Annotated in this window: 224 protein-coding genes, 3 tRNA genes, 1 pseudogene and 1 riboswitch (2 of these 229 cut by a window edge); of the genes and pseudogenes, 104 read left to right on the forward strand and 124 right to left on the reverse strand. The window is 65.2% G+C overall.

Annotated elements, in window-relative coordinates; genetic code table 11:
* Positions 1–141, forward strand: partial view of a glutathione S-transferase family protein gene (locus XH79_RS27230; protein ID WP_271583594.1) — the final stretch only. It extends 507 nt beyond the left edge of the window; 141 of the gene's 648 nt are visible here — the last part of the coding sequence; its start codon lies beyond the left edge, outside the window; the stop codon is at positions 139–141.
* A gap of 9 nt (positions 142–150) precedes the next feature.
* Here XH79_RS27230 and XH79_RS27235 read toward each other — a convergent pair whose 3' ends face one another.
* From XH79_RS27235 to XH79_RS27260, 6 genes are all read right to left on the reverse strand, one after another.
* On the reverse strand, positions 151–315 hold the full coding sequence (locus XH79_RS27235) for a hypothetical protein (protein ID WP_212341591.1): 165 nt from the start codon (positions 313–315) through the stop codon (positions 151–153).
* Positions 316–339: 24 nt separating this feature from the next.
* Positions 340–1,887: a hypothetical protein gene (locus tag XH79_RS27240; RefSeq protein ID WP_271583595.1), complete on the reverse strand. Its 1,548-nt coding sequence runs from the start codon at positions 1,885–1,887 to the stop codon at positions 340–342.
* A gap of 93 nt (positions 1,888–1,980) precedes the next feature.
* A complete protein-coding gene (locus XH79_RS27245) occupies positions 1,981–2,988 on the reverse strand; it encodes a hypothetical protein (RefSeq protein ID WP_271583596.1) in 1,008 nt (335 codons plus the stop codon).
* A gap of 381 nt (positions 2,989–3,369) precedes the next feature.
* Positions 3,370–3,867: a TPM domain-containing protein gene (locus tag XH79_RS27250; RefSeq protein ID WP_212341595.1), complete on the reverse strand. Its 498-nt coding sequence runs from the start codon at positions 3,865–3,867 to the stop codon at positions 3,370–3,372.
* Between the two features lie 5 nt (positions 3,868–3,872).
* On the reverse strand, positions 3,873–4,769 hold the full coding sequence (locus XH79_RS27255; RefSeq protein WP_271583597.1) for a TPM domain-containing protein: 897 nt from the start codon (positions 4,767–4,769) through the stop codon (positions 3,873–3,875).
* A 134-nt stretch (positions 4,770–4,903) separates the two neighbouring features.
* Positions 4,904–5,506 (reverse strand): LemA family protein, encoded by a 603-nt coding sequence (locus XH79_RS27260; RefSeq protein WP_271583598.1) that lies wholly within the window; start codon positions 5,504–5,506, stop codon positions 4,904–4,906.
* Between the two features lie 177 nt (positions 5,507–5,683).
* On the opposite strand from XH79_RS27260, the gene XH79_RS27265 reads away from it, so the two are divergent.
* From XH79_RS27265 to XH79_RS27275, 3 genes are read left to right on the forward strand one after another with little or no spacing between them, the layout of a single operon-like run.
* Positions 5,684–6,538 carry an enoyl-CoA hydratase gene (locus XH79_RS27265; protein WP_271583599.1) on the forward strand — a complete coding sequence of 285 codons (855 nt, stop codon included), beginning with the start codon at positions 5,684–5,686 and terminating at the stop codon, positions 6,536–6,538.
* Between the two features lie 5 nt (positions 6,539–6,543).
* A complete protein-coding gene (locus XH79_RS27270; RefSeq protein WP_271583600.1) occupies positions 6,544–7,683 on the forward strand; it encodes an acyl-CoA dehydrogenase family protein in 1,140 nt (379 codons plus the stop codon).
* A 15-nt stretch (positions 7,684–7,698) separates the two neighbouring features.
* Positions 7,699–8,895, forward strand: coding sequence for an acyl-CoA dehydrogenase family protein (locus XH79_RS27275; RefSeq protein ID WP_271583601.1), 1,197 nt, complete (start codon positions 7,699–7,701; stop codon positions 8,893–8,895).
* Positions 8,896–9,088: 193 nt separating this feature from the next.
* Here the strand turns inward: XH79_RS27275 and XH79_RS27280 are convergent, their stop codons facing one another.
* The 3 genes from XH79_RS27280 to XH79_RS27290 form a co-directional block, all read right to left on the reverse strand.
* A complete protein-coding gene (locus tag XH79_RS27280; protein WP_271583602.1) occupies positions 9,089–11,410 on the reverse strand; it encodes a xanthine dehydrogenase family protein molybdopterin-binding subunit in 2,322 nt (773 codons plus the stop codon).
* A 248-nt stretch (positions 11,411–11,658) separates the two neighbouring features.
* A complete protein-coding gene (locus tag XH79_RS27285) occupies positions 11,659–12,534 on the reverse strand; it encodes a dihydrodipicolinate synthase family protein (protein WP_271583603.1) in 876 nt (291 codons plus the stop codon).
* Between the two features lie 56 nt (positions 12,535–12,590).
* Complete coding sequence (locus XH79_RS27290; RefSeq protein WP_271583604.1) at positions 12,591–13,556, reverse strand: VOC family protein; 966 nt, start codon at positions 13,554–13,556, stop codon at positions 12,591–12,593.
* 217 nt (positions 13,557–13,773) lie between these two features.
* Here XH79_RS27290 and XH79_RS27295 point away from each other — a divergent pair, with 217 nt between their 5' ends.
* On the forward strand, positions 13,774–14,640 hold the full coding sequence (locus tag XH79_RS27295; protein ID WP_271583605.1) for a S1C family serine protease: 867 nt from the start codon (positions 13,774–13,776) through the stop codon (positions 14,638–14,640).
* Positions 14,637–15,008 carry a response regulator transcription factor gene (locus XH79_RS27300; protein WP_271583606.1) on the forward strand — a complete coding sequence of 124 codons (372 nt, stop codon included), beginning with the start codon at positions 14,637–14,639 and terminating at the stop codon, positions 15,006–15,008. The genes XH79_RS27295 and XH79_RS27300 overlap by 4 nt, the downstream gene beginning before the upstream one ends.
* A 10-nt stretch (positions 15,009–15,018) precedes the next feature.
* Here the strand turns inward: XH79_RS27300 and XH79_RS27305 are convergent, their stop codons facing one another.
* The 5 genes from XH79_RS27305 to XH79_RS27325 all read right to left on the reverse strand — a co-directional run bounded on the left by XH79_RS27305 (position 15,019) and on the right by XH79_RS27325 (position 21,372).
* Positions 15,019–16,260 (reverse strand): amidohydrolase family protein, encoded by a 1,242-nt coding sequence (locus tag XH79_RS27305; protein ID WP_271583607.1) that lies wholly within the window; start codon positions 16,258–16,260, stop codon positions 15,019–15,021.
* 29 nt (positions 16,261–16,289) lie between these two features.
* Complete coding sequence (locus tag XH79_RS27310) at positions 16,290–17,372, reverse strand: sensor histidine kinase (RefSeq protein ID WP_212341615.1); 1,083 nt, start codon at positions 17,370–17,372, stop codon at positions 16,290–16,292.
* On the reverse strand, positions 17,359–18,051 hold the full coding sequence (locus XH79_RS27315) for a response regulator transcription factor (protein ID WP_212341617.1): 693 nt from the start codon (positions 18,049–18,051) through the stop codon (positions 17,359–17,361). Before XH79_RS27315 ends, XH79_RS27310 begins: the two co-directional genes overlap by 14 nt.
* Before the next feature lie 101 nt (positions 18,052–18,152).
* Complete coding sequence (locus XH79_RS27320) at positions 18,153–18,692, reverse strand: hypothetical protein (RefSeq protein ID WP_212341619.1); 540 nt, start codon at positions 18,690–18,692, stop codon at positions 18,153–18,155.
* 346 nt (positions 18,693–19,038) lie between these two features.
* Positions 19,039–21,372, reverse strand: coding sequence for a Tex family protein (locus XH79_RS27325; RefSeq protein ID WP_212341620.1), 2,334 nt, complete (start codon positions 21,370–21,372; stop codon positions 19,039–19,041).
* A 421-nt stretch (positions 21,373–21,793) separates the two neighbouring features.
* Between XH79_RS27325 and XH79_RS27330 the strand changes: the two genes are divergently transcribed.
* Both XH79_RS27330 and XH79_RS27335 read left to right on the forward strand, forming a co-directional pair.
* On the forward strand, positions 21,794–22,906 hold the full coding sequence (locus XH79_RS27330) for a ring-opening amidohydrolase (RefSeq protein WP_271583608.1): 1,113 nt from the start codon (positions 21,794–21,796) through the stop codon (positions 22,904–22,906).
* Positions 22,907–23,026: 120 nt separating this feature from the next.
* Positions 23,027–24,502: an amidase gene (locus tag XH79_RS27335; RefSeq protein ID WP_271583609.1), complete on the forward strand. Its 1,476-nt coding sequence runs from the start codon at positions 23,027–23,029 to the stop codon at positions 24,500–24,502.
* A gap of 8 nt (positions 24,503–24,510) precedes the next feature.
* Here the strand turns inward: XH79_RS27335 and XH79_RS27340 are convergent, their stop codons facing one another.
* Both XH79_RS27340 and XH79_RS27345 read right to left on the reverse strand, forming a co-directional pair.
* Positions 24,511–25,737, reverse strand: coding sequence for an LON peptidase substrate-binding domain-containing protein (locus XH79_RS27340; protein ID WP_271583610.1), 1,227 nt, complete (start codon positions 25,735–25,737; stop codon positions 24,511–24,513).
* Positions 25,738–25,920: 183 nt separating this feature from the next.
* Entirely contained in the window at positions 25,921–26,238 is a 318-nt protein-coding gene (locus XH79_RS27345; protein WP_212341623.1) for a hypothetical protein, read from the reverse strand.
* A gap of 143 nt (positions 26,239–26,381) precedes the next feature.
* Between XH79_RS27345 and XH79_RS27350 the strand changes: the two genes are divergently transcribed.
* Together XH79_RS27350 and XH79_RS27355 are read left to right on the forward strand one after the other, a co-directional pair.
* Positions 26,382–27,290, forward strand: coding sequence for a PaaI family thioesterase (locus XH79_RS27350; protein WP_271583611.1), 909 nt, complete (start codon positions 26,382–26,384; stop codon positions 27,288–27,290).
* A gap of 68 nt (positions 27,291–27,358) precedes the next feature.
* The gene (locus XH79_RS27355) at positions 27,359–27,724 is read left to right on the forward strand and encodes a hypothetical protein (RefSeq protein ID WP_271583612.1); all 366 of its coding nucleotides are present in this window, start codon (positions 27,359–27,361) and stop codon (positions 27,722–27,724) included.
* Here the strand turns inward: XH79_RS27355 and poxB are convergent.
* The 3 genes from poxB to XH79_RS27370 all read right to left on the reverse strand — a co-directional run bounded on the left by poxB (position 27,721) and on the right by XH79_RS27370 (position 31,127).
* Entirely contained in the window at positions 27,721–29,457 is a 1,737-nt protein-coding gene (poxB, locus tag XH79_RS27360; protein ID WP_271583613.1) for a ubiquinone-dependent pyruvate dehydrogenase, read from the reverse strand. The two genes, XH79_RS27355 and poxB, sit on opposite strands and share 4 nt — an antisense overlap.
* A gap of 109 nt (positions 29,458–29,566) precedes the next feature.
* Positions 29,567–30,199 carry a 2-dehydro-3-deoxy-6-phosphogalactonate aldolase gene (locus tag XH79_RS27365; RefSeq protein ID WP_271583614.1) on the reverse strand — a complete coding sequence of 211 codons (633 nt, stop codon included), beginning with the start codon at positions 30,197–30,199 and terminating at the stop codon, positions 29,567–29,569.
* Between the two features lie 13 nt (positions 30,200–30,212).
* Positions 30,213–31,127 carry a 2-dehydro-3-deoxygalactonokinase gene (locus XH79_RS27370; RefSeq protein WP_271583615.1) on the reverse strand — a complete coding sequence of 305 codons (915 nt, stop codon included), beginning with the start codon at positions 31,125–31,127 and terminating at the stop codon, positions 30,213–30,215.
* 209 nt (positions 31,128–31,336) lie between these two features.
* On the opposite strand from XH79_RS27370, the gene XH79_RS27375 reads away from it, so the two are divergent.
* Positions 31,337–32,434, forward strand: a complete 1,098-nt coding sequence (locus XH79_RS27375) for an LLM class flavin-dependent oxidoreductase (RefSeq protein WP_271583616.1) — start codon at positions 31,337–31,339, stop codon at positions 32,432–32,434.
* 114 nt (positions 32,435–32,548) lie between these two features.
* Positions 32,549–33,103: a flavin reductase family protein gene (locus XH79_RS27380; protein WP_271583617.1), complete on the forward strand. Its 555-nt coding sequence runs from the start codon at positions 32,549–32,551 to the stop codon at positions 33,101–33,103.
* Position 33,104: 1 nt separating this feature from the next.
* Here the strand turns inward: XH79_RS27380 and XH79_RS27385 are convergent, their stop codons facing one another.
* The 7 genes from XH79_RS27385 to XH79_RS27415 all read right to left on the reverse strand — a co-directional run bounded on the left by XH79_RS27385 (position 33,105) and on the right by XH79_RS27415 (position 45,163).
* Complete coding sequence (locus tag XH79_RS27385; RefSeq protein WP_271583618.1) at positions 33,105–34,529, reverse strand: FAD-binding protein; 1,425 nt, start codon at positions 34,527–34,529, stop codon at positions 33,105–33,107.
* 135 nt (positions 34,530–34,664) lie between these two features.
* Complete coding sequence (locus XH79_RS27390) at positions 34,665–35,552, reverse strand: LysR family transcriptional regulator (protein WP_271583619.1); 888 nt, start codon at positions 35,550–35,552, stop codon at positions 34,665–34,667.
* Positions 35,553–35,665: 113 nt separating this feature from the next.
* Positions 35,666–37,513, reverse strand: a complete 1,848-nt coding sequence (locus tag XH79_RS27395; RefSeq protein WP_271583620.1) for a sigma-54-dependent Fis family transcriptional regulator — start codon at positions 37,511–37,513, stop codon at positions 35,666–35,668.
* Between the two features lie 96 nt (positions 37,514–37,609).
* The gene (locus XH79_RS27400) at positions 37,610–40,915 is read right to left on the reverse strand and encodes an acetyl-CoA carboxylase family protein (protein ID WP_271583621.1); all 3,306 of its coding nucleotides are present in this window, start codon (positions 40,913–40,915) and stop codon (positions 37,610–37,612) included.
* A gap of 12 nt (positions 40,916–40,927) precedes the next feature.
* Entirely contained in the window at positions 40,928–42,649 is a 1,722-nt protein-coding gene (locus XH79_RS27405) for an AMP-binding protein (RefSeq protein WP_271583622.1), read from the reverse strand.
* A gap of 147 nt (positions 42,650–42,796) precedes the next feature.
* Positions 42,797–43,468: an aspartate/glutamate racemase family protein gene (locus XH79_RS27410; RefSeq protein ID WP_271583623.1), complete on the reverse strand. Its 672-nt coding sequence runs from the start codon at positions 43,466–43,468 to the stop codon at positions 42,797–42,799.
* Positions 43,469–43,480: 12 nt separating this feature from the next.
* Complete coding sequence (locus tag XH79_RS27415; protein WP_271583624.1) at positions 43,481–45,163, reverse strand: methyl-accepting chemotaxis protein; 1,683 nt, start codon at positions 45,161–45,163, stop codon at positions 43,481–43,483.
* A 292-nt stretch (positions 45,164–45,455) separates the two neighbouring features.
* On the opposite strand from XH79_RS27415, the gene XH79_RS27420 reads away from it, so the two are divergent.
* Positions 45,456–45,956, forward strand: a complete 501-nt coding sequence (locus tag XH79_RS27420; protein ID WP_212341647.1) for a hypothetical protein — start codon at positions 45,456–45,458, stop codon at positions 45,954–45,956.
* Between the two features lie 11 nt (positions 45,957–45,967).
* A complete protein-coding gene (locus tag XH79_RS27425; protein WP_271583625.1) occupies positions 45,968–46,441 on the forward strand; it encodes a hypothetical protein in 474 nt (157 codons plus the stop codon).
* Positions 46,442–46,444: 3 nt separating this feature from the next.
* On the opposite strand, the gene XH79_RS27430 is transcribed toward XH79_RS27425, so the two are convergent.
* Entirely contained in the window at positions 46,445–47,044 is a 600-nt protein-coding gene (locus XH79_RS27430; RefSeq protein ID WP_271583626.1) for a TetR/AcrR family transcriptional regulator, read from the reverse strand.
* Between the two features lie 159 nt (positions 47,045–47,203).
* On the opposite strand from XH79_RS27430, the gene XH79_RS27435 reads away from it, so the two are divergent.
* Positions 47,204–47,581 carry a tautomerase family protein gene (locus tag XH79_RS27435; protein WP_271583627.1) on the forward strand — a complete coding sequence of 126 codons (378 nt, stop codon included), beginning with the start codon at positions 47,204–47,206 and terminating at the stop codon, positions 47,579–47,581.
* 166 nt (positions 47,582–47,747) lie between these two features.
* Here XH79_RS27435 and XH79_RS27440 read toward each other — a convergent pair whose 3' ends face one another.
* From XH79_RS27440 to XH79_RS27450, 3 genes are all read right to left on the reverse strand, one after another.
* Complete coding sequence (locus XH79_RS27440; RefSeq protein ID WP_271583628.1) at positions 47,748–48,617, reverse strand: urea carboxylase-associated family protein; 870 nt, start codon at positions 48,615–48,617, stop codon at positions 47,748–47,750.
* A 76-nt stretch (positions 48,618–48,693) separates the two neighbouring features.
* Positions 48,694–49,623, reverse strand: coding sequence for a CobW family GTP-binding protein (locus XH79_RS27445; protein WP_271583629.1), 930 nt, complete (start codon positions 49,621–49,623; stop codon positions 48,694–48,696).
* A gap of 3 nt (positions 49,624–49,626) precedes the next feature.
* Positions 49,627–51,117 (reverse strand): amidohydrolase family protein, encoded by a 1,491-nt coding sequence (locus XH79_RS27450; protein ID WP_271583630.1) that lies wholly within the window; start codon positions 51,115–51,117, stop codon positions 49,627–49,629.
* A gap of 654 nt (positions 51,118–51,771) precedes the next feature.
* Between XH79_RS27450 and XH79_RS43150 the strand changes: the two genes are divergently transcribed.
* Both XH79_RS43150 and XH79_RS27460 read left to right on the forward strand, forming a co-directional pair.
* Positions 51,772–52,488 (forward strand): hypothetical protein, encoded by a 717-nt coding sequence (locus XH79_RS43150; RefSeq protein ID WP_333938897.1) that lies wholly within the window; start codon positions 51,772–51,774, stop codon positions 52,486–52,488.
* Between the two features lie 161 nt (positions 52,489–52,649).
* Positions 52,650–53,675 carry an alpha/beta hydrolase gene (locus XH79_RS27460; protein ID WP_212342433.1) on the forward strand — a complete coding sequence of 342 codons (1,026 nt, stop codon included), beginning with the start codon at positions 52,650–52,652 and terminating at the stop codon, positions 53,673–53,675.
* 99 nt (positions 53,676–53,774) lie between these two features.
* Here the strand turns inward: XH79_RS27460 and XH79_RS27465 are convergent, their stop codons facing one another.
* Complete coding sequence (locus tag XH79_RS27465; protein WP_271583632.1) at positions 53,775–56,558, reverse strand: UPF0182 family membrane protein; 2,784 nt, start codon at positions 56,556–56,558, stop codon at positions 53,775–53,777.
* Between the two features lie 196 nt (positions 56,559–56,754).
* On the opposite strand from XH79_RS27465, the gene XH79_RS27470 reads away from it, so the two are divergent.
* Both XH79_RS27470 and XH79_RS27475 read left to right on the forward strand, forming a co-directional pair.
* The gene (locus XH79_RS27470; RefSeq protein ID WP_212341661.1) at positions 56,755–57,225 is read left to right on the forward strand and encodes an aminoacyl-tRNA deacylase; all 471 of its coding nucleotides are present in this window, start codon (positions 56,755–56,757) and stop codon (positions 57,223–57,225) included.
* Positions 57,226–57,389: 164 nt separating this feature from the next.
* The gene (locus XH79_RS27475) at positions 57,390–57,809 is read left to right on the forward strand and encodes a CBS domain-containing protein (protein WP_212341662.1); all 420 of its coding nucleotides are present in this window, start codon (positions 57,390–57,392) and stop codon (positions 57,807–57,809) included.
* Between the two features lie 137 nt (positions 57,810–57,946).
* On the opposite strand, the gene XH79_RS27480 is transcribed toward XH79_RS27475, so the two are convergent.
* The 3 genes from XH79_RS27480 to XH79_RS27490 all read right to left on the reverse strand — a co-directional run bounded on the left by XH79_RS27480 (position 57,947) and on the right by XH79_RS27490 (position 60,514).
* Positions 57,947–59,764 (reverse strand): UvrD-helicase domain-containing protein, encoded by a 1,818-nt coding sequence (locus tag XH79_RS27480; protein WP_271583633.1) that lies wholly within the window; start codon positions 59,762–59,764, stop codon positions 57,947–57,949.
* A gap of 118 nt (positions 59,765–59,882) precedes the next feature.
* Positions 59,883–59,957: transfer RNA gene (locus tag XH79_RS27485), tRNA-Glu, on the reverse strand.
* Between the two features lie 215 nt (positions 59,958–60,172).
* Positions 60,173–60,514: a hypothetical protein gene (locus XH79_RS27490; protein WP_212341664.1), complete on the reverse strand. Its 342-nt coding sequence runs from the start codon at positions 60,512–60,514 to the stop codon at positions 60,173–60,175.
* Here XH79_RS27490 and XH79_RS27495 point away from each other — a divergent pair.
* The 3 genes from XH79_RS27495 to XH79_RS27505 all read left to right on the forward strand — a co-directional run bounded on the left by XH79_RS27495 (position 60,513) and on the right by XH79_RS27505 (position 63,167).
* Positions 60,513–61,520, forward strand: a complete 1,008-nt coding sequence (locus XH79_RS27495) for an RluA family pseudouridine synthase (protein WP_271583634.1) — start codon at positions 60,513–60,515, stop codon at positions 61,518–61,520. The genes XH79_RS27490 and XH79_RS27495 overlap by 2 nt on opposite strands.
* 217 nt (positions 61,521–61,737) lie before the next feature.
* Complete coding sequence (rpoH, locus tag XH79_RS27500; protein WP_018643767.1) at positions 61,738–62,637, forward strand: RNA polymerase sigma factor RpoH; 900 nt, start codon at positions 61,738–61,740, stop codon at positions 62,635–62,637.
* Positions 62,638–62,825: 188 nt separating this feature from the next.
* Complete coding sequence (locus XH79_RS27505) at positions 62,826–63,167, forward strand: hypothetical protein (RefSeq protein ID WP_212341668.1); 342 nt, start codon at positions 62,826–62,828, stop codon at positions 63,165–63,167.
* An 18-nt stretch (positions 63,168–63,185) separates the two neighbouring features.
* Here XH79_RS27505 and XH79_RS27510 read toward each other — a convergent pair whose 3' ends face one another.
* The 4 genes from XH79_RS27510 to XH79_RS27525 all read right to left on the reverse strand — a co-directional run bounded on the left by XH79_RS27510 (position 63,186) and on the right by XH79_RS27525 (position 66,738).
* Complete coding sequence (locus tag XH79_RS27510; RefSeq protein ID WP_271583635.1) at positions 63,186–63,812, reverse strand: peptidoglycan recognition protein family protein; 627 nt, start codon at positions 63,810–63,812, stop codon at positions 63,186–63,188.
* A 34-nt stretch (positions 63,813–63,846) separates the two neighbouring features.
* Positions 63,847–65,058 (reverse strand): GGDEF domain-containing protein, encoded by a 1,212-nt coding sequence (locus XH79_RS27515; protein ID WP_271583636.1) that lies wholly within the window; start codon positions 65,056–65,058, stop codon positions 63,847–63,849.
* 637 nt (positions 65,059–65,695) lie between these two features.
* A complete protein-coding gene (locus XH79_RS27520; protein WP_271583637.1) occupies positions 65,696–66,307 on the reverse strand; it encodes a LysE family translocator in 612 nt (203 codons plus the stop codon).
* A gap of 56 nt (positions 66,308–66,363) precedes the next feature.
* Positions 66,364–66,738 carry a response regulator gene (locus tag XH79_RS27525; RefSeq protein WP_212341674.1) on the reverse strand — a complete coding sequence of 125 codons (375 nt, stop codon included), beginning with the start codon at positions 66,736–66,738 and terminating at the stop codon, positions 66,364–66,366.
* Positions 66,739–66,862: 124 nt separating this feature from the next.
* On the opposite strand from XH79_RS27525, the gene XH79_RS27530 reads away from it, so the two are divergent.
* The gene (locus XH79_RS27530) at positions 66,863–67,693 is read left to right on the forward strand and encodes an SDR family NAD(P)-dependent oxidoreductase (RefSeq protein ID WP_271583638.1); all 831 of its coding nucleotides are present in this window, start codon (positions 66,863–66,865) and stop codon (positions 67,691–67,693) included.
* Between the two features lie 142 nt (positions 67,694–67,835).
* On the opposite strand, the gene XH79_RS27535 is transcribed toward XH79_RS27530, so the two are convergent.
* Entirely contained in the window at positions 67,836–68,642 is an 807-nt protein-coding gene (locus tag XH79_RS27535) for a lytic murein transglycosylase (protein WP_271583639.1), read from the reverse strand.
* Positions 68,643–68,794: 152 nt separating this feature from the next.
* Between XH79_RS27535 and XH79_RS27540 the strand changes: the two genes are divergently transcribed.
* The 3 genes from XH79_RS27540 (at position 68,795) to XH79_RS27550 (ending at position 71,085) form a co-directional block, all read left to right on the forward strand.
* A complete protein-coding gene (locus tag XH79_RS27540) occupies positions 68,795–69,730 on the forward strand; it encodes an OmpA family protein (RefSeq protein WP_442869977.1) in 936 nt (311 codons plus the stop codon).
* 251 nt (positions 69,731–69,981) lie between these two features.
* Positions 69,982–70,314, forward strand: coding sequence for a hypothetical protein (locus XH79_RS27545; protein WP_212341678.1), 333 nt, complete (start codon positions 69,982–69,984; stop codon positions 70,312–70,314).
* Positions 70,315–70,848: 534 nt separating this feature from the next.
* Complete coding sequence (locus tag XH79_RS27550) at positions 70,849–71,085, forward strand: hypothetical protein (RefSeq protein WP_212341679.1); 237 nt, start codon at positions 70,849–70,851, stop codon at positions 71,083–71,085.
* An 18-nt stretch (positions 71,086–71,103) separates the two neighbouring features.
* Here XH79_RS27550 and XH79_RS27555 read toward each other — a convergent pair whose 3' ends face one another.
* From XH79_RS27555 to dnaG, 3 genes are all read right to left on the reverse strand, one after another.
* Positions 71,104–71,484: a thiol-disulfide oxidoreductase DCC family protein gene (locus tag XH79_RS27555; RefSeq protein ID WP_271583929.1), complete on the reverse strand. Its 381-nt coding sequence runs from the start codon at positions 71,482–71,484 to the stop codon at positions 71,104–71,106.
* A 189-nt stretch (positions 71,485–71,673) separates the two neighbouring features.
* Positions 71,674–73,830 (reverse strand): RNA polymerase sigma factor RpoD, encoded by a 2,157-nt coding sequence (gene rpoD, locus XH79_RS27560; protein WP_271583641.1) that lies wholly within the window; start codon positions 73,828–73,830, stop codon positions 71,674–71,676.
* 375 nt (positions 73,831–74,205) lie between these two features.
* Positions 74,206–76,203 (reverse strand): DNA primase, encoded by a 1,998-nt coding sequence (dnaG, locus tag XH79_RS27565; protein WP_271583930.1) that lies wholly within the window; start codon positions 76,201–76,203, stop codon positions 74,206–74,208.
* Positions 76,204–76,518: 315 nt separating this feature from the next.
* Between dnaG and XH79_RS27570 the strand changes: the two genes are divergently transcribed.
* A complete protein-coding gene (locus tag XH79_RS27570) occupies positions 76,519–77,082 on the forward strand; it encodes a chlorite dismutase family protein (RefSeq protein ID WP_271583642.1) in 564 nt (187 codons plus the stop codon).
* Between the two features lie 57 nt (positions 77,083–77,139).
* On the opposite strand, the gene XH79_RS27575 is transcribed toward XH79_RS27570, so the two are convergent.
* The 3 genes from XH79_RS27575 to XH79_RS27585 all read right to left on the reverse strand — a co-directional run bounded on the left by XH79_RS27575 (position 77,140) and on the right by XH79_RS27585 (position 79,498).
* A complete protein-coding gene (locus XH79_RS27575; protein ID WP_212341687.1) occupies positions 77,140–77,538 on the reverse strand; it encodes a gamma-glutamylcyclotransferase family protein in 399 nt (132 codons plus the stop codon).
* 217 nt (positions 77,539–77,755) lie between these two features.
* Positions 77,756–78,586, reverse strand: coding sequence for a transglutaminase-like domain-containing protein (locus XH79_RS27580; protein ID WP_271583643.1), 831 nt, complete (start codon positions 78,584–78,586; stop codon positions 77,756–77,758).
* Positions 78,587–79,498: a transglutaminase family protein gene (locus XH79_RS27585; RefSeq protein ID WP_271583644.1), complete on the reverse strand. Its 912-nt coding sequence runs from the start codon at positions 79,496–79,498 to the stop codon at positions 78,587–78,589.
* A gap of 91 nt (positions 79,499–79,589) precedes the next feature.
* Here XH79_RS27585 and XH79_RS27590 point away from each other — a divergent pair, with 91 nt between their 5' ends.
* Positions 79,590–80,396: an N-formylglutamate amidohydrolase gene (locus tag XH79_RS27590; protein WP_271583645.1), complete on the forward strand. Its 807-nt coding sequence runs from the start codon at positions 79,590–79,592 to the stop codon at positions 80,394–80,396.
* Here the strand turns inward: XH79_RS27590 and XH79_RS27595 are convergent.
* The 4 genes from XH79_RS27595 to XH79_RS27610 form a co-directional block, all read right to left on the reverse strand.
* Positions 80,393–81,376 (reverse strand): DUF3592 domain-containing protein, encoded by a 984-nt coding sequence (locus XH79_RS27595; protein WP_271583646.1) that lies wholly within the window; start codon positions 81,374–81,376, stop codon positions 80,393–80,395. The two genes, XH79_RS27590 and XH79_RS27595, sit on opposite strands and share 4 nt — an antisense overlap.
* A gap of 173 nt (positions 81,377–81,549) precedes the next feature.
* Positions 81,550–82,170, reverse strand: a complete 621-nt coding sequence (locus XH79_RS27600) for a LysE family translocator (protein ID WP_212341692.1) — start codon at positions 82,168–82,170, stop codon at positions 81,550–81,552.
* Between the two features lie 226 nt (positions 82,171–82,396).
* Positions 82,397–82,927 (reverse strand): hypothetical protein, encoded by a 531-nt coding sequence (locus XH79_RS27605; protein ID WP_271583647.1) that lies wholly within the window; start codon positions 82,925–82,927, stop codon positions 82,397–82,399.
* A gap of 2 nt (positions 82,928–82,929) precedes the next feature.
* Positions 82,930–84,375 (reverse strand): LVIVD repeat-containing protein, encoded by a 1,446-nt coding sequence (locus XH79_RS27610; protein WP_271583648.1) that lies wholly within the window; start codon positions 84,373–84,375, stop codon positions 82,930–82,932.
* A gap of 117 nt (positions 84,376–84,492) precedes the next feature.
* Between XH79_RS27610 and XH79_RS27615 the strand changes: the two genes are divergently transcribed.
* The 4 genes from XH79_RS27615 to XH79_RS27630 are packed head-to-tail and all read left to right on the forward strand — an operon-like array spanning position 84,493 to position 86,243.
* The gene (locus tag XH79_RS27615) at positions 84,493–84,807 is read left to right on the forward strand and encodes an ArsR/SmtB family transcription factor (RefSeq protein WP_212341696.1); all 315 of its coding nucleotides are present in this window, start codon (positions 84,493–84,495) and stop codon (positions 84,805–84,807) included.
* Positions 84,800–85,264: an SRPBCC family protein gene (locus XH79_RS27620; protein WP_212341697.1), complete on the forward strand. Its 465-nt coding sequence runs from the start codon at positions 84,800–84,802 to the stop codon at positions 85,262–85,264. The genes XH79_RS27615 and XH79_RS27620 overlap by 8 nt, the downstream gene beginning before the upstream one ends.
* Entirely contained in the window at positions 85,264–85,731 is a 468-nt protein-coding gene (locus XH79_RS27625; RefSeq protein ID WP_212341698.1) for an SRPBCC family protein, read from the forward strand. The genes XH79_RS27620 and XH79_RS27625 overlap by 1 nt, the downstream gene beginning before the upstream one ends.
* On the forward strand, positions 85,731–86,243 hold the full coding sequence (locus XH79_RS27630; protein WP_271583649.1) for an SRPBCC family protein: 513 nt from the start codon (positions 85,731–85,733) through the stop codon (positions 86,241–86,243). Before XH79_RS27625 ends, XH79_RS27630 begins: the two co-directional genes overlap by 1 nt.
* 159 nt (positions 86,244–86,402) lie before the next feature.
* Here XH79_RS27630 and XH79_RS27635 read toward each other — a convergent pair whose 3' ends face one another.
* A complete protein-coding gene (locus tag XH79_RS27635) occupies positions 86,403–87,176 on the reverse strand; it encodes a DUF2189 domain-containing protein (protein WP_271583650.1) in 774 nt (257 codons plus the stop codon).
* 11 nt (positions 87,177–87,187) lie between these two features.
* A complete protein-coding gene (locus XH79_RS27640; protein ID WP_271583651.1) occupies positions 87,188–87,319 on the reverse strand; it encodes a hypothetical protein in 132 nt (43 codons plus the stop codon).
* Positions 87,320–87,447: 128 nt separating this feature from the next.
* Here XH79_RS27640 and XH79_RS27645 point away from each other — a divergent pair, with 128 nt between their 5' ends.
* The gene (locus XH79_RS27645) at positions 87,448–89,679 is read left to right on the forward strand and encodes an ATP-binding protein (protein WP_271583652.1); all 2,232 of its coding nucleotides are present in this window, start codon (positions 87,448–87,450) and stop codon (positions 89,677–89,679) included.
* Here XH79_RS27645 and XH79_RS27650 read toward each other — a convergent pair whose 3' ends face one another.
* The 7 genes from XH79_RS27650 to XH79_RS27680 all read right to left on the reverse strand — a co-directional run bounded on the left by XH79_RS27650 (position 89,680) and on the right by XH79_RS27680 (position 95,338).
* The gene (locus XH79_RS27650) at positions 89,680–90,123 is read right to left on the reverse strand and encodes a hypothetical protein (RefSeq protein WP_212341702.1); all 444 of its coding nucleotides are present in this window, start codon (positions 90,121–90,123) and stop codon (positions 89,680–89,682) included.
* 2 nt (positions 90,124–90,125) lie between these two features.
* The gene (locus XH79_RS27655; protein WP_271583653.1) at positions 90,126–90,494 is read right to left on the reverse strand and encodes a YybH family protein; all 369 of its coding nucleotides are present in this window, start codon (positions 90,492–90,494) and stop codon (positions 90,126–90,128) included.
* Positions 90,495–90,575: 81 nt separating this feature from the next.
* Positions 90,576–91,043 carry a MarR family winged helix-turn-helix transcriptional regulator gene (locus tag XH79_RS27660; RefSeq protein ID WP_271583654.1) on the reverse strand — a complete coding sequence of 156 codons (468 nt, stop codon included), beginning with the start codon at positions 91,041–91,043 and terminating at the stop codon, positions 90,576–90,578.
* Between the two features lie 8 nt (positions 91,044–91,051).
* Positions 91,052–92,662 (reverse strand): acyl-CoA synthetase, encoded by a 1,611-nt coding sequence (locus XH79_RS27665; RefSeq protein WP_271583655.1) that lies wholly within the window; start codon positions 92,660–92,662, stop codon positions 91,052–91,054.
* A 39-nt stretch (positions 92,663–92,701) separates the two neighbouring features.
* Positions 92,702–93,868: an epoxide hydrolase family protein gene (locus tag XH79_RS27670; RefSeq protein WP_271583656.1), complete on the reverse strand. Its 1,167-nt coding sequence runs from the start codon at positions 93,866–93,868 to the stop codon at positions 92,702–92,704.
* Positions 93,869–94,120: 252 nt separating this feature from the next.
* A complete protein-coding gene (locus XH79_RS27675) occupies positions 94,121–94,576 on the reverse strand; it encodes a GatB/YqeY domain-containing protein (protein WP_018643800.1) in 456 nt (151 codons plus the stop codon).
* A gap of 60 nt (positions 94,577–94,636) precedes the next feature.
* A complete protein-coding gene (locus XH79_RS27680) occupies positions 94,637–95,338 on the reverse strand; it encodes an alpha/beta fold hydrolase (RefSeq protein ID WP_271583657.1) in 702 nt (233 codons plus the stop codon).
* A 146-nt stretch (positions 95,339–95,484) separates the two neighbouring features.
* Here XH79_RS27680 and carA point away from each other — a divergent pair, with 146 nt between their 5' ends.
* Complete coding sequence (gene carA / locus XH79_RS27685) at positions 95,485–96,675, forward strand: glutamine-hydrolyzing carbamoyl-phosphate synthase small subunit (protein ID WP_212341711.1); 1,191 nt, start codon at positions 95,485–95,487, stop codon at positions 96,673–96,675.
* Positions 96,676–96,711: 36 nt separating this feature from the next.
* Here the strand turns inward: carA and XH79_RS27690 are convergent, their stop codons facing one another.
* The gene (locus tag XH79_RS27690) at positions 96,712–96,927 is read right to left on the reverse strand and encodes a hypothetical protein (RefSeq protein WP_212341712.1); all 216 of its coding nucleotides are present in this window, start codon (positions 96,925–96,927) and stop codon (positions 96,712–96,714) included.
* A gap of 147 nt (positions 96,928–97,074) precedes the next feature.
* Between XH79_RS27690 and XH79_RS27695 the strand changes: the two genes are divergently transcribed.
* Entirely contained in the window at positions 97,075–97,596 is a 522-nt protein-coding gene (locus XH79_RS27695; RefSeq protein WP_271583658.1) for a cupin domain-containing protein, read from the forward strand.
* Between the two features lie 126 nt (positions 97,597–97,722).
* Here the strand turns inward: XH79_RS27695 and XH79_RS27700 are convergent, their stop codons facing one another.
* Positions 97,723–98,247 (reverse strand): Dps family protein, encoded by a 525-nt coding sequence (locus tag XH79_RS27700; protein WP_212341714.1) that lies wholly within the window; start codon positions 98,245–98,247, stop codon positions 97,723–97,725.
* Between the two features lie 110 nt (positions 98,248–98,357).
* Between XH79_RS27700 and XH79_RS27705 the strand changes: the two genes are divergently transcribed.
* Both XH79_RS27705 and XH79_RS27710 read left to right on the forward strand, forming a co-directional pair.
* Positions 98,358–99,059 carry a class I SAM-dependent methyltransferase gene (locus tag XH79_RS27705; protein WP_271583659.1) on the forward strand — a complete coding sequence of 234 codons (702 nt, stop codon included), beginning with the start codon at positions 98,358–98,360 and terminating at the stop codon, positions 99,057–99,059.
* Between the two features lie 54 nt (positions 99,060–99,113).
* A tRNA-OTHER gene (locus XH79_RS27710) sits at positions 99,114–99,189 on the forward strand.
* Between the two features lie 208 nt (positions 99,190–99,397).
* Here the strand turns inward: XH79_RS27710 and XH79_RS27715 are convergent.
* Complete coding sequence (locus tag XH79_RS27715) at positions 99,398–99,775, reverse strand: ArsR/SmtB family transcription factor (RefSeq protein WP_211413233.1); 378 nt, start codon at positions 99,773–99,775, stop codon at positions 99,398–99,400.
* A gap of 112 nt (positions 99,776–99,887) precedes the next feature.
* Here XH79_RS27715 and XH79_RS27725 point away from each other — a divergent pair.
* From XH79_RS27725 to greA, 3 genes and pseudogenes are all read left to right on the forward strand, one after another.
* A pseudogene (locus tag XH79_RS27725) lies at positions 99,888–101,098 on the forward strand (MFS transporter).
* A gap of 99 nt (positions 101,099–101,197) precedes the next feature.
* Positions 101,198–104,662 (forward strand): carbamoyl-phosphate synthase large subunit, encoded by a 3,465-nt coding sequence (gene carB, locus XH79_RS27730; protein ID WP_271583662.1) that lies wholly within the window; start codon positions 101,198–101,200, stop codon positions 104,660–104,662.
* A gap of 209 nt (positions 104,663–104,871) precedes the next feature.
* The gene (gene greA / locus XH79_RS27735) at positions 104,872–105,345 is read left to right on the forward strand and encodes a transcription elongation factor GreA (RefSeq protein ID WP_018643807.1); all 474 of its coding nucleotides are present in this window, start codon (positions 104,872–104,874) and stop codon (positions 105,343–105,345) included.
* A gap of 295 nt (positions 105,346–105,640) precedes the next feature.
* Here the strand turns inward: greA and XH79_RS27740 are convergent, their stop codons facing one another.
* Positions 105,641–106,120: an Lrp/AsnC family transcriptional regulator gene (locus tag XH79_RS27740; RefSeq protein ID WP_026312113.1), complete on the reverse strand. Its 480-nt coding sequence runs from the start codon at positions 106,118–106,120 to the stop codon at positions 105,641–105,643.
* A gap of 267 nt (positions 106,121–106,387) precedes the next feature.
* Here XH79_RS27740 and trxB point away from each other — a divergent pair, with 267 nt between their 5' ends.
* The 5 genes from trxB (at position 106,388) to XH79_RS27765 (ending at position 110,372) form a co-directional block, all read left to right on the forward strand.
* The gene (gene trxB, locus XH79_RS27745) at positions 106,388–107,353 is read left to right on the forward strand and encodes a thioredoxin-disulfide reductase (protein WP_271583663.1); all 966 of its coding nucleotides are present in this window, start codon (positions 106,388–106,390) and stop codon (positions 107,351–107,353) included.
* A gap of 5 nt (positions 107,354–107,358) precedes the next feature.
* On the forward strand, positions 107,359–108,282 hold the full coding sequence (locus XH79_RS27750) for a LysR family transcriptional regulator (RefSeq protein ID WP_025032176.1): 924 nt from the start codon (positions 107,359–107,361) through the stop codon (positions 108,280–108,282).
* A gap of 448 nt (positions 108,283–108,730) precedes the next feature.
* Positions 108,731–109,639, forward strand: coding sequence for a 4-hydroxy-tetrahydrodipicolinate synthase family protein (locus XH79_RS27755; RefSeq protein WP_271583664.1), 909 nt, complete (start codon positions 108,731–108,733; stop codon positions 109,637–109,639).
* A 289-nt stretch (positions 109,640–109,928) separates the two neighbouring features.
* Complete coding sequence (locus tag XH79_RS27760) at positions 109,929–110,075, forward strand: hypothetical protein (RefSeq protein ID WP_271583665.1); 147 nt, start codon at positions 109,929–109,931, stop codon at positions 110,073–110,075.
* Between the two features lie 99 nt (positions 110,076–110,174).
* Positions 110,175–110,372, forward strand: coding sequence for a hypothetical protein (locus tag XH79_RS27765; RefSeq protein ID WP_212341723.1), 198 nt, complete (start codon positions 110,175–110,177; stop codon positions 110,370–110,372).
* 122 nt (positions 110,373–110,494) lie between these two features.
* Here XH79_RS27765 and XH79_RS27770 read toward each other — a convergent pair whose 3' ends face one another.
* Together XH79_RS27770 and XH79_RS27775 are read right to left on the reverse strand one after the other, a co-directional pair.
* Complete coding sequence (locus tag XH79_RS27770) at positions 110,495–111,172, reverse strand: ParA family protein (protein ID WP_025032179.1); 678 nt, start codon at positions 111,170–111,172, stop codon at positions 110,495–110,497.
* A 490-nt stretch (positions 111,173–111,662) separates the two neighbouring features.
* A complete protein-coding gene (locus tag XH79_RS27775) occupies positions 111,663–112,037 on the reverse strand; it encodes a hypothetical protein (RefSeq protein WP_271583666.1) in 375 nt (124 codons plus the stop codon).
* A gap of 500 nt (positions 112,038–112,537) precedes the next feature.
* Here XH79_RS27775 and XH79_RS27780 point away from each other — a divergent pair, with 500 nt between their 5' ends.
* A complete protein-coding gene (locus XH79_RS27780; protein ID WP_271583667.1) occupies positions 112,538–113,482 on the forward strand; it encodes an AEC family transporter in 945 nt (314 codons plus the stop codon).
* A 25-nt stretch (positions 113,483–113,507) separates the two neighbouring features.
* Here the strand turns inward: XH79_RS27780 and tenA are convergent, their stop codons facing one another.
* A complete protein-coding gene (tenA, locus tag XH79_RS27785; RefSeq protein ID WP_271583668.1) occupies positions 113,508–114,182 on the reverse strand; it encodes a thiaminase II in 675 nt (224 codons plus the stop codon).
* A 142-nt stretch (positions 114,183–114,324) separates the two neighbouring features.
* On the opposite strand from tenA, the gene XH79_RS27790 reads away from it, so the two are divergent.
* Together XH79_RS27790 and XH79_RS27795 are read left to right on the forward strand one after the other, a co-directional pair.
* A complete protein-coding gene (locus tag XH79_RS27790) occupies positions 114,325–114,462 on the forward strand; it encodes a hypothetical protein (RefSeq protein ID WP_271583669.1) in 138 nt (45 codons plus the stop codon).
* Between the two features lie 91 nt (positions 114,463–114,553).
* Positions 114,554–114,952: a nuclear transport factor 2 family protein gene (locus XH79_RS27795; protein WP_271583670.1), complete on the forward strand. Its 399-nt coding sequence runs from the start codon at positions 114,554–114,556 to the stop codon at positions 114,950–114,952.
* A 160-nt stretch (positions 114,953–115,112) separates the two neighbouring features.
* Here XH79_RS27795 and XH79_RS27800 read toward each other — a convergent pair whose 3' ends face one another.
* The 5 genes from XH79_RS27800 to XH79_RS27820 form a co-directional block, all read right to left on the reverse strand.
* Positions 115,113–115,661 (reverse strand): DUF5655 domain-containing protein, encoded by a 549-nt coding sequence (locus XH79_RS27800; protein ID WP_271583671.1) that lies wholly within the window; start codon positions 115,659–115,661, stop codon positions 115,113–115,115.
* Positions 115,625–116,608 (reverse strand): DUF2806 domain-containing protein, encoded by a 984-nt coding sequence (locus XH79_RS27805; RefSeq protein WP_271583672.1) that lies wholly within the window; start codon positions 116,606–116,608, stop codon positions 115,625–115,627. Before XH79_RS27805 ends, XH79_RS27800 begins: the two co-directional genes overlap by 37 nt.
* Complete coding sequence (locus XH79_RS27810; protein ID WP_271583673.1) at positions 116,574–117,956, reverse strand: hypothetical protein; 1,383 nt, start codon at positions 117,954–117,956, stop codon at positions 116,574–116,576. Before XH79_RS27810 ends, XH79_RS27805 begins: the two co-directional genes overlap by 35 nt.
* Before the next feature lie 84 nt (positions 117,957–118,040).
* A tRNA-His gene (locus XH79_RS27815) sits at positions 118,041–118,117 on the reverse strand.
* Positions 118,118–118,312: 195 nt separating this feature from the next.
* Positions 118,313–118,747 carry a phasin gene (locus XH79_RS27820; protein WP_212341734.1) on the reverse strand — a complete coding sequence of 145 codons (435 nt, stop codon included), beginning with the start codon at positions 118,745–118,747 and terminating at the stop codon, positions 118,313–118,315.
* A 725-nt stretch (positions 118,748–119,472) separates the two neighbouring features.
* Between XH79_RS27820 and XH79_RS27825 the strand changes: the two genes are divergently transcribed.
* Positions 119,473–122,847 (forward strand): PAS domain-containing sensor histidine kinase, encoded by a 3,375-nt coding sequence (locus XH79_RS27825; protein ID WP_271583674.1) that lies wholly within the window; start codon positions 119,473–119,475, stop codon positions 122,845–122,847.
* A gap of 156 nt (positions 122,848–123,003) precedes the next feature.
* Here XH79_RS27825 and XH79_RS27830 read toward each other — a convergent pair whose 3' ends face one another.
* The 11 genes from XH79_RS27830 to XH79_RS27880 all read right to left on the reverse strand — a co-directional run bounded on the left by XH79_RS27830 (position 123,004) and on the right by XH79_RS27880 (position 134,412).
* A complete protein-coding gene (locus tag XH79_RS27830; RefSeq protein WP_271583675.1) occupies positions 123,004–124,176 on the reverse strand; it encodes a thiolase family protein in 1,173 nt (390 codons plus the stop codon).
* Between the two features lie 211 nt (positions 124,177–124,387).
* Entirely contained in the window at positions 124,388–125,977 is a 1,590-nt protein-coding gene (gene serA, locus XH79_RS27835) for a phosphoglycerate dehydrogenase (RefSeq protein ID WP_271583676.1), read from the reverse strand.
* A 154-nt stretch (positions 125,978–126,131) separates the two neighbouring features.
* A complete protein-coding gene (locus XH79_RS27840; RefSeq protein ID WP_130365361.1) occupies positions 126,132–127,304 on the reverse strand; it encodes a phosphoserine transaminase in 1,173 nt (390 codons plus the stop codon).
* Between the two features lie 79 nt (positions 127,305–127,383).
* A complete protein-coding gene (locus XH79_RS27845; RefSeq protein ID WP_212341740.1) occupies positions 127,384–127,590 on the reverse strand; it encodes a hypothetical protein in 207 nt (68 codons plus the stop codon).
* Between the two features lie 255 nt (positions 127,591–127,845).
* On the reverse strand, positions 127,846–128,310 hold the full coding sequence (locus tag XH79_RS27850) for a GNAT family N-acetyltransferase (protein WP_271583677.1): 465 nt from the start codon (positions 128,308–128,310) through the stop codon (positions 127,846–127,848).
* A gap of 57 nt (positions 128,311–128,367) precedes the next feature.
* A complete protein-coding gene (locus tag XH79_RS27855; protein WP_271583678.1) occupies positions 128,368–128,958 on the reverse strand; it encodes a glutathione S-transferase family protein in 591 nt (196 codons plus the stop codon).
* Between the two features lie 70 nt (positions 128,959–129,028).
* Positions 129,029–129,916 (reverse strand): outer membrane protein, encoded by an 888-nt coding sequence (locus XH79_RS27860; RefSeq protein ID WP_271583679.1) that lies wholly within the window; start codon positions 129,914–129,916, stop codon positions 129,029–129,031.
* A gap of 172 nt (positions 129,917–130,088) precedes the next feature.
* On the reverse strand, positions 130,089–130,922 hold the full coding sequence (locus XH79_RS27865) for an outer membrane protein (protein ID WP_212341744.1): 834 nt from the start codon (positions 130,920–130,922) through the stop codon (positions 130,089–130,091).
* Positions 130,923–131,151: 229 nt separating this feature from the next.
* A complete protein-coding gene (locus tag XH79_RS27870; RefSeq protein WP_245003726.1) occupies positions 131,152–132,414 on the reverse strand; it encodes an MFS transporter in 1,263 nt (420 codons plus the stop codon).
* Positions 132,415–132,678: 264 nt separating this feature from the next.
* Positions 132,679–134,022 (reverse strand): phosphoglucosamine mutase, encoded by a 1,344-nt coding sequence (gene glmM / locus XH79_RS27875; protein WP_212341745.1) that lies wholly within the window; start codon positions 134,020–134,022, stop codon positions 132,679–132,681.
* A 222-nt stretch (positions 134,023–134,244) separates the two neighbouring features.
* Positions 134,245–134,412: a hypothetical protein gene (locus XH79_RS27880; RefSeq protein ID WP_212341746.1), complete on the reverse strand. Its 168-nt coding sequence runs from the start codon at positions 134,410–134,412 to the stop codon at positions 134,245–134,247.
* A 106-nt stretch (positions 134,413–134,518) separates the two neighbouring features.
* On the opposite strand from XH79_RS27880, the gene XH79_RS27885 reads away from it, so the two are divergent.
* A complete protein-coding gene (locus XH79_RS27885; RefSeq protein ID WP_212341747.1) occupies positions 134,519–135,655 on the forward strand; it encodes an alpha-hydroxy acid oxidase in 1,137 nt (378 codons plus the stop codon).
* 151 nt (positions 135,656–135,806) lie between these two features.
* Here the strand turns inward: XH79_RS27885 and XH79_RS27890 are convergent, their stop codons facing one another.
* From XH79_RS27890 to XH79_RS27925, 8 genes are all read right to left on the reverse strand, one after another.
* On the reverse strand, positions 135,807–136,424 hold the full coding sequence (locus tag XH79_RS27890; RefSeq protein ID WP_271583680.1) for a hypothetical protein: 618 nt from the start codon (positions 136,422–136,424) through the stop codon (positions 135,807–135,809).
* A 14-nt stretch (positions 136,425–136,438) separates the two neighbouring features.
* Positions 136,439–137,065: a hypothetical protein gene (locus tag XH79_RS27895; protein ID WP_271583681.1), complete on the reverse strand. Its 627-nt coding sequence runs from the start codon at positions 137,063–137,065 to the stop codon at positions 136,439–136,441.
* Between the two features lie 56 nt (positions 137,066–137,121).
* Positions 137,122–137,955: a shikimate dehydrogenase gene (locus XH79_RS27900; RefSeq protein WP_212341750.1), complete on the reverse strand. Its 834-nt coding sequence runs from the start codon at positions 137,953–137,955 to the stop codon at positions 137,122–137,124.
* A 133-nt stretch (positions 137,956–138,088) separates the two neighbouring features.
* Positions 138,089–139,831 (reverse strand): SulP family inorganic anion transporter, encoded by a 1,743-nt coding sequence (locus tag XH79_RS27905; protein ID WP_271583682.1) that lies wholly within the window; start codon positions 139,829–139,831, stop codon positions 138,089–138,091.
* A 113-nt stretch (positions 139,832–139,944) separates the two neighbouring features.
* The gene (locus XH79_RS27910) at positions 139,945–140,217 is read right to left on the reverse strand and encodes a helix-turn-helix domain-containing protein (RefSeq protein WP_212030178.1); all 273 of its coding nucleotides are present in this window, start codon (positions 140,215–140,217) and stop codon (positions 139,945–139,947) included.
* A gap of 387 nt (positions 140,218–140,604) precedes the next feature.
* On the reverse strand, positions 140,605–142,653 hold the full coding sequence (locus XH79_RS27915; RefSeq protein ID WP_271583683.1) for an elongation factor G: 2,049 nt from the start codon (positions 142,651–142,653) through the stop codon (positions 140,605–140,607).
* Positions 142,654–142,808: 155 nt separating this feature from the next.
* Positions 142,809–143,291, reverse strand: coding sequence for a DUF992 domain-containing protein (locus tag XH79_RS27920; RefSeq protein ID WP_212341753.1), 483 nt, complete (start codon positions 143,289–143,291; stop codon positions 142,809–142,811).
* A 412-nt stretch (positions 143,292–143,703) separates the two neighbouring features.
* Positions 143,704–144,906 carry a pyridoxal phosphate-dependent aminotransferase gene (locus XH79_RS27925; RefSeq protein ID WP_271583684.1) on the reverse strand — a complete coding sequence of 401 codons (1,203 nt, stop codon included), beginning with the start codon at positions 144,904–144,906 and terminating at the stop codon, positions 143,704–143,706.
* A 550-nt stretch (positions 144,907–145,456) separates the two neighbouring features.
* On the opposite strand from XH79_RS27925, the gene XH79_RS27930 reads away from it, so the two are divergent.
* The 6 genes from XH79_RS27930 (at position 145,457) to XH79_RS27955 (ending at position 149,320) form a co-directional block, all read left to right on the forward strand.
* Positions 145,457–146,107 (forward strand): glutathione S-transferase family protein, encoded by a 651-nt coding sequence (locus XH79_RS27930; protein WP_271583685.1) that lies wholly within the window; start codon positions 145,457–145,459, stop codon positions 146,105–146,107.
* 155 nt (positions 146,108–146,262) lie between these two features.
* The gene (locus tag XH79_RS27935; protein ID WP_007596747.1) at positions 146,263–146,439 is read left to right on the forward strand and encodes a hypothetical protein; all 177 of its coding nucleotides are present in this window, start codon (positions 146,263–146,265) and stop codon (positions 146,437–146,439) included.
* 72 nt (positions 146,440–146,511) lie between these two features.
* Positions 146,512–146,670: a hypothetical protein gene (locus tag XH79_RS27940; protein WP_212341758.1), complete on the forward strand. Its 159-nt coding sequence runs from the start codon at positions 146,512–146,514 to the stop codon at positions 146,668–146,670.
* A 121-nt stretch (positions 146,671–146,791) separates the two neighbouring features.
* Complete coding sequence (locus XH79_RS27945; protein ID WP_271583686.1) at positions 146,792–147,598, forward strand: PAS-domain containing protein; 807 nt, start codon at positions 146,792–146,794, stop codon at positions 147,596–147,598.
* 71 nt (positions 147,599–147,669) lie between these two features.
* Positions 147,670–148,125 carry a GNAT family N-acetyltransferase gene (locus XH79_RS27950; protein WP_271583687.1) on the forward strand — a complete coding sequence of 152 codons (456 nt, stop codon included), beginning with the start codon at positions 147,670–147,672 and terminating at the stop codon, positions 148,123–148,125.
* Between the two features lie 253 nt (positions 148,126–148,378).
* A complete protein-coding gene (locus XH79_RS27955; protein WP_271583688.1) occupies positions 148,379–149,320 on the forward strand; it encodes an aldo/keto reductase in 942 nt (313 codons plus the stop codon).
* A gap of 32 nt (positions 149,321–149,352) precedes the next feature.
* On the opposite strand, the gene XH79_RS27960 is transcribed toward XH79_RS27955, so the two are convergent.
* The 3 genes from XH79_RS27960 to XH79_RS27970 all read right to left on the reverse strand — a co-directional run bounded on the left by XH79_RS27960 (position 149,353) and on the right by XH79_RS27970 (position 152,550).
* Complete coding sequence (locus XH79_RS27960) at positions 149,353–149,676, reverse strand: antibiotic biosynthesis monooxygenase family protein (protein WP_271583689.1); 324 nt, start codon at positions 149,674–149,676, stop codon at positions 149,353–149,355.
* Positions 149,677–149,761: 85 nt separating this feature from the next.
* A complete protein-coding gene (locus tag XH79_RS27965) occupies positions 149,762–150,979 on the reverse strand; it encodes a DUF1501 domain-containing protein (protein WP_271583931.1) in 1,218 nt (405 codons plus the stop codon).
* 2 nt (positions 150,980–150,981) lie between these two features.
* Positions 150,982–152,550 carry a DUF1800 domain-containing protein gene (locus XH79_RS27970; protein WP_271583690.1) on the reverse strand — a complete coding sequence of 523 codons (1,569 nt, stop codon included), beginning with the start codon at positions 152,548–152,550 and terminating at the stop codon, positions 150,982–150,984.
* Positions 152,551–152,664: 114 nt separating this feature from the next.
* On the opposite strand from XH79_RS27970, the gene XH79_RS27975 reads away from it, so the two are divergent.
* Positions 152,665–152,874, forward strand: a complete 210-nt coding sequence (locus XH79_RS27975) for a cysteine-rich CWC family protein (protein WP_271583691.1) — start codon at positions 152,665–152,667, stop codon at positions 152,872–152,874.
* Positions 152,875–152,999: 125 nt separating this feature from the next.
* On the opposite strand, the gene XH79_RS27980 is transcribed toward XH79_RS27975, so the two are convergent.
* On the reverse strand, positions 153,000–153,698 hold the full coding sequence (locus tag XH79_RS27980) for a glutathione S-transferase family protein (protein ID WP_271583692.1): 699 nt from the start codon (positions 153,696–153,698) through the stop codon (positions 153,000–153,002).
* 205 nt (positions 153,699–153,903) lie between these two features.
* Here XH79_RS27980 and XH79_RS27985 point away from each other — a divergent pair, with 205 nt between their 5' ends.
* Positions 153,904–155,019, forward strand: coding sequence for an MBL fold metallo-hydrolase (locus XH79_RS27985; RefSeq protein ID WP_271583693.1), 1,116 nt, complete (start codon positions 153,904–153,906; stop codon positions 155,017–155,019).
* A complete protein-coding gene (locus XH79_RS27990) occupies positions 155,019–155,627 on the forward strand; it encodes an SCO family protein (protein ID WP_442869974.1) in 609 nt (202 codons plus the stop codon). The genes XH79_RS27985 and XH79_RS27990 overlap by 1 nt, the downstream gene beginning before the upstream one ends.
* Before the next feature lie 21 nt (positions 155,628–155,648).
* Here the strand turns inward: XH79_RS27990 and XH79_RS27995 are convergent, their stop codons facing one another.
* Both XH79_RS27995 and XH79_RS28000 read right to left on the reverse strand, forming a co-directional pair.
* Positions 155,649–155,879 carry a hypothetical protein gene (locus tag XH79_RS27995; protein WP_018648319.1) on the reverse strand — a complete coding sequence of 77 codons (231 nt, stop codon included), beginning with the start codon at positions 155,877–155,879 and terminating at the stop codon, positions 155,649–155,651.
* Entirely contained in the window at positions 155,876–156,655 is a 780-nt protein-coding gene (locus XH79_RS28000) for a sulfite exporter TauE/SafE family protein (RefSeq protein ID WP_271583694.1), read from the reverse strand. Before XH79_RS28000 ends, XH79_RS27995 begins: the two co-directional genes overlap by 4 nt.
* Positions 156,656–156,843: 188 nt before the next feature.
* Here XH79_RS28000 and XH79_RS28005 point away from each other — a divergent pair, with 188 nt between their 5' ends.
* The 7 genes from XH79_RS28005 (at position 156,844) to uvrB (ending at position 163,331) form a co-directional block, all read left to right on the forward strand.
* Positions 156,844–157,761: a LysR substrate-binding domain-containing protein gene (locus tag XH79_RS28005; RefSeq protein WP_212341775.1), complete on the forward strand. Its 918-nt coding sequence runs from the start codon at positions 156,844–156,846 to the stop codon at positions 157,759–157,761.
* A 116-nt stretch (positions 157,762–157,877) separates the two neighbouring features.
* The gene (locus tag XH79_RS28010) at positions 157,878–158,102 is read left to right on the forward strand and encodes a hypothetical protein (RefSeq protein WP_080134746.1); all 225 of its coding nucleotides are present in this window, start codon (positions 157,878–157,880) and stop codon (positions 158,100–158,102) included.
* A 39-nt stretch (positions 158,103–158,141) separates the two neighbouring features.
* The gene (locus XH79_RS28015; protein WP_271583695.1) at positions 158,142–158,375 is read left to right on the forward strand and encodes a hypothetical protein; all 234 of its coding nucleotides are present in this window, start codon (positions 158,142–158,144) and stop codon (positions 158,373–158,375) included.
* Positions 158,376–158,542: 167 nt separating this feature from the next.
* Positions 158,543–158,905 carry a hypothetical protein gene (locus XH79_RS28020; RefSeq protein WP_212341779.1) on the forward strand — a complete coding sequence of 121 codons (363 nt, stop codon included), beginning with the start codon at positions 158,543–158,545 and terminating at the stop codon, positions 158,903–158,905.
* Between the two features lie 32 nt (positions 158,906–158,937).
* Entirely contained in the window at positions 158,938–159,354 is a 417-nt protein-coding gene (locus tag XH79_RS28025) for a hypothetical protein (RefSeq protein ID WP_212341781.1), read from the forward strand.
* Between the two features lie 15 nt (positions 159,355–159,369).
* Positions 159,370–160,296: a DNA/RNA non-specific endonuclease gene (locus XH79_RS28030; RefSeq protein ID WP_271583696.1), complete on the forward strand. Its 927-nt coding sequence runs from the start codon at positions 159,370–159,372 to the stop codon at positions 160,294–160,296.
* 86 nt (positions 160,297–160,382) lie between these two features.
* The gene (gene uvrB / locus XH79_RS28035) at positions 160,383–163,331 is read left to right on the forward strand and encodes an excinuclease ABC subunit UvrB (RefSeq protein WP_271583697.1); all 2,949 of its coding nucleotides are present in this window, start codon (positions 160,383–160,385) and stop codon (positions 163,329–163,331) included.
* Positions 163,332–163,417: 86 nt separating this feature from the next.
* Here uvrB and XH79_RS28040 read toward each other — a convergent pair whose 3' ends face one another.
* The 3 genes from XH79_RS28040 to XH79_RS28050 all read right to left on the reverse strand — a co-directional run bounded on the left by XH79_RS28040 (position 163,418) and on the right by XH79_RS28050 (position 164,428).
* Positions 163,418–163,804, reverse strand: coding sequence for a hypothetical protein (locus tag XH79_RS28040; RefSeq protein WP_271583698.1), 387 nt, complete (start codon positions 163,802–163,804; stop codon positions 163,418–163,420).
* A gap of 112 nt (positions 163,805–163,916) precedes the next feature.
* Positions 163,917–164,096: a hypothetical protein gene (locus tag XH79_RS28045; protein WP_211404503.1), complete on the reverse strand. Its 180-nt coding sequence runs from the start codon at positions 164,094–164,096 to the stop codon at positions 163,917–163,919.
* A gap of 95 nt (positions 164,097–164,191) precedes the next feature.
* Positions 164,192–164,428 carry a hypothetical protein gene (locus XH79_RS28050; RefSeq protein WP_271583699.1) on the reverse strand — a complete coding sequence of 79 codons (237 nt, stop codon included), beginning with the start codon at positions 164,426–164,428 and terminating at the stop codon, positions 164,192–164,194.
* 307 nt (positions 164,429–164,735) lie between these two features.
* On the opposite strand from XH79_RS28050, the gene XH79_RS28055 reads away from it, so the two are divergent.
* The 6 genes from XH79_RS28055 (at position 164,736) to XH79_RS28080 (ending at position 168,597) form a co-directional block, all read left to right on the forward strand.
* On the forward strand, positions 164,736–165,182 hold the full coding sequence (locus XH79_RS28055) for a nuclear transport factor 2 family protein (protein WP_212341789.1): 447 nt from the start codon (positions 164,736–164,738) through the stop codon (positions 165,180–165,182).
* 116 nt (positions 165,183–165,298) lie between these two features.
* Positions 165,299–165,565 carry a hypothetical protein gene (locus tag XH79_RS28060; RefSeq protein ID WP_271583700.1) on the forward strand — a complete coding sequence of 89 codons (267 nt, stop codon included), beginning with the start codon at positions 165,299–165,301 and terminating at the stop codon, positions 165,563–165,565.
* Between the two features lie 205 nt (positions 165,566–165,770).
* The gene (locus XH79_RS28065) at positions 165,771–166,211 is read left to right on the forward strand and encodes a nuclear transport factor 2 family protein (protein ID WP_212341793.1); all 441 of its coding nucleotides are present in this window, start codon (positions 165,771–165,773) and stop codon (positions 166,209–166,211) included.
* Between the two features lie 266 nt (positions 166,212–166,477).
* The gene (locus XH79_RS28070) at positions 166,478–167,398 is read left to right on the forward strand and encodes a hypothetical protein (RefSeq protein ID WP_271583933.1); all 921 of its coding nucleotides are present in this window, start codon (positions 166,478–166,480) and stop codon (positions 167,396–167,398) included.
* A 332-nt stretch (positions 167,399–167,730) separates the two neighbouring features.
* Positions 167,731–168,150 carry a hypothetical protein gene (locus XH79_RS28075; protein WP_212341795.1) on the forward strand — a complete coding sequence of 140 codons (420 nt, stop codon included), beginning with the start codon at positions 167,731–167,733 and terminating at the stop codon, positions 168,148–168,150.
* A gap of 309 nt (positions 168,151–168,459) precedes the next feature.
* Positions 168,460–168,597 carry a hypothetical protein gene (locus tag XH79_RS28080; protein ID WP_018648329.1) on the forward strand — a complete coding sequence of 46 codons (138 nt, stop codon included), beginning with the start codon at positions 168,460–168,462 and terminating at the stop codon, positions 168,595–168,597.
* Between the two features lie 35 nt (positions 168,598–168,632).
* Here XH79_RS28080 and XH79_RS28085 read toward each other — a convergent pair whose 3' ends face one another.
* The 3 genes from XH79_RS28085 to XH79_RS28095 all read right to left on the reverse strand — a co-directional run bounded on the left by XH79_RS28085 (position 168,633) and on the right by XH79_RS28095 (position 169,907).
* On the reverse strand, positions 168,633–168,779 hold the full coding sequence (locus XH79_RS28085; protein WP_212341797.1) for a hypothetical protein: 147 nt from the start codon (positions 168,777–168,779) through the stop codon (positions 168,633–168,635).
* A 196-nt stretch (positions 168,780–168,975) separates the two neighbouring features.
* Positions 168,976–169,455 (reverse strand): MaoC family dehydratase, encoded by a 480-nt coding sequence (locus XH79_RS28090; RefSeq protein ID WP_212341799.1) that lies wholly within the window; start codon positions 169,453–169,455, stop codon positions 168,976–168,978.
* On the reverse strand, positions 169,455–169,907 hold the full coding sequence (locus XH79_RS28095) for a MaoC family dehydratase (RefSeq protein ID WP_271583701.1): 453 nt from the start codon (positions 169,905–169,907) through the stop codon (positions 169,455–169,457). Before XH79_RS28095 ends, XH79_RS28090 begins: the two co-directional genes overlap by 1 nt.
* A gap of 167 nt (positions 169,908–170,074) precedes the next feature.
* Here XH79_RS28095 and XH79_RS28100 point away from each other — a divergent pair, with 167 nt between their 5' ends.
* Positions 170,075–170,371, forward strand: coding sequence for a DUF4282 domain-containing protein (locus tag XH79_RS28100; RefSeq protein WP_028134403.1), 297 nt, complete (start codon positions 170,075–170,077; stop codon positions 170,369–170,371).
* 125 nt (positions 170,372–170,496) lie between these two features.
* On the opposite strand, the gene ychF is transcribed toward XH79_RS28100, so the two are convergent.
* The 4 genes from ychF to XH79_RS28120 form a co-directional block, all read right to left on the reverse strand.
* Positions 170,497–171,594: a redox-regulated ATPase YchF gene (gene ychF / locus XH79_RS28105; protein WP_212341803.1), complete on the reverse strand. Its 1,098-nt coding sequence runs from the start codon at positions 171,592–171,594 to the stop codon at positions 170,497–170,499.
* 5 nt (positions 171,595–171,599) lie between these two features.
* Positions 171,600–172,205 carry an aminoacyl-tRNA hydrolase gene (gene pth / locus XH79_RS28110; protein WP_212341806.1) on the reverse strand — a complete coding sequence of 202 codons (606 nt, stop codon included), beginning with the start codon at positions 172,203–172,205 and terminating at the stop codon, positions 171,600–171,602.
* Between the two features lie 58 nt (positions 172,206–172,263).
* Entirely contained in the window at positions 172,264–172,986 is a 723-nt protein-coding gene (locus XH79_RS28115; protein ID WP_211414290.1) for a 50S ribosomal protein L25/general stress protein Ctc, read from the reverse strand.
* 329 nt (positions 172,987–173,315) lie between these two features.
* Positions 173,316–173,567: an accessory factor UbiK family protein gene (locus XH79_RS28120; RefSeq protein ID WP_212341808.1), complete on the reverse strand. Its 252-nt coding sequence runs from the start codon at positions 173,565–173,567 to the stop codon at positions 173,316–173,318.
* A 168-nt stretch (positions 173,568–173,735) separates the two neighbouring features.
* On the opposite strand from XH79_RS28120, the gene XH79_RS28125 reads away from it, so the two are divergent.
* The 6 genes from XH79_RS28125 to XH79_RS28150 all read left to right on the forward strand — a co-directional run bounded on the left by XH79_RS28125 (position 173,736) and on the right by XH79_RS28150 (position 179,112).
* Positions 173,736–174,479 carry a dienelactone hydrolase family protein gene (locus tag XH79_RS28125; RefSeq protein WP_271583702.1) on the forward strand — a complete coding sequence of 248 codons (744 nt, stop codon included), beginning with the start codon at positions 173,736–173,738 and terminating at the stop codon, positions 174,477–174,479.
* Positions 174,480–174,493: 14 nt separating this feature from the next.
* A complete protein-coding gene (gene lgt / locus XH79_RS28130) occupies positions 174,494–175,336 on the forward strand; it encodes a prolipoprotein diacylglyceryl transferase (protein WP_271583703.1) in 843 nt (280 codons plus the stop codon).
* Between the two features lie 21 nt (positions 175,337–175,357).
* Positions 175,358–176,473, forward strand: a complete 1,116-nt coding sequence (locus tag XH79_RS28135; RefSeq protein ID WP_212341813.1) for a class I SAM-dependent methyltransferase — start codon at positions 175,358–175,360, stop codon at positions 176,471–176,473.
* A complete protein-coding gene (pgeF, locus tag XH79_RS28140) occupies positions 176,473–177,240 on the forward strand; it encodes a peptidoglycan editing factor PgeF (RefSeq protein WP_271583704.1) in 768 nt (255 codons plus the stop codon). Before XH79_RS28135 ends, pgeF begins: the two co-directional genes overlap by 1 nt.
* 113 nt (positions 177,241–177,353) lie before the next feature.
* Entirely contained in the window at positions 177,354–177,962 is a 609-nt protein-coding gene (locus tag XH79_RS28145) for a hypothetical protein (RefSeq protein WP_271583705.1), read from the forward strand.
* A gap of 196 nt (positions 177,963–178,158) precedes the next feature.
* Entirely contained in the window at positions 178,159–179,112 is a 954-nt protein-coding gene (locus tag XH79_RS28150) for a ribose-phosphate pyrophosphokinase (RefSeq protein ID WP_212341819.1), read from the forward strand.
* A 117-nt stretch (positions 179,113–179,229) separates the two neighbouring features.
* Here XH79_RS28150 and XH79_RS28155 read toward each other — a convergent pair whose 3' ends face one another.
* The 9 genes from XH79_RS28155 to XH79_RS28195 all read right to left on the reverse strand — a co-directional run bounded on the left by XH79_RS28155 (position 179,230) and on the right by XH79_RS28195 (position 188,794).
* Positions 179,230–179,688: an SRPBCC family protein gene (locus XH79_RS28155; RefSeq protein WP_271583706.1), complete on the reverse strand. Its 459-nt coding sequence runs from the start codon at positions 179,686–179,688 to the stop codon at positions 179,230–179,232.
* A gap of 10 nt (positions 179,689–179,698) precedes the next feature.
* Positions 179,699–180,538: an XdhC family protein gene (locus XH79_RS28160; RefSeq protein ID WP_271583707.1), complete on the reverse strand. Its 840-nt coding sequence runs from the start codon at positions 180,536–180,538 to the stop codon at positions 179,699–179,701.
* Positions 180,539–180,548: 10 nt separating this feature from the next.
* A complete protein-coding gene (locus XH79_RS28165; protein WP_271583708.1) occupies positions 180,549–181,757 on the reverse strand; it encodes a vWA domain-containing protein in 1,209 nt (402 codons plus the stop codon).
* A complete protein-coding gene (locus XH79_RS28170; protein WP_271583709.1) occupies positions 181,754–182,620 on the reverse strand; it encodes an AAA family ATPase in 867 nt (288 codons plus the stop codon). Before XH79_RS28170 ends, XH79_RS28165 begins: the two co-directional genes overlap by 4 nt.
* Positions 182,621–182,772: 152 nt before the next feature.
* Positions 182,773–185,193, reverse strand: a complete 2,421-nt coding sequence (locus tag XH79_RS28175; protein ID WP_271583710.1) for an aerobic carbon-monoxide dehydrogenase large subunit — start codon at positions 185,191–185,193, stop codon at positions 182,773–182,775.
* Complete coding sequence (locus XH79_RS28180; protein WP_271583711.1) at positions 185,190–185,690, reverse strand: (2Fe-2S)-binding protein; 501 nt, start codon at positions 185,688–185,690, stop codon at positions 185,190–185,192. Before XH79_RS28180 ends, XH79_RS28175 begins: the two co-directional genes overlap by 4 nt.
* A gap of 11 nt (positions 185,691–185,701) precedes the next feature.
* Entirely contained in the window at positions 185,702–186,565 is an 864-nt protein-coding gene (locus XH79_RS28185; RefSeq protein WP_271583712.1) for an FAD binding domain-containing protein, read from the reverse strand.
* Between the two features lie 218 nt (positions 186,566–186,783).
* Positions 186,784–187,986 (reverse strand): MHYT domain-containing protein, encoded by a 1,203-nt coding sequence (locus XH79_RS28190; RefSeq protein ID WP_271583713.1) that lies wholly within the window; start codon positions 187,984–187,986, stop codon positions 186,784–186,786.
* A 250-nt stretch (positions 187,987–188,236) separates the two neighbouring features.
* Positions 188,237–188,794, reverse strand: a complete 558-nt coding sequence (locus XH79_RS28195) for a 6,7-dimethyl-8-ribityllumazine synthase (protein WP_212341832.1) — start codon at positions 188,792–188,794, stop codon at positions 188,237–188,239.
* A gap of 78 nt (positions 188,795–188,872) precedes the next feature.
* Positions 188,873–189,047: riboswitch (FMN riboswitch) on the reverse strand.
* Positions 189,048–189,455: 408 nt separating this feature from the next.
* Between XH79_RS28195 and XH79_RS28200 the strand changes: the two genes are divergently transcribed.
* Positions 189,456–189,956: a YbjN domain-containing protein gene (locus tag XH79_RS28200; RefSeq protein WP_212341833.1), complete on the forward strand. Its 501-nt coding sequence runs from the start codon at positions 189,456–189,458 to the stop codon at positions 189,954–189,956.
* A 137-nt stretch (positions 189,957–190,093) separates the two neighbouring features.
* Complete coding sequence (proC, locus tag XH79_RS28205) at positions 190,094–190,966, forward strand: pyrroline-5-carboxylate reductase (protein ID WP_271583934.1); 873 nt, start codon at positions 190,094–190,096, stop codon at positions 190,964–190,966.
* Positions 190,967–191,128: 162 nt separating this feature from the next.
* On the opposite strand, the gene XH79_RS28210 is transcribed toward proC, so the two are convergent.
* From XH79_RS28210 to XH79_RS28230, 5 genes are all read right to left on the reverse strand, one after another.
* The gene (locus XH79_RS28210; RefSeq protein ID WP_212341834.1) at positions 191,129–191,521 is read right to left on the reverse strand and encodes a thioesterase family protein; all 393 of its coding nucleotides are present in this window, start codon (positions 191,519–191,521) and stop codon (positions 191,129–191,131) included.
* Positions 191,522–191,699: 178 nt separating this feature from the next.
* Positions 191,700–191,954, reverse strand: a complete 255-nt coding sequence (locus XH79_RS28215) for a tautomerase family protein (protein ID WP_212341835.1) — start codon at positions 191,952–191,954, stop codon at positions 191,700–191,702.
* Between the two features lie 66 nt (positions 191,955–192,020).
* Complete coding sequence (gene hisS, locus XH79_RS28220; protein WP_271583714.1) at positions 192,021–193,535, reverse strand: histidine--tRNA ligase; 1,515 nt, start codon at positions 193,533–193,535, stop codon at positions 192,021–192,023.
* 144 nt (positions 193,536–193,679) lie between these two features.
* Positions 193,680–194,204, reverse strand: a complete 525-nt coding sequence (locus tag XH79_RS28225) for a YegJ family protein (protein WP_271583715.1) — start codon at positions 194,202–194,204, stop codon at positions 193,680–193,682.
* Between the two features lie 264 nt (positions 194,205–194,468).
* Positions 194,469–195,551, reverse strand: coding sequence for a branched-chain amino acid aminotransferase (locus tag XH79_RS28230; RefSeq protein ID WP_271583716.1), 1,083 nt, complete (start codon positions 195,549–195,551; stop codon positions 194,469–194,471).
* Between the two features lie 339 nt (positions 195,552–195,890).
* Here XH79_RS28230 and XH79_RS28235 point away from each other — a divergent pair, with 339 nt between their 5' ends.
* From XH79_RS28235 to XH79_RS28245, 3 genes are read left to right on the forward strand one after another with little or no spacing between them, the layout of a single operon-like run.
* Positions 195,891–196,433, forward strand: coding sequence for a MarR family winged helix-turn-helix transcriptional regulator (locus XH79_RS28235; RefSeq protein WP_245003728.1), 543 nt, complete (start codon positions 195,891–195,893; stop codon positions 196,431–196,433).
* On the forward strand, positions 196,430–197,161 hold the full coding sequence (locus XH79_RS28240; protein ID WP_211404479.1) for a response regulator: 732 nt from the start codon (positions 196,430–196,432) through the stop codon (positions 197,159–197,161). The genes XH79_RS28235 and XH79_RS28240 overlap by 4 nt, the downstream gene beginning before the upstream one ends.
* An 18-nt stretch (positions 197,162–197,179) precedes the next feature.
* Complete coding sequence (locus XH79_RS28245) at positions 197,180–198,568, forward strand: ATP-binding protein (RefSeq protein ID WP_212341840.1); 1,389 nt, start codon at positions 197,180–197,182, stop codon at positions 198,566–198,568.
* A gap of 67 nt (positions 198,569–198,635) precedes the next feature.
* On the opposite strand, the gene XH79_RS28250 is transcribed toward XH79_RS28245, so the two are convergent.
* Both XH79_RS28250 and XH79_RS28255 read right to left on the reverse strand, forming a co-directional pair.
* Positions 198,636–199,166: a DUF3617 domain-containing protein gene (locus XH79_RS28250; protein ID WP_271583717.1), complete on the reverse strand. Its 531-nt coding sequence runs from the start codon at positions 199,164–199,166 to the stop codon at positions 198,636–198,638.
* Positions 199,167–199,207: 41 nt separating this feature from the next.
* Positions 199,208–199,501 carry a hypothetical protein gene (locus XH79_RS28255; protein ID WP_212341843.1) on the reverse strand — a complete coding sequence of 98 codons (294 nt, stop codon included), beginning with the start codon at positions 199,499–199,501 and terminating at the stop codon, positions 199,208–199,210.
* 181 nt (positions 199,502–199,682) lie between these two features.
* Between XH79_RS28255 and XH79_RS28260 the strand changes: the two genes are divergently transcribed.
* From XH79_RS28260 to XH79_RS28275, 4 genes are all read left to right on the forward strand, one after another.
* Positions 199,683–200,144 carry a hypothetical protein gene (locus XH79_RS28260; protein ID WP_271583718.1) on the forward strand — a complete coding sequence of 154 codons (462 nt, stop codon included), beginning with the start codon at positions 199,683–199,685 and terminating at the stop codon, positions 200,142–200,144.
* Positions 200,145–200,263: 119 nt separating this feature from the next.
* Positions 200,264–200,956, forward strand: coding sequence for a ribonuclease T2 (locus XH79_RS28265; RefSeq protein ID WP_271583719.1), 693 nt, complete (start codon positions 200,264–200,266; stop codon positions 200,954–200,956).
* A 149-nt stretch (positions 200,957–201,105) separates the two neighbouring features.
* The gene (locus XH79_RS28270; protein WP_212341849.1) at positions 201,106–201,966 is read left to right on the forward strand and encodes a 23S rRNA (adenine(2030)-N(6))-methyltransferase RlmJ; all 861 of its coding nucleotides are present in this window, start codon (positions 201,106–201,108) and stop codon (positions 201,964–201,966) included.
* 279 nt (positions 201,967–202,245) lie between these two features.
* The gene (locus tag XH79_RS28275) at positions 202,246–202,461 is read left to right on the forward strand and encodes a cold-shock protein (RefSeq protein WP_008544396.1); all 216 of its coding nucleotides are present in this window, start codon (positions 202,246–202,248) and stop codon (positions 202,459–202,461) included.
* A 69-nt stretch (positions 202,462–202,530) separates the two neighbouring features.
* Here XH79_RS28275 and XH79_RS28280 read toward each other — a convergent pair whose 3' ends face one another.
* Positions 202,531–203,151, reverse strand: coding sequence for an outer membrane protein (locus tag XH79_RS28280; protein WP_271583720.1), 621 nt, complete (start codon positions 203,149–203,151; stop codon positions 202,531–202,533).
* 247 nt (positions 203,152–203,398) lie between these two features.
* Here XH79_RS28280 and uvrC point away from each other — a divergent pair, with 247 nt between their 5' ends.
* From uvrC to XH79_RS28315, 7 genes are all read left to right on the forward strand, one after another.
* Entirely contained in the window at positions 203,399–205,456 is a 2,058-nt protein-coding gene (uvrC, locus tag XH79_RS28285) for an excinuclease ABC subunit UvrC (RefSeq protein ID WP_271583721.1), read from the forward strand.
* 97 nt (positions 205,457–205,553) lie between these two features.
* On the forward strand, positions 205,554–206,171 hold the full coding sequence (pgsA, locus tag XH79_RS28290; RefSeq protein WP_063687274.1) for a CDP-diacylglycerol--glycerol-3-phosphate 3-phosphatidyltransferase: 618 nt from the start codon (positions 205,554–205,556) through the stop codon (positions 206,169–206,171).
* Positions 206,168–206,419: a molybdopterin converting factor subunit 1 gene (moaD, locus tag XH79_RS28295; RefSeq protein WP_015688556.1), complete on the forward strand. Its 252-nt coding sequence runs from the start codon at positions 206,168–206,170 to the stop codon at positions 206,417–206,419. Before pgsA ends, moaD begins: the two co-directional genes overlap by 4 nt.
* Before the next feature lie 4 nt (positions 206,420–206,423).
* Positions 206,424–206,891, forward strand: coding sequence for a molybdenum cofactor biosynthesis protein MoaE (locus tag XH79_RS28300; RefSeq protein WP_271583722.1), 468 nt, complete (start codon positions 206,424–206,426; stop codon positions 206,889–206,891).
* On the forward strand, positions 206,891–207,850 hold the full coding sequence (gene prmB / locus XH79_RS28305; protein ID WP_271583723.1) for a 50S ribosomal protein L3 N(5)-glutamine methyltransferase: 960 nt from the start codon (positions 206,891–206,893) through the stop codon (positions 207,848–207,850). The genes XH79_RS28300 and prmB overlap by 1 nt, the downstream gene beginning before the upstream one ends.
* A gap of 90 nt (positions 207,851–207,940) precedes the next feature.
* Positions 207,941–208,528 (forward strand): phage holin family protein, encoded by a 588-nt coding sequence (locus tag XH79_RS28310; RefSeq protein ID WP_271583724.1) that lies wholly within the window; start codon positions 207,941–207,943, stop codon positions 208,526–208,528.
* 1 nt (position 208,529) lies between these two features.
* Positions 208,530–209,660, forward strand: a complete 1,131-nt coding sequence (locus XH79_RS28315) for a YihY/virulence factor BrkB family protein (RefSeq protein WP_271583725.1) — start codon at positions 208,530–208,532, stop codon at positions 209,658–209,660.
* Positions 209,661–209,716: 56 nt separating this feature from the next.
* Here the strand turns inward: XH79_RS28315 and XH79_RS28320 are convergent, their stop codons facing one another.
* Positions 209,717–210,556 (reverse strand): class I SAM-dependent methyltransferase, encoded by an 840-nt coding sequence (locus tag XH79_RS28320; RefSeq protein ID WP_271583726.1) that lies wholly within the window; start codon positions 210,554–210,556, stop codon positions 209,717–209,719.
* A gap of 121 nt (positions 210,557–210,677) precedes the next feature.
* Between XH79_RS28320 and XH79_RS28325 the strand changes: the two genes are divergently transcribed.
* From XH79_RS28325 to XH79_RS28335, 3 genes are all read left to right on the forward strand, one after another.
* Entirely contained in the window at positions 210,678–212,240 is a 1,563-nt protein-coding gene (locus XH79_RS28325) for a winged helix-turn-helix domain-containing tetratricopeptide repeat protein (RefSeq protein ID WP_271583727.1), read from the forward strand.
* Positions 212,241–212,381: 141 nt separating this feature from the next.
* Positions 212,382–213,863: an EAL domain-containing protein gene (locus tag XH79_RS28330; RefSeq protein ID WP_271583728.1), complete on the forward strand. Its 1,482-nt coding sequence runs from the start codon at positions 212,382–212,384 to the stop codon at positions 213,861–213,863.
* A gap of 15 nt (positions 213,864–213,878) precedes the next feature.
* Complete coding sequence (locus XH79_RS28335; RefSeq protein WP_271583729.1) at positions 213,879–214,733, forward strand: TIGR01459 family HAD-type hydrolase; 855 nt, start codon at positions 213,879–213,881, stop codon at positions 214,731–214,733.
* Positions 214,734–214,907: 174 nt separating this feature from the next.
* Here XH79_RS28335 and XH79_RS28340 read toward each other — a convergent pair whose 3' ends face one another.
* Entirely contained in the window at positions 214,908–215,303 is a 396-nt protein-coding gene (locus XH79_RS28340) for a response regulator (RefSeq protein WP_007596883.1), read from the reverse strand.
* A 232-nt stretch (positions 215,304–215,535) separates the two neighbouring features.
* On the opposite strand from XH79_RS28340, the gene XH79_RS28345 reads away from it, so the two are divergent.
* The 6 genes from XH79_RS28345 to XH79_RS28370 form a co-directional block, all read left to right on the forward strand.
* Entirely contained in the window at positions 215,536–216,507 is a 972-nt protein-coding gene (locus tag XH79_RS28345) for a bifunctional riboflavin kinase/FAD synthetase (protein WP_271583730.1), read from the forward strand.
* A gap of 217 nt (positions 216,508–216,724) precedes the next feature.
* Positions 216,725–219,733: an isoleucine--tRNA ligase gene (gene ileS / locus XH79_RS28350; protein ID WP_271583731.1), complete on the forward strand. Its 3,009-nt coding sequence runs from the start codon at positions 216,725–216,727 to the stop codon at positions 219,731–219,733.
* Between the two features lie 155 nt (positions 219,734–219,888).
* Complete coding sequence (lspA, locus tag XH79_RS28355) at positions 219,889–220,383, forward strand: signal peptidase II (protein ID WP_212341873.1); 495 nt, start codon at positions 219,889–219,891, stop codon at positions 220,381–220,383.
* Positions 220,384–220,479: 96 nt separating this feature from the next.
* Entirely contained in the window at positions 220,480–221,208 is a 729-nt protein-coding gene (locus XH79_RS28360; RefSeq protein WP_212342444.1) for a hypothetical protein, read from the forward strand.
* A 202-nt stretch (positions 221,209–221,410) separates the two neighbouring features.
* Positions 221,411–222,805 (forward strand): M16 family metallopeptidase, encoded by a 1,395-nt coding sequence (locus XH79_RS28365; protein WP_442869975.1) that lies wholly within the window; start codon positions 221,411–221,413, stop codon positions 222,803–222,805.
* A protein-coding gene (locus tag XH79_RS28370) for a M16 family metallopeptidase (protein ID WP_271583732.1) crosses the window boundary here: on the forward strand, positions 222,802–224,140 show its 5' portion. The gene runs 32 nt beyond the window's last position; only the first 1,339 of its 1,371 coding nucleotides appear in the window; it begins with the start codon at positions 222,802–222,804; its stop codon lies beyond the right edge, outside the window. The genes XH79_RS28365 and XH79_RS28370 overlap by 4 nt, the downstream gene beginning before the upstream one ends.

Raw genomic sequence — 224,140 nt, forward strand, 5'->3', positions numbered from 1 at the left:
CCCAGCGACGAGCACGGCTTTGATTTCGCGCAGAGCCATCCCGCGATCCACGCCTGGCTCGGCCGCATGGCCGCGCTGCCCGGCTGGAAGCCGGCCTATGAGCTGCTGCCCGGCAAGCGGATGACGAATTACGCGAAGTGAGAGCTTCGATCACCTCAGCGCCAGCCAGCCGAGCGTGAACAGGATCCCGCCGATGATGACGGCCATCGCGACGGCCCAGATGCTGACGCGGACGCTGCCGGTGACCTGCTTGGCTTCCTCATTGCGCGCGATCTCGCGATTGCGCTCCTTGTTGGCTTCGCTCGTATCCGTCATGGGTCATCCAAATCGCTGTTATGGCTAACGCGTCTTGATGAAGCACATGCCGATGCGGCGCGAGGCCGCGGCAGCCTGACAGGTCAAGCCTGTAGCACAGCTCCATGACGTAAAACTCTCATCCCGCGTTCCCGATCCCGCATTTTGCAGGGAACAATGCGCGCCCCAGCCGTCCTGATATTCGGTGCCGGCGAGCTCCGCGCTGCCGCGGGTCTGCGGCCGGCTGGCAAATCCGCGCGAGAAATCAGGGCGTTTGCCCGCGGCGAACGCGGTCAGGATGTCGCGGCGGCGCAGCTGGTCGCCGACAAAATGCGGCGAGGCCGGAACGATGGTGGAATTGGACGGCTTGTCGGCGAGCCAGTCGACGCCCGGGAAATGGAAGCCGCCGATGCCGCGGGTCTGATGGCAGCCGGCGCAGGTGACGTCGTTGAGCCGGCGCTGGAAACCCGCGACGGAACGGACATTCTGCAGGTCCCCGCGCGCGGCAGCCTGCTTCAATGCACCGACCACGTCGCTGTCGGTGAAGACGGGTTTGTCCTTGCCCTCCCCTTTTCCTTCCCCTTGCATCATGCCGAACTCCGGCTGCAACGCCGAAGCATCGAGACCCGCCGGCGTCGGCACCACCGCGGCCCTGGCCAAAAATCTCTCGGGGATCAGCACCGTGCCGCGGTCGAACTCGCGAAGATTTTCCGGCGCGAGCAGCCAGTCCTTCAAGTCGCGCCGAAGGTCATTGTCGGCAAGGATCCTGTTACGGTCGATCTGGTTCTCCAGCGTCGATTCCTCGAACGTCCTGGCGGCGGCGTTGTACTTGAAGACCTTCAGCAGGTAGTCGGAGCGGAAATCGTGCAGCGCCGATTTCGGTGCGATCGAGATCTGGATGTTGGTCTCGATGCGGTCGAGCATGGCATCGTGAGGATAGAAGCCGCCGCCGATCAGCCCCTGCCAGTCGCCATTGTCGAGCCAGCGCCGCGCGACCTCGGCGCAGCTAACCGGCTTGCCGCTCGCATCCGTCTGGCGCGCATCGCGCGCCTTCATCACCAGGTTGAACGTCATCAGCAGACGCGTCGCCGTCTTGGTCCCGTCCGGCCCGGCGTCGAAACGCGTCAGCCGATAGATCAAGCGGATCTCGCCGCAGGACTCCTCCGACACATAGGCGCGATCCATGCGGTTGACGATGCCGGCCAGGACGAAGCGCGTGTTGGAGGATTTCAGCACGGCCCGATCGAACAGCTGCACGTCAAAACCTTCGCCGACGCCGATGGTCTCGGTCGGATAGGCCGCCTTCTGCTGCGCGACATAGCGCTCGAACTCCGCATCGATCGCGGGCGGGATGTCCTTGAGCTGCGGCAGCCAGGAGAACAGCAGATCGGTCGTCAGCGGAAAGTTCGCGTTGCGCTCCGGCCATAGCAGGCGCGAAATCGTCAACACATCGTGTTCGTCGAGCTTGCGCAGGAGACCGGGATCGGTGATCGCGGTGCCGCGCGCCAGCTGTGCGTTCTCAGCCGCCGAGAGCGACATGACGCCGCCGAACAACACGACGACAGCAATTAGAATTCGCAACGCGCGGCTCATGCCTGAGGTAACACCGCGCGGGCAGGCCTATTCAAGCAAAAAGGCGCTTCACAGGGAGGTGAAGCGCCTCTTCGAAAGTCGAATATCGAACGCTCAGCGCGCGACGATCAGGCCCTTGCTGGTGACGACAACCCAGCGGCCGTCCTGGCGGCGGATCGCATCGACGCGGCCGACGCCGGGGATCGGGTCGCCGGCATAGACCTCATAGAGGCCGTCGCGGCCCTCGATCAGCGCGCCGCCATTGGCGACGTCGCGCAGCCTCCAGCCTTCGAGCGTCGGCAGGCGGCCGACCTCGGTCTTGGGTGCGGCGGGTACGGGTGCCGGTGCGGCAGAAGCGGTCGCAACCTGGGCCGGCGCGATCGAGCCGGTGGTCTCCTTGGGCGCCGCGGCGGCGGCCTGAGCGGGAGCGGCAGGCGGCGTGGCGCGGAGCTTGTCGACGGTCTCGGACAGCTTTGCCAGCTTCGCCATCGGCTCGGCCTGCGCCTTCTCGAGCTTGTCGAGACGATCATTGGCCCGATTGAACTGGCTGAGCCCGGTCTTGGAGCTGTGCTCGACATTCGCCTTGAGCGCGACGAGGTCGGCGTCGATCCGCGCGACGGAGGCATCCAGCGCGCTGGTGTCGGCGACCTGCACCGGCGCGGCCGCCGGGGCGGCGAAATGCATCATCCCTGCGGTCGCGAGCGCGCCGCTGATTGCGCCGACGCCGGCCGCGATTGCCACCACCGCGGCCATGGCGGACAGGCGACGCTTGCTGCCGGTCTCGCGCGGCTCGTCCGCCTTCACATGCGGGGCGAACTCCTCGCGCTCCCAGGCGCGGTCGGCGGGCGGCATGACGATGAGCTTGCCGGGCTTCGGCGCGGGCTTGATTTCGGGCTTGGCTTCAGCCTTGACCTCGGACTTGACGTCGCTCTTGGCTTCGAATTTCGGCACCTCGATCCGCGGCGGCTCGACCTTCGGAGCATCCGCCTTCACCGGATCGGGCTTGGGCGGCGCTTCATGGTCGGGGGCGATCGAGGGGGCGTCGATACCGGCGGCAACCTCGACGACCTGCGGCGCTGCGGCGTCGACAGCACCGGAATCCTGGGCGGCCTGCTCAGCCATTGGTTCGCTCACGGCTCAAATACTCCAGTCTGGATTGACTTTTTGGTAACTTTCATTGCTTGCGAAATCCTTACCTTCGGACCCGCTTACCGAAATTTTAGGAACTCATCCGGGGCCGAATTTGGCCGGGAACATGGAACCGGTGTGGCGGGCGTCAAACAATTTGTAACCGGGGCAAGATGAACGGCCGCGCAACGGTCAACGCATGGTGCAAATCCCACCCCGTCATCCTGAGGCGCGAGCCATGGGGCGCAACGCGCCGCATGGAGAGCCTCGAAGGATGAACGGCCGGGCTGCAGCCGGGCCGTCGCCCTTCGAGGCTCACTGCGTTCGCGCCTCAGGGTGACGGTGAGAGAGTTGGCCGCGCGGCGTCTACTTCGGTCACATCACCAGCGGCGCATCTGGCAGCTCGTTCGCATGCGGTCCGCCCGGCGGAAAATGCTTTGCCAGCTCCTGCGATACCGCCGCAATTCCGCTGATCACGCCGCGCTCGAACTGGCCCGACCTGAACTCGGACTCCATCGCGCGGCAGATGGTCTCCCAGCCCGCCGCGCCGACCTTCGCGTCGATGCCGCGGTCGGCGATGATCTCGACGTCGCGGTCGGCGAGCAGGAGATAGATCAGGACACCGTTGTTGTGCGCGGTGTCCCAGATGCGCAAATGCGAGAACAGGTCGAGCGCGCGCTCGCGGGCTGGCTGGTTGCGGAACAGGGGACGGCCGTCGAGCGCGCCCTCGACCACGAAGCGGACCTGGCCGGAATGGGTGGTCTCACCCTGCCGGATCGCCTGCTCGATGCGGTCGAGCGCGGCTTGCGGGAAGATCTGCTTTGCCCGCCAATGGTGGTGCACGAGATGTCTGGCAATGCGCTTGATGCTCATGACCGCTACCAGCTCCCCGAGGCGCCGCCGCCGCCGAAACTGCCACCGCCACCGCTGAAGCCGCCGCTGTCGCTTGACGATGATCCGCTGCTCCAGCCGCCGGACGAGGAGCCGCTCGACCAGGAACCGCCGCGGGAGCGGCCTGTGCCCGGCGTCATCGCCGAAAACAGATCGGCGACAAATCCGATGATGAAGCCGAGAGCACCCAGCGCGAGGGCGAGTGCGAAAGACCCGAGAATGATCCAGGTCAGTGCCGCGATGATGCCTCCGGTCACGACCGATCCGAGCAATCGTCCCAGCATGGCACGGAAGGCCCCGCCCACGCCGATGGAGGCGAACAGCGTCACGATGAAGAGCGGCGCGAGATCGTCCAGGCTGCCGAAATTCACGGTGGGAGAAGGAACCGGCAATGGCTCGCCATCGATCACCCGCATCATGCGCTCGACGCCATCGCCGATGCCGCCGGCAAAATCGCCGCTCCTGAACTTGGGCGTGATGATCTCGTCGATGATGCGCCGCGAGGTGACGTCGGTCAGCGCGCCCTCGAGGCCGTAGCCGACCTCGATGCGCAGATGCCGGTCGTTCTTGGCGACGATGAGGATCGCGCCGTCGTCGATCTTCTTGCGACCGATCTTCCAGGCGTCCGCAACGCGGATCGAGTACTGCTCGATGGTCTCGGGCTGCGTGGTCGGCACGATCAGCACGGCGACCTGGCTGCCCTTGCGCGTCTCGAAGTCGCGCAGCTTTTGCGTGAGCGTGGCGATGTCGCCGCTGGAGAGCGTGCCGGTCTGGTCGACGACGCGGCCGGTGAGCTGGGGGACGGCGACGTCGGCGAAGGCGGGGAACAACCAGCCAAGCAGCAGCGCGAGTACGACAAGCGCTCGCCGCAACATCTCTGTCATCGCCCGGCTCGACCGGGCGATCCAGTATTCCAGAGACGCCGGCGGACTACGGAGAAGCCGCGGCGTACTGGATTCCCCGCTTTCGCGGGGAATGACAGCGGTGGGCGTGGCGCGCATGGGAAGCTAACGCGCGCTTACTTCGACGGCGCCGGGTTGAAATCCACCTTCGGCGCGGTCGATATCTCCTTCTCGTTCTCGACCGAGAAGTTCGGCTTCTCCTTGTAGCCGAACGTCATCGCGGTGAGGTTGGTCGGGAACGAGCGGATGGTGACGTTATAGTCCTGCACCGCCTTGATGTAGCGGTTGCGTGCCACCGTGATGCGGTTCTCGGTACCTTCGAGCTGCGACATCAGGTCCTTGAACAGCGCATCCGACTTCAGCTGCGGGTAGTTCTCGGTGACGACCAGGAGGCGCGAGAGCGCGCTGGAGAGCTCGCCCTGCGCCGCCTGGAATTTCTGGAACGCGGCGGGATCGTTCAGCACCTCCGGCGTCGCCTGGATGCTGCCGACCTTGGCGCGGGCATTGGTGACGCCGAGCAGCACGTCCTTCTCCTGCTGGGCAAAGCCCTTCACCGAATTGACGAGGTTGGGCACGAGATCGGCGCGGCGCTGATACTGGTTCACGACCTCGGACCAGTTGGCCTTGATCTGCTCGTCCCCGCTCTGGATCGCGTTGTAGCCGCAATTGGTCAGACTCAGCGAAGCCAGCGCCGCCAGCACGGTCAGGATCTTGCGCATCAAATTTCTCCCGGTGGAATCCGGCGCAAACTACCAGATTGAGCGCGCGAAACGCCAGACCTCTTGGAGACTCGAAAGGTAGCCGACTGACGCAAGCCCCTTGCCTATCACCCGCCGACATTGTCAACTCGGACAAAATAACAACGTCAACGCCAAGGGAACGCCAAGGGGAACGCGATGAGCTCGTTCGAGACCATCCTCGTGGAGCGGCCGGAGCCGGCGATAATTCGGGTCGTGATGAACCGGCCCGAGGCGCGCAACGCGCAAAACCTGCAGATGACCTACGAGCTCAACGCCGCCTTCGATGCGGCGGTGCAGGACGATGCGGTCAAGGTCATCATCCTCGCCGGCAACGGGCCGCACTTCTCGTCCGGCCACGATCTGCGTCCCGGCGGGAAAAACACTGCGGGCACGGATTTCCCGCCGATCGGAAATTGGGGCGGCTTCGCCGAGCCCAATGCCCATGGCCGCTTCGCGCGCGAGCAGGAAATCTACCTCCAGATCACGCGGCGCTGGCGCAACCTCGCCAAGCCCACGATTGCCGAGGTGCACGGCAAGTGCATCGCCGGCGGATTGATGCTGGCCTGGGCCTGCGACCTCATCGTCGCCAGCGACGATGCGCAGTTCTGCGACCCTGTCGTCACCATGGGCGTCTGCGGCGTCGAATGGTTCGTGCATCCCTGGGAGCTCGGCCCGCGCAAGGCCAAGGAGTTCTTGTTCACGGCCGACAGCTGGAGCGCGCAGGAGGCGCAGCAGCTCGGCATGGTCAACCAGGTCGTGCCGCGCACGGAGCTGTCGGCGCGCGTGCTGGAGCTGGCGCGGCGGATCGCGTCAAAACCGTCCTTCGCATTGAAGCTGACCAAGGAGGCGGTGAACCGCTCGGTCGACGTGATGGGCCAGCCTGCCGCGATCGACCAGGCCTTTGCACTGCATCAGCTCTGTCACGCCCACAATCTCCAGGAGTTCGGCATGATCGTCGATCCATCCGGCCTGCATCCCTCCGTGCGCAAGCCGCCGGCGGCCGCGGAGTAGATGCGATGGACCTGAACCTCAGTGACGAGCAGCGGCTGCTGCGCGAGAGCGCGGAACGTTTCGCGGCCGAAAGTTACGATGCCGATCACCGCCGCAAGATGGCGAACGATCCGCTCGGCTACAGCCCTGATGTCTGGAAGCAGTTCGCCGAGCTCGGCTGGCTGGCGCTGCCGATTGCGGAAGAGTACGGCGGGCTCGGCGCCGGCGCGGTCGAGATCGGCATCTTGATGGAAGCCTTTGGCCGCGGCCTGGTGTCCGAGCCTTACGTTGCAACCGTCGTTCTCGGAGCCGCACTGATCGACAGATGCGGCAGCACGGCGCAGAAGCAGGCGAGCCTGCCCAAGGTCGCCGACGGATCATTGAAGCTCGCGCTTGCGCACTCCGAGCGCGCGGCACGGTTCGATCTCGCCAAGGTCGCGACCACCGCCAACAAGACGGCGCAAGGCTGGCGCCTTGCCGGGAACAAGATTGCCGTGCTCGACGGGCATGCCGCCGACGAGATCATCGTCTCCGCGCTCATCCATGATCATCACGGCCCATCGGGGCGGATCGGTCTGTTCCTGGTGCCGGCGACGGCGCCGAGCCTTGTCATCAGCGACTATCCCCGCCTTGGCGGCGGGCGCGCCTGCAACATCGAACTATCGGACGTGCATCTGCCCGAAGACGCCCTGCTCGGCGACGGACACGACGCGCTGCCCGCGGTCGAATGGGCCGTCGACCGCGCCATGGCGGCGCTTGGTGCGGAAGCCGTCGGCATCATGCAGACGCTGCTGGACACCACGCTGGAATACACCAAGATCCGGAAGCAGTTCGGCCGGCCACTCTCCGCCAACCAGGTGATCCGCCATCGCCTCGCCGACATGGCGATGCAGGTCGACGAGTCGCGTTCGATGGCACTGCGGGCTGCGTTGAAGGTGGATGCCGCGCTGGTCGAACGGGCGCGGGCCGCATCGGGTGCGAAGGCGAAGATCGGCAAATGCGCGCGCTTCGTCGGCGAGCAGTCGATCCAGCTCCACGGCGGCATGGGCGTCACCGAGGAGCTCGAGGTCGGCGCCTATTTCAAGCGGCTGGTCGCCTTCGACACGCTGTTCGGCGGTAGCGCGCATCACTATGCCCGCCACGCGCAGCTCGGCCGCACGGCCTGACACAGGGAGCGCATCATGGACCTCACGTTCAATGCCGAGGAGCGCGCCTTCCAGAGCGAGGTGCGCGGCTTCATCGCCAAGAACCTCACCGACGAGATGAAGCGCGCGACCGCGCTGACGCCGTCGGTGTTCTCCGACCCCGACATCGGCATGGCCTGGCAACGCGCGCTGCACCGGCAGGGCTGGGGTGCGCCGGGTTGGCCGGTCGAATATGGCGGTCCGGACTGGACGCCGGCACAGCGCTGGATTTTCGAGACGGAGTCAGCACGTGCCGGCGTGCCCAATGTCAACGTGATGGGCGTGAAGATGGTCGGGCCCGTCATCATCGGCTTCGGTTCGCCCGAGCAGAAGAACTTTTATTTGCCGCGCATCCTCTCCGGCGAGGATTACTGGTGCCAGGGCTATTCCGAGCCGGGCTCCGGCTCTGACCTCGCCTCGCTGAAGACCCGCGCGGTGCGCGACGGCGACGACTACATCATCAACGGCACCAAGATCTGGACCACGCATGCCCATCACGCCAACCGCATGTTCGCGCTGGTGCGCACCAGCGACGGCGAGCGGCAGCAGGACGGCATCAGCTTCATCCTGATCGACATGAAGACGCCGGGCATCACCACGCGCCCCATCCTCACCATCGGCGGCGATCACGAGGTCAACCAGGTGTTCTTCGACGACGTGCGGGTGCCGGTCGCCAACCGCGTCGGCGAGGAAGGCAAGGGCTGGACCTACGGCAAATATCTGCTCGAGTTCGAGCGCGGCTCCGGCATCGCGTCATCCAAGCTACGCGAGGGGCTGAAGGCGATCGCTAATCTTGCCGAGTCGGATTTAACCGGGCGCGCCATCGACAGCCCTGACATCGCGACGCGCATCTCCGAGGTCGAGGTCGACATCGACGCGCTGGAGATGACCGAGCTGCGCGTGCTCTCGGCACTGCAGACCGGGCAAAATCCCGGCGCGGTGTCCTCCATCCTGAAGCTGCGCAACAGCGAGATCCGCCAGGCCGTGACCCGGCTCGGCGTCGACGTGATCGGCCACGACGCCCTCGCGGTCGAGCCGATGCGCCCGCTCTACAGGCTCAACCACGAGCCGGCGACGCCTGAGGACATGCTGACGGTGGTGCCGGAATATCTCAACGGCCGCGCCTACACGATCTTCGGCGGCACATCGGAGATCCAGCGCGACATCATCGCGAAGATGATGCTGGGGATTTGAGACCACGGCACACACCACACACGCGGTGTCGTCCCGGCGAAGGCCGGGACCCATACGCCGGAGAGGGAGTGTGGCGCGAGCTGGTCATGACCAATCTTCGCCAAACTGGATTCGGTGGTTATGGGTCCCGGCCCCCGTGCGCAATTGCGCACTAGGCCGGGACGACAGCGAATCTGAGGCTTCAGCTAAGCCCCTAACCCGCCTTCGCGTCCCTGATCGCCTGCCAGATCTTCTGCGGTGTCAGCGGCGTGTTGAGCTGGGTGATGCCGAGCTCGGCGAGCGCGTCCATCACGCCGTTGGTGACGCAAGGCGGGCCGCCAATGGCACCGGATTCGCCGCAGCCCTTGGCGCCGAGCGGGTTGGTGCGGCAGGGCGCGGTGTCGTCGAGCGTCACCACGATCGGCGGCACGTCGTCGGCGCGCGGGATGCAGTAATCCTGGTAGCTGGCGGTGAGGAGCTGCCCGTCCGGATCGTAGGAGACGCCTTCATACAGCGCCTGGCCGATGCCTTGCGCGACGCCGCCGTGGATCTGGCCGGTGACCAGCATCGGGTTGACGGCAACGCCGACGTCGTCGACGGTGGTGTAGCGCACGACCTTGGACACGCCGGTCTCGGGGTCGATCTCGACCTCGCAGATATGCGTGCCGTTCGGCCAGCTCGGTCCATCCACCTCGCCTTCGGAATCGACGCTGAGCTTGGCGCCGTTCTCCTTCTCGGCGAGATCGAACAGGCTGATGCGGCGGTCGGTGCCCACCACGGTGAGCATGCCGCCCTGATACTCGATGTCCTCGACCGAGGTCTCCAGCACGTTGGCCGCCTTCTCGCGCGCCTTCTGGATCAGGTCGTTGGAGGAGACCGCCACGGCCGTGCCGCCGACGAACAGCGAGCGCGAGCCGACGCTGCCGAAACCCATGGCCAGATCAGTATCGCCCTGGACGACGTCAATCTTGTCGAGGGGAATGCCGAGCGAGTCGGAGATCATCTGGGTGTAGGTGGTCTGCAGTCCCTGCCCCATCGCCATGGTGCCGGAATGCAGCACGACGCGCCCCTGCGAGGTCGCGTGCAGGCTGACCTTCTCGGTGTGGGCGCGGCCGCCGGTCCATTCGATGTAGGAGGTGAGGCCGCGGCCATAGAGCAGGCCCTTCTTCTTCGCCGCCTTCTTGCGCGCGGCAAAGCCGTCCCAGTCTGCGAGCTTGACGGCACGGTCGAGCATGTGGGCGAAGGCACCGGAATCGTAAACCTGCCCGGCTGCGTTGGTGTAGGGCAGCTGCGCCGGCTTGATGTAGTTCGCTTTGCGAATCGCGCGCGGGTCCATGCCGATCTTTCGCGCGGCGGCGTCGAAGAGACGCTCGACGATGAAGACCGCCTCGGGACGGCCGGCGCCGCGATAGGCACCGACGGGCGCGGTGTGGGTCATCACCGACTGCACCTCGAAATGCACCAGCGGCAGGTCGTAGACGCCGGTCTGCACGAACGGGCCGAGCACCAGCGGAATGATGTTGGCCGCACCCGACGAGTACGCGCCGGTGCAGCCGATCGACTTGACGCGATAGGCCAGCACCTTGCCCTTTTCGTCCAGCGCGAAAGATGCGGTCGAGGTGAGATCGCGGCCGTGGGTGCCGCCGACGAACTCGTCGGTGCGGTCGCCGCGCCAGCGGATCTTCCTGTTCAGCTTGGTCGCGGCGTAGGCGACGATCCCGTCCTCGGGATAGAGGTTCGTCTTCTGCCCGAAGCCGCCGCCGATGTCGCCGACCAGCACGCGCACGCTGTCCTTGGGGCGCTTGAGCACGGCTTCCGCGAGCACGTCGCGGGTCGAGGCCGGCGTCTGCGACTGCACGTGCAGGAGGAGTCGGCCGGACTTCTTGTCGATCTCGGCAATGGTCGAGCGCGGCTCCATCGCGGAGGGCACCAGGCGCTGGCTGACGAGGCCGAGCTCGACGGTGTGCGCGGCCCTGGCGAAGGCCTCGTCGACCTTGGCGGCATCGCCGTAAGCCATCGCGCCGACGATGTTGTCGGGCGCCTCCGGCCACACCACGGGCGCGCCGGGCTTCACCGCCTCGACCGGGTCGACCACCGCGGGCTGGACATCGTATTCCACCACAATCGCCTCGGCCGCGCTCTGCGCCTCGACGCGGGAGGCCGCCACCACGGCCGCGACCGCTTCACCGGCGTAGCGCACGACCTCGTGGGCGAGCAGGCGGCGCGGCGGCACCGTCATCGGCTTGCCGTCGGGGCGCTTGAAGATGCTCAAGGTCGGGATGGCGCCGACGTCGTCCTTGACGAGATCGGCACCGGTGTACACCGCGGTGACGCCCGGCATCGCGGCCGCGGCGCTGGTGTCGATCGAGACGATCTTCGCGTGCGCATGCGGCGAGCGCAGCACGTGCAACCACAGCGCGCCGTCTTCCGGCTTGTCGTCGATGAATTGCCCCTTCCCGGTCAGCAGCCGCTGGTCTTCCAAACGCTTGACGGGCTGGCCCGCTCCGAAACGCAAATTGCCGGGAAGAATGTTCATTCCGTGGGGTCCTCAGGATCTTTTCGAAATTGCGGGCTGCCTTTTAGCGGATCGGTCAGGGGCATGCCAGCCGCGGTTTTGGGCGGGATATGCACGGATTCGGCATGCCCGGGCGTATCGCAGATTCTGTAGGGTGGGCAAAGGCGCGCTTGCGCCGTGCCACCATCGCTCAACGGACGCGATCAAGTTGGTGGGCACGCTGCGCTTTGCCCACCCTACGGCACTGATCGTGTCGGGGATGACGACTTTTACGCCAGCTCCCGCAGCGCCGCCTCCACGACCTTGCGCGCGTCGGCCGTCAGCGCGGCCTGTGGCGGGACGGGATCGCCGACGTCGTAGCCCTGGATCGCAAGGCCGGCCTTGATGCAGGCGGCGAGGTTGAAGCGGGCGAAGGCCTCGTTGATGCGCCACAGCCGGCGCTGGAGCGCCATGGCCTCGTCCCAGCGGCCGGCCTTGCAGAGGTCGTAGAGCTTAACGCTCTGGCGCGGGATGATGCAGGCCGGGCCGGCCATCCAGCCGAGCCCGCCGATCAGCATCACCGCGGCCGGGATATGGGCGGAGGCCGAGAACACGCGCAAGCCATCGCCGCAGCGGTTCATGATCGAGAGCAGCCGGCCGGTATTGGTCGAGGCGTCCTTGATGTAGCCGATGCGCGGATGCTCGGCGAGGCGCGCGATGACGTCGAGCGTGAGATCGGAGCGCTGGAATTGCGGATTGGTGTAGATGACGACGGGAATGTCCACGGCATCCGCGATGGCGCGGAAATAGGATTCGACCTGGGCATCGGCGAGCGGGAAATAGGCTTCCAGGATCGCGAGGATGCCGTCGGCGCCGAGTTTTTGATAGGCCCTCGCCTGCGCCACCGCATCCGCGGTCGACGTGGAGGCGACGCCGGCCACGACCGGCACGCGGCCCTTCGCGGCCTCGATCGTGGTCTGCACGACCGCGCTCCGCTGCGCGGCATTGAGATAGGCGAACTCGCCGGTCGAACCGAGCGGCGTCAGTCCATGTACGCCGGCGCCGATCAGGTCGTCGCAGAGCTTTGCGAGCACGTTCGTCCGCACCGTGCCGTCGGCATCGACGGGCGAGACGAGGTAGGGGAAGACGCCGTGAAATTCGGACATGTCGGGGGCTCCGGCAGGTGGCACCCCAGAGCTATTAGCAATGCCCGCCCCGGCGATCAAACCTTGAGCAAGCGTACCCGCGTGCCCCAGGGATCGATCGCCTCCACGCCGTTGCTGAGCGCCGTGACGTTCACACCGCCCTTGCGCAGACGCTCCTCCTGGGCTGCGAGAATGCCCTGCTTCTCCGTCACCAGCGAGAACCAGGCGAGGCCGGTCGTGGAATCGTCGCGCTGGCCGGCGCCCTGACTCTGCCAGACATTCATGCCGAGGTGATGGTGATAGCGGCCCGACGACAGGAACGCCGCGCCGTTGCGCTTGCGGGTCGGGTCGAGGCCGACCGTGCCGTGATAGAAGCTCTCGGCCTGCGCGAGATCGCCGACGCGCAGATGCATGTGGCCGACACGCATTCCGTCCGGCGCCTTGGCATAATCAGGGACGCGCGTATTGGTCAGCGACAGCAAGTCGGGAATGTTGAGCTCGTCGGTCGCCATCTTCACGCTGCCCTCGCTCCACTGCCATTGCGAGGGATCGCGGTCGGCATAGACCTCGATGCCGTTGCCTTCGGGGTCGTCGAGATAGACGGATTCGCTGACGAGATGATCGGCAAAGCCCGACAGCGGCACGCGATGCGAGGCCGCGTGGACCAGCCATCGCGCGAGGTCCTTCCGGGTCGGCATCAGGAAGGCGGTGTGATAGAGGCCGGCGGCGCTGCGCGATTCAATCGCGGCATCGGGACGGGCCTCCAGCACCAGCAGCGTGATGCCTGCCGTGCCGAGCCTCGCGCCGGTCGCCGAGCGCTCCATCACGGTGAGCCCGATCACGTCGCGGTAGTAGTCCGCGACCTTGTCGAGATTCTTGACCCGGAGCGTGACCATGCCGACCCGCATCGGCGTGCGGCTGGCATAGGTCGGGCCGCCGCTCTGCGGGTTGCCCTCGGCACGCGCCGCGGCTGCGGCCGCCATCGCGAGCGACGTCGCTCCGGCGAGTTGAAGCAGGGTGCGGCGGGTGAGGTCGATGGTCATCAGTCAGGGCTCGCTGAAATCCTTGAGGCCACAGGGCGCAATTTCGGGATTGCTACACGTTCCCGTGAGGCGCTCCCAATCACATGTTCGTCGGCCGTGGTCCTACGGAGGTCCACCCCTGCCGCCTGTTCTGGTCCTGGTTCTGGTCCTGGCCACCCGGCCAGTTTCGCAATCGCCCGCGGCATCCCAGATTGAGGACAACTTACAGGAGCCCGCCATGACCGACTTCAGTCCCCTGTCCTCACTGTCGTCCGCGCTCGCGGAATTGGTGGCGCGCACCGCGCCCTCCGTCGTCTCCGTGCATTCGCATCGCTCCCGCTCAACCGGTTTCGTCTGGAAGAGCGGCCTGATCGTCACCGCCGACGAGGCACTGGCCGACGAGGGCGAGGTCGAGATCGGCCTCGCCGACGGCAGCCGGGTCGCCGCCACGATCGCCGGCCGCGACCACACCACCGACATCGCGCTGCTTCGGGCTGACATCGCCGTTGCACCGGTCAAACTGGCCACCGCGGTCCCGGCGCTCGGCGCATTGTCGATCGTGGTTGCCACCCATCGCGAGACGCCGAGCGCCGCGCTCGGAATGGTGTCGGCGTCCGGCAAGAGCTGGCGCTCCCTGCGCGGCGGCGACATCGATGCCCGGATCGAGCTCGACGTTCGCCTCGGCGGCAGCCAGCAGGGCGGCCTGGCCCTCGACGCATCGGGCGACGCCTTCGGCATGGCCGTGCTCGGGCCGCGGCGGGTGCTGGTGATACCGACGGCGACGATCGAGCGCGTCGCGCCGCAGTTGGAGGCGCGGGGCCGCATTGCACGCGGATATCTCGGCCTCGGGCTCCAGCCGGTACGCCTCGACGACGGCATCGGCGCGATGGTGATGAATGTCGACAAGGCCGGACCTTCGGCCGCGGCCGGCATCCGCCAGGGCGATGTGATCGTCGCGATCAACGACCAGAAACTGTCGGGCGTGCGCGCGCTGTCGCGGACGCTGGGTCCAGCCAGCGTCGGCGCCGTGGTCGATGTCGCGGTGCGCCGCAGCGGCGAGCCGGTCAGATTCAAGGTCACGGTTGGCGAGAGGCCGGAGGCGTGAGCGCGGACAAGTCGGCCGAGATCGTCCTCTCGCTGGAGATCGACGATCCTGCCCTCGCCGATCGCCTGACGGCGCTGCTCGGCAATGTCAGCGGGATTCGCCTCGCCGCCCCCGGCGAGCGGGCCGCCGCGACGGTCGTCGCCCGCGATCCGCGCAGCATGCCCGAAGACATCGCGCTGACGCAGCGGGAGCTCGACGTGTTGGCGCTGATGGCCGAGGGTGCCTCGAACAAGATGATCGCGCGTCAGCTCGGCATCTCCGTGCACACCGTGAAGTTCCATGTCGGCTCGCTGCTGGACAAGCTGGATGCCACCGGCCGCACCGATGCGGTGGCGCATGCGGCGCGTCGCGGCGTGATCGAGCTCTGAGCGGCGTGGATCAAGCGAGGGCGGCAATCTGCGCCAGTTCGCGCATGCGGCCCGTGTCGACGATGCGGCCATGGCTGATGACGACGCGCGGAGGGCTGTGGAAGCGCAGCGCCTCGGTGACATCGTCCTGTTCAAGGATGACGAGATTGGCCGCGCAGCCGAGCCCGAGGCCGTAGCGTTCCAGATTGATCGCCGTGGCGGCACGCGTGGTGATCATGTCGTAGAGCGTCTCGAACTCGCTCTTCCCGGTCATCCAGAGCAGATGCGAGGCGAGGAACGCCACTTCCAGCATGTTGTTGCGGCCAAGCGGATAATAGGCGTCGGAAATGTCGTCCTGGCCGAGGCAGACATTGATGTCGGCTGCCAGCAGCTCCTTCACGCGCGCATGCAGCGGGCCGTTGTGGGGATTGCTCACGACGCTGACACGGGCCTCTCCGAGCAAGGCCATCAGCTCCCGGAGATAGTTTTCGGGATAGAGCGCCATCGCCCGGCAGTGATGCGCGAGCGCCCGGCCCTCGACGCCGCGGGCGATTACCGCGCGCGCCATCATGTCGAGCGTGCGCATATTGGCGTCGCCGACGTCGTCCAGCAGCATCGAGACCTCGGCGCCATGCTCGGCCGCGAGGTCGAAGCAGAACGCGACATGGCGGCGCATGTCGTCCTCATCGGCTTCGATCCAGGGAATGCCGCCGACGACATCGGCCCCGAGCGCCATCGCCTTGCGCATCAGATCGTCCGCACCGGGCTCGCGAAACAGGCCGTCCTGCGGGAACGCCACGACCTGGATATCGACGATACCGCGAAACTCCTCGCGGATGGCAAGCAGCGCCTTGACGCCTTCGAGCCGGGCCTTGGTGTCGACATCTGCGAAGGCGCGAATGTGGAGATTGCCGTGGAGCGCGGCGAGCGCCACCGCGCGCCGCGCGTTCGGAACGATCCATGATGCGTCGTAATTGTTCTTGACCACCGCGGCGAGCTCGACCGCCTTCGCCGCCTCGCTCATGCCGCCGCGCTGGTAGGCCTCGAGTGCCGCCTCGGACATCATCGGCAGGGTCCAGACCTTGCAGAGATGCAAATGCGGATTAACGAAAGCGGGCGTGACGAGAGCGCCTTTGGCATCGACGAAGGATCGGGCACCGGTCTCCAGCCGGCGGCCGATCGCGGTGATCACACCATCGGTGACGGCGATGTCGACGATCTCGCGGCTGCGCGTGCGGGCGTTGGTGATGACGAGGTCTGGCAGGCGGGACATTGCAGGACTTCCACTCGATACAAGTGCGATCATGCAAGTTGGGTGCCGGTATGCGGAAACCGGAGCTGGACCGTCAGGCCCGGCGCATTGTCATGCAGCGCAATCTCGGCGCCATGAAGGCGCGCGACGGCGGCGACGAGGCTGAGGCCGAGGCCGTTGCCCGGCGTGTAGCGGCTCTGCTCCAGCCGGTAGAAGCGCTTGAAGACGTGGTCGCGCGCCTCGGTGGGAATGCCCGGCCCGTCGTCCGCGATCGCGATCACCGGGCCGCCATCGGCGCTGCGGCAGGTCACCGTCACCTGCCCGCCCTTGCGGCCGTGCTTGATCGCATTGTCGACGAGATTGGCGACGGCATCGAACAAGAGGTCGCGATCGCCCGTGATCGCCACCTCGCGGTCGCCGTCGAGACTGAGGCGGGTTGTGACCTCTTCGGCGGCGGCGTCGTAGAGCTCGACGACCTCGCCGGCGATCTCGGTCAGGTTCAGCGTGCGAAAGGCGCTCCTGCGCGCGCGGGTCTCGATCTCCGAGATCCGCGTGATGGAGGCGAACATGCCGAGCACGGCATCGAGATCGGCGATGGTGTCGCCGATCAGCGCCGCATCGGCCTCGCTGTTGCGCGGGGCGTGATAGGCCTTCTCCAGCCGGCCGCGCATGCGCGTCAGCGGCGTGCGCAGATCGTGGGCGACATTGTCGCTGACCTGCTTGACCTCGCCCATCAGCGTCTCGATGCGGTCGAGCATCTGGTTGAGATTTTCGGCGACGCGGTCCCACTCGTCGTGGCTGCCGCGCAGCGGGATGCGCCGGTCGAGGCCGGACAGCATGATGGCGCGGCTGGTGGCGTTGATCTCCTCGATCCGGCCGACCGTTCGCCGCGTCACCAGCACCGCAGCAAGTCCGGCAAGGGCGAGCAGCAGCACGGCGACCGCGACCATCGCCAGCTCGATCATGCCGGTGAAGCCTTCATGATCGACGGCAGTGCCGAGCCGGCGATCCACATAGGCGAGCGTTCCGACATAGACGTAGGCCATGATCGCCGCGACGATCAGCCCGAATGCCGCGATCGCCATCAGCGCCAGGCGGAAGGTCGAGGAGCGGAGCGTCTTAGCCAGGAGCACGGAGGCAATATCCGATGCCGCGGATGGTGTGGATCAGCGGATAGGCCTGGGCATCATCGACCTTGCGGCGGACGCGGCCGACATAGACGTCGATGATGTTGGTGGAGGGATCGAAATGCAGGTCCCAGACGTGCTGGAGCAGCATCGCGCGGGAGACGACGCGGCCCTCGTTGCGGACGAGATATTCGAGCAGCTGGAATTCGCGCGGCAACAGCGGAATCTTGCGGCCGCGGCGGGAGGCGCTGCGTGCGATCAGGTCGATGGCGAGGTCGCCGACGCGCAGGACCGTCTCCTTGGCGACGGTTTCGCTACGGCGTCCGAGCGCTTCCAGGCGCGCCAATAGCTCGACGAAGGAGAACGGCTTGACCAGATAGTCGTCGCCGCCGGCGCGCAGGCCGCGGACGCGATCGTCGACCTCGCCGAGCGCGGAGATGATCAGGAAGGGGGCGGCGATGCCGTCGTCGCGCAATTGGCGCATCACGGCGATGCCGTCGATGTCGGGCAGCATGCGGTCGATGGTGATCACGGCATAGTCGCGCGCAGCGCCGTGGCTCAGGGCCTCGCGCCCGGTGGCGGCGAGATCGACGTCATAACCCGAGGTTGTCAGCTCCTCGACGAGCTGGCCTGCGGTTTCCGGATCGTCCTCGACGACCAGGATGCGGCGGTGACCTCCGGTCATGCAAAACTCCGCGCGACGATCGCCACCAGACTATCCCGTTCCGGGGCTGAGCGGAACTGCCCGATGGCGATCGCGACAATGGTGCGGGTACGGCGATGCGACTACCAATAGTCTCCGCACACATTGACCCATTGCCAGCCATAGGGCGTCCAGCCCCTGCGCCAGCAGCCGTCGTCGTAATAATTGGCATAGTTGGCATAGAGGAACGGCGCACCGACGAAAGCGAACCGGTTGAAGCGGTGACGGTGGAAGAAGGCATGGCGGCCAATGAACGGCCTGCCGTGCCAGCCGGCGCCGGCGAAGCGCGGTCCAAAGGCGGCGCGGGTCGCCAGCGGAGCTGCGGCAAAGCGGGGTCCGATGGCGGCGCGGGCGGCCATTGGCGAACCGACGAAGCGGGCACCACCGAAATGAGCGCCGCCCATCCCGCCAAATCGCATGCCCCCGCCACCCATGCCGCCGCCACCGACATGCATGCCGCCACCACCGAAGTGACCACCGCCGCCAAAGCCGCCATGGCCACCACCGCCGAAGCCGCCGTGACCTCCGCCACCCATGCCGCCACGGGCAAGCACTGGTGAAGCGAGCGCCATCGCTGCGGCGAGCGTCACCGCAGTGAGGCCTTTGAGAAGCCTGTTGTTCATCGAAGCGTCCTCCTTGCAGTGCGGCGGTGAGCGCGCCGCACGAGGACGAACAGATGAGGAGAACAGGCAGGCGTCTTCAACTTACAAATGCGCCAGATTCTGACGCCGGTGTTAGGTACGCGCCGGTCTGTCACTCCCTCTCCCCATTCTTACGGGGCCGCGACGAGCTTCGCTGAGGGCGGGGTGAGGGGGGCTTCCGCGAATTCGATTTGAGTGGGGATTGCCGATGCGCGGGAGTCGGATGGAGCGTTGATCTGGCCGACAGTTTGCCCTGCCCCTCACCCGGAATCCGCGCTGCGCGCGAATTCCGACCTCTCCCCGCACAGAGCGGGGAGAGGTTAAAGACTCACGCCCGCCTGCCGCTCTTCTCCGCGGCGCGACGCATCGCTTCCGCAAGCGCGCCGCCGCCGGAGGATTCCTGCTTGCGCGGCGCGGACGAGGTCATGCGGCTGGCGTTGCGCGAGCCGTTGTCGCGCTGCATGCCGGGGGCGTCCTTCTTGGCGCCGACCTCGTCGTCGAGGCGCAGGGTCAGCGAGATGCGCTTGCGGGCGACCTCGAAGTCCAGCACCTTCACCTTGACGATGTCGCCGGGCTTCACCACTTCGCGCGGATCCTTGATGAAATTCTTCGACATCGCCGAGATGTGCACGAGCCCGTCCTGGTGCACGCCGATATCGACGAAGGCGCCGAAGGCGGCGACGTTGGTCACGGTGCCCTCGAGGATCATGCCTTTCTTCAGGTCCTTGATCTCCTCGACGCCCTCCTTGAACACGGCAGCCTTGAACGCCGGTCGCGGGTCGCGGCCGGGCTTTTCCAACTCGCGCAGGATGTCGGTGACGGTCGGCAGGCCGAAGGTCTCGTCGACAAAATCCTTCGGCCTCAAGGTGCGCACGATCTCGCTGCTGCCGATCAGCGCCTTGATGTCGCTCTTGGTCGCCTCGAGAATCCGCCGCACCACCGGATAGGCTTCGGGATGCACGCCGGAGGCATCGAGCGGGTCCTCGCCGCCGAGAATGCGCAAAAAGCCCGCGCACTGCTCGAACGCCTTCGGCCCGAGCCGCGGCACGTCCTTGAGCGCCTTGCGCGACTTGAACGGGCCGTTGGCGTCGCGATGCGCCACGATGCTCTGGGCAAGGCCGGAGCCGACACCCGACACGCGCGCGAGCAGCGGCGCGGAGGCGGTGTTGACGTCGACGCCGACGGCGTTCACGCAATCTTCCACCACGGCATCGAGCGATTTGGCGAGCTTGGCCTGGCCGAGGTCGTGCTGATACTGGCCGACGCCGATCGCCTTCGGCTCGATCTTGACGAGTTCGGCGAGCGGATCCTGCAGGCGCCGCGCGATCGAGACCGCGCCGCGCAGGGTGACGTCGAGGCCGGGCAATTCCTCCGAGGCGAAGGCCGAGGCCGAATAGACCGACGCGCCGGCTTCCGACACCACGATCTTGTTCATCTTCAGCTCGGCAAGGCCCTTGACGAGATCGCCTGCGAGCTTGTCGGTTTCGCGGGAGGCGGTGCCGTTGCCGATCGCGATCAGCTCGACGCGATGCTTCAGCGCAAGCTTGCCGAGGATCGCGAGCGACTCGTTCCACTGCCGCTGCGGCTCGTGCGGATAGATCACGGCAGTATCGACCACCTTGCCGGTCGCATCGGTAACAGCGACCTTGACGCCGGTGCGGTAGCCGGGATCGAGACCCATGGTGGCGCGGGTGCCGGCCGGTGCCGCCAGCAGCAGGTCGCGCAAATTGGAGGCGAACACGCGGACGGCTTCGGTTTCGGCCGCATTCCACAGCCGCATGCGCAGGTCGATGTTGAGATGCACCTGGATCTTGGTGCGCCAGGCCCAGCGCACGGTGTCGATCAGCCAGCGGTCGCCGGCTCGCTTGAGGTCGGCGATGCCGAAGCGCTTCATGATCTTGAATTCGTAGGCGCTGGGCACGCCGGGCGGCGGCGCCTCGGCCTCGGGCTGAATCTGGAGATCGAGGATCTCCTCCTTCTCGCCGCGGAACATCGCGAGGATGCGGTGCGACGGCAGCCTGGTCAGCGGCTCGGAGAAATCGAAATAGTCGGCGAATTTTTCGCCCTCGGTCTTCTTGCCGTCGCGCACCTTGGAAGCCATGCGCGCGTTGGTCCACATCTCCTCACGAAGCGCGCCGATCAGGTCGGCGTCCTCGTCGAAGCGTTCGACCAGGATGGCGCGGGCGCCGTCGAGCGCGGCGGCGGCATCGGCGACGCCCTTCTCGGCGTTGATGAAGCCTTCCGCCACGACCTTGGGATCATTGCCGGGCTCGGCGATGAGCTGATTGGCGAGCGGCTCGAGGCCGGCTTCCTTGGCGATCTCGGCCTTGGTGCGGCGCTTCGGCTTGAACGGCAGATAGATATCTTCGAGGCGCGCCTTGCTGTCGGCGGCCATGATGGTGGCTTCCAGCGCGGCATCGAGCTTGCCCTGCTCGCGGACCGATTCGAGGATGGCCTTGCGGCGGTCCTCGAGTTCGCGCAGGTAGACCAGGCGCTCCTCCAGGGTGCGCAATTGCGCGTCGTCGAGCGCACCGGTCGCTTCCTTGCGGTAGCGGGCGATGAAGGGAACCGTGGCGCCGCCGTCGAGCAGCGTCACCGCCGCCTCGACCTGCTCCGCCCGAACCCCAAGCTCCTGCGCAATTTTCTGGTTGATATTTGCCACGCGAGAATCCCTCTATCCAAGCACGCGACGCGGGGGCGAACCACCGACCGCGGGACGCCGCTTATGGACCAACCAAGGTTGATTCATCAAGGTGCGGCGCGCAACCGTCGACAGAGGATTTTTTTGCTGGATCGATGCGATCTCGCCACATTCGTGGGGATGGCAAGGCTTCTCTCGCGTCGCGGCAGACCAAATGGCCGTCCCGTCATCCTGAGGTGCGAACGCCGCAGCGCGCATGGCACTGCGGAGGAAACCTCGAAGGATGAACGGCCGAGATGCAGCCGGGCCGTCGCCCCTCGAGGCTCGCCGAAGAGGCGAGCACCTCAGGGTGACGGTCTGGGATGAACGCTTGCGGCTTGACATCAGCCCCGCGTTCCGCGCCTGCTTGATCTGCCGGACCACCGAACTCTGAGAACCATTCATGCGCACCACATCGGTCGGCGTCTTCAAGGTCGCCACCACGGGCCCCGGCGACGTTTCCGGCCTCATGGCCATGATCGGCTCCGGCGCGGTCGATCCAAAATCGATCCTCGCCATTCTCGGCAAGACCGAGGGCAATGGCGGCGTCAACGACTTTACCCGGGAGTACGCCGTCGCTGCGCTGTGCACGGCGCTGGCGCCAAAGCTCGGCCTGTCGCCGGAAGCAGTCGAGCAGCGCATCGCCTTCGTGATGTCGGGCGGCACCGAAGGCGTGCTGAGCCCGCATCTCACGGTATTCACGCGCCGCGAGGCCGATGGGCGGCCGGCGGGCCTGTCCGGCAAGCGCCTGAGCATCGGCATGGCGCACACACGGGACTTCCTGCCCGAGGAGCTTGGGCGGTCCGCGCAGATCGCGGAGACGGCCAGGGCCGTGAAAGCCGCGATGACGGACGCCGGCATCCTTGAGCCCGCCGACGTGCATTTCGTGCAGATCAAGTGCCCGCTGCTCACCAGCGAGCGCGTCGCGGCGGCAAACGCGCGCGGCAACAAGGTGGTGACGACCAGCTCCTACAGCTCGATGGCCTATTCGCGCGGCGCCTCCGCGCTGGGGGTTGCGGTCGCGCTCGGCGAGATCGGCCCCGATCTCCGCGACGAGGACGTGCTGCGGCGCTACGATCTGTTCTCGAACGTCGCATCCACCTCGTCCGGGATCGAGCTGATGCATAATGTCGTCATCGTGCTCGGCAACTCCGAATTGTCAGCGAGCGAGTTCGAAATCGGGCATGCCGTGATGAAGGACGCGATCGATTCTGCCGCGGTGATGTCGGCGCTGACGAGCGTCGGACTTGCCATCGCGCCGCAAACCAGCGCGGGCCGTGCGCTCGTCAACATCTTCGCCAAGGCGGAGGCTTCGCCTGACGGCAGCGTGCGCGGCTTTCGCCACACCATGCTCGAAGATACCGACATCAGCTCGACACGCCACGCCCGCGCCGCGGTCGGCGGCCTGATCGCGGGCCTTGCCGGCACCGGCGCGGTCTACGTGTCCGGCGGCGCCGAGCATCAGGGGCCGGCCGGCGGCGGTCCGGTTGCAGCGATCGCGCGGCTGTCGGATTGATAGAGCCGGCATCATCCGACCTCTCCGCCCGGCGCAACCCTGCCCCTCGCGCCGGCTCAGTTGATTCACGGGGGCCGTTGCGAAAAAGGTGGCGCCGCACCTTAAGGGGATTTTGACTTCATGACGTTGCCGATGAGCTGGAATGAATGGGCGCAGCACGATGGCGTGGCGCTGGCGGCCCGCGTCCGCAAGGGCGAGCTGACGGCGAAGGAATTGGCCCGCCAGGCTGCCGCCGGCGTCGCCAAGGTCAATCCGGCACTGTCGGGCGTGGTCGAGCTGTTCGAGGACGTCATCGCCGATCCCGCCAAGGACGGCGCCAATCTCGCAGGTCCCTTCGCCGGCCTGCCCTTCCTGATGAAGGATCTCGGACCGACCATGAAGGGCCGGCTCCAGGAGATGGGCTCGCTGTTGATGCGCGGCAATCGCGCCGCAGCCGACACGTTCCTCACCGGTAAATTCCGCCAGGCGGGGCTCAACCTGATCGGCCGCACCACGACGCCGGAATTCGGCGTGTGCAGCTCGGCCGACAATCCGGCCGTCTACGTCACGCGCAATCCCTGGAATACCGACTACACCACCTGCGGCTCGTCGGCGGGCAGCGCTGCGATGGTCGCCGCGGGCGTGGTGCCGATCGCACATGCGACCGATGGTGGCGGCTCCATCCGCATTCCCGCCGGCGTCAACGGCAATATCGGATTGAAGGTCTCGCGCGGCGTGTTCTCGCTGGCCCCGCACATGTCCGATCTCACCGGCCTCGTCTCGATCCAGGGCTGCCAGTCGCGCTCGGTGCGCGACACCGCGGCCTTCGTCGATCACGCGCGCGGGCCCGCTCCCGGCGAGTTCATGCCGTTCTGGACCACGGCACAGCCCTATTCGGAAATGATCAAGCGTGATCCGACAAAACTTCGCATCGCACTGTCGCATACATGGGGCGATTACACCGCGACGCCCGAGCTCGCCGCCGAGCTGGAGAAGACCGGCCGTTTCCTCGAAGGCCTCGGCCATCACGTCGACTACGCGCTGCCCGAGCTCGATTTCCGCGCCGCCTTTGCGGCGCAGACGACCTGCTACATCTCGAATTTCGCCGTGGTGATCTCCAACATGCTCGCCGCGCGCGGGCTGGAAAAGCCGCCGGAAGATCTGATCGAGCCCATGAACATCCGGATCTGGGAAGCCGGCCGCCACACCAGCTTCGCCGAGCGGGCGAAGATGCAGGCCGTGTTCAACACGACCTCGCGCGGCTTCGGCAGCTTCTTCGAGCAGTGGGACGTGATCCTGACGCCGATCACCGCGCTGCCGACGCCGAAGGTCGGCACCAGGGAATATCTCACCATCTCCGACAATCCTGACGTGCTCGACTGGTTCGGCAATCTCTGGCGCTTCTTCGCCTTCACGCCGCTCGCCAATCTCTGCGGCATGCCCGCGATCTCGATGCCGATGGCAAGCCAGGAGCACGGCCTGCCGCTCGGCATCCAGGCCATCGCCAAGCAGGCCAATGACGGCCTCCTGCTGCAGCTCGCCGCCCAGATCGAGCGCGCGCTCGACGGCAAGTGGAACGGCGGCAAGACGGCGAAGGTCCACGTGACGAAGGCGTAAGCGCCGCTCTACCCCTCGCCCTTGCCAACCCCTCGCGCGATCGCTTTGTTAGCGCGACCGCGCGAGATACCATATTCTTCGAGCAGGCGCGCCGCGGGGCTTCGCGTTTCGGCGAACAAGGCGACGAGCGCATTGGCGCCCGTGACTTCAGGATATCCAACCTCCTGGGCAAGGAACACGGCGCGCTGATCGACACGCTTAAACGCCGCTGTGGGCTCTGCACTTCCGGTTTCGATCACCGTGTGCTTGAGTTCGTTGTCGAGATATCGCACGAGGCTTTGCGTCAGCTTGCCGAGATCGGCGTCGCAGGCGCGCATGACGGCGGACGTGCTCGCATCCTCGGTCAGAGCAAGTAGCAGATGCTCAAGTGTCGCGTATTGATGGCGGCGCCGGTCAGCATGATCAAGCGCCCGCCGTTTCGTGGCCGCGTAATCTACCGAGACCGGCCGTTGCGACAGGTCGAGGAGCGCCTCGATCCGCTCGAGCCGTTTCATGGGATCGAGCATTGCCAATAACTCGTATTTGTCCTTGATGGGCAACTTCATTCGCGTGGCGACGGTATCGGCGATCTGCCCGGGGTCACGGGTCTGATCGAAGAACAGCCAGATGTCCGGCACGAGGATTCCGTGAGCCGCCGTGTAATCCTGGAAGCGCTGATAGATCCTTCGAATCAGATTCCTCGCGTCGCGGGCCACTCCCTCACTGACGTCAGCGACCTCAGCTTGATACGCGGCCGATTCAACGGCGAAGCTGCGTAGCGCGACGCGCTTCAGTCCCCGCGTCAGTACCCTGAACGTGCCATCGGCGAGCGGTTCGAATTCGAGCAGTTGGGCCAATATGCCGATCTCGTAGACATCTGCAAGTCGCGGCTCATCGACGGCCGCTTTTCGCTGGATCGCCACCACCACCTCTCGTCCGCCGTCGAACGCCTGGTTCAGGGCCCTGACTGTACTATCGCGCCCGACAAACAACGGGTAGGTCGCATTCGGAAATGGAACGAGATCGCGCAACGGAATGGCCGGATAGAGCGCCGTCGACGTCTTAAGCCGTGCAGCCGGAGCGATGATGTTGCCGCGATCGGCCCCGAGCATCGCCGACAAGGTGTTCCAGTCGGCCACGCCCAACATTTTCGACACCAGCTCCAAGCTCTCGCTGTGGCTGATGGTGACATCCTTAGTGGTCAGAGATTGGCGCAGGGTCTGCGCCATAGCCTTGGCATCGCGAAAATCGCGCATCGGTTCGTCCTCTGCATGAGCGATCCAGGTGTGTCAGGTGGTTGCGTTGCTGACCCGGTCGCTCGGGCAAAGGGAGGCCAACGAGGGCTCGATACGTTCACCATTCCACGGAGGGTGCAACCGGCAGGTCGTATCAACCTGCGCGAAAGGTGGCGCAAAGACAGTAGGCTGTCAATTGCGATCTCAGTTCTTCACCGCCGGAATCTCCTCCGCCGGTTGCTGCTGGCCCTGCTTGTACATCGCGAGCGCCTTGTCGAGCGCTTCGCGCAATGCCAGCGCCGCGGCGACGCTGCAGCGCAGATGCGCGGTCTGGACCACGTCGACCCTGACAGCGGCGCCGATTGGCATCAACAGGTTCGCGGCGAGCTCGATCTGGATCGCGCCATTGTGATGGCCGAAGCAGGACGCGCCGTCGAAATAGATGATCGGCGCCCGCTCCGAGCTCGAGGTCGAAATGGTGACGGGCCCCTGGTTGGTGCCGGGTGTCTCGGGGTCGGTCATGGGCGCTCCTTGCGGGCATTGGACGAACGAAGCGCCCACCATCGTTGCTTTGGCCGGCCCTGTCGAGGCCAAACCGGCTGGCGCTCCGGCAAGGCGCATTCGCAGGTTTTGCGCGGCGCCCTGCACTGGTCTAGAACAGCGCCATGTCCACTGCACCTGTCACACTCCCGTTCGAGGAACTCGCCGAGGCCATCAAGGGGCGCCGCTCCGACTATGGCCATATCAGCGGGCTACAGCTCGACCGCTTCGCGCCAGCCGAGGCCTGGTCCAGCCTGCCCTACCGCCCCGTCTTCGTCGGCGACACCGAGACCGGCGTTCTGCATGGCGGCGTCGTCACCGCGATGCTGGACGAGAGCTGCGGCATGGCGGTGCAACTTGCGCTCGACGGCACGCGCGCGATCGCAACCCTCGATCTGCGCATCGACTACCAGAAGCCGGCGACGCCCGGCCTCGACATCAAGGCACATTCGGTCTGCTACCGCACCACGCGATCGATCGCCTTCGTGCGCTCCACTGCCTATCAGGAGTCCGAAGACGATCCGGTCGCGACCGCGACCGCCTGCTTCATGATCGGCGCCAACCGCACCAACATGCTCGCCGACCGGCGGATGGATTCGCGCAGCATCCCGACGCTGGAGGCGCCGGAGGATCCGGACGGCCCGTTCGCGCGCAGCCCGTTCGCGCGGGCTCTCGGCATCCGCGTCAACGACGACGGCACGCTGACGATGCCGTTCTCGCCAAAGATCATCGGCAATCCGATCCTGCCCGCGATCCATGGCGGGATGACCGGCGCCTTCCTCGAGACCACCGCGATCATCGGAGTGGGACGCGAGCTCGGCGCTGCCGCACCGCCCAAGCCGATCGGACTCACTGTCAACTACCTACGCTCCGGCCGCGCGCTCGATACCTTTGCCAACGTCTCGATCGTGAAGCAGGGCCGCCGCATCGTCGCCTTCGAGGCGCGCGCCTGGCAGGACGATGCCGACAAGCCGATCGCCACCGCCTTCGGCCATTTCATGCTGCGGCCGACGCCCGGAAGTGACGAGGAATAGACGTATTTTCCCTTGACGGAGGGGGGCCGGGCCACAACGATAGTGCGGTTCCTGCGAGAGGTATTGGATTGCGGCATCCGCTCGACATCGTCGCCATGTTCGCCGCGCTCTGGCTGCTGGCATCGATGGTGCTCGACGCGCTGACGCCGACGGAGCTGACGGCCGTCATGATCGGAATTGCGATCGGCCCCGCAGTGATCATCACCGCCGTCTTTTACTACCTTCGCTGCCCCCGCACCGACTTTGCGGTCATGTTCGCCGCCTTATGGCTGATCTCGGACATTGCGATTGCATTCATCTCCCCGACACAGCTGCCGCATTTCCTCATCGTGCTCGGCTTCGTCCCGGCCCTGCTGATCGGCATCGTGCTGCACTGGCAGCGCTTCCAGCACCGCCACGAGCAGCTCCCCGCGCCGTCGGTGAAGCGCAGTTAGCGCGGCAAGAGGTTCGTCTTCGCGAGATCGAGCACCTCGTCGCCGCGGCCGTTCATCACCGCACGCAACACCCACAGGCTGAAGCCCTTGATCTGCTCGGGCGTGATGGTCGGCGGCATCGACAGCTCCTGCTTTGCGGTGACGACGTCGAGCAATGCCGGCCCGTTATGGGCCAGCATCTCCTTCATCGCGCCCGGCAGCTCGCCGGGGTCCTCCACGCGCTTCGCAAAGATGCCCATCGCGCGCGCCATAGCGGCAAAGTCCGGGTTCTCCAGGTCGACATTGGTGTCGACGAAACCGGCCGCCTTCATCTCCAGCGCGACGAAGCCGAGCACGCCGTTGTTGAAGACGACCACCTTCACCGGCAGCTTCATCTGCGTCAGCGTGATCAGATCGCCCATCAGCATGGTGAAGCCGCCATCTCCGGAGAGCGAGATCACCTGGCGGCCGGGTTGGGCGGCCTGCGCGCCGATCGCCTGCGGCATGGCATTGGCCATCGAGCCGTGCACGAACGAGCCGATCAGCCGGCGCCGGCCGTTCATGTCGAGGTAGCGCGCGGCCCACACCGTCGGCGTGCCGACATCGGCAGTGAACACGGCGTCCTCGGAGGCATGGTCGCTGATGACTTTTGCGAGATATTGGGGATGGATCGGCTTAGCTCCGGGCGTGCCCTTGGCGAGCGAGTCGAGGCCTTCGCGCGCCTTCTTGTAGTGGGCGATGGCATCGTCGAGATGCCGGCGCTGCGTCTTGGACTTGAGCAGCGGCAGCAGCGCCTCGATGGTCAGCTTGACGTCGCCGACAAGGCCGAGATCGATCCTGCACCGCCGTCCCAGATTCTCCGGGCGGATGTCGATCTGTGCGACCTTCGCATCGGTCGGGAAGAACTGCTTGTAGGGAAAATCGGTGCCGAGCATCACCAGCGCGTCGCAGGCGTGCATGGCGGCGTAGCCCGAGGAGAAGCCGATGAAGCCGGTCATGCCGACGTCGTAAGGGTTGTCGTATTCGACATGCTCCTTGCCGCCGAGCGCATGCACGATCGGGCTCTTCAACGCTTCGGCCAGCTGCATCAGCGGCGCATGTGCGCCGGCACAGCCGCGGCCGCAGAACAGGGTGATGCGCTCGGCGCCGTTGAGGAGATCGGCCAGCGCCTTCAGCTCATCCGCCTGCGGCACGACTTTCGGTGTCGCCAGCGCAAGCCCGCGCGAAGTCGACAGCGCGCGCTTGGGCGGGCTGCGGAACGCGACGTCGCCGGGCATCGCGACGACGGCGACGCCGCGCAGGCCCACCGCCGCACGGATGGCGTTCTCCAGCACGTAAGGCAGCTGACTCGAATCAGAGACCAGCTCGCAATAATGGCTGCATTCGCGGAACAGGTTCTGCGGGTGGGTTTCCTGGAAATAGCCGCCGCCGATCTCGGCCGTCGGAATTTGCGCCGCGATCGCCAGCACGGGGACACGGCTGCGATGCGCGTCGAACAGGCCGTTGATCAGATGCAGATTGCCGGGGCCGCAGGAGCCCGCGCACACTGCGAGGCTCCCGGTCATCTCGGCTTCACCGGCGGCAGCGAAGGCTGCGACCTCCTCGTGGCGGACATGGATCCATTCGATCGTGCCGCGGCGGCGCAGCGCCTCCGTGAGGGCGTTCAGGCTGTCGCCGACGATACCGTAGATGCGCTTGATGCCGGCCTGTTCGAGCGTTGCCACGAACAGGTCGGCCACGTTGTTGATCGCCATGTCGGTCTCCTGCTGCGCCGGTCGCATGTCTGCGACGCCAAAGCATCAGCATCGCGCCACAATGCGGCACAATAAGCTATGACAGGATCACGGCTAGTTTATTGCCGGCTCAGTCTTTCGCAATCGCCCGATCATAGGCTGTGATCGTCGCCTTCGCGCGCGCTGCGACATCCGCCGCACTCATGCCGGGCTTGTAGAGGCTGGAGCCGAGACCGAAGGCGGTCACACCACCCTTGATGTACTCGGCAAAGTTCTGGTCGGAGACGCCGCCGACGGCGGCGATCATCACGCCAACGGGCAGCACAGCGCGGATCGCGGCGATGCCGGAGGCACCCAGCACGCTCGCCGGAAAGAATTTCAGGCCCGACGCACCGGAGTGCGCCGCGAGCAGCGCCTCGGTCGGCGAGAATACGCCCGGCAACGTCACCATGCCGTGCTGATGCGCACGCGCCAGCACCTCGGTGTCGACATTGGGCGAGACCATCAGCCTGCCGCCGACATCGTTGAGACGATCGACGTCTGCGGCGGTCAGCACAGTGCCGGCGCCGATCAGCACGCCGGCCGGCGCGAGCTTCACGGCAAGCCCGATCGAGCGGAACGGATCGGGCGAGTTCAGGGGAATCTCGATCGCGGTCATGCCGGCCCCGATCAGCACGCCGACGATGGCTTCGGTCTCCTCGGGCTTGACGCCGCGGAGGATTGCGACCAGCGGGCGCTGCATCGGCGGAAAGGGAACGCTCATCTCAAAAGTCCTTCTATTTCGTCCAGATCGCCGCTGCCGCCATCGACAGGCCACGGCGGACCGCTTCATCCGCATCGATCGGCTGCACGGTGACCGACAGCGCGTCGAAGGCGTGCCGGTACAGCGTCGCGAGCCGACCCGACGCAATCAGAGTGACACCCGCTGCCGGCAACGCGCCGGAGAGACCAGCCGCGAGCTCGGCGCCGATCAAGGTGCCCGACAGCGTCTCGCGCGCCGCAGCCGGCGTGCCGCCGAACAAAAGCTGCCGCGACCGCGCCGTGAACAGAAGATTGGCCGCGAAGGCCGGCGCCTCGTACGCGGATTTCACAGCCGCCTTGAAGCTCGCGATATCCTCGGCATCCTCGGCATTGGCAACCGCGAGCGACAGAATCGTCTCGCGCGAGACGACGCTGAAGAGCTCGCCGGTCATGAAGGTGGAAAACCGCACGACCGTGCCATCAGTCACGCGGACCCATTTCGAATGCGTGCCGGGCATGCAGACCAGAGCATCGCTGGCGCCATCCAGGCCGGGCGCGCCGAGCAACTGCGTTTCCTCGCCGCGCATCACGTCCGGCGCGCTCGCGTCGCGCTGCGCGATGCCGGGCAGGATGCGGATGTCGCGCGTCTCGCCCGGCACGCGCGCGGCCTGCTTGAGGATGGCGGCGAGCGGCGCCGGCGTGTCGACATAGCCGGCCTCGACCCAGCCGTTCCTGGCGCCGGCCATACCGCAGACGAGAACCGGCAGATGCGAGGGCGCCTCGACCGCGGCAAGATGCGATTGCAGCACGGCAGCGAAGCTGGTCTTGGCCGCGGCCAGCATGCCCTCGCCGCTGCGGCGCTCGGCCAGCACCTGTCCGGCACGATCGATCAGCCAGAGCCGGAAGCTGCTGGTGCCCCAGTCCACCGCGACATAGGCGGGTTCAGTCATCGTATCCTCGTCTCACCGGCAAGACGCCGTCTCGCGACAATGAGACGGTGTCCAGCAAATCTGCCCCGGGATATCGGCTCTTGCCGCCGCAAACCAGCCTTTTCTCGCGGGTCTGAAGCGCAATCGCGCTGGCACACCGCTTGCTGAAGCGTCTCCACTCACATCCGTGAACCGCGCAGCAAGACGCGTCAACTGTGAAGAGGAAACCCATGGAGATCGGCTATTTCACGATGCCTTCGCATCCGCCGGAGTGCGGCCTGAAGGAAGGAAACGACTGGGACCTGCAGGTCATGCGCTGGCTCGACGAGCTCGGCTATCAGGAGGCCTGGGTCGGCGAGCACCACACCGCGCCCTGGGAACCCAATCCCACGCCGGACCTGTTGATCGCGCAGGCCTTGATGCAGACCAAGCGCCTGCGCATCGGGCCCGGCGGCTTCCTCTTGCCCTATCACCACCCGGCCGAGCTCGCCAACCGCGTCGCGATGCTCGACCACATGTCCGAGGGCCGTCTCAATTTCGGAGTGGCGGCGAGCGGCCTGCCGAGCGACTGGGCGATGTTCAACGTCGACGGCATGAGCGGACAGAACCGCGACATGACCCGCGAGGCGCTGGAGATCATCCTGAAGCTCTGGACCGAGCCCGCGCCCTTCACCCACAAGGGCAAGTACTGGACGGTGACCAAGCCGGACACGATGTTCGACTTCCTCAAGCCGCATATCAAGCCGCTGCAGGCGCCGCATCCGCCGATCGGCGTTGCGGGTCTCTCGAAGAACTCGGACACGCTGAAGCTGGCGGGCGAGCGCGGCTTCATCCCGATGAGCCTCAACCTCAATCCGGCCTATGTCGGCAGCCATTGGGACTCCGTGGAAATCGGCGCTGCCAAGACCGGACGCAAGCCGAACCGGCAGGACTGGCGCCTCGTGCGCGAGGTGTTCGTCGCCGACACCGACGAGGAGGCCTGGAAGCTCTCGACCGGCGACATGATGGGCCGGATGATGCACGAGTACTTCCTGCCGCTGCTCGGCCATTTCGGCTTCAAGGATTATCTGAAGCACGCCCCTGATGTGCCCGACAGCGACGTCACGGTCGAATATTGCGCCAAGCGGAACTGGATCGTCGGCTCGCCCGCGACCGTCGCCGAGAAGATCGAGAAGATCTACGACGAGGTCGGCGGCTTCGGCGTGCTGCTGGTGTTCGGCTTCGACTACAAGCACAAGGCCGAGGCCTGGCATCACTCGCTCTCGCTGCTGAAGAACGAGGTGATGCCGCGCCTGACGCATCTCGGCTCCGCGAAGAAGGCGGCTTGACCCGAGCATGATCCGGAAAAGTGCGCAGCGGTTTTCCGAAGAGATCATGCTATACTCTTAGCGCCGGGTGCGGCGCGATCGTGCCGCACCCGCATTCATTCGGGAGATTTCCGCGTGTCGGTGGACGCAAAGGATTTCAAGCAGGCGATGCGCCAATGCGCCGGCGCCGTGGCGCTGGTCACGGTTGGCGCCGAGCACGGCAAGCGCACGGGACTGACGGTGACCTCGGCTTGCTCGCTGTCGGACTCACCGCCCTCGCTGATCGTCTGCGTCAACCGCAACGCCAGCGCCCATGCGCGCATCCGCGAGGAAGGCGCGTTCGCAATCAACTTCCTGCACGAGGATCACGCGCTGCTGGCGCTCACCTTCAGCGGCCAGAAGGGCGTCAACGGCGATGATCGCTTCGCGTTCGGCCAGTGGACGCGCGGCGTGACCGGCGCGCCGGTGCTGACGGATGCGGTGGCGGCATTCGACTGCGTGCTGGCGCAGGAGTTCGAGACCAGAACGCATTCGATTTTCGTCGGCGAGGTGCGCGGTGCGACGCATTCAGCTACTGCGGCGCCGCTGGTGTACTTGCGCAGCAGCTTCCACACGCCGCAGGAAATCCGCGAAACCGTTTCAGTCGGCGATCTCGATTCGCGGCACCTGAGCTGGACGGATTTTTCTTGAGCTAGAACAGATCATATCCAGGCGTGAGGATGCCGGCCGGATCGTGATGGCGCTTGGCGTCGCACAGCAGCGGCCATCTCGGACCGAAATGATCGGCCCAATCCTGTGGCGACATCGCAAGCGCGCTCACCGGATACAGCATGCCGCCTGCAGCGCGAATGCGGTCGCAGACCGTGCGATTGCGCGCAAGCTGTCGGTCCGCATTCGCCTTGTCCGCCGATGCCGGGATGCGGATCAGATTGAACGGGAACACGACGCGCTCGTCGGGCAGTCGAAGCAGGGGCGTGCGGCATTCGCCGGTGAATATCGGATAGTAGGTGATCCGCCCGAACGGGCCGAGATCATCGCTGTTCAGCCCGGCAATCACCTCGCTTGCCACCTCCAGCGCGTTGCTGCCGCGCAAGTATGTCAGCAGCCAGGGATGCGGGTTGAACCACTGGCCATTCGATCGCAACAGCTGCTCGAGCTTCGCAAATGCATTAGCGTCGTCGCCGAAGGCGAGATCCGAAACGGTCTCGCGCTTCTCGGCAAGGCCTGCAAGCAGCCGTTTGTCGTCGGGAGGCGTGCCGCTGTTGTAGAAGACGGCTGCTTCCATCTGATAGCGCCAGCCGCCGGTGCCGTCAGGCACGACCGCGCCCTGCAACTGATCGAAGCGTCCCTCGTCCAGAGCACGCCGCTGGTCGGCGGTCAGTGACGCGAGATCGGAATAGGACAGCAGATAACGCCTGACACGTTCGGGTGCGCGCATCAATCGAAGCATCGCGCGGGTGATGATCGCGCATTGCGCCAGCCCGGCGCGAACGGCGTCGAACAGCTCGGCATGCGCGGTCGGCGAGCAGGTCAGTTCCACGCCTTCGCCGGTGACGACATCCAGCTCCAGAACCTGGTCGGTCTGGAGCCCGTGCTGCGACGACGAGCCGCCGATTCCTCCGACGGCAAGCGTGCCGCCGACCGACAGGCCGAGATAGTTGGTCAGCACCGGTGGTGCGAGCCCCTTGGCCAGGGTTGCCTGCAGCACGGCGTGCCAGGTCGCACCGGCATCGACCACGACACGATCGGACTCGATCCGGTGGATCGCGGCCATCGCGCCGAGATCCATCACGATGCCGTCTTCGGCCATGGCCCGGCCGTAGGTCGCGTGGCCCTGCCCGCGCGTCGCAACCTTCAGCCCCTGCTCCCTGGCCCAGCGCAGGATGTCGGCGACTTCGGCGCCCGACTTCGGCTTGCAGACGGCCCGAGGCTGCCTCTGGATGATGTGGCCAAAATCCTGCGCGGCCGCCGCGCGGGATTCCGGATCGTCCGCGAGCAGGGCTTTTGGCGGCCGCGCGTCGCGCGCGCCGGGCGTTTGTCCGGCAAAGGTGGCGGAAGCCAGCGTCGCGGTGACGCTGACGCCCGCGTGCAAAAGTGTCCGTCGATTGGGAGTCATGGTGCAGTCCTCTGCGCCCTCGCCGGGCAATGGGCCCCTGCACCCCAAGCTGCGATCGACGGCCCGCCGCGACAACCGGCGCATCGCGGGATAGACATTCCCGCAAATCGGGAGAATGCGTTCCCGCACGCCGGCTCAAAGCCGCTCGTGCTTCAGCCGCTCCGCGAGCAGATCGACAAAGAGATGCGTCTTCGCCGGCGGTATCGCGCTTGGTGGAAACACGGCGCGCACCGGCGTTCGCGGCGCCTCGAACGCTTCCAGCGCGATTTCGAGCGCACCCTGATCGATGAGATCGCGGATCTGCCAGAACGGGCCATATCCGACACCAAGGCCATGACGGGCGGCCGCATGCGCGGCCGTCATATTGTCCGTGTGAAAGCGGCCGTTCACCTGCACAACGATCAATTCGCCATCGACCTGAAACCGCCAGATGTCGGCTTCGCCGCGACCGGTCCTGCGCAGGATGCATTGATGCCCGGCGAGATCACGAGGGTGATGCGGACGGCCGTGGCGTGCGAAATAATCGGGTGCAGCGTAGACGACCGTGCGCAACTCCCCGAGCCGTCTGGTCTTCAGCGAGGAGTCCGGCAACTCCCTGATCCGGACGGCAAGGTCAAAGCCGTCGCCGACGACATCGACGGGCCGATCGGACATGTTGACGTCGGCTTCGATCTGCGGAAAGCGCGCCATGAATTCGGCGATCACAGGCACCACATGGGTCGATCCGAACAGAACCGGTGCTGCGACCCTCAGCAGTCCCGACGGCTCGACGCGCCGGTTTGCAGCTTCAAGACGCGCTTCGGTGATCTCCGCAAAGGCCGGCTTGACGCGGCGATAGAACGCCAGGCCCGCTTCGGTCGCCACCGATTGCCGCGTGGTTCGGCGCACCAGTTCGACGCCGACGCTCTGCTCCAGCGCGGCCAGCGCGCGGTTCACCGCTTGCAGCGACCGTCCGAGTTGTCGCGCCGCGGCCGTCTGGCTGCCGGCTTCGATGACAGCCAGAAAGACTTCGATCTCCTCCATCGATGGCTCTCCTCTCTCGCTCTCTCGGGAATATAGGGTCGCGGCGAGGTGTTTGCCGACTGATCCACGCGAGTCGAGCAAGAGCCGAGTTCCAGCAGGAACCCGCGAACGCGCTAGACGGAGATCTTCAATTGCTTGATCTTGCGATAGAGCGTGGCGCGGCTCAGCTTCAGCGCACGCGCTGCTTCCGTCACGCGGCCACCATGCTTGCGCAATGCCTCGACGATCGTCGCGCGCTCGGCCGCCGCGAGATCCGGCTCCGCCCTCCCGCCAAATGGCGGCAGGTCGAGATCGGCATCGGTGATGACGCCGTTCTCGGCCGTGCAGCCGGCAAGCCGCAGCACATGGCGGAGCTGGCGCATGTTGCCGGGATACGAATAGGCTATCAGCAGCGCCCAGGCCTCGTCCGACAGACGGCAGTTCGGCGCCTCCTCGCGCGCGATCTGGCGGAAGATGTCGGCGCGGTCGGCACGCTCGCGCAACGCCGGCAGGTGCACCTCCATGCCGCGCAGGCGGAAATAGAGGTCGGCGCGGAAGGCGCCCTCCTCGGCCATGCGGCCGAGATCGCGATGGGTGGCGCTGATGAGCCGGATGTCGACGGCTACAGGCTTGAGCGCACCGAGCGGCCAGACCTCGCGGTTTTCCAGCACGCGCAAGAGGCGCGTCTGCAGCGCGATGGGCATATCGCCGATCTCGTCGAGGAACAGCGTGCCGCCGTCGGCCTGCACGATCAGGCCCTTGGAGCCCTCGCGCCGCGCGCCGGTGAAGGCGCCGGCCTCATAGCCGAACAGCTCGGCATCGATCAGGCTCTCGGGCATTGCCGCGCAGTTGAGCGCGACATAATTGTTGCGCGCGCGGTTGCTGGCGGCGTGAATGGCGCGCGCGAACACGTCCTTGCCGACGCCGGTCTCGCCATGCAGCAGCACCGGCAGATTGTGATCGCCGATGCTTCGGAGCCGCTTCACGCTTTTGACCAAATCAGGATCGCGGCCGGCGAGCCGGTGCAGAGCGTCGAAACGGTCGGCGGGCGCATCGCGGCGCGGCACATGCGATTTTGCACGCAGCGGCGGCGCGACATGCCCCCGCCCCAGTGGACTGTCGTCGGCACGGCGCAGCTCGACCATCTCATCCGCACCGCGCGCGGCATGATGATCGAACTTGATGTAGCGCGACAGGTCGATGCCGGAAGCGATCAGGCCATCGGTGAGGCCGAGCAGCGCACGCGCCGAGCGGCAGGCGCCGACGATGCGGCGGTCGTCATCATAGGCGATGAGGCCGCTGCCGCCGTCGCCGGGCACGGTCGCGATCCAGGCATTGCGGAAATGGCCGCGAAAGATCGCGCCCTCCATCCGCCGCGTCGCCTCCATCGTCACCGCGAGCGCAAGCTGATGCGCGGTGCGCTCGAGGTCCTCGCGACAGGAGGTGATGTTGATCGCACCGGCGAGCCGCCCCGCCTGGTCGAACAGCGGCGCCACGGCGCAGGAGAACATGTGCCACTGCGCGCGAAAATGCTCGTCGCGATGCACCAGGATCGGCTTCTGCTCGGCGAGCGCGGTGCCGAGCCCGTTGGTACCCTCAAAGGTCTCGGCGAAATTGGAGCCGGTGTAGATCTTCCAGTCGAGAAACATCTTTGCGTCGGCTTCGCCCGGCAGGCGGCTGAACAGCATGGTCGCGTTCGCATCTGCGAGATTGACGCAGTAACCGGCGTCACGCAGCACACGGGCAAGATCGTCGAGCTCGGGCGTGGCGAGCCTGATCGTCTCCTCCATGGGTTCGGCAACGTGGCGGATCTCGGCTTCGGTCAGCGTCTGCGGCGGGCCCTGGCGGGCCGGATCGAGCTTGTGGCTGATCAGGCAGCGCCGCCAGGAATTCGCAATCCGCGAGGAGGCATCGACGTCCGCCACGTGATTGGCGACGGACAAGACACGGGCGACATGGTTCGAGGCCGAAAGGCTGGCCATCGCGGACGTCTCCACCCTGTATTATTGTGCAAAGTCTGGCAGCACGGGCGGGGATGTCAATCGGGAACCGGGAACGCAGCTATTGCTGCACCGCCCTCACCACGTGTCGATGCACGGCCGCTTCTTCTCCGTCCGCGCCGGCGGCTTCGGCACCGACCTGAGCCCCGCCATGATCCACCGCCGCGTCTCGGCGGGGTCGATGACGTTGTCGATCTCGAACACCGAGGCGATCGAGACCGCCTTGCCGTTGGCATAGAGCTCGGCGACCTTGTTGCGGTAATAGGTCTCGCGCTCCTCGGGATCGGCGATCGCCTCCATCTCCTTGCGGAAGCCGAGGCGGACATAGCCCTCCAGGCCCATGCCGCCGAACTCGCCCGTGGGCCAGGCCGCGGTGAAGAACGAGGCGTGGAAGCCGCCGCCGATCATCGACTGCGCCCCTAAGCCATAGCCCTTGCGCAGCACGATGCCGAACAGCGGCACGGTGAGGCTCGCGCCTGTGACGAACATGCGCGAGACGTGGCGCACGATCGCGGTCTTCTCGGCTTCCGGGCCGACCATGAAGCCGGGCGTGTCGCAGAGCGAGACGATCGGCAGGTCAAAGGCGTCGCAAAGCTGCAGGAAGCGCGCCGCCTTGTCGCCGGCATCGGCATCGATGGCGCCGCCGAGATGGCGCGGGTTGTTGGCGATGAGGCCGAACGGCTTGCCTTCGATGCGGATCAGCGCGGTGATCATGCCGACGCCGTAGTCGCGGCGCAGCTCCAGCACGCTGTCCTTGTCGGCGACGAGATCGATCACGCTGCGGATATCGTAGACGCGCAGGCGGTTCTCGGGGATGGCGCGGCGGAGCAGACGCTGGTCGGCGGCCTGCCACTCCGTCACCGCGCCCTGGAAATAGGACAGGTATTTTTGCGCGACGGATGTCGCTTCCTCTTCGTCTTCGACCAGGATGTCGATGACGCCGTTGGGCGACTGGAATGAGACCGGCCCCACTTCGGCCGGATGATAGACGCCGAGGCCGCCACCCTCGATCATGGCGGGGCCGCCCATGCCGATCGAGGCGTTCCTGGTGGCGATGATGACGTCGCAGCAGCCGAGCATCGCGGCGTTGCCGGCGAAGCAATAGCCGGAGACGACGCCGATGACAGGCACGAGGCCGGAGAGCCTCGCGAACTGCACGAAGGACGGGCCGTCGAGGCCGGTCATGCCGAGCCGGTCGGTGTCGCCAGGCCGGCCGCCGCCGCCCTCGGCGTAAAACACCAGCGGCACGCGCCAGTCTTCCGCCAGGGTCAGCATACGGTCGATCTTCTTGTGGTTCATGTGGCCCTGCGTGCCCGCGAGCACGGTGTAGTCGTAGGCCACGACGATGCAGCGCGCACCTTCCGGTCCGAACTTCTCGCCATTCACAGTGGCGACGCCCATGACGAGGCCGTCGGCCGGCGTGTTCTTGATGAGGTCGTCGAGCTTGCGCCGGCGCCGCTGCGCCGCGATCGCGAGGCTGCCGTACTCCATGAAGGAGCCGTCGTCGACGAGCTGGGCAACGTTCTCGCGCGCGGTGCGCTGGTTGGTGTTGCGGCGGCGCTCGACCGAGGCCGGCCGGTTCGCATCGAGCGTGTTGGCCTGGCGCGCGATCAGCTCGGCAAGATCAGGGCGGACGTGGTCGAGATCGACATCCGCTTCTGCCGCCGTGCTATCAGCCGCGACGTCGAGCGGCTCCAGATACATGATCGGCTCGCCATGCATCAGCGTGGCGCCATCGCCGGCAACGAGCTTCATGACGCGGCCGCCCTGCTCGGCCATCACCAGATGCTCCATCTTCATGGACTCGATCACCGCGAGTTGCTGGCCGGGGCGGACGACCTCGCCTTCCCTGACCTGGACGGTGACGATGGTGCCCTGCAGGGGCGCTGCGACCATCACCGCGCCTTCAGGCACGATCTGCGCGGCATGAGCCTCCGCGCCGTGACCGCCGCCGTGCTCCGTCGCCGCAAAATAGAGCGGCCTCGCCGCACCATCGGCGGCCTCGACGAGCTTTGCGATGTTGCGATCGATGAAATCGGTCGCGATACGGTTGGTCCTGAAATCCGGATGCGCCAGCACGGCCTGCAGGAAGGCGATGTTGGTGACGACGCCGTCGATCCGGAATTCGCGCAAGGCACGCGAGGCTTTCGCCACGACGTCATGCCAAGCCTCGCCCGGCGTATGTACGACGACCTTTGCCAGCAGCGAATCGAAAGCGGCGCTGGTCTTGTAGCCGGCATAGCCAAAGCTATCGACGCGCACGCCCGGCCCCGACGGCGGCTCGAACACGGCGAGCACGCCGCCGGTCGGATGGGTCGCTCCCGTCTCGTCCAGCGTCTCCATGTTGACGCGGAGCTGCATGGCATAGCCGCGCGGCTTCGGGATTGAGCCTTGCGCAAGACCGAGCGAGGCCAGCGAAGCTCCCGCGGCGACCGCGAGCTGGGCGCGGACGAGGTCGAGGCCGAGCACCTCTTCCGTGACGGTATGCTCGACCTGAAGCCGCGGATTGGCCTCGATGAAGGCAAAGTTGTCCTCTGCGGTGCCGTCGACCAGGAACTCGAAGGTGCCGAGATTGTCGTAAGCCGCCGCCGTCGCAAGCTGTTTCGCCGCCTCGATGATGCGGCCGCGCAGGGGATCGCTCAGCGACGGGCTCGGCGCGACCTCGACCAGCTTCTGGTGCCGGCGCTGGATCGTGCATTCGCGCTCCCAGAGATGGGAGATCGCGCCATGGCGATCGCCGATGATCTGCACCTCGATGTGACGCGCCTGCCGGATCAGCCGCTCGGCATAGACGCCGTCGAAGCCGAACGCCGCCTTGGCCTCGGACTGGCAGCGCGCATAGGCCTCTGCAAGATCGGACGCATTCTCCACCACCCGCATGCCGCGGCCGCCGCCGCCGGCCATGGCCTTGATCACGATCGCCGCATTGCTGCCGAGCGAGGCGAAGAACGCCGTGATCTCCTCGAGGCTCGACGGCCCGCTGGTGCCGGCAATGATCGGCACACCGCAGCGTTTTGCCAGTTGCCGTGCCGCGACCTTGTCGCCGAACAGTTCGAGCGCCGCCGCCTTCGGCCCGACGAAGACAACGCCGGCGTCAGCGCAGGCTTTTGCAAACGCCGCGTTCTCGCTGAGGAAACCGTAGCCGGGATGCACGGCATCGCAGCCGGCAGTCTTCGCCGCCTTCACCACGGCGTCGATGTCGAGATAGGCCCGCGCGCCGCGGCCGGCGATTTCGACCGCCTCGTCGGCGACACGCACATGCAGCGACAGCGCATCATCCGCGGGATGGATCGCGACCGTCGCGATGCCGGCATCAGCCGCTGCGCGCGCGATGCGGATGGCGATCTCGCCGCGGTTGGCGATCAGGAGCTTTTTGAACGACATCGTCTCTCTCACTCAGACAGCAGCAGGAAGATTTGCGTTGAGGTCCTGCTTCTTCACCTTGCCCGTCGCCGTCAGCGGCAGGGCATCGATAATACGCACTTCCGGGACCTTGTAGACGGCCATGCGCTCGGCACACCAGGCGCGCAAATCCTCGGCGGAGATGGTGCCGACCGCCTCCGGCTTGAGCTGGATATAGGCCACCGGCACCTGGCCCTTGTCGGGATCGTCGCGCCCGACCACGCCCGAGCCCAGCACCTTCGGATGTTGCCCGAGCAGCGCCTCGATTTCCGGCGGGAATACGCTCATGCCCTTGACCTTGAGCATCTCCTTGCGGCGGCCGAGGAAGTGCAAAAAGCCGTCCTTGTCGATGGTGCCGATGTCGCCGGTGCGCAGCCACCCGTCGATCAGCGACTCCGCGGTCGCCTCCGGCTTGTTCCAGTAGCTCTTGAGCAGCGACGGCGTGCGCACGCGAATCTCGCCTTCGGCGCCGAGCGGCAGCAGCGCGCCGGTTTCGAAATCGGTGATCTTGAACTCGGCGCCGGGGACCGGCAGGCCGACGAAGATCGGCTGGTTGTTGAGATCGAAATCGTCATCCTGGAATCCGGCGGTAAACGTGTTGGAGGTGTGGGTCTCCGTCATGCCCCAGGCCGCCTCCATCAGGATCGTGCCGGTAAGGTCCTTCCAGCGGTTGCGGTAATCGGCGTTGAGCTTCTTGACGAAGGAGACGACACGCACCTGCTTCAACGACGACAGGTCGAACTCGCTCCAGCGCGGATGGTCCATCAGTTCGACCGCGCCGTCCACCGGCATCGCCGTGATGGTGACCTTGTATTTGTCGATGGCGGCCATCGCGCCGACGGCGTCCCAGCGCGCGAGCAGGACCAGCGTCGCGCCGGAGAATAGCGGGAAGATCAGGCCGAAGTTTTCGCCCGCGATCCAGAACTCAGGGAAGAACGACAGGAACACGCTGCTCTCGTCCGACAGCACCGAGATGCCGTAATTGGCGGCGGCCGTATAGACCATGTCGCGATGAGTATGGACGCAGCCCTTGGGCATGCCGGTGGTGCCGCCCGTGTAGTTGAGCGCGGCGACATCATCGAGGCTGGGCGGCGGCAGCGGCGTCGGCGCCGACATCGCCGCAAGCGCCGGCAGCAGATCGGTCGTGCCCGGGACCGCGACGCGCGGCCCGCGAATCGAGTCCGGCGCGGGGAACGCCGGCGCAGCCGGCACCACATCGGCAAAGCTGGTGACGATGATCTCGCGCAGCCACACCTCGCCTTTCACCTGCTCGACGACGGGAATGAGCTGGTCCAGCGCCACGATCACTTCGGCCTGGGTGTCGTTGAGCTCGTAGGACAGCTCGAACGCGCGCGACAGCGGGCTGACGGGGACGTGGACCGCGCCGAGCTTCAAGATGCCGAAGAACACGATGTGGAATTGCGGGCAGTTCGGCAGGAAGACGGCGACGCGATCGCCCTTGCGTACGCCCTTGGCCTGCAGCAGCGCGGCAAAGCGATCGCTCTGCTGATCGAGATCGGCGTAGGTGGTGACATGCCCGTAGAAGATCACCGCAGGTCGCGCGGGACTGTGCTTGGCCCAGGCGCGCAGATATTCCGTCAGGGGAACTTCGCCATGCAGATAGTTCGGGGAGCGCGGCATGCCCTTCGGCCAGGCCTTGTCCCACAGGCCGCGCAAGGTGGCGAGGTAGTCCTTCTCGTTGAGGCCTGCACTCATGGCGTCCGTCCCGTGCTGCTTGTTCTTTTCGCGACGGCACGCAACGTGCCGTCGCTCGACCTCGTTACAGGTCGAGCACGGCAGAGTTGATGTCAAGGAAAACAGTTTTCCGCAGCACGGCCGATGCCGCGGCGCGGAAAAATCACGCTACGCCGTGACGAGACGAATGATCCGCCGCGCGGCGGACGGGATCGGCGCGACGACCGGCACGGTGAACATCGGCTGAAGCTCGCGTGCCGCTTCACCCAGCGGCCCACCGCCGATGATCACCGCTTCCGCCCCGTCCTGCGCAATGCAGGCCTCGACCGCAGCGGCGAGAGCCGCGCGCAGCTGCGCCGGATCGCGCATGAGCTCTTGCGGATCGCCGTCGGCAAAGCGTGTGCCGGTGTAGAGCGCACGCAACCCCAGCGTATCGGGCAACGCATCGATCTTCCCTTTCAGCAGCGGCGTCGTGGTCGCCACGCCGAACCGGCGACCGTTCTCGGCTGCCTCCAGCATCGCGGATTCGCCGATGCCGACGGCAGGCAGCTTCATCGCGGCCTTGATCCCGGCGAGACCGGGATCACCGAATGCCGACACGATGATACCGTCGCACTCAGAGCCGCGAGCACGCGCGATCTCCTCGACCTCCGACGCGGCCGCCTCCAGGGCATCCGCCGAGACGATCATCAAGGGCGCCCGAGTTGCCGTGGCACCGACAATGTCGAAGCCATCGGCGGCGGCCGACCTGGCGATCGCCACCATCATCGCGGTGGTCGCCTCATTGCTGTTCGGATTGATCAGGAGGATGCGCGCACGCCGTTCGAAGTTTTGGCCCATCCTCCGTCTATACTAGGCCGCCCGCACCCCCGCAACGAAGGCGCTGACCTCGTCCTGAAGCGATTGCAGCTTCCGCGTCAGGCGGCCGCTCGATTGCAGCACGAGGCCGGCGGCCTGGCCGGTCTCGGCGGTCGCATCGGTGACGCCGGAGATGTTTTGCGAGACCTGGTCGGTGCCGGAGGCCGCCTCCTGCACGCTGTGCGCGATCGCCTGCGTCGCGGCGCCCTGCTCCTCGACAGCGGCCGCGATCGACGAGGAGATCTCGTTGACCTCCATGATGGTCTTGCGGATGCTGTCGATGTTGCCGACCACCTCGTTGGTCTCGGCCTGGATCGCCGTGATCTGCGCGCCGATCTCGTCGGTCGCCTTGGCGGTCTGGCTCGCCAGCGACTTCACTTCGCTTGCGACCACCGCAAAGCCCTTGCCGGCCTCGCCCGCACGCGCCGCCTCGATGGTGGCGTTGAGTGCGAGCAGATTGGTCTGCGAGGCGATCTGGTTGATGAGGTCGATGACCTCGCCGATCTTGTGCGCGGCGGCGGCAAGGCCCTGCACGGTATCGTTGGTGCGCTGACCGTCGGCGGCGGCCTTGTCGGCCACTGATGCGGCCTGCGCGACGCGCTGGCTGATCTCGGTGATCGAGGACGACAGCTGGCCGGCGGCGGACGCCACCGTCTGCACGTTGGCCGAGGCCTGCTGGCAGGCGGTCGCGACGAAGCTCGCACGGTCGGTCGCCTTGTTCGCGGTCTCCGACATGCCTTGGGCGGCCTGCTGCATCTCGCGCGCCTCGTTGAAGACGTCGCGGACGACGGCCTGGACGCTCGCCTCGAACTTGCCGGCGAGATCGGCCATCGCCTTGCGCTTCTCGCCATCGGCCTTGCGCTTCAGCTCGTCCTGCTCGGCATGCATCTGCTGCACCGCCGATGCATTGTCCTTGAACACGGCGAGCGCCTTGGCGAGCCCGCCGACCTCGTCGCGACGATCGGTGTAGGGCACGTCGAACGCGCTGTCGCCGGCGGCAAGGCGCTCGGTCAGCGCGGTGATTTTTGCCAGCGGCCTCGTGACGCTGCGGCCGATCAGGAACGAGGCGCCGAGCACCACGACCAGCACGGCCAGACAGATGTAGGCGAACGTCATCGCGTTCTGGCGGAACACGGCATCGACGTCGTCGAGATAGATGCCGGTGCCGATGATCCAGCCCCAGGGCGCAAAGCCCTTCACATAGGAGATTTTTCCGACCGGCTGGTCGAAGCCGGGCTTCGGCCAGAGATAGCCGTAGAAGCCCGCGCCCTGCTTGTTGACGACGTCAACGAAGCCCATGAACAGCGCATTGCCGGCGGGATCCTTCATCCCGGAGAGATCCTTGCCGTCGAGCTCGGGCTTGATCGGGTGCATGACCATTTTGGGGGTCATGTCGTTGATCCAGAAATACTCGACCTTGTCGTAACGCAGGCTCTTGATCTCGGCCATCGCGGCGGCCTGGGCCTGCTCGCGCGGCAGTTTGCCTTCGCTCTCGAGCTTCTGGAAATGGGCCAGGATGCCGTAGCCGATATCGACCATATGCTGCGTCTTGGCCTGGCGATCGGCGATCATCTGCGCGCGCAAGGTCGAAAGCGCGATCGGCGCCAGTGCGATCATGCCGAGCAGGCTGATGCCGACAATGAGGACCAGCTTGAAACTGATACGGGAGAAAATCATCGGGACTCGCAAGAATTGGAAGGCTGATATGCAAGTTTATCCCGTGCCCCTTAGCAAAGCTTTAAGCATTCGGGTTCCCGAAAGCCCGCGCGATTGCGGAGGGCCGGCCGCCGGCATGCTGCGTACGGCTTTGCGGGCCGGGCTGGCCGTGCGGAAATTCAAGCTGTTCAAATCTAGAAGACCTCGACATCGCCCCTCGAAGCGTTGACTTGGCGGAGCCTCTGGCCGAACGATCGGCGCAGATCATCAGCGCCAGCCAAAGCGTTGCGCGCCGCCGGAGGCCAGAGGCTCCATGCATCAATCGACATACGCAAAACCCCTCGAGCTGCCCGCGCTGACCGCAGCGGAGCGGCTCTTCGTCTGGGGATTTCGTGCCAAGGCGCGAAGCGGCCGCGCCGTTCCGACCGCGGCCGACATCCAGCAGGTGTATGACCACTTTCGCGTCGGCGACGCCGTGCCGTCGCTGGAATCCATCATCGAGATCTTCGCCTGCACGGCGCATACGGCGATCGAGGTGCACTGCCCCACCTGCCCGCGCATGTCGGAGAGCGAATGCGGAATCTTGCGGGCGATCGCCGCCGCGCAGAAAGAGCGCGACGATGTCGCGCGCGAGCAGTTCGAGTGCTGGCTGCCGCCGGTGGGCGCGGATTGGGCGCTGGCGCCGGTGCGGGGCCTAGCGACGATCTTCCGCATGGCCGGCCTCATCCTGCCCGACCGGCACGTCTCCTCGCGCGACCATGACCGGATGATGGCGATGAAGAGCTGGCTCGTAGGCAGCCCCACATTGCATTGACGGAAGCGTTCATGATGCAGGCCATTTGCGATTCTGCGGCGAGCCCGGAAGCCGGTCCGTCGCGGCTCTGTCCGCTGCAAGCCGCGCTCGCGACCCGACCCTGCGTCGAAAGCTACGACCAGTTTTCCCGGGTCGCGCTGTCGCTGTTCCGCTTCATTGGAGCGGCCTATGCGACCGGCGCATCGGATTGCTGGGAGGCCGCCTATCGCTTCGCCGACGAAGCACCGGGAATTTCCGACAGCCCGCTGCTGGTCGCGCGCGCAGCTGCGCTGGTCAGGGTTCTGCGCAGCGGCCGGCCCTGCGAGCTGTGCTTCATGCCGCCGTCCTGCAAGCGCCTGTCGAAGGACGAGGCGGAGCTGATGAGACTGCTGGCGGTCGCACGTAACAAGCAGCCGGGCGAGCTCGAGTCCGTGGTCTGCCAGTTCGTCGGCAACGAGAACGAGATTGCGACAACGCGGGCTGTCAACGCGCTGGCCTGCTGCTGAGACCTAACTTCCCTTCTTGTCGAGCACGAGATCGATGGTGTGGCTGGCGATCTTGCGCAGCTGGGCTTCGTCGCCATAGGCGCGTTCGAGCACGGCGAGGCCTCGCGTCACCGTGATGATGTGCAGCGCTGCGGCCGCGGAATTGCCGTTGAACTCGCCACGCTTGGCGCCCGCCGACAAGGTGTCCTGAACCAGCGCGGTGATCCGAGAGACGAGACTCGCAAAGGCCTGGCGCGCCGCTTCATCCAAACCTTCGCCTTCCGCCGCGCCGAGCTCCATCAGGCCGCGCGTGGTCGGACATCCCCGCGGCGGCGAGCCGGAACGGAAATTGGTGATCGTGAGGTCGAAGAACGCGGTGAGGCGTTTGCGCAAACTGCCTGTACCGAGCGCCTTTTGCAGGGCAAGCAGATAATCACCCGCGTAGCGCTCATAGGCCTGCAGGAACAGCGCTTCCTTGCTGCCGAAGGCGTTGTAGAGGCTGCCGCGCTGGACACCGGCGTCACGCGCGATGTCCGAGAGCGAGGTGCCGCGGACGCCCTTGCGCCAGAACTGGTCGAACGCGATGCGCAGGACATCGTCATGGTCGAACTCGCGCGGCCTCAAACTCTGCTCCTCCAAAGTATTTGACACAGCGTCAAGAACGTGGTTTCTCGACACAGTGTCAAAAACAAATTGGGATTGATATCCCGTTTCGTCAATAAGCCGACGGCCGGCGCGGATGATGCGCCTGGCCGATCGGGCCCGCATGCAAAGGGACGTACGATGCCTCTTCTCCACATCTCGATGCGCGCCGGAAAGCCGGAAGCCTACCGCACGGCAATCCTCGACAGTCTCTACCGCGCCATGCGCGAGGCGCTGAACGTCCCCGATGGCGACGAGTTCATGACGATCAGCGAGCTTGCGCCCGCGAACTTCCGCTGCGGCAATGCCTACGGCGTCAACCGCAGCGAGGACGCCGTGCTGATCCAGATCACGGTATTCGCCTCGCGCACGCCCGAGCAGAAGAAGGCGCTGTACCGGCGGATCGCCGAGCTGCTCGGCGAAAACCCGGGCATCCGGCCCGAGGACGTGTTCGTGAACGTGCTCGACGCGCCCAAGGAGAACTGGTCGGTCGGGCACGGCATCGCGCAATTCGCGTGACCGTGCAAGCCCGATGCCGCACCTCACGCGCAGCGGGCGCGAGGCGATCATCCACGCCGGCGCGTTCGACGAGCCACTGGGTGCGACGCCGGATCGGCATGTGCAGTGGACGTCCCGCGCGGCGTGGTATGTGCACGGCGACGGATTGCCGGTCGAGGACTGCGATTCAGCTTCCCGCATGCGCACCGTGGTGACGGTGATAAGCACTCGGCGAGGGCCAGGTCCAGCCCTTCAGTGCCGTTCGATCCGGCTCGAAGATTTCGATCTTGAGCGGATGGCACGCCGCGGCATCGCTGGAATGGGTTGCGCTGCAGTCTCCACCGGGACAGGCTGATAATGCGCCGAGCAGGTCGATCTCCGCGAAAAACTCGATGAAGTCGCCGGGGCGGACCGGACTTGCCTTCATGAAATATTGGTGCGTGTCCCTGGTGAAGCCGGTGCACATGAAGACGTTGAGCACGTCGTGGACATGATGCTCCACCGCATTCGGCTCCATCTTCAGTTCGGTCGCCAGCGCACGCGACAGGTTGGAGTGGCAGCAAAAATCGTAAGCCGTGCCGTTCAACAGGAGATTTGTATAGGGATCACAGCGCGTGCCGATCACATCGTGAATGCCGGCGCCGTCCGCGTCGAAGCCGTACCAGCCGAGCGTATCGTGACTGATGGTCGCCATCGGCCGAAGATAGGGCATATTGCTCCAGAGCCGGTTACCGATGCCGACATGCGTGCCATGGAGCGCCCGGGTCTCGCCGCTGAAGAAGCGCTCGGAGAGGTCGTCCGCGTTCCAGAGATTGAGGTCGCCGACCTGAGGGCCTTCGATGCTGACGATGCGGAAGAACTGGCCGCGCGCCACGCGAAAGGCACGGGCATCGCGTGGCGGCACGATGAGCTCGTGCGTCTTGATCGCCGCACGGCGGGCTGCTTCGAGCGTGGCCATATCCGGCCCGGGCATCGTCCCGGCCGGATAGACGATGGCCGGCTTGGCAGCGCGGCGCGAGGCGGCATCAGCGGGGGCGGTTGGGATATTTGGGGACATTGTTCAGTCTCGGATCGACGCAGCAAAAGGAGGGGCGGTGACTGACGGCGGAAGCGGCTGACCCTACCGCCTCGCCTCAGCCGCCGGCAACGCACGCTTCCATGATTCGATCGAGCTCGGCCTGCGAGAGCACTCCAAGCTCGGCGATGAAGACGATGCGCGTTCGCGGTACGCCTGCCGGCGGCGCCTCGCCCGGCGCGAGCGTCGCGCGGCCGCCGGCGAACTGGAACACCATCTGGCGTCCGGGCTGCTCGACGGTCTCGAACAGGCCTTTGGCGCGGGCAAGCTTTGGTGCGAGCCGGCCGATGGCCTGCTGCAGGCGCGGCAGCGAGATCGGGTGATCGGAGATCCAGCTCAGCGTCTCGAAGCGCTCCTCTGCCGGCCGTTTCGGTCCCGGCTCGCGCGGTGCGGGTGCGCGGTCGGCGGTCGCGGGAAACAGCAGCGCGGACGGAATCTCGCCGTGGTTCGCCTCGACCACCACCGCGGGGACGCGCAGCGCGCGGATGGCTTCGCGCATCCGTCCGGCTGCGCCTTCCTCCGCCAGATCCAGCTTGCTCAGCGCCACGATATCGGCAACGCGCAGCTGCGACCGCAGCAGCGCGTCATCCAGGCGCGATGGCGGCGTCCCCGCGTCGATCACGCAGAGCACCGTTTCCAGCGGCGCCTCGCGCAGGATCACCGGGTCCATCAGATTGCGCACGATGTCGGCGGGATCGGCGACACCGCTGGTCTCGATGACGATGTACTCAGGCCTGGGATCGCGCCGCAGCAGCGTCGCAAGCGTGCGCAGCAGATCGCCTTCGAGCGAGCAGCAAATGCAGCCATCGGCAAGGCTGACCACGCCGTCGCTCGCGCCCGCGATCAGCTCCGCATCGATGTTGATGGCGCCGAAATCGTTGACCACGGCGGCGATCCGCCGGCCACCCGCATGCGCCAGCAGATGGTTCACGACCGTGGTCTTGCCGGCCCCGAGGAAACCCGTCACCAGGAGCACCGGGACCGGCATGGCTCAGCTCTCCACGACGGGCCGCCGCACCGGCTTTCCCGGCCGCGCAGCCACATCCATAATGCCGTCGCTGATCAGCGGCTGGCCGCTGACGATCAAATGCCGCACGCCTTCGGAGGGACGGTTCATCGCCGTGAAGGTCGCACGGTCCGAGAGCTTCTCGTAATCGAACACGACAATATCGGCATCCGCGTCTTTCGTGAGCCGGCCCTTGGCGCGCATCGCGGGCGTGCTCTGCGACAGGATCTCCGCGGGGATCAGCGCGCATTTGCGCACGCCTTCGAGCAGCGACACGGCTTTGCGCTCGCGCACCCATTCACGGATGAATTTCGTGAAGCAGCCGGCCGAGCGCGGATGCGAGGTGGCGTCATCCGGCAGCGGCCAGGCGTCGCCGGTGTAGGTCTTGCCGTCCGAGGTCGTCCACGGCATCGCGTCGGACGCGATGGCGCCGCCGGGATAGAGCACCGACAGGTCGAGCAGGTCGCGGTGATGCGCATTGTGCTCGGTGTCGAGGATGTGCCAGAGCACCAGCGAGGACGGCTCTTCGGCCTGCGCCTTGAGCAGCTCCTCGCGGTCGTGGAAACGGTGGCCGTCGGTCACGCGCTGCACGGAATCATAGCCGGTGCCGTTGCGCTCGACGAATTTTGGATCGCTGAAGAAGGCGGCGGCCAGCACAGTCGAGCCGGTGCCGTAGGGATAGGCCTCGACCGTGATCGGCAGTCCCTGCGCCTGCGCCTTCTCGACCAGCACGCGGCAGCGCGCGATGTCGGTCTTGCTCGACGAGTTGAAATGGCAGATGTGCATATGCGCGCCGGTGGCGCCGGCATAGCCGATCAGGCGGATATAGGCTTCGACCGCGCTTTCAGGATCGATGCGCGACATGAAGGCGACGTGGGTGAAGGTCGGCACGTCCTGCTTCGCGGCGAGCTGGCAAACCGCGGTCAGCTCCTGCACGCCGGCGCCCGGCGCATAGGCGTTCAAAATGCCGATGCCGATGCCGCCTTCGTTCAGGCCGCGGGTAAGGCGCTCGAGGATGCCTGATACCTCCGCATCGGTTGCGACATTGTCCATCCAGCGGCGATCGCGCATGGCATTGCCGAACGCCTCCAGCGAGCTCTCCGCATTCGAGCCCGTCATCGCGCCGATGCGGGCAAAGGCCCAGTTGGTGGCGGCGCCATAGTTCAGCACGCGGCCCTTTCGCGCCTGGCGCTCATACCAGGACCCGACCGGCAGCACGCCGGCCTCGAGATCGAGCGTCGTCGTGACGCCGTCAAAAGCCTGCATGCGGTCGGCCGGGATCGACTGGCCGTGGGCGTGCAGATCGATGAAGCCGGGCGCGACCACGAGACCGGAGGCGTCGATCACCCGGTCGGCGCCGCCAAGACCCGTGCCGACGGCAGCGATCTTGCCGTCCACCACCGCCACGTCGCCGACGGCATCCATCCCGCTCGCGGGATCCACCACCCGGCCGCCGCTGATCATCAAACCGCTCATCTCGTCACTCCGAAAAAGCCATTGCAAAAAACCTCCAAAGGACCGGCAGCAGCTCCGGAGGCACGTCGGCGCGCATAGTGCAGATTCTGGGGAGAACGACCACCTCCACTGAAGCCGATGCAGCATGCTTGCACGTGAGGCCGATGAACGCAGGGCGTGTATCGGGACCGGAGCGCAACAACGCCGCTGCGGCAATGCGCCGGTCCAATCGGCATACGCGCGCATCCTCGCGGCAGGATTTGCCCGAGCTATGCTCCGCTTCACACCCTCTGAGAAGAAAGGGCGCAGGGAAGGCCGGGCGCCGGCTGGCACCCATAAGACCCCTGCGCTGAACGAATGCACACGCAATGCACAGGGGAGACACAGGGCAGCCGAAACCAGGCCTTCCCTGCGCGATGGTTTGACGGCCTATGCCGCACTCTCCCGGGAGCCGAGTTCCTTCTGGCCTCCCTCGCCTCCGCGAAAGTCACGGCACCGCGCCGGTTGACGCAATGACGCGTTCGCCAAGGCTTGACCGTAGCAACGACGGCCAGGACCACACGGTTTCGCCGTACGCGGACTGACCTTGCTTCGCCAAGAGGCTTCGCAGGGCACGGCCCTGCTCCGTCAAAGGCTCCACAAGCTTGAGCGCCGTCCGTCTTTGCGGTCCGCACCATGCTCACGAGGTTCATCTCGCCCTGCACGCTACGGTCCGCCTTTAACGCCGCCCGCGTCCACCGCAACCCGCCCGCGCTCGAAACGACGTACGACCGCCCCTTTGGTGGGCTGGGATGGGCGACACATACGGCAAATCAGAATTTCGGTAAAGTGGAATATTTTTGTGGCGAGGGGTTGACAGTGACACGGGTGTTTTGCCCGACGGGCAGTTCGCGATCGAGGGGCTCTCCCCCTGTTACAGTATCAGCGTATTGCCGTATTTTGGCGTTGAGGGACAACACCATGCCAGTGAGCTTCGCGGACATTACCGAAGCCTTCGAATTCGCCAACACCGAGGTCGACGTGGCGGAGCTTCGTGCCTTCGTGTGCAGACAGACCGGAAAGATCTACCATCAGACCGAGGGCCTGGATTCAGAAGATTTCGACGAGGAGCTGCCTGATGACATCGAGGATGAGGCCAAATACATCCCGCTCCCGGACAAGCGCGGACTCGGCCTGGGCAAGCCGCTGGTGCTCGATTTTGCCCACGAATTCCTGCCGGACGATTTCGACGACGTCCGTTATTTCTTCGGCAAGCGAGGCGCCTATCCGAAATTCGAAGCGCTGCTCGCCAGACGTGGCGCGATCGATCGCTGGCATGCGTTCCAGGCGAAAGCCACGGAGCGGGCGTTGCGCGAGTGGTGCGCGCTGCATGAGATCGAAATCGTCGGCTGATCTGATGTCCGCGCCCGGACACGGTTCCGGAACTTCGCCGGACGCTCGCGTACGCCATGTCCACGCAACCGCAACACTGCTCCGCCGTCTTCTCGCCCCCATTGTCATTCAGAGAATTGGGCGGGGCGGCTTACGGTGGGCATAGTTCCCTGGGGTTCCGTGTGATCGTCCGACGTCTTCTGCAACCCGACTCCCGTCATTCTGTTTCGCGCCGTGTGCTCCTCGGCGGACTTGTGTCGGCAGGGAGTGCGCTCGCGCTCGGCGGATGTGCCGGCTTAGGCGCGACCGGCGCGCGCTTCGACGCGTCGTCCCTCTCCGTTGATCCCACGTTGCTCGTCACCACCACGCGCAAGCCCGTCAACGGCGGCCGCACCAAACCCTGGTTTGGGCCGGAGCGCGCGACGAGCATGACGGTCGCGCGGGCCAGGCTGGTCGCCCCGGACGAGAGCCGTCTTTCTCTCGCCTCGGTCGGGCTCGGCGATTGGCGTCTCGATCGGATCGAACCGGTGTCGGCCGACGCCGGCGATCTCGCTGCGCAGGCCGGCGGAGGGGACGTGCTGATCTATGTGCACGGCTTCAAGCAGACATTCGAGACGGCGGTGCTGGATGCTGCCCATCTCTCCGACGGGATCAAGTTCCGCGGCCGGACCATGGCATTCTCTTGGCCCTCCAAGGCCGGACTGTTCGACTATGCCTACGACCGCGACAGCGCGATGTGGTCTCGCGACGATTTCGAGCGCGTGCTCTCTGCGCTCGTGTCGGCGCCAGGCGGAGGCCGCGTGCACATCGTTGCGCACAGCATGGGAACCATGCTGACCCTCGAAAGCCTGCGTCAGCTCTATGCGCGATACGGCGACACGGTCACGAGCAAGATCGGCGCGGTCGTGTTTGCCGCGCCCGATATCGACATGGACGTGTTCTCATCGGCCATCCAGCGCATCGGTCCGCTCGCCGGCAAGATTACCGTGATCGCCGCGACCAACGATCGCGCACTCGCGCTGTCGGGCCAGATCGCAGGTGGAATGACCAGGGTCGGCGCCGCCGAGAAGGCCGCCATCGCGCGGCTCGGCGTGCGCGTGCTCGATGCCTCCCAGGAAGGCTGGGGCATCATCAACCACGATCTGTTTCTGTCGAATGCGGACGTGCAGCGGGTGATCCGCCGCTCGATCGACGGCACGACGGCGTGAGAGGGCGCCCGCGCCCGAGCCATGCAGAAGCGCCTGCGCAATCGTGACGTCGTGTTTCGTGCGGATCGGAGGCCGCACCAGACTTGAGGAGCCGGCGCACTAATGGCCGGTGGAGCGCCGGTTCATCTCCTCCAAAAGCTCTCGCATTGCGTCGAACTGCGTGCCAAAACCCTTCCAGTCGCCGGATTTCAATCGCTCCACCGCCTGATTGTAACGATCGAGCGCCTCCCGTGCCTGACTCTCCGACGGGCGCGTGACAGGCATTTTCTCCTTCGTGCTCGAGACCGGCTGCACCGCGCCAGGCTCGGTGAACAGGGCTGACAAGGCCTCGTCGAGCGTCTCCTTCATCACCACGTGTTCACCGTAGGCTGCGATCACGCGTTTCAGCTCCGGCAGGTGTCCGTGCTCCGCTCGCAAATAGAGTGGCGTAACATAGAGGATCGAGTTCTCAATCGGGATCACAAGCAGGTTCGCACCGCGAATCACCCGCGAGCCCATCTGATTCCAGAGCGTGATCTGTTGCGATATCTCGGTGCTCTGATTGATTCGCGCCTCGATCTGGAACGGCCCGTAGACGAGCTTCTCCTTGGGAAACTCGTAGACAATCAGCTTGCCGTAGTCGGGCTCGTCGCAGCGTGCGGCCAGCCACGCGATCATGTTGTCGCGGCGGCTGGGCACCATGGGAAGCATGAGGAAGAACTCGGCCTGCGGCTCACCGGGCAGCCGCATGATGATGTAATATGGGGCCATCGTTGCAACGCCGCCGCCGCCCGGCTGCCGCGGAAACTGCCAGAGATCCTCGCGGTTATAGAAAACGTCGGCGGCCTCCATGTGATAGCTCTGATAGAGCTGCGCCTGAATCAGGAACAGGTCCTCCGGATAGCGAATGTGCCTCTGCAGATCGGCCGGCATGACCGAGAATGGCTTGAACAAGTCCGGAAAAATCCGCCGCCAGGTCGCGGCGATGGGATCGCCGGTGTCCATCAGATAGAAGTCGACGGTTCCGTTATAGGCATCGACGGTGACCTTCACCGAATTGCGGATGTAGTTGAGATCCTGGTCTTGCGCCGGCTGCGCGGAGGGGAAGTAGGAACTCACCGTGTAGGCGTCCTGCATCCAGAACATCCGCCCGTTGCTGATGACCAGATATGGATCGTGATCGAGCCTGAGGAACGGAGCGATCGTTTGCACCCTTTCCCCGATATTGCGGCGGATCATGATCCGGCTGTCGGCCGTGACGTAGCTTGAGAGCAGCAGGTTCGGGTCGTTGAAGTAGTAAGCGAACAGGCCTCTCCACACCATCGCTCCTATCGGAACGCCGCCGGTACCGTCATAGGCCGCGTAAACATTGTCCTTTCCCTTCGGATAGTCGAACTCCGGCGTGCTCCCCTTGACGATGACGTAGTCGTCGCTTCGTTCGCCGTAGTAGATGCGCGGCTCGTGGATCTTGGGGCCTCCATCCGCAACCGGAGGGATATCCCGCAAATAGAGTAGCGGCAGTCCCTCGGTGCTCTTGCGCGTGACCGGGCTCATCACCGCGCCATTGCCGTGAGTGAACAGCACGTGGCGGTTGACCCATGTCTGGGCATTCGGCGGCAGCAGCGAGGCCCCCAGTTCGCGGGCCGAGATCATGACGCTTTGGTAGGCGCCATCGAGCCAATAGCGATCAACGTCAAGGTGATGGAATTTGTAGTAGGTGCGGATCTCCTGGAGTTGCGCGTAGGTGTCCGACAAGGGTTGCCAGTCCCACAGCCTGATATTGTCGATTGTCGCCTTGTTGGCGTCGAGCGTCTTGGAGCTAAGCTTCTGTTCGGCAGCAAACGGCTTGGCTGCGATCCGATCGAGATTGTATGCCTGCCGGGTGAGCGCGATGTTGCGTTCGATATAGGGCCTTTCCAGCTCCAATTCGCTTGGCCTGACGAAGAACTGCCGGAACAGCACGGGAACCACGCCGGACAGCACGAAAGACCCGATCACGACAAGCAGGAACGCGGCGGCAGGAAGCCGGTAGGTGCGCACCCGCAGGTTTGCCCATGCGGCGAGAGCCGCGATGACGGAAAGTCCGATCATCAGCCACAAGGCCGGCAGCCCCATGTGGACATCGGTGTAACTTGCACCGACGACCACGCCGTTATCGCCGTAGAGCAGCAGATAGCGATCGAGAAAATAGGACCAGGCCTTCACCGCAAAGAGCAGACCGAGCAGCGCCGAGCAGTGGGCAATCACCGTCGGCGACATTGATCGGCGATGAATGTCGTATTCGATATCGCCGTGCACCCAGTAGATCGCTGCGGCGAAAAGCGCGCTCAGAACGAGCGCGAGCATCATCCAGTTCTTGATGAGGATATAGGCGGGCAGTGAGAAGAGATAGAACCCGATGTCCTTGTTGTAGAGCGGATCGTCTGCGCCGTATGGCAGCTGATAGACAAACCGCAGGAAGACGCCCCAGTTGCCGACTTCGGCCGATGCGACAAGCAGAGCGAGCAAAGCTGCGCCCCCTGCGATCCACCGGGGCCACGGCAACCGGTCGCGCACAAGGGCAAGCAGATCCGGCGGCGCGTTGCCCGCGGCGCTCCACACCGAAGCGGCGACTAGCTGTGTCGACGGCCGCCGGGCAAAGCGCAGTGCGAGCCATCCGTTCAACCAAAGGATGACGGCGGTTCCCGTCCAGACCGCAAGAAAGACGACGGCTTTGGCGCCGATTGTCGTCCAGAAAACCTGCAGATAGCCGATCGAGGAAAACCACAGCCAGTCGACCAGGAAGTCGCTCGCGAGCCAGAGCGGGATCAGGCAAATCCCAATGACAGCGGCCGCAACAATGAGCCCGACCACGGCACTCTGCCTTGGTACCTTCCGTTCGGGTCCGGTGATCCCGATCGTCATGGCTTGATCATAGCGGAAATGAGGGACGCCCGCCCCTCGATTTCGCGGTCGGGCGGCGCTCGCCAACTCTACCGCCGACAGCACTCGTATCCCGACGATCCCGGGTCTATAATCAGGTAGCCGTCCATCCTATGCCGATGGTCTGCAGGGAAGACCTCACGGTGGATGGTTTCCGTTCAGCATCGGAGGTGATGTCATGGCCATTGCTCCCACGCTCCAGAAATACCTAGCCGCCGAGAACATCCAGTACGAGGTGATCCCGCATGAACTCAGCATGACGTCCGCTCGAACGGCCGAGGCATGCCATATCTCGGGCGACCGCCTCGCCAAGGGCATCGTGTTGCGGCGCGACGGCGGATACATGCTGGCCATCCTGCCCGCATCGCATCACCTCCGCCTGTCGGACCTGAGGACAAGCCTCGGCGACAATGTCCACATGGCTGATGAAACCGAGATCAATCGGCTGTTCAGCGACTGTGCACACGGTGCAGTTCCTGCCGTCGGCAAATGCTACGGATTGGACATCATCGTCGACGACAGCATCGACGCACAGCCGGACATCTATATGGAAGCCGGCGATCATGAGACGCTGCTTCATATGGGTCACACGCAGTTTGCGCGCCTGACGGCCAACGCACCGCACGGGCGCTTCAGCGCGCATGACTGAGGATTTTGTACACCGCCCATTGCCGTTGCGATCCTGGGCGGGAACTCTGGCCACGAGGTCGCCGTCATACTGTTCAGCAGGGTGGCGGCGAGAGCGTCTGAATTTGTCTGAGGGTGCCGCTGCATTGCATCAACGCACTTGAAACCCACGAACGGAGGCTCGCCATGAAAGTCAAAGACGTGATGCACAAGGGTGTCGACTGGGTCAGCCCCGACACCCCAATAACCGAGCTTGCCAAGCTGATGCGGGCGCATGACATCGGCTGCATTCCGATTGGCGAGGATGACAAGCTGGTCGGAATGGTGACCGACCGCGACATCGTCTGCAAAGGACTCGCGAGCCACAGCTTCGATGCCGGCCGCGCGAAGGCGCGCGACGTGATGACCGAGGGCATCCATTGCTGCCGCGAGGACGATGACCTCGCCAAGGCGATGCACCATATGGAGAAGCTGCAGGTCCGCAGGCTGCCGGTGATCAACAAGAGCAAGCGGATGGTCGGCATCATCAGTCTGGGTGACGTCAGCCATTCCTCGTCAGGTGATATGCTGACAGAGACCGTCAGGAGCGTTTCGGCGCATCACTGAACTTGTGGCCGGAACCTACGGCTAGGGCTCCTCGCGATCGCCGCTCGAACAGGCGCTGAGGGGAGCCCGAGCCATGCGCTCGTCATGCAACCATCGCGCGGCCCAGAAGCTGCGGCGCGATGTGGTTGATTTTGCGCCTACGCAATCAAACGCTGCACCAATTCCGACTCACTCGAGTACGTCAGGAACGCCTCGTGAGTCGCCCGGGTAATCCCAACATAGGTCAGCCGGACACATTCCTCGACGGTCTCGCCGTGGCGGCCAAGCAAGCCCAAGCCGGCAATAGCGACGCAGGGAAACTCCAGCCCTTTCGCGGTGTGCATGCTCAAAAACCGCACGGCCACCCGCTTGACCGAAACTCTGTTGCGATTGTCCTTGGCCATATCGATTGGCACATCATGCCTGGCGAGTATCTGCGCGACCCGCCCGCCGATCCAGTGCTCGGGGTAGAGACACGCCATCTGCGACCACTCGTACCCGGCCTTTTTCCTATCGAGAAACCACTCGGCGACGCAGTGAGCTTCTGCGTCGATGCTCACGCATCGCCGCACGGCCGGCTCCACGCCCTGCCGGCCCGCATCTTCGGGCAGCAGGATGGCGTGCTCATCGTCGGCCGTGATGCCCGGAGCGCCAATGACGTCCGCTGCGAAGCGTTTCGCGAAGGCAACGATTTGCGCGGTGTTGCGGTAGTTGACTTTCAATACGCTCGTTCTGCCCTTGGCCTCGATTCCGAGCTGACTCCATACCGGGCGTTCACGCCCCCTGTAGATGGCCTGGATGTCGTCGTAGACGACCATCAGCGCCTTCGTGCGCGGGTTCACCATCTTGGCCGCGAGCGCGAGCCATTGCGGCTCGAAGTCGTGTGCCTCGTCGATCAGGACAGCGTCGTACTGCTCCGTCGGGATATGGCCTTGATCTACCGCCTTCATGACCTCCGAAACGCTAGCAGCCAGTCGCTTTGCGTAGTCCGGATATTCTCGCTCCGATGGGATGGGGACCCCATAAGTCCGCAGCATCCGGTAACACCAGGAATGAAAAGTGAGGACCTGAACGCGGTTCTCCACGCCTCTGCTCTGCATGGCATCCTCAAGCCGCCCGGCGATGCCATTGGCGTAACACAGGATGAGCACCGGCTTTGCTGCCGCACGTGCCAGATACTCGGCTCGAAAGGCAAGGATCAGGGTCTTGCCCGATCCGGCGACGCCGCGAATAATTCGATGCCCCTCTCCCAGACTGCGCGCGAACTGCTCCTGATGCAGGTCCATGACTGCAAGCGTCCGGTCCGAAGGATCGGCCGCGGGTGCGTCGTCCAGGGGCAACGCAATCTGTCGTATGCGGATTTCCGGAAAGAGCAGCGCCCTCAGGCGGTCGAACTGCGGCATGGACAGCGGCTCTTCGGGCCGCGGATGAACCATGTTCCACAATCCGGTGCGGAATTCTTCGGGATCTGAGGTCTCCGTCATTTCATCCTTGAAAAGACACAGATGCCCGGCCAGCACCTCCTTGAGATTGGTCTGATCGAACTGCTTGCGCGTGATGTTCGTGAATACGGCCCCGAAGCCGAACGGAACAATGGGCCGGCCCACAAAGCGATGACCATGCGGAAACAACAATTGTCCATCGCGCTCCAGCGTGCGTACGACCTCGAACGTATACCCGCGAGCCTGCTCGAGGGGATTGCTCTCCCGTACGACACCACGGCTGGTCAGCAACTCGACCTTCGTCTTGTCCGCCGAAACAATCGTCTCCAGGCGCCAGTCTTTCACCTCGAGCACGAGCAGGCCGTTCGCGGGATGAACGATGATAAAATCCGGATGCCGGTTGTGAGGGCCGACAGGGAGATTGTGCCAAACGACAGCGTTCTCTTCGAGGAAGTCCTTGAGCCGTTCCGCAAGTCGCAGTTCCCCACGACTGTCGAAGCGTGCGAAGCCGAGACTGGGGATCAGGGTGGCCATGTTACGACCGCGAGCACCATTGCAGACCACCTCGTGGGCTACGTGCGTAGCAGAGCGGTCTCTCCAGGCCCACATGGTTGCCTAGAGTGTGCAGCTTTTCAATGGCTTAGGATTTGTCTGGCGCTCCCTAGGGGAATCGAACCCCTGTTTCAGCCTTGAGAGGGCCGCGTCCTAACCGCTAGACGAAGGGAGCGTGAGGCGTACGACATAGCCGCGAATTTTGCCGGCGGCAAGGTGGGATTCACGGGTTTCTCCCCGCCGTCGTCCTGGCGAAGGCCAGAACCCATTACCCCAAGACGCAATTGTTGCGCGCAGAGTTAACTCCGAGTCCCCGTAACCATACCCGCCTGTGGTTATGGATCCTGGCTTTCGCCAGGACGACGACGGGGTGAGTTTCCGGGGCCTCCGTTACGGCTCATTGGCAAATTTGAGCTTCCCAGCCGGCTTCAGAGTGTGGGCATCAAAAGTGCGGATCTCGGTGACCCCGCCGATATCGAGCGTGACCACGAGGCGGTCGCCGGCGACCCCGGTCGAGACGATCCTGGCGCCCTTGGGCAGGGTGGCGATGACGTCGCCAGCCGCCTCGACCGCCCTTCCCTCCGACTTGAAAAGGCGGTAGCCCACCGCGATCAGAACGGCGCAGATCGCCAGCGCCGTGGTCAACCCCGCGATCAGCATCATCCGCCGCACCCGCGCGAACAGCGCGGCCTGCTCGGGGGTCGGTTCGGGAATAGCGGTTTCGGTCGTCATGGAAAACTCTGGGTCAGCGCAAAGGTTGGAGGTTGTCGTCGCCGGCGACGAGGGCTCGCCCCGGCTCGACCGCGTGCTGGCGGCGCACCTCACCGAGCTGTCGCGATCGAGGCTGAAAGCCCTGATTTTGGCGGGCGCGGTGAGCCTGAAGGCTTCCGCCATCCGCGACCCCGCTTATCACGTCGCCTCCGGCGATACGATCATAATCGACGTGCCGGAGGCCGCGCCCGCCGAGCCGAAAGGCGAGGATATCGCCCTCGATATCGTGTTCGAGGACGACGACATCATCGTCATCAACAAGCCCAAGGGCCTGGTCGTCCACCCCGCGGCCGGGCACGAGACCGGCACGCTGGTCAACGCGCTGATCGCCCATTGCGGCGCTTCGCTGTCGGGCATCGGCGGAGTACGTCGGCCCGGCATCGTGCACCGGCTGGACAAGGACACGACAGGGCTGATGGTGGTCGCCAAGAACGACCTCGCCCACGCCTCGCTGTCCGCGCAATTCGCCGACCACGGCCGCACCGGCGAGATGCGGCGCGGCTACATGGCCTTCGCCTGGGGGGTGCCGAACCGGCATCGCGGCACGGTCGATGCGCCGATCGACCGCCATCCGCATGCCCGCGAGAAGATGGCGGTGCGCCAGGGCGGCCGCGAGGCGGTGACGCATTGGGAGATCCTGGAGAGTTTTGCAGGTCGCGACGGCAAGGGCGTGGCCGCCCTGCTCGCCTGCGAGCTCGAGACCGGGCGCACCCACCAGATCCGCGTCCACCTCGCCCATATCGGCCACCCCCTGATGGGCGACGCCGTCTATGGCCCGCATTTCAAGACCAAGGCGAACCAGCTGGGGCCGGACTCGCGGGAGGCCTTGACCGCGCTTGGGCGACAGGCGCTGCATGCTTATCTGCTGGTATTGGAGCACCCGAGGACGGGAGAATTACTCCACTGGGAGGCGCCTCTGCCGGAGGATTTGCTTCTCCTGGAGGGTGCCCTCAAAGCGGCGCTATGACGCAGGCCACTTAAGAAAGCCGTTACATTACAAAAAGTTATAGCTGCCACACGGGGACGTGACGTCAGCAATCCTTCCCTTTTCGACCCCCCATGGGGTATATTGCGCCTGCGTTGGAAATGACCAGCGCGGAACATCGCAGCCCGGCCGGCTTTGACACAGCGGTCGTCTGCCTGGCCCGCCGCTATCGGGGGCCTGAACCTTTGGAGGGCGCACTATGGCCCGTACCGCTGCTTTGCCGGTCCTCAATGGAGAATCCGGCCTTTCTCGCTACCTCGCCGAGATCCGCAAATTCCCGATGCTGGAACCCCAGCAGGAATACATGCTCGCCAAGCGTTGGCGCGAGCATGACGATCGCGACGCGGCGCACCAACTCGTCACCAGCCATCTCCGCCTCGTGGCCAAGATCGCCATGGGCTATCGCGGCTACGGCCTGCCGATCTCCGAGGTCGTCTCGGAAGGCAATGTCGGCCTGATGCAGGCGGTGAAGCGTTTCGAACCCGAGAAGGGGTTCCGTCTCGCCACCTACGCCATGTGGTGGATCAAGGCGTCGATTCAAGAGTACATCCTGCGTTCCTGGTCGCTCGTGAAGATGGGCACCACCGCGAACCAGAAGAAGCTGTTCTTCAACCTGCGCAAGGCGAAGAGCAAGATCAACGCGCTGGACGAGGGCGATCTCCGCCCCGACCAGGTCGCGACCATTGCCAAGCGGCTCGGCGTGACGGACCAGGACGTGATCGACATGAACCGCCGCCTCGGTGGCGACGCGTCGCTCAACGCCCCGATCCGCGATGACGGCGAAGCCGGCGAATGGCAGGATTGGCTGGTCGACAACACGCCCAACCAGGAAGCCTTGATGGCGGAGCACGAGGAGTATGATCACCGCCGTGACGCGCTGAACGGCGCCATGGGCGTGCTCAACCCGCGCGAACGCCGCATCTTCGAGGCCCGCCGCCTCGCCGATGAGCCGATGACGCTGGAAGACCTTGCCGCCGAGTTCGGCGTGTCGCGCGAGCGCGTCCGCCAGATCGAGGTCCGCGCCTTCGAGAAGGTGCAGTCCGCGGTCAAGGGCACGATCGCAAGGCAGGAACAAGCCGCGCTGGAAGCCGCGCATTAAGCGAGGCTTGCCGCGGTAAGAGATTGGCGGATCGAAAGAGACGAAAAGCCGGCGGCAACGCCGGCTTTTTTGTTTTGGGGTGCGAGCTGCGGCACGTTTCGCGGAGACGCCGGCGGGCCCTTGAACGCCTGCGACGGGTCGCCCGACAAACTCTTGTCGGACCCACATCCAGAGAACGGACACGCACCGTGTCGATCATCCTGCAATCCACCGTCGGCGGCTTCTCAGCCCAGTTCATGCGCAAGCTGCCGCTGGTCGAGCAGGCGATGCGCGAGCATGGGCTCGAGCCGTCCGAGTTCGTGATCTCCAAGGACTATGCGGGCACAGCGACGATCCCGCTCATGGGCCCGTTCTTCTTCAGTTACAGCGTGTTCTTCGGCGAAGAGACCTTCACCGTCACTGAGCCGAACGACATGGTGTTCCTGGACTACTTCTTCAAACGCGTGCTCGCCGCCGACGGGCCACCGGAAGTGCCGCGGCGGCCGGGCTTGATCCGGCGACTGTTCAGCTGGATGGCGCAGCCGGTGTAGTCGCTAAGGGCGCACCTTCTACTCCCCCCAGATCCTCGCCAGCGTCGCGAGCCAGCAGCCTTCGCAATAGCGCGCGTCCTTGTAGTCGATCCAGTTGTGCGCATAGACGCGGTCGAGCGGGATGTCGTAGCGCGCGCGCAGCACCTTGACGAGAATCCTCCACGCCGCGACCTGCGCCTCTGTCGGTCCCGTCGTGACATCCGGATAGTTGCCGGCGAACTCGACGCCGATCGAATTGTCGCGCACGACCTGGCGATAGGTCGGCCTGTTGTCGATGTACTTGTTGTCGTTGCGGTTGGCGCCGTCGCCGTGGGTCGGCACCAGGTTCTCGGCGACGGCCCAATAGACCGTGCCGTCGGTCTCGACCCACACCGTGACGCCGCGGCGCGTCGGATTCTTCGATTGCTCCGCGGCCCCGCCGCGTGCCGAGCCTGCCGGCCCCTCGGTCTGGTGCACGATGATGTTGCGCCAAGGATGGGCGCTGCGGACATCGCCCCACGGCGCGAGCCAGACGATCTTCAGCCCCGGAATGTCGGGCGTGCCGGAGGCGCGTGCGATCGTCGCAAGCTCGGCATCGGTTGCGGCGGCTGGTGCGGTCAGGAAGAGTGCGGCGAGAATGGCCGCGAGCAGGCGAGACATCATCATGCGGATCCAATAACGGACCCAATCGTAGCAGGCTTTATGCGAATGTGCGCTTGCTCTCGGCGAGCCCGATCGGCTCCGGCGCGAGCGGCGGGGCCGGATCGTAGACCGCGAAATCGTTCTTGCCGTTCTTCTTGGCGGCATAGAGGGCGTGATCGGCATGCGCGATCAGGCGATCCGGGAATTGGCCGATGCCGCGGTCCCACTCGGCGACGCCGATCGAGATCGCAATCGGAATCTCCTTGGCCGTGCAGGCGGCGGCATCCTGGCGGCAGACCTCGAGCACGCGGCGGGCGATCGCGGCCCCCTCGCGCAGGGACGACGACGGCAGCACGATGCAGAACTCGTCGCCGCCGGTGCGGGCGAGCATGTCGCCGGGCCGCAACCGCGTCTGCGCCATCAGGGTGAAGTGGCGCAGGCACTCGTCGCCCGCGGCGTGGCCGTGGGTGTCGTTGATGGTCTTGAAGCCGTCGAAGTCGATCACCAGCAGCGAGAACGGCTCGCCGCTGCGCTCCGAGCGGGCGCATTCCTCGGACAGGCGCTGCAGCAGATGGCGCCGGTTGGCGACGCCAGTGAGATCGTCGAGCAGCGCGAGGTCGGCGACCTCACCCCGCAGCCGGTCCATCGCCATCAGCAGGAAGCCGAAATTGAGCGTCATCGACAGGAACAGGAGCCCCAGCACCATGACGGCATGGTTCTGACCGCCCGCGATCGCCGAGAAATCGTAGCCGAGCAGGTTGCCGACCGTACGCACCATGAGAAGCCCGATGATGCTGAGGATGACGATGCCGGACAGCCGCGCGCCCGGGCTGACGCGGCCCTCCGGCGGCGACAGCAGCAGATGCAGCGCCAGCACCAGCGGCAGCCCCTGACCGATCGTGTAGCTGAGCATGCGCAGCTGCATGTGCTCGAAGCCGATCATGAAGAACACGACGCCGGCAAGGCTCAGGCATTCCGTCGCGATCATGATGCGCCACGAGACCGGCCGACCATAGAAGCGCTGAATGCCCATGGCGGCGAAGCAGCTCGCCGCCATGACGCCGGCAGCGCCGAGCAGAAGCGGCACGGGGGATGTGACGAACAGGCGGATCAGGGCCGTCATCGCGCCGGCCGCGCCGACGAAGGACGATGCCATCCAGAACCGCGCAGCCGCGAATTTCGGATAGGAGCGCGTCACATAGGCCCAGATCAGGCCGAGCGCGAGGAAGTTGACGACGAAGACCGTCCAGAGTGTCGGTACGTTCAGCATGGTGAGCACAGCGCGCGCAGCGTCGCCTCCCCCATTCCTGGCAGCCGTCCGTCCATGACCCATCCCCGTCTTCTTGCGGGGAATATTGCGCGCCCTGCGCTTAACGGAGTCTCACTGCGATCCTTCAAAGCGCGCCTTTGGTTTTGGATTCATGAACGGCGCGGCCGCGTTGTCGGATCGTTAGGCATGCCGCCGCCGTCCCGCGCGACGCGCTTGATGCGGATTCGCGGGCAAAAATCACCCGAAAATGCATCTGAGCTGTGGATAACGCGATGACACGGATGTGACAGCACAGGGCAGAGCCCTGCGAATCTGCTGAGTTTATGGTCGAGGATATTGCGAGGCTGGCCCTCCGCCGAGCATCCCTCGTGTCGCGTTCCACCATTAACCCCTAAGAGGATACTATGGCTAAGAAAGCGAAGAAGGCGGCGAAGAAGAAGGCGAAAAAGGCCAAGAAGGCGAAGAAGAAGTAACGAGGCTTCTTTTTCTTTGCCCGGGTGGAGCCTGGCTCCGCCCGGGCGTCGGATGGAAGAGTTTGAAGGTAGCGGGCGCGAGGCCCGCTTTTTTATTGGCTGCTTGGCGACGAGCTCCGCTCTCTCACTCCCTCTCCCCGCCCTTCGCGGGGAGAGGTTGAAACCTACCTTTCCGCAAATGCCAGCTTGGCGCCGAGTGCGGCAAAGCCCGCCGCAAAGCTGCGACGCAGCCAGGCCATCACGGCGGGGCGGGAGATGACGCGCTCGCGGACCAAGGCGGCACACAGGCCATAGACGGCGAACACCACAAAGGTCATCGCCATGAAGGCACCGCTCAATTCGAGCATCCGCGCCAGCACATGGGTCTCGTCCGCCGCGATGAACTGCGGCAGGAAGGCGAGGAAGAAGATCGACAGTTTGGGATTGAGGATGTTGATCAGGAAGCCGGTGACGACGACCCGGCCGCTCGACCGCTCGCGGATCTCGCCCTCTACCGCCAGCGCCCCGGTTTCGCGTAGCGCCTGCCAGGACATGTAGAGCAGATAGAGCACGCCGCCCCATTTCAGCGCGGCGAAGGCGAGCGCGCTGGTGTGGAGCACGGCGGCAAGCCCGAGCATCGCAGCACACATGTGCGGCACAATCCCGAGCGTGCAGCCGAAGGCGGCAGCGAGACTGGCGCGCGAGCCGCGCGTCAGTGCCGCCGCCAAGGTGTAGAGCACGCCGGTGCCGGGCGAGGCGACCACGATCAGCGAGGTAAGCAGGAAGGACCAGGACATGGGCCAACGCTATCACCCCGCCTCGCGGCAGGAAAGTCGGGCGGCGCGATCGGTCCTCAGGACAGCTGTGCGATCTCGGCCTCGCGCAGCACATCGAGCGGCGCCCACGGCTTGGCCCAGAATTTCGCCCCGTCCGGCAAGGGCTGTTTCAAGGGACGCCCGGAGGTGACGACGACGTCGAGCTTCGGATTGCGATCCTTGGCGACATACGCAAGCTCGACGCCGTTCATGCGCCCCGCAAGCTGCACGTCGGTCAGCATCAGGCATAGCGCACCGGCATTCTTATCCAGCACGCGTTCGGCCGCCTCGGCGCTTTCGCACTGAATGACCTGATAGCCGCTCTCTTCCAGCAGGACACACAGCATCTCGCGCTGCATGGCGTCGTCTTCAACGATGAGCGCTGTCGCGCGAAATGGCTTTGCTTGTCCCATCGACGGCTCCCAAAATACCTGCGTCGGTAACCTATGTTAAAAACCCCGAGCGGCTACGGTTCGGTTTCATTTCAAAAAAATGTAAACCGTGGTTCCATGACCCGGGGACTTGACGGGGGATTTCATGACTGCGATTCGCGGCGCCGCCGCCGTAACGGGAGCTGCCAGCGGCATCGGTCGCGCGCTGGCCATCGAGCTGGCCCAGCGCGGCTGCGATCTCGCGCTCGCCGATCGCGACGAGGCCGGACTGAAGACGCTCGCCACCGAGATCGGACAAGCGCGCAAGATCAGCCTGCATCGCGTCGACGTCGGCGAGCGTGACGACATCGCGCAATTCGCGGCCGAGGCGATCGCGGCGCATCCCACGCTCGGCCTCGTCGTCAACAATGCCGGCGTGGCGCTGCTGGGCACGTTCGAGGAGATCGACCAGGCGCAGATGGAGTGGCTGTTCGGCATCAATTTCTGGGGCGTGGTGCACGGCACGCGCGCCTTCCTGCCGCACCTGAAGACGCTGCCTGAGGCGCACATCGTCAACATCTCGTCGATCTTCGGCATCATCGCCCCGCCGGGGCAATCGGCCTATGCCGCGGCAAAATTCGCGGTGCGCGGCTTTTCCGAGAGCGTGCGGCACGAGCTTGCAGTTGCGGGCAGTCCGGTCAAACTGGCGGTGGTGCATCCCGGCGGTATCGCAACCTCGATCGCGCACAATTCACGCGCCGGGGCCGGCGTCACCGACAATGCGCGCCGCGCGCAGATGATCGAGCGCTTCGAAAACGCGGCGAAGACCACGCCCAAGGATGCGGCGCTGCGCATCATCAAGGGCATCGAGAGAAACGAGCCCCGCATCCTGATAGGCAACGACGCCCGCTTCATGGACATCTTGCAGCGCTTCCGCCCGGGAACGTATTGGGCGCCGCTGCAGCGCAGGCTGGAAAAGATGGCGAAGGGGAAGTGAGCCGGGGACGCGATGGCGTTGCCTCGCCCTTCGCTGCCGTAGGGTGGGCAAAGCGTAGCGTGCCCACGACTTCCGACAACCGATGGAAATCGTGGGCACGGCGCTTCGCGCCTTTGCCCACCCTACAAGACCGTGTGGGTACTCACTGCCCCGCGAGCCGGTCCGCGAAATAGCCGATGGTCTTGCGGTAGACCACCGCCCTGTTCCACTCGCGCATCGCCTCGAAATTGGCGGTGCCTTCGCCGTAGGGCTGGCCCATCTTGAAGCCGCTGGTGTGCAAGAGGTTCGCGGTCGAGGCGAGCACGTCGGGGACGCTGTGGCGGAGGTCGACATGGCCGTCGCCATCGAAATCAACGCCGTACTTGATATAGGACGACGGCAGGAACTGGGTCTGGCCGATCTCGCCGGCATAGGCGCCGATGAGGTCGCGCAGCGGCAGGTCGCCGCGCTGCACGATCTTGAGCGCGGCGAGCAGCTCGCCCTGGAACAGGTCGGTGCGGCGGCAGTCATGTGCCAGCGTCGCCAGCGTGCGGATCACTGGCAGCTTGCCGATGTCGCCCTTGCCGAAATCGCTCTCCAGCCCCCAGATCGCGACCAGGATATAGCGCGGCACGCCGAACTGCTGCTCGATGCGCGAGAGCAGCGCGGCGTGACGCTGCAGCAGCGCCCTGCCGCCATTGATGCGGCCCGGACCGACGCGGGTCGAGACATACTGCTCAAAGCTCTTGTTGAAGGTGTAGCGCTGGCGCCGGTCGAAGGCGAGCACGGCGCCATCCTGGGTGATGCCGCTGAACGCCGCACTGGTCACGCCCGCCGAAACGCCGGCCGCTTGCGCCTCCGAGGCCATGGTGGCGATGAAGCCGTTGAAGTCGCCGCCGCAGCGCGCGGCCTGCGCCGAGCCGCCGGCCAGCGAAAGGACGACGGCGGTGGCGAGAAGCGATCTCAACATGCGGGGAAATCCTCTGAAAATATGCGTAGGGAACGCGGATCATGCCCGGGAACAGGATTCGCGTCAAAGCGGCAAAACCTCGCCAGAACCAACCATGCGCCGGGTGCGACTAAAGGGAGCGCTCACCCCGTCCCCAACGAATCGAGATGACCATGCCCATTCCGTACCGGATGCTTGCTGTCCTCGCCTTGGTCTCGTTCCACGCCGTCACCACCGCCACCGCGCAAACCCGCGATGTCGCCGGCGCGCGCGATTATCCCGGCATCGGCCGGTTCACCGGCAGTGTCATCACCGGCTATGTGGTGAAGGATTTTGATGCGGCGCGGATGCAGGCGGCTCCCTTCAAGGACGGCCAGCCCACCGATGCCCGCCGGCTCGAAGGCCGCATCGTCCGCATCGCCTATCGCACCAATCCCGGCCCCTCGATCCTGGAAGTGTCGCGCAATTTCGAGACGCAGCTCGCAAAGGCCGGGTTCGAGACGTTGCTCGCCTGCGACACCGAAGCCTGCGGCGCCATCCCCTTTACCGAGAGCGTCGACACGCTGCCGATCCCGCAGATGTGGATCGACGGCTTCAACTACCGCTATTTCGCCGGCCGCAAGAGCGAAGGCGGGCGCGAGACCTATGCCAGCGTCCTCGTCAGCCAGAACAACCAGGAGATCTACGCGCAGGTCACCGTCGCCGAGCTGGGCGCGATCGCCAACAAGATGGTCGATGCCGCCGCGATGGCGAAGGGTCTTGGTGAGACGGGCCACATCGCGCTCTACGGCATCTATTTCGACACCGACAAGGCGGTGCTGAAGCCGGAGAGCCGCCCGACGCTGGAGCAGATTGCAAAGCTCTTGACCAGCCAGCCACAGCTCAGCGTCTTCATCGTCGGCCACACCGACAGCCAGGGCGCCTACGAATACAATCTCGACCTCTCCAAGCGCCGCGCCGAGGCGGTTGCCGCCGAGTTGGTGAAGAGCTTTCGCATCGCGCAAGGGCGGCTGCGCACCGCCGGCGTCGGATTGCTGGCACCGGTCGGCTCGAATGCAACGGATGCCGGCCGCGCGCTGAACCGGCGGGTGGAGCTGGTGGCGCCGTGATGGGGATGCACTCGCGAGTTTGATGCGCATCAACATCGCTAGGCGGGCAACATGCGAGGGAGAGCCTGCGCCCTCTCCTCTCGTCATTCCGGGGCGCGCATAGCGCGAACCCGGAATCCATTGAGCGGCAGAGCTGGTGGATGAATGGATTCCGGGTTCGCGACTTCGTCGCGCCCCGGAAAGACGGATGAGAGAGTTGCCGCTATAATGTTGATGCTCTCGCCGCGCTGCCGAGCATGAGGCAATCAGCGATGCCCAATATCAAGCCCACATCACCCCGCCTCTTTCGCATCCCGCTGTTCCGCCTGCTCGCCATCAATCTTGCGATCGGCGCCTGCGCGGCAGTGCTGCTGGTCGGCGGGCTGCTCTGGCTTAACCCCGGGCATCTGCGCGAGCTGATCTTCGCCGACCGCACGCCGGGCATCGCGCTTGTTCTGCTGCTCGCCTCCTTCCTCATCACCTTCGGTTCCGCCGCAATGGGCAGCGCGATCATGGCGCAGGGACGTAAAGAGGATGATGGCAAGCGCGGCGGCGGATCGCGGCTCGCCGTTCAGGAGATGGCGCAGCGCCCGCGCACGCGGTGAGATATCCACCGCGGCGATGGAACTCGTCTCCACCCGAGGGAACCGTTGGTCTGCAGCAGACGGAAGAGGTGCAGCGGAACGCAATTCCCTACGGGGCGCGCAACGCCCGCTGCATTGCGACAACAGCAAGATGAACAAAGTGCTTTGATAATCCAAACAATTGCTTCGATCTGCATGGGAACTCGATTTTCACGATCGCTGCATATCTGCTGCGCTCGCTGCGACACCAGCGCTCTCGCGATTTGGCTTGCCACGGCATGACGCAATCTATAACATTCTATTTTAGGTTGTTGCCCTGCCAGCCCCGGGCGACACTGAAGACCAAAAATAGACGGCGGGCTTTGCGGCCCGCCGTTTATTGAGGGTTCGCACCGGACCTTCGAAAAGCGCACGGCGCTTGCATCCTGCAAACAGCTTCCCTCCTGCAAAAAGTGTCGCCGATCGACGGCGCGGAGAGATCCGCAAGACCACGGCTGCATGCGGACAATCGCGAAAGCCATTTGACTGCGGCGTCCTGATCGACGACAAGCCGCCATGGCCAAAAAACCCGGAACCAACCCCAAAGGCGAATTCGCCTTCTTCAACGTCGTCTATGAAGACGGCTCCCAGCGCTCCAATCGCCGCGTGCCCACCGAGCTGCTCGGCGGCCTCGACGGCGACGAGCCCGCCCGCAGCTTCATCATGGAGCAGGACCGCGAGATCGCGGAGAAGAGCGGCCGCCCGCCGCTGGCGATCAAGAGCCTCGATCGGGTGGGGGCGAAGAAGAAGTAGGCCGACATCGGCAGGCGCTCACCAGCGCCCGCTCCGCTTATTCCAGGCAAACAGCAGATCGGCAAACCGGTCATAGAAGAACCGCGTGAACGGCAGCGCCGCGCGATTGCCGAACAGCGACGCAAGCCACCCCTCCCCCGGCGTTATCAGCCACAACGCAATCGCGACATCCGCACCGACGATGAGCCGACCGGTCTCGTCAGTCGCATGCAGGCGCCGCCTGATGTCATCGAGCGAAGCGCCAAACTGCGCCAGCGCGTCGGGCTGCTCGTTAATGTCCTTGAACTCGACCGTGCCCGCCCGCACCAGCGCCAGCAGCTTGTTGCGCTGCCAGTCGATGCCGGCGTCGCAGACGGGGCAGCGGGTGTTGTACCAGACGGTGAGATGAGGGTCGGGCATCGCCTGACGGGGTTGGAAACCAAGCGGAAACAGCCACAAAAGCAGAACGAGCAAACAACGGCAGCGAATAGTTTGCCACTATCGCCCCGAAGAAATCCCGGCGCCAGTATAAAGAAAAACGGCGGGCTCTCGGCCCGCCGTTTTCGTTTGGATGGATGCCCGGGTCAGGCCCGGGCATGACGATCCGAATTAATTGTCCAGGAACGACCGCAGCTTCCGCGACCGCGACGGATGCTTCAGCTTGCGCAGCGCCTTCGCTTCGATCTGGCGGATACGCTCGCGCGTCACCGAGAACTGCTGGCCGACTTCTTCCAGCGTGTGGTCGGTGTTCATGCCGATGCCGAAGCGCATGCGCAGGACGCGCTCTTCGCGCGGCGTGAGCGAGGCGAGCACGCGCGTGGTGGTCTCGCGCAGGTTCGACTGGATCGCGGCGTCGATGGGGAGGATCGCGTTCTTGTCCTCGATGAAATCGCCGAGATGTGAATCCTCTTCGTCACCGACGGGCGTCTCGAGCGACAAGGGCTCCTTGGCGATCTTGAGAACCTTGCGGACCTTCTCCAAGGGCATGCCGAGCTTCTCGGCCAGCTCTTCAGGAGTGGGCTCGCGGCCGATCTCGTTCAGCATCTGGCGGCTTGTGCGCACGATCTTGTTGATCGTCTCGATCATGTGCACGGGGATGCGGATGGTGCGGGCCTGGTCGGCGATCGAGCGGGTGATCGCCTGCCGGATCCACCACGTGGCGTAGGTCGAGAACTTGTAGCCGCGGCGGTATTCGAACTTATCAACGGCCTTCATCAGGCCGATGTTGCCTTCCTGGATCAGGTCGAGGAACTGCAGGCCGCGGTTGGTGTACTTTTTCGCAATCGAGATCACGAGACGGAGGTTGGCTTCCACCATCTCCTTCTTGGCCTGGCGTGCCTCGCGCTCGCCCTTCTGCACGGAGTGCACGATCTTGCGGAACTCGACGATCTCGAGACCGGTCAGCGCGGCGAGCTGATGCACCTCGTGGCGAAGGTCCTTGATGCGGTCCTTCTCGTGATGGACGAAGTTCTTCCAACCCTTGGCCGAAAGCTTCGAGACACGGTTGAGCCAGCGCGGATCGAGCTCCGAGCCGGTGTAGTTGCGCAGGAAGTCTTCGCGGGCGACGCCGTGGCTGTCGGCGAGACGCATCAGGCGGCCCTCATGCGAGACGAGGCGCTTGTTGATGTCGTAGAGCTGCTCGACGAGCGAATCGATGCGCGCCTGGTTGAGGCGCAGCGACTTCACCTCGACGATGATCTCGTCCTTGAGCTTGCGGTACTTGCGCTCCTGGTGCGGCGACAGCGAGGGCCCGTGCGAGGTGCTCTCGAGCTGGTTCTGGATGTCCTGCTCCTGAAGCTTGCGCAGCTTCTTGTAGCTCTCGGCGATCTTGTCGAAGATCTCGACGACCTTCGGCTTGAGCTCGGCCTCGATCGCCGCGAGCGACATCTGGTTCTCGAACTCGTCGTCCTCGTCCATGTCGGCTTCGGCGGCGGCCTCGCCCGGATCCTTCTCGGCTTCACCGTTGCCGGCGGCGGGCGCGGCGCGGAACGGAGTCGGCGACGGGGGAGCTGCGGGCGGCGCGACATGCGCGGGCGCAGCACCGGTCGCGGCTGCGGCCTCTCCGCCCTCGGTCGAGGCTTCGCCGCCTTCGCCGGCGGGGCCGCCGATCATCGCGGTGTTCATGCCGCCCTTGGCGTCGGGACCGGCATAGGTCGCTTCGAGATCGATGATGTCGCGGAGGAAGATCTTGCCTTCGTTGAGCTCGTCGCGCCAGATGATGATGGCCTGGAAGGTCAGCGGGCTTTCGCAAAGCCCTGCGATCATCGCCTCGCGGCCGGCCTCGATGCGCTTGGCGATCGCGATTTCGCCTTCGCGGGAGAGCAGCTCGACCGTGCCCATCTCGCGCAGATACATGCGCACGGGATCGTCGGTGCGCTCGCCGGGCTCGCTCTTCTTGACCTCGGTGACGGCCTTCTGGGTGACCTCGACGAGCTCGTTGTCGGTCTCGTCCTCGCCGCCCTCGTCCTTGTCCTCCTCGCCTTCGCTGTCGTCGGCTTCGGTGACGTTGATGCCCATGTCCGAGAGCATCGACATGATGTCCTCGATCTGTTCGGGCGAGGTCTGGTCGGACGGCAAGACTTCATTGAGCTGATCGAAGGTCACGAAGCCGCGCTTCTTGGCCTGCTTGATCATCTTCTTCACTGCCGCATCGGACAGATCGAGCAAGGGAGACGGCGCGTCCTGGGAATCCTTCTCGGGAGCATCCGCTGCCTTGTCGTCTTTTTCCTTGTCCTTCGCCTGCAGCGTCTTTGCCTTGGTGGCCATCCATTGCTCCTAAACGCGCTTCATGCGAGACGTTCGCCGCGCCCGCGTGAATTCACTTGAACCTGTTGCTCGACGCTCTCGCTTCGGCAGCTCTCGACACGGAAAGGGCGGCGCACATGTCTCTCGCCACCCCCAACTCTCTCTCGCCGGAATTGCCTAACGCTTCGTGAGCCTCTTTGTCGCAGCGGATGCAGGTGTAGTGCCAACAGCTATTGCGCGGATTCATTCCTGACGCGTCTGTTCTGCCTGCGGCCGCCTCTGGGCCAAAGTGCTACAAGACCGTTAAGCCTCGATTAACCCTGTTTTTGCCGCCAAACCTTGGATTTGGCGAGTCTTTTAGCGGTTCCGGCCCCGGCCGTCCGCATGATTCTTTCATCACACGCTCTTCTGGAGCCGACCCGACAGCTCGCCAAAACCCTCGATCAGGGCCTCGGTACCGTCGACTTCGGCCATCCGGGCCTTGACGTCACGCAGCCATGCCAAATTGGCCTCGCTGGGGTCCTCCCCCAAGGCCAGCTCGGCGTCCTTCAGCTCTCTAAGTAGTGAATGCCATTGCCGATGCAAGGCAACCAATTGATGCCAGGTGGCAAGAACATCGTCCCGCGCCGCCCCCTCACGAGCGCCCCACACCGCCGCGGTGGTGATTGCACCTTCAACCCTTTGAAGGACCTGAGAAAATCCGCTCCTATCGAGGTCGCCGCGCATCTTCTCGGCCTGCTCCTCGGGATCCGGCGAGTGGTAATGGTCGTTGACGAAGGCGCCGATAATGGCGGCCCGGAGCTTGTGGGCCTCGGGATGGGCGATCTCCAGGGCAGCCACCTCCTCGAGATGGTCGTGCAGCAGCCAGGGGTGGTTGATCAGGCATTGCAGAATCAGGGCCTCCCGGCGGGAGATGGCGCTCCGCTGTCCGCGCATGATCGGGCTCGCCGCCAGCTGGGGGCTCGCCGCCTGATAGGGCCCCGAGGGCAGCAGGGTCGGCCCGGGCGGGCCGCCGCGGCGGTTTTGGCCACCGAATCGATTCGCCTGCCCACCGCGGGGCTGGAATGGGCGGCCGCCGCCCTGGCGGAAATTGCCCCGGCCCGCAAAGCCGCCGCGCCCGCCGTCAGGCGCGAAGGCGCGCTGCAGCCGCTCGACGAAATCGTCGCGATAATAGCGCCGCACCACCTCGTCACGGATGCCGTTGGACAGCTCCTTGATCCGCGCCTCCAGCGCGGCACGGCGTTCGGGGGTAGCAAAATTGCCGCCTTCGAGTTCGCGCGACCAGAGCATTTCGGCGAGCGGACGCGCGGCCGCAATCACCTCTTCCATCGCGCCACGGCCGCCGGAGCGCACGAGATCGTCGGGGTCCTGCCCTTCCGGCAGCAGCGCGAAACGAAGACTCTTTCCGGGCGCAAGGAAGGGCAGCGCGAGATCGGCGGCACGGTAGGCTGCCTTCTGTCCGGCGCGGTCGCCGTCGAAGCAGAGGATCGGCTCGTCCGCCATCTTCCAGAGCAGCGCGAGCTGGCTTTCGGTGAGCGCAGTACCGAGCGGCGCGACGGCGCCTGAAAAACCCGCGGTGACCATGGCGATGACGTCGACATAGCCTTCGACCACAACCAGCGCGCCACCGTCATGGGTGGCTTTGCGCGCGGTCTGGTGGTTGTAGAGATTGTCGCCCTTGTGGAAGAGCGGCGTCTCCGGCGAGTTCAGGTATTTGGCCGGAACGTCCTTCTCCAGCGCACGCCCGCCGAAGGCGATGACGCGGCCGCGCAGATCGGTGATCGGAAACATCACGCGATCGCGGAAGCGGTCGTAAGGCACGGGAATGTCGTTGCCGGCCACGAGCAGCCCGGTCTCGATCATGTCGTCGACGGAGATTCCGAGTTTGCCGAGATGCTCCTTCAGCGCAAAACGATCGGGCGAGGCATAGCCAAGGCGGAACTGCAATTGGGTCGCCGGCGAGATCGCGCGGTCGGCCAGATAGCCGCGCGCCTTGGCGCCGACGCGTGAGGCCAGCGTCTCCGCGAAATATTTTGCGGCGAGATCCATGACGTCATGCAGCGAGCGCCGCCGCTGCTCCTCGCGCGCCGCATTGGGCGTCACCGCCGGCAGCGGCAGGCCTGCCATGTTCGCCAATCGCTCGACGGCCTCGGCGAACGGCAGGCCGTCGGTCTCCATCACGAAATTGATGATGTCGCCGTGCTTGCCGGAGGAGAAGTCGTGATAAAAACCCTTCTGGTCGTTGACGTAGAAGGACGGCGTCTTCTCCTGCTGGAACGGCGACAGCCCCTTCCACTCCCGCCCCGCCTTCTTCAGCTTGACGCGCTTGCCCACGACTTCGGAGACCGAAAGCCGGGCACGAAGCTCGTCGAGGAATTGGGGCGTGAAGCGCATGGCCATGGTGTGTGTGTAGCGCAATCCAAAGTGAGTCGGGCGAAGGATCAGGGATATAGGTGCGGCTTGGCCAGAAGTCAGGTTTAGGCGGGTTATCCGGGTTATTCGACCTATGCACAGGGCCTGGTCCCGTCACCCTGAGGTGCTCGCCTCTTCGGCGAGCCTCGAAGGGCGACGGCCCGGCTGCATCAGGGCCGATTCATCCTTCGAGGCTCACACTGCTTTGCAGTGTGAGCACCTCAGGATGACGGAACGGGCGCACCGCAATGACGGGAAAAGCTTGAACCGCGCCCGGTTCCACGCTTCCATACCGCCATGTTCAGGACCTTTCGAGGCGGCCACAGCGGGGGCTGGCGCGTCACCTCGATTTCATCGGTGACGGGCGAGCCCCTGCCCTTCATGCCGGCGCTGTCGGTGACCGACAGCGACGCGGTCTCGTTGCCGCTTGTGCCCTCGCGCAATGCCTGGCGGCTGGTCGGCGTACCCAGCAGCCTGCGCTACACCGAGCGGCCCGAGAAGCAGCAGCTCGTGGCCGTGCAGGCCGGGCTCGGCCGGATGGAGGCCACCAGCGCGGCCCTGATCCCGATCCGCAAGTCGCAGGCCTGGTGGGATCTGACCCAGGAAGAGCGCCGCAAGATCTTCGAGGACAAATCGCACCACATCGCCAGCAGCCTGCGCTTCCTGCCCGCGATCGCGCGCCAGCTCTATCACTGCCGCGATCTCGGCGAGCCCTTCGACTTCCTGACCTGGTTCGAATTCGCCCCCGCGGATGCCTCGCTGTTCGAGGAGCTGGTGGCGATGCTGAGGCAGACCGAGGAATGGAGCTATGTCGAGCGCGAGGTCGACGTGCGCGTGGTGAAGGAAGTGCTGTCGGCCTAGAGCGTGATCCGGAAAAGTGCGCAGCGGTTTTCCGACGAAATCACGCTCAAAAAGCAACTAATGGTCGAGGAAGCGTCCCGAGGCGATGCGAGGCAGGTCGGTGACGGGCCAGTTGTAGATGTAGGTCCAGGCCTTCTCGGATGTGCCGTCCGGCAGCGTCACGTCGATCAGCTCGCGCAGATATTCGGTCGGCTCGGGAAAGCCTTCGCCGCAGGCCTCATACATGTCGAGCTCACCCAGCAGCTCGTCTGGCACGCGCAGCTGGAAGAGCTCGCCATGGACGAGGTCGGAGGAGGCGTCCGAGAGCAGCAATCCCGGATAATGCTTGATGAGGAACAGCCGGCCGCGGCAGGTCGCTTCGCCGACGAAGTCCGCGTGCTGCGCAAGCAGCCGCGCCATCGGATGGTCGAAGCCGCGCATCAGGGTGCCGTAGACGAAGAGACGGTTGGAGGTCATAGGGGGTCTATAGCTGTCCATGAGGTGGAAGGACAGCGCCGCTCCTTCGGTGTCGTCCCGGCGCAGGCCGGGACCCATAACCCCAGGGAGGAATTTTGCGAAGACTGGCAGTGAAGGGCTGACCTGCGGTACTAACACCGGGCGCCAATGTTAGATCACGCGGTATGGGTCCCGGCCTTCGCCGGGACGACGTTGGGAGGAATCGTGCCAAATCTCCTCACCCCACCTTCACCACATCCGCGCCGACCACCTCGTCGCTCACCACCACGAACTTCTTCAGCTCCATCCGGCCGAAGCTCGTCGACAGCGCGACGTCGGCGGCGTCGCGCCCCGTCGCCATCAGGATGCGGCCGATGCGCGGGATGTTGTGGCGGGCGTCGAAGGTGAACCATTGGCCCGAGAGCCAGACCTGAAACCAGCCGGAGAAATCCATCGGGAACGGTTCGGGCGGAATGCCGATGTCGCCCATGTAGCCGGTGCAGTAGCGCGCAGGCATGCCCATGCAGCGGCAGAGCGCGACGGCCAGATGCGCGAAGTCGCGGCAGACGCCGGTCCTCTGCTCGTAGACGTCGTGCGCCGACTTCATGTGATGGGCGTGCTCATAGCCGAAGGTGACGTGCTGATGCACGAACGCGGTGATCGCCGCGACTCGATTCCAACCGGGCTCCGTCTTAGCGAACAGCGACCAGGCGATGTCCGTGAGCTTGTCGGTCTCGCAATAGCGGCTCGGCATCAGATAGAGCAGCAGCTCGTTCGGCAATTGCTCGATCGGGATCTGCTGCGCATCAGGCATCACCTCGTCGGGCAGGCCGCTGTCGCGCACCAGCGCGCTGCCTCTCAGCGTCACGCCGCCAGCCGGCGCCATGAGGCGACCGCACACATTGCCGAAACTATCGTGATAGAAGCGGATGGGAACGTCGGGCTCGGCAACCACCGCCTCCTTGCCGATGATGTCGGCCTGTCGCGAGGGGTGGATGTTCAGCATGATCACCATCGGTGTGGGCTGCACCGCCGTGTAGGTGATCTCGAAGCCGACCCTGATCTCCATCTACGAAACCTCTGTCTCCATCTCTGCGTCGCTGTCTTGGTCGTCCGAGACCACCTTGATGTTCACGTCCATGACATCGAAGGCCTCCTCGGAGCCGATATAGACGCCGTGCAGCGGGATCGCCTGACGCGGGTCGCGGGCAACCGCGACGCGGATGAGGTCGCGGGTTCCGACGATGCCGTTGGTCGGATCGAACTCGATCCACCCTGCGCTCGGCAGATAGACCTGCACCCAGGCGTGGGTCGAGCCGCCGCCGACATGGCGCTGCGCGATGTCCTCGGGGACGAAGATGTAGCCCGAGACGAAGCGCGCGGCGATGCCGAGCTGGCGCAGCGCCTCGATCATGAACAGCGCATAGTCCCGGCAGGTTCCTGTGCCCGACTGCAAGGTGTCGAGCGGATGCTGCGTGCCGGGCTCGTGACGCTTGCGGTACTTGAACTGCTTGCGGATCGCATGCGTCATGCCGCTCAGGATCTTGAAGGTCGGCGTCGGGGCCTCCTCGTCGAGGAAGCCGCGCGCCCATTCTCCGATCTCGCCGTCGGGATCGGCATATTGCGGCGTGATGTACTGGACGAGATCGGCAAACTCCTCGTCGTCATAGACGAACGGATAGAAATAGGCGGCATCGTCCGCCGTCAGCGCGAACTCGTCGACCGGATTGTGCTCGACGGTGACGTGCCAGTCGAAGGTCAGATGATCCGCGCGCTCGTCGAAACTGGCGATCGCGACCGAGTTGCCGAACACGTCGTGGATCCAGCGCAGCGACATCGGCTCGGGCGAGATCTCGAGCCTGGAATCGAGCACGCGCAAATCATGCCCGTCGCGCGGACGCAGCATGATGCGGTGTTCGCCAAACGCCACGGGGCGGTTGTAGCGATATTCGGTCTTGTGGTGAATCGTCAGCAGCGGCATCGTCCGGCAATCATGGTGATTTTGGGCGGACCAATCTATACCGATTCCTGCCCAATTTTCGGGGTGACTGCATTTTCCATAGGCAATCAGGATGGCTTTAGACACAGCCGGCGCGGCCGATCAACTGCTCGGCGAGGGTGACATTCCGCCAGTGCATGAGGTGAATGCGGAAGGCACATCGCCCTTCCTGCTCACCTCGGACCATTACGGACGCGCGCTGCCGCGCGCGCTCGGCGATCTCGGCATCCCCGAGAGCGAGCTCGTCAGGCACATCGGCTGGGACATCGGCATCGCCGGCGTCGCCGATCGCCTCGCCAGGATGCTCGATGCGCATCTGATCGCCCAGCGCTATTCGCGGCTGGTGATCGACTGCAACCGTCCGCCCGGTGTTGCAAGCTCGATCCCCGTGATATCGGAGGCAACCACAATCGCCCGCAACGAGGCCATCTCCGACGCCGAGCGCGCGGCGCGGCGGCGCGAGATCTTCGAGCCCTACCATCACCGCATCGACGCCACGATCGGCCGCCGCCTGCACGACAAGCGGCCGACCGTGCTGGTGTCGTTGCACAGCTTCACGCCCGTCTATGCCGGCGTCGCGCGGCCCTGGCACATCGGCGCGCTGTACAATCGCGACCCCGTGCTGCCGCGGCTGCTGCTGAAACATCTGCGCGCCGAGAGCGATCTCGTCGTCGGCGACAACGAGCCCTATGCGGTGAGCGACCTCACCGACTACACCATCCCCGTGCATGGCGAAGCGAGAGGCCTCGTCAACACCGGCATCGAGATCCGCCAGGACCTGATCGCGGACCAGTCCGGCCAGCAGCAATGGGCGGAACGACTGGCAAGGGTTTTTGCGGAGATCGAGGTGGAGTTGCGGGCGGAACGGTTGGTCGACTAACCGCCGCGCGTTGCGACGAACAGCGCCAGCGCGGAGAAGATCGCGGCGATGCCCCACAGCACGTAGGCCATGCGGCCGCCGCCGCGCGCATCGAGCGTGGCTTCGGCCGGATTGTCGGGATTGACGCGGACCTCGACGGTTGCGCCGTCCTGGTAGCGCGACATCAGCTTCTTCAGCATCTCGTCCGAGGCAGACGGCGATTCTGCCGCGACGCGCGCGCATTCATTGGTGTAGCTGATGTTCTGATAGCGATAGGTGTAGGTCACGCGCTTGCCGAACATCTCGAGGCCGCGCGCCTCGCCGGGCTCGCTGGCCTCGTGATACTCCTCGATGCCCGACAGCTTGATCGTGCCCGGCACGACCGGCCAGCGCGTCGCCATAGACGCCTGCCGCTGCACGCCCCACGCCATCAGCCCGATGACGAGGCCGAACGCACCGAAGGCGACGACGAGGCCCGCAAGATCCGGCCGGCCGATGTGATGGGCGAGATATTGGTAGCTCTGGTTGAGGCCGAAGGCCGAGCCGAAGATGATGGCGAGCACGATCGCCGAACCGATGCCGAGGCAACCCCACAGCCCCTTGGGCAGATCGCGCTCCAGCACGGCCTGATCGGGATGGCGCGGATTGTAATAGACGGTGACGATGCTGCCGGCCGGATATTTCGCCAGCTTTTCGGCGACCTGGAAATTGCCGAGGTCCTCGCCGATCGAGATGCGATCACAGCGCAGCTTGCGGCCGCCGACCACATATTCGTAAGTGATGTTGGCGAAGTTGCGGCTCTCGGTGCGATAACCGTCCTCGCGCTCGTCGTCGGACACCTTGACCTCGCGCACCTCGGCGACCGAGGTGACGACCTTGCCCGCGGCCTGCGGCCAGCTTCGCGCCTTGCGCGCCTGCCAGGTCTTGACGATGGCGGCAATCAGGATGAGCGCGAGCGGCGCAAGCAGCATCGCGTAAACGAGCGGCGGCAAATTCGGCACGGTCAAAATCCCAGGTCAGCGGCAATGCTTCCTTGGACGCATCGCCACTGCCAGAGGTTCAACCGGGCTAAAGCGCGATGAGATCGAAATGAATCGTCATCGCGCTTTAGGTTGTTGTTTAGGCATGATCTTTTCGGAAAACCGCTACGCACTTCTCCGGATCATGCCTTCGCTCATTTGGCCCTTGTAAGCGCCAGCCAGATACCGCCGCCGATCATGAAGCCGCCGGAGATGCGCGACATCAACCGCGTGCGACGGGCCGAGAAGAATTTTCGCGCGCGCCCGGCGGCGATGGCGTAGAGCGCGTCCGTCATCACGGCCGTGACCATGAAGGTGGCGCCCAGCAGCGCGACCTGCGGAAAGTGCGGCTGGCTCATGTCCATGAACTGCGGGATGAAGGCGCCGAAGAACACCAGCACCTTCGGGTTCGACAGCAGCACCAGGAAGCCTTGCAGGAAGAACCCGCCGCGCGGCGGCGGAGGCGGTGCGTCGACATCGACGCCCTCGACCGGCGCCCAGATCAGCCTGATGCCGAGCCAGACCAGATAGGCCGCGCCGGCAAAGCGCACCCAGTCGAACCAGTAGCCCATGGTCGCCATCAGCGAGGTCAGACCGATCGCAACGATGCCGATAACGATGGCGAGGCCGGCTTGCGCGCCGGCAACGTTGGTCAGCGCCGCACGCGTGCCATGGCGCAGGCCATTGGCGATGACGAGCGTCACGATCGGACCCGGCAGCAACGCCAGCGCAATGCAGGCGGCGACGAAGGCGAGATAGGCTTGCATGGACATCATGGGAGGACTCGGCTGAGGGCGGATTGCGGGTATTAATGCATGGGATGGGCGGGAACGGAAGTGAGATGAGTGCGGTGTGCCCGCCCAAGCCGCGGTGTCATACCCCGCGAAGGCGGGGTATCCAGTACGCCGCGGCCTTCCCGTATTCCACGAACGCCTCGGAGTACTGGATCACCCGCCTTCGCGGGTGATGACAGCGGAGGACTTGGCGCGAGCCGCGCCTCCCTCACCTGCCATCGAGCGCAGCCGCCATCCATTGCTTCATTTCCTCCGTTTCCAGGAACACCAGCGCCGCACGCTGCACGGCGTTCGCCTCGCCCGCGCCTTGCGCCACCGCAACCAGCAAATCGCAGCGGCGCGACAGCGCGAGGCCGGCGGCGGCGTGGCGGGCGCCGTCGGCCATGGCGAGGTCGTAGTGCCTGATGCGGCCCTGCATGGCGGCGACGTCCACGGCGTGGCCCGGCGCGGCGGGAACAAAGCGCGGACTGATCAGATCGATGTCGGTAACACGGTCGACCTCGTCGTCGTCGGCAACGCCGGTGTCGCAATTGCAGAAGCCGCGCTTGGCGCGGATGTAGAGCTCGGCACCATCGCATCCGCCCGCGATACAGCGAAACGCGCGGCCCGCGGGCCAGCCATCGCGGGGAAACGGCCAGGCGATCTCCTGCCAACGTCCTGCGCGCTCCGTGTCATCCGCTCGCGCACCGGACAGCGCGCCGAGCGCGATCACGGCCGCGATCATCATCGCGCGCCGCATCGTCAGTTCCGGGGCAAACCGGCCACGGCGCGCGCCGGACCTGTCAGTTCGAGAATGTGCAGGCCGGTATTGGCGCGGTCGACGATGTAGACGTAGCCCCGATCATCCGTCTCGACATTGTTGGTCTGGATCGCGACCTTGCAGCGCTCGCCGCCCTCGACCGGAATGCAGCGCTTGTCGGTCGCCGCGGTGATCGCCGGGATGAAGTAGCCGACTTCCTTCGGATGATAGGGATCGCGGATATCGAGCGCGCGTACGCCGGCATTGAAGAAGGCGATGAAGGCCATCTTCTTGTAATAGACCGGCGCCATGCTCTCGTTCGACGAATGCGAGCCGAACCGGCCGCCGCGCTGGCAGAACTGCCCGCTCGCTTCCGGCACGGTATAGCTCGAGATCATCATCGGCCGCGTCTCGGTGGTGACATCGGCGAACCACACCATCTGCCGCGCCTCGCCGCATTCGTTGAGGATCGCCTCGTCCACGATCATGACGATGTCACGCGTCTTGCCGTCCTTGTCCTCGGCAAATTCCGCGACCGGCATGTCGAGCATCGGGAACGTCGTATGCGCGCCATTGAAGGCGGACATCGGCATCCGCGCAATCTCGGGAAAGCGGAGATTGTCCGGCGTCGGCTCCTTCGGCCCGGTCAGGAGCTTCTCGCGATCGACGATCTGCAGGATGCCGCCCTTGTTGGTGCCGTAGCCGAAATAGACGCGGTTGCCGTGGGGCCCGGTCGAGATCGGTCCATGCAGCTCGGTCGGCACCGCGCCGGTCGAACCCGGCTCCTGGCCCGGCAGGCCGAAGTCGCGGATCTTCTGCGGATGCGCGGGATCTGAGAGGTCATAGACCTGCGTCATGCGCCGCGTGCGCCAGTCCGGCGCACCCGAGACCAGAAAGGCGATGCCGGTGTCGCATTCCCACCAGCTCTTGTGGGTGTCCTTCAGGCCGGCGATGCGCGTGATGAGCACGGGGCTGGCGGGGTCGGTGACGTTCCAGATCTCATGCGCCTCGCCGCCGAAGGTGCGCAGCATGTAGACCGCGTTCGGATCGCCCTTCGGCAACGACTTGCCGTCGCAGACCCGCACCATCTGCGCGCCGCCGGATTCATACTTGCCCTCCTGCCCCGGCAGGTGCCGCAGATATTTCGGACGCGCGGGATCGGTGACGTCGACGATCGAGGTTCCGTTCGGCTCCGCCTGCCCTGTCATCGGATTGACGGGAGCGGGCACGTCGTCGGTGCCGCCGTGATGGCCGATATAGGCGATCCAGCGGTCGCCTTGATGATGGATGGTCGGCTGATAGGCGCTGCGCCCCTGGAGGTCATTAGTGCCAACCAGCTTCATGTTGGAAGCTTCTGGCGGCGCACCGATGGTCTGCTTCTGCGCGTAGGCGGCGGTGCCGCAGGCGAAAAGGACGAGGCCTGCGGCAGTCAAGACGCAACGGAACATCAATGTCCTCCCAGGAACCAATCTGCGTTGGCTGAGATGAAAGGCTAACACGGCCGATCCTGCGGCCCAAAGACACCATCTTGACATGCAACCATTTGGTTGCCTATTATCGTTGCCATGGATGAGGTCTTCAAAGCGCTGGCGGACGCATCGAGACGGTCGCTGCTGGACAGGCTTCACGCCAGGAACGGCCAGACGCTGAACGAGCTTTGCGAAGGCCTCGCGATGACGCGGCAGGCCGTCACCAAGCACCTTGCCATTCTCGAAGAGGCCAATCTGGTCACGACCTTCAAGCATGGCCGCGAGAAGCTGCACTACCTCAACCCGGTGCCGATCCATCAGATCGGCGAGCGCTGGATCAAGAAATTCGAGCGCGGCAAGCTCGCCGCGCTCGGGGAGTTGAAACGTCAGTTGGAGAAACGCGATGAGTAAACCGAGCTATGTCTACGTGACCTATATCGAGACCTCTCCCGAAGCGCTTTGGCAGGCCCTCACCGATGGCGATTTCACAGAGCGCTACTGGTTCGGCCACCGCATTGCTTCCGACTGGAAGGAAGGCGCATCCTACCGCTTCACCAACAATGGCAGTCCGACGATCGAAGGCGAGGTCATCACCTGCGATCCGACGCGGCGGCTCGCCTATAGCTGGCACAATCGCAAGCCCGAGGCCGCGGGCGAGGGCATCTCGCGCGTCACCTTCGATCTCGAACCGCGCGGCAAGGTCGTCAAGCTGACCGTCACCCATGACGAACTCGGCGAGGACGGCAAGACCCTGCGCGACATCTCCGGCGGCTGGCCGATGGTGCTGTCGAACCTGAAGAGCCTGCTCGAGACCGGCCACACCATCGGAATCGTGCCTCCGACCTATTCGACGAAGGACGCTGCGTGATGACCCGGCCCGAATTCATCTACGTCACCTATATCGAGACCACGCCGGAAAAGCTCTGGGAGGCGCTGACGTCGAGCGAGTTCACCAGGCAGTACTGGTTCGATACCGAAGTCAGGTCCGACTGGAAGGTCGGCTCGCCCTTCGCCCTCGTGATGGGCGGCAAGGTCACGGACACCGGCGAGATCCTCGAGGCCGAGCGGCCGCGGCGGCTTTCCTATACGTTCAAGCACGAGCTGATGGAGGAGATGCGGAACGAAGCGGCGACGAAGGTCGTTTTCACCATCGTGCCCTACGGCAATCTCGTGAAGCTGACCGTGACGCACGAAGGCTTTGCCGCAGGCAGCAAGCTGCTCGACGGCATCTCCAAGGGCTGGCCCGCAATCCTGTCCGGGCTCAAGAGCCTGCTGGAGACCGGCAAGGCGCCGGCAATCCCGCCTGCAGCACTCGACATCGAAGGATTCGCGTGATGGACCTCGACCAGTTCAAGCCGCTCACGGTCTACACCATCTATATCGCCTCGACGCCGGAGAAGGTGTGGGAGGCGCTGACCTCGGCCGCGTTCAGCAAGCAGTATTTCTTCGGCAACGCCGTGGAGGTCGAGCCGCGGCTCGGCGGCGCGTTCATCGTGCGCACGCCCGATGGCGCGCTGCATATCAGCGGCGAGGTTCTCGCCTACGATCCGCCGCGAAAGCTCTCCGTCACCTTCAACGTCAATTGGCCGGACCTGATCGAAAAGCTCGGCCCGACGCTGGTGACCTACGAGATCGAACAGGTCGGCGATGCGGTGCGTCTCACCATGAGCGAAGGCCATGACCGGCCGCTCAGCGACGACATCCTCGCAGGCGGACGGCAGGGTTGGCCGGCGATCCTCTCTGGCCTCAAGAGCGTGCTCGAGACCGGCAAGCCGCTGGTGGTGAAAATGGGCCCGCCGCAGCGGATGCTCGATGCGCTGAAGGCGATGGGGATCAAGACGCCGTAGGCGAGACGAGGGTCTGTCTCCGCGAACTCGATATCGTAGGGTGGGCAAAGGCGCACTTGCGCCGTGCCCACCACTGACCCAATACAGCACAGACGCGGTGGGCACGCTTCGCTTTGCCCACCCTACGGCACTGAGTCGCCCCGGCCTGCGCCGGGACGACTATGGGGCCGGCACGACCAGCCGCCGATACAGATGCCACGTCGCGTGCCCGAGCACCGGCAGCGTCACGATCAGCCCGAGAAAATACGGCAGCGCCGAGACGACCAGCAGCATCACGATCACGGCGGCCCAGCCGATCATCGGCAGCGGGCTCGTCACCACCGCACGCACGCTCGTCACCATCGCCGTGACGAAATCGACCTCGCGATCGAGCAGCAGCGGAAACGACACCACGGTCAGCGAGAACAGGATCAGCGACAGCACGGCGCCGACCGCATTGCCGATGGCGAGGAACAGCAGGCCCTCGTTGGTCGTCAGCACCACCGTCATGAATTCCTGCAGGCTCGAGAACGAGGCGTGCAGGCCGAGCAGCAGCGCGATCAGGAGCCGCACCTGGTACATCCAGATCACGAACACGAACAGCGTGACGAACGCCATCCAGCCGATCTCGCTGCGCGAGCGGACCGCCGACCAGATCGCACCGAACGACACCGGCTCGCCGCGCTCGCGGCGACGGCTGACTTCGTAGAGGCCGATCGCCACGAAGGGGCCGATCAGCGCGAAGCCGGCAGCCAGGGGATAGACCAGATAGACCATACCGAAGGCGGTGAGGCAGAGCATGATGGCGATGCCGCCGGCGGCGTAGAGCGCGCCGAAGCAAAGCCCGTAGAGCGGCAGCGCCTGGAAGTCGCGCAGGCCCTCGACCAGGGCCTCGGCGATGTCAGTTGCCACGACGGGACGAACGACCGGATCGACCTTGCCCGAGATGGACATCAGCTTCCTCCTCATTTACCGGCACGATCTTCGTCGCACGCGACCTCGATGTTACTGCCCTTCGCCGCCGCGCGCACGCGCGAGTTGATCACGGGTTGACGGTATTGGAGGAAGCCCGGCAGCGGCTCGTCGCCCTGGCCCACCCGCCACGCGTGTATGTCAAAATCTTTCCTCGCTTTTCGGCACCATGCCTATGGACGGAGCGGAGGGCGGTGCCGCAAATTGTACCTCCGCCCCCAACGCGCGATGACCAGAGCGGACCATTCGAACGATGAGCTTGCATACCCGGCTACTGATTCTCGTCATCGCGGCCATGCTGGTGCCCGCGGGCCTCGTCGGCTTGCGCTTCATGCAGAACCGCAGCAGCGACATCAACGCCGCCCTGACCAATCTGGCGGCGGCCGCCGACGAGATTGCAGGCGACCTGGACGAAAAGATCCGGGGCACCGCGCAGCTTCACTACGGTCTCGCCCGTGCCCGCGACCTCGACACGCGCGACAAGGCGGCGTGCTCGGCGTTCCTGTCGGAAGTGCGCGAGGAATACCCGCAGTTCACCGGAATATTGACCATCGACCCCGATGGCAGCCTGTTCTGCGACTCGCTGCGGACCAACCGCAGCCTCGATCTCCGGGACCGCGCCTATTTCAAGCAGGCTTTGGCCTCGAACCGCGTCGTGCTCGAACCGGTCTTCGGCCGGCTGACTGGAATCTCGGTGCTCCAGATCGCCTATCCGGTGCGGACGGACGCGGGCGCGCTGAAGCTGATCCTGCTGGCTTCGTTCAACCTGCGCAAATTCGCGGAGTTTCACCACAAGCGGCTGCTCGGCGAGAAGGATATCCTGCTCGTCGACGGCAAGGGCACGGTTCTGGTCGCACCCTCGGGCGCAGGCTGGACCGAGCCCGTCGGCGGGTCGATCGCCGGATCCGAACTGTTTCGCTTCGCGGCAACGCCCGACCGGGAGTCCGTTCACGAGGTCACCGATCGCGAGGGCCGCACCCATGTCTGGAGTGTCGCCGCCCGCTCGCCGTCGACCCGGGATGCCGGTCTCTACATCCTGGTCGGACGGTCCAAGGACGGGCTGGTCGCGGCGGCGAATCGCCGGCTCTACGAGGACCTCGCGATCCTGACGGTGGCCTCGCTGCTGCTGTTGGCGGCGGTCTGGATTCTCGCGACCGTGAGCGTCGGGCGCCAGGTCGGACGGCTCGCCGCGATGGCGAAGAATCTCGGGCGCGGCGATCTCAGCGCGCGCATTCCGCCGCCCCATCCGGGCGGCGAGCTCGGCGGGCTGATGACCCTGCTCAACGACACCGCCGAGTCGCTGCAGCAGCAACGCGCCGCCATCGCCGAACTCAACCAGAAGCTCAGCCAGTCGCAGAAGATGGAAGCCATGGGCCAGCTCACCGGCGGCGTGGCGCATGATTTCAACAATCTCCTCACCGTCATTCTCGGCAATTCGGAGCATCTTGCCGACCAGCTGGCAGGCAACAAGGAATTGCACCGGATCGCCGGCGACATCGCGACCGCCGCCGAGCGCGGCTCTGATCTGACGCGGAGCCTGCTCGCCTTCGCGCGCAAGCAGCCCTTAAGGCCGCGCGACATCGACATCGCCGGCAAGCTGCTCGACATGGAGCCGTTGCTGCGTCGAACCCTGGGCGAGCACATCGAGTGCACCTTCGCGCTCGATGCGGATTTATGGATGACCAGCGTCGATCCCGGCCAGCTGGCGACTGCGCTGCTCAACCTCGTGCTCAACGCGCGCGACGCTTTGCCCGACGGCGGCAAGCTGACGGTCGAGGCGCGCAACATCTCGCTCGGCGAATCCGACCTCGACGTCAACGGCGAACCGCGGCCGGGCGACTACGTCATGGTGGCCGTGACCGACACCGGCACCGGCATGACCGCCGAGGTGGCGAGCCGCGCCTTCGAGCCGTTCTTCACCACCAAGGAGGTGGGCAAGGGGACCGGGCTCGGCCTCAGCATGGTCTACGGCTTCGTGCGACAGTCCGGCGGCCTGGTGCAGATGCAGTCCGAACCGGGACACGGCAGCGTCGTCAAGCTGTTCTTTCCTCGTCTTGCGACGCCGCCGGCCGAGGATCCATTACCGGCAGAGCGGATCGCGGCACACGATGGAAGCGAGACCATTCTCGTCGTCGAGGACGACGACATGGTGCGAGCCTATGTCGAGAACGAGCTGAAGGCGTTGGGCTACCGCGTCATCGCGCGGTCGAATGGTCCCGCGGCACTGGACCTGTTGCGCCAGCGCGGGGACATCGATTTGCTGTTCACCGACGTCGTGATGCCCGGCGGCATGTTCGGGCCGGAGCTTGCAAGACAGGCAACGGCGCTGCGGCCCGGGCTCAAGGTGCTCTTCACCTCCGGCTACACGCAGGATCCGGTCAAGACGCCCGACGGAATCGGCGACGCCCGCATCCTGACAAAGCCGTTCCGGCGCAAGGATCTCGCCGCGATGCTGCGCGCCGCCCTCTCGGCGCCGTCGCGATGATCAGGACGAAAACGCGAGCTGGAGCGCCACGCCGAGATTGGCCGCGAACAGCGCCGCGTCGATGACGAAGATCCGGAGCATCGGCCCCTTCAACACCGGCCAGTAGGCCACCCCGACGCGTCCGCCGCGCATCAAGACCGGAAGGTTATAGGCGAACTGGCTGAAATGGCAGGCGGAGAAGAACAGGAACAGCACGAGCTGCGCCTGCACGGGCTGGAAGAAAACCGGACGCGCGGCCAGAAGATAGAACGACAACAGCCCGATCGGCAGGTTCATCCCGCCGAGAAACGCGACGCTCGCCGCCAGCGTCGGCGCGATCGGATTGCCGCGCTCTTCCCGCGGCAGCAATATCTTCAGCGTGTTGCGTTGGGCGATGCTGAACTGGATGAAGGCTCCGACGAACCAGAGCGAGTTGAGGAGCAGAACAATATCCGAAAGACGCATGGCTATTTTCCGTAAAAGGCTTCGCTGCGGATCACACGGCCCGCGGCGTCGAAGTCCATGAACTCGCTGGCGCGCGTGCCACCCAATTGCCACCACACGGTCAGCCGCGCGATCACCTCGTCCCAGCTCCAGCCCAGGATCTTCAGGTCCGCGCTTTCGATGTGGCCATAGGCCTGCCGCCAATAGGCGCGGATGTTCTCCGCGCCCGCGACAACGGGGGAGCCTGTCAGTTCGAGCGCCAGCGTACTGCGCATCTGCGCATCATCGGCGAAATGCGCGACGACCGCGTCGATGTCGACCTTGCACCAGCTCGCGTGCCATGCGGCGACGAAACGTTCGGCCGCCGCGCGATCCATCTTCCCTGCGCTCATGGCAAAGCCCTCCCCTGGCCCGTTGGCCGGGAAAGTGGCAAAGCCGCGCTCTTATGTCAACTATGTTGACTTGAGAAGCCGTCAGTTGTTGTCGGCGATCGCCTCCATGACGGCCATCCAGGCCGCCGTGCCAGACGCCCCGGCGCGCTCGAACGCCTGGCGCATGACCTTGCGCTCGTGGTCCGACGCCCTTTGCTCGATGCGCTGCCCCGCGGCCGTCAGGCGCAGCAGCTTCGAGCGATGCTGCTCGGGCGCGCGCTGCGACGTCAGGAGCTTGCGCTCGAGCAGTAACTTGAGCGGCCGGTTCAGGGCCTGCTTGGAAATGCCGAGGACCTCGATCAGCGCGCCGATCGCGATATCGGGCCGGCGCGCCACGACGTAGAGGATACGATGGTGCGGGCGCGACAGGCCCTGCTTGGCGAGATAGTCGTCGGCCTCCAGCGTCATCCCGCGCCAGCCGTAATACATCAGCTCCAGCGCCGCATCGAGCTCGTGCAGCTTCGCAAGCGAAGCGCGATGCAGCCCCGCGGCTTGAGACGTCTTCGACATGGAAAAGCCTAACCCCTCGCCCGCAACTCGCGCCGCAGCACCTTGCCCGTGGCCGTCATCGGCAGCGTCTCGGCGAACTCCACATAGCGCGGATATTCGTGCGCGGCGAGCTGCACCTTCACGAACTCCTGGATCTCGCGCGCGAGCGCGTCGTTGCCGGTAAAGCCCGGACGCAGCACGATCCAGGCCTTGATCGACTCGGTGCGGATCGGATCGGGAATGCCGACCACGGCGGCCATCGCCACCGAGGGGTGTTTCATCAGCGTATGCTCGATCTCGGACGGGCCGACGCGGTAGCCGGCCGTGGTGATGACATCGTCCTCGCGGCTGACGTACCAGAAATAGCCGTCCTCGTCCTGCACGCCGAGATCGCCGGTGAGCAGGAATTCGCCGGCATATTTCTTCGCCGTCGCCTCCGGATTGCGCCAGTATTCGAGCATGGTGACCGGGCACGGCTGGCGCACGCCGATGATGCCGCGCTGACCGCGCGGCAATTCCTCGCCCTTGTCGTTGACGATGCGGACATCGAAGCCTGGCGTCGCCCTGCCCATCGAACCCGGCCGGATCGGAAAGAGATTCGAGTTGCTGCCGATCACGAGATTGCACTCGGTCTGACCGAAGACTTCGTGCGCGTCGATGCCAAAGGTCTCGCGCACCCAGCCCAAGAGTTCGCCGCCAAGGGATTCACCGCCGGTGAAGATGCTGCGCAGCCTGACGCCGGGATGCTTCACGCCGGCCTGCCGCATCAGCTTGAGCGCCGTCGGCGGCAGGAAGACGTTGCGCACGGAAAGATCGGCCATCATCTGCATCGCTGCCTGCGGCTCGAATTTTCGCGCGCGATGGCCGACCAGCGGGATGCCGTGATACCAGAATGCCAGCAGGCCGTTGACGAGGCCGCCGATCCAGGCCCAGTCCGCCGGCGTCCACATGAGATCGCCGGGCCGCGGCAGGAAATTGTGACACATCTCCACGTTCGGCAGGTGGCCAAGCACGACGCGATGCGCATGCAGCGCGCCCTTCGGATTGCCCGTGGTGCCCGAGGTGTAGATGATCAGCGCGGGATCGTCGGCCGAGGTGTCGACGTTTGCAAAATCCTCGGACGCGGTTTCGATCGCGGACCAGAACGGCTTTGCGCCGGCGTGGACGGCGCCGCTCGTGACATAGATGTCCTGCAAATAGGGCAGTCGGTCGCGGATCTTCGTGAGCTTCTCCCAGCCCGCCTCATCGGTGATGATGGCTCTTGCTTGCGAATTCGACAGGCGGAATTCCAGTGCGTCCTCGCCAAACAGGGCAAACAGCGGGATCGAGATCAGCCCGGAGCGGAACGCCGCCATATGCGCGATCGGGAGTTCCAGCGACTGTGACAGGAACACCGCGACACGATCACCGCGGACCAGCCCGTCCGCCTTCAGCACATTGGCGAACCGGCGCGACATGTCCGCGATCTCGTCGAAGGAGGTGCGGCTGGTGGCGCCGTTCTCGTCGACATAGATCAGCGCGAGGCGGCCGGTGCCGTCGGCATGGCGGTCGCAGCACGCCTCCGCCATGTTGAAACGCGCCGGGACGTCCCAGCGGAAGTTGCGGATGAGTTCGTCGTAGGTCTTGGCTTCGGTCAGCATCGGCTTGGTCGTCTTCCCGGCGTTTTATTATTGCCCAGTCTAGAGCCGTGAGTGCTCGGGACAAGAGCCCCGCACCGTCGCAAAGAACTTCCTGACATCGCGCACGAAGAGCTCCGGCTGCTCGAAGGCGGCGAAATGACCGCCCTTCTCCATCTCGCTCCAATGGGTGATGTTGTGGAAGTTCGGTTCCATCCAGCGCCGCACCGGCGTGATGATCTCCTTGGGGAACACCGCGACACCCGTCGGCACCTTCACCACCGGCGTCGTGCGTCGCTTGCCGAAGCTCTCCCAATAGAGCCGCGCCGACGAGGTCGCCGTCTCCGTCGCCCAGTACAGCATGACGTTGTCGAGCAGCTCGTCCCTGCTGAAGATGTTTTCGGGATGGCCGTTGCAATCGGTCCAGGCCCAGAATTTTTCCAGGATCCAGGCGGCCTGCCCACTTGGCGAGTCCGTCAGGCCATAGCCGAGCGTCTGCGGCCGCGTCGACTGCTGTTTCGAATAGCCGGAGTCGAGATCGACATAATGCTTGAGACCGGCGAGCGCGCGCTTCTCCTCCGCCGTCGGTTCGCCCTCGACCTTCGGCGCCGCGTTGAAGGCCAGCGTGATGTGGATGCCGGCGCAATGCTCCACATCCTGCGCGCCGAGTGAGGTCGTCACCGCCGAGCCCCAGTCGCCGCCTTGCGCGCCATAGCGCGCATAGCCCAGCCGGTCCATCAGCTTCGCCCAGGTTGCCGCGATGCGGTCGACGCCCCAGCCGGTGGACTTCGGTTTGGCGGAGAAGCCGAAGCCGGGCAGCGAGGGACAGATCACGTGAAAGGCGTCGGCCGGATTGCCGCCATGCGCGGCAGGATCGACCAGCTGCGCGATCACCTTCTGGAATTCGACGATCGAGCCGGGCCAGCCATGGGTGATGATCAGCGGCAGCGCATTCGCTTCTCTCGAACGCACATGGATGAAGTGGATGTCGAGCCCGTCGATCTCGGTGGTGAACTGCGCGAAGCGATTGAGCTTTGCTTCGCGGGCGCGCCAGTCGTAACCATCAGCCCAGTAGGTGCAAATCTCCTGGATCCACTTCAGCGGCGCGCCCTGGCTGCAGTCGTCGACCAGCTCCGCCTCCGGCCAGCGCGTGCGCGCAAGGCGCCATTTGAGGTCAGCGAGGATGTCGTCGCTGATGGCGATGCGGAACGGTTTGATGGCGCCGGTCATCGTGCCTCCCCTGTCTTCTTATGGGGAGAGTAGACCGAACTGATGCCGCATCAAAGGTGCCCATCCTCCCCTGGAGGGGGAGGATGGGTTCGCATGGAGCGAAGCGGCATGCGAACCGAGGTGGGGTGACAGTCTCTCCACCGATGCGCTGCCCGAGTGGAGAGATCACCCCACCCCGCTCGCGCTGCGCGCGATCGACCACGGGCGAGCTACGCTCGTCCCGGACCCCTCCAGGGGAGGGTAAGGACAGCACTAGCCCGACAGTGCGGCCTTCACCAAACCGCTGGCCTTGCCGAAGTCCATCTGTCCCGCGTATTTCGCGCGCAACACGGCGATCACCTTGCCCATGTCCTTCATGCCGGCAGCGCCGGTTTCAGCGATCGCGTCCGCGATCGCCTTCTTCACCTCGTCCTCGGACATCTGCTTCGGCAAGTAAGCCGAGATCACCTCGATCTCCTCGCGCTCCTGCTTGGCGAGCTCGGCGCGGCCGCCCTTGTCGTAGAGCTCGACCGCTTCCTGGCGCTGCTTGATCATCTTCTGCAGCACCGCGAGCAGATCGGCATCCGACAGCGGCGGCTTGCCCTGCCCGCGCGCGTCGATGTCGGCGTTCTTGATGGTCGAGTTGACCATGCGCAGCGTGGACAGCTTGCGCTCGTCCTTGGCCTTCATGGCCTCCTTGACCGCATTGTTGATGTCGTCGCGCAGCATGATCGTGATCCCTTCGAATATATGACGCCTGATCTAGGCCGTTTGCGGCCTCCACACAACCTAGCTCGCGAGCCATTCGGTGAGCGCACGCACCGTCGCTTCCGGCTGTTCCGGTTGCGGCAGGTGCCCGCAGCGATCGAGGATCACGAGCCGTGCGCCGGCAATGCTCTCCGCCATCTCCTTCGAGAACGCGTTGGGGATGGTGTTGTCTGCGTCGCCCGTCAGCACCAATGTCGGACACTTGATGGCTGCAAAGGTCGGGCGCGAATCCACCCGCGCGATGATCGCGCTCTGCTGCCGCAGGTAGCCTTCAACGCCGACATCCTCATCCTGCGCATGTATGAGCTTGAGAATATCGGCATCGTCGCGCCGCGACGGATGCACGAGCTCCGGAAAGCTCTCCTCGCGGATGGCGCGAAGCTCGCCGCGCCTGGCGCGCTCCATCAGGCCGCGGCGGCGCGCGATCGCCTCCGGCGTGTCGGGGCGTGCCTGAGTGTTGATCAGCGCCAGCCTTGCCACCCGCCCGGGCGCCTGGCGCATGATCTCGAGGGCGATGTAGCCGCCCATGGAATGGCCGGCGAGTGCGAAGCGCGGCGGCGCCTCGCTCAGCACCCTGGCGGCGATCGCCGCCATGCTGTCGTCGCGGATATGGTTGGCAATCATCACCGGGCCGAGCCGCCACAGAGCGGGGAGAACCGGGGCGTAGATCCGGGCCGAGGAGGCCAGCCCCGGAACCAGCAAAAGCGGGGTGGTCTGGTCCATTATTGCCTCGCAAGCCCCTCAAATTGCCGGAAATTGTGCGGCCGAGCTTAAGTGGCCGAGACGAGCTGTCAAATATGCAAAAACGCATGTGAATCGGCCCTCTCCCGCTTTGACGGGCGCGTGCAGGGGGCTTATGAAGCGGGCTCATGACACAACATGACAACGATCCCGCTTGGCCGGACCATAAACCGACCGCGCTCCTCGTGCTTGCCGATGGCACGGTGCTCGAAGGCTTTGGTCTCGGCGCCGAAGGCCATGCCGTCGGTGAGGTCTGCTTCAACACCGCGATGACCGGCTATGAGGAGATCCTCACCGATCCCTCCTATGCCGGCCAGCTCATCACCTTCACCTTCCCGCATATCGGCAATGTCGGTACCAACGAGGAAGACATCGAGACGGTGAACATGGCCGCGACGCCGGGCGCGCGCGGCGTGATCCTGCGTACCGCGATCACCGATCCCTCGAACTACCGCGCCACCAAGCATCTCGACGCCTGGCTGAAGGCGCGCGGCATCATCGGCCTCTCCGGCATCGACACCCGTGCCCTGACCGCGCTGATCCGCAGCAAGGGCATGCCCAATGCCGTGATCGCGCACTCCAAGACCGGCGAGTTCGACCTGCACGGTCTCAAGGAAGAAGCGCGCGAATGGCCCGGCCTCGAGGGCATGGACCTCGTGCCGATGGTCACGAGCGGCCAGCGCTTCACCTGGGACGAGACGCCGTGGCTGTGGGACAAGGGCTTTGGCCGGCAGGAGAAGCCCGAGTTCAACGTCGTCGCCATCGACTACGGCATCAAGCGCAACATCTTGCGCCTGCTCGCCGGCGTCGGCTGCAAGGTGACGGTGGTGCCGGCCACGACGTCATCCGAGGACATCCTGGCGATGAAGCCGGACGGCGTGTTCCTGTCAAACGGTCCGGGCGATCCGGCCGCGACCGGCAAGTACGCGGTGCCTGTCATCCAGGACGTGATCAAGTCGGGCACGCCGACCTTCGGCATCTGCCTCGGCCACCAGATGCTCGGCCTCGCTGTCGGTGCGAAAACCAAGAAGATGCATCAGGGCCATCACGGCGCCAATCATCCGGTGAAGGACGAGACCACCGGCAAGGTCGAGATCACCTCGATGAACCACGGCTTTGCCGTGGACGAGAAGACCCTGCCGAAGGGCGCGACGCAAACCCACATCTCGCTGTTCGACGGCTCCAATTGCGGCATCCAGCTCGACGGCAAGCCGGTGTTCTCGGTGCAGTACCACCCCGAGGCCTCACCGGGTCCGCGCGACTCGCACTATCTGTTCCAGCGCTTTGCCGATCTGATGCGGCAGAAGAAGAGCGCGTAAGGCCAAAATCGCCGGCGGATGACTCCGCCGGCTCCGTCACGGACGCATGAACATGAAGTCCGTGTCGGGATCGCAGTTCTCGGCGACGAAGCGCAGCTCCGCCTGGATGTCGGCGACCGACCTCGTCTCCAGATATTTCGAAATCACCAGACTCAGCAAGGCGCGGCAAACGGCTTCGTACCCGAGGCCGGCCGTCTCAGCTTCATCGATGGCCGCCGAGAAATGACGCTGCGCAACGTCGGATGCGTACATGGCGTTCCCTCTCTTTCGCTTTGACTTGCGTGCCCGCCAATAGCCGCCTGCGCCTTGATCTTCGTCAAGCCGGGGTATGGACTGTGTCAGGAACCAAGCGACCCGCGCCGTCTTGATTCCTGGTCTATCGCTACTCGGAGTCCTGCCATGTCCGTCGTCCGCGACAAGGCCGAGCCGCTCGCCATCGTGTTCGAGGATGACGGGCTCGTGCCGAACAACATCCTTCCGTTCCTGGTCTACCAGGGTGCGGTGAAGCTCGATCCGGAGCGGCCCGAAGAGACCATCGAAAACCTGTTCGAGGAGAACGGATGGGGCGGGACGTGGCGCAACGGCGTCTACGACTATCTGCACTATCACGCCACGGTGCATGAGGTGCTGGGCGTCGCGCGCGGCAGTGCCCGCGTCCGCTTCGGCGGCGACCATGGCCAGGAGCTGGAGATCAAGGCCGGTGATGTCGCGATCCTGCCGGCCGGCACCGGGCATCAGTGCATCAAGGCGAGCGATGATTTCTGCATCATCGGCGCCTACCCACCCGGCGCGAAGATGCAGATCACGCGGGCAACGCCGGAGAACCATGCGAAAGCACTGAAGACGATTCCAGACGTCGCACTGCCGCCGGCCGATCCCGTGACGGGGAAGGATGGGGCGTTGATGCGGTTGTGGGGGTAGCCAAGAGCGCAGGTGCCCGTAGGGTGGGTTAGCCGAAGGCGTAACCCACCACCGCCTGTCTCCGAGGAAACAGAAGAGGTGGGTTACGCTACGCTAACCCACCCTACGGCAGCTACAGCAGCGCGCCTACGCCGCGTTGCTGCCTTCCTGCCGGGTCGCCTCGAACAGGAACCAGGTGCGCCGCTCGGTCTCGTCGATGAAGATTTCCAGGATGCTGGCGCTGGCGACGTCGCCGGCCTCGTCGCAGACGTCGTGCGCCTTACGCATCGCAGCTGCGACGTGCTTGTTGTCCTGCATCAGCTCGCGCAGCATCTCGCGCGGCGGGACGTAGTCCTCGTTGTTGTCCTTGATGGTCTGGAGCTTCGCGACCTGGCCGATCGACTTCAGCGTGGTGCCGCCGATCTTGCGGACGCGCTCGGCAAGCTGGTCGGTGGTGGCGAAGATCTGGTCCGACTGCTCGTCGAGCAGCAGATGGTAGTCCCGGAAGTGCCGGCCGCTGACGTGCCAGTGGAAATTCTTGGTCTTCAGATACAGTGCGAACGCATCGGCCAGAAGCACGTTCAGTTGCTCCGAGACCTTCTTGACCCCGTCGGGCGACAGATCGGTGGGGGTGTCGAGATCGGGCGAGACCTTGTTGTTGGTTTTGCTCACGGGAAACCTTCCTGTTAGGACGCGGACATTGACGGCGCGCCGTCGCACCCCTAACGCAAGGCGGGCAGCGCCGGTTCCTCGACAGGAACCGTTTGGGACCCGCGGATACCATGGACGATTGGATCGATTATTACGACTCGACGCATACGATCTATGTCAGCAAGCTGCATCGCGACTTGCACTTCCAGATCATTGCGCGGGACATCATCGGCTACATCACCTCGCCCGAGGCGACTGTGCTCGATTACGCCTGCGGCGAGGCGCTGTCGGCGAACCAGGTGGCGGCCGCCTGCGGCAAGCTGATCCTGGCCGAACCGGCGCCGGGCGTGCGCGGCCGGCTGATCGCGCGGTTTGCCCCCAACACCAAGATCCGCGTCCGCTCGCTCGACGACGTCCGCAAGATGCAGGACCAGTCCGTCGACCTCGTGGTGATGAACTCGGTCGCGCAATACATGACGGGCGAGGAGCTCGATGCCGCGCTGCTCAATATCCGGCGATTGCTGACTCCCTCGGGAAAGCTGGTGCTCGGCGACATCCTTCAGCCCCAGGTCGGCATGTTCAGGGACGTGATGGCCCTGCTCGGCTTCGGTCTGCGTCACGGCTTCCTGAAGGACGCGCTGATCGGCCTGATCAGCACCGCGCTGTCGGATTACCGTCAGCTGCGCTCGAAGATCGGGCTGCAGCGCTACAGCGAGGACGAGATCACCGCGAGGCTGAAGGCCGCCGGCTTCGCAATCCAGCGCGCTCACACCAATATCGGCCACAATCGCTGGCGCATGACCTTCATCGCGCGGCCACCGCTGGTTCGTTAAGCATAACAATTAGTCGTTGTGGCTTGTCGCACTGCAATCAGTAAGGTTCGCGCCGGCCCGGTGGCGGAAGCGTCTACGCAAGGGCGGTGCAACGCTCTTCATCCTGGTTCAAATCCAGGCCGGGTCTCCAGCCTTCGCGGCTGACGCCGCTTCGGCTGGGCAAGCCCCATCGTGCGAAGGTTGCCTCGGCGAAGCCCGAAGGGCGAAGACGGGCGTGGCGCAGCCACGCTAGACCAGCAGAGGCGAAGCGTGTCCGGCGTAGCTGGAGCGAAGCGAAAGCGAAGACGGACTGACGGCAACGCGCGCCGGGGCAAATAGGCAGCCCACGCGCAACCGTCTCATTTTCGGTCAACCTCGACCAATTCGCACTCCGGCAGCAGCGGCAGCCGGTCGGCATCCTTGGCTGCGGAGCTGAGCACCGCATCGAGCAGGCCCGGGAAGCGCGCCTCCAGATCCTCACGTCGCAGCCGCATGAAGCGGTTGGTGCCCGCCACGCGGGTCTGCATCAGGCCGCAGTCGCGCAGCTTGGCGAAGTGATAGGCGAGGTTCGACTTGCCGCTCAGCGCGCTGAAATCGCTGCAGCGGAGTTCGCTGCTGACACGTTCCTGCTGAGCGAGCTGGTAGACGATCGCCAGACGGATCGGATCGCTCAGGCAATCCAGAACCATTGGCAGCTCGATCTGCTCGCGGGTGGGATGGTGCGGCGTGCGGCTCATGATCCCGGAATCATAGCGATGCGCCCGCAATGTTCAATAGTTCTTGAACCAATTGACAGCGAAACCGCTTCGTTCGATAGTTCAATAAACATTGAACATAGGATTGTCTCCAATGAGCGTCTTCTGGCTGGCCCTGGGGGCCTTTGCGATCGGCACCGAAGGCTTTGTGATTGCGGGGCTTTTGCCTGCGATTGCGGGCGATCTGTCGATTTCGGTCTCGGCCGCCGGGCAATTGGTCACCGCCTACGCCCTCACCTATGCCGTAGGCTCGCCGGTCCTGGCGGTGGCGCTGAACAATGTCGATCGCCGCACCGTGCTGGCTCTGGCGCTGGCGACCTTCATCGCCGGAAATATCGCGGCCATGGTGGCCTCCAACTACGCTCTGCTGCTGGCCTCGCGAATGCTGATGGCGCTGGGCTCCGGCCTGTGCATGCCGACCGCGCTCGCGGTGTCGGTCGCCGTCGCCTCGCCTAAAGGCGCGGCCGTGCAGTGGCGCTGGTCACCTCCGGACTCACGGTTGCGACCGTCATCGGCGTTCCCCTCGGCAATCTCGTCGGCAGCCTTTTTGGCTGGCGCGCGACCTTCGCCATGGTCGCGCTAATCGGCGCTGTTGCGCTCGCTGGGCTCCTGCTCGGCCTGCCCCGCGGCCTGCCGCGCAACACGGCTTCGCTCAGCGACCGGCTGGCGGTGGCGCGTCACAGCAACGTCCTGATCGCGCTTCTAATCACCATTCTCTGGGCGCTCGGCGGCTTCACCGTGTTCACCTATTTCGCGATTCCCTTGCGCGGCCTCGGCTTCGATGCCTCGCAGATCAGCCTGGCGCTGCTGGTGTTTGGCGGCGCGGCCGCGATCGGGAACATGCTCGGCGGCGCCCTGGCCGACCGGCTCGGCACGCTGACCACCGCCGCGCTCGGGCTCGCCGGCATGGCGAGCGCCCTGATCCTGCATTCGCTGGTGCTCAAATTGATGCCCGGACAGGCGCATTATGCCGTGCTGGGCACGATCTTCCTCTGGGGCATCTCGGGGTGGGCGTTTTATCCGGCCCAGATCGCCAGCATCATCCGGATCGAGCCGCAGGCCTCGATGATCGCGCTCTCGCTCAACGCCTCCTCGATGTATCTCGGCTTCGCCATTGGCGGGGCCCTCGGCGGCGCGGTGCTCGCGGCCCTGTCGCCGACGGACCTCGGCTGGATCGGCGGATCGAGCGTTGCGGCCTCGCTGCTGGTGCACCTCGCCCGTGGCTGGCAGGCCCGGCCAAAACCCGTCAAAATTGCCGGTCGATGGGTGTTTTTCGGGGTTTCGCCGCCCCGAAAACTGGTCTAAGACCCACCCGCGCGCGAGGGAGACCCCCGCGCTCTCGCTCAAGGGACGCGCGGCAAGCGCGCCCTTTTTTTGTGCCCAAATTCCAGCCCGCGAGCGGTGATGCCTAAACGAACCGACATCTCGACCATCCTGATCATCGGCGCCGGCCCCATCGTGATCGGCCAGGCCTGCGAGTTCGACTATTCGGGCACGCAAGCGGTGAAGACGCTGAAGGAAGAGGGCTATCGCATCGTCCTCGTCAATTCCAACCCGGCCACCATCATGACCGACCCGGAATTGGCCGATGCGACCTATATCGAGCCGATCACGCCGGAGATCGTCGCCAAGATCATCGAGAAGGAACGTCACGTCATTCCCGGCGGCTTCGCGCTGCTGCCGACCATGGGCGGCCAGACCGCGCTGAACTGCGCGCTGTCGCTGCGCCGGCAGGGCACGCTCGAAAAATTCGACGTCGAGATGATCGGCGCGACTGCCGATGCGATCGACAAGGCCGAGGATCGCCAGCTCTTCCGCGAGGCCATGACCAAGATCGGGCTCGAGACGCCGAAGTCGCGGCTCGCCAATGCGTCCGAGCTGAAGAAGTCGTTCCGCGACAAATACCACGCCGAACGCGAGAAGCTGTCGGGTGCCGCGCTCGAAGAGCTCGACCGGCAATGGACCCTCGGCGAGAGCGACCGCCGCAAGCGCTACCAGGAATACGCTTTCGGCCAGGCCATGATGGCGCTGTCCGAGATCGGCCTGCCCGCGATCATCCGTCCCTCCTTCACCATGGGCGGCACCGGCGGCGGCATCGCCTACAACAAGGAAGAGTTTCTCGACATCATCGAGCGCGGCCTTGACGCGTCCCCGACCAACGAAGTCCTGATCGAGGAATCCGTCCTCGGCTGGAAAGAGTTCGAGATGGAGGTGGTGCGCGACAAGAAGGATAATTGCATCATCGTCTGCTCGATCGAGAATTTCGATCCGATGGGCGTGCACACCGGCGACTCCATCACGGTCGCGCCGGCGCTGACGCTGACGGACAAGGAATACCAGATCATGCGCGACGCCTCGCTGGCGGTGCTGCGCGAGATCGGCGTCGAGACCGGCGGCTCCAACGTGCAATTCGGCGTCAATCCGGAAGACGGCCGCATGGTTGTCATCGAGATGAACCCGCGCGTGTCGCGTTCGTCCGCGCTGGCCTCGAAGGCCACCGGCTTCCCGATCGCCAAGGTCGCGGCAAAACTCGCGATCGGTTACACGCTCGACGAGATCGCCAACGACATCACCGGCGGCGCGACGCCGGCCTCGTTCGAGCCGACGATCGATTACGTGGTGACCAAGATCCCCCGTTTCGCCTTTGAGAAATTCCCCGGCGCCTCCTCGACGCTGACAACCTCGATGAAGTCGGTCGGCGAAGTCATGGCGATCGGCCGCACCTTCCAGGAGAGCCTTCAGAAGGCGCTGCGCGGACTCGAGACCGGCCTCACCGGTCTCGACGAGATCGAGATCGAAGGTCTCGGCCGCGACGACGACAAGAACGCGATCCGCGCCGCGCTCGGCACGCCGACGCCGAACCGCATCCTTCAGGTCGCGCAGGCGATGCGGCTCGGCTGGTCGAACGAGGACATCTTCAATTCCTGCAAGATCGATCCGTGGTTCCTCGGCGAGATGCGCGGCATCGTCGACATGGAGGAGAAGGTCAGGAAGCACGGCCTGCCCGGCAATGCTTTCGGCATGCGCACGCTCAAGACCATGGGTTTCTCGGACGCGCGACTTGCGGTGCTCGCGCAGAGGACGGAGGCCGAGGTCACCGCGAAGCGCCACGCGCTCGGTGTCCGCCCGGTCTACAAGCGCATCGACACTTGCGCGGCTGAATTCGCTTCACCCACCGCCTACATGTACTCGACCTACGAGTCGCCGTTTGCAGGCAGCACCGCCGACGAGAGCACCCCGTCGGACAAGAAGAAGGTCATCATCCTCGGCGGCGGCCCGAACCGCATCGGCCAGGGCATCGAGTTCGACTATTGCTGCTGTCACGCCTGCTTCGCGCTGCATGATGCCGGCTACGAATCGATCATGGTCAACTGCAACCCGGAGACGGTGTCGACCGACTACGACACCGCCGACCGGCTCTATTTCGAGCCGCTGACCGCCGAAGACGTGCTGGAGATCATCGCGAAGGAGCGCTCGAACGGCACGCTGCACGGCGTGATCGTGCAGTTCGGCGGCCAGACCCCGCTGAAGCTGGCGCGTGCGTTGGAAGCCGCCGAAGTGCCGATCCTGGGCACCTCGCCCGATGCGATCGACCTCGCGGAAGACCGCGACCGCTTCAAGCGCGTGCTCGACAAGCTTCGCCTCAAGCAGCCGAAGAACGGCATCGCCTATTCGGTCGAGCAGGCGCGGCTCGTCTCCGCCGATCTCGGCCTGCCGCTGGTGGTGCGTCCGTCCTACGTGCTCGGCGGCCGCGCGATGCAGATCATCCGCGAGGAGAACCAGCTCAACGACTATCTGCTCGGCACGCTGCCGGAGCTGGTGCCCGCCGACGTCAAGGCGCGCTACCCGAACGACAAGACCGGGCAGATCAACACCGTGCTCGGCAAGAACCCGCTGCTGTTCGACCGCTACCTGTCGGATGCGACCGAGATCGACGTCGACTGCCTCTGCGACGGCAAGGACACCTTCATCGTCGGCATCATGGAGCACATCGAGGAAGCCGGCATCCATTCCGGCGATAGCGCTTGCTCGCTGCCGCCGCACTCGCTCGACGGCAAGATGATCGCGGAGCTGGAGCGGCAGACGCGCGAGTTGGCGCTCGGCCTCGACGTGGTCGGCCTGATGAACGTGCAATACGCGATCAAGGACGGCGAGATCTACGTGCTGGAAGTCAATCCGCGCGCCTCGCGCACGGTGCCGTTCGTCGCCAAGGTGATCGGCACGCCGGTCGCCAAGATCGCCGCGCGGATCATGGCCGGCGAGAAGCTTGCCGACTTCAACTTGAAGAAGGCCGATCTCAAGCATGTCGGTGTCAAGGAATCGGTGTTTCCGTTCGCGCGCTTCCCGGGCGTCGACACGGTGCTCGGCCCCGAGATGCGCTCGACCGGCGAGGTCATGGGCATCGACCGCTCGTTTGCAGTTGCTTTTGCCAAGAGCCAGCTCGGCGGCGGCACGCGGGTGCCGCGCAAGGGCACCGTGTTCGTCTCGGTGCGCGAAAGCGACAAGGTCCGTATCGCCGAGGCCGTACGCCAGCTGCATTCGCTTGGCTTCAAGGTGCTGGCGACCTCGGGCACGGCGCGCTTCCTGACCGACCAGGGCATCCCGGCCGAGAAGGTGAACAAGGTGCTGGAGGGCCGACCGCATATCGTCGACGCCATCACCAACGGCGACGTCCAGCTCGTCCTCAACACCACGGAAGGCCCGCAGGCGCTCGCCGACAGCCGTTCGCTGCGGCGCGCGGCCCTCTTGCATAAAGTGCCGTATTACACCACTCTTTCCGGGGCCGTGGCGGCCGCGCAGGGCATCCGCGCCTATCTGGGCGGGGACCTTGAGGTTCGTACCCTGCAGAGCTACTTTTCGGAAACCTGATCGCAAGCGGCGGTGAACCCGCCGCTAAGTGATTGGCAATGAAGCTACAATGGCCGGAGGAACTGTCCGGCCATGTGGTTGTTCTGTTCCGGCGCCAGACCCACATAACGTTCCGGTGGCGGCGTGTTCAGCCCCGGAGATATCGACGAATCAAGGTTGCCGCGCCCCTCTGTCTGGCGGGGCGCGCCGGCCGAAGGACGAGAGAAGAGATGGAAAAGGTTCCGATGACCCAGGCCGGCTTTGTCGCGCTCGGGGAAGAATTGAAGAAGCGCCAGTCGGAGGACCGTCCGCGGATCATCGAGCATATCGCCGAGGCGCGCTCGCACGGAGACCTGTCGGAAAACGCGGAATATCATGCCGCGAAGGAAGAGCAGTCCCACAATGAGGGCCGCATCGCCGAGCTCGAGGACAAGCTCGCGCGCGCCGACATCATCGACATCTCGAAACTGTCCGGCGACACCATCAAGTTCGGCGCCACCGTGACGCTGGTCGACGAGGACACCGAGAAGAAGACGGTGTGGCAGATCGTCGGCGAGGTCGAGGCCGACGCCAAGAAGGGCCGCATCTCCATCACCTCGCCGCTCGCGCGCGCGCTGATCGGCAAGAAGAAGGGCTCGACCGTCGAGGTCAACGCCCCCGGCGGCGCCAAGGCGTATGAGATCACCAAGGTGGAGTGGCGGTAAGCCTTTGCCGCTGCACTGAGACGATTTAAAAAGGCCGCGCGATGCGCGGCCTTTTTGTTTCTGCGGGTTGCTTGCGCGTGACGCGAAGCACATTGTCGCTGCTCGTCATTGCGAGCGCAGCTCTCGTGTCCCGGACGCGCTGCAACGCCCTTCGCGTTGCTGCGCAGAGCCGAGACCCAAAAAGCGACACGGGAAAGCGCGGCGAGATGGGCCCCGGCTCTGCAGCGCACCGCACCGGACGATGCTTCGCATCGCCGGGGGCGCTGCGCTGCGTCCGGGGCACGAGAGCGGAAACTTATCGTCGCCCCTTCACCTCGAGCGGCACCGCCGCCTCGTATTTCGAATTATGCAGCACCAGCGATGTCCGCACGTTGCGCACGTGCGGCGCGGCGGTCAGGTGCGTCACGAAATCCTGGAAGGTCGCCATGTCGGGCGCGACGCATTTCAGGATGAAATCGACCTCGCCCGACAGCATCCAGCATTCCCGCACCAGGGGCTCGGCGCGGACGAACTCCTCGAAGGCGCGCAGATCCGCCTCGGCCTGGCTGGACAGGTGCACGGCGGCGAACACCGTGACGTCGAAACCGAGCTTTCGCGCATCCAGCAGGCCGCGATAGCCGTGGATATAGCCCTCTTCCTCCAGCGCCCGGACCCGGCGCAGGCAGGGCGGCGGCGAGATGCCGACGCGCTTGGCGAGCTCGACATTGGTGATTCGCCCGTCGGCCTGAATCTCGGTGAGAATTTTCAGGTCGATCTCGTCTAGGCTCCGCGACACGTGATTGGAACTCCTGGCCTTTGCGGCGGTATTGGGTGGGTCTGTCGCAATCCTCATAGCCCAGTCCGCACGGTTAGCGCAATTTTATTGCGCGTGCAGCGCAATCGACTTTTGTTCCCTGTTGGAAAAATCCGCCGATAGGGAATGCAATTCTTGCATAGCTCACCAGAAGGCTTAGATTAGCTCTGATATTTCAGCGCCTCCGCGAGGCCTCCTGGCTTCTTCCGCGCCCGCGCTGCAAATCCCCCGTGAAAGGCGTCCATCGAAATGTCCGCTCCTGTTCATGCAAAGGTCGTCATTATTGGCTCCGGCCCCGCCGGCTATACCGCCGCGATCTACGCCGCGCGCGCGATGCTCGAGCCGATCCTGATCCAGGGCATCCAGCCGGGCGGCCAGCTCACCATCACCACCGACGTCGAGAACTATCCGGGCTTCGCCGACGTGATCCAGGGCCCCTGGCTGATGGAGCAGATGGAGAAGCAGGCGATCCATGTCGGCACCAGGATCGTCACCGACCTGGTCGTCAAGCTGGAGACGGCGCACCGGCCGTTCCGCCTCACCTGCGACAGCGGCGATGTCTATCTCGCCGACGCCGTCATCCTCGCCACCGGCGCGCAGGCGCGCTGGCTCGGTCTGCCGTCGGAAGTAAAATTCCAGGGCGGCGGCGTATCGGCCTGCGCCACCTGCGACGGCTTCTTCTACCGCAACAAGGAGGTCGTGGTGGTCGGCGGCGGCAATACCGCGGTCGAGGAGGCCCTGTACCTCACCAACCATGCCTCGCAGGTCACCATCGTGCATCGTCGCGATCACTTCCGCGCCGAGCGCATCCTGCAGGAACGCCTGTTCAAGCACCCGAAGATCAAAGTGATCTGGGACTCCGCCGTTGACGAGATCTGCGGCACCGAGAACCCGAACAAGGTCACCCATGTCCGCCTGAAGAACGTCAGGACCGGCGCGCTGACAAACGTGAAGACCGACGGCATCTTCATCGCCATCGGCCATGCCCCGGCAACCGAGCTGGTCAAGGACCAGGTCAAGCTCAAACCCTCGGGCTATGTCGAGGTCGCCCCGAACTCGACCGCCACATCGGTGCCCGGCCTGTTCGCCGCCGGCGACGTCGCCGACGAAACCTATCGCCAGGCCGTGACGGCCGCAGGCCTCGGCTGCATGGCAGCGCTCGAGGCCGAACGTTTCTTGGCCCTGCGCGCCAGCGAGCGCGCAGCAGCGGAATAACGATCATGCCTCGAACACGCGACGGATTTACGGATATGGACTGGGACAAGCTGAAGGTGTTTCACGCGGCAGCGGAAGCGGGCAGCTTCACGCACGCGGGCGAGCAGCTCGGCCTGTCGCAATCGGCGGTTTCCCGCCAGGTCTCGGCGCTGGAGCAGGAGCTTTCGGTCTCGCTGTTCCACCGCCACGCCCGCGGCCTGATCCTCACCGAGCAGGGCGACCTGTTGTTCCGCACCGCGCATGACGTGTTCATGCAGCTGCAGGCGGCGCGCGCCAAGCTCACCGACAGCCGCGAGCGGCCGAGCGGTGATCTCAAGATCACCACCACGCCGGGCGTCGGCATCAACTGGCTGATCCCGCGGCTCGGCGAATTCACCGCGCTCTATCCGGAGATCCGGATCTCGCTGATCGTCACCGACGAGGAGCTCGACCTGTCGATGCGCGAGGCTGATGTCGCGATCCGCACCCGCAAGCCGACGCAGCCGGATCTGATCCAGCGCAAGCTGTTCGCAATGGGCTTCCACGCCTATTGCTCGCCGGAATACATCAAGCGCTTCGGCACGCCGCGCACGCTGGAGGAACTCGACTCCCACCGCATCATCACGCTCTCCGACGGCAACTTCGCGCCGCACCTGCAGAACCGCAACTGGCTGATCGAGGCCGGGCGCAACGGCTCCGGTCCGCGCGAGGCCTATTTCAAGGTCAACAACATCCTCGGCCTCGTACGCGCCTGCGCGCAGGGTCTCGGCATCGCGGCGCTGCCCGACTATCTGGTCGAGGAGCAGAGCAAGCTTGTGCAACTGTTTGGCGAATCGGATTCGATCCAGCTCGACACCTATTTCGTCTATCCCGAGGAGCTGAAGACGGTCGCGCGCGTGCAGGTGTTCCGCGACTTCGTGGTGAGCAAGGCGCAGCGCTGGCCGTCCTGATTTCCGCATGTCTGACATGCGGCCTAGGCTGTTGCTGCAGGGCGCTCGTCAAGCCCATACTGTTTGCACGCTGAGCCTTCGCGTTGCGCATTTGTCCCCCTCCTCCAGTGGCGCGGGAGTTCAGTAATCCCTCTTGGAAGGTGATTGTGTCGGCCTCACGTGGCCAATACCTAAGCCGGGCCCTCGGGTCCGGCTTTTTTTCTGCCGAAAACGGCTTTCGCCCTCCGCGTGTATTGACAGTTTTCGGCGTCCCCCGCATCATTTGCCAATGATCACGAAGTCGTGCGCACTCGTTTCGAAAAAAGGCCCCCAGCCGGGGACCTCGGAATGTTGCGCGCGCTAGGCTGACTTCGTCATCGCGAGCTAAATCCCGAAAACCCCGCCCACCTGGACGGGGTTTTTTCATGTGCCCTCCGTCTCAGGTTTTTTCCCGAGAAGGAGATGGAACATGACTGGACTACGCGAACATTTGCACGGGCTCTGGCTGCCGCTGGTGACGCCGTTCCAAAGCGGCAAGCTCGACGAGACCTCGCTGCGGCGGCTGACCCGGCATTACGCCGGACAGGCCGTCGACGGCTTCATCCTGGGGGCGACCTCCGGCGAAGGCATGACGCTGCGCGAGGGCGAGCTCGAGCGCCTCGTCGCCATCGTGCGCGACGAGATGGCGGCCGGCCGCCGGAGCTTGCCGATCTGCCTCGGGCTGTCGGGCGCCGACACCGCGCGGCTGAGGGATCGCCTCGATGAAACAGCGGACTGGCCGATCGAGGGCTATCTGATCGCGAGCCCGTATTACGTGCGGCCGTCGCAGCGCGGGCTGCTGGCGCATTTCGAGACGCTCGCCGACCACGCGGCGTGGCCGATCGCGCTCTACAACATTCCCTATCGCTGCGCGGTCAACATCACCAACCAGACCATGCTGCGCCTTGCCGAGCATCCCAACATCGTCGGCCTCAAGGATTGCGGCGCCAGCCGCGAGCAATCGATCGCACTGCTGCGCGACCGGCCGAAGAATTTCCGCGTGCTCACCGGCGAGGATGCGAACTATCTCGAGGCGCTCACCGACGGCGCCCATGGCGGCATCGTGCTGTCCGCGCATGTCGAGACCGCGACGTTCGCCGCCGTGTACACGGAGGCGAAGCGCGGCAACCACGACGCAGCGCAGGCACGCTGGAATGAGGTCGCCGAGCTGACGCGGCTGCTGTTCACCGAGCCGAGCCCGGCGCCAGCCAAGTATTGGCTGTGGCGCAGCGGCCTGATCGACAGCCCCGAAGTGCGCCTGCCGATGGTCGAAGTGAGCAGCGAGCTCGCGGCCACGATCGATCGCGAGATCGAGCGACGGATGAAAGTCGCGGCGTAGCTCGCTTACCCTCCCCTGGAGGGGGAGGGTCGATCGCGCGCAGCGCGAGCGGGGTGGGGTGATCTCTCAACACGGGCAGTGTCCCATGCGGAGAGACCGTCACCCCACCCCGCTCCACATTCCGCTTCGCTTCATGTGGAGCGACCCTCCCCCTCCAGGGGAGGGTCAGAAGCCCGCGTGGTTAACCGCGCACCAACACGCTTCGCAGCTGCCGCATGGGGCATCCACGTCTCGTTTACGAGACCGCGCCTATCGTTCTTCCCAAAGTCGACCAAAAGGGGGAATGACCATGGGGTATCGCACCCGGCCTACGGCCGCGCAGCAATTCGCGCCCGCCGATCTCATGCAGGGAATTCTCGTCGTCTCGTCGTTCGGGTTCTGGGCGGTGGTGCTCGGCCTGATGCCGGTGCTGGTGTTTCGGGTCTGGCTCGCCTGAGACGGCGACGCGCGGGGATGGTTAAACGGCCGTCACAAATGCGCTCAAAATACGAGCGGGCTCGCAAGCCGGAATCTTAAAACATCCCGCGTAGCAGTGATGCCCATAAGCGAAGAAATCGCGGGGGCGTTTGTGAATAGTCATAATGAAATGGCGTCGCATTTCGGCGCCGGACAGGAGAGCCTGTCCACCGAGGAGAGCTTCACCACCGAAGACATCCTCTGGGCCGTCGGCATCTGGTCGGTGATCCTGACCCTGTCGCCGGTCATCGTGTTCTACATGCTGATGGTGGCTTGATCTTCATCTCGAGATTCCGGGTCTGGCGCTTGCGCGCCATTCCGGAATGACAGTGAAGCCCGGAAACGCAAAACGCGCGGACCGTCCCGCGCGTTTTCCGTCCGGGGAATGATTTATGAAAATTATGCCGCCTGCTTGTGCATTGCGCCGGATGCCGACGCCGTGCCGCGAATGGCCTTGACCGAACGCTCGATCGCCGCCCACAGCCTTGCAATTTCCTGAGCCGCGCGGCTCTCGGCCTGATACTCGCGCGCGCCTTCGCCGTGGCTGAGCGCCATCAACAAATCCGAACGATTGGTGATCTGACCGCCCCACACCGGAGCGCGGAATTTCGCCAGCGCCTCGCGGGCGATGGTGACGATCGGGCTTTCGGCCTCGTCGCGCTTGGCCGGCGCACCGTTGAGCACGACCGCGTAGGGCTTGCGCGCCGCGCGGCACATCTGGATGGTTTCCTGCACCGCGTTGACGTCGAACACGCCGGGACGGGCGGGGATGACCACCATGGTGGCATTCTTGATCGCGTCGTCGACGACGGCCGAGAGGTTCGGCGGCGTGTCGATCAACACCCATTCATAACCGTCGCGCTTGGCAGCGGAGACGATGCCGCTGACCGAATTCACGGCGGCCTTGATCGGCGGCTCGTTGGTGCCGCGCAGCTTGTGCCACAGCGTCAGCGAGCCCTGTGGATCCGCGTCCACGAGCATCACCTGCTTGCTCGCCTTGATCTGCGCGGCGAGATGTGCAGCCAGGGTACTCTTGCCCGAGCCGCCTTTACGCGATGCAAAAACAATAACGTTCATACCCTTGGCCTCCAGATTGACCCCAGGCCGCGAAAATGAATCAGTGCGCTGATTCGTGAAAGAAAAATTTACCGGGAGTTGCGTCGCCGCCACGAAATAACAGGTCGTGTTGGCTTTTGAGTCACACTGCTGCACGCGACGCGACACAAACCGCAATGAATCGCGCTTGAAGCGAGCATATGTGCGTTTCCTAGGCAGCGCGGCGGCAAAACCGAATGCAACCTTGCCGCGCAAACCGTTTAGCGGCTCTTTTCCACCGCAATTGCCGGTAATCGCCGCAGGTCTGCGCGCGACAACCGCGAACAAAACGAGTCCGGCGCTGTCGCAGGGCTGACGCTGCAATCATCTGGTTCGAGGATCGAAGAAACCGCTTCGCGCTTGCCGCAACCGGAGGACGGCGCCGGACATGCAAATGCCCGGGCATCGACGCGCTTTGCGCTTTGGCCCGGGCATCAGCAGGTTTCGAACAAGGAACGCGCGGGTGGCGCGCTCAGCCCTCGTCGGTCTTCTTTTTCTTGCTGGCCTTCGCCGCCGGCTTGGTGCTCTTCTTCGCCGACGATGCGCTCTTTGATGCAGCCTTGGGCGCGATGTTGGTCGGCCTGCCGGCGCGGGCCGCGCCGGGCTCGGGGCCCTGGCGGAAGAACACCTTGCACTGCGGCGACAGCTGCGCCTTCCTCTGGATCATGCAGGCGGTGATGGCATCGACGTTCGGAACGAACTCGCCGCACAGCCGCATCGCATCCGGCGTGCAGGCCTGCTGCTGCTCCGGCGTGTAGGCAAAGCCTGCACCCGGCTGGACCAGCAGGGCCAGGGCGAGCCCGGCCATTGCAGCAAGAACGGATTTCCCAGAGTGAAACGCCGGCATCGATCCCCCCAATGTCTGACCGGGGCGGAGTGTGGGTGAACCGCGGTTCGTTGGCAACGTGGGGGAGTGCGAAAGGCTGGAGTTGTGCGGTCTCGGCAACAGGGCGGCGAAGGTGCCGCGGCTGACAGGGTCCGCCACCACCTCCGCTGTCGTCACCCGGCTTGACCGAGTGACCCAGTATTCCAGAGGCGGTTGTGATTGAGCCGAGGGGCCGCAGCGTACTGGATCCCCCGCTTTCGCGGAGGATGACACTTGTGGGTGGGGAGACACCGGGGTTCACAGCTAACCCCTTGCTAGGACTAGCGAGATCGGTTCGCGCCGCTGGCCCCGGCATCCTCAAAACAAAAACTGCGAAAACAACCCCATGCACAGTAGCCGGGCCTTGCTGCTCTTGCGGATTTTACGAAACCGCTTTGACACGTCGGGCAAAACAGGGGCATAATGCCATCATCGAAAAATGCGTGGGGTGGTCGGCCGATCCCCGTGAGGTCGAGGGGCGCATGGCCACCATCCTGATCGTCGCACCGGTGTTCGCCCTGATCGCGGCGGGCTATGCCGCGGTGCTGTTTCGCTTCGTCTCCGAGACCGCGCACAAGGGCATCTCCGAGTTCGCCTTCAGCATCGCGATCCCTACCCTCTTGTTCCGCACCATCGTCGTGTCGGAATTCCCCGACGTCAGCCCCTGGCGGATGTGGGGCAGCTATTACGGCGCACTCGCGCTGACCTGGATCGCGGCGCTGATGCTCTCGGCGCTTCTGCGCGCGCGGCGCGAGGACCGCGAGGACGGCGTCGTGTTCGCAATCGGCTCGGTCTACGGCAACATCGTGATGCTCGGCATTCCGCTCGTGATCTCGGCGCTCGGCAACGAGGGCGCAGGCCCCATGGCGCTGATCCTGTCGGTGAACACGCCGCTGCTCTGGCTCTGCGGCATTTTGCAGATGGAGCTCGTCAGCCAAAAGCGGACCGGCTCGCCGCTCTCGATCATCTGGCCGGTGCTCGCGGATCTCTCGCGCAACCCCTTGATGCTGGGAATAGGTTTCGGCGTGGTCTGGCGCTTCACCGGCCTCGGCCTCAACCCCGTCGTCGACAGGACGATCGAGCTCCTGGCACAGGCGGGCTCGCCGGCCGCGCTGATCGCCCTCGGCATCAATCTGTTCCGCTTCGAGGTGAAGGGCGAGAAGCTCAGCATCCTCGTGCTGTGCGCGCTCAAGCTGGTGGCGATGCCGGCGGCCGCGTTCGTGCTGGCAAAGCTGCTGGGCCTGCCGCCGAATGCTGCCGGCGTGATCGTGCTGTTCGCGGCGATGCCGACCGGCGCCAACGCCTACATCTTCGCGGTCCAGTATCAGCGGCTGGTGAACCCGGTGTCGGGCGCGGTCGCGCTGGGGACGCTGCTGGCGGCGGCGACGCTGCCGGTGGTGGTGATGATCGTGGCGGGGGCGAGGTAGCGGCGCCTGACGATTGCCGAAACCGCTATTCAACACCCTGGCCCGCGCGCCAGGCCATCTCCCAAAAGTCTGCCTCGAGGCGGGTGGCTTCCTTGAAGATCGCAATCAGCTCAGCCTCGCGGGCCGGCGTGGCGTAGAGATCGGCGAGATGCTCCAAGTGCGCCCGCGCCTTGGCAGCGACCTCCTGGTACGGCACGCCGGCGTACTCGGCGATCCAAACGCGGTAGGCGTTCGTCGCGGCGTCCGCTTGTGGGCGCGAGGCGAGCCGCGTTGCGATCTCCGCGTACCCGATCACGCAGGGGGCAAGCGCCACCTTGAGCGCCAGCAGATCGCCGCGCATTCCCGCGTCGAGCACGTAGCGTGTATAGGCCAGCATTTCGGCCGCCGGAGGGGCCTGTTCAAGGTCGGCCGGGGATAGGCCCCAATCGGCACAGAGCTTCACATGCAGGTTCATCTCGACATCGAGGATCGCCGAAAGACCGGCCGCGGCTTCCCGCATGTCGGCAAGTCTCGGCGACTTGTAGACCGCGAGCGCGTAAGCGCGCGCAAACTCAATGAGGAACAGGTAGTCTTGAACGAGGTAGTGACGAAACGCCGCTTCGGGGAGCGAGCCGTCCGCCAATCCGTTCGTGAAGGGATGCTCGGTGTAGGCCCGCCACTCAGCGGATGCCTCTGTCTTGAGACGCTCGAAGAAACTCACGATCTTTTCCGCCTGGGTTGTTTTTCCATGAACGTCTTTGGATCGCTACCGATATCGCATTGCGAACCAAGGAGCTACGGTGACAGCGCACAAAACTGGCTTTGAGCGTTGCGGACAGGGCCCTCCCCGCGTCGAAAGTTTGGTGCACTGTCACCGTAATTCCTACATCTTCGCGGTCCAGTATCAGCGGCTGGTGAACCCGGTGTCGGGCGCGGTGGCGCGGGGGACGCTGCTGGCGGCGGTGACGCTGCCGGTGGTGGTGACGATCGTGGCGCGCTGAGCCCTCGCACAACGATCCCAATGATTTTGCCTTTGCACGCAAAGGTCGCTAGTCTGCCCTGATACGTGTTGCAGGGAGGGTGACATGGGACATGCGCGAAGAGATGCTCGCATTGATCAGGCGCGCCTACGCCGCGCGCGGCGACGGCAACGTCGAGGACCTGGTGACAGCTTTCCATCCCGAGGGTGTGTTCACTCTGACGGGCGACAACAGCGCCCTCGCACTGACAGGAAGCATGGAGGGACACCCGACCCTGCGTGCGGCTTTCGGTCAATTCATCGCCGACTTCGGCTTCGAAAGCCGCGAAATACTGGCTGAGCTGGTCGACGGGGATCGTGTCGCCGTCCATTCCCGGGTTGTCGTTCGATACAATCCAAGCGGAAAGACGTTCAGCACCGAGATGCTCGACCTGTTCAGATTTCAGGATGGCAAGATCGCCGAGCTGATCGAGTTTGCGGACACGGCGCAGATCAAGGCCACGATCTCCTGACGCGTGGTGAGATGGGTTGAATCGTCTTACCGCTCCAAGGGCGGCGGCGATGCTGCCGGTGATGGCGCGGTAGAACGGTGACGTTGCACTTAAGTATCCAACCCGTCAAAGAATTCGAGAGCTTAGTGGTAGCTTCTGGTACTGCGAGATGTAAGGCATACTAAGCGATGAAAGTATCATAAGCGGCTTTCATCAAGGCTTTCAGGTAATCTCGGTGTTTAGCAACATCGTGCTTTTGCAACGAAAGCCGGTAGGCGCCGTCCTGCGCATGACTAAGCTTTTCAATGCCGGCTTGCTCTATCTGGCTATCGATCTCGTCTGAGCGCTCCAATCTAATCGCCAAGTTCATAGTATTCTTCTTCGGAGCAAACCTACAGAAGTTCAATGGCTGCCCGTTTTGGAAAATCCCAATGTAGTGCTTGTTGTAGGAAAGCTGCAGAGTTGCGTCGAACTCCTTCGCGATCTTAAGCAACTCGTCGGCCAATTGCACGGTTGCAGCTGACCCTTTGTGTTCCCAATACGCTCGATCGGTGGGAGGCGGAGGCGGCCCTTCTTCCAAGCCGCGCTTTAGTACGTCGATCACCTTTGTGAATACGATTGTGTTGTGATCCCCGACGCGCAGAGCTTGCATCTGCAGAGCGATAAACGGAATTGTGCCATTGAAGAGCGATATCACGTTGAAGAAACGACTGGTGATGTCTTCCGCCACCAACACTGCGCAGTGATCATATTGCGGATATCGCTTTCTTTCGATATGGTCGCCGACACTAAGCTCCCGTCAGGCAATCTTGGGAGAAGCGCTAGCTGCTTTTTGTGTTGGAACTCTTGCAGCAGAACGTGACGCAGGTATTGTTGTTCATGCTCTTCGCTCAGCGGTATATCCTCGTCTTTACGAAACACCGCCCGCGCAATCTCTGAACCACGTAAGGTTAGAGCCATGTGAGCATGGAGGTCGGTCATGTCTGCTTTCTCACTGGCTTCAAATCGAAAATCTGCGAACTTATAAGCTCCTTGGAACATTGTTTCCCGGATCAGTCCCAAGTCGAGAAGCGTAGCACGGTCGATTTGCTGCGGCTCTGCTTCTCCGTCCGGCACGTGCGGCACGAAACCCAATCGCCGGGCCGCTGCCGTAAACCGCTGGAAGTTTTCTGCGATCCTCTTGTCAAAGAGTGCCAAGGTCTGAAGACCAGCAGCAGAAAGTAAGGTAGACCCCTGCATAGCTGCCGACGATGCCACACGCGCCCATAGCGCCTGCACGTCTCCATCTGACACTTTCTGTGCAAAGTCCGCGAATCTAAAAAGCCAATCTTCGTCAATTTCGCGGGCAGTTGTATTTCCGGAATCACCCTCAGCGTATTCTAGAGCCCGCTTCTGAATTGCCTCCAGGTTGGATTGCTCCCGCGCCATTTCGATGCGGAGGCGTTCCACTCGCCGCTGAAGAGTGGCTTGGTGGTCAACATCAGTTAGCTCTTGTTCTCGGCGCGCGGCCGCTACAGCAGCAGCGGCTTTTAGCTTCCCTTCGGTTTCCGTCACAAGACGCGCGGCTTCACGTTTGGCAACCCACCCACCAAACGCAGCGTTGCCGAGCGTTCCAAATCCCCGAAGCAGTGATCTTCCGGCCTCACTGCCGACCTCTGCAATGGCTTTCTCCTTCATCTTCCTCCGGTTCGACTTCATGCGGGTTGTAAAACAGCGGCCCCTTACCGGTCCTATGCACGAAATCAACGAAGCCCTGTTCCACGAGGTGCTCGTGGATGGGAACGATGCGCGGCTTGCGAGTCTTGATAGTGCCAGCGTCAGGCGTGAGCGTCATGGCATAGAAGCCGCCGCGCGCTTTGACATCACTTCCGCGAAGCTGTGTCACCTCTCCCGGTCGGGCCCCCGAGTACGCGCACAGCCATGGCACCCAGCGCCGGGCTCGATCACGCGCCGTCGCAGCTTCGCTGTAGGCCAACGCAGCGCGCAAGATCAAACGAGCCTCTTCCGGGCGGAAGGCCTTTGTTTCGCGCGTCCGTGCTGTCCTTGGCACGTCTACACGAACCTCGGCGAACGGATTTTTGCTGATGTGCTTATGTTGGGCCGCCCAGCCAAATACACGACGCGAGGCCGACAGCCAAACCTCACGCACTGTGTAGGCAGTGCGCTCCTCCGATACGAGCCCAGTGATCCACGTGCGGGCAGCGTCTTCCGAGATGCCATTGGCTGCGGTGTCCGCAAAAGCCTTCTGCATCTGAAGGAAGACTGCGCGCCATCGGGATACGGTCGTGGGTGCAGGGCGCGTGGCTCTTACGAATGCCTCGAATAGCTGCCAACAGTTCTGCCCGGTGACCCGATGGGCAGCACCGTGGATGAATACCGGAAATGTTTCGGGCGTTGGGTCGGGCGAGTAGTCACCGTTAGCCCGCCGCTCCAGTACGGATAACGCGGGCAAGAGGTTATCGCTCACGGCATCCACAAAGAGCGCATAGGCAGCGGCATTGAGAGCAAGGCCCTCGTTGGCCAAAAATGACGCTACGCGGGCAAACTCGGCTACCCGCGGCCGCACCGCTTCACGGACCTCGGGCTCCTTGGCCCAATCCCAGTGAGGATCTGACCTGGGGTTAGCTTCATAACTGTCAGGAGCTTCCGAACCGATCACTTCCCAGACGAAGAGGTCGCTCAATTCCCGCCAGCGCTTCGCAGGTCCCGGGTCGTCCTCATGCAGCGCCACGAACCATGCGTACCACCGACCAGCGAGCGCGATAGCGTTGAGCCGCGTGAGAGGTTGACCTGCGCCATTCCGCTGAGCGCGAAGCGTGGCAATGCGCGTTTCGACCTCGGCTTCCCATTCGCCGAGACGCGTCTTTGCCTCGTGCCGTGGTGTGTCTGCAGGAAGCTTGAGGTGGGCCTCTCGCTTGATGCCGTAGAGCCGCTGGTATTCCTCGCGAACATCCTGCGGGATGCCCTTGCGAGCAAACCATCGACCATCCGGAGCCCGACTTAACGCAACCATTCGCAATGCCATTTGTGACGCCTTTTGTATTCTAGGCGGCGCAAATACGTCAGGTCTATCAGTAAGATGCCGGAGATGCAGGACAATTCACCTGCTTGGTACAGTTGGGTGGGCTCGAACCACCGACCTCCTGTTCCACAGACAGGCGCTCTAACCAACTGAGCTACAACTGCATCCTTGCGAGCCGCCCGGGGGGCGCCCTGAGAGGGCCGACAACCGAGGGGGCTGGACGGGCCGGAAACTAGGTGCAACGGCTCCGTTTGGCAAGGCCGCTGCCGGGCTAAAATCCGGCCAAAATCACCTTATTCCAGAACAAAACCCGGGCCCTGGGGCCCGGGTTTCTCAACTTGATCGATCCGCCGGTCTGATCAGGCGGCGGGCTTGTAGAACTTCGCGGCACTCGCCTTGATCGGCTCGGCGGTCTCATTGGCGACGCGCTGGCTGATCTCGACCAGCTCCTTGGCCTGGGCCTGGAACGTCTCGAGCTGGGTGCGGGCATGGCCGGTCCAGAGCGAGAACGCGTCCGACGGCGACTTGGCGGCGAGCAGCTCCTGGGCGAAGTCCAGCGAGGCCGTGGAGTTGGCCTTCATGAACTCGACCAGCTTGGCGGTGTATTCGCTCGCGCCCTTGCTGGCGCAGGTGAACACGGCCTCGACGGTGCCGTTGTGGGTCTCGGCCGCGTCCTTGAACTTGGCGTAGCTCTCGCGGGCCTGCGATACGCCCTTCTCGGCGAACGCACGCATCTGCTCGGGGACCTCGAACGGAATGATCGAGGCAGAGAACGGATCAGTCGCACCTGTCATGGTTGTCCTCACGCTAATCTTGAAAAAATGGAGTGAGCCTTACGGCGCGCCCGCCGGCCAACCGGGGCCTTCAGTTGGCGGGTACGAAGACTGGATACGCGAAACAAACGAGGTGACTCGCCCAGCGCCCAGCATTGTGGCTGCCTAACATGTCAACATTGTGCAGCGCAATGCATCAGGCGGGTGCGTCGCGAAATTTAATCCCCGTGAGGGTGAAGTTCCTAAGGGAGGGAACCCGAGGTTGAGGTAGTGGGGTGCGGGGAAGCACGTGAAGACGACAGGCTGTCTTACCCTCCCCTGGAGGGGTCCGGGACGAGCGTACCTCGCCCGTGGTCGATCGCGCGAAGCGCGAGCGGGGTGGGGTGATCTCTCCACTCGGGCACTGTCGGACGTGGAGAGACCGTCACCCCACCCCGTCTCACATTCCGCTGCGCTTCATGTGAGCCGACCCTCCCCCTCCAGGGGAGGGTGGGCACCGCATCGTGCCGCGGGCGGTCACCCAAGCCTCGGCCGCCGGCCTGACGATCGCCGCCCCGCGAATCCTGCGGATGCAGGCGGGCTGCGGCTTGCGGGTTCTACCGGATTAAGGTTATCGCGGCTTTGGACCTGCCTTTCAGGGCCGGGCCGTGGACCTGCTCGCGCCCGCGGGCGATACTAACCCTTTCTTAAGGCTGTCATTCCGGCAGCCGCCCCACGAGACGCCGACGAGACGTGAAGCCGGTTGGATGAGTAGTTCGGATTTCCAGTTGCGAGGCGTGGGCGATCCGCGGCTGGCCGTGCATGCGACCTCGCAGCTCCCCACCTGGCTCTTCGCGGTCGACGGCACCCGCGTGCTGTGGGCCAATCCGGTCGGCGCAAGACTGTTCGGCGCGGCCCATGCCACGGCGCTCGCAGAGAAGATCTTCGGCCCCGCCGACAGCCATCGCCGCCAGGTGGCCCGGCTCGCCCGCCAGCTGCCGGGAGGCGGCGCCGTGCGGCTGGAGCGGCTGCGCGGCTTCGGCGCCCGGCTCGGCACGCTCATGACCTGCGCCTGCGCACGGCTCGACTTTGCCGACGGCAAGAACGGCGTGCTCGTCACCGCGCTGGATCCGACCGGACAATCCATGCCGCTGGTCGAGCGGCTGCATCGCCTGGTCGAGGCCGCGAAGGTGCCGATGGCGGCGTTCGCGCCGGACGGCCTTTTCGTCGGCGCCAGCGAGGCCGCCCGTTCCCTGCTCGGCTTCCGCGACCTCGGCGAGGCCGGCCTCGAACAGGCCCGCAGCGATGCGCTGGCCAAAGGCCGCGTCGAGACGCCGATCGGCATCGGACAGATGGTGCTGCAACGGGTCGGCCTAGGGGCCGATGTCGGCCTGGTCGCGCTGATCGAGCCAGCCGCTGCGCAGACGGCGGCTGCGAGCGCGGATGCTGCGGCCGAAGCGGTGCAGGATATTGCGCGCGAAGCGGCCGCCGTGCCTGATGATGTGCAGCCTGCACAGTCGGCCGAGGCCACCTCCGGCATCCCGCTGTTCGATGCCTTTGCCGAGCCGGCCGAGACGCCTGCCGCAAGCAAGCAGGCCGCGGAGATCGTGTCGATCCGGGACGCCGTCGCACCGGAGGAGCCTGCCGCGGAAACGTCCATCGACCTCGCGCCAAAGACTCCGGTTGAAAACCCGCACGCAGCCATTGTGTCGCCGCAGGCCGTGCCCACCACTGGTGGCATGGTCGAGCCGCCGCCCGGTCCCGCAGAGCCGCCCGCACCGCGCCAGCATCCGCTGCGCTTCCTCTGGCAGATGGATGCGGACGGCCGCTTCGTGCTGGCGTCCAGCGACTTCATCCGCCTGATGGGCGCGCACACGGCGGCCGGCTTCGGCCGTCCCTGGCGCGAGATCGCCGACCAGTTTTCGCTCGATCCGGAGGGACGCGTCGCGCAGGCGCTCGAAAGCCACGACACCTGGGCCGGCATCACCGTGAACTGGCCGGCCGACGGCGGCGAGCATCTGCCGGTCGAGCTCGCCGGCCTGCCGGTCTACGACCGCGAGCGCAATTTTGCGGGCTTTCGGGGCTTTGGCGTCTGCCGCGATCTCGACGGCCTCAACCGGCTCGATGCGCTGCGCCGCTTCGAGCTGTTCGTCGAGCCGCACGCACCGCAAGGCCCGTCCGCCGACAGCGTCGAGCCCGAACCGGTGGCGGAGGCACCGCCGCCGCCGATCGAGCCACCTGCACCTGAGCCAACACCTGAACCCGAACTGCCCGAACCCGTCAACGAAGCGAATTCACACCCAACCGATTTGGAAACGCCAGTGGAAACGCCTCCCAACGTCGTGCCGTTCCGCAGCCCCGGCGATACCAGATCGCCGACGCTGACGCCGGTCGAGAACAGCGCGTTCAACGAGCTTGCGCGGCAATTGTCCGAGCGGCTCGAACGCGAGCGCGAGAGCATCGCAGCAGACGGCACCGAGCCGCCGGCCGCCGAGGTCGCGCCCGAGCCGCTGCTGTCGGAGCCTGAGCCCGAACCTCTACCGCCGCCCGCGCCGGCCGAATGGCTGACCGAAGCGGCACCGCCGGCGCGCGGCACCAGCCTGCGCGACCGCACGCTGCTCGACCTGTTGCCGACGGGCATTTTGATCTATCGCCTCGACCGCCTGCTCTACGCCAACCCGGCGTTCCTCGCGCGCATGGGCTATGCCAGCGTCAGCGCGCTGGAGCATGCCGGCGGGCTCGACGCGCTCTATGTCGAGCCGGGCGTGTCGTCCGCCAGCAGCACGTCACAAGGCGGCACGCCGGTGACGATCAGCGCGACGCTTGCCAATGGCGAAGCGCCGCTGCCGACGACTGACGCGCATCTGCACACCATCGACTGGGACGGCGACAGCGTGCATGCGCTGATCTGCGCGCTGCCCAATCCTGTACTTGTTATGGCCGCGCCCGCGATTGCTGCGCCACCTGACGTCGCCGAGCCCGTCGTCCCCGAGTCCTTCCCCTACGCGCCTGATCTCGAGCCTGCGGCCGGCGATGCCGACGCGGAAGATCTCGCCGCGATCCTCGATACCACGGCCGAGGGCATCGTCATGTTCGATGCCGAAGGCAACATCCACGCCTGCAACCGCAGCGCCGAGGCGCTGTTCGGCTATGACGGCGCGGCGCTGCTCGAGCAGAACCTGGCGACGCTGTTCGCACCCGAGAGCCAGCAGGTCGTCGCCGACTATCTCGACAGCGTGAAGAGCCAGGACATCGCGAGCCTGCTCGACCACGGCCGCGAGGTGCTGGGACGCGAGAAGAAGGGCGGCGTGCTTCCGCTCGCGATGATCATGGGCCGCACCCGGCCCGACGGCCCGAACTTCTTCGCCGTGTTCCGCGATCTCTCCCAGAGCAAGAAGGGCGAGAGCGAATTGACGCAGGCCCGCCGCCTCGTCGACGGCGCGGCCAATGCCAAGGCCGACATGCTGGCGCGCATCAGCCACGAGGTCCGCACCCCGCTCAACGCCATCATCGGCTTTGCCGAGGTGATGATCTCGGAGCGCTTCGGCACGCTCGGCAACGAGCGCTACGGCGAGTACATGAAGGACATCCGCGCCTCCGGCGAGCGTGTCATCGCCATCATCGACGATCTCCTGGAGCTGTCGCGGATCGAGACCGGCAAGCTCGACCTCACCTTCGCCAACCTCAACCTCAACGATCTGGTCGAGGCCTGCGTCGTGGTGATGCAGCCGCAGGCCAACCGCGAGCGCATCATCATCCGCACGTCGCTGGCGCATGCGCTGCCGCAGGTGAGCGTGGACGCGCGCGCGATGCGGCAGATCACCATGAATTTGATCTCGAACTCGATCCGGCTGGCGAGCGCCGGCGGCCAGGTCATCGTGTCGACCGCGATGACCGACCGCGGCGAGATCGCGCTGCGCATCCGCGACACCGGCCATGGCCTCTCGGAGCGCGAGGTCGCCGCCGCGATGGAGCCGTTCCGCACCCCGCCGCCGGGGGATGCCGCGGACAATTCCGCGCTCAATCTGTCGCTGACGAAAGCGCTGGTCGAAGCCAACCGCGCCCAGTTCAACATCAAGAGTTCAGGCAATTCCGGCACGCTGATCGAAGTGGTGTTCGCGCCGGCGCTGGCGCGGGCGTAGCGACTGCGTAGCCCGGGTGAGCGAAGCGACACCCGGGAAGGTCCCGCATATCGCTTCGCTCATGCGGGCTACGCAGATGCGCCGACGATTTGCAGACCGCCCAAACAAAAAGGGCACGGCGCGCGCCGTGCCCTTTCGCATTCATCGTGCACGATCTCAGCTGTAGATCTCAAACAGGCCGGCGCCGCCCTGGCCGCCGCCGATGCACATCGTGACCACGCCCCACTTCGCCTTGCGCCGCGCGCCTTCCTGCAGCAGATGGCCGGTGAGACGGGCGCCGGTCATGCCGAAGGGATGGCCGATCGCGATCGAGCCGCCATTGACGTTGTACTTGGCGGGATCGATGCCGAGCTGGTCGCGGCAGTACAGGCACTGGCTGGCGAAGGCCTCGTTGAGCTCCCAGAGATCGATGTCGTCGATCTTGAGGCCGGTGCGCTTCAAGAGCTTCGGGATCGCGAACACCGGGCCGATGCCCATCTCGTCCGGCTCGCAGCCGGCGGTCGCCCAGGCGACGAAGCGGCCGAGCGGCTTCAGCCCGCGCTTCTCGGCGTCCTTGGCTTCCATCAGCACCACGGCGGCGGCGCCGTCGGAGAGCTGGCTGGCATTGCCGGCGGTGACGAACTTGCCGGGGCCCTTCACCGGCTCCAGCTTGGCAAGGCCCTCCATCGTGGTCTCGGGCCGGTTGCATTCGTCGCGATCGACGACGTAGTCGACGATGCTCTCCGCCTTGGTCTGCTTGTCCACGACCTTCATCTTGGTCTTCATCGGGACGATCTCGTCCTTGAACTTGTTCGCCTGCTGGGCCGCGGCCATGCGGCGCTGCGATTCCAGCGAGAACTCGTCCTGGTATTCGCGGCTGAGCTTGTAGCGCTCGGCGACGATGTCGGCGGTGTCGATCATCGCCATGAAGATATCTGGGGCGACCTTGAGCAGCTCGGGATCGACCCATTCCTTCGGCGAGCCGCCGCCGGGAATCGAGATGCTCTCGACGCCGCCGGCGACGATGCAGTCGGCGCCGTCCGAGCGGATCGAGTTGGCGGCCATCGCGATGGTCTGCAGGCCCGAGGAGCAGAAGCGGTTCACGGACACGCCGGCCGTGGTCTTCGGCAGGCCCGCGAGCAGCGCGGCCTGGCGACCGATGTTCGGGGCGCCATGGGCGCAATTGCCGAGATAGCAGTCCTCGACATAGTCCTTGTCGACGCCGGCGCGATCGACCGCGTGATGGATGGCGTGCGCTGCGAGCGACATCGGCGGCGTGATGTTGAACCCGCCGCGGCCGGATTTCGCCAGGCCCGTGCGCGCATAGGAAACGATGACGGCTTCACGCATTGTTTTCTCCCTTGTCGAACGATTTTGAACGGAGCGTAGTTACGAGGCGTCCTGGACGCCATTGGTACACAAAGATTGGAGGGTGCGGGGAAAATAAAAACGCCGCCTCCGGCGATGGAGACGGCGTTGTTCCGCGTGTCGGAATATATGGTATGATGACCGTCATTCCGGTTCGATGCGCAAGCATCGAACCGGGAATGACAACGTCACCTCAGAACGTCAGCGCCTTGGCCTGCTTGACCTGCGGCAGGGCCTGCACCTTGGCGAGCACGTCCGCCGGCACCACGCCGTCGACCTCGACCAGCGCAATGGCATCGCTGCCGGGCGCGACGCGGCCGAGATGGAAGGTGGCGATGTTGATCTTGGCATCGCCGAGCAGGCTCGCGAACTTGCCGATGAAGCCCGGCTTGTCCTCGTTGGTGATGTAGATCATCGACTTGCCGAATTCGGCGTCGACACGGATGCCCTTGACGTCGACGAGGCGCGGCTTGCCGTCGTGATAGACGGTGCCGGAGACCGAGCGCTCCTGGCGTTCGGTCGCGACGGTGACGGTGATCAGGCTCTCATAGTCGCTCTGGGCGGCGCGCACGATCTCGTCGACGACCATGCCGCGCTCCTTGGCGACGACCGGCGCGGAGACGACGTTGACCTCGCCCAGCATCGGCCGCAGCAGGCCGGACAGCACCGCGGAGGTGATCGCCTTGATCTTCATCTCGGCGACGTGGCCCTCATAGGTGATCTCGACCTTGAGGATGCCGCTCTCGGTGAGCTGGCCGGCGAACGAGCCGAGCTTCTCGGCGAGCGCGATGAACGGCTTCAGCTTCGGCGCTTCTTCCGCCGTGATCGAGGGGAAGTTGACCGCGTTCGAGATCGCGCCGGTCAAGAGGTAATCCGACATCTGCTCGGCGACCTGGAGCGCGACGTTCTCCTGCGCTTCCGTGGTGGAGGCGCCGAGATGCGGCGTGCAGATCACGTTCGGATGGCCGAACAGCACGTTGGAGGTCGCGGGCTCCTCGACGAAGACGTCGAAGGCGGCGCCGGCGATGTGCTTGGAATTGAGCGCCTCGACCACGGCCTGCTCGTCGACGAGACCGCCGCGGGCGCAGTTGATCAGGCGCACGCCCTTCTTCATCTTGGCGATCGCGGCCGCGTCGATGATGTTCTTGGTCTTCTCGGTCAGCGGCGTGTGCAGCGTGATGAAGTCGGCGCGCTTCAGGAGATCATCGAGATCGACCTTCTCGACGCCGATGTCCTTGGCGCGCTCGGGCGACAGGAACGGATCGAACGCGACCACCTTCATGCGCAGGCCGAGCGCGCGGTCGGCGACGATCGAGCCGATATTGCCGCAGCCGACCACGCCGAGCACCTTGCCGGTGATCTCGACGCCCATGAAGCGGTTCTTCTCCCACTTGCCGGCCTGGGTCGAGGCATCGGCCTGCGGGATCTCGCGGGCGAGCGCCAGCATGAGCGTAATCGCATGCTCGGCGGTCGTGATCGAATTGCCGAACGGCGTGTTCATCACGATGATGCCCTTGGCGGTGGCGGCCGGGATCTCGACATTGTCGACGCCGATGCCCGCGCGGCCGATCACCTTCAGCTTGGCCGCCTTCTCCAGGATCTTGGCGGTCGCCTTGGTCGCTGAGCGGATCGCAAGGCCGTCATAATTGCCGATGATCTCGGCGAGCTTGTCCTTGTCCTTGCCGAGGTTGGGCTGGAAGTCGACCTCGACACCGCGGTCCTTGAAGATCTGTACGGCGGCGGGAGACAGTGCGTCGGAAATGAGAACTTTGGGTTTGGTCATGGGATTGATCCGTGGTGCGTGCTGCATTTACGGAATGTCATCCGCGGGCTTAAGCGCGAAGCGCGTCTTAGCGCCAGAGCCCCGCGGACCCATCTCTCTTGATCGATGGATGGCCGGGTCAAGCCCGGCCATGACGAGAATGAGTTGGAGCGAACTACGCGGCCTTCGCCAGCGTGGCCTTGGTCTCGGCGAAGGCCCAGTCGATCCACTGCGTCAGCAGCTCGACGTCCTTCGCTTCCACCGTGGCGCCGCACCAGATGCGCAGGCCCGCCGGCGCGTCGCGATAGTACGCGAAGTCGTAGCCGGCGCCTTCCTTCTCGACCAGCGCGACCAGCTTCTTGCTGAACTCCGCCTGCGCGTCGTCCGAGAGCGAGGTGATCGCGGGATCGGTGAACTTCAGGCACACCGAGGTGTTGGAGCGGATCGAGGCGTCCTTGGCCAGGAAGTCGATCCAGGGCGTCTTCGCCTTCCAGTCGGCAAGCACCTTGGTGTTGGCGTCGGCGCGCGCGATCAGCGCCTTGAGGCCGCCGATCGACTTGGCCCAGTTCAGCGCATCGAGATAGTCCTCGACGCAGAGCATCGACGGCGTGTTGATGGTCTCGCCGACGAAGATGCCTTCGTTGAGCTTGCCGCCCTTGGTCATGCGGAAGATCTTCGGCAGCGGCCAGGCCGGCTTGTAGGTCTCAAGCCGCTCCACCGCGCGGGGCGACAGGATCAGCATGCCGTGCGCGGCTTCGCCGCCGAGCGCCTTCTGCCAGGAGAAGGTGACGACGTCGAGCTTGGCCCAGTCGAGCGGCTGCGCAAACGCGGCGGAGGTCGCGTCGCAGATGGTCAGGCCTTCGCGGGTCGCGCTGATCCAGTCGGCGTTCGGCACGCGCACGCCCGAGGTGGTGCCGTTCCAGGTAAAGACGACATCGCTCTTGGGATCGACCTTGGAGAGGTCGGGAATCTCACCGTAAGCCGCGTTGAGCTTGGTGACGTCCTTGAGCTTCAATTCCTTGACGATGTCGCTGACCCAGCCCTCGCCGAAGGATTCCCAGGCAAGCGTGGTGACGGGCCGTGCACCGAGCAGCGACCACAGCGCCATCTCGACCGCGCCGGTATCGGAGGCCGGCACGATGCCGATGCGATAATCGGCCGGGACTTCAAGCACTTCGCGCGTCAGATCGATCGCGAGCTTGAGCTTGGTCTTGCCGACCTTCGCACGATGCGAGCGGCCGAGCGCTGCGTCCTTGAGATTTTGGGCGTTCCAGCCGGGGCGCTTGGCGCAGGGGCCGGAGGAAAAATGCGGCACGGTCGGCCGCGAAGCGGGCTTCGCTACAGTCATGATCTACCCTTCCAGATAGTAAGCCTCCCGTTGGGGGGAGGTGTCCCGCCGCGGCTGATACGGGAATCGGGAAGAGACGTCAAGGAAGTTCAGGCGTCTCACGCTGGAGTGAAGGCGCTTCGGGTGCAATATCGGGGGATTCCACCTGGGCGAGCGCGTTCAGCAAGTCCGTGGCATCGCTGATCAATTGCGCCGCGCGGCGGCGGCTGCTCACTTTCAAAATGCATTTGTCGTTGGCCTGCACAACGTAGTCGTTGCCGACCTTGATCATGGAATAGCTTGTCATCGAAATCCCCGAACCGACCGAGCCCGGTGTCTGACGCTGCCTAGCACCGTTCGTTCCCGCGTCCACGTGAACGACGGACGGGTAGTTTATCAGCTCTTAAGATGAACGAACGCGCGCTCCGATTTCGCTGATCGCGCAAGGCTTGCGGCCAGAGCCCCATTCCGACACAACCGGAACGGGACTCTGGATTTTTGTATTGACGCGTTTTCTTTTCGCGAACCGGCATCCACTTCGCTCGAAAACGCTCCTGTTGCCTCAAAAGCGGACAGTCATGCCGACATGACTCGCTGTGAATCCCAGCCGCTTGTAGAAGCGTTGTGCATCGACGCGCGTCTGATGCGTCAGCAGTTCGACCAGATTGCAGCCGCGCGCCTTTGCTTCCGTCACGGCCCATTGCACCAATCGCTCGCCGATGCCGCGGCTGCGACAATCAGTGGCAACGCGCACGTCCTCCAGCAGACCGCGGATGCCGCCTTGCGAGCTGATGCCTGAGAGAACAGCGAGTTGCAGGCAGCCGACCACCCTGCCCTCGCTCTCGGCAACCACGAGCGTCAGATTTGGATCGCGCTCGACCCGCTCGAACGCCGCGTAGTAGGACGCAGGCAGCGGATCCTCCACACGCTCGCGAGCGCGTCCGAGATGATCGTCGGCGAGCATCGCCACGATCGCCGGAACGTCCTCGCGGCGCGCGGGACGGATCGAGACGGACTTATCGTTCATACGGGAAACTCCAAAAACTCGGCGCCAAGGCTGAGCGCCAAGGCTCAGCGTAATGACTCAGCGCGCCGGCGACAGGCCGAGAAAAGCCTCGGCCTCGCCGATCCAGCGGCGGATAGCCGCATAGCGACCGAGATCGAAACCGCCTTCATGCGCGACACGCGTATAGGCGAGCAGCGAGACGTCGGCGAGCGAGACAGCATCGCCGGCGAAGTAGCCGCTGGTGGCGAGATGCTGCTCCATGCGGTCGAGCGCCGCATAGCCGCGCTTGACCTTTTCAGGATCGAGCTCGGAGGCGTCCTTGCCGAGATAGACGATCTGGAAGCGGCACACCGCAACATAGGGCTCGTGGCTGTACTGCTCCCAGAACAGCCATTCGTCCATCTTGGCCACAGCGAAGGCATCGCGCGGAATGAGCGCGCTGTCGCGGGCGAGATAGCGGATGATGGCGTTAGACTGCGCCAGCGTGCGGCCGTCGTCGAATTCGACGGTCGGCACCTGGCCGGCGCCGTTCATCTTGAGAAATTGCGGCGTGCGCGTCTCGCCCTTGCGTGTGTCGATCTCGACCCACTGATAGGGCACCGCGAGCTTGTCGCAGACCCACTTCACCTTGAGACAATTACCCGAATTGCTGTCGCCGTAGACCTTCATCACTGCTACCCCGCTGTCGGAGCGACAGAGCATCAGGACGAAGCGAGGCTGTCAACAGGAAGCGGACCGCTCAGAACTTGTAGCCGAGGCCGAGGCGCGCGTTGTTCAGCGTCACCTGCGTGTTCATGACGGGAGAGAATCTCACATATTCGTATTCGATACGCGCGAACAGGCCGTCCCAGATGCAGTATTCGAGACCGAGACCGGCAGTCCAGCCCACCGCAAACGTATTGGTTCTGTGCTGCGACTGGCTCTGCGATTGTGCCGGAACGGGGTTCGTCGTGCCGATGACCGTAATGACGTTGCCGAAGGCGTCCGTGACGGTCGAGTCCTGTCGCAATGTCACGTTGCTCGTCACCGTGCGGGACACATCCATGCGACCGACGGCCGCTCCGGCGAACATGTAGGGCATGAAGCCGCCGCCGTCCCAGCCCATGCGCCCGCGCAACGTGATCATGTCCTTGACCTGCGCCGCGGCGGTACCGGTCAGTGTCACGCCATAGTTGTTGGTGATGCCGGCGGGCCGCGTTTCGCCGGCCGGGTTGACGATCATCAGCGAGTTCGAGCCCGACGTCGACGTCGCGAGATTGTTGAAGTAGCTGTAGGTGCCCTCGAGGCTGAGGATGGCATCATACCATTGCCAGTTGCGGCCGATGAAGCCGCCGAAATTGACGCCTTGCGTGTTGGTCTTGTTCATCAGCGACCACGTCGAGGTCGGTTGCTGAAGAACGCTGTCGCGGAAGATATAGTTGGTCAGGCCGACCACGCTCTGGCTGAAATCGGTGGCGTCGCTGGTATAGCCGGCGCTGCCGCCGACATAGAAGCCGTCCCAGTTGTGGGACGTCTTCGACAGCCCGTCGGTGAAGCCGCCGCGCAGGACCGGCAGATCCGGCATATCGGCCGCGTGCGCGGCAGACACCGTCCCCAACATCGCCGCTGCCAACAAAAGCCTACGCATCGCAACGCTCCAAATCGGACTCGAACTTTCGCCGATGATCATGGCTCGTTAACCTTAACCAATGGTTGCGTCCGGCGATTTCGCCGCACTCAGGCCATGAAAAATCCGCAAAGCAAAACGGCGCGGGATGATCCCGCGCCGTTAAGAGACGTTAAGCGATGGGCTCCGAGGATCAGCCCTTGGTGACGAGCGGCGGCGGCACGTAGGCCGGCGGGCTGTTGAGATCCCAGCGCACGCCGAGCTTCAGGTCGTGCGAGGTGAGCTCCTTGATCTTGATCGAGGTCGGGCCGGAGGCACTGTTGTCGAACAGGCGGTAGTTGCCGGGCGCGGCATCGCCGAGGTTCATGTAGCTGTAGGCCAGTTCGACCGTGAACCCGGGATTGACCTTGTAGGCGAGACCGGCGTGCGCGGCCCAGGCGAAGTTCCACTTTCCGTTGTCGGCGAAGTAAGCGACGCTGTTGGACAGTGCGCCACCGCTGAATGAAACGCCGTCGTCGCGGAAGCCGCTGATCTTGTTGTAGGAGCCGCCGACACCGGCACCGATGAACGGGGTGATGCACCACCAGGTGCCGAGGTCAACGTAGGCGTTGGCCATCACGACCCACTCGGACTTGCTGCCGGTGTAGTTGTTGACGCCGACGAAGCCGGGTCCGAAGACGTTGTCGCTGCCGTGCAGATTGGCCTTGCCACGGTACTGGCCGATCACGTCGGCGCGGAACCAGTTGTTGAAGCGATAGCCGACGCCGAGATCAAACAGCGGGGACGAGTCGAAGCCGAGACCTTCCGTCGACTTCGTATAGCCGGCCGGCAGGGAGGCATCGATGCTCTTGGCGCGCTGGTTGGTCATGCCGACGTCGCCGCGCAGATACCAGCCGCCGAAGTCGGCGGGCGGAGCCGGCGGGGCGTACATGGGAGGGGGCGCGGCGATCGGCATATCGGCGGCAAACGCCATCGACGAGATCAGGGTTGCCGCACCCGCGGCAAGGAGAGACTTAACGCTACGCATTGGGCTTCGTCCTTATGGCCGGTGAGGCAAAATGCAGACGCCCCACGTTCTGGAAACTCACGACCCGGACGATGGCAGCAAATGTTTAAGCGCCACTTAACCCTAATTTTTAAGGTTGATTTTTTCTCACTACACACGCGGATGCGGCGCGAGCGTTGCAAAAATGCAGCGCCGGCTGGCCGCAATTGCTAACGATGTATGAAGCCGCAATGCAGCGAAGAAAGATTTGTTAACGCGCGTGCTGCGGCAGCTTGGGCAGGAATACCGCGAGCAGCCCGATCGCCGGCAGATAGGCGCAGACCTGGTAGACGAACTCGATCGAAGTGTGGTCGGCGAGCTTGCCGAGCACGGCGGCGCCGAGGCCGCCGATGCCGAAGGCGACGCCGAAGAACACGCCGGAGATCATGCCGAAGCGGTGCGGCACCAGCTCCTGCGCGAACACGATGATCGACGACGTCGTCGAGGAGATGATCAGGCCGATGATCACTGACAGCACCGCGCTGGCATAGAGCCCGGCATAGGGCAGCGCCAGCGTGAACGGCAGCGCGCCCAGGATCGAGATCCAGATCACGATCTTGCGGCCGAAGCGATCGCCCAAGGGGCCGCCGAAGAACGCGCCGACCGCATTCGCGGCGAGGAAGATGAAGAGATAGATCTGGGCTGCCTGCGTCGACACGCCGAACCGGTCGATCAGGTAGAAGATGTAATAGCTCGACAGGCTCGAGACGTAGAGCTGTTTTGAGAACAGCAGCGCCACCAGCACGAGGAGTGCAACGGCAACGCGGCGCGAGCTCGGCCCGCCGGGCTGGGTGTGGACGGCCGCCGCCTTCTTCGTCGTGATCTGCGGCGCGTACCAGCGCCCGATGCGCCAGAGGATGAGAATGGCGAGGAACGCGATCGAGGAGAACCAGGCGATGCTGCCCTGCCCGAACGGCACCACGATCAGCGCGGCCAGCACCGGCCCCATCGACGTGCCGAAGCTGCCGCCGAGCTGGAACACCGATTGCGCAAAACCGTAGCGCCCGCCGGAGGCGAGCCGCGCGATACGCGCGGATTCCGGATGAAACACCGCCGAGCCGAGGCCGACCAGCGCGGCGGCGACGAGAATGACGAGATATTGATGCGCGGCGCTGAGCAGCAGCAGGCCGAAGAAGGTCGAGGCCATGCCGATCGACAGCGAATAGGGCTGCGCCTTCTTGTCGGTGTAGTGCCCGACCACCGGCTGCAGCAGCGAGGCCGTGAACTGGAAGGCCAGCGTGATCATGCCGATCTGCGCGAAGTCGAGCGCGTAGGTGTCCTTCAGGATCGGATACACCGAGGCGATCAGCGACTGCATCGTGTCGTTGAGGAAGTGCGAGAAGCTGATGCCGGCCAGCACGACATAGGCCGGCCCCGCGGCCGTCGCCGCGGATTTTGCAGCGGCGGGCGCCACGTCGGCGACGACGACGGGCTCGGTCAGCGTTTCCTCTGAGACGACGACAGGCTTGTTCAATGCAGCGATCCCGGCAGGCGCGGCGAACCGCCGCACACGCTCATTACGACGCAACGCGCGGTGGAACCACCGTCAATCGCAAATGGCTGGAATGCGCGGGTCTTACCCTCTCCGCGAGTCCGATATCGTAGGGTGGGCAAAGGCGCCCTTGCGCCGTGCCCACCATCTTTCCGATACGGCGACAGACGCGTGGGCACGCTCCGCTTTGCCCACCCTACGATACTGCCCGAGTGGAGAGATCACCCCACTCGCGTTTGAAACGCCTTAAGCCGCGGCCTGGCCGAGCGCGGAGACGATGGTATCGACGACGTCCTCGACCAGATGGCGGTCCTCACCCTCGCCCATGACGCGGATCACCGGCTCGGTGCCGGAGGAGCGGATCAGGAGGCGGCCGTGGCCGTTGAGGCGCTTCTCGCCGTCGGAGATCGCCGACTTGACCTCGGAATCGTCGAGCGGCTTGCCGCCCTTGTGGCGGACGTTCTTGAGGATCTGCGGCAGCGGATCGAAGCGATGGCACACCTCGGAGACCGGACGGCGCAGCTTCTGCACCACGGCCAGCACCTGCAGGGCCGCAACGAAACCGTCGCCGGTGGTGGCGTAGTCGGACAGTATGATGTGGCCCGACTGCTCGCCGCCGAGATTGTAGCCGCCGCTCAGCATCTGCTCGAGCACGTAGCGGTCGCCGACCGGCGTGCGCACGAGATCGAGCCCCTGCCCCTTGAGGAAGCGCTCGAGGCCGAGATTGGACATCACGGTGGCGACGATGCCGGGACGCGAGAGGCGTCCGTCTTCCTTCCAGCTTTGCGCGATCACCGCGAGCAGCTGGTCGCCGTCGACGACATGACCGCGCTCGTCGACCAGGATGACGCGATCGGCATCGCCGTCCAGCGCGATGCCGATATCGGCGCGCATCTCGCGCACCTTCTTCGACAGCGCTTCCGGCGAGGTCGAGCCGCAATCCTTGTTGATGTTGAAGCCGTCGGGCTCGACACCGATCGGCACCACGTCGGCACCCAGCTCCCACAGCGCTTCCGGCACCACCTTGTAGGCGGCACCGTTGGCGCAGTCGATCACGACGCGCAGACCCTCGAGCGAGAGGTCGCGCGGCAGCGTGCGCTTGGCGAATTCGATGTAGCGGTCATGCACGCCGTCGATACGGCGGGCGCGGCCGAGGCTCGCGCTCTGTGCAAGGCGCTTGTCGATGGGCTCGTCGAGCAGCTGCTCGATCTGCCGCTCAACGTCGTCGGAGAGCTTGAAGCCCTGCGGCCCGAACAGCTTGATGCCGTTGTCCTCGAACAGATTGTGCGAGGCCGAGATCATCACGCCGAGATCGGCGCGCATCGACTTGGTCAGCATCGCGACCGCCGGCGTCGGCATCGGGCCGACCAGCAGCACGTCCATGCCGACCGAGGTGAAGCCCGCGACCATCGCGTATTCGATCATGTAGCCGGACAAGCGGGTGTCCTTGCCGATCACGACCCGGTGGCGGTGGTCACCGCGCTGAAATGCGAGGCCTGCGGCCTGGCCGACCTTGAGCGCGAGCTCCGGCGTGATCAGTCCGTTGGCGCGGCCCCTAATCCCGTCCGTCCCGAAATATTTGCGGCTCATATCGTCCCCCAAGCAACAACCAGGGACTCCCCTCTACAACCACGGGCTGCCCAAACAGGCCCCGCATCCCTGATTTGCTGAGGGCCTTATAATGCCATCGCGGCTAACTTGGCTTCAAAAAATATGATGAATCATTACGGAACCAGGCTCGCCGCCGCTCCGGTAACACATTGTTAACATTATAGTTCCGGCGTGACCAGCGGAAAGCAGGCGGAACTCGCCCTAGCCCGAGCGCTTCACATGGCCGTCGTCGCGGCTCGGCGCCGGCTGGGTGACGTTGACGGGATCGGAGCCCGGAAAGGTCTCTTCGAGTCCCTCTTCCAGCGCGTCCTCGAGGTCCTGCTTCTCCTTGATCTCTTCCGGCGAAGGTTTCGCGTGCGGCCTCGTCATGGCGCCCTCCTCTCAAACGATTTGGCTGTGCATCCAACCATGCTAGATGACCCCTCGATCTTCCGACACAAGACTCTTGGTTAAAAGACGGGCCGGGGAAACGTTCATGAAGCACATCACCTGTATCGACGATCTTCGCGCGCTGCATAAGCGCCGCGTGCCGAAGGCCTTCTTCGACTATTGCGACCGCGGCTCCTATGCCGAGGAAACGCTGCGCGCCAACCGCGAGGACATGCAGGCGATCAAGTTCCGCCAGCGCATCCTCGTCGACGTCTCCAAGCGCGACACCTCGACCATGATCCTCGGCGAGCCCTCGACCATGCCGCTGATCCTCGCGCCCGTCGGCCTGCTCGGCATGCAGCATGGCGACGGCGAGATTTACGCCTGCCGCGCCGCACAGGCCGCCGGTATCCCGTTCACGCAGTCGACCATGTCGATCTGCTCGATCGAAGATATCGCTGCCAATGTCGAGAAGCCGTTCTGGTTCCAGCTCTACGTGATGAAGGACCGCGGCTTCATCAAGGACCTGATCCAGCGCGCCATCGCCGCCAAGTGCAGCGCACTCGTGCTGACCGTCGACCTGCAGGTGATCGGCCAGCGCCACGCCGACATCAAGAACGGCATGACGGTGCCGCCCGAATGGTCGCTGTCGAAGCTGCTGGATTTCGCCAGCAAGCCGGCCTGGGTCTCGGGCGTGCTGCAGGGCAAGCGCCGCACCTTCGGCAACATCGCCGGCCACGTGAAGAACACCGAGGATCTCAACCGCCTCGCCGAGTGGACGGCCTCGCAGTTCGACACGTCCTTGAACTGGAAGGACGTCGAGTGGGTCCGCAGCATCTGGCCGGGCAAGCTCATCATCAAGGGCATCCTGGACGTCGAGGACGCCGAGGAAGCCGCCAAGACCGGCGCGCAGGCGCTCGTCGTCTCCAACCATGGCGGCCGTCAGCTCGACGGCGCGCCGTCCTCGATCGAGGTGCTGCCGGAGATCGCGGACGCGGTCGGCGACAAGATGGAGATCATGTTCGACGGCGGCATCCGCTCCGGCCAGGACGTGATGCGCGCGCTCGCGCTCGGCGCAAAGTCCTGCATGATCGGCCGCGCCTATGCGTATGGGCTGGGTGCCGGTGGCCAGGCCGGCGTCGCCAAGGCGATCGAGATCATCCAGAAGGAGCTGCTCACCACCATGGGCCTGTGCGGCGTCAACCGGATCGAGGAGATCGACGATCACGTGATTGCGATGTGACGGCAGCGGCAGTGCCGTAGGGTGGGTTAGCTCAGCGGCTGCGCGAAGCGCAGTCCGTTGAGCGTAACCCACCAACTTCGATCCGCATTTGCGGAAGCATGGTGGGTTACGGCTTCGCCTAACCCACCCTACGAGATCAGCACTTGCCGCCTCACATCGGCGGCGTCACGCCATCCCGGCCCACATTCACCCTGTTCGCTTCCAGCGAGCCGTCCTCCTTCTTCGCCGCGCCGAAGATGATCAGCTTGGCGCCCGGCTTCACCTCCGACTTGTCACTGGCGACGAAGGTGACGATCGGGGTGTCCGGCGGCACCACGACTTTCTTCTCGCCGTCCTTGTATTTCACCGTGATGTTCTGGCCGTCGGTGCCCTTCACCGTCTGCGCCACGGTGGCGTTGGTCATGGTCGAGTTGGCGCGGGCATCCCAGGGGCGAAAGCCTTCGGCGGCGCCACGCTGGTTCTCCGGGAAGATGTGGACCGCGATCGCCTTCTGGGTGCCGTCGGGCTCGGGCATGCCGGTGACGCCGATATAGGAGCCTTCCTTGACCTCCGACAGCGAGGTCTTGATCACGGCGAAGACGGCGACGTTGTCGGTCATCTTCACCTTCACGTCGCTGCCCTCGCGGGTCTTGATGCCGAGCGTGTTGCCGTCGACGCTCTCGATGGTGCCGCGGATGCGCACCGTCGGCGCCTGCTGCGCCGAGGCGGCGAACGATACGAGGGCGAGCACAGCCGCGAGCAGGCCGGATGTCATTGTCGATTTCAGCATGATCCGGTCCTCCTTCACATCGGCGGCGTCAAGCCGTCGCGACCGACGCTGACGCGGTTGGTCTCGAACGAGCCGTCCGGCAGCTGCTTCATGAAGGCGATGACTTTTGCGCCGGCCTTCAAATCGGACTTGTCGCCCGGCACGAACGTCACCACCGGCGTGTTGTCGGCGACGAAAACCTTCTTCTCGCCGTCCTTGTATTTCACCAGCAGCGTATGGCCGTCATTGCCGACCACGCTCTCCGAGACCGTGGCGTTGGTCATGCTCGAATTGGGCTTGAGATCGTAAGGCCGCGAGCCCTCGCCGGTGCCGCGCATGCTCTCTGGAAACACGTGGACCTCGACCGCGTTCTGGCCGCCGTCCGGTCCGGGCACGGTGGTGGCGCCGACGAAGGAGCCGACCTTGATGTCGGCGAGTGAAATTTTTGTAATTCCTGACACACTGACGTCAGGGGCGATGCGGAGCTTAACGTCCTCGCCGCTGCGCGACTTGACCTGCATGGTGTCGCCGCTCACGCTTTCGATGGTGCCGCGCACCCGCGTCGGCACGGGCGCCTTCTGCGCGAAGGCTGAGATGGTCGAGACGGCCACCATCGCGACGGCGATGAGCGGACGTGTGAAAGTTACGCGTTGGATAGTCATGACGGTCTCCGATTGTCCCCACGGATGGAGAACTCCGAAGACCGCGCACTATTCTCTCAAGTCTTTGTGAGATCGGCCTCGACCAATGCGCGCAGCTCGGCCGTCACTTGCGGCCGCCGGCCGAACCACAGCTCGAAGCCGCGCACCGCCTGATGCAGCAGCATGCCGAGCCCGTCGGCGGTCTTCAGCCCGCGCGCTTTTGCGGCCGCCAGCAGTGGCGTCACCAGCGGGACATAAACGAGGTCGGCGACGACGGCTTCTTGCGGCAGGCGCAATACGTCGACATCGAGTGACGGCTGGCCGTGCATGCCGAGCGAGGTGGTGTTCACGAGAAGTTTTGCACGCGGCAGCACGTCGTTGGCCGCGTCCCACGTCACAGGATGCACGTTCGGACCGAACTCGCTTGCAAGAGCCTCGGCCCGCGCGATGGTGCGATTGGCGAGATGGATGCGCTTGATGCCGCGCTCGCGCAGGCCGAACACGACCGCGCGGGAGGAACCGCCCGCCCCCAGCACCAGCGCCTCTTCCGCCTTGTCCCAGCCGGGCGCGCTGGCGTCGAGATTGCCGATGAAACCTTCGACATCGGTATTGGTCGAACGCAGCTCGCCGCCTTCGAACCACAGCGTGTTGGCAGCACCGACGGCTTTCGCCCGCGCGTCGGGCGAGGATAGCGCGAGGACGGCCTCCTTGTGCGGGATGGTGACGTTGGCACCCACAAAACCGCGCAGCGACAGCCTCAGCACGAAATCGCGCAGATCCTCGGGCGGAACCGCCTCGATGACATAGCCACCTTCAATGCCGAGCGTGCGCAGCCAGTAATGATGAATCAGCGGTGAGCGCGAATGCGCAGCCGGCCATCCGATCAGGCAGGCTGCGGGAGCCTTGGTCACGGTCGTCCTTCCCCTAGGTCGTTTCCGTGACGATCCATTTCGCGTCCCGCGGGCGCTGTCAAGCGCGCGAGCGCCGCATCACGACGCAGCAGCGGGCGCCGATCAAACCGCCCGGCGCGAGACGTGCGCGCGGTCAGCCCGCCGCAGGCTCGTCGGCCGCCCGGCTCTTGATGTCGGCGACGGCGCGCTCGAGGCTCGTGCGATAGCGCGCGCGCGGCGGCGTCACGCCATGGGTCAGCAGCGCGCGGCGGACCGCGGGCGAGGCCCCGGTGATGAACAGGCGGATGCCCTGGCGATGGGCCTTGGCGGCGACGCGGCCGAGCACGTTCGCCGCAGTGGAGTCCAGGAACGGCACCGCGGCGAAATCGACCACGAAGGCCTTGCGCTTGTCGGCGATGCCGTCGAGCACGCCGCCGATCGCCGAGGCCGCACCGAAGAAGAACGCGCCGGTGATGCGATAGACCAGCACGTCGCGGTCGATCGCGAGCCCGGGGTCATAGCGCACGCGCTCGCCATTGCCGTCGTCGGGACGGTCGGCCGCCACCAGCGGCGTGCGTTCCTCGATGCCGGTCATCTCCGCCATGCGATGGATGAACAGCACCGCGCCGAGCGCGAAGCCGACCAGGATGCCTTCGGTGAGATCGCGGAAGATCGTCAGCAGGAAGGTCGCGAGCAGCACCACGGCGTCGCCCCAGGAGGAGCGCACGAGCGTGGCGAACTCCTGCTTCTCCGCCATGGTCCAGGCGACCACCACGAGCACGGCGGCGAGCGCGGCAAGCGGGATGTAGCTGGCGAGCGGGGCTGCGATCAGCATGAACAGCAGCAGGAAGACCGAATGCAGCATGCCCGCCAGCGGCCCGCGCGCGCCGGCGCGGATGTTGGTGGCGGTGCGCGCGATCAGGCCGGTGACGCAGATGCCGCCGAACAGCGCCGAGCCGATATTGGCCGCGCCTTGCGCCACCAGCTCGCAATTGGAGCGGTGGCGGCGCCCGGTCATGCCGTCGGCGACCACCGCCGACAGCAGCGATTCGATGGCGGCGAGCAGCGCGAACGCGATTGCGTCGGGGAGCACCGCTTTTGCCTTCTCCAGCGAGAAGGAGGGGAGCGCCGGCGACGGCAATTCGCGCGGGATGCCGCCGAAGCGGCTGCCGATGGTCTCGACCGGCAGCGAGAACACCGCACATATGACGGCCGCGAACACGACTGCGATCAGGATGCCGGGCCAGGACGGCCGCCAGATCCGCAAGGCCGCGATGATGGCAATGCTGACGAGCGCGACGACAACCGCCGACGGATTGACGGTGTGCAGGCCGCTTGCGAGCGCGGCAAGCTTCGGCACGAACTCGCTGGGCTCTTTCCCCGCCAGCGTGATGCCCGAGAGATCGCGGAGCTGGCTCGCAAAAATGATCACCGCGATGCCGGCGGTGAAGCCGACCGTGACCGGATAGGGAATGAACTTGATGTAGGTGCCGACGCGCAACAGGCCCGCGGCGATCAGGAACAGGCCCGCCATCATGGTGGCGAGGATCACGCCGTCGACGCCGTGCCGCTCCGCGGTCACCGCGACCAGCACGATGAAGGCACCCGCAGGCCCGCCGATCTGGAAGCGGCTGCCGCCGAGCAGCGAGACGATGAAGCCGCCGACGACCGCGGTGTAGAGGCCGCGGTCCGGCGTCACACCCGAGGCGATCGCGATCGCCATCGACAGCGGCAATGCGACGATCGCCACCGTGAGGCCCGCGAACACGTCGGCGCGAAAGTCCGCGACGCCGTAGCCTTCACGCCAGACGGTGACGAGTTTTGGCAGATAGAGTTCGGCAAAGGTCGGCCTGCGAAGCTGATGCAGTCCGCCCACGTGATCGCCTGTGATGCTCATGTCAGCAAAATGCTCCGCCGCCCCACAATGCTCCGAAGCATCGTGCGTCCCGTGTTGCCGAGGTGCGACGATGCGCTAGCCCATCCTGATCCCGGGCACGATCAACCTTGCGATCATGCTCCGACGCGGCGCGGCGGCCCCGGCTCCTTGAGGCGCACGCCCCGCCCGCCGCTGTCGCTGCGCGCCTGCTCGCCGATCAATTCGACACCGGCCCGGTCGAACGCCTCGACAACCTTCATCAAGGTCTCGACCACGCCGCGAACATTGCCGGTCGAGGCCTCCATCCGCTGGATGGTCGGCAGCGACACGCCGGCGAGCTCGGCCAGGGTTTTCTGATCGATGCCGAGCAGCGCGCGGGCCGCCCGCATCTGGAACGAGGTGATCACCTTGGCCTCACGTGTCAGGAGTTATAAATGATATCTGGAGCATATACAATGATGTAAAATACATCATACAGGGACGGACGCAAGAGGCACCTCGCCCTGTCTCGTCCGTCATTGTGACTCTATGCTCCGTCATCCTGAGGTGCGAGCCACGGGACGCAACGCGTCCCATGGGGAGCCTCGAAGGATGGGCGGCCCCGATGCAGCCGGGCCGTGCATCCTTCGAGGCTCGCCGCGTAGTGCAAATGCACTGCGCAACTCGCACCTCAGGATGACGGAGTTACGGCTTTGCTACGTTCGCGGTGACGCGTGGAGAAGGCTACAGCCTTACTGCTCCTCTCCCCGCGAAAACGGGGAGAGGAGGAAAAGCGTGACGCGCTCCTAACAGACTCACGCCGCGTGCTGATGGGCGGCGATGATCTGGTCAGCGGCGCGGCCCGTGACTTCGGCCATGTGGTCGAACTGACGGGTGAAGCTGCCGGCGCCGGCCGTGGCCGAGCGCAGCTCGACGATGAGCTCGCCGATCTCGGCTTCCGGCATCATGGCGCGGACGCAGTCCCAGCCGCTCCAGCCGTCGCGGGTGTCGAAGCCGAGGATCTGCCCGCGCCGCGCCGACAGGATCGCGTTGATCTTGGCGGTGGCATCGGTCGGACAGACGATCTCGACCACGTGGATCGGCTCCAGCAACACCGGCTGGCATTGCGGCAGGCCTTCGTTGAGCCCGACCCGCGCTGCCGTGCGGAAGGCGAGATCGGAGCTATCGACGCTGTGATAGGAGCCGTCGGTCAGCGTCACCTGCACGTCGGTGACGGGGAAGCCGAGCGGACCGCGCGTGAGCCCGTCGACGACGCCTTCCTCGACCGCCGGGATGTAGTTGCGCGGCACCGCGCCGCCGACCACCTTCTCGGCGAACTTGAAACCGTCGCCGCGCGGCAGCGGCTTGATGTCGAGCACGACATCGCCGAACTGGCCGTGGCCGCCGGACTGCTTCTTGTGCCGGCCGCGCTGGGTGATCGGCTTGCGGATGGTCTCCTGGTAGCCGATCGCGGGCGGATGCGAGGTGACCTTGACGCCGAAGCGATCGCGCAAGCGCTCGCTGGCGACGCGCAGGTGCATCTCGCCCTGGCCCCACAGCACGGTGTCGTGGGTCTTGGGATTCTGCACGATCAGGAGCGAAGGATCCTCTTCATGCAGTCGCATCAAGGCCTGGCCGAGCTTGACGTCGTCCTTGCGGTCGGTGGCCGCGACCGAGATCGCGAGCACGGCCGATGTGGGCTCCGCGGCGACCAGCGCCGCCGGCTGCATCTTGCCGCTCGAGACCATGTCGCCGGTCTTGACCGGATCGAGCTTGGCGAGCGCCACGGTGTCACCGGCTTCCGCCGAGGCACGCTTGGTGTCGTAGGCGCCGTTGACGGCGAGGATGCCGGAGATACGCCCCGCGCCGCCGGAGGAGGATTGCAGCGTGGCGCCGTCGTCGAGATGGCCGGCGACGAGCCGCGTCAACGACAGCTTTCCGCCGTGCTGCGAATGCAGCGTCTTGAAGACGTAGCCGAGCGCGTCCTTGCTCTCGGGCGCACCGAGACGTTTTGCGGTCTCGGCGATGCCGGGCGCCTCGTGGCGCAGCGCCTTCATCAGGCGCAGCACGCCGTTTTCGCGCGCGGCCGCGCCCAGCAGCACCGGGCAGATCAAGCCTTCGCGCAACTCTCGTGCGAGGTCGTCGAACACGGCATCGCGGGGCGGCTGGATGTCCTCCAGCAGTTGCTCCATCAGCGCATCGTCGTGGTCGGCGAGCTTCTCCAGCATCGAGAAGCGGGCTTCCTTCTCGCGGTCGAGGTCGCCGCCTTCGAGCGCGACCACCTCGGAAGCCTTGTGCTCGCGATAGATGAAGGCGCGCTCCAGCGCGAGATCGACGAAGCCCTCGATCAGCTCGCCCTTCCAGATCGGGATCTGGCGCAGCACCAGCGACACGCGGGAGGCGGGCTGCAGCATCGCGAGGGTCTCGCGGATGCGCTGATTGGCGCGATCGATCTTGTTGAGGAACAGGAAACGCGGGATCTTCAGCTCCTCCAGCTCGCGCAGGATGATCTGAAGTTGCGGCAGCTTCTTCTCGTCGGCCTCGCAGACCACGATGGCGGCATCGACCGCGGGCAGCGCGGCGCGCATGTCGTGGGCGAACTCGACGGAACCGGGACAATCCAGGAAGGTGTAGCTGTCGCCCATGAAACTCGTGGTGGCGGCAGTGAGGCCGACGGTCATCTTGTGATGACGGGCCTCCGGGGTGGCGTCGCCGACGGAAGTTCCGGCGTCGACGCTGCCGGCGCGCGGGATTGCGCCCGTTCGCGCCAATATTGCTTCAAGAAGTGTGGTTTTACCGCTTTGGAAAGGGCCCACCAGCGCGATGCACCGTGGACCTCGGGGACTTCTGACGTCTTGTCCCATTTCGCCGCCTCCTTGGTGTGGAGCTCGGCCCATGATTGGGTCGGCAAACGCAGATGCTCTGCCCGTCCCTTAGATTTGGCAAGCGTCAAACGCCGCTGCGGTGCGTCATCATTAAAATCGCGCCGCTTCGCGCGGCGCGATCACACGCAAAAGTGTTAACGGCCCGGGCGGAGTTCCAGGCTCTCGAGGCCGGCAGCGATGTTGAGGCCGACCTGGCCCTGCACGCTGAGCGGCTGGAGCGCGATCGAGTTGTTGGAGCCACCGACCAGCACGTTGCCCCCCAAGCCGACGCCGATCGAGGCGCTGCCCTGCGCACCGGCGTAATTGCCGGAGAGATCGCCGGGACCGAGCCGGTCGACCGGTGCGAACACGCCCCAGGCCAGCGTGGTCTCCTGGGTGATGCCGATGTCGAGGCCGACTTTCCGGATCGTCGCGACATAGCGGTCTTCGGGCAAGCCGTCGGCGCGCAGCACGCAGCCGAGATTGGTCACCGATCCCACGATGAAGCCGACGCTGGCGCCGCCGCGGCATTCGAGCACGCCGACCCGCACCATCCGCTGCTGCTGCGCGCTGCTGCTCGCGACGGAGGCAACGAGGCTGGCGGCGGCCAGCCCGGCGAAGATGAACGAACGGCGCATGAATGTCTCCGGCGATGAGTGTGATGCGAGCAGAGAGAGCGCCCCACCCGTGTTGCGCGATGCTCTATGCCACAAGAGTTTTGCGCGTGCCAGATGGACGCATCTAGAATCGAACTCGCGGAGAGGCCCCTCACCCTACCCTCTCAGCGCGAGCGAAGCTCGTCGCGGCCCCGTAAGAACGGGGCGAGGGAGTGAGAGAGCTGTGCGCCCCTAATAGTAAAAATTCGCGCCGTCGGCGTGACTTAACCTCTCCCCGCTCTTTGCGGGGAGAGGTCGGATTGCGAAGCAATCCGGGTGAGGGGCAAGGCACAACGCCAACCAGAGCAAAAGCCCATCCGACTCCGCCCATCGAAACACAAACAAAAAGGCCCGCACGAAGCGGGCCTTTCCAATTCGCACTGTCGCGACAGGCTTACCGCAGATTGCCGCAGAAGCGCTGGATGCGCTTGCAGGCGTCTTCGAGGTCCGAGGTCTTGGTCGCGTAGGAGATGCGGAAGGCCGGGCCGAGGCCGAAGGCCGAACCCTGCACCACAGCGACGCCCTCGGTCTCCAAGAGCTCGGTGACGAACTGCTCATCGTTCGCGATCACGTTGCCCGACGGCGCCTTCTTGCCGATCGTGCCGGCGCAGGACGGATAGACGTAGAACGCGCCTTCCGGACGCGGACACTCGATGCCGTTCGCCTGGTTGAGCATGGAGACGACGAGGTCGCGGCGCTCCTTGAACACCTTGTTGTTGGCGGGGATGAACTCCTGCGGACCGTTCAGCGCCTCCACCGAGGCCCACTGCGCGATCGAGCACGGATTCGAGGTCGACTGCGACTGGATGGTCGACATCGCCTTGATGAGCTGGGCCGGGCCGCCGGCATAGCCGATGCGCCAGCCGGTCATGCAATAGGCCTTCGAGACGCCGTTCACCGTGAGCGTGCGGTCGTAGAGGCCGGGCTCGACCTGCGCGACCGTGGTGAACTGGAAGTCGTCATAGACGAGGTGCTCGTACATGTCGTCGGTCATCACCCAGACATGCGGATGCTTGACCAGCACGTCGGTGAGCGCCTTCAGCTCGGCCCTGGTGTAGGCAGCTCCCGTCGGGTTCGACGGCGAGCACAGGATCACCCATTTGGTCTTCGGCGTGATCGCGCGCTCGAGCGCCTCGGGCTGCAGCTTGAAACCGGCCGCGGCGGTGCAAACCACCGGCACCGGCTCGCCGCCGGCGAGCGCCACCATTTCAGGATAGCTGACCCAATAGGGCGCGGGGATGATCACCTCGTCGCCCGGATTGATGGTCGCCATCAGCGCGTTGTAGAGCACCTGCTTGCCGCCGGTGCCGACGATGATCTGGTTCGGCTTGTAGACGACGCCGTTCTCGCGCTGGAACTTCGCGATGATGGCTTCCTTCAGCTCGGGGATGCCGTCGACCGCGGTGTACTTGGTCTTGCCGGCCTCGATGGCATGGATCGCCGCGAGCTTGATGTTGGCGGGCGTGTCGAAATCGGGCTCACCGGCGCCGAGGCCGATGACGTTGCGGCCCGCCGCTTTCAGCGCGCGTGCTTTATCCGTGACCGCGATGGTCGCGGACGGCTTCACACGGTCGAGCGCAGCGGCAAGGAAGGACATCGTCATCTCCTGACAAGCGTCGTGAACCCTCTGGCCTCACGACTCTGATTGTGGGAATGGAGCCACCCTAAAACGTGTGCCGCTGCACCGCAAGAAACTTCGGCCCGATCCTGCAAAAGTTTACGAATTCCAGCGCTGCGAGCCGCGATTCCCCGCAATTTTCCGTAACTTTGCCACGCAAACCCCTCATATCCGGCAAGGCTTGTCCTCGGAGCAATTTCAGGCCGTTCTGACCGCCAAGAACCGACCACGAGGCTGACGTTTTTCGAGGACGTCCGGGAGCCTTCAGCCGAGCGTCAAAGCCGGGCTCGATCACGGCCGCTCAACGACTCACGCGATGCAGGGGCAACGCGTTCGCGCGTTGACGCAAGCGTGATCTGATTTGCACCGTCGCGTGGAAATGATCTTCCGCGGCATTGCAGTGCGGTAGGGTTTTCGAGTTTTTCTACTGGGCGGCTCTTGCGGCGGATTCGCATCGGCATCATTGTCTAGCCGCGGCGCGTGGGCAGGATGCGCCGCGCTTTCCCGTACAAGGTGCAGAACTCCCAGAATGTACAAGCTCTATTCGATGCAGCGCTCGGGCAACAGCTACAAGGTCCGCCTTGCATTGGCGCTGTTGAACCTGCCCTACGAAGCGGTGGAGGTGGACATTCTGCGCGGCGAGAGCCGCACGCCGGACTTCCTCTCCAAGAATCCGTCGGGCCAGGTGCCGCTGCTCGAGGTCGGCGAGGACCGCTATCTCGCCGAGTCCAACGCCATCCTCTGGTACGTCGCCGTCGGCACGCCGCTCGCGCCGGAGAACCGCATCGACCGCGCCGAGGCGCTGCAATGGATGTTCTTCGAGCAGCACGCGCTCGAGCCGAATATCGGCGCCGCCTATTTCTGGCTGTCGCTGGTCAAGGGCGGCCGCGACCTCCAGACCCATTCGCTGGAGGACTGGATGGAGCGCGGCTATGGCGCGCTCCAGGTGATGGAGAACCACCTCAAGACCAGTTCCTATTTCGCCGCCCGCCAGCTCACGGTCGCCGACATCGCGCTCTACGGCTACACCCATCTCGCCGATCGCTGCGACTTCGACCTCTCCACCTTCCCGGCGATCCGGGACTGGCTGAAGCGCGTCGAGGCCGCACCCGGCTTCGTAGCGATGGACTGGCGTCCGGCCGACATCGACGACCCCGCCAGCATCGCCGCAGGGGCCTGAAAACCGGTGCAGCGTTAAGAAATAGCGGGCATAGCGTTAACCTTTGCCGCAATCCCGCCATGTTTGCCGCGGCGGCCGCCGCAATATTGCCGGTTGAAATGGTGAAATTATTCGGCGTCGCGGGTGATTCGCTCGCACGTTGAAGGATTTAGACCATGATTCGGGCGTCCGGCACGGCAGGCTTTCAAGGCCAACCCGCTACCGTTTCGTCTTCCCGGCTGACCAATGCGGTCGCGGCCTCGCTTGCCGTCGCCGCGCTCTCGCTGTGCCTGATCGTCACCCTGACAGTGCTGTCGACCAAGGCGACCATGGCGATGGGTCTGCCGGTCTGATCCCGTTTCATCCTGGACCTGCCTTCAAGGTGCCGCGCGCCCCGCGCTGACCGGCATCGCGACAGGACGTCGATGAAATCACCTGTGGTCGTCGTTGCAATTACCCTGACTGCGGCCATCCTGGTCGCGGCGTCGCTGTTGATTTTCACCGGCATGCGCAAGAGCTCGGGCTCCTCGACGCTGAATGCGCCGGCGTTGCAGCAGCGCGTCAAGCATTCGCATTTGGTCTAAAATCATCTGAAAGCTTGGCGCGCCGTCGCAAGCCGCCCTTAAGCACTCCGCACGATTCCCCACCGCGCCGGCGCAACAATCGGTCAGAGTTGCGGCGTTCCCTCGTTCAGGGAGGAACGAGATGCGGTTCGGATGGCGTGCGATCTCCGGTCCGATGCTGACGGTAGCGATCACGCTGCTGGCGATCCTGCTCGATCGCTCCGTTCACATTCCCTCGCCTGCACCGCTCTTCGTCTGCATCGTTGCGCTGGCCGGCGCGCTGGCTGGCTTCGCCTCCGCCATGACCAGTGCGGCCCTCGCAGTCGGCGGTGCGGCGCTGTTCTTCGCCGGCCATCGCGCCGTGCCCCTCCATGCCAGCGCGGATCTGGTCGGCCTCCTCGCGGTGACGGCCTTCGGCACCGCAGGCATCACCGGCCTGATGCGCGAGCGGCTGCTCGCCGCCTTCGCCACCGAGCGCCAGAGCCACGCCACCGCCGCGCGACTGTCGGCCGCGCTCGACCAGGTCGATATCGGCATCGTGCTGCTCGACACGGAGACGCGGGCCGAATTCATCAACCGCGCCTTCCGCGATTATTTTGCGGTGCCGGACGACATCGCCGACGGCAAGCCGCCCTTCATCGCGCTGATGTATCACAGCCGCGACACCGGCGCGTTCGAACTGCCCGAGGACGAGCTTAGCACCTTCATCGCGCAGCGCATGGAGATGGTGCGGATCGGCGATGCGACTCCGATCAACATCAAATTGCGCAATGGCGAGGTGCTGCGCTTCGTCTGCGCTGCGCTGCCCGACGGCGGGCGCATGCTGAGCTACACGCCGGTCACCGACCTCGTGCGCCACACCGATGCGCCGGCGCGTGCCGACTACTACCGCTCGCTGCGCGATCCCCAGAACCGCAAGCTGATCCGGTATCTGCGCGTCGCGGAGTGACGCGACTGGCGATTGATCGACGCGCCCTTCATCACGTATGAAGGACGCTTCATCGATCGCGGAATTCTCACATGTCGCTCACCATTCGCTCCGTCACGAGGCAGGACTACGATCAGTGGCTGCCGCTATGGGACGGCTACAACGCTTTCTACGGCCGCTCGGGCCCGACCGCGCTTGCGCCCGAGATCACGAAGATGACGTGGCAGCGCTTCTTCGATGCCTATGAGCCGGTGCATGCGCTGGTCGCCGAGAGCGACGGCAAGCTGCTCGGGCTGACGCACTATCTGTTTCATCGCAGCACCACCGCGATCGAGCCGTCCTGCTATCTGCAGGACCTGTTCACGCTCGAGGCTGCGCGCGGCAACGGCGTCGCGTCGGCGTTGATCTATGGCGTGTATGAGCGGGCGAAGCTGGCGGGATCGCCGCGGGTCTACTGGCAGACGCACGAGACCAACGTCACGGCGCAGAGCCTGTACGACAAGGTCGCGGAGCGCTCCGGCTTTATCGTCTATCGCAAGCTGTTCTGATCCCCGCGCACAGCCTGTGGATAACTTGTCCTGTCACCGGCGCGTAACATAGCGGGACTAGGGTGCACCTGCGTCTGATCAGGCCCCCCGTCACCGATCAAGCGCCCCAAAGCGGTCCCCGTCAGTCGCCGCGTCTGACAGGGGCCGCATTTTTTTGTCCGCGCTGCCGGCATGGCAGCAGCGCGGCGGGCAGCTTGCTGCTGCGGCGCATGGTGGTCAGAATGCCCGCCGCTCATCTCCGACAGGATCTTTCATGGAAATTCGCAATCTCGGCGCCTCCGGCCTTCGCGTGTCCGCGGTCGGGCTCGGCTGCAACAATTTCGGCCAGCGCACCGACCTCGAGACCTCGCGCAAGGTCATCCATCGCGCGCTCGACCTCGGCATCACGCTGTTCGACACCGCCGACATCTATTCGAACATGGGCGGCTCGGAGACCGTGCTCGGCACCGTGCTGGGCGATCGCCGCAAGGACATCGTGCTGGCGACGAAATACGCCAAGCCCATGGCCGAGGACGGCACCAAGCAGGGCGCCTCGCGCCGCTACATCATGGAGGCCGTGGAAGCGAGCCTGAAACGGCTGAAGACCGATTACATCGATCTCTACCAGCAGCACGACTACGACCCGCTGACGCCGATCGAGGAGAGCCTGCGCGCGCTCGACGATCTCGTGCGGCAGGGCAAGGTCCGCTACATCGGCAATTCGAACTTCCCGGCCTGGCGCATCGCGGAAGCGGAGTACGTCGCACGCGCGATGAATGTCAGCCGCTTCGTCTCCTGCCAGGACGAATATTCCCTGCTCGTGCGCGACATCGAGAAGGACCTGCTGCCGACCGCGACGGAATACAAGCTCGGCCTGCTCCCGTTCTTCCCGCTCGCCAGCGGCCTCTTGACCGGCAAATACAAAAAGGGCGAGGCCGCGCCCGGCGACACCCGCTTCGGCAAAGTCCCGCGGCTGCGCGACCGCTACGTCACGCCGCGCAACGAGGACATCGTCGAGACGCTCCAGGCCTTTGCGAAAGCGCGCGGCCATAACATGCTCGAGCTCGCCTTCTCCTGGCTCGCAGCACGCCCGCAAGTCTCGAGCGTGATTGCGGGTGCGACCCGCGTCGAGCAGATCGAGGAGAACGTCAAGGCGATCGCCTGGAAACTCAGCACCGAGGAGATGGCGGAGATCGACAGGATCACGCTGGGCTGACTTTTGCGACGACTGACCTTTGCGGCGTGGCGCTACTTCGCGCCGCGCCCCACCGTCTGCATCACCTCAAAACCCTCGAACTGGGGATGGCCGAGATAAAGCGGCTTGTTGTCGCCAGCTTTGTGATGCGCGGCCCGGAAAGCCTCCGACTTGGTCCAGGCCTCGAACGATGCATGGTTCGCCCACACCGTGTGCGAGGCGTAGAGCGTGTGGTCCTCAAGCTCGGGGCCACGCAGCAGATGGAATTCGACGAAGCCCGGCACCTTGTCCAGATGCGTGTCGCGGGTGAGCCAGACCTGCTCGAAGGCGGATTCCGAGCCCTTGGCGACGCGGAAGCGGTTCATGGCGATGTACATGGGTGGTCTCCTGATGTTTCGCCGATCATGTCGTCATTTCGGGATGCGCCGCAAGGCGCGGGCCCGGAATGACGGCGTTTGAGGGTTAGGTAACCAGCCCCTTCATCGGCCTTGCGCTTGCGCTGTCCGGAAACACCGTTTCCGCCAGCGCACGATCCGACAGGCCGAACTGGTCCTGCAGCACGCCCTTGATCACCGCGCGCAAATCCGTGGTGGGCTTGAGGTCGCGGGCCTCGTAGAGGTTGGCGAGCTTGAGGCCCGGCCAATCCGAGATGACGCGGCCGCCTTTCACGGCGCCGCCGGCGAGCAGCGCGATGGTGCCGGTGCCGTGATCGGTGCCGTCGGTGCCGTTGATGCGCGCGGTGCGGCCGAACTCGGTGGCAACGACGACGACGGTGTCGCGCCAGCGCTCGCCGAGGCCGCTCTCGAATTCCGCGAGCGCACCGTCGAGACCGCCGAGCAGGAAGGCGAGACGCCCGACCGGTCCGCCCTCATTGGCATGCGTATCCCAACCGTCGAAGGCGAGCGCGGCGATGCGCGGACCGTCGTCGGCCGCCATCAGCTTGGCCGCGCCGCGCGCCACCTGGCGCATCTGCGCGACCTGATTGCCGCCCTTCGGCTTCATGTCGTCGCCGCTTGCGACCTTGTCGAGCTGAAGGCCTTGCGACAGCGCCGCGGCCAGCGCGGGATCGCGGTGGCGGTAGAGATCGACGAGCCGCATCGCGGTGTCGTCGTCGGCCTGCGGCAGCGCGACCGGCGCCCAGCCGACCGTCGGCGCATTGCCGCGCAGCACCAGCGGCGTGGTCGGACCGACCGCAAGCCCGCTCGACACGCGCTCGCCGCGCGGCAGCGCTTCGAGCGCGCGATTGAGCCAACCGGACTGCACGCGGCCCGGGCCGGCATAGCCGCTTTCGAGCACATCCTGCCCGTCGAAATGCGAACGGTCGCGATAGGGCGTCGCCACCGCATGGATCACCGCAGCACGCCTGTCGCGATACATGCGCGCGAACTCCGGCATCGCCGGATGCAGCGCGAAGAAGCCGTCGAGCATGATCGCGGGATGCGCGCCATCCGCCGTGAGCGCGATCGAGCCGTGCAGTCCGGCGTAATCGGGGTCGCCGAGTGGGGCGACGGTCGAGAGCCCGTCGAGCGCGCCGCGCAGGATCACGACGACCAATCGCGGATCGCGCCCGCCAGCCGCGCGCGCGAATTTCGGCAAGTAAGCCCACGCAGCGAAGGAGGCGCCGCCGAGCAAGAGGCCGCGGCGCGAGGTGAGGAGGCGGTTCTCGACGCAGTCGATCATCATCATCTCCTCTGCATTTCCGGCGACATCAGCAAGAGCGCCAGCGCCTGCTGGCGCGACTCCGCGCGCTCGACGGTGCGACGCGTCTCGATCGAGGCCGCATCCGCAGCTGCGAACTCCAAGAGGTCGAGCGGATCGATGTTGTTGCCCAGCCGCGCACCCATTTGCGCCGCGATGTCGAGCCTGAGCTTCATGCCTTCGGGCGCAGCCCAGGCGGCGCTGGTGTCGGGGAAACCGTTGGGCCCTGCCGGTGACCACAGCGGTTGTCCCAGCAGGTTGAGATTGTTCAGATACGCGCCGGGATCCTCCGGCACGCGCGCGAGCAGCCGGCCGCTTGCGACCAGAAAATCGTAAGGGCTGCGCATCTTGGTCAGCGGCGCCTTCCAGGCCTCGTCGGAATCGACCAGCGCCGTCGCAAGCGCCTTGAGATCGCCGTCGGTCCTGACGAAGACATCACGCAGCCGCGCCACGAGCGCCGGCGGCGGATCGTCGGCAACGAAGTGACGGACGAATTTGGTCGCGATGAAATTCGCGGTCGAGGGATGGCGTGCGATGTCGGCGAGCGCGGCTTCGCCCTGCGCAAGGCCGGTCGGCTCGTAGGTCTTGCCGAGCAGCATTTGCGGCCCGGGCTGATGCGCATTGGTGTTGAACACGAACGCGCCGGGTGTACCGAGCTGGCCCTGCCGTCCGGCAAAAGTCCAGCCGGTGATGATCCGCGCGAGCGAGGTGACGTCCTCCTGCGTGTACCCGCCGCCGACGCCGAGCGTGTGCAGCTCCATGATCTCGCGCGCGAGATTTTCGTTCAGCCCGCGCTTTCGGTTTTGCCCGGCGCGCGAGTCCGGACCGAGCGATTGCTGGTTGTCGAGGAAGAACAGCATGGCCGGATGCTGCTCGGCCGCTTTCAGCATGTCGGCGAAGCGCCCGAGCACGTGCGGCCTGACCGCCTCGCGCTCGAACGCGCCGGCCCAGATCCGCGCCAGCTCGCCCTTGCTCGCGGAAATGCAGAAATGGTTGGACCAGAACACGACCAGACGCTCGGTGAAGCCGCACTCGACCAGCGTCGCGCGCTGCAGGCGCGCCAGCGCCTCGGCGCGAAAGGTTTTCTGGATCACGTTGAGCGGCTGCGGCGCGGGCTTTGCGGCAGGCGGCGTCGCCATGTTCGGCTGCATGGTCTCGGGCTTGGCCGGCGTGTCGGCCGGCTTCGCGTCGGCCATCTGGCCGGCGATCTCGGTCGCGGCCGTATTCAGCGAGAGATTGCGGCGCAAAGCGGGCTTCTGATCGGCGGGCACCTGCGGCGGCGTCTCCGCGGGCGCAGCGGCCTTGGCAGATTCCTTGGCAGCCTCGCGCGCCTGCTTGACCTGGTCCTGATAGGCAAACACCGCCTGGCCGAGTTGCGGCGTCGATTGCAGGCCCGGCGCCTCCAGCAGCACGCCATTGGGACGGGCCAGTTCCGCTTTCACAAAGCCTCTGGGATCGGAGGCCGCGTTGATGAGATCGCCGGACGCCCCGCCGCGGGCGCCGAAGCCGAAACGGTTGAGCGCAACGAGAGCGGCTTGCGAATCGCGGGCCATCGATTTGTCCTTCGCGGATTGCCGACCGCTTTCCTGATCGTTGCGCGGCGCATAATATAGCGCAGCGACAGATGAACCCGACATGAAAATGACGGCGAAGCTTCGGCGTAAATCATGACAAATCCGAAAGACATGCCGTCAGCGCCGGCACTTCCGCGCCGCCTCGTTTGCTCCCGCTGCGGCACCGAATTCGGCTGCGACCTCTCGGGCAATTGCTGGTGCGCGGAGGAGACGGCCCGGCTGCCGATGCCGGTCAAGGGCGAGGATTGCCTGTGCCGGGAGTGTTTGCGCAAGGCGGCGGCGGAGGCGAGCGCTGCTCGTTAGGCGCAAGACGACGGCCACATCCTCAGTATCGTAGGGTGGGCAAAGCGAAGCGTGCCCACCATTTTCATTGCATGCGTGAGAGACGGTGGGCACGGCGCTTTGCGCCTTTGCCCACCCTACGAAGCCTACACCGCAAATCCCGGCGACTTCCGCGCCATGCCGTCGAACGCATCGAGCAGCTTCTCGCGCCATGCATAGACCGGATCGTCCACCTCCAGCAGCTTGAACGGGCTCACCACGCGCGCCCACTGGAAACCGCCGAACACGATGTAGTCGGCATAGTTCGGTGCCTGCCCGCCGAGAAACGGCTGCGTCTTGAACGTCTGGCGCATGATCTCCAGCGATTTGCGGAAGCTGACCACACCGGTGTCGCGGTTCGCCATCACCTCTTCCAGGCTCTTGCCGCCGAACCGCGCCTCGCGCGACTTTCGGAAATAGGCGGCGTCGACCTCGGCGAGGTTGTTCGGGATGTCGGCGATAACAAGCGGAAAGATGCCGCCGACGATGGCGATGTCGCCCCACGCATTGATCATGCGCGCCATGGCGCGGCCGCCCTCGCCGCCGAACAGCGACGGGCGATCCGGGAAATTGTCCTCGAGATAATTCGCGATGGTCCAGGAATCCACCACCGGCTTGTCGTGATGCAGCAGCACCGGGACCCGCTCCGAGCCGTGCGGCGCGATCGCGCTTTTCTCGGTGAAGCGCCAGGGCAGCGACTCCGCCGACAGGCCCTTATGCGCCAGCGCCATGCGCGTGCGCCAGCAATACGGGCTGAAGGGGCGTGCAGCGTCGGTGCCGACGAGCTCGAAGAGTTTGAATGACATGGTTGGTCCCGTGGCTGCGATTGGCGAACATGTGGTGCGGAAGGCAAGGATGCAGTTGCATAAAGTTCGTAACATCCTACCGGGCTGTCAATCAACGAGCACGCTCATGCCCGGCGAGACTGACAGCGCGGAGATGCCACGACTTGTTGAGCCGCCTCCGGATTGGACCTAAGCTCGGGCATTTCAGACATCAGGAGGCATTGCAATGGCCAGGACCATTCCACGGCGCGATTTCCTTCTGGGTTCGGCAGCGCTCGCCGGAGCTGCGGCCGCCAACGCATTCACCTGTGTCGAGATCGCGAGCGCGGCGCCGATCGCCGTTCCGACCGTCGACAAGCTTTCGATCCGCGTGCTGGTGGATTCGAGTTTCGACCTGTTCTTCCGCCCCAAGCAGATCAACGGCGTGTCCATCGCCCCGGCCGCGCGCGGCAGCGATTTCCGCAAATCGCTGCACAATGAATGGGGCCTGTCGCTCTGGCTGGAGTCTGAAGGCGGCGGCAACCAGCGCACGCTGATGCTGGACTACGGCTACACGCCCGAGGTGCTGCTCAACAACATGGCGCTGATCGGCGTCGATGCGGCCAAGCTCAACGCTCTGATCGTCAGCCACGGCCATTACGATCATTTCGGCGGCCTGAACGGCTTCCTCGACAAGTTTCGGGACAAGCTGCCCGCCGACCTCAAGCTCTATGCAGGCGGCGAGGACAATTTCTGCCATCGCGTCAATCCGACGCCGACGCAGGGGCAGTTCGCCGATTTCGGCACCCTCGACCGCCGGCAGCTTGCGGCGCAGAAAGTGACGACCGTGCTGTGCGAAACGCCGACCGTGATTGCGGACCATGCTTTCACCACCGGCAAGATCACCCGCCGCAGCGGCGAACGCGTGCTGCCGAACACCCTCGTCGAGTTCGGAATCAGGGACGGGCTGGGCTGCAATGTCGGCCACTATTTGCCCGCCGAGATGGAGGGCAAGATCGTGCCGGACGAGCACATCCACGAGCACGCCACCTGCTTCAACGTGCGGGATCTCGGTCTCGTCGTGATCTCGTCCTGCGGCCATGTCGGCATCGTCAATTCGGTGAAGCAGGCGCAGGAGGTGTCGGGCATCCAGAAGGTGCACGCCATCGTCGGCGGCTTCCATCTCGGCCCGGCGCCGAAGGACTACCTCACGCAGGTCGTGAGCGAGATCAAGGCGCTCAATCCTGACGTCGTGGTGCCCATGCATTGCAGCGGGCTCAACTTCGCACAGGAGGCCAATGCCCAGATGGAGGGCAAGGTGGTGGTGACGACGACGGGCAGCCGCCTCACCTTCGGGCTGTGATGCGAGGCGCCGGCGCCTGGCTGTGCGTGATGCTGGCGCTCGCCTGCGCGGGAGCGGCGCAGGCACGCTCGGCCGCCGAGACGATGGACATCCTGATGTGGAATCGGGAGCCGGTCGGCGGACCGTTCGAGCTGATCGACCAGACCGGTAAGCCGCGCAGCGACCGCGATTTCCGCGGACGGCTGATGCTGGTCTATTTCGGCTTCACCTATTGCCCCGACGTCTGTCCGACCGATTTGATGGCGATCGGACAGGCGCTCGAGCAGCTCGGGCCGGATGCCGACGCGGTACAGCCCGTCTTCATCACGCTGGATCCCGAACGCGACACGGCCGAGCATCTCGCCGAATATGTGCCGCTGTTTCATCCGCGGCTGCTCGGGCTGACCGGCAGCCTCGCCGCGATCGGGACCGCGGCAGAGGCCTACAAGGTGGTCTATTTTGCCAAGATCCCGATCGGCCAGGAGGGCGGCGACTACACGGTCGACCACACCTCCTTCATCTACCTCATGGACCGCGACGGAAAATATCTCGGCTTCTTTCCGCCGGGCACCTCGGCCGAGCGCATGGTCGAGATCATCCGGCCGCGGCTTGCGCCGCCTTCGCGGTAGCGCTGGCTGGATGCGACGTGCTCACCGCCCGTTGGTGCGCAGCAGCCTCTCGCCGCCTTCGGTCACCGCGATGACGAGCCCCACACCGGGCAACGTCTCGCGCGCGACATAGCCGCGGTCGGCGGCGTCCTCCCAGATGGTGAGGCGCGGGCACGAGGTCTTCCAGGTCGAAATCACCTCGGCATAGGCGCGCGGCTCGCGCGCGACCCATTCGACGAAATCCAGCACCAGCGGATCGGCGGTCTCGCTCATGGCAAACCTCCCTTGTCGAAAGCGGCCAGCACAGGGGTCCGAACCAGCAGCCAGCCGCCATAGGCGATATAATAGCAGGCGATGGTGGTGATCAGCTTGTTGGACCAGGCGATGAACTGCTGGTCGGTCATGGCTTCGAGGATGCGCCGCGCCAGCGTGGTGCCGAGCATCGAGGCTGCGATCGCGACGCCGGCGAGCACGGGATCGAGGCTCGCGGCCTGGTCGATCACGCCGCCGAAATAGATCAGCTTGGTGAAATGGCTGACCAGCTGGCACATCGCCTTGGTCGCCACCTTCTCGCGCCGGCCGAAATCGCCACCGAGGAAGAAGGTGTCGAGCAGCGGGCCGGAGACACCAGTCATCAGCATCAGGCCCATGCAGATCGTGCCATAGACCGTGCCCTGCCAGAGCCTATCAGGGTCCGGCTTGACGTTCGCCGGCAGCAGCCGTGCCATGAACGGTGTGACGCCGAGCAGCAGCAGCGCCGTCGGCTTGTCCGGCACGTAGCGGGTGAGCGACCAGGCCGCAAGCGCAATGGCCGCGCCCACCATGTAGTTCGCGACCGGCCGCCAGCGGATATGCGCCCGCCACAAAAACGCGCGCCAGCCGTTTGAGGCCATCTGCGTGATCGCATGCAGCACCATCGCAGTCGGCAGCGGCATCAGGGCCAGCAGCACGCCGATCAGGATCAGCCCGCCCGCCATGCCGAACAGCCCCGACAGGAACGCGGTGGCGACCATCAGCAATCCAAGGGCAGCGATCATGATGGGCGTCACGGGGGTCTCCGATGGTGGCAAGTATGGGACGCAAGCTGTTCGCACTCCCTCGCCCCGCTTGCGGGGAGAGGCGAAGGCGCCTCGCGGTAAATCAACCTGGAATTACTCTCATTCTTGTGCCTCGCTTGCCCCTTCTCCGCAAACTGAGTTATCTTGCCCTGGCATCAGCTTTCCTGAGGGTCGGGCATTTGCGGCGGCTGCTGTTTCTCAACGGCATCAAGGCATTCGAGGCGGCGGCGCGGACCGGCAGCTTTGCTGCGGCCGGGCTCGAGCTGAGCGTGTCGGCGGCCGCCGTCAGCCGCATGGTGCATCTCCTGGAAGAACGGCTCGGCGTCGCGCTGTTCGAGCGCAAGGCCAATCGCCTGGTGCTGACGCAGGCCGGCCGCGCCTATCAGAGCGGGCTGACCCCGATCTTCGATGCGCTGGCGAGCCTCACCGCGCAGGTGACGGCGCCTTCCAGCGTGCGCGTGCTGACCATCGGCGTCGGCCACACCTTTGCGATGCGCTGGCTGATCCCGCGGCTGTCGGAGTTTCGCAGCGAGGAGCCCGACATCGAGGTGCGCTTCACCACCGGCGGCGCGCTGGTGCCGTTCGGCGAGGACTGGAATTGCGGCATCAAGCTCGGCACCGGCGATTGGCCCGGCCTCGTCGCCGAGCCCCTGTTCGCCGGTGACCTCACGCCGGTTTGCGTGCCGCGCCTCGCCGCCTCATTGAAGCGCCCGGCCGATTTGAAGGGACCGAGCCTGATCCGCGTCGCGCACTCGCCCGAGGACTGGCCGATCTGGCTGAAGGCCGCCGGCCTTGCGCGCATCAACGCGCGCGGGCCGGAGTTCCAGTTCTACGGCCAGGCGCTGCAGGCTGCGGCCGACGGGCTCGGCATCGCCATGGGCATCCGGCCCTATATCGACGACGATCTCGCCGCCGGCCGGCTGGTTGCGCCGTTCGACCTCTCCGTCCCGAAGGGCATGCGCTGGTACCTGCTCTATCGCAGCTTCCAGACCGAGCAGCGCGACTTCGCCGCGTTCCGCCGCTGGATCATGCGCGCGGCATCGGAGCCCGCGGCCCGCCCCGTGCGGCGCGCCGGCCGCAGTCCCGCGCGGAACTGAGGCCGCTCAGGCAAAAAAGCCGGGCATCTTGTGAACGGCTTCACATCCACAAATCCGCAAACGTGGTCCCCTGACCCTCCAACTAGACACTTACGAACCACTCTTGGGGACTAGCAATGACGACCCTCTACGACGGCTTTGACATCGAATCCTTCGAAGCTGGCAAGGGGCTGTGGCACGCCCGCATCCGGCGCGCCGATTTCAGCCCGGTTGCCATCGACGGCGTGCTGTTTCCGGCCATGGAAGTCGGCTTCGCCTGGCCCGATCCCGACGCCGCGATCGCCGACGCCAAGCACCACATCGATCGCTTCCGCCGGCGTGCCGACCGCGACGACGAATAGGCCTTTCAGCACAGCGCGGCGCGCAACGAGGAACCGGTGATGTCGTATATCGAGATCGAAGAGACCCAGCCGCTGGCCCGATCCTACGCCCGATCGGTGCTGTCGAAATGCCCGGACTGCGGTGGCGATCTCACGGTTCTGCGCGTGATCGGCGGCCGCGCCGGATGCGAATACTGGACCATGCGCTGCACCGATTGCGGCGGCATCCATCTCGACGTCCTGAAGCCGCGCGGTGCGACTGAGGACGACGACGGACCGCTGCCGGCGGCGTGACGTCCGCCGAAGAGCGCGACTGTCAGGCCTCGTGCGGAGCGGCTGTGGTGTCCTGACATTCCGTCCGGCAAGGGGCCGGTAGGTCTGCAACCGCCAACAAGTCGCACGACCTCTGATTGCAATCGGCCACACGCTGTGGCAGTTTGGTCGAGGGGAGCGCCGGGCTGATGACGACGGTCGGCAAATTTCTGGCATTCTGCTTGATCGCCTGGTTCGGCGCGATGCTGCTGCTCGTGCTCATCCGCGTGCTGCTCGACAGGGGCGCATCGCGCGGCCTGCTCGTCAGCGACGGGCACAGAGATAGATCCAAAAGGCAGCCCAGGGACGAACGCGTCAATCCCGAACGGGTGATGGCAGCCGCCATCGTCCCGGCCGTCCTCGCCGCCTACACGATCCACGCGCTCAACACCGGGATCGTCACGACGGAGACGGGGGCAATGTCGATGCCCGATCTGCCGGAGAATCTTCTGACGCTCCTGACCGGCGGCAACGGGCTCTATCTGGCCGGCAAGATCGCGCGAAGGAGTTAGCGAAGCTACATTTTTTCAAACGGGATATTTTCATGACTGCACAATGGATTTCATGGTGGGGCTTCGTCGTCATTTCGATCATTCTGCTCGGATTTGCCGCGCTTGTTCTCTGGAAACTGTACCGAGACTCCGACGCGCTGACCGGACTGCTGTCCGAGCCGCAGGCGCCCAACGACCCATCGCCGCCGAAAGCCAGCCTCTCCCGCTTCCAGTTCCTGATCTTCACGTTCGTTATCGCGGGGCTCTATCTTCTGCTGTGCATCGAGGCCGGAACGCTGATCGAGATTCCCGGCAACGTGCTGGCGCTGCTCGGCATCAGCGGCGGCACCTATGTCGTGTCGAAAACCGTGAGCTCGTCGGAGCGCCGGGAAGAGCAGGCGACGGCCGCCGCCGCAGGCAAACCGTCCAGGACAGGCCGCAAGACCCCGCCGCCGGGCCCGAATGCTTGAGCCCGGAGGCCCACCATGTCCAAACTCTCGCGTCTGTGCGGTCTCATCTGCCTGGGACTGAGCCTGTGCCAGCCGGCCCGGGCCGACGTCTGCGAACCATCCCCCGCCGAGCCCGTGAACGATCCGGACAGCTGCCGCGCGCTCTGGGAAAAGATCGGCCTGCCGACCGGCGGTGACGATCTCGACGCCACCCCCGTCTGTCACACGCGCTACGTTCTCCTGCACAACAACGAGGCCAAGACGCCGTTCTGGGTGATCGAGCCGCTGAACAAGAAGCAGGTCAGCGGCAAGTTCAAGCGACCGGAGAGCAAGAAGTTCAAATCGGAGGGCGGCGTCTGCGACGAGGCGCAGGCCAAGGACGGAGACTACACCGGTAGCAAGCTCGACCGCGGCCACCAGGCCGCTTCCGCCGACTTCAGCTCCAACGGCGAATGGATGGACGAGAGCTTCGTTCTGTCCAATGCCGTGCCGCAGCAGGGCCTTGGATTCAACCGCGGCATCTGGAAGGAATTCGAGCTGCTGGTCCGCAACCTCACGAAGGATCGCGGCGAGCTCTACGTCATCACCGGGCCGATCTATGCCGACGACGAAGACAGCCTTCCCGAGGTCAACAAGAAGAACAATGCATGCAAGATCGAGATCAAGTTCGAAGCGCCGAAGCGGCCTGCGATCTGCGGTGCGAAGAAGAAGTGCGACGCCGGCGTCGCGGTTCCCATTGCGCTGTTCAAGATCCTCTATGACCCCGTCAACAAGCGCGCCAACGCCTATGTCATGCCGAACATCGACCACCGGAAGTTCGAGGACAAGGATGCACTCGAATATCTCAAGGGCTTTCGAACCACGGTGAAGGTGGTCGAGCGTCTCACCGGATTCCAGTTCCTGCCGGACATCCCGGGACGAAAGGCTCAGGTCGAGGAATGTGTCGCGACCATGCTCCATTGAGATCGCTCGCTCCGCCTTGCTGACATCTGTTGCCAGGCGGAGCGTGCCCCCTTTCCTGCAGGGCGGACTCGTCCCATATTCGCCTCATGGCGAAGAAACCCGCATCCTCCGAAAAATCCGGCAAATCCCCCAAATCCAAAGCACATCGGCCCGACGTGCAGCCGATCGGGCCGGCGCTGGCCGAATTGCTCAATCCCGCGATCAACCGCGGCGATGCCGGGCTTGGCTCTGGCACCGGCCTGCAGCCGCCACCGGACAATTCGCGCGACCGACGCGCCGGAGGCGAGGCCGCCGCACATCGCGCGCGCGCTTCGACGCCGAAGGAGTTTCCGCAGGACCGCCCGATGCCGCTGCGGCCCAATCCGCAGCCGCCGGGGGCGCGCGCATCGACCGAGGGTTTTGAGGAGGCGCCGCAGGCCAATTACGGCACTGCCGCCACGATCCCGACGCTCGATCCGGAACTGGCCCGTCAGCTCGGTCTGCCCACCGAAGAGGACGATGCGGAAGCGCTGGCGCGTCCGCCGCGCAACAAGATGGAGGCGCTCGGCGTCAAGGCGACCGCAGAGGCGCTGGAGTCACTGATCCGCGAGGGCCGGCCGGAGTTCCGCAAGGACGACGGCTCCATGAAGGTGTGGACGCCGCACCGGCCGCCGCGCCCGGAGAAGTCCGAAGGCGGCGTGCGCTTCGAGATCAAGTCGTCCTACGAGCCGCGCGGCGACCAGCCGACCGCGATCGCGGAGCTGGTCGAAGGCATCGAGCGCAACGACCGCAGCCAGGTGCTGCTCGGCGTCACCGGCTCGGGCAAGACCTACACCATGGCCAAGGTGATCGAGGCGACGCAGCGCCCGGCCCTGATCCTGGCGCCGAACAAGACGCTGGCCGCCCAGCTCTATGGCGAGTTCAAGAATTTCTTTCCGGATAACGCGGTCGAATATTTCGTCTCGTATTACGACTACTACCAGCCGGAAGCCTACGTTCCGCGCACCGACACCTACATCGAGAAGGACTCGTCGATCAACGAGCAGATCGACCGCATGCGCCATTCGGCAACCCGCGCCCTGCTCGAACGTGACGACGTCATCATCGTGGCGTCGGTGTCCTGCATCTACGGTATCGGCTCGGTCGAGACCTACACCGCGATGACCTTCGCGCTGAAGAAGGGCGAGCGCATCGACCAGCGTCAACTCATCGCCGATCTCGTCGCGCTCCAGTACAAGCGCACCCAGGCCGATTTTACCCGCGGCACCTTTCGTGTCAGGGGCGACGTCATCGACATCTTCCCGGCGCACTATGAAGACCGCGCCTGGCGCGTGAACCTGTTCGGCGACACCATCGAGGCCATCGAGGAGTTCGATCCGCTCACCGGCCACAAGCAGGACGAGCTCGAATTCATCAAGATGTACGCCAACTCGCACTATGTGACGCCGCGCCCGACGCTGGTGCAGGCGATCAAGTCGATCAAGTTCGAGCTGAAGCAGCGGCTCGACCAGCTGCACGATCAGGGCCGCCTGCTGGAAGCGCAGCGGCTGGAGCAGCGCACCACCTTCGACCTCGAGATGATGGAGGCCACGGGGAGCTGCGCCGGCATCGAGAACTATTCGCGCTATCTCACCGGCCGCCGCCCGGGCGAGCCGCCGCCGACGCTGTTCGAATACGTCCCCGACAACGCGCTGATCTTCGCCGACGAGAGCCACGTCACCATCCCGCAGATCGGCGCCATGTTCCGCGGCGACTTCCGCCGCAAGGCGACGCTGGCCGAATACGGCTTCCGCCTGCCGTCCTGCATGGACAACCGTCCCTTGCGCTTCGAGGAATGGGACATGATGCGGCCGCAGACGGTCGCGGTGTCGGCGACGCCGAGCGGCTGGGAGCTCAACGAGAGCGGCGGCGTGTTCGTCGAGCAGGTCATTCGCCCGACCGGACTGATCGATCCGCCCGTCGACATCCGCCCTGCCCGCACGCAGGTGGACGATCTCGTCGGCGAGGTCCGCGCCACCGCGCAGGCCGGCTATCGCTCGCTGATCACGGTGCTGACCAAGCGGATGGCCGAGGACCTCACCGAGTACCTGCACGAGCAGGGCATCCGCGTCCGCTACATGCACAGCGACATCGACACCATCGAGCGCATCGAGATTATCCGCGATCTTCGCTTGGGTGCGTTCGACGCGCTGGTCGGCATCAACCTCCTGCGCGAGGGCCTCGACATTCCCGAATGCGCGCTGGTCGCGATCCTCGATGCCGACAAGGAAGGCTTCCTGCGCAGCGAGACCTCGCTGATCCAGACCATCGGCCGCGCCGCGCGCAACGTCGACGGCAAGGTGATCCTCTACGCCGACCAGATGACGGGCTCGATGGAGCGCGCCATCGCCGAAACCAACCGGCGTCGCGAAAAACAGGTTGAATACAACACCGCCAACGGCATCACGCCGGAGAGCGTGAAGAAGCAGATCGGCGACATCCTCAACTCCGTCTACGAGCGCGACCACGTGCTGGTCGAGGTCGGCGGCCACGACATGACCGACGACGTCATCTCGATCGGCCACAACTTTGAAGCCGTGCTCGCCGATCTCGAAACGAGGATGCGCGAGGCCGCCGCCGATCTGAACTTCGAGGAAGCCGCCCGCCTGCGCGACGAAGTCAAGCGCCTGCGTGCCACCGAGCTCGCGGTGGTGGACGATCCCACCGCGAAACAGCGCGCCGTCGCCGGCAAGGCCGGCGCCTATGCCGGCACGAAGAAGTACGGCGACGCCGCGAATTTGCCAGTCAGCGCGATGAAGAAGAAGACCGTGAGCTCCGCGCTGAAGGCCAGCGGCGGCGGCAGCGGCTCGAAGGTGCACAAGCCGCATCTCGACGAGATGCACGGCCCGGAGTCCCTGCCCTACCGCGCCAACCAGACGCTGCCGTCAAAGCCGTTCGGCAGCACCAGCCGGATCATCCAGCCGACGGACTCGCGGCAGTCGGGTCCGGAGTTCGGGCCTGCGCCGAAGTCGACGGGCGGGGCGCCGGGGCGACGGGGTGGGTGGAAGAAGAGGTAGACGGCGCACCGCGCTCGTCGTGACCATGAATTCCAGGCTCGCCGCTGCGCGGCGCCCCGGAATGACGGCGGAGAGACTTCCCGCTTTCACCCCACGCTCGCCGTCACCACGGCCATCACCGACAGCAGCAGCACGATGGTCATGAGCTGGAGCGAGGCGACCGGCTGGGTGCGCCATGCCGTGATCTTGTCGGAGAGCGACAGATGGGCCTCGAAGAATTTTGGTTCGTAGACGGTCTTGAAGAGCGCGGGGAAGCTCGGGCCGAGGGTCACAGCCAGCATCGCGTGGGCGAGCGAGGCGACGGCGACGAAGATGGCGACGCCGGGGTCGCCGACGAGGTCGTGATTGCCGACGAGCTTGAGCAGGAAGGCAGCGGTCGCGAAGGTCGGGAAGCTCTGCAGCGTCGCGGTCAGCGCGAGGCCTTCGAGCGCGTTATGCAGGCGGGACTTTCTCGCGGCGGCGATGGCGGCCATGGCACGTCTCCCTGATGACATGGGGATCACGATAGCCGCGTTGCCGGAGGCGTGATGTGAGATGGGTCACGCCCTGCCGGGCCCCTCTGCGGCCGCGGACAAATGAATGGCGTCAGAGCTGGCGGAAGAAGACGAGGTAGATCGCCAAGCCGACCGTCGAGAACGACAGCAGAACGCCAAGCCAATTGTATTTGACGCCCCGCGAGTGGAACGCGTTTCGCATGAAGCGAACGAGGAAACACAGGAACAGAATTGCGAGGACGAGGCCCCACAAGAACTTCCCGACGTCCATCGTCCCCTCGCTCGACTCAACCCCAGCGTTTGCAGCTGGAACTTACCATCGGGGCATGCCGGACAGAAGACGGTGAGGCGCGGGGTTTTCTGCCTCTACAGCTTCCCCTGCCCGTTCACCTGGCCCTGCTGTTGCCGCTGCCTCTCCTGTTCCTTGGCGTGATGCCGGCCATAGAGGCAGCCGGCCGCGGCACCGAGCATGCCGTGATGGCCGGCATAGTGGCCGGCGACGCCGCCGACGACGGCACCCTTGATGCAGCCCTTGGCGTTGGCGGTGGAGCTGGCGCCGAGCATGAGGAGCGCGGCAGCCACAGTAAGAAGCGGGACTTTCATGGATCGATGTCTCCGGATGCGATGTCCTGACATCAACGGGTGTGAACGGATCCAGGTTCCCTTGCGTGAAACCCTGCAGGACGCGCCGGCCGATATGCACGCGGCGTCATCGCAGGGCGCGAAGGCCGCTCGTTTCTTGCAGGCAAACAGGCACGCAACCCGCAATTGCCCCCCATGAACCGGGCATTGCGCCCGCACGTCATAGTCTGCGATCACCCCTGTGTTCTTGCGGATTGAAGCACGCGCGGGCTGCGCGATAGCGTTCGCGGGTCATGGGCCAGATCATGGGCAATGAGGGCGGCGCGGCATGACGGTTGAATCGTTGAACAGGCAGCGCGTCGTGCATCTGCTCGATGCCTTCGCACGCGGCGACATCGAGGCCGCGCTCGCGTGCTGCACCGACGACGTCGACTTCCTCACCCACGCGCCGATCGACGTGCTGCCGCACATGGTGCCACGGCACGGCAAGCAGGAGCTGCGCGATCTCTGGCAGACGGTCTGGTCGCGCTATTCGGAAGTTCGCTACAAGGTGCCGCATATCCTCGCCGACGGCGACGAGGTCGCGACCTACATCCAGACCTATTTCAGGAAGCGCAGCAACGGCCGCATCGTGCAGTTCGACATGGCGGTGTTCTACACCTTCCGCGGCGGGCTGGTGGCGGAGATCCGCGAGATCATCGATTCCTACGATCTGGTGCAGCAGGTGCTGGAGCGCGAGATCGGGCCGTTGATCACGGGGGCGGGGGTGGATTGATTCTTCTCCCTCTGCCCGTTCTTACAGGGAGAGGTGAAGAGGTCCCGTTTGAACCTCCCTCCCCCTCGCCGAGACCCATCCCGGGGCGTTGTGCACGCCGGCTGGGTGATGGGCCGATGAAAGTCGTCTTGCTTGCTGTTTTGGGGCTGTTCCTGGGGACGCTGGGCGGGGCGGCGCTCGGCATCGGGGCCGGGCTAGCTTTCGTCGAAATCGCGCAAACCTCGAATTTCGAAGGGCAAAACGGCATGCTGGTGTTCTTCACCTTCATGCCTTTGGGCGCTGCGATCGGCGGAATCGGCGGCGCGGTGCTGTTCGGCCTGCTGGCGTCGCGGGACGATGCGATCGCCATCGAGCGGGAACCCGCGGTCCACGGGGATCGGTAGACGACCCCGGGGACCGGTAGATTACGGGGCTTTGTTGTAAATCTCACAAAGCGCCGTCAATTGTGCATTGCGAAATTGTGAATTGCGTTTTGGCCGAAATCGGCTATTTCATTCGCATACAAATGAGTTGAGCGCCCCGGGGCACCTTTACGGTGCAGGGGGTTGTTTTCCGTTTTTTCTGCAAGCCAGCGTCAGGACTGCCCAAATGACAGAGCACAGCCTCTGGCGTTTCTCGCGCGCATTGCACCGTGCGATCAACGACCGGCATTTCGAGGATATCGAGGCCCTGATCGACGAGGACGTCGAGTGGGCGCTTTATGGCCCGATCGACATGTTTCCATTCCTCGGCGCGCGCCAGGGCAAGGACGCCGTGCTGGACGTCATCCGCCAGCTCGCCGACAATTTCCAGGTCCGCCGCTTCGACCGCGAGAGCATCATGCTGGGCGTAGACTCCGCCGCCTCGATGCTGCGCTATTCGCTGACGGCGCTCGATTCCAACAAGCCGATTTCCCTTCGCGTCGCGCAGTTCGCCCAGTTCAGGGCGGGCAAGCTCATCAGCATGCGGGTGCTGATCGACACCTTCGACCTGGTCGAGCAGGCACTCGGCCGCGCCATTCATCTTCCGAAGATGACCAGCGTCGGCTGAGGGGGACGCCAACGGGCCCCGCTTTCCGGGACCGGTGACAAGGCGACCGCGACGTCCTGGCCTCCAGCCCCGCCGGATGCCGTCGCAGGCAAGCCGTCATCGGGCGCGCGCCCTTCGCGCGGCCCGTTGGCTCGCGTCTCCAGGCGTCCAAAGGCGAGTCGCCACAATTTCGCAACGATAGGTGAGCATCCTGGCTGCGGAATGGCGCATTGCGGATGGCCGCACTATATTGGCGGCAGCATGCGCTGGGGTTCGCGGGCAGGACGATGGAATTCTCGACAGGTTTTGGCTGGGCCAGGCTGCCGGTGCTGGCGGCCGCATTCATCTTGGGATCGGTGCTGACGGTCTCGGCGCAGATCATTCCGCCCTTCTCCCCACCCGCGGCCGCAGTGCCCGACGACGAAGAGGCCGAGACAGCGGAGGCCCCCAGCGTCAACGATCCCGACATCATGAAGGACATCGACGTCGACAAGCTCGACTGGAGCCAGCTCGCCATCGACGCCGGCACGCTCAACGACATCATCGCCGCCAAGAAGCGCGCGCAGGCCGCGGCCAATAGCGGACTGAACTGGTCGTCGAACGCCAATGCCAACGGCTCCTCGGCGGTGACGGTGAAGCAGTCGGTGTTCGAATTCTGGGACACGCGGATCGGCGCCGACATGACGGTGGCGAGCGAGCCCAGGACCATGTCCGAGCTGCTGGCCCAGAAGGCCGCCAATGGCGGCAGCCTGCCGCAATCCTCCGGCAGCGCCTGGGCGACCGCGACCGCGCCGGGCGCGGGGGTGATCTGGGACAAGACCGCGGTGGAGGCCCGCGTCGATCCCGGCTCCGAGCAGAGCAAGATCGGCGCGTCGCTGACCAAGTCGATGCCGCTGTCGGGCGACACACAGCTGACTCTGCAGAACGGCTACAGCGTCAACCAGCAGGGCACCACCGCCGTCCCCGGCATCGGCGGCCACATCACGCGCAATTACGAGACCGACCAGTCCGCCAAGGTCACCATCACCGACACCGGCACCAGCATCAGCGCCGGCCAGACGCTGTCGACCACCGACGACAAATGGCTGCGCAAGCTCGGCGCCGAGCAAAAACTGTTCGACAACGTCACCGTGTCCGGCTCGGTCGGCGAGACCTCGCAAGGCGCAATCAACAAGAGCGTGACGGCGGGATTCAAGAAGAGCTGGTAGACTAGGCCTCCACCCTTTCTCCTCATCCTGAGGGCGCTCCGAAGGAGCGCGTCTCGAAGGATCGAGGCCCGCGCTGCTACAGCGAGGGCCTTTCATGGTTCGAGACGCGCGCGAAGGGCGCGCTCCTCACCATGAGGGCATAGAGGTTCCGTCGCTGGACCAGCCTTCACACTCCCCTAACCATACGCCACGTCAAAACCCCCGAATGGTCCCCCCTTGCCGCATCTCGGCCCCTTTGCTGTCAAAATCGGACGCCCTGATGCGAGCTGCCTTACAGACATCGTCGTGCGGGGGACACTCGCGCTGCGCTCAACGCGAACAGGGGAACAACGATGAACGCCATCCGTCCGGAAAAGATCGAAGCCACCGAGACCGAGACGGTCGACAACAATCTCGCCGCGGTCTCCGAGGTCGAGGCCGGCATTCGCGATTTCGTCCGCAACGACATCGCCTATCTGCGCCGTCCGGCGTCGACCACCGACGCGGCGCCGCTCGATCCGAGCGCAGAGGCCACCGTCACCAACGTCAACTCGCTGATCCAGCGCGTCGCCGGCACCTCGCTCGCCGAGATCGAGAATTTGATCTCCGAGCTCGAGAGCCTGCGTGACCTGCTTCATGCCGAAGGCCAGCGCGTCCAGCGCGAGATCTCCGGCTACGCCCAGCTCAGCCAGGCCGCGATGAAGTCGACCCGCATGATCGCCGACAACGTCGCGCAGTGGAAGCGCGCCGCCGACGGCCTGCGCAACAGCTGATCGCTGCCACGACGCATCATTGGCCGCCGCGTTCCCGGAAGGGAGCGCGGCGGTTTTGATTTGTGGGGTGTGACGGGTGCACACTCTCCTCAACGAAGGTGTCATCACCCGCGAAAGCGGGTGATCCAGTATTCCAGAGACCGCAGTGATTGAGCCGAGAGGCCGCGGCGTACTGGATGCCCCGCCTTCGCGGGGCATGACAGCGGAGAATGTGGCGCGGCCAGCGCCCGCCTTTGAACCCTCCGCCCATCCCCGGCGACCAATGCCAAGCGCCCGTGCCGCCACGGCCGGGCTCAGGGGACATTCCAGATGGAAAGCATTCGGCCCGACACCACGGACCCCATACCGCTACGGCCCGCGCCGAACCAGTTCGGCACGATCATGCTGCGCTTTGTCGGATTGCTGGCGGTTGCGATCGCGGTGCTGGCGTTCGTCTATAGTCGCTGAGGCGGGGCTGACCGCCCCGGGACGTTAGCAGACCGTTACCGGTCCGCTTCCACGGTCGAGGCTTCCAGGGTGTAGCCACCGTCGGCATAGCCCTTCACCACCATGCCGGCGACAAGCATCACGGCCAGCGTCGCGGTCGCAAAGATAAATCCAACAAACTTGAGTGCGCCGCGGTCAGCCATGGTCCTCGTCCCCTGTCCTTTGTCTATTCGTTCAAATAGACAGCGACAGGTTCATAATTGGTTAGCAACTTGATGGTTCCGACAATTGCTTCGCGGTAACCATGTTGCGCAGGCTTATGGCAGCCGGTCCGAAACGCGTCCATAGCGCGCGGGCAACACTCGCGCACTCATTTGCCCCGTTCATCTTGGAACTGATCTAAGCCGTCTTTCGCAGCGGCACGAAGGCGCTGGCGGTGATGGAGTAGACCTCCTCGCCGCGCTGGTTGGTGCCGGTGGTGCAGGCCGTCAAAATGCCCCAGCCAGGACGCGAGGCGGAGGTGCGCTTGTCGATGACGACATTGACGTAACTAACCGTGTCGCCGGCGAGCACCGGCCTGATCCAGCGCAGGTCGCGAAAGCCCGGCGACGGGCCCCACACCGCGACCTCCTCGCCGCGCGAGGTGGCCTCGCGCGCCAGGCGTTGGCCATCGGCGACAAGCAGGCTCATGCAGGCCGAGCCGACATGCCAGCCCGAGGCGGCGAGCCCGCCGAACAGCGAGTTCTTGCCTTCCTCCTCGTCGAGGTGAAAGCGCTGCGGGTCGAACTTCGCGGCGAACGTCTTGATGGACTCCGCCGTGAACGTGTAGGCGCCGATCTCGCGGCGCTGTCCGATCGCGATGTCTTCGAAGAACCGCATCAGACCGCTCCCTCGCGCCGCTTGATCAGGATCGGTGAGGTCATCTCGGCGAGCGCCTGACCCGCAGCGTTGCGCGCGGTGCATTTGAACTTGACGATGCCGAGCCCGGGGCGGCTCTTCGAAACCCGCGACTCCAGCACGTCGACGTCGAGCGTGAGATCGTCACCCGGCCTGAGCGGCGAGAGCCAGCGCACCTCGTCGACGCCCGGCGAGCCGAGCGAAGCCGCGCGGGTGATGAAACCGTCGGCCATCATCCGCATCATCAGCGAGCAGAGGTGCCAGCCCGAGCCGGACAGGCCGCGCAGCATGCTCTTCGCAGCGGCATCCTCGTCGAGGTGCATCGGCTGCGGATCGAACTCGGCGGCGAAGGCCAGGATCTCGTCGCGGGTGACATGGCGCGGGCCGAACGTGCCGAACCGGCCGGGCGGGAAATCTTCGAAGGTCAGGGTCATCTTGGGATTGCTAGCGGAAATGACAGATTGTGGCCGCACTTTGCGGCAATCTCAACCCGCCGGCCCGCATGGCTCGTGCTACATACAGGGGATCGGCCCTGATTTGAGTCGGATCAATCCGACGGCCGAAGCCCGATTTGGAGTCCCGATCTGCCCTGGGGAGAGCAATGTTTTCATTCAGCGACCTGTTCCAATGGGACCGCTTCATCACGCCGACGATCATCAAGACCTTCTACTGGCTGGTGATCGCGCTGATCTGCCTGTTCGGCCTCTCGGGCATCTTCTCAGGGCTGGCTGCGATGGCGATCAGCCCGTTCGGCGGCTTCCTGGTGCTGCTGTCGTCGATCGCGAGCGTCGTGGTCGGGATCGTGTTCTCGCGCATCGTCGCGGAGCTGATCCTGATCGTCTTCCGCATCAACGAGCATCTCGGCGCAATCAGGGACCAGGGCAGCGGGATGCGGTGAGGACGGAGCAGGTGCCGTAGGGTGGGCAAAGCGAAGCGTGCCCACGTCTTCCGTCGCGATCTTGGATGGATGGTGGGCACGGCGCGATGCGCCTTTGCCCACCCTACGGCACCGATGTTGGTGCCTTACGTATTGAACCGGAAATGCATCACGTCGCCGTCGGCGACGACGTATTCCTTGCCTTCGAGGCGGAGCTTGCCGGCATCGCGGGCGCCGGCTTCGCCGCCGAGCGCGACGTAATCCTCATATGCGATCGTCTCGGCGCGGATAAAACCCTTCTCGAAGTCGGTGTGGATCACGCCGGCAGCTCCTGGCGCCTTGGTGCCGCGATGGATGGTCCAGGCGCGCGCTTCCTTCGGGCCCACCGTGAAGTAGGTGATGAGCTGGAGCAGCGAGTAGCCGGCACGGATCAGGCGGTCGAGGCCGGCTTCTTCGAGGCCCAGCGTCTCCAGGAAGTCGGCGCGCTCTTCGCGCGAGATCGTCGCGATCTCGGATTCGATCTTGGCGGAGATGACGACGGCGACCGCGCCTTCCTTCGCCGCCTGCTCCTCGACCGCCTTGGAGAAGGCGTTGCCGGTGGCCGCGGAGCCTTCCTCGACGTTGCAGACATAGAGCACGGGCTTGGACGAGAGCAGGCCGAGCATCGAGAAGGTACGCTCCTCCTCGGCCTTGCGCTCGACGAGGCGCGCGGGCTTGCCCTCGCGCAGCAGCACCAGGGTGCGGTTGACGAGGTCGAGCTGCTCCTTGGCGTCCTTGTCGTTGCCCTTGGCCTTCTTGGTGAGGTTGTCGACGCGCTTCTCGAGGCTGTCGAGGTCGGCGAGCATCAGCTCGGTCTCGATGGTCTCGATGTCGGCGAGCGGGGCGATCTTGCCCTCGACGTGAGTGATGTCGGAATCCTCAAAGCAGCGCACCACATGCGCGATGGCGTCGACCTCGCGGATGTTGGCGAGGAACTGGTTGCCGAGGCCTTCGCCCTTGGAAGCGCCGCGCACGAGGCCGGCGATGTCGACGAAGGTCAGCCGGGTCGGGATGATCTGGCCCGACTTGGCGATCGCCGCGAGCTTGTCCAGCCGCGGATCGGGGACGGCAACCTCGCCGACATTCGGCTCGATGGTGCAGAACGGATAGTTCGCGGCCTGCGCCGCGGCCGTCTCGGTCAGCGCATTGAACAAGGTCGACTTGCCGACATTGGGCAACCCGACGATCCCGCATTTAAATCCCACGAGCGTTATTCCTTGCCGTTCTCGTCCTTGGTCAAAAATCCCTTCGCCTGCATGGCAAGATGCACCCTGTTGGCAAAGGTCGCGTCCGTGCCCTTGGCGATCAGTGCGGCATGCTCGGCGACCGCGTCGCAGAGCGTCGCCACCCATTCGTTGTCGGCCTTGGCGAAGTCCGACAGCACGTGGCCGTGCACCATTTCCTTGACGCCGGGATGACCGATGCCGAGCCGCACCCGGCGATAGTCGTTGCCGATATGCGCCGAGATCGAGCGCAGGCCATTATGGCCGGCGATGCCGCCGCCGATCTTTACCCGTACCTTGCCCGGCGGCAGTTCGAGCTCGTCGTGAAACACGGTGACGTCGCCCGGCGCGATCTTGAAGAAGCCTGCCGCCTCCTGCACCGAGCGACCGGAGTCGTTCATGTAGGTCGTGGGCTTGAGCAGGATCACGCGTTCAGTGCCCAGCGAGCCCTCAGAGGTCTCGCCCTGAAAGCGACGGCGCCACGGCGAGAAGCTGTGACGCCGCGCGATTTCGTCGACGGCCATGAAGCCGATATTGTGCCGGTTACGTGCGTATTTCGCGCCGGGATTGCCGAGCCCAACAAAGAGTCGCATGACGCGGCGCGCCCCTCGCTCGGCGCGCGGTCAGGGACCGCGCGCCAACTTTGAGAGATTACTTCTTCTTGTCGCCGCCGGCGGGAGCCTTGGCAGCAGCGGCAGGTGCAGCAGCACCCGCAGCCGGAGCAGCGGCAGCCGGAGCAGCGGCACCCGCGGCCGGAGCCGCACCACCAGCAGCAGCTGCAGCCGCAGCCTTCTGCTCTTCGGCGTAGCCGGACGGCGGCACGATGGTGACGAGGGTCGCGTCCTCGCGGGTCAGCGCCTTCACGCCGGCCGGCAGCTTGACGTCGGACAGATGCAGCGAGTGACCGATTTCCAGCGAGCCGACGTCGGCCTCGATGTACTGCGGGATGCTCTCGACGCCGCATTCGAGCTCGATGGCGTGGGCGACGATGTTGACGGTGCCGCCGCGCTTCACGCCCGGGGAGCCTTCCGCCTTCACGACGTGCAGGGGAACGCTGATGCGGATGGTGGCGCCTTCGCCGAGCCGCATGAAGTCGACATGGATCGGGAAGTCCTTGACCGGATCGAGGTGGTAGTCGCGCGGAATCACGCGGTGCTTCTTGCCCTCGAGATCGATGTCGACCAGCGTGGTCAGGAACCGGCCGGCGAGGATACGCTGGCGCAGTTCACGATCTTCGATCGAGATCGTGACGGGGGGCTGGTTGTTGCCATAGATCACTCCGGGCACTCTCCCGGCGCGACGCTCAGCCCGGGCGGCCCCCTTGCCGCTCTTCGGACGTGCGGTCGCCTTCAATTCCTTGACGGTCGTCGCCATGTCGTTAAGTCCTTGTTTTTGCAAAAGTTAATGGGCCGCAGCGCGGCCCATGGCATAGTCCGCAGCAAGCCTCCAGGGGTGCGGGGGCCACGAACTGGCGGGCTTTTACCCGGAAGATGCGGAAATGACAAGGAGAATGGGCGGTTGCCCCGGGTTCCTACCCTCCCCTGGAGGGGGAGGGTCGATGCGCATGCAGCGAAGCGGAATGCGCAGCGGGGTGGGGTGACAGTCTCTCCAATGAGGCGGTGCCCGAGTGGAGAGATCACCCCACCCCGGCGCTACGCGCCGACCCTCCCCCTCCAGGGGAGGGTAAGAGCCGTCCGGCCGTCCTATGCCCCCAGCTTGGCCTCCAGCGCCGCGATGCGCGCCTTCAGGGCCTCGTTCTCCTCGCGGGCGAGGCGCGCCATGTCCTTGACCGCCTCGAACTCCTCGCGCTTGACGAGGTCCATGTCGCGCAGGAATTTTTCGGCTTGGGTGCGCATCACCGTGTCGAACTCGCGCTTGACGCCCTGGGCCGCACCGGCCGCGTCGTTCATCAGGCGGCCGATCTCGTCGAAAAACCGGTTGCTGGTCTGGGTCATGTCGGTCTCCTGGCGGCCTTGCGATAAACTTTGCGCGAACACTCGAAAAGACAATGGCAATCCGATTGGGCCGGTTCAAGAGCGAAGCGGCGGTATCCTTGTCATGCCCCGGTTTCCTTGCAATCGTATTCAACGTCCCGGCATAAGAAGAATCAGAAGGCGCACGAGATGATCGACCAGCAGATCGCGATCCCCACCAAGGACGGCCACACCGCAACCTTCATCACCCATCCCGAACGCGGCGGACCGTTCCCGGTCATCCTGTTCTACATGGATGCGCCGGCGATCCGCGAAGAGCTGCGCGACATGGCGCGCCGGCTCGCGACATCGGGCTATTACGTGATGCTGCCGAACCTCTATTACCGCTCCGGCGTGATGGAGCTCGGCGCGCTGCCGGCCGACCCGAACGCGCCGGAACGCAAGCGCATGTTCGCCCTGATGGGCTCGCTCACCATTCCCATGATCATGGACGACACCCGCGCCCTGCTCACCCATGCCGAGGGCCAGGCGGCCGCGAACACCAAAATCGTCGGCACAGTCGGCTATTGCATGAGCGGCCGCTACGCCATCAACGCCGCCACGCACTTCCCCGACCGCGTCAAGGCCGCGGCCTCGGTCTACGGCACGCAGCTTGCGACCGACCAGGAGGACAGCCCGCATCTCGCCGCCGGCAAGACCAGGGCCGAGCTCTATTTCGCCTGCGCCGAGACCGACATCTACGCGCCCACGGAGATCATCGAAAAGGTCAAGCAGGGCATGAGCGCGGCCAAGAACGGCGCCAAGGCCGAGGTCGAGATCTATCCCGGAACGCATCATGGTTTTGCCTTTCCTAAGCGTCCGGTCTACGACCGCGACGCCGCCGAGCGGCACTGGGAGCGGCTGCTGGCGCTCTATCGCCGCAATCTCGTCTAGACATAGAAGGCGTGATGCCCTTTCTGCTCATCGACTTTCCCTCATTCAGCCCAATCGCGCTCCAGATCGGGCCGTTTGCGATCCGCTGGTATGCGCTCGGTTATATCTGCGGGATCACGTTCGGCTGGCTCTATGCCCGCGCGCTGATCAAGAACGACAGGCTGTGGGCCGGCTCGTCGCCGATCAGCCTGGTGCAGATCGACGATTTCATCCTGTGGGTGACGCTCGGCATCATCGTCGGTGGCCGCACCGGTTACGTCCTGTTCTACAATCTGCCCTTCTTCATCGAGCACCCGGCCGCCATCTTCAGATTGTGGGAAGGCGGCATGTCCTTCCATGGCGGCTTCCTCGGTTGCGTCGTCGCGGTGATGTGGTTCGCCCGCAAGAACCGCATCTCGATCCTGTCGCTCGGCGACATCACCTGCGGCGTTGCGCCGATCGGCATCTTCCTGGTGCGGTTGACCAACTTCATCAACGGCGAATTGTGGGGCCGCGCTGCCGACCCCAGCCTGCCCTGGGCCATGATCTTTCCGACCGGCGGTGACGTGCCGCGCCATCCGAGCCAGCTCTATGAAGCGGGCATGGAGGGGCTGCTGCTGTTCATCGTGCTCGCCGTGATGATCCGCCGCGGCGCCTTGAAGCGGCCGGGGCTCATCCTCGGCAGCTTCATCCTGATCTACGGCCTGACCCGGATCGTCGGCGAGCATTTCCGCGAGCCGGACGTCCAGCTCGGCTACCTCTGGGGTGGGTTAACCATGGGCATGCTGTTGTCGATCCCGATGCTTATTGTCGGCGGCATACTTATTGTATTGGCAGTCAGGCGCGGTGCGCCGAAGCCGATCGAGGCCGTTCGTTAATTCATTTCGAGAAAGTACGCCGTGACCGACCAGCCGCTACTCAACGAGATCAAGGCGCTGATCAAATCCTCAGGCCCCATGCCGGTCTGGCGGTACATGGAACTGTGCCTGATGCATCCGCGCTATGGCTATTACGTCTCGCGCGATCCTTTGGGACGTGAGGGCGACTTCACCACCGCGCCCGAGGTCAGCCAGATGTTCGGCGAGCTCCTGGGCCTGTGGACCGCCTCGGTATGGAAGCAGATGGGCTCGCCGCAATTTTTGCGGCTGATCGAGCTCGGCCCTGGCCGCGGCACCATGATGGCGGATGCGCTGCGCGCGCTCCGCGTGCTGCCTCCGCTGTATCAGGCGCTCCACATCCACATGGTCGAGGTCAATCCGGTCCTGCGCGAGCGGCAGAGTGCGACGCTGGCGGGCGTGCGCAACATCGCCTGGCACGACAGCATCGACGACGTGCCGGAAGGACCGAGCGTCATCCTCGCCAACGAATATTTCGACGTGCTGCCGATCCACCAGATGGTGAAGGGCGAGCACGGCTGGCACGAGCGCGTGATCGAGATCGACCCCAACGGCAAGCTGCAGTTCGGCGCGGCGTCCGAGCCGACGCCGCGCTTCGACGTGCTGCTGCCGTCCTTGGTGCGCGCAGCCCCCGTCGGCGCCGTGTTCGAATGGCGGCCGGACGGCGAGATCATGAAGCTCGCCACCCGCGTGCGCGACCAGGACGGCGCGGCCCTGATCATCGATTACGGCCATTTTCGCAGCGATGCCGGCGACACCTTCCAGGCCATCGCGCGCCACACCTTCACCGATCCCTTGAAGGCGCCGGGCCAGGCCGACGTTACCGCCCATGTCGACTTCCAGGCGCTGGCGCGGGCAGCGGAGGATGTCGGCGCCCGCGTGCACGGCCCGGTGACGCAAGGAGACTTCCTCAAGCGCGTCGGCATCGACACTCGGGCCGCCGCCCTGATGCAGAAGGCGACGCCGGAGGTCGCCACCGACATTTCGGTTGCGCTGAAGCGCCTGACAGACACGGGACGCAGCGGCATGGGCTCGATGTTCAAGGTGCTCGGCATCTCCGAGCCGCGGCTGACGGGCATTGCCGGCCTCAGCGATCTCGAACACGCCGGAGGACATTGATGACTCTTGCCTCGTCGCTGCTGTCGGCGGTTCCCGGCCTGCGCCATGCCTTCTTCACCCGCGAGGGCGGTGTCTCCGGCGGCATCTATGCCGCGCTGAACGGCGGGCTCGGTTCCAATGACGATCAGGCCCTCGTCGCGGAGAACCGCCGCCGCATGGCCGAGCATGTCGGTGTCGCGCCGGAACGTTTCATCAGCCTGCACCAGATCCATTCGCCCGACGTGCTCATCGCCGAAATGCCGTGGCCGAGCGGTCCGCGGCCGAAGGGCGACGCGCTGGTGACGAGGACGCCCGGCATCGCGCTCGGCGTCTCCACCGCCGATTGCGGACCGGTGCTGTTCGTCGATCCCAACGCGCGCGTAATCGGCGGTGCGCATGCCGGCTGGAAGGGCGCGCTCACGGGCGTACTGGAATCCACGATCTCCGCGATGGAGAAGCTCGGCGCCACGCGCGGCGGCATCATCGCCGCGATCGGCCCGTTGATCCGACAGGAGAGCTACGAGGTCGGCAACGAGTTCGTCGCGCGCTTCATCGAGGCGGACGCGGACAACGCGGTGTTCTTCATTCCCTCGGTGCGCGAGGGCCACGCGATGTTCGACCTCGCCGGCTTCATCCGCAAGCGGCTAGAGGCGGCCGGCATCCTGATGATCGACGACCTCGGTCTGGACACCTACGCCGACGAGCGCTTCTTCAGCTATCGCCGCTCGGTGCATCGCAAGGAGCCGGATTACGGCCGGCACGTTCACGCGATCGCGCTTGAAGCGTGAACACAAGAGCAACCTCGTGTCATTCCGGGGCGTACCCCGGACCGGATGACAGTGGTCTGTGTCGCCTCCGCCCTAGACGTTAATGCGTTTTAACGATATCGCTGCCCTCCATAATGAGGGACGCGTCGTTCATCTTGGGCCGTGCGGGTTCGCGCGTGCTGGCGGTCATGCTGCTGGCAGCGGCGGCCGCGCTTGGCGGCTGCGGCGGCGGCAGCGCCGCCAACTCCTATGCGATGGCACCGGGCACCGGCTCGGGAGCGACGGTCGCGTTCGAATCCATCGATGGCCCCCCGCCGCAGGTGTTCGACCGCATGGTCGGCGTGCTCGACAGCGAATCCAAGCTGCGCAGCCTGTCCGTGGTCTCCCGCGAGGGAACGGCTGCCTACCGCGTGCGCAGCTACCTCTCCGCCCAGGTGGTGCGCGGCAAGACCGTGATCGCCTGGGTCTGGGACGTCTACGACGCCAACCAGCAGCGGGCGCTGCGTCTCTCCGGCGAGGAACCGACCTCCGCCAAGGGCGGGCGCGACGCTTGGGCCGCGGCCGACGACCTCGTGCTGCGGAAGATCGCCCAGGCCGGATTCAGCGGACTTTCCAACATGATCAACGGAACGCCGGAGGCCCCGGGTGCGGCTCCCGGCCTGCGCGGACCGGCGGTGGCGAGCGCGATCAAGGAGGGCCCGGTGTCTGACCTGCCGGCCTCGGCGCTCGGCTATGCCGAGTGATAACCCCCGCTAAACCACGGGCCCAGTTTGCGGCCAAGCCGTTGGCCGGACTCAGGATTTCAAAGGGAAAACGTAGCATCCCGGGTTGCCATTGCGGCCCCCGGCCTGATATTTCCTCGCCCGTCGTAACCGTGCTTCCAGTGGGTATTTTCTGATGTTGAACGTCGTATCCAGCAAAGCGCGGGAGGAAGCGTCCATGTCGGCCAAGAACGGCTCCATCAAGCTTGTCGCCGGCAACTCCAATCCGGCTCTCGCGCAGGCCATCGCGCAGGGCCTCAACATGCCGCTGACCAAGGCGGTGGTCCGGCGCTTCGCCGACATGGAAATCTTCGTCGAGGTCCAGGAGAACATCCGCGGCTCGGATGCCTTCATCATCCAGTCGACCTCGTTTCCGGCGAACGACAATCTGATGGAGCTGCTGATCATCACCGATGCGCTGCGCCGCTCCTCGGCGCGCCGCATCACCGCAGTGATCCCCTATTTCGGCTATGCCAGGCAGGACCGCCGCTCCGGCTCGCGCACGCCGATCTCGGCCAAGCTCGTCGCCAATCTGATCACCCATGCCGGCGTCGACCGCGTCATGACGCTCGACTTGCATGCCGGCCAGATCCAGGGCTTCTTCGATATCCCGACCGACAATCTGTTCGCCGCCCCCCTGATGGTGCGCGACATCCGCGAACGTTTCGACCTCGGCAAGGTGATGGTGGTCTCGCCCGACGTCGGCGGCGTGGCCCGCGCCCGCGGCCTCGCCAAGCGCATCAACACCCCGCTCGCCATCGTCGACAAGCGCCGCGAGCGTCCGGGTGAATCCGAAGTCATGAACGTGATCGGCGACGTCTCCGGCTACAGCTGTATCCTGGTCGACGACATCGTGGACTCCGGCGGCACGCTGGTGAATGCGGCCGACGCGCTGATCGCCAAGGGCGCCAAGGACGTCTACGCCTACATCACCCATGGCGTGCTCTCCGGCGGCGCGGCCGCCCGCATTGCGGGCTCCAGGCTGAAGGAGCTCGTGATCACCGACTCGATCCTGCCGACCGAAGCGGTGACCAAGGCGCCGAACATCCGCACGCTGCCGATCGCCAGCCTGATCTCGGACGCGATCGCGCGCACCGCCGCAGAAGAGTCGGTGTCGAGCCTGTTCGACTAGTTTTTTCCGGTTCCGGAAGGTCTCGTAGGGTGGGCAAAGGCGCGACGCGCCGTGCCCACCTTTTCTTTTTGCAATGAGGGTGGTGGGCACGCTTGCGCTTTGCCCGCCCTACGGCACCTAGCTCGCCTCTGCCTTCGCGCTCACCACTTCCGCAAACGACTTGAAGAACTCACCCGCCAGCTTCGTCGCAGTCGAGTTGATCAGCCGGGAGCCGAGCTGGGCGAGCTTTCCACCGATCTGGGCGTCCACGTCATAGTGCAGCACCGTCACCTCGGCGCTCTCGGATTCCAGCCGCACCGCGGCGCCGCCCTTGGCGAAGCCGGCCACACCACCGGAGCCCTCGCCCGAGATGCGGTAGGAATTGGGCGGATCGAGATCGCGCAGCGTCACCTTACCGCTGAACGTCGCCTTCACCGGGCCTACCTTGAAGATCACGGTCGCGGTCATCTCGTTCGGCGCCGTCACCTCCAGCGACTGGCAGCCGGGGATGCACTCCTTCAGCACAGCGGGATCGTTCAGCGCCGCCCAGACCTGTTCGCGTGACGCGGGGATGCGCTGGCTGTCGTTCATCTGCATGACGGATGTCTCACTCTTTGCTTGCTGACTGATCGGCGGTGCGCTGGCCGCGCCGGCGTTCCACGGTGATCTCGGCGAGGATCGACATCGCGATCTCCTCCGGCGTGATGGCGCCGAGGTCGAGACCGGCCGGCGCCTTGAAATCGTCGATCGCGGAGGTATTCGCGCCTTCCGCAAGAAGCTTGGCGCGCAGCGAGGCCATCTTGCGGCGGCTGCCGACGAAGGCGTGATAACAGGCTTTGGTCGCGACTGCCGCACGCAAGGCGGCTTCATCGCCCTTGCCCTGCGTGGAGACCACGACGAAGCGTTTGGCCTCGTTGAGCTCGCCCAGCTGGTAGCCATCGATCACCGCATCGGCATCGGGCTGCGCCGTGAGATCGGCGGAAGGTGCGGCGAGCGTGACATGATAGCCGAGCACGCGCGCTTGCGCGGCAAGCGACAGCGCCACCGGGCTCGCGCCGAGAATGACCAGCGAGGGATGCGGCAGCACCGGCTCGACGAAGATGTCCATCGTGCCCTTGCTCGGACACATGTTGCTGGCGAAGCGGATGCCGTCGCGGCTCTCGCCCGCGCTGACGCCGAGCTCGGCCAGCAGGTTCTCCGGCTGCACCGAGACCATGCGCGGCTCGCCGTCGGCGAGCGCCTCGCGCGCCGCCTTCAGCACCGCGCCCCTGGCGCAGCCGCCGCCGATCCAGCCCGCGACGATGGTGCCGTCGGCCGCGATGATCGCCTTGGCGCCTGCCTTCGCCGCGGTCACCGACACCGTCCGCACCACCGTCGCGAGCACGAAGGCGCGCTCGGCGGCCTTCATCTGCGCGACCAGATCCAGCACTTCGACATGAGTGGTCATCGGCGCCTCCTCAGAGCTTCGCCAGATAGGGTTCGAGCGCGCGCAAGCTTTGCAGCGAATTCGCCGGCGCATAGAGATCGACATGCGGCAACGCGGCCCTGATGCCCCTCGCCTCGGGCGCATAGCCGGCCCACGCCATCATCGGGTTGAGCCAGACGATACGGCGGCAGCGCCGGTGCAGCGCCGCCATCTCCCGGCCGAGCAGCGCGGCATCGCCGGTCTCGTAGCCATCGGACACGATCATCACACAACTGCGCGAATGGATGACGCGGGCGGCGTACCAGCGATTGAAGGTTTGCAAGGACTCGCCGATTTTCGTGCCGCCGCCCGCCCCCTGCGCCATGATCGAGAGCCTGTCGAGCGCGCGGCCGGCGTCCTTCTCCTTCATTGCATCGGAGACGTAAGCGAGACGCGTGTGGAACAGGAACGCCTCCGCCTCGCGGAACTCGTCGAGCACGCCGTGGATGAAGCGCAGGAAAACCGCCGTGTACATGCTCATCGAGCCCGAGGCATCGAGCAGCACGATCAGCCGCAGCGGCTTGTCCTTGCGCTGGCGCTTGACGAGGCTGATCGGGACGCCGCCATGGCTGATGTTGCGATGGATGGTGCGGCGGAGATCGAGCCGATAGCCGCGCCGGCGCGCGAGATCGCGCCGCGTCAGCCGCGTGCGCATCGCGCGCGCGAGCTGGGCGGCAGCGTCATGGGCCTGCGCAACCTGATCGGGATCGCTGAGTTTTCTGAAATCGACCTCCGCAAGATTGTCCGCGCGCGAAACGCCTTCCATGCGGCCCTCGCCGGCACGGCCTTCCGGCGCATCGCCGGATGACGGAAGCTGGTCCGAGATCGATTGGTTGCCCCCCTGCTCGGCCAACTTGTCCTGCAGGCTCTTCAGCGACGGGTTGCTGGCACCCGGTGCCGAGCCGATCGTGCGAGAGCGCGAGCGCACGCGCTTGCCCAGCCAGAACGCGTCGAACAGCCCGTCGAACTTGTCCCAGTCGGACTTGCGCGCCGAGAACAGGTGCTTGAACGCTGCCCGAAGCAGGTTCGGTCGCGCCGCATAGCCAGACGACATCAGCGTCGCCGCATCCTGCCCCTCGGCGAGCCCGACGCGAAAACCGGCATCGCGCAAGGTCCGCAGGAACGCCGCGAGCCTTGCGGACACGAGCTTGGCGACCTCATTGAGATCGTCGTATTCGGGACTGGAGCCGCAGCAGCTCATGCGACCCTCCCCAGCAGGCGCTGTGTCACCTCTGGCGTGACGCGGGCGCGATCCTCGTGGGTCTTCAACAGGCAGATCAGCGTGTCGTGCACGGTCTCCGGCGCATCGTGGAGATCGCGGACGTCGAGGCCGACGAGGGCCGCCGCCCAGTCCAGCGTCTCCGCCACACCAGGCACCTTTCGCAGTTCCTCCTTGCGCACGCCCTCAACCATGCGCGCGATCTGGAGCGACAGTGACGGGCTCGCGCCGGCGACGCGCGCCAGGATGATGCGGGTCTCGCGGTCGACATCGGGATAGTCGACATAGTGATAGAGGCAGCGCCGGCGCAGCGCATCGGAAAGCTCGCGGGTGCCGTTCGAGGTCAAAACGACGTGCGGAATGGTGATCGCGGGGATGGTGCCGAGCTCGGGGATCGAGACCTGGAAGTCGGAGAGCAGCTCCAGCAGGAACGCCTCGAACTCGTCGTCGGCGCGATCGATCTCGTCGATCAGCAGCACCGGCGCCTGCGGCCGGCGGATCGCGGCGAGCAGCGGACGCTCGAGCAGGTACTTTTCCGAGAAGATCTGGTCCTCGATGCTGTCGGTGCCACGATGCGCCTGGATCGCCAGCAACTGGCGCTGGTAGTTCCACTCGTAGAGCGCGGAGGACTGGTCGAGCCCCTCATAGCATTGCAGACGGATCAGCTCGGTCGCACGCACCTTGGCGAGCGCCTTCGCCACCTCGGTCTTGCCGACGCCCGCCTCCCCTTCGAGCAGCAGCGGACGCCGCAGCAATTGCATCAACGAGATCGCAGTCGCGAGGTCCGCATCGGCGATGTAGCCGGATGCGGCCAGTGCTTGCGCGATCTCGTCACGGTTCTTCATTGGTCCTCGACTGAATGCCGCATGTTCCGTGGCCTTCATGGTTCGAGACGCGCGAAGACGCGCTCCTCACCATGAGGGTCTATGACCTCATCCTGAGGAGCGGCGCGTGCGCCGCATCTCGAAGGATGAAGGCCCGGCTCTCGCCACTCAAATTACGCCACCGCGCCCAGATCCTTGGCCGCCTTCCAGTTGCGCCAGAAGTCGTGCGGCATCTGGATGTGCGTGCTGCCTAAGAACGAGAACGCATCGTTGACGGCGTTGGAGAAGGCCGGCACGCCGCCGACATTCGGGCTCTCGCCGACGCCCTTGGCGCCGATCGGGTGATGCGGCGACGGGGTGACGGTAAAGTCGGTCTCCCAATGCGGTGTCTCCACCGCGGTCGGCATGAAGAAGTCCATGAACGATCCGGTGACGACGTTGCCTGTTTCGTCATAGCGGATCTCCTGGCCCATCGCGATCGCGAAGGCTTCTGTGAGGCCGCCATGCACCTGGCCCTCGATGATCATCGGGTTGATGCGGGTGCCGCAATCGTCGAGCGCATAGAAGCGCCGGACCTTGTACACGCCGGTGTCGACGTCGATGTCCATCACGCAGAGATAGGCGCCGAACGGATAGGTCATGTTCGGCGGATCGTAATAGCTGACCGCTTCCAGCCCCGGCTCCATGCCCGGCGGCACCGAATTGTAGGCCGCCCAGCAGATATCCTTCATCGACATGAATTTTTCCGGCAGGCCCTTGACCCGGAAGCCGTCGATGTCCCATTCGAGGTCATCCTCGTGGACCTCGAGCTTGTAGGCCGCGATCATCTGCGCCTTGGCCTTGATCTTTCGCGCAGCCATCGCGATCGCCGCGCCGGCAACCGGCGTCGAGCGCGAGCCGTAGGTGCCGAGCCCGTAGGGCGCGGTGTCGGTGTTGCCCTCCTCGACCTGGATGTTGTCGGCGGGAATGCCGATCTCGGTGGCGATGATCTGGGCCCAGGTGGTCTCGTGGCCCTGGCCCTGGCTCTTGGTGCCCATGCGCGCGATGCCCGCACCGGTCGGATGCATCCGGATCTCGCATGAGTCGAACATGGCAATGCCGAGGATGTCGCAATTCTTCGACGGGCCGGCGCCGACGATCTCGGTGAAGAAGGAGACTCCCAGCCCCATGATCTCGCGGGTCTCGCCGCGCTTGAAGGCTTCGCGCTTCTCGGCTTGCTCCTTCCGGAGCGCGGCGTAGCCGGTGGTCTCCATCATCTTGCGCATGGCGGTGTGGTAGTCGCCGGAATCATATTCCCAGCCCAGCGCCGAGTGATACGGGAACTGCTCCGGCTTGATGAAGTTCTTCAGCCGCAGCTCGGCCGGGTCCATGTTGAGCTTCTGCGCCAGGATATCCATGGCGCGCTCGATGCAGTAGGCCGCCTCGGTGACGCGGAACGAGCAACGGTAAGCGACGCCGCCGGGCGCCTTGTTGGTGTAGACGCCATCCACGGCCAGATGCGCGGTCGGGAAGTCATAGGATCCGGTGACGATGTTGAAGAAGCCGGCCGGCCATTTCGACGGGTCGGCGCAGGCATCGAACGCGCCGTGATCGGCGAGCACGTGAACACGAAGCCCCGTGACCTTGCCGTCCTTGGTCGCGGCGATCTCGGTCGTCATGTGATAGTCGCGCGCGAACGAGGTCGCGGTCAGGTTCTCGATGCGGTCCTCGACCCATTTCACCGGCTTGCCGGTGACGATGGAGGCCACTGCCGCACAGATATAGCCGGGATAGGCGCCGACCTTGTTGCCGAAGCCGCCGCCGATGTCGGGCGCGATGACGTGGATCTTCTGCTCAGGCAGCTTTGCGATCAGCGCCACCACGGTGCGGATCACATGCGGGGCCTGGAACGTGCCGTAGATCGTGAGCTCGCCCTTGATCTTGTCGAAGGAGCAGACGCACTGGCAGGTCTCCAGCGGTGATGGATGAGTGCGGTGATAGGAGATCATCTCCTTGATCTTGACCTCGGCCTTGTTGAAGGCCGCATCGGTCAGCTCCTTGTCGCCGACGGTCCACTCGAAAATGTGGTTGTCGTGCTTGCGCGGGCCATGCGCGCCGGACATCTTGCCTACGAGGTCCTCGCGCAGCACAGGCGCGTCCTTGTCCATTGACTTGAAGGGATCGACCAGCGGCGGCAGCGGCTCGTATTCGACGATCACCTTGTTGATGCCGTCGTCGGCGGCATAGCGGTCGGTCGCGACGACGAAGGCGACCTCCTGGTTCTGGAACAGCACCTTGCCGTCGGCCAGCACCATCTGCACGTCGCCGGCAAGCGTCGGCATCCAGGCGAGGTTCACCGTCTTCAGCGTCTCGGCGGTGACGACCGCAAGCACGCCCGGCACTTTCAGCGCTTCGCTGTCGTCGATCTTCTTGACGCGCGCATGCGGATGCGGCGAGCGGACGAAGTCGCCGTGCAGCATGCCCGGCAGCTTGACGTCGTCGACGTAATTGCCCTTGCCCTGCGTGAAGCGGATGTCCTCGACGCGCTTGCGCTTGCAGCCCATGCCTTCGAGTGCGGCTTCGCGTTGTTCCCGCGTGGGAGTCATGTCGTTCATTCTGCGGCCTCCCGGAATTCCACGCCGTTGATCTTCGCGGCGGCGTATTGAATGGCTTTGACGATGTTCTGGTAGCCGGTGCAGCGGCAGATGTTGCCGGAGATGCCCATCCGGATCTCCTGCTCGCTCGGCGAGGCGTTTTCCTTCAGCAGCCGGTGCGCGCGCATGATCATGCCGGGCGTGCAGAAGCCGCATTGCAGGCCGTGCATCATGCGGAAACCTTCCTGCAGCGCGGACAGCGTGCCGTCGGCATTGGCCATGCCCTCGACGGTGGTGATGTCGCTACCCTCGGCCTGCACCGCGAACATGGTGCAGGACTTCACGGACATGCCGTCGATATCGACGGTGCAGGCGCCGCAATGGGTGGTCTCGCAGCCGATATGAGTGCCGGTCATCCCGAGATTTTCGCGGATGAAGTGCACCAGCAGCGTGCGCGGCTCGACGAGGCCTTCGACCTCGGCGCCGTTCACCTTCATGGTGACGTGTGTTTTGGCCATCGATCCCTCCCTTACTTCGCCCGGCTAGCTGCGCGCTGAAGCGCCCGCGTCACCATGATGCCGCCGACATGCTTGCGGTATTCGACCGGACCGCGTGCATCGGCGGCCGGCGCCATGATCGCTTCGGCTGCTGCAGCGGCCTTTCTCAGCGTGGCCGCATCGAGGCTGGTGCCGATGACGGCCGTCGCCGCGTCGGTGGCGAGCAGCGGCGTCTCGTGCACGTTGGTCAGCCCGATCGAGCAGGTTGCGACCTTGCCGCCGGCCATGGTGAGGACGACGGCGGCGGCCGCAGTGGCGTAGTCGCCGACCTTGCGCTTGAGCTTTTCGTAGGCGTAACCGTGACCGGCTGCGGGTACGGGCACCGAGACAGCGGTCAGGATCTCACCGGGCTCGAGCGCGGTGAAATAGGCGCCCTGGTAGAAATCGGCGGCGGGAACATCGCGGGCGCCGCCCAAGCCTTCGAGGCGGTAGGTCGCCCCCAGCGTCATCATCAGCGTCGGCATGTCGTTGCCGGGATCACCATTGGCGACGTTGCCGCCGATGGTGCCGCGATAGCGCACCTGCGGGTCGGCGATCAGCAGCGCCGCCTCATGCAGGATCGGCATCGACTTGGCGACGTCTTCGGAGGCCAGCAGCTCGTGCTGGGTGGTCATCGCGCCAATAACGAGATTGTTGCCGTCGCGGCGGATTCCCTTCAGAGCGGCGATGCCGTGCAAATCGACCAGATGCGCGGGGGTGGCGAGCCGAAGCTTCATCATCGGCACCAGGCTGTGCCCGCCGGCCAGCGGCCGTGCCTCCTCGCCGAGGTCGGACAAGAGTTTGACGGCGTCGGCGACACTCGCCGGCCGGTGATAGCTGAATGAGCCCGGGATCATCGTCTCCTCCCACAATCGTCCTTGGCGCGTGACGGCGCGGACGTTGGGGGGGACGGTCTCTCTGGACCGGGCGGGCCGCAATCATTCGGGCACGAAGGCGGGCATTTTGCACGAAATGCGGGTCTGAACGCACGAATTGCGTCAGGGGTGTCGACGAATGGGGCGGCTCTTCACCTCTCCCCGCAAGAGCGGGGCGAGGGAGTGAGAGAGTGGAGTTCCTAAGCCTGCCGCCGGTTCGCCAGTCCCAACCGCGCCTTTACCTCGGCGATCTTGGCGCGACTCACCGGCACCCGGTGCGGCGACGGGCCGTCGAGTTCGAGCACCGCGCCATCGCCCTCTTTCCGGACCAGCGCGACATGGGGGATGGCGACGATATGGCTGCGGTGCACCCGCAGGAACAACGAGGGATCGAGCTGCGCTTCCGCTTCCGAGATCGACCAAGGGCACATCCGCTCACGGGTGCCGTCATGGACGCGGGTGTAGTGCGCGTCTGCCCGAACACTGCGGACATTGGCTGTCTCGATGAAATGTGTCCCGTCGGCACTCTCGACCGGCAGCCTGGGAACCGGCGCCCGCGGCGGCTGTCCGAGGCCGCCGAGCGGCGCCATCGGCCGCGGAGCTGCAGCCGGCGCAGCAATCAGCTCAACGGCGGCCGCCGCGACCGGCGAAGCAACCGGTTCGGCGGCAGTAGAGTTCAAAGTCTGACGCCGTTGATCGGGAACCAGGGACAGCAAGAAGCCGGCTGCGATGACGAAGCACAGCACGGCAACGATGATCGACAGAATTTGCTGCGACGCGGCAAGGCTGCCGCCGGCGTGGTGATGCACCGCGCTCGTCAGCGGCGCGAAATGCATGCCGAGCATCGCGGTGTAATGCATGCCGGAGACGGCGATGCCGAAAACAATCGAGCTGACGATCAGCCGGACGCCCTCCTGCTGCGCCAGAAAGGCGCGCAGGCCGCCATAGGCGGTGACGATCGCCACCACCACCGACAGCGCCACCATGGTCTTGTCGTGCACGATGCCGAACGGCCCGGCCAGTCCATGGATACCGACATAATGCATGCTGGCGATACCGACGCCGAGCAGGACCGCCGACGAGGCTACCCGCTTCAACGTGGGCTCACCGATCGAGACAAAGAAGAGAGAGATGCCGACCACCAATGCGCAGATCAGGAACGAGCTGATGGTGGGAAGCACCAGATAGACCGTGTCAGGCGGCAGCGGCGCGGCCAGCATGCCGACGAAATGCATGGTCCAGATGCCGACGGCCAGAAATGCCGCCGCCCCCGCGAGCAAAATGCGGTTACTGACACCGGGCGTGTTGCGGATGCGAGCAGCAAGCGCAAAGCCGGTATAGCCACCCAGACTCGCGATCGCCACAGAGAGCGCAACGAGATAGGGATCGTGTCCTTCGAACATGATCTTGTCGACCGCCCCGTCTCCACGGCACGGCCTCCTCCCGCCGCCGACTTTACAGGGACGGCGGCGGGATTGACAATCAGCGGCGTGTGAAGCCGGTGGCTTGGCGCGCTGCAAGACCCTCATGGTGAGGAGGCGCGCAGCGCCGCCTCGAACCGTGCAGGCCAAGACGCAACATCCGGGCCTTCATCCTTCGAGACGCTTGCTTCGCAAGCTCCTCAGGATGAGGAGCGAGAGCCTTGTCGCTCCGTCACACGATCCCCGCCGCAACCTGGCCGCGCAGGCGCTCCAGGCCGTGCAACGTCTCCGCACAAGCAGTCGCGACCTCGACGCCCTTGATGGCAAAATGCCTGCGGAAGAAGTCGTAGTGCACCTCGGTCTCGTGGAATTGCTGCGGCGTCAGCACGGCCGAGAACACCGGCACCTCGGTGCGCAGCTGCACGTCCATCAGCGCCTTGATCACGGTGTCGGCGACGAACTCGTGCCGATAGATGCCGCCGTCGACGACGAGGCCGGCCGCGACGATCGCGGTGTAGCGCCGGGTCTTGGCGAGCACTTGCGCATGCAGCGGGATCTCGAACGAGCCCGGCACCTCGAACACGTCGACATGGGTGAGGTGGCGCGCCTCGGCCTCCTTCATGAAGGCGATGCGGGCCTCCTCGACCACGTCGCGGTGCCAGCAGGCCTGCACGAACGCCACCCGCTGCGGTTTGGCGAAGCGCGGATGCTCCGGCACCGGATCTCGTGGAACCGGCGGTTGGGTAACTTCGGAAGTTTCGGCTTGGGGATCTTGCAACATCTGATTCATGGCTTTCCTCGGTTTAAGGACCAGAATCAGGGCACACGGAACGACAAACAGCCGCATCCACGCGATGCGTCTGCCACCGACCGTTCTCTTTCATCCGGACTTTAACCGTCGGCTTCGGAGTTGCACCGAATCTGCTGACCCTTCCCTTCGGACAAGACCTTTTCAGGAAAGTCCTTGGGGGAAGGCGCTCGCGGGCTTGGGCCTTTCGGCCCTTACCGCCGGTGGGGACTTTCACCCCGCCCTGAGAACATCGGCCGTCCGGAATGAACGGCCTGACCGGAAATATGACGCCGGCCGGCGGCCGCAGCAAGCGTGTTCCGCATGGGGAATGCGCATGGTCCCATGCCGCCGCGGCGGGAGCGGCCTCACGGGGCGGAATTAACGATTGGGGTCCGTTGGCTCGAGGCCGATTCCGATTTGTTCTCCTCCATCCGGATCGGGACTCCCGCGTTAAGAATTGTGGCGGAGATGAGCTGTGGACGAACGAGTCCTGGGTTGTGGACGGACTCGGGACCCCGTTGCGCAGATTCCGCAAATCACATCACTTGATCCGCGACAGGCCCGCGCTGATCCGAGGGATCGCAAGAGCGACATTGAGGGAGCGTGCCGGGCCGACCGCGTGCGTATCAACGACAACAAGAAGGCAAGAGGTCGAGACGGCATGTCCCTGCTCGAAGGCAACATTGATTCCAAAAGCCATCCGCTCGCGGTGGTCGAGGATATCGCTGCCAACAACAACTGGCCGTTCGAACGCTCCGGCGAAGACGAGCTCACGATCGTCTCGAAGGGACAGTGGACCGATTACCAGATCTCCTTCACCTGGATGGGCGAGATCGAGGCGCTGCATCTGGCCTGCGCGTTCGACATGAAGATTCCGCTCGCGCGGCGGAGCGAAGTGCAGCGGCTCGTCGCCGCCGTCAACGAGCAATTGTGGGTCGGCCATTTCGATCTGTGGACCAACACCGGCATGGTCATGCACCGCCAGGCGCTGGTGCTGCCGGGCGGCCTCACCGCCTCGCCCGCGCAATGCGAGGCCATGCTCGCCGGCGCCATCCACGCCTGCGAGCGCTACTTTCCGGCGTTCCAGTTCGTGGTGTGGGCCGGCAAGACCACGACCGAGGCGATGGACGCAGCGATGTTCGACACGGTGGGCGAGGCGTAAGGCTTCTCGTGACGCAAGGGAGCCGCCGCTCCCTCCCCACCGTCGTCCCGGCGCAGGCCGGGACCCATACCGCGTGATATCGCTTAGGGCACGCGGCTTGTTGCTCTGCTCTCCATCCACTAGAACCAGTCGTGGTTATGGGTCCCGGCCTTCGCCGGGACGACACTGAATTTGTGGTGACCACAGTGGCAAACAACACCCTTCAAAACATCACCGGCACCATCCTGCTCGCCGGCGCCGGCAAGATGGGCGGCGCGATGCTGACCGGATGGCTTTCGGGCGGGCTCGATCCGCGCCGCGTCGCGGTGGTCGACCCGTTCATCTCGCCGGAGATCACAGCGCTTGCCGCCAAGGGCGTTGCGCTCAATCCCGATGTGAAGGCGGCAGGCACGGTCGAAACCCTGGTCGTCGCGGTGAAGCCGCAGATGTTCCGCGAGGCCGGCGCCAAATTGAAAGCGTTCGTCTCCGACAAGACCTCGGTGGTCTCGATCATGGCGGGAACCACGATCGCCTCGCTCGAGGAGGTCTGCGGCGGCGCCGTGGTGCGCGCGATGCCGAACACGCCGGCTGCGATCGGCCGCGGCATCACCGTCGCCATTGCGGCGAAGAGTGTCAGCGCCGCGCAACGCGCGGTGGCCGATGCGCTGCTGCGCGCCACCGGCTCGGTCGAATGGGTCGAGGACGAAGGCCTGATGGACGCGGTGACCGCCGTCTCCGGCTCGGGCCCGGCCTATGTGTTCCTGCTCGCCGAGGAGCTCGCGCGGGCCGGCGTGGAAGCGGGATTGCCCGAGGCGCTCGCGACCAAGCTTGCGCGCGAGACCGTCGCCGGCTCCGGCGAGCTGCTGCACCAGTCGGAGCTCCCCTCGGCCACGCTGCGCCAGAACGTCACCTCGCCCGGCGGCACCACGGCCGCAGCGCTCGGCGTGCTGATGGGCGAGCCGGGCTTGCGCGAACTGATGATCCGCGCGATCGCGGCGGCGACGAAGCGGTCGAAGGAGCTGGCGAAGTAGGACGGTGTCGTAGGGTGGGTTAGCCCCGCAGATGCGCAAAGCGCATCTGCGCGGCGTAACCCACCTCTTTGGTTTCCGCGGAGACAGAAGTGGTGGGTTACGCTAGCGGACCGCGCTTCGCGCGACCGCTAGCTAACCCACCCTACGGCACCGTGCCCGCGGCTACGCCCCCAGCCGCTTGTTGAACGTCTCGACATTGACGAGCCCGCGCGCGTGGCGGCCCTCACCGAGCCTGCGTGGGCCCTCGAACGCCTCGACCTCGAAGCGGATGACGCGGCGCTCGACCGCGACCACTTTCGCGGTGGTCCGCACCGTCGCGCCGACCAAGGCGGCTGCGAGATGGCGGATGTCGACCTCGGTGCCAACCGTGACCCAGCCCGGCTGAAGCGCGCTGCGGATCGCATCGCCCGCCGTCATCTCCATCTCCAGGATCATCATCGGCGTTGCATACACAAAGGGCATGCCGGGCACGAAATGCCCGACCGTGCGCTCGGCCGGCACCACCAGCGTGCGCTCGGCGCTCATGCCGATTTTGATGAAATCGCGTGCGTCCATGGTGCTGACCTCGTCGTCTTGGACAAGCGAGCAAAGCGAGCGCCGATCCAGGACCCATTACCCCGACTGCATATCGTTGGCGCGGTCCAAACCACGACCTGCCGCAACAACTGCCGCTTGGGGTAATGGGTCCTGGCTTTCGCCAGGACGACAGTTGTGTTTGCCGCTACAGCGCTGGCTACTTCTTCGCCGCCGCTGCGCGCTCCACGAAGGTCTTGCCGCCCTTCATCTTGTGGCGGAGCGGGGCTTCGTTGATCTGGATGACGACGGCATCGGCGTCGACGCCGAGGTTCTTCACCAGCGCCTGGGTGATGTCGCGCATCATGCCGGCCTTCTGCTCGTCGGTGCGGCCCTCGGCCATGCTGACGGTGATCTCAGGCATCGTTGTCTCCCTGCTGCTTTCGCGATGACCGGGCACACCCCGGTCATTCATGACGTGCGCATCAAACAGGACGTGGATGCCCGGGACAAGCCCGGGCATGAGGCTGCTTGCGAATGGCTAGCCCCAGCTCACGTCATGGCGCGCCAGCACCTCGCGCACTTTTGCGACGAGGTCCGCTTCGCCGCACGAGAACTGCGCCGGGCGGGTCTCGCGCCATTCCTGGTTGGAAGCGATCGCCGCGGCTGCCTTCGCGCCCTCGACCAGATCCTTGATCTGCACCTCGCCGCGCGCCTTCTCGTCCGAGCCCTGGATGATGACGCAGGGGCTGTTGCGACGGTCGGCATATTTGAGCTGGTTGCCCATGTTCTTGGGATTGCCGAGATAGAGCTCGGCACGGATGCCGGCCGTGCGCAAGGACGCCACCATCTTCTGGTAGTCGGCGACGCGGTCGCGATCGAACACCGTGACGACAACGGGCCCGAACTCGGGCCGCGTGTCGAGCTTGCCGAGCAGCGTCAGCGCCGCCTGCAGCCGCGAGACGCCGATCGAGAAACCGGTCGCCGGCACCGGCTCGCCGCGGAAGCGCGAGACGAGGCCGTCGTAGCGGCCGCCGCCGCCGACCGAGCCGAAGCGCACCGGGCGGCCCTTCTCGTCCTTGGTGTCTAGCAGCAGTTCGACCTCGTAGACGGGGCCGGTGTAATATTCGAGGCCGCGCACCACGGACGGATCGATCTTGATGCGATCCGCATCGTAGCCCGACGCCGTGACCAGTTTTGCAATCTCTTCCAGCTCGCTGACGCCGGCCTGACCGACAGCGCTCTTGGCGAGATAGGTTTCCGCCGCGGCAACCGCCTCTTTCCAATCGTCGCGCGGCTTGGTGATGGCAAGAACAACGTCGGCTTCAGCTTCGCTGAGGTTGGCGCCCTTGGTGAAGTCGCCCTTGCCTTCCTCGCCGCCATCCCATCGTCCGGGACCAAGCAGCTTGCGCACTTCGTCAGCGGAGAACTTGTCGAGCTTGTCGATGGCGCGCAGCACGGTCAGCCTGCGGCCTGCGTTCTCGTCGCCGGCGAGCCCGATGGCCTCCAGAACGCCGTCGAGCACCTTGCGGTTGTTGACCTTCACGACATAGGAGCCGCGCGCAATGCCGAGCGCTTCCATCGTGTCCGCCGCCATCATGCAGATCTCGGCATCCGCCGCCGGCGTCGCCGAGCCGACCGTGTCGGCATCGAACTGCATGAACTGGCGGAAGCGGCCGGGGCCGGGCTTCTCGTTGCGGAACACGTAGCCGGCGCGGTAGCTGCGGTACGGCTTTGGCAGCGTGTCGAAATTCTCGGCGACGTAGCGGGCGAGCGGCGCGGTCAGATCGTAGCGCAGCGAGATCCACTGTTCGTCATCGTCCTGGAACGAGAACACGCCCTCGTTCGGACGATCCTGGTCGGGCAGGAATTTGCCGAGCGCGTCGGTGTATTCCATCGCCGGCGTTTCCACCGGCTCGAAACCGTAGAGCTCGTAGACGGCGCGGATCTTCTCGACCATCTCGCGCGTCGCCCGGATCGCGGCGGGATCGCGATCCTCGAGCCCGCGCGGCAGGCGCGCCTTCAGTTTCTGGGGTTTTTTGGGTTTGTCGGCCATGCGCGGCGTTTACCAGCCGACGCGCGGGGCGGCAACCGGTGCTTAAGGGACGCCGTCATTCCGGGGCGATGCGCAAGCATCGAACCCGGAATCTCGAGATTCCGGGTCTGGTCCTTCGGACCATCCCGGAATGACGGCCAACCTTTACGGCTTCTCCATCCGCGCCCTCAGCGCGTCCGCATCCGCCTTCGGCAGCGACTTCAAGGTCGGCTTGATGGTCTCGCCGCCGACGATCTTGCCGTTGCGCATGAACATCCAGTCCGAGATGTCGGCTTCGGTGAACTTCACCTGGTCGCCTGCCCGCTTGCCCGGCAGATCGCGCGGCTCGTTGGCGAACAAGCCGGAATAGCTGCCGTCCGGTAGCTTCTTCACCTCGCCGATCCAAATATGCTCGCCACCCTTACGGGTCGAAAAGCGCACCTTCAGGGCGTGCCCGGTCTCCGACGACTTTGGCGCCTCATAGGAGGCCCAGAAGGTCGGCAGCGAGCCGCGGGCGCGGGCGATCGCGGCGTTCATCTCGGGATCGGTGGTGCGCACGTCGACGATCGGCGAGCGGTCCTGCGCGACCACCTCGTGCGTGGGGCCGATGGTCAGGATGCCGAAAACGGAGACGCCGGTGATGGCGGCGAGAACCACCCATTTCATGGGTTGGGAGAGTTTGGATGCCATGATCGCGATGCCCAGGATGCTTGTTGTGTCCTGGTTTTGTCGCGTGTCGGCAGCAGCACGTTCATAGCGCAATAAGCCACAAACGTTGCGCGTTTTACCCTCCCCTGGAGGGGGAGGGTCGGCTCGCATCTAAGCGTAGCGAAGATGAGAGACGGGGTGGGGTGACGGTCTCTCCACATCGAACACTGCCGGAGTGGAGAGATCACCCCACCCCGCTCGCGCTTCGCGCGATCGACCCTCCCCCTCCAGGGGAGGGTGAAGATCTCAAAGCACCTTGCGGATCCAGTTGTGCGGATCGTTGGTGCGGCCGTACTGGATGTCGACGAGCTGCTTGCGCAGGCCCATCGCGACGGGGCCGGCGGCGCCGCCCGAGATCTCGAAATCGCCGCTCACCGAACGCACCTTGCCGATCGGCGAGATGACGGCGGCGGTGCCACAGGCAAACGCTTCCTTGAGCTTTCCGCTGGCCGCATCCTTGCGCCACTGATCGAGCGAATAGGGCTCTTCGCGCACGGTCTTTCCGGCATCGCGGGCGAGCGTGATGATGGAGTCGCGGGTGATGCCGGGCAGGATGGTGCCGAGCGGCGGCGTCGAGAGCGAGCCGTCGTCGAACACGAAGAAGACGTTCATGCCGCCGAGCTCCTCGATATAGCGACGCTCGACCGCATCGAGGAAGACCACCTGATCGCAGCCGTGCTGAATCGCTTCGGCCTGGGCGCGCAGGCTCGCAGCATAATTGCCGCCGCATTTGACCGCGCCGGTGCCGCCGATCGCGGCGCGCGTGTAGTTCTCGGAGACCCAGATCGAGACCGGCGCAGGCCCGCCCTTGAAGTAGGAGCCCACCGGGGAAGCGATCACCGCAAAGATGTATTCGGACGACGGCTTGACGCCGAGGAAGGTCTCGCTCGCGATCATGAAGGGGCGCAAGTAAAGGCTGCCCTCGCCGCCCGGCATCCAGGCACGATCGATGCGCACGACCTGCTCGACCGCCTCGATGAAGACGTCTTCGGGCAATTGCGCCATCGCCATGCGGTCGGCGGAATTCTTGAAGCGCCGCGCATTGGCGTCGGGTCGGAACAGGTTCACGCCGCCGTCGTCGCGCTTGTAGGCCTTGAGGCCTTCGAAGATTTCCTGCGCATAGTGCAGGACCGCGCCGGCCGGATCGAGCTGGAAGTTGGCGCGCGCCTCAACGCGTGCCTCGTACCAGCCGCCCTTGGCCTGGTTGTAGCGGACCACCGCCATGTGGTCGGTGAAGACCCGCCCGAAACCGGGGTCCACCAGCTTGGCGACACGGTCCTTCTCTGGAGTCGGATTGGATGCGGGCTGGATATCGAATTTCATGCTCATGTCCTTGCCTCCCGCTGCCGGTAGCGGCGCTGTTTCTCGCGCCCGCCTGCCCGCTTCGGGCCCGACTGGCTTGGTTGGGTTTCTCGCCGGACCGCCGCCAGCCATGTTACGGCCGGTTTCCGTGGCCAGCATGTCGCTGAGGACATGCTTTTGCGGAAGGCGGAAGTCCAGTATGTTTTGCCGAAATGCCGCTCGACAATCGCACGGTAGATCTGCTTCGGCCGTCGCCGCCTGTCCGGCTCTCTCCGGCCGTCCTGCTACGATGCCACCCGTCGCGAAACGATCTAAAATTTCGTGCGGATCGATCGTTTTGTAACATTGAACCCAAGATACGTCAATATGCCTGACATAAATTTCGCGACTTCCCCTCAAGACGCTGCCGTGCCCCGGCCGGCCGCAGGCGATGGAGGCAATTTGCGCTGGGATATCATCGAGCTGCTGTTCTTCGCCTATCGCGATTTCGTCGGCGATCCCGATCAGGAGCTGGAGGCGTTCGGCTTCGGCCGGGCCCATCACCGCGTCATGCACTTCGTCTACCGCTATCCCGGGCTGAAGGTCGCCGACCTGCTCGACGTCCTGCGCATCACAAAACAGTCGCTCGGCCGGGTGCTCAAGCAGCTCCTGGACGAGGGCTACATCGTGCAGAAGACCGGCGACAATGATCGTCGCCAGCGCCTGCTCTACGCGACGCCGAAGGGCGAGGCGCTGGTGCAGAAGCTCGCCGGGCTCCAGACCACGCGGATCACCAAGGCACTCGCCGAGATGGGTCCGCAGGACGCCGAAACGGTCAAGCGCTTCCTGCGCGCGATGATCGACCGCGACGATCCGGACAAGGTGCTCGAGACGATCTTCGCCTCGGTCAATCAAGAATCGAAGGAGTGACCGTGCCGCTCGCAGCCACGCTCGCGCGTCCACCGGTGCAACCGGCCGACGACGCCCCGCATCTGCTGCTGGTCGACGATGACCGCCGCATCCGCGACCTGCTCTCGCGCTTTCTCGCCAGCGAAGGCTATCGCGTCACCACCGCGGCAAGCGCGGGCGATGCGCGCTCCAAACTGCTGGGCCTGCATTTCGACCTCTTGATTCTCGACGTCATGATGCCCGGCGAAACCGGCTTCGACCTCGCCCGCTTCATCCGGACCTCCTCCTCGGTGCCGATCGTGATGCTGACGGCGCGCCACGAGGCCGAAGCCCGCATCGAGGGCCTGCAGATCGGCGCCGACGATTACGTCGCAAAGCCGTTCGAGCCGCGTGAGCTTGCGCTGCGCATCAACAACATCCTCAAGCGCGCCGCGCCGCCGCCACAGGTGACGACCGTCGAGAAGATCGCGTTCGGTCCCTACGTCTATCATCTCGATCGCGGCGAATTGCGCCAGGGCGAGGAGGTCATCCACCTCACCGATCGCGAGCGCGAGATGCTGCGCATTCTCTCGGAAACCCCGGGCGAGACCGTGCCGCGCAGCGCGCTGACCGGCAATGGCAGCGTCAACGAGCGTGCCGTTGACGTGCAGATCAACCGCCTCCGGCGCAAGATCGAGACCGATCCTGCGAATCCGCTGTTCCTGCAGGCGGTGCGCGGCATTGGCTACCGGCTGGTGGCCTCGCCATAACTCAGTGAAGCACGCTAGATGAGCACGATCGATACCGGCCTGACGCTTCTGAAGAGCGCCGCCGGCCGCGTTTCGGCCGCCAATGGCTGGATGGGCAATGCGTTCAAGGGCTGGATGCCGACCGGCCTCTATGCCCGCGCGCTGCTCATCATGATCGTGCCGATGGTGATCCTGCAGTCGGTCGTCGCCTTCGTGTTCATGGAGCGGCACTGGAACACGGTGACGCGCCGCCTGTCGGCCGCCGTCGTGCAGGACATCGCCGCGCTCATCGACGTCTACAAGGGCTATCCGCAGGACCGGGATCGCGACCAGATCCGCCGCATCGCGCAGCAGCGCCTCGGCCTCGTCGTCGACTTCCTGCCCGCCGGCGACATGCCGCCGCCGGGGCCGAAGCCGTTCTTCTCGCTGCTCGACCAGACGCTGTCGGTGCAGCTCGGCCGCCAGATCGGCCGCTCGTTCTGGATCGACACGGTCGGCCGCTCCAACCTCGTCGAGATCCGCATCCAGCTCGACGATGCCGTGATGCGCGTGTTCGCGCAGCGCAGCGCCGCCTATGCCTCGAACTCGGAGATCTTCCTGTTCTGGATGGTCGGCACGTCATCGATCCTCCTGATCGTCGCGGTGCTGTTCCTGCGCAACCAGATCAAGCCGATCCTGCGGCTCGCGGATGCCGCGGAAAGTTTCGGCAAGGGCCGCGAGGCGCCGAACTTCCGCCCGCGCGGCGCGCGCGAGGTACGGCGCGCGGCGGTCGCCTTCCTCGAGATGAAGTCGCGCATCGAGCGCACGATGGAGCAGCGCACCGCGATGCTCGCCGGCGTCAGCCACGATCTGCGCACCATCCTGACCCGCTTCAAGCTCGAGCTGGCGCTGATCGGCGACAGCCCCGAGCTCGAAGGCATGCGCAAGGACGTCGACGAGATGTCAATGATGCTGGAGGATTACCTCGCTTTTGCCCGCGGCGATTCCGGCGAGCAGTCGCAGCCGACCGACATGGCGCAGGCGCTCGAGGAGCTGCGCAGCGATGCCGAGCGCCACGGCCACACCGCGACCGTGGCGTTCAACGGCCTGCCCGTGGTGACGGTGAAACCGGCCTCGTTCAAGCGCTGCCTCGCCAACCTCGTCACCAACGCGGCGCGCTACGGGAAGAGCATCGCCATCACCGGCCAGCGCGATCACCGTTATTTGACCGTCACGGTCGACGACGACGGTCCGGGTATCCCGGCGCATTTGCGCGAAGAGGTGTTCAAGCCGTTCCTGCGGCTGGACAACGCCCGCAACCAGGACGAAGGCGGCACCGGCCTTGGCCTCGCCATCGCCCGCGACATCGCCCGCTCCCATGGCGGCGACATCACGCTGGGTGACAGCCCGATGGGGGGATTGCGGGCGAGCGTGCGGATACCGGTGTAGGCGCCGTACTTCACCTCTCCCCGTAAGAACGGGGCGAGGGAGCGCACCGACTGCGCGGCGACCGCACCTACTTCGGCAGCAGGCTCTTCAGCTTGTCCATGTCGCGCACGTTCATCTTGAAGCCGCCGGGCATGACGATGTCGCCGGGCTTCTGGTCGGGCTTGCAGGCCCCGAGCCACTTCGCTTCGAGCTGCACCGTCGTATCGCGCCCCGCAGCGCCGGCGACGCCGCCTTGCGCATGCGAGGTGGTCTTCACCGTGTAGGCCGAGTTGAAGTCGCCCGTGATCTCGGCATGCGAGGTCGTGCTGACGCCGGCGACGCTGCACTCGGAATCGCTGACATAGCCGGTCGCGGTCTTCTTGATCTCCTGCTTGGCGCAGATCTGCTTGGCCATCGGGGAGACGTTGTTGCTCATCTCCTTGTCGACGGTCTCGTCGGTGCAGTGCTGCATGGTCATCTCGGGCATCGCCGAGCCGGTCCTGACCATCTTCATTTCCCAGAGGCCGGCCTTGCGCACCGGCAGGTCGTCGGCAGAGGCGCTGCCTGCCGACACGACAACGCAAAGGGCCGAGCCGAGCAAAGCGAGTTTGCGCGTCATGAGGGAAGCTCCCGGCAAAGAGATTGCGACGTTACGACGCCTCAGTAGAGCGTGCGGATCGGCCGGTCGGCGGCGCCATAGGGCACCCAGCGGCAGGAGAACGAGATGTATCCACCCTCGTAGGCCTGCACGCCCAGGAATTTGACGACCTTGCCGTAGCGCGCGCAATGATCGACCGCGACCTGCCGCGCATCGACCTGGTTCGCCATCGAATAGGCGATGATACCGCCGGTGTCGTTACCCTTGAACGGAGGCACCGGAAGGATATCGGCGCGCGCCGACTGGCTCGCCATCATACCCAAGGCAAGAAGGCCCGCGGCCGCAATGATTCGCATTCCCGTCACTCCAATTGGCTGGCACTAGTTTACGGTGCCGGGGCCAAAGTGAAAAGAACCGAGGCCGGCCGGCTGCGACGTTCTGGTCAACTCCTGGCGAAGTGTTGCCGCGCTGCACTTGACCTCTTCCGGCCTTCGCGGCACCGTCCGAGCTTCGAAGACCCAGCAGTCCGGATTGCCCATGCGCGCCCCCTCCCTGAAATCGCTCCGCTTCGCCGCCGTGCTCGGCCTCATGTTCGGGGCGCTGTCGCTCGGCGAGGCCCGGGCCGCCAATCCGCTGGAGCTGAACTTCTGGCTGAGCGGGCCGCGCTATGACGGCGCCGTTGCCGATTGCGACAGGGCGCTGCCGACGATCGCCTCCCAGTTCTGGGAGAAGGAAAGCTCGTTCTGGAATTCCTCGTTGAAGATCACGGGCTTCTCGGCCGTTCGCGAGGTCGCCTTCCGGCCCTGGCAGTCCGACAACATCCCGCGCCGCTATTGCACCGGCGAGGCCATGCTCACTGACGGCAAGGTGCGCAAGGTGCATTTCTCGATCATCGAGGATGGCGGCTTTGCCGGTTACGGCAACGGCGTCGAATGGTGCGTGGTCGGGCTCGATCGCAACTGGGCCTACAACCCGGCCTGCCGCGCCGCGAGGCAGTAATTCGAACGCCCTGATTCGGCCCGATCAAGCGGCCGAACGACTGGCGCCAGAAATTTGTTCTTGAAATGTTCTCATCGCCTGCTAGGCTCGACTGCACAGTCTAGTTGAGGGGCGTCGCCATGTTTCATTCCAGATTGCGTTCGTTCTCCCGTCTTGTGATCTCACTCACCCTTGCCGCCGGGCTGGTTTCGCTCGCCGGCGGCGCGAAAGCCCAGGACAGGCGGCAGAACGCGCCCGGCGAATTCGATTTCTATGTGCTGTCGCTGTCATGGTCGCCGTCGTTCTGCGAGGAAGCGGCCGAGCGTGGCGGCCGCTCCCAGATTCAGTGCAGCGGCCGGCCCTACGCCTTCGTGGTGCACGGGCTGTGGCCGCAATATGAAAACGGCTTTCCGGAATATTGCCAGCGGCCGGCGCCGCGGCTGAGCCGCAGCATCGTTTCCTCCATGCTCGACCTGATGCCGGCGCCGGGCCTGATCTTCAACGAGTGGGACAAGCACGGCACCTGCTCGGGTCTCGCCGACCGCAGCTATTTCGAGACGATCCGCAAGGCGCGCGCCGCGATCAAGATTCCGGCCGAGTATCTCGATCTGTCGCAGGCCAGGACCGTCGCGCCTGCTGACGTCGAGGAGGCCTTCATCAAGGCCAATCCGGGCCTCAGCAGCGCCGCCGTCTCGGTCACCTGCAACCGGACGCGATTGTCCGAGGTCCGGATCTGCCTCAGCAAGGACCTGCAATTCCGCGCCTGCGAGGAGATCGACCGCCGCGCCTGCCGCCGCGACCAGGTGACGATGCCGCCGATCAGGGGTGGATAGAGTTCGTCATTCCGGTTCGCGCGGAAGAGCGAACCCGGAAATCCATCTCGCCACAAACAATGCTGACAGATGGATTTTAGGCTCGGTGCTGCGCACCGCCCCGAAATGACGGGAGTTACTTTCATCGCGCGATGTCGTAACTCTCCGCCATGAACTACCGACACGCCTTCCACGCCGGCAACTTCGCCGATGTCATCAAGCACATCGTGCTGGCGCGCATCATCACGTATCTGCAGGACAAGCCGGCCGCGTTCCGCGTCATCGACACCCATGCCGGGGCCGGCCTCTACGATCTCGAAAGCGACGAGGCGCGCCGCGGCGGCGAGTGGCTGACCGGCATCGCGCGGCTGATGCAGGCGCGCCTGTCGAACGAGACCATTGCACTGACCAAGCCCTATCTCGACATCGTCCGCGCCTTCAATCCGAAGGGCGAGCTCAAGGTCTATCCGGGCTCGCCGCTGATCGCGCGCGGCCTGCTGCGGCCGCAGGACCGTCTCGTCGCCTGCGAGCTCGAGCCCAAGGCGCGCAAGGCGCTGATCGATGTGCTGCGCCGCGACGAGCAGGCTCGCGTGGTCGATCTCGACGGCTGGGTGGCACTGCCGGCCTTCGTGCCGCCGAAAGAGCGCCGTGGTCTCGTGCTGATCGATCCGCCGTTCGAGGCAAAGAACGAGTTCGAACGGCTGGGCGAAGCCTTCTCGGCAGCCTTCGCGAAATGGCCGACCGGTATCTATGTAATCTGGTATCCCGCAAAGAACCGCCGCGCCACCGACACGCTGGCGCAATCAGTGGCGCGGCTCGCAGCCGCAGCAAAACCACCGGGCAAATGCCTGCGTCTCGAATTCAGCGCCGCACCGCAACTCGACGGCGCCCCCCTCACCTCCACCGGGCTCTTGATCGTCAATCCGCCCTACACGCTGCACGGCGAGCTCAAAACCATCCTGCCCGAGCTGGAGATGCCGCTCGGCCAGGGCGGCGCTGCCAGATTCCGATTAGAGGTACCCAAGACGTAACACTCCGTAGAGGTACCCACGACGTAACACTCCGGCATTCTTGGGAAAAATATGCAGTAGCGGTAGTCAATCCGCAACGAACCGTATTATGCTGTTTGCGTGACTGGCTTTACGTTCCGCTTCCGCGAATGGTTGCGGCGGAGTGAAGGCCCTAAGAAAGATCCGATCGGGCCGATAAGGCTCGCTCAAGGATGGCCAGCTCCCGGGCTCCGTATTGCCCGGTCATGTCGTGACGTGCGTCTGCGTCGCGACGGAGGAGCAATGAGGGGGAGTTTCCCGATGGCCATGACGGGAACGGTCAAGTTCTTCAACGGCGAGCGCGGCTACGGCTTCATCAAGCCCGACGACGGCGGTCGCGATGTCTTCGTTCACATCACCGCTGTTGAGCGGGCGGGATTGAAGGACCTTGCCGAAGGACAGCGTATTACTTTCGAAGTCGAACCGGACAAGAAGGGGAAGGGACCGAAGGCGGTCAACCTGGTCATCCTTTCCTAGCGTGCCCTGAAAAAAATCCCGGCCGCGAGCGGCCGGGAGGCTGTGGTCCGGTATTTTCTTCTTCAGCTATCAGAAGTGATAGTTCACGCCTGCGCGCACAACGCTGGCGCTGTAGCCGTTCGACACGCCGGTGATTGCGAACTGGCTCGTCGACAGGTCGATGTAGAGATATTCGAGCTTGGCACTCCAGTTCGGAGCGAGGCCCACTTCCGCACCGGCACCGATGGTCCAGCCGGCGGTGGCGTGCGACTCGGTCCAGCCGAAGGTCTGCGCGCGCAGCTCGCCGAAAGCGAGGCCGGCGGTGCCGTAGAACAGCACGTTGCTGAAGGCATAGCCGGCGCGGCCGCGCAGCGTGCCGAACCACGGATTGGAGAACTTCCACGGCGCGAAGGTGTCGTCGGCGCCGGCAGCCTGGATGTCGCCCTCGACGCCGAACACCCACGGGCCATTCTGGAAATTGTAGCCGGCCTGGATGCCGCCGACGAAGCCGGACGGCTTCGATGGGTTGTTGTCGACCGAACCCCATTCGTAGCCGATGTTGCCGCCGAGATATGGACCCGCCCAGCTATACGCATTGAGCGGCTGGTTGACGGTATAGGGCGCTCGCTGCCCGTAATTGAGATCGGCGGCTTCTGCCGAAGCTGTCCAGCCGGCAACCAAAGCGGCCGCGCCCACAACGAGCCTCTTCATCACTTAACTCCAACGCAACTGCCGCCCCGCGACGCCCGCGCCGCCGCGCGAGGCGAAACCGCGTGGTTACGGAACCAAGAACCTTTCGCGTAGGATTTATCGAGAGTTTTAAGTTAAAGGCCTGTTAAGTCGGGTTACCGCGCTCTTAACAGGCTTAAGCAAGCGTTACCGGGAACCGCGCCGCCATCCTGTGCGTGCCGCACGGCCGGAACTTCAAATCGGCCCCCCCAGCGCCTAAATTCGCATCATGGTTCACGATTCCACCGACAATCCGGACGACCGCGCGCGCAAATCGCCGCAAGCCGCTGCGAACGACGTGCCGCCCGGGGGGCTGGCCGCGCCCGACGTCGATCCCGCCACCACGGGCGGCGACGACGAGGACGATGCGCTGCTGCCCGATATCCTCGAAGAGAGCGGCGCGGTCGGCGACGAGCCGTTGGCGACCGGCCACGAGGCGATCGAGCGCGCGGTCCGGCTCGCCCCGACCTCGCCCGGCGTCTACCGCATGCTCAACGCCAATGCCGACGTGCTCTATGTCGGCAAGGCCAAGAACGTCAAAAAGCGCCTGTCCAACTACGCGCGCCAGAGCGCGCCGCAGCCGGCACGCATCCTGCGCATGATCGCAGCCACCGTGACGGTGGAGATCGTCTCGACCAACACCGAGACCGAGGCGCTGCTGCTCGAAGCCAACCTGATCAAGCAGCTGCGGCCGCGCTTCAATGTGCAACTGCGCGACGACAAGTCGTTTCCCTATATCCTGATCACCGGCGATCATTGGGCGCCGCAGATCCTGAAACATCGCGGCGCGCAGACGCGGCCCGGGCGCTATTTCGGCCCGTTTGCCTCCGCCGGAGCGGTCAACCGCACCATCACGGCGCTGCAGCGCGCGTTCCTGATCCGCTCCTGCACCGATTCCTTCTTCGAGAGCCGCACCCGGCCCTGCCTGCTCTATCAGATCCGCCGCTGCGCCGGTCCCTGCACCCGCGAGATCGATTTCGGCGGCTATTCGACGCTGGTGCGCGAGGCGAGCGACTTCCTCTCCGGCAAGAGCCACGCGGTGAAGCAGGAGCTCGCCGGCGAGATGGAGAAGGCCTCGGGCGAGCTCGAGTTCGAGCGCGCCGCGCTGTACCGCGACCGCCTCGCCGCGCTGTCGGCGATCCAGTCGCAGCAGGGCATCAATCCGCGCACGGTCGAGGAAGCCGACGTGTTCGCCATCCACCAGGAGGGCGGCTTCTCCTGCGTCGAGGTGTTCTTCTTCCGCACCGGCCAGAACTGGGGCAATCGCGCCTATTTCCCGCGCGCGGAGAAGACCTTCACGCCGGAGGAAGTGCTGGGATCCTTCCTGGCCCAGTTCTACGACGACAAGCCGCCGCCGAAAAACATCCTGCTCTCGCACGAGATCGAGGAGAGCGAGCTGCTCGCCAACGCGCTCTCGATCAAGGCCGGCCACAAGGTCGAGGTCACCGCTCCCAAGCGCGGCGAGAAGAAGGAGCTCGTCGCCCACGCGCTGACCAATGCGCGCGAGGCGCTCGGCCGCAAGCTCGCGGACACCGCGACGCAGAGCCGCCTGCTCGACGCCATGGCCGCGACGCTCAGCCTGCCGCATGCGCCCAAGCGCATCGAGGTCTACGACAACAGCCACATCCAGGGCACCAATGCGGTCGGCGCCATGATCGTCGCCGGCCCCGACGGCTTCGTGAAGAACCAGTACCGCAAGTTCAACATCAAGTCGGAAGGGATCACGCCGGGGGACGACTTCGCCATGATGCGCGAGGTGCTGGAGCGCCGCTTCAAGCGCCTGATCAATCCGCCCGAGGAGGGCGCCAAGGTCAAGGATGATGACTTCCCGCAATGGCCCGACCTCGTGATCATCGACGGCGGCCGCGGCCAGCTCAATGCGGTGCGCGAGATCTTTGCCAATCTCGGCCTGACCCAGGTGTCGCTGATGTCGGTCGCCAAGGGGCCGGACCGGGATGCCGGGCGCGAGACCCTGTTCATGCCGGATCGCGAGGCGATCAAGCTGGAGCCGCGCGATCCCGTGCTCTATTTCATCCAGCGCCTGCGCGACGAGGCCCACCGCTTCGTCATCGGCTCGCACCGCAAGCTGCGCAAGAAGGACATCCGCGAGGCCGGTTTGCAGGAGATTCCGGGCATCGGCCCGTCACGCAAACGTGCCTTGCTGCACCATTTCGGAACCCTGAAGGAGATCGAACGGGCCTCGATCGCCGATCTCGGCAAGGTTCCGGGGGTGAGCGCCGAAAGCGCCCGCAGGATTTTCGAGTATTTCCATCCCCAGCCGGGGTGAACTAAAGGGGGACCGCGGTCATAAGGGCGTCGCATCCGGCATCGCATTTGTGAGCGGGACGGTTGACCTTCAGCCTTGAGCGGTATTGGTAGGACGGATGAACATCGCCACGACACGAGGGACAACCAGCCGCGCGATGTCCCTCCCCAACATCCTGACCTATGGCCGGATCGCCGCGATCCCGGTCGTGGTCGGATGCATCTATGCGCAGTCGATTCTGGATCAGCCGCTCTGGCTGCGCTGGCTCGCGGTCGCCATCTTCATCGCGGCCGCGGTCACCGATTACCTCGACGGCTATTACGCGCGGATCTGGAATCAGCAATCGGCGTTCGGCCGGATGCTCGACCCGATCGCCGACAAGCTGCTGGTCGCCTCCTGCCTGCTGATGCTGGCCGCCGACGGCATCATCCACGGCTGGTCGTTGTGGGCCGCCATCGTGATCCTGTGCCGCGAGATCCTGGTCTCGGGTCTGCGCGAATACCTCGCCGCGCTCCGCGTCAGCGTGCCCGTGACCAAGCTTGCGAAGTGGAAGACCACGGTCCAGCTGGTCGCCATCGGCTTCCTGCTCGCGGGACCTGCCGGCGACGAGGTGGTGCCCGTCGTCTCGATGATCGGACTGGCGCTGCTGTGGGCCTCGGCGATCCTGACCATCTACACCGGCTACGACTATTTCCGCGCCGGCATCCATCACCTCATCAAGGAGGATGAGGGATGAAGGTGAAGTATTTTGCCTGGGTGCGCGAGCGCGTCGGCAAGGCCGAGGAGACCATCGAGCCGCCGGCGACCGTGCGCACCGTGGAGGAGCTGATCGCCTGGCTGTCCGGCCGGAGCGAGGCCTATGCGTATGCGTTCGAGAAGCCGAAGGTGATCCGCACCGCAATCGACCATGCCCACGTCAAGTCGGACGCCGCGATCGCGGGCGCCCGCGAGATCGCGTTCTTCCCGCCGATGACCGGCGGTTAGGCTCATGAGCTGCCCCGTCACCATCCGTATCCAGGAAGACGATTTCGACATCGCGCGCGAGATCGCGGTCCTGACCAAGAGCCGCACCGACATCGGCGCGGTCGTGAGCTTCTCCGGCATCTGCCGCGCCGACGACGACAGCGCCAGGATCGCCGCGCTCACGCTCGAGCACTATCCCGGCATGGCCGAGGAAGAGATCAGGCGCCATGCCGACGAGGCCATTTCGCGCTGGCCACTCAACGGCGTCACGGTGATCCACCGCGTCGGTCGCTTCATGCCCGGCCAGAACATCGTGCTGGTGCTCACCGCCTCGCAGCATCGCCAGGCCGCATTCCAGGCGGCCGAGTTCCTGATGGATTACCTCAAGACCAGCGCCCCGTTCTGGAAGAAGGAAGAGAGCGCCACCGGCACCGGCTGGGTCGAGGCCCAGGCCCGTGACGACGAGGCCGCCGCACGCTGGACCAAATCCTGATGGCAAAAACTGCGAAAAAGACTGCGCGCGGCCGCGCCGCGCCGAAGCTTGCGAAAGTGGGGCCCGGCGAGCTTCTCACGCTGCTCGACTTCGTCCGCTATGCGGTGAGCCGCTTTGTCGAGGCGAAGCTCGCCTTTGCCCATGGCACGACCGACCCGGTCGCGGAAGCCGTTTTCCTGGTCTCTGAGGCGCTGCATCTCACGCCCGACCAGTTCGAGGGCTTTGCCCACGCGCGCGTCACCGTCGCGGAAGGCAAGACCCTCCTCGACCTCATCCACCAGCGCGTCACCACGCGCAAACCGGCCGCCTATCTCGTCAACAAGATCTACATGCGCGGCCTGCCCTTCTATGTCGACGAGCGCGTCATCGTTCCGCGCTCCTTCATCGGCGAGCTCCTGGATTCGCATTTCGGCGACGAGGGCGGCCCCGGCTCGCTGATCGACGACCCCACTGCCGTCGAGCGCGTGCTCGATCTCTGCACGGGATCGGGATGTCTTGCGATCCTCGCCGCGCATCACTTCCCGAACGCTGCGGTCGATGCCGTCGACATCTCCAAGGGCGCGATCGAGGTCGCCGCGCGCAATGTCGAGGACTACGGGCTCGAGGACCGGATCACGCTCCATCGCGGCGACCTGTTCGCCCCGCTCGGCGATGCGCGATATGACCTGATCATCACCAACCCGCCCTACGTCGATGCAGAAGGCATGGCGGCATTGCCGCCGGAGTGCCGGGCCGAGCCAAAACTCGCCTTCGACGGCGGCGCCGATGGTCTCGACGTGGTGCGGAAGATCCTGCGCGATGCGCCCGATCATCTGACGCCCGGCGGCGGACTGATCTGCGAGATCGGCCGCGGCCGCGAATTGGTCGACGAGGCCTTCCCGGAACTGCCGCTGCTATGGCTGGACACCGAGGACTCCGAGGGCGAGGTGTTCTGGATTTCGGCCGCCGATCTCGGCTGATCCGCCACGGCCGCGCGACTTCGACGGAACAAGTCAAATTCGGCCACGTTCATCCCCCGATGCATTGTCTCGCTCTCGGAGGATGTCCGTATGCTCGCGCCATCGGGCGAATTGCTGCGCGCCGGTGTGGCGCTCAAGCTCAATCACGTCAAACGGGCTGCTCAATCCTATCTGCGTGACCAGACCAGCCAAGCCACCGGCAAGGTGACATCCTACGCGGTGGCCGGTGGCCTGTTCGCAGTCGCGGGCCTGTTCGTTGTCGCGGCATTCTTCGTCGGGCTGATCGCCCTGTATCGCTGGATCGCCATCACCTCCGGGCAGTTCTGGGGTTTTGGTGCCGTCGGCGCAGTGCTGCTCATGCTGGCCGCGGTCTGTGCCGGGGTGGCGATGGCGCAGATGAGGCGCAAGCCCAAGCCGATTGTGCCGCTCGCGAGCCGTCTGCGCGTGGCGGTCGCGACGCCTCGGATCCCGCGCGGAACGGTCAAGGAGGCCGTGAAGGAGGTGGCGACGACGATTCCATTGGCGCCGCTCGCGCCGGGTGAACGCGGCCATGGCAACCGGAGCCGGCCGGCTCGCACCAACCGGCCCGTGCAGCTTGGCCTGATGCTCGCAGCGGTCGGGCTGCTGGGCGTGACGGCGGCGCGCCGGCGACGCCACGGGCAAAGGCTGGAGACGTGACATGCTGGTGCGGCGCTCCGAGTCAATCGACAGCTGGCTGCTGGTGGCAGCCACCGCCGTCTTCGTGCTGACCGCGGAACGCTACTTCCAGGACTCCGGCCCGATCCGGCCGGGACCTCCGCCGGACCACCGCAAGCAAGAGGCGAATTCACCGGAAACCCACCCGGCGGGCGCGGCCATGCAGCCCGGCCGCGGACGTCATGCGAAGAGCCCGTTCGCGATCCCGTGGGCGGGCTGGAAGGATATTTTCTGGCGTACCTATCAGCGCATCGACGAGGATCGCCTGCTCGCCACAGCCGGCGGCGTCGTGTTCTTCGGGCTGCTCGCGATCTTCCCGGCCGTCACCGCACTTGTCTCCTCTTACGGCCTGTTCGCCGATCCCTCGACGATCAGCGCCAATCTGCAGACGCTCGCGACCATGCTGCCGGAGGGTTCATTCCAGATCGTCGAGGAGCAGGTCGCGCGCGTGGTGTCGCATGGCAATACGACGCTCGGGGCCACCTTCCTGCTCGGCCTTCTGCTTGCGATCTGGAGCGCCAATGCGGGGGTCAAGGCGATCTTCGATGCCCTCAATGTCGCCTATGAGGAGCGCGAGAAGCGCAGCTTCATCGAGCTCAACATGGTGTCGCTGGCCTTCACCGTCGGCGGCATCGTGGCGCTGCTGCTGATGGTGGGGGCCGTCGTCGCCTTCCCGCTCGCACTCAACCATCTCGGCATGGCGCCCGAGAGCAAGCTGATCGTGGCCTTAGCGCGATGGCCGCTGCTGTTCCTGATCCTGCTGGTGGCGCTCGCGATCCTCTACCGCTTCGCGCCCAGTCGCGATTCGCCTCGCTGGCAATGGCTGAGCCTCGGCGCGGTGACGGCCGCCATCCTCTGGATCGCCGGCTCGGCGCTGCTGTCCTTGTATCTCTCTGAATTCGCCAATTACAACGCGACCTACGGCTCGCTCGGCGCGGCGATCGGCCTGATGATGTGGATGTGGATGTCGGCGATCGTCATCATGTTCGGCGCCGAGCTGAACTCGGAGATCGAACGGCAGACCCTGCGGGACACGACGACCGGTCGCCCCAAGCCGCTTGGCACCCGCGAAGCGGTCTCGGCCGATACGGTTGGCGCCACCGCGCCATTCTGATCGACTCGACCGATGGCGGTCAGGCCGGCAGCCAGCCCGACCGCATCTGGCGTGTATCAACGCCGGGTGATCACGGCTTCCAGATATTCGCTGTGCACGACGATGGTGCCGTCGTCGGCATGGTTGAACTCGCCGAGCAGCGCCAGCAGATCGCGCTTCAGCGCCGCCTGGCCGTCCGCGTCGAGCGCGGCAAACGCCTTCAGCGTAGGTCCGTAGAAGGTCTTGAAGATCTCGAGCCAGTGCTCCGGCGAGCGATAGCGGAACACGAACATGCGCGGCTCGGCGGCGATCTCGGACGCCTGGCCAGCGAACATCTCTTCAAGCCGCGCCCGTGTGCCCCATAATGCCGGCGACTTCACGCCCGCCGGCGGCGGCAGATGCTTGCCGATGGTCTTGAACAGCTGGCCGATGAAACCCTGCGGCGTCCAGTTGGCGAGGCCGATCTTGCCGCCGGATTTGCAGACCCGCGCGAGCTCGGCGGCCGCCTTGTCCTGGTCCGGCGTGAACATCACGCCGAAGGTCGAGAGCACGACGTCGTAGCTGGCGTCGGCAAACGGCAGCGCTTCGGCATCCGCTTCGCGGAACTCGATCATGAGATGTTCGGCCGCCGCGCGCTCACGCCCGCGCTTGAGCAGCGCCGGCACGTAGTCGGTGGACGTGACGTCACACCAGCGCCGCGCCGCGGCCAGAGTCGCATTGCCGTTGCCGGCGGCGACGTCCAGCACCTTGCTGCCGGCGCGTATGTCGAGTGCCTCACAGAGCTGTTCGCCGACGATCTGCAAGGTGGTGCCGACGACGGCATAGTCGCCCGACGACCAGGCGCCGTGCTGGCGCTGCTTGACGGCGGCAAGATCGGGTTGGGCTGCGGTTGGCTTGAGCGCGGCGGATGTCGACATGGCAATCTCCTGCGGTTGAAAACGCCGGGACGATAGGGCGCATGCGGCTCGCTGGCCTTGAGAGCGGCGTTATTTTACGCTGAGAGCGGCTTGATTTCCGAACGGGAGCCGAGGGGGAACTGTGACATTTCAGTTCGAGAATTTCCTGCTCGACCCCGAGCGCCGCGAATTGCGGCACGCGGACACGCTCGTCGCGCTCGAACCCCAGGTGTTCGATCTCCTGACCTACCTCGTCCGCAACCGCGATCGCGTGGTGACGCGGGACAATCTGCTCGATGCGATCTGGAACGGCCGCGTCGTCTCGGAATCGACACTGACCAGCCGGATCAACGCCGCGCGCCGCGCGATCGGCGACAATGGCGAGGAGCAGCGACTGATCCGCACCGTCGCGCGCAAGGGCGTGCGGTTCGTCGGCGCGGTGACCGAGCTGGCCCGCGCCGCCGGACCAGCCGGGACAGACGAGGCGCCCGCGCCGCCGCCGACGGGCCTGCCCCTGCCCGATCGCCCCGCGATCGCGGTGCTGCCCTTCACCAACATGAGCGGCGAGGCCGAGCAGGATTATTTCTCCGACGGCATCAGCGAGGACATCATCACCGCGCTGTCGAAGCTGCGCTGGTTCTTCGTCATCGCTCGCAACTCCTCCTTCATCTACAAGGGCCGCACGGTTCATTTGCGGCAGGTCGCCGACGAGCTCGGCGTGCGCTACGTCGTCGAGGGCGGCGTCCGCAAGGATGGCGAGCGCGTCCGCATCACGGCGCAGCTCAACGACGTCGCCACCGGCAGCCATCTCTGGGCCGAACGCTACGACCGCGAGCTCGCCGACGTCTTCGCCGTCCAGGACGAGATCACCGAGGCGATCGTCGCCGCGATCGAGCCGCAGCTCTATGCCGCGGAGAATTTTCGCGCCCAGCGCAAGCCGCCCGACAGCATGGACGCCTGGGACCTCGTCATGCGCGCGCTCTCGCACTATTGGCGGGTGACGCGGCAGGATCACGTGGTGGCCCAGGCCCTGCTCGAAAAGGCCATCGCGCTCGACCCCGGCTACGGCAAGGCGCTCGGCCTGCTCGGCACCAGCTACATGTTCACGGCGCATATGGGCTGGATGGACATGGCCATCGCGATACCCACCGCCGAGCGCGCGGCACGTGCCGCGATCCGCGCCGACGACGAGGATGCCTGGGCCCACAACGCGCTCGGCCACGTCCATCTGTTCGCGCGACGGTTCGAGGACTCGCTGGCCGAGTTCGAGACGGCGCTACGGCTCAATCCGAACTTCGCACTGGCGCAGGGCTATCATGGCCTGGCGCTGGGCTATTGCGGTCGCTGGCAGGAGGCCGACGAGGCGGCGCGGCGGGCGATCCGTCTCAGCCCGCGCGACCCCTATGCCCCGGTCTATTTCGGCATCGCCGCCTATGCGCGTTTCCTCGGCGGCGACGACGAGGAGGCCATCCGCCTGGCGCAGGAGGCCTTGCGCCAGCGCAGCGACTTCGTCGGGGCGCACCGGGTGCTGACCGCGGCCGCCGGCATGGCCGGGCATCGCGAGATCGCCGCCGCTGCGTTGAAGGAACTGCGCCGTGCCCAGCCGAACGTCTCGCTCGCCTGGATCGCCGAGTTCATGCCGATCAAGCTCGCCAATGACCGCGAGCGCTACCTCGAAGGCTTTCGCCGGGCTGGCCTCACCTGAAGCCCGAACAGCCCGCTATCCCCTCGAATCAACAATGATGTTAAGCTCATGCGGCTTGGGGGAGCATGAGGCGTGACGGGTTCGCACAGTGACCCGTGTTTTCCCGGGTGAGGCATCAGCTCTTGAGGCGTAACGCGCGGCATGATTCGCATTTCGACGATCTTCATCGCCATCTGCATGGTTCTGGTCGCGGCTTCGCTCGGCCTTGTGCTCTACGCTGTCGCCGGCATCAGCGGAACCGAATCCGCGATCGTGGCGCTGACCGCACTGACCTTCCTCATCCTCTACAACGCGGTGTCGATGCGGTTGCGCGACCGCAGCGACGTCGGCGGCCAGATCGCGGACCTGTCGCGCGGCACCGCCGACCTCGCCCGTCAGGTGGCCGAGTTCGGCCGCCGACTGGCGGCGATGGAGGGGCGCATCGCCTCGTCCAACTCGACCAATTCCGACCGCATCCAGTCGGTGGTCGGCGAGATCAACGAGCTCGGCGGTCTGGTCAAGCAGCTCGCTTCCACCGTATCGGCGCATGAGGACCTGCTGGCGGGTGCCGCGCCTGGACCTGCGGCGGCGCCGGCGGCACGACCGGAGCCGGAAGCACCGATCGACCTGATCGAGCCGTTCGAGGAGCGACCCGCCGCGCCGCCGCCGCTTCCCCCCGCGCCTGCGGCTGTGCAGCCGCGGCCGGCGGTTCAGGCCCAGACCGCCAATGCGGTCCAAACCACCAACGGGCGCAACCAGACCCAATTGCTGGCGACGCTGCGCAACGCGATCGACGAGAACCGCATCGACATCTTCCTCCAGCCGATGGTGACGCTGCCGCAGCGCAAGGTGCGGTTCTACGAAGCCGTGACGCGGGTGCGCGACGAGCGAGACCAGCTGATCGCCGCCGAGGATTTCATCAGCATCGCCGAGGCCTCGGGGCTGATCGGGCGCATCGACAACATGGTGATGCTGCGCTGTGTGCAGGTGCTGCGGCGCCTGATGGTGCGCAACAAGGACGTCGGCGTGTTCTGCAACGTCGCGGCTTCCACGCTCGGCAATTCCACGACCTTCGCGCAATGCCTCGACTTCCTGGAAGCCAACCGGGCGCTGGCGCCGTCGCTGGTGCTGGAGTTCAAACAGTCGACCTTCCGCAATCTCGGTCCGGTCGAGACCGAGAACCTCGCCGCGCTGGCCCAGCGCGGCTTCCGCTTCTCGATCGACCATGTCACGGATCTCAGGATCGAGCCGCGCGAGCTCGCCGACCGTGGCGTGCGCTTCATCAAGGTGCCGGCCACGCTGCTGCTCGACCCCAGGCAGGCCTCGACCTCCGACATCCACCCGTCCGACCTCTCCGACCTGCTCGGCCGCTTCGGCATCGACCTGATCGCCGAACGGATCGAGGGCGAGCGCGCCGTGGTCGATCTGCTCGATTATGACGTACGGTTCGGCCAGGGGTTCCTGTTTGCACCGCCCCGGCCATTGCGGCCGGAGGGGGCATCTGCTACCGGCGGGGCCTCGCCGAACCAGGCGCAGGACACTCAGGGACCCAATGGCTCCGGCACACAAAGCTCAGGCGCGACCTCTTCGGCGCCTCCGCCCCAGCGCCTCACCGGTAACGCGGCGCTCGCGCGCCGCATCTGATCGGCCGCACGCATCATGACCACGCTGCATTTTGCCGAAAGCCTGCGCGAGCTCGTGGGCGGGGTCGACGTCGTGCTCAGCGACATCTGGGGCGTGGTCCATAACGGCCTGGAGTCCTTCCCGGAGGCCTGCGAGGCGCTGCACACCTATCGCAGCCGCGGCGGTACGGTGATCCTGATCACCAACGCGCCGCGCCCGGCCGCCTCCGTGCAGCGGCAATTGCGCAAGCTCGGTGTCGCCGACGAGACCTATGACGCGATCGTGTCATCGGGCGACCTGACCCGGCTCTACGTCGCCGAGCATCCCGGTCGCAAGATGTTCTGGCTTGGCCCCGAGCGTGACAATTCGATCTACCGCGGCCTCGACGCAACGACCGCGCCGCTGGAAGAAGCCGACTACATCGTCTGCACCGGCCTCTATGACGACGAGACCGAGACCGCCGAAGACTATCGCGGCATGATGCTCAAGGCGCGCGAGCGCAATCTGACGCTGGTCTGCGCCAATCCCGACATCGTGGTGGAGCGCGGCGACCGCCTGATCTATTGCGCCGGTGCGATCGCGGAACTGTACCGCGAGCTCGGCGGCGAGGTGATCTTCTACGGCAAGCCGCACCGCCCGATCTACGAGCGCGCCATGCGGCTGGCCGGCGAACGCCAGGGCCACATGATCGACCGCAAGAAGGTGCTGGCGATCGGCGATTCCGTTCGTACCGACCTGACCGGCGCGCGCGAATTCGGCATCGACTGCCTGTTCGTCACCCGCGGCATCCATGCCGAGGAGTTCGAAGGCCTCGACCAGCTCGACCCGAATTCGGTGATGGAATTGTTCGGCCACCCGCCGAAGGCGCTGATGCGCGAATTGAAGTGGTGACGACATAGCCGTCATCCCGGTCTGGTCCGAAGGACCAGACCCGGATCTAGAGATTCTCAGGTGCGCAATCGCACCATAGTTCGGTACAGCGCACCGCCCCGGAATGACGGACCCAACGCAGAAAGCCCGGGACGCGCCCGGGCCTTGCGAATTCAGCCGAAAGCTCTGGCGCGCTTACGCGCTCGCCATGTCCGGGAAGACCGCCTCGATCTTGGTCTTCAGCGTCGCCGCATTGAACGGCTTGACGATGTAATTGTTCACGCCGGCCTTCTTGGCCGCGATCACGTTCTCGGTCTTCGATTCCGCCGTGATCATGATGAAGGGCGTGGTGGCGAGGTTCGGATCCGCGCGCACTTCGCGCAGCAGGTCGTAACCCGTCATCGGCTCCATGTTCCAGTCGGAGATCACGAGCCCGTACTTCTTGCCGCGCATCTTGTTCAGCGCCGCCGAACCGTCGCTGGCATCATCGATATTCTCGAAGCCAAGCTGCTTCAGCAGATTCCTGATGATTCGGATCATGGTGCTGTAGTCATCAACCACCAGAACCGACATCGACAAATCAACCGCCATCTCGACTCCCCCAACGCAAACCCAGGAATATTACGATCGGACCTGCCAGGCGGGAGGCCCGTCCAGTTCCACGTTCCAAGGACTAGCACCAAGGCTTTAAACAGCGCGTTAACTGGGGCCGCCCCCGAAGAATTGAAATCCTGTTCAATGCGGGCCCCCTCCCCCGCTTGACTTCATCGGGCGGCTCAAGCCACGGTCCCGGCCGGTCCCGCCGGTTCGAGAAATTCCCCTGATGGCCCCGCAATTTACAGTTATTCGCGACACCACGCCGGATTCCTTGATTTCCAGGGGCGCCGTGGTCGCCATGGGCAATTTCGACGGGGTCCATCTCGGCCACCGGGCCGTGATCGCGGCCGCCCTGGAAATGGGCCGGACGCATGGCCGCCCTGCGCTGGCATTGACCTTCGAGCCGCACCCGCGGCGGTTTTTCAGCCCCAACACCCCGCAATTCCGCCTGACGGACGAGCGGGCCAAGCTGCGGCTTCTGGCCGGCACCGGGCTCGCCGGCGCCGTGGTCATGACCTTCGACAAGGCAAGGGCCGGCACCAGCGCGCAAGATTTCATTCACCAAGACCTGATCGGACGTCTCGGCGTCAGCGGCATCGCGGTCGGCTACGACTTCCATTTCGGCAAGGGGCGGGTCGGCTCGCCGAGCCTCCTGGTCAACGAAGCGCCCCGGCTCGGCATCGAGGTCGATGTGCAGCCCCATGTCGATATCGACGAGCGGCCGGTCTCCTCCAGCGCGATCCGGATCGCGCTCGCCGAAGGCCAGCTCGACGAAGCCACGACCATGCTGGGCGCGCCCTGGTTCATCACCGGCGAGGTGATCCACGGCGAGAAGCGCGGCCGCGACCTCGGTTACCCCACTGCCAACATCCGCCTGGACGCCAATTGCGGCCTCAAGCACGGCATCTACGCGGTTCGGGTCGGCCGCGGGCCTGAGCGGCTGGACGGGGTGGCCAGCTTCGGCCGTCGCCCGACCTTTGATAATGGCGCTCCGCTGCTCGAAATCTTCCTGTTCGACTTCAAGGGCGACCTCTACGGACAGACGCTCGACTGCGCCTTCATTGGCTTCATCCGCGAGGAGCTGAAATTCGACGGTCTGGAGGCCCTGATCCGCCAGATGGACGACGATTCCGCCCGCGCCCGCACGATCCTGGCCGCCGCCCCGGACGCGTTTCCGCGGCTCGGCACGATCGATTGAGGCCGAAACCGGCCCGCCGGACCTTTGCGCTTCGGACCTTTGCGCTTCCCTTGGCCCCCTGCTATGGAGAGCCCATGTTTGCGCGGCGCATCATAGGGATTAGCGGCCCGGCTTCCGCCTGAGCTTTCGGCTCGGCGCAAGACCGGGATTTCGTCGTTTCACCCCCGCGATTCCAAGTCGCCATCCGTTTCCGCGCCCTTCCGAGCCAGTCATCCTCATGTCCGAAAAGCCGCAAAAGTCCCAAAAGACCGAAGCCAACGACTATTCCAAAACCCTGTTCCTGCCGCAGACCGAATTCCCGATGCGCGCCGGCCTGCCGCAGCGCGAGCCGGAGATCCTGAAATACTGGAACGACATCGGCCTCTACGACAGGCTGCGCAAGGAAGCCGAGGGCCGCGCCAAATTCGTGCTGCATGACGGCCCGCCCTACGCCAACGGCAACATCCATATCGGGCACGCGCTGAACAAGATCCTCAAGGACGTCGTGACCAAGAGCCAGCAGATGCTCGGTTTCGACTCCAATTACGTGCCGGGCTGGGACTGCCACGGCCTGCCGATCGAATGGAAGATCGAGGAGGAGAACTACCGCAAGAAGGGCAAGCAGAAGCCCGACTTCCGCGACTCCACCGCGATGGTGGCATTCCGGAAGGAGTGCCGCGCCTATGCGACGCACTGGATCAACGTGCAGCGCGAGGAGTTCAAGCGGCTCGGCATCATCGGCGACTGGGATCATCCCTACCAGACGATGAGCTATCCGGCCGAAGCGCAGATCGCGCGCGAGCTGATGAAGTTCGCCGCCAACGGCACGCTCTATCGCGGCTCCAAGCCGGTGATGTGGAGCGTGGTCGAGAAGACTGCGCTGGCCGAGGCCGAGGTCGAGTACGAGGACTACACCTCCGACATGGTCTGGGTGAAATTCCCGGTGACCTCGCCGGCTCACGGCGTGCTGGCTTCCGCCAGCGTCGTGATCTGGACCACCACGCCGTGGACGCTGCCCGGCAACCGCGCCATCTCGTTCTCGCCGAAGATCGCCTACGGCCTCTACAAGGTGACGGATGCACCGGCGGACAATTGGGCCAGGAACGGCGATCTCCTGATCCTGGCCGAGGCGCTGGCCGCGGACGTGTTCAAGCAGGCGCGCGTCACGGCTTACGAGAAGGTGCGCGACATTCCCGGCGACACGCTGGATGCCGTCGAATGCGCCCACCCCTTGCGTGGCCTCGGCGGCGGTTACGAGTTCATCGTGCCGCTCCTCGCCGGCGAGCATGTCACCGACGACACCGGTACCGGCTTCGTGCACACCGCGCCGAGCCACGGCCGCGAGGACTTCGACGTCTGGACGGCCAACACCCGCGAGCTCGATGCGCGCGGCATCCCGACCGCGATCCCCTACACCGTCGACGAGAACGGCGCCTACACCGCGCAGGCCCCCGGCTTCACCGGCAAGCGCGTGCTCAACGACAAGGGCGAGAAGGGCGATGCCAACGAGGCCGTGATCCAGGCCCTGATCGAGCGCGGCAAGCTGCTCGCGCGCGGCCGCCTCAAGCACCAATATCCGCATTCCTGGCGCTCGAAGAAGCCGGTGATCTTCCGCAACACGCCGCAATGGTTCATCGCGATGGACAAGGACATCAGCGAGGACGGCCAGGCGAAGAAGGGCGACACGCTGCGCGCCCGCGCGCTGCATGCGATCTCGGTCACGCAATGGGTGCCGCCGTCGGGCGAGAACCGCATCAACGGCATGATCGCCAACCGTCCGGACTGGGTGATCTCGCGCCAGCGCGCCTGGGGCGTGCCGATCGCCGTGTTCGTGCGCGAGAAGGCGGACGGCTCGGCCGAGATCCTGCAGGACGAGATCGTCAACCAGCGCATCACCGAAGCCTTCATGGAGGAAGGCGCCGATGCCTGGTACATGGACGGCGCCCGCGAGCGCTTCCTGGGATCGCGCGCTAGTGAGGACTGGAAGAAGGTCGACGACATCTGCGACGTCTGGTTCGATTCCGGCTCCACGCACGCCTTCGTGCTCGAGGACCGCCAGAACTTCCCGCAGCTCGGCAACATCGTCCGCAAGGTCGACGGCGGCAACGACACCGTGATGTATCTCGAAGGCAGCGACCAGCATCGCGGCTGGTTTCACTCCTCGCTGCTGGAAAGCGCCGGCACGCGCGGCCGCGCACCCTACGACATCGTGCTGACTCACGGTTTCACGCTCGACGAGAACGGCCGCAAGATGTCGAAGTCGATCGGCAACACCGTCGAGCCGCAGAAGGTGATCAAGGATTCGGGCGCGGACATCCTGCGCCTCTGGGTCTGCGCTACCGACTACGCGGACGACCAGCGCATCGGCCCGGAGATCCTGAAGAACACCATCGAGACCTATCGCAAGCTGCGCAACACGGTCCGCTGGATGCTCGGAACGCTGCATCATTTCAAGGCGAGCGAGAAAGTCGCTCATGCCGAGATGCCAGAGCTCGAACGGCTGATGCTGCACGAGCTTGCCAAGCGGGCCGCCGTCATCCGCTCGGCTTACGCGGTGTTCGACTACAAGACCGTCGTCGCCACGCTCTCCGCTTTCCTGAACAGCGAGTTGTCGGCCTTCTACTTCGACATCCGCAAGGATACGCTGTATTGCGATCCGCCGTCCTCGCCGGCGCGCAGGGCGGCGCTGACGACGATCGATCTGTTGTGCGAGTCCGTCCTGAAGTGGCTCGCTCCGATTCTGAGCTTCACCGCCGAGGAGGCCTGGCGGATGTACAGGCCGCAGGCCGAACCGTCGGTGCATCTTACGGTTTTCCCCGATGCAATGGACGCATTCCTCGACGACAGGCTCGCCGCGAAATGGGAGATCATCCGCGACGTCCGCCGCGTCGTCACCGGCGCGCTCGAGCTCGAACGCGCCGCCAAGAACATCGGCTCCTCGCTCGAGGCGTCGCCGGTGATCTATGTCGCCGACCGGAACGTGCTGATGACGCTGTTCGACACCGATCTGGCGGAGGTCTGCATCACCTCGAACTACGAGGTGCGTGAGGGCGAGGCGCCGGCATCGGCGTTCCGTCTCGATGCGGTGCCCGGCGTTGCCGTCGTGGTCGAGAAGGCGGTCGGCACCAAATGCGCCCGCTCCTGGAAGATCTCGCCGACGGTCGGCGAAGACCCCGAATATCCCGACGTCACCCCGCGCGACGCGAAGGCGCTGCGCGAATGGAAGGCGCTGGGGGTTGGGGTTTGATCTAGCGTCGTCCTGGCGAAAGCCAGGACCCATAACCACCGTCGCAAGTTGCAACGAAGGCTGATGACCACGAGTCCCTCAAACAACGACCGCCTGGGGTTATGGGTCCTGGCCTTCGCCAGGACGACGGCGGACAATGTGGCGACGGCATTGGCATGACCCCCCTCCGCGCCGGCATCATCACGGCCGTGGTCACGGTCATCCTCGACCAGGCCTCAAAGCTCTGGCTGCTCAACGTGTTCGACCTCGCCCGGCTCGGCGTGGTGAAGGTGACGCCGTTCTTCGACCTGGTGTTGGCCTGGAACATCGGCATCAGCTTCGGCTGGCTCCAGAACGACGGCCAGGCGGCGCAGATCGCGCTGATGGCGGTCAAGGCCATTGCGGTGGTCGCGCTGGCGATCTGGATGGCCCGGTCGCACACCGTGCTCGCCACGATCGCGCTCGGGCTGATCATCGGGGGCGCCATCGGCAACGGCATCGACCGCCTGGCCTATGGCGCGGTGGTCGATTTCGCCCTGTTTCACATCGAAATCGGTGGAAATACCTATAATTGGTACGTGTTTAACCTCGCGGACGTGGCCATCGTTGCTGGGGTGGCGGCGCTATTGTATGATTCCTTCCTGGGGGTACCCGCCGCAAAAGCGCCCTGATCCCGGCCGATACGACCGGCACGTGGAACCTTGCTTTTGCGAGGGTTTAAGCCGCGAGCGAGCGGCAAACTGCCACAATTTGGAACAGGTACAGTGATGCGCAGCTCGAAGACCAGCGGTTCGATGGTTCGCGATGCCCGGTTGGGGTTCTGGCGGGCATTGAAATTATCCGCCGTCGCGGTCGGCATCGGTCTCGTCATGTCGGCAGGCGCGGCCCGCGCCGGCGACGACGGCGACGATGACGATGACATGACCTTCGAAGAGAAGCTCATCGACAACCTGATGTCCGGCATCGGCGCCAAGAGCATGGAGAAGAAGGGTATCGAGTACCGCGAGCGCTCGCCGCTGGTGGTGCCGCCCAAGCTCGACCTGCCGCCGCCCGCCGGAACCGAAGCCAAGAACGCGCCGAACTGGCCGAAGGACCCTGACGAGAAGCGCCGCAAGGAAGCGATCGCCCAGCGGAAAAAGGCCGTCAAGGCGACGGAGAGCTGGCAGGCCGCCCGGCCGCTGACGCCCGCCGAGATGAAGGCCGGCCAGGTCGCCGCCCCGGAGCGCACGAGCAACGATCCGATCCAGCCGGGCACCAACGGCAACCCCTCGCTCAGCCCCGCCCAGCTCGGTTTCTCCGGCGGTCTGTGGAACATGATGAAGGGCGGCAACGGCTCCGAGGAAAAGAAGTTCGAGTCGGAGCCGCCGCGCCAGTCGCTGGTCGAGCCGCCGCCGGGCTACCAGACGCCGTCGCCGAACTACGCCTATGGCGCCGGGCCGGACAAGTCGCGGCGGACCTATTTCGACATCATGTCGGGCAAGGACAAGGAACAATAGCGTTCCTCGTCCGTCGCAACATCCCGATAGACGCCAATCCGGCGCCGGCGGCGGCTGCACGCCGGACGCGGTCTATAAATTGCCTATCAGTAACTTGCCTAAGCGTTGAGTTCTCTGCTTCGTGACGCGAAGCCTCAGCCGCACGGTATACCATGCCGTGCCCTCCGAGCCGGACATCCGGGCTCGGCCTGTCATAAGGATCATGATGTCCGCTAACCGATCGGCTGCCTGCCTCCTTGCCGTGCTGCTTTCGACCAGTGTCCTGTCGGCCGGCCCCGCCGTTGCCCAGACCACGGTGACATCGGCACCACCCGCCAGCTTCACGCTCAGCAATGGCATGCAGGTCGTGGTCATTCCGGACCACCGCACGCCCGTGGTCACCGAGATGATCTGGTACAAGGTCGGCTCGGCCGACGAGACGCCGGGCAAATCCGGGCTCGCGCATTTCCTCGAGCACCTGATGTTCAAGGGGACCTCGAAGCATCCGGTCGGCGAATTCTCCCAGACCGTGCTTCGCGTCGGCGGCAACGAGAACGCCTCGACGTCGGTCGACTACACCAACTATTACCAGCGGGTGCCGAAAGAGCAGCTGCCGACCATGATGGAGTTCGAGGCCGATCGCATGACCGGCCTGATCCTCAAGGACGAGAACGTGCTGCCCGAACGCGACGTGGTGCTCGAAGAGTACAACATGCGCGTCGCCAACAATCCCGAGGCGCGGCTCAACGAGCAGATCATGGCCGCGCTCTATCTCAATCATCCCTATGGCCGGCCGGTGATCGGTTGGCACCAGGAGATCGAGAAGCTCGATCGCGAGGATGCGCTGGCCTTCTACCGCCGCTTCTACGCGCCGAACAACGCGATCCTAGTGATCGCCGGCGACGTCGAGGCCGCCGACATTCGCCCGCTGGTCGAGCGCAATTTCGGCTCCATCCCGGCCCAGCCCGCGATCCCGGCCCGCCGTGTCCGCCCGCAGGAGCCGGAGCCGGCCGCCCCGCGCACCGTCACGCTGGCCGACCCGCGCGTCGAGCAGCCGAGCCTGCGCCGCTATTATCTGGTTCCTTCCGCAACCACGGCCGCAGTCGGCGAGAGCGCGGCCCTCGACGTGCTGGCGCAGCTGATGGGCAGCGGCAGCAATTCCTACCTCTACCGCGCCCTCGTCGTCGACAAGCCGCTCGCGGTCTCCGCCAGCGCCAGCTATTCGAGCATCTCGCTCGACCCGACCCAGTTCGCGATCTCGGCCGCGCCCAAACCCGGCGTCAGCTTCGCCGAGGTCGAGCAGGCGGTCGACGGCGTCATTGCCGACATCGCGCAGAACCCGATCCGCGCCGAGGATCTGGAGCGCGTGAAGACCCAGCTCATTGCCGAGGCGATCTACGCCCAGGACAATCAGGCCGTGCTGGCGCGCTGGTATGGCGGCGCGCTGACCACGGGCCTGTCGATCGAGGACATCAGGAGCTGGCCCGACCGCATTCGCGCGGTCACCGCCGAGCAAGTGCGCGCCGTCGCGCAGAAATGGCTCGAGAAGAAGCGCTCGGTGACGGGCTATCTGATCAAGGACACTGCAGCCGCCAAGCGCGAGGAGAAGCGTTCGTGACCTATCCCTTCCTTCGCGCAAGACACTTCGCACTGTCCCTCGCCACCGGCGCGGCGCTCGCGCTCGCCACGATCTCGCCGTCGCAGGCGGCCGCAAAGATCCAGCGCCTGGTTTCGCCCGGCGGCATCGAGGCCTGGTTCGTGCAGGACGCGACCGTGCCGCTGATCGCCATGGAATATTCCTTTGCCGGCGGCTCGTCCCAGGATCCCAAGGACAAGTCGGGCGTCGCCAATCTGGTCGGCGACCTGCTCGACGAGGGCTCCGGCGATCTCGACTCCAAGACCTTCCACGAGCGGCTCGACCGCCGCGCCATCGAGCTCTCCTTCAGCGCCAGCCGCGACAGCTTCCGCGGCAGCCTGCGCATGCTGCGCGACAACAAGGACGAGGCCTTCGACCTGCTCAGGATGGCGTTGACCTCGCCGCATTTCGACGCGGTCGACGTCGAGCGCATCCGCTCCCAGGTTCTCTCCGGCCTGCGTCGCGAGACCACCAATCCGTCATCACTGGCGAGCCGCAAGTTCCTGGAGGTCGCCTTCGGCGATCATCCCTATGGCCGGCAGAGCAACGGCACGCTGGACAGCGTGCCGACCATCACGGTCGCCGACCTCAAGGATTATGTCGGCCGCGTGCTCGCCAGGGACGGGCTGAAAGTCGCTGTTGTCGGCGACGTCGATCCGGCGACGCTCGGCAAGCTGCTCGACCACACGTTCGGCAGCCTGCCTGCCAAGGCCAATCTCGTGCCGGTGCCCGACGTCGACGCGGCCAAGCCGCCGCAGCGCGCCTTCGTGCCGCTCGACGTGCCGCAGACCGTGATCACCTTCGGCGGCCCCGGCGTGAAGCGCAGCGACCCCAACTTCATGGCGGCCTATGTCGTCAACCACATCCTGGGCGGCGGCGGACTGTCCTCGCGGCTCTATCGCGAGGTCCGCGAGAAGCGGGGCCTCGCCTATTCGGTGTTCGAATCCCTGTTGTGGATGGAGCATTCGGCGGTCTTCATCGGCAATACCGGCACCCGCGCCGACCGCGCCGGCGACACCATCGACGCCATCGAGAAGGAGGTGCGCCGCATCGCCGAGGAGGGCCCGACGCAGAAGGAGCTCGACGAGGCCAAATCCTACCTCAAGGGCTCGCAGATGCTGGCGCTCGACACCTCCTCCAAGCTGGCGCAGGCGCTGCTGCAGTACCAGCAGGACAAGCTGCCGATCGACTACATCGAAAGGCGCAATGCCATCGTCGATGCGGTGACGCTGGACGACGCCAAGGCGGCCGCCAAGCGGCTCTGGGGCCAGGGCCTGCTGACGGTCGTCGTCGGCCGCGCCCCGCAGGCCGCCGCGC

The sequence above is a fragment of the Bradyrhizobium sp. CCBAU 45389 genome, assembly GCF_028128625.1.
Lineage (GTDB): Bacteria > Pseudomonadota > Alphaproteobacteria > Rhizobiales > Xanthobacteraceae > Bradyrhizobium > Bradyrhizobium liaoningense_B.

Excerpts from the sequence above, each read along its gene's own strand:
- XH79_RS27235 (WP_212341591.1), bottom strand. The coding sequence starts at position 315 with ATGACGGATACGAGCGAAGCCAACAAGGAGCGCAATCGCGAGATCGCG.
- XH79_RS27240 (WP_271583595.1), bottom strand. The coding sequence starts at position 1,887 with ATGAGCCGCGCGTTGCGAATTCTAATTGCTGTCGTCGTGTTGTTCGGC.
- XH79_RS27245 (WP_271583596.1), bottom strand. The coding sequence starts at position 2,988 with ATGGCTGAGCAGGCCGCCCAGGATTCCGGTGCTGTCGACGCCGCAGCG.
- XH79_RS27250 (WP_212341595.1), bottom strand. The coding sequence starts at position 3,867 with ATGAGCATCAAGCGCATTGCCAGACATCTCGTGCACCACCATTGGCGG.
- XH79_RS27255 (WP_271583597.1), bottom strand. The coding sequence starts at position 4,769 with ATGACAGAGATGTTGCGGCGAGCGCTTGTCGTACTCGCGCTGCTGCTT.
- XH79_RS27260 (WP_271583598.1), bottom strand. The coding sequence starts at position 5,506 with ATGCGCAAGATCCTGACCGTGCTGGCGGCGCTGGCTTCGCTGAGTCTG.
- XH79_RS27265 (WP_271583599.1), top strand. The coding sequence starts at position 5,684 with ATGAGCTCGTTCGAGACCATCCTCGTGGAGCGGCCGGAGCCGGCGATA.
- XH79_RS27270 (WP_271583600.1), top strand. The coding sequence starts at position 6,544 with ATGGACCTGAACCTCAGTGACGAGCAGCGGCTGCTGCGCGAGAGCGCG.
- XH79_RS27275 (WP_271583601.1), top strand. The coding sequence starts at position 7,699 with ATGGACCTCACGTTCAATGCCGAGGAGCGCGCCTTCCAGAGCGAGGTG.
- XH79_RS27280 (WP_271583602.1), bottom strand. The coding sequence starts at position 11,410 with ATGAACATTCTTCCCGGCAATTTGCGTTTCGGAGCGGGCCAGCCCGTC.
- XH79_RS27285 (WP_271583603.1), bottom strand. The coding sequence starts at position 12,534 with ATGTCCGAATTTCACGGCGTCTTCCCCTACCTCGTCTCGCCCGTCGAT.
- XH79_RS27290 (WP_271583604.1), bottom strand. The coding sequence starts at position 13,556 with ATGACCATCGACCTCACCCGCCGCACCCTGCTTCAACTCGCCGGAGCG.
- XH79_RS27295 (WP_271583605.1), top strand. The coding sequence starts at position 13,774 with ATGACCGACTTCAGTCCCCTGTCCTCACTGTCGTCCGCGCTCGCGGAA.
- XH79_RS27305 (WP_271583607.1), bottom strand. The coding sequence starts at position 16,260 with ATGTCCCGCCTGCCAGACCTCGTCATCACCAACGCCCGCACGCGCAGC.
- XH79_RS27315 (WP_212341617.1), bottom strand. The coding sequence starts at position 18,051 with ATGACCGGAGGTCACCGCCGCATCCTGGTCGTCGAGGACGATCCGGAA.
- XH79_RS27320 (WP_212341619.1), bottom strand. The coding sequence starts at position 18,692 with ATGAACAACAGGCTTCTCAAAGGCCTCACTGCGGTGACGCTCGCCGCA.
- XH79_RS27330 (WP_271583608.1), top strand. The coding sequence starts at position 21,794 with ATGCGCACCACATCGGTCGGCGTCTTCAAGGTCGCCACCACGGGCCCC.
- XH79_RS27335 (WP_271583609.1), top strand. The coding sequence starts at position 23,027 with ATGACGTTGCCGATGAGCTGGAATGAATGGGCGCAGCACGATGGCGTG.
- XH79_RS27340 (WP_271583610.1), bottom strand. The coding sequence starts at position 25,737 with ATGCGCGATTTTCGCGATGCCAAGGCTATGGCGCAGACCCTGCGCCAA.
- XH79_RS27345 (WP_212341623.1), bottom strand. The coding sequence starts at position 26,238 with ATGACCGACCCCGAGACACCCGGCACCAACCAGGGGCCCGTCACCATT.
- XH79_RS27350 (WP_271583611.1), top strand. The coding sequence starts at position 26,382 with ATGTCCACTGCACCTGTCACACTCCCGTTCGAGGAACTCGCCGAGGCC.
- poxB (WP_271583613.1), bottom strand. The coding sequence starts at position 29,457 with ATGGCGATCAACAACGTGGCCGACCTGTTCGTGGCAACGCTCGAACAG.
- XH79_RS27365 (WP_271583614.1), bottom strand. The coding sequence starts at position 30,199 with ATGAGCGTTCCCTTTCCGCCGATGCAGCGCCCGCTGGTCGCAATCCTC.
- XH79_RS27370 (WP_271583615.1), bottom strand. The coding sequence starts at position 31,127 with ATGACTGAACCCGCCTATGTCGCGGTGGACTGGGGCACCAGCAGCTTC.
- XH79_RS27375 (WP_271583616.1), top strand. The coding sequence starts at position 31,337 with ATGGAGATCGGCTATTTCACGATGCCTTCGCATCCGCCGGAGTGCGGC.
- XH79_RS27385 (WP_271583618.1), bottom strand. The coding sequence starts at position 34,529 with ATGACTCCCAATCGACGGACACTTTTGCACGCGGGCGTCAGCGTCACC.
- XH79_RS27390 (WP_271583619.1), bottom strand. The coding sequence starts at position 35,552 with ATGGAGGAGATCGAAGTCTTTCTGGCTGTCATCGAAGCCGGCAGCCAG.
- XH79_RS27395 (WP_271583620.1), bottom strand. The coding sequence starts at position 37,513 with ATGGCCAGCCTTTCGGCCTCGAACCATGTCGCCCGTGTCTTGTCCGTC.
- XH79_RS27400 (WP_271583621.1), bottom strand. The coding sequence starts at position 40,915 with ATGTCGTTCAAAAAGCTCCTGATCGCCAACCGCGGCGAGATCGCCATC.
- XH79_RS27405 (WP_271583622.1), bottom strand. The coding sequence starts at position 42,649 with ATGAGTGCAGGCCTCAACGAGAAGGACTACCTCGCCACCTTGCGCGGC.
- XH79_RS27410 (WP_271583623.1), bottom strand. The coding sequence starts at position 43,468 with ATGGGCCAAAACTTCGAACGGCGTGCGCGCATCCTCCTGATCAATCCG.
- XH79_RS27415 (WP_271583624.1), bottom strand. The coding sequence starts at position 45,163 with ATGATTTTCTCCCGTATCAGTTTCAAGCTGGTCCTCATTGTCGGCATC.
- XH79_RS27420 (WP_212341647.1), top strand. The coding sequence starts at position 45,456 with ATGCATCAATCGACATACGCAAAACCCCTCGAGCTGCCCGCGCTGACC.
- XH79_RS27425 (WP_271583625.1), top strand. The coding sequence starts at position 45,968 with ATGATGCAGGCCATTTGCGATTCTGCGGCGAGCCCGGAAGCCGGTCCG.
- XH79_RS27435 (WP_271583627.1), top strand. The coding sequence starts at position 47,204 with ATGCCTCTTCTCCACATCTCGATGCGCGCCGGAAAGCCGGAAGCCTAC.
- XH79_RS27440 (WP_271583628.1), bottom strand. The coding sequence starts at position 48,617 with ATGTCCCCAAATATCCCAACCGCCCCCGCTGATGCCGCCTCGCGCCGC.
- XH79_RS27445 (WP_271583629.1), bottom strand. The coding sequence starts at position 49,623 with ATGCCGGTCCCGGTGCTCCTGGTGACGGGTTTCCTCGGGGCCGGCAAG.
- XH79_RS27450 (WP_271583630.1), bottom strand. The coding sequence starts at position 51,117 with ATGAGCGGTTTGATGATCAGCGGCGGCCGGGTGGTGGATCCCGCGAGC.
- XH79_RS43150 (WP_333938897.1), top strand. The coding sequence starts at position 51,772 with ATGCTCACGAGGTTCATCTCGCCCTGCACGCTACGGTCCGCCTTTAAC.
- XH79_RS27465 (WP_271583632.1), bottom strand. The coding sequence starts at position 56,558 with ATGACGATCGGGATCACCGGACCCGAACGGAAGGTACCAAGGCAGAGT.
- XH79_RS27470 (WP_212341661.1), top strand. The coding sequence starts at position 56,755 with ATGGCCATTGCTCCCACGCTCCAGAAATACCTAGCCGCCGAGAACATC.
- XH79_RS27475 (WP_212341662.1), top strand. The coding sequence starts at position 57,390 with ATGAAAGTCAAAGACGTGATGCACAAGGGTGTCGACTGGGTCAGCCCC.
- XH79_RS27480 (WP_271583633.1), bottom strand. The coding sequence starts at position 59,764 with ATGGCCACCCTGATCCCCAGTCTCGGCTTCGCACGCTTCGACAGTCGT.
- XH79_RS27495 (WP_271583634.1), top strand. The coding sequence starts at position 60,513 with ATGGAAAACTCTGGGTCAGCGCAAAGGTTGGAGGTTGTCGTCGCCGGC.
- XH79_RS27490 (WP_212341664.1), bottom strand. The coding sequence starts at position 60,514 with ATGACGACCGAAACCGCTATTCCCGAACCGACCCCCGAGCAGGCCGCG.
- rpoH (WP_018643767.1), top strand. The coding sequence starts at position 61,738 with ATGGCCCGTACCGCTGCTTTGCCGGTCCTCAATGGAGAATCCGGCCTT.
- XH79_RS27510 (WP_271583635.1), bottom strand. The coding sequence starts at position 63,812 with ATGATGATGTCTCGCCTGCTCGCGGCCATTCTCGCCGCACTCTTCCTG.
- XH79_RS27515 (WP_271583636.1), bottom strand. The coding sequence starts at position 65,058 with ATGCTGAACGTACCGACACTCTGGACGGTCTTCGTCGTCAACTTCCTC.
- XH79_RS27520 (WP_271583637.1), bottom strand. The coding sequence starts at position 66,307 with ATGTCCTGGTCCTTCCTGCTTACCTCGCTGATCGTGGTCGCCTCGCCC.
- XH79_RS27525 (WP_212341674.1), bottom strand. The coding sequence starts at position 66,738 with ATGGGACAAGCAAAGCCATTTCGCGCGACAGCGCTCATCGTTGAAGAC.
- XH79_RS27530 (WP_271583638.1), top strand. The coding sequence starts at position 66,863 with ATGACTGCGATTCGCGGCGCCGCCGCCGTAACGGGAGCTGCCAGCGGC.
- XH79_RS27535 (WP_271583639.1), bottom strand. The coding sequence starts at position 68,642 with ATGTTGAGATCGCTTCTCGCCACCGCCGTCGTCCTTTCGCTGGCCGGC.
- XH79_RS27540 (WP_442869977.1), top strand. The coding sequence starts at position 68,795 with ATGCCCATTCCGTACCGGATGCTTGCTGTCCTCGCCTTGGTCTCGTTC.
- XH79_RS27545 (WP_212341678.1), top strand. The coding sequence starts at position 69,982 with ATGCCCAATATCAAGCCCACATCACCCCGCCTCTTTCGCATCCCGCTG.
- XH79_RS27550 (WP_212341679.1), top strand. The coding sequence starts at position 70,849 with ATGGCCAAAAAACCCGGAACCAACCCCAAAGGCGAATTCGCCTTCTTC.
- XH79_RS27555 (WP_271583929.1), bottom strand. The coding sequence starts at position 71,484 with ATGCCCGACCCTCATCTCACCGTCTGGTACAACACCCGCTGCCCCGTC.
- rpoD (WP_271583641.1), bottom strand. The coding sequence starts at position 73,830 with ATGGCCACCAAGGCAAAGACGCTGCAGGCGAAGGACAAGGAAAAAGAC.
- dnaG (WP_271583930.1), bottom strand. The coding sequence starts at position 76,203 with ATGCGCTTCACGCCCCAATTCCTCGACGAGCTTCGTGCCCGGCTTTCG.
- XH79_RS27570 (WP_271583642.1), top strand. The coding sequence starts at position 76,519 with ATGTTCAGGACCTTTCGAGGCGGCCACAGCGGGGGCTGGCGCGTCACC.
- XH79_RS27575 (WP_212341687.1), bottom strand. The coding sequence starts at position 77,538 with ATGACCTCCAACCGTCTCTTCGTCTACGGCACCCTGATGCGCGGCTTC.
- XH79_RS27580 (WP_271583643.1), bottom strand. The coding sequence starts at position 78,586 with ATGGAGATCAGGGTCGGCTTCGAGATCACCTACACGGCGGTGCAGCCC.
- XH79_RS27585 (WP_271583644.1), bottom strand. The coding sequence starts at position 79,498 with ATGCCGCTGCTGACGATTCACCACAAGACCGAATATCGCTACAACCGC.
- XH79_RS27590 (WP_271583645.1), top strand. The coding sequence starts at position 79,590 with ATGGCTTTAGACACAGCCGGCGCGGCCGATCAACTGCTCGGCGAGGGT.
- XH79_RS27600 (WP_212341692.1), bottom strand. The coding sequence starts at position 82,170 with ATGATGTCCATGCAAGCCTATCTCGCCTTCGTCGCCGCCTGCATTGCG.
- XH79_RS27605 (WP_271583647.1), bottom strand. The coding sequence starts at position 82,927 with ATGCGGCGCGCGATGATGATCGCGGCCGTGATCGCGCTCGGCGCGCTG.
- XH79_RS27610 (WP_271583648.1), bottom strand. The coding sequence starts at position 84,375 with ATGTTCCGTTGCGTCTTGACTGCCGCAGGCCTCGTCCTTTTCGCCTGC.
- XH79_RS27615 (WP_212341696.1), top strand. The coding sequence starts at position 84,493 with ATGGATGAGGTCTTCAAAGCGCTGGCGGACGCATCGAGACGGTCGCTG.
- XH79_RS27620 (WP_212341697.1), top strand. The coding sequence starts at position 84,800 with ATGAGTAAACCGAGCTATGTCTACGTGACCTATATCGAGACCTCTCCC.
- XH79_RS27625 (WP_212341698.1), top strand. The coding sequence starts at position 85,264 with ATGACCCGGCCCGAATTCATCTACGTCACCTATATCGAGACCACGCCG.
- XH79_RS27630 (WP_271583649.1), top strand. The coding sequence starts at position 85,731 with ATGGACCTCGACCAGTTCAAGCCGCTCACGGTCTACACCATCTATATC.
- XH79_RS27635 (WP_271583650.1), bottom strand. The coding sequence starts at position 87,176 with ATGTCCATCTCGGGCAAGGTCGATCCGGTCGTTCGTCCCGTCGTGGCA.
- XH79_RS27645 (WP_271583652.1), top strand. The coding sequence starts at position 87,448 with ATGAGCTTGCATACCCGGCTACTGATTCTCGTCATCGCGGCCATGCTG.
- XH79_RS27650 (WP_212341702.1), bottom strand. The coding sequence starts at position 90,123 with ATGCGTCTTTCGGATATTGTTCTGCTCCTCAACTCGCTCTGGTTCGTC.
- XH79_RS27655 (WP_271583653.1), bottom strand. The coding sequence starts at position 90,494 with ATGAGCGCAGGGAAGATGGATCGCGCGGCGGCCGAACGTTTCGTCGCC.
- XH79_RS27660 (WP_271583654.1), bottom strand. The coding sequence starts at position 91,043 with ATGTCGAAGACGTCTCAAGCCGCGGGGCTGCATCGCGCTTCGCTTGCG.
- XH79_RS27665 (WP_271583655.1), bottom strand. The coding sequence starts at position 92,662 with ATGCTGACCGAAGCCAAGACCTACGACGAACTCATCCGCAACTTCCGC.
- XH79_RS27670 (WP_271583656.1), bottom strand. The coding sequence starts at position 93,868 with ATGACCGGCGCCATCAAACCGTTCCGCATCGCCATCAGCGACGACATC.
- XH79_RS27675 (WP_018643800.1), bottom strand. The coding sequence starts at position 94,576 with ATGCTGCGCGACGACATCAACAATGCGGTCAAGGAGGCCATGAAGGCC.
- XH79_RS27680 (WP_271583657.1), bottom strand. The coding sequence starts at position 95,338 with ATGGACCAGACCACCCCGCTTTTGCTGGTTCCGGGGCTGGCCTCCTCG.
- carA (WP_212341711.1), top strand. The coding sequence starts at position 95,485 with ATGACACAACATGACAACGATCCCGCTTGGCCGGACCATAAACCGACC.
- XH79_RS27690 (WP_212341712.1), bottom strand. The coding sequence starts at position 96,927 with ATGTACGCATCCGACGTTGCGCAGCGTCATTTCTCGGCGGCCATCGAT.
- XH79_RS27695 (WP_271583658.1), top strand. The coding sequence starts at position 97,075 with ATGTCCGTCGTCCGCGACAAGGCCGAGCCGCTCGCCATCGTGTTCGAG.
- XH79_RS27705 (WP_271583659.1), top strand. The coding sequence starts at position 98,358 with ATGGACGATTGGATCGATTATTACGACTCGACGCATACGATCTATGTC.
- XH79_RS27715 (WP_211413233.1), bottom strand. The coding sequence starts at position 99,775 with ATGAGCCGCACGCCGCACCATCCCACCCGCGAGCAGATCGAGCTGCCA.
- carB (WP_271583662.1), top strand. The coding sequence starts at position 101,198 with ATGCCTAAACGAACCGACATCTCGACCATCCTGATCATCGGCGCCGGC.
- greA (WP_018643807.1), top strand. The coding sequence starts at position 104,872 with ATGGAAAAGGTTCCGATGACCCAGGCCGGCTTTGTCGCGCTCGGGGAA.
- trxB (WP_271583663.1), top strand. The coding sequence starts at position 106,388 with ATGTCCGCTCCTGTTCATGCAAAGGTCGTCATTATTGGCTCCGGCCCC.
- XH79_RS27750 (WP_025032176.1), top strand. The coding sequence starts at position 107,359 with ATGCCTCGAACACGCGACGGATTTACGGATATGGACTGGGACAAGCTG.
- XH79_RS27755 (WP_271583664.1), top strand. The coding sequence starts at position 108,731 with ATGACTGGACTACGCGAACATTTGCACGGGCTCTGGCTGCCGCTGGTG.
- XH79_RS27760 (WP_271583665.1), top strand. The coding sequence starts at position 109,929 with ATGGGGTATCGCACCCGGCCTACGGCCGCGCAGCAATTCGCGCCCGCC.
- XH79_RS27765 (WP_212341723.1), top strand. The coding sequence starts at position 110,175 with ATGCCCATAAGCGAAGAAATCGCGGGGGCGTTTGTGAATAGTCATAAT.
- XH79_RS27770 (WP_025032179.1), bottom strand. The coding sequence starts at position 111,172 with ATGAACGTTATTGTTTTTGCATCGCGTAAAGGCGGCTCGGGCAAGAGT.
- XH79_RS27775 (WP_271583666.1), bottom strand. The coding sequence starts at position 112,037 with ATGCCGGCGTTTCACTCTGGGAAATCCGTTCTTGCTGCAATGGCCGGG.
- XH79_RS27780 (WP_271583667.1), top strand. The coding sequence starts at position 112,538 with ATGGCCACCATCCTGATCGTCGCACCGGTGTTCGCCCTGATCGCGGCG.
- XH79_RS27795 (WP_271583670.1), top strand. The coding sequence starts at position 114,554 with ATGCGCGAAGAGATGCTCGCATTGATCAGGCGCGCCTACGCCGCGCGC.
- XH79_RS27805 (WP_271583672.1), bottom strand. The coding sequence starts at position 116,608 with ATGAAGGAGAAAGCCATTGCAGAGGTCGGCAGTGAGGCCGGAAGATCA.
- XH79_RS27810 (WP_271583673.1), bottom strand. The coding sequence starts at position 117,956 with ATGGCATTGCGAATGGTTGCGTTAAGTCGGGCTCCGGATGGTCGATGG.
- XH79_RS27820 (WP_212341734.1), bottom strand. The coding sequence starts at position 118,747 with ATGACAGGTGCGACTGATCCGTTCTCTGCCTCGATCATTCCGTTCGAG.
- XH79_RS27825 (WP_271583674.1), top strand. The coding sequence starts at position 119,473 with ATGAGTAGTTCGGATTTCCAGTTGCGAGGCGTGGGCGATCCGCGGCTG.
- XH79_RS27830 (WP_271583675.1), bottom strand. The coding sequence starts at position 124,176 with ATGCGTGAAGCCGTCATCGTTTCCTATGCGCGCACGGGCCTGGCGAAA.
- serA (WP_271583676.1), bottom strand. The coding sequence starts at position 125,977 with ATGACCAAACCCAAAGTTCTCATTTCCGACGCACTGTCTCCCGCCGCC.
- XH79_RS27840 (WP_130365361.1), bottom strand. The coding sequence starts at position 127,304 with ATGACTGTAGCGAAGCCCGCTTCGCGGCCGACCGTGCCGCATTTTTCC.
- XH79_RS27845 (WP_212341740.1), bottom strand. The coding sequence starts at position 127,590 with ATGACAAGCTATTCCATGATCAAGGTCGGCAACGACTACGTTGTGCAG.
- XH79_RS27850 (WP_271583677.1), bottom strand. The coding sequence starts at position 128,310 with ATGAACGATAAGTCCGTCTCGATCCGTCCCGCGCGCCGCGAGGACGTT.
- XH79_RS27855 (WP_271583678.1), bottom strand. The coding sequence starts at position 128,958 with ATGAAGGTCTACGGCGACAGCAATTCGGGTAATTGTCTCAAGGTGAAG.
- XH79_RS27860 (WP_271583679.1), bottom strand. The coding sequence starts at position 129,916 with ATGCGTAGGCTTTTGTTGGCAGCGGCGATGTTGGGGACGGTGTCTGCC.
- XH79_RS27865 (WP_212341744.1), bottom strand. The coding sequence starts at position 130,922 with ATGCGTAGCGTTAAGTCTCTCCTTGCCGCGGGTGCGGCAACCCTGATC.
- glmM (WP_212341745.1), bottom strand. The coding sequence starts at position 134,022 with ATGAGCCGCAAATATTTCGGGACGGACGGGATTAGGGGCCGCGCCAAC.
- XH79_RS27880 (WP_212341746.1), bottom strand. The coding sequence starts at position 134,412 with ATGACGAGGCCGCACGCGAAACCTTCGCCGGAAGAGATCAAGGAGAAG.
- XH79_RS27885 (WP_212341747.1), top strand. The coding sequence starts at position 134,519 with ATGAAGCACATCACCTGTATCGACGATCTTCGCGCGCTGCATAAGCGC.
- XH79_RS27890 (WP_271583680.1), bottom strand. The coding sequence starts at position 136,424 with ATGCTGAAATCGACAATGACATCCGGCCTGCTCGCGGCTGTGCTCGCC.
- XH79_RS27895 (WP_271583681.1), bottom strand. The coding sequence starts at position 137,065 with ATGACTATCCAACGCGTAACTTTCACACGTCCGCTCATCGCCGTCGCG.
- XH79_RS27905 (WP_271583682.1), bottom strand. The coding sequence starts at position 139,831 with ATGAGCATCACAGGCGATCACGTGGGCGGACTGCATCAGCTTCGCAGG.
- XH79_RS27915 (WP_271583683.1), bottom strand. The coding sequence starts at position 142,653 with ATGGGACAAGACGTCAGAAGTCCCCGAGGTCCACGGTGCATCGCGCTG.
- XH79_RS27920 (WP_212341753.1), bottom strand. The coding sequence starts at position 143,291 with ATGCGCCGTTCGTTCATCTTCGCCGGGCTGGCCGCCGCCAGCCTCGTT.
- XH79_RS27925 (WP_271583684.1), bottom strand. The coding sequence starts at position 144,906 with ATGTCCTTCCTTGCCGCTGCGCTCGACCGTGTGAAGCCGTCCGCGACC.
- XH79_RS27930 (WP_271583685.1), top strand. The coding sequence starts at position 145,457 with ATGTACAAGCTCTATTCGATGCAGCGCTCGGGCAACAGCTACAAGGTC.
- XH79_RS27935 (WP_007596747.1), top strand. The coding sequence starts at position 146,263 with ATGATTCGGGCGTCCGGCACGGCAGGCTTTCAAGGCCAACCCGCTACC.
- XH79_RS27940 (WP_212341758.1), top strand. The coding sequence starts at position 146,512 with ATGAAATCACCTGTGGTCGTCGTTGCAATTACCCTGACTGCGGCCATC.
- XH79_RS27945 (WP_271583686.1), top strand. The coding sequence starts at position 146,792 with ATGCGGTTCGGATGGCGTGCGATCTCCGGTCCGATGCTGACGGTAGCG.
- XH79_RS27950 (WP_271583687.1), top strand. The coding sequence starts at position 147,670 with ATGTCGCTCACCATTCGCTCCGTCACGAGGCAGGACTACGATCAGTGG.
- XH79_RS27955 (WP_271583688.1), top strand. The coding sequence starts at position 148,379 with ATGGAAATTCGCAATCTCGGCGCCTCCGGCCTTCGCGTGTCCGCGGTC.
- XH79_RS27960 (WP_271583689.1), bottom strand. The coding sequence starts at position 149,676 with ATGTACATCGCCATGAACCGCTTCCGCGTCGCCAAGGGCTCGGAATCC.
- XH79_RS27965 (WP_271583931.1), bottom strand. The coding sequence starts at position 150,979 with ATGATCGACTGCGTCGAGAACCGCCTCCTCACCTCGCGCCGCGGCCTC.
- XH79_RS27970 (WP_271583690.1), bottom strand. The coding sequence starts at position 152,550 with ATGGCCCGCGATTCGCAAGCCGCTCTCGTTGCGCTCAACCGTTTCGGC.
- XH79_RS27975 (WP_271583691.1), top strand. The coding sequence starts at position 152,665 with ATGACAAATCCGAAAGACATGCCGTCAGCGCCGGCACTTCCGCGCCGC.
- XH79_RS27980 (WP_271583692.1), bottom strand. The coding sequence starts at position 153,698 with ATGTCATTCAAACTCTTCGAGCTCGTCGGCACCGACGCTGCACGCCCC.
- XH79_RS27985 (WP_271583693.1), top strand. The coding sequence starts at position 153,904 with ATGGCCAGGACCATTCCACGGCGCGATTTCCTTCTGGGTTCGGCAGCG.
- XH79_RS27990 (WP_442869974.1), top strand. The coding sequence starts at position 155,019 with ATGCGAGGCGCCGGCGCCTGGCTGTGCGTGATGCTGGCGCTCGCCTGC.
- XH79_RS27995 (WP_018648319.1), bottom strand. The coding sequence starts at position 155,879 with ATGAGCGAGACCGCCGATCCGCTGGTGCTGGATTTCGTCGAATGGGTC.
- XH79_RS28010 (WP_080134746.1), top strand. The coding sequence starts at position 157,878 with ATGACGACCCTCTACGACGGCTTTGACATCGAATCCTTCGAAGCTGGC.
- XH79_RS28015 (WP_271583695.1), top strand. The coding sequence starts at position 158,142 with ATGTCGTATATCGAGATCGAAGAGACCCAGCCGCTGGCCCGATCCTAC.
- XH79_RS28020 (WP_212341779.1), top strand. The coding sequence starts at position 158,543 with ATGACGACGGTCGGCAAATTTCTGGCATTCTGCTTGATCGCCTGGTTC.
- XH79_RS28025 (WP_212341781.1), top strand. The coding sequence starts at position 158,938 with ATGACTGCACAATGGATTTCATGGTGGGGCTTCGTCGTCATTTCGATC.
- XH79_RS28030 (WP_271583696.1), top strand. The coding sequence starts at position 159,370 with ATGTCCAAACTCTCGCGTCTGTGCGGTCTCATCTGCCTGGGACTGAGC.
- uvrB (WP_271583697.1), top strand. The coding sequence starts at position 160,383 with ATGGCGAAGAAACCCGCATCCTCCGAAAAATCCGGCAAATCCCCCAAA.
- XH79_RS28040 (WP_271583698.1), bottom strand. The coding sequence starts at position 163,804 with ATGGCCGCCATCGCCGCCGCGAGAAAGTCCCGCCTGCATAACGCGCTC.
- XH79_RS28045 (WP_211404503.1), bottom strand. The coding sequence starts at position 164,096 with ATGGACGTCGGGAAGTTCTTGTGGGGCCTCGTCCTCGCAATTCTGTTC.
- XH79_RS28050 (WP_271583699.1), bottom strand. The coding sequence starts at position 164,428 with ATGAAAGTCCCGCTTCTTACTGTGGCTGCCGCGCTCCTCATGCTCGGC.
- XH79_RS28055 (WP_212341789.1), top strand. The coding sequence starts at position 164,736 with ATGACGGTTGAATCGTTGAACAGGCAGCGCGTCGTGCATCTGCTCGAT.
- XH79_RS28060 (WP_271583700.1), top strand. The coding sequence starts at position 165,299 with ATGAAAGTCGTCTTGCTTGCTGTTTTGGGGCTGTTCCTGGGGACGCTG.
- XH79_RS28065 (WP_212341793.1), top strand. The coding sequence starts at position 165,771 with ATGACAGAGCACAGCCTCTGGCGTTTCTCGCGCGCATTGCACCGTGCG.
- XH79_RS28070 (WP_271583933.1), top strand. The coding sequence starts at position 166,478 with ATGGAATTCTCGACAGGTTTTGGCTGGGCCAGGCTGCCGGTGCTGGCG.
- XH79_RS28075 (WP_212341795.1), top strand. The coding sequence starts at position 167,731 with ATGAACGCCATCCGTCCGGAAAAGATCGAAGCCACCGAGACCGAGACG.
- XH79_RS28080 (WP_018648329.1), top strand. The coding sequence starts at position 168,460 with ATGGAAAGCATTCGGCCCGACACCACGGACCCCATACCGCTACGGCCC.
- XH79_RS28085 (WP_212341797.1), bottom strand. The coding sequence starts at position 168,779 with ATGGCTGACCGCGGCGCACTCAAGTTTGTTGGATTTATCTTTGCGACC.
- XH79_RS28090 (WP_212341799.1), bottom strand. The coding sequence starts at position 169,455 with ATGCGGTTCTTCGAAGACATCGCGATCGGACAGCGCCGCGAGATCGGC.
- XH79_RS28095 (WP_271583701.1), bottom strand. The coding sequence starts at position 169,907 with ATGACCCTGACCTTCGAAGATTTCCCGCCCGGCCGGTTCGGCACGTTC.
- XH79_RS28100 (WP_028134403.1), top strand. The coding sequence starts at position 170,075 with ATGTTTTCATTCAGCGACCTGTTCCAATGGGACCGCTTCATCACGCCG.
- pth (WP_212341806.1), bottom strand. The coding sequence starts at position 172,205 with ATGCGACTCTTTGTTGGGCTCGGCAATCCCGGCGCGAAATACGCACGT.
- XH79_RS28115 (WP_211414290.1), bottom strand. The coding sequence starts at position 172,986 with ATGGCGACGACCGTCAAGGAATTGAAGGCGACCGCACGTCCGAAGAGC.
- XH79_RS28120 (WP_212341808.1), bottom strand. The coding sequence starts at position 173,567 with ATGACCCAGACCAGCAACCGGTTTTTCGACGAGATCGGCCGCCTGATG.
- XH79_RS28125 (WP_271583702.1), top strand. The coding sequence starts at position 173,736 with ATGATCGACCAGCAGATCGCGATCCCCACCAAGGACGGCCACACCGCA.
- lgt (WP_271583703.1), top strand. The coding sequence starts at position 174,494 with ATGCCCTTTCTGCTCATCGACTTTCCCTCATTCAGCCCAATCGCGCTC.
- pgeF (WP_271583704.1), top strand. The coding sequence starts at position 176,473 with ATGACTCTTGCCTCGTCGCTGCTGTCGGCGGTTCCCGGCCTGCGCCAT.
- XH79_RS28145 (WP_271583705.1), top strand. The coding sequence starts at position 177,354 with ATGAGGGACGCGTCGTTCATCTTGGGCCGTGCGGGTTCGCGCGTGCTG.
- XH79_RS28150 (WP_212341819.1), top strand. The coding sequence starts at position 178,159 with ATGTCGGCCAAGAACGGCTCCATCAAGCTTGTCGCCGGCAACTCCAAT.
- XH79_RS28155 (WP_271583706.1), bottom strand. The coding sequence starts at position 179,688 with ATGCAGATGAACGACAGCCAGCGCATCCCCGCGTCACGCGAACAGGTC.
- XH79_RS28160 (WP_271583707.1), bottom strand. The coding sequence starts at position 180,538 with ATGACCACTCATGTCGAAGTGCTGGATCTGGTCGCGCAGATGAAGGCC.
- XH79_RS28165 (WP_271583708.1), bottom strand. The coding sequence starts at position 181,757 with ATGAGCTGCTGCGGCTCCAGTCCCGAATACGACGATCTCAATGAGGTC.
- XH79_RS28170 (WP_271583709.1), bottom strand. The coding sequence starts at position 182,620 with ATGAAGAACCGTGACGAGATCGCGCAAGCACTGGCCGCATCCGGCTAC.
- XH79_RS28175 (WP_271583710.1), bottom strand. The coding sequence starts at position 185,193 with ATGAACGACATGACTCCCACGCGGGAACAACGCGAAGCCGCACTCGAA.
- XH79_RS28180 (WP_271583711.1), bottom strand. The coding sequence starts at position 185,690 with ATGGCCAAAACACACGTCACCATGAAGGTGAACGGCGCCGAGGTCGAA.
- XH79_RS28185 (WP_271583712.1), bottom strand. The coding sequence starts at position 186,565 with ATGATCCCGGGCTCATTCAGCTATCACCGGCCGGCGAGTGTCGCCGAC.
- XH79_RS28190 (WP_271583713.1), bottom strand. The coding sequence starts at position 187,986 with ATGTTCGAAGGACACGATCCCTATCTCGTTGCGCTCTCTGTGGCGATC.
- XH79_RS28195 (WP_212341832.1), bottom strand. The coding sequence starts at position 188,794 with ATGAATCAGATGTTGCAAGATCCCCAAGCCGAAACTTCCGAAGTTACC.
- XH79_RS28200 (WP_212341833.1), top strand. The coding sequence starts at position 189,456 with ATGTCCCTGCTCGAAGGCAACATTGATTCCAAAAGCCATCCGCTCGCG.
- proC (WP_271583934.1), top strand. The coding sequence starts at position 190,094 with ATGGGTCCCGGCCTTCGCCGGGACGACACTGAATTTGTGGTGACCACA.
- XH79_RS28210 (WP_212341834.1), bottom strand. The coding sequence starts at position 191,521 with ATGGACGCACGCGATTTCATCAAAATCGGCATGAGCGCCGAGCGCACG.
- XH79_RS28215 (WP_212341835.1), bottom strand. The coding sequence starts at position 191,954 with ATGAATGACCGGGGTGTGCCCGGTCATCGCGAAAGCAGCAGGGAGACA.
- hisS (WP_271583714.1), bottom strand. The coding sequence starts at position 193,535 with ATGGCCGACAAACCCAAAAAACCCCAGAAACTGAAGGCGCGCCTGCCG.
- XH79_RS28225 (WP_271583715.1), bottom strand. The coding sequence starts at position 194,204 with ATGGCATCCAAACTCTCCCAACCCATGAAATGGGTGGTTCTCGCCGCC.
- XH79_RS28230 (WP_271583716.1), bottom strand. The coding sequence starts at position 195,551 with ATGAGCATGAAATTCGATATCCAGCCCGCATCCAATCCGACTCCAGAG.
- XH79_RS28235 (WP_245003728.1), top strand. The coding sequence starts at position 195,891 with ATGCCTGACATAAATTTCGCGACTTCCCCTCAAGACGCTGCCGTGCCC.
- XH79_RS28245 (WP_212341840.1), top strand. The coding sequence starts at position 197,180 with ATGAGCACGATCGATACCGGCCTGACGCTTCTGAAGAGCGCCGCCGGC.
- XH79_RS28250 (WP_271583717.1), bottom strand. The coding sequence starts at position 199,166 with ATGACGCGCAAACTCGCTTTGCTCGGCTCGGCCCTTTGCGTTGTCGTG.
- XH79_RS28255 (WP_212341843.1), bottom strand. The coding sequence starts at position 199,501 with ATGCGAATCATTGCGGCCGCGGGCCTTCTTGCCTTGGGTATGATGGCG.
- XH79_RS28260 (WP_271583718.1), top strand. The coding sequence starts at position 199,683 with ATGCGCGCCCCCTCCCTGAAATCGCTCCGCTTCGCCGCCGTGCTCGGC.
- XH79_RS28265 (WP_271583719.1), top strand. The coding sequence starts at position 200,264 with ATGTTTCATTCCAGATTGCGTTCGTTCTCCCGTCTTGTGATCTCACTC.
- XH79_RS28270 (WP_212341849.1), top strand. The coding sequence starts at position 201,106 with ATGAACTACCGACACGCCTTCCACGCCGGCAACTTCGCCGATGTCATC.
- XH79_RS28275 (WP_008544396.1), top strand. The coding sequence starts at position 202,246 with ATGGCCATGACGGGAACGGTCAAGTTCTTCAACGGCGAGCGCGGCTAC.
- XH79_RS28280 (WP_271583720.1), bottom strand. The coding sequence starts at position 203,151 with ATGAAGAGGCTCGTTGTGGGCGCGGCCGCTTTGGTTGCCGGCTGGACA.
- uvrC (WP_271583721.1), top strand. The coding sequence starts at position 203,399 with ATGGTTCACGATTCCACCGACAATCCGGACGACCGCGCGCGCAAATCG.
- pgsA (WP_063687274.1), top strand. The coding sequence starts at position 205,554 with ATGAACATCGCCACGACACGAGGGACAACCAGCCGCGCGATGTCCCTC.
- moaD (WP_015688556.1), top strand. The coding sequence starts at position 206,168 with ATGAAGGTGAAGTATTTTGCCTGGGTGCGCGAGCGCGTCGGCAAGGCC.
- XH79_RS28300 (WP_271583722.1), top strand. The coding sequence starts at position 206,424 with ATGAGCTGCCCCGTCACCATCCGTATCCAGGAAGACGATTTCGACATC.
- prmB (WP_271583723.1), top strand. The coding sequence starts at position 206,891 with ATGGCAAAAACTGCGAAAAAGACTGCGCGCGGCCGCGCCGCGCCGAAG.
- XH79_RS28310 (WP_271583724.1), top strand. The coding sequence starts at position 207,941 with ATGCTCGCGCCATCGGGCGAATTGCTGCGCGCCGGTGTGGCGCTCAAG.
- XH79_RS28315 (WP_271583725.1), top strand. The coding sequence starts at position 208,530 with ATGCTGGTGCGGCGCTCCGAGTCAATCGACAGCTGGCTGCTGGTGGCA.
- XH79_RS28320 (WP_271583726.1), bottom strand. The coding sequence starts at position 210,556 with ATGTCGACATCCGCCGCGCTCAAGCCAACCGCAGCCCAACCCGATCTT.
- XH79_RS28330 (WP_271583728.1), top strand. The coding sequence starts at position 212,382 with ATGATTCGCATTTCGACGATCTTCATCGCCATCTGCATGGTTCTGGTC.
- XH79_RS28335 (WP_271583729.1), top strand. The coding sequence starts at position 213,879 with ATGACCACGCTGCATTTTGCCGAAAGCCTGCGCGAGCTCGTGGGCGGG.
- XH79_RS28340 (WP_007596883.1), bottom strand. The coding sequence starts at position 215,303 with ATGGCGGTTGATTTGTCGATGTCGGTTCTGGTGGTTGATGACTACAGC.
- XH79_RS28345 (WP_271583730.1), top strand. The coding sequence starts at position 215,536 with ATGGCCCCGCAATTTACAGTTATTCGCGACACCACGCCGGATTCCTTG.
- ileS (WP_271583731.1), top strand. The coding sequence starts at position 216,725 with ATGTCCGAAAAGCCGCAAAAGTCCCAAAAGACCGAAGCCAACGACTAT.
- lspA (WP_212341873.1), top strand. The coding sequence starts at position 219,889 with ATGACCCCCCTCCGCGCCGGCATCATCACGGCCGTGGTCACGGTCATC.
- XH79_RS28360 (WP_212342444.1), top strand. The coding sequence starts at position 220,480 with ATGCGCAGCTCGAAGACCAGCGGTTCGATGGTTCGCGATGCCCGGTTG.
- XH79_RS28365 (WP_442869975.1), top strand. The coding sequence starts at position 221,411 with ATGATGTCCGCTAACCGATCGGCTGCCTGCCTCCTTGCCGTGCTGCTT.